Genomic DNA, 221,505 nt, shown 5'->3' with positions numbered 1-221,505 from the left:
TCACCCTCCTCTGCCCACGCGAGTGCGTCGGCGAGGTCGTACAGCGACGAGAGATCCGTGTCGTCGAACGAACCGGTCGTCGTCCGGCGCAAGTGGCCCATGTGTGCACCGGTGCCGAGCGCCAGCCCGAGGTCGTGACAGAGTTTGCGGACGTACGTCCCGCTCTCGCAGCGGATCTGCAGCAGCGCCCGGCGGTCCTCGACTTCGATCGCGTTCAACTGGTAGATCTCCCGCGAGCGCAGGCGGCGGACGACCGCGCTCTTCTTCGGCGGCTTCTGGTAGATGTTTCCCTCGAACTCGGCGAGCACGGATTCGAAGTCGGCGGGCGCGGGGCCGTGCAGTTCGAGCACGGCGACGTACTCCTTGACGCTGTCGTCGAAGACCTGTGCCATCCGCGTGGCGTCGCCGAGCAGCATCGGCAGACAACCGGTCACCTTCGGGTCGAGCGTCCCGGCGTGGGCGGCGCGGTCGACGCCTGCCATGTCGCGCACCCAGGCGGCGACCTGGTGAGCCGACGGGCCCGGCGGCTTGTCGAGGTTGACGACGCCGAATTCCAGGAGCGCGTCGACGGACCGGTCGTCGGGCGGGCCGCGGAGCGCCATCAGAAGTCGTATTCGACCGCGGTGACGGGCGTTTTCCCCTCGTCGTCGGCGGGGTCGTAGGACTCTACTGCCGAGAGCGCGATCTCGACTTCCGTCTCCGGGCTCCACCGTGCCGTGTTGATCACCAGATCGTAGATCGAGCGGTCCTCGATGTCGATGTTGTAGTACTCCTGATACCGTTTGGCCTCACTCTCGGCGCGCTCGGAGGTCTCTCGGCGGGCGGTCTCGGCGGACTTGTCCTCGCGGTCGGCGATACGGTCGATACGGACCTCGAACGGCGCGTCGAGCCAGAACTTGAGGTCGGCGTGGTCGCCGGCCATCCAGCCCGCCAGTCGCGACTCGAGGACGATGTCGTCGCGTTCGCTCGCGATCTCCCTGAGCCGTCGGTCGAGGTCGCGGTCGACCTGGTCGTCCTCCTCGGCGAGTTTGTTGAACTCGACGAGCGAGTGGCCGCGTTCGTCCGCCAGCGAGCGGAAGATGTCGCCGCCGCTGACGTAGTCGTACTCCAGCGCGTCAGCGAGCGCCTCGGCGAAGGTCGTCTTTCCGCTCCCAGCGGGACCGGAGACGGTTATCAACATACCTGACGTGCGAGCGGTCGGTAAAAAGACGTTACGAACCACAGGCTGCCAGAGTGAGAGTCGCGATAGGTGACACGCGCTCGTTTCGCGGCCCAGCCATCGAAACGGCTCTAATTGTCTGATCGGTGGTGTTGCGCTCGACAAACACCAACTGCCTGTCGTCGGATTCACTCGAATCAGGCCACCCACCGGGCATCACTGTTCTTCGTTCAGGGTGGGGTGAACAGGCAGTCAGTCCGTTCCTCAGTGGTGCCAGTAAAACACGAATCGGACGTCGCGGTAGCCGCCAGCGAGTAACCGGAGGAGGTCGAACCAGTCGTCGGGGACGAGTCGTCCCCACCCCGCGTGAGTGGTGAATTCGTTGATACTATCGGAGGGGTCGGTATCGGAACACCTTAATTGGACGGTTGAAATGCGGGGACGAAAACGGGGGATCCACCCCATGTGCGAAGTGAAATTGGCGCCATCGGTCCGGTTCACAGAATCGCAGGACTTCGACACAACCCCGCACATTCAGTTCTGCGAGCGTCGGACGGGCTGCGAGCCCACTCGTGGATCGATAATTCGGTGGAAGACTCGATGAAGCGGTAGACCACCTCGGTCTGTGCGACCGAAAACGGGAACAGACAACCCAATGTCCAGTGCCAACGTCCGGAGAAGCGGGCCAGACACCCCGTGTGCGAGATGATTTGTCTGACGCCCGTTCGACGAGTCCGTTCGAGAGACGACGTGGTCCGCTCCGGACGCCCCACGTGCAAGATGAATCGGAGTGCTACTGACTGCCACCCCATGTGCGAGATGAATTGACGAGCGGAAATCGGGGGACTGCTCCCGGTGTGGCTCCCCGTGTGCGAAATGAATTCGCGGACGGTGAACGTCCCGGTTCGGGCGGGGAGACACCCCGTGTGCGAAATGAAATCCGCGTTGGGACCGCGTTTCGTCAGTGTTCTTCGAAGAACTCCGCGACTTGCGCGGTGACGACTGATTCGATGAGGTCTTCGTTGTTCTCGACGGCTTCGAGGCGGATGTCCGCCTGCAGGGTCTCGGCGACGACCTTCGGGTCGTCGATGAACGTGTACTCCTTGTGGACGCCGCTCCCGTACCCGCGACCGCGTTTCTCCGACGTGATGAAGTTGTACGTCTCCGCCTCGCTCATGTATCGGAGGTACGAGTCGCGGGACTTCTCCTCGGTGTCGACGAGACTCGTCAGGTACTGGTAGACCCGATAGGCGACGGTGCTCGGGACCGCGTTCAGACTGCGGTTGGAGTAGACTGGGACGACGGCGGTCGCGTACAGCGAGAGCTTCTTCTGGGCGGAGAGCCCCTGCATCTGGGTCAGCGTGCGATCGCGTTCGGCCTCTTCCTGGGCGCCTCTGACGTGGTCCTCGCGGACCGACTCCTCGCCCTCCCGGTCGGCGATCTCGCCGGCCTTCCGGAAGAGGTCGATGGCCTTCCGCGCGTCGCCGTGGTCCTGGGCGGCGAACGCGGCGCTGAGCGGGATGATCCCGTCTTCGAGAACCCCGTCCTGATAGGCGTCACGGCGGCGTTCGAGGATCGCCTGGAGCTGGTTGGCGTCGTAGTCCTGAAAGACCACGTCTTGCGGGTTGAACGAACTCTCCGCGCGGCCGTCGAGGTCCTCCATGAACCGGGGGTCGTTGGTGAGCGCGGCGACCGAGACGTGCCCGTCGATCCGGCCGAGCTGGGTCGCCCGGGAGAGCTGATAGAGGAGTTTCGAATATGCGGGTTCGGCGTTGGGGTCGCGCTGGCGACCGACGAGGAGGTCGACCTCGTCGAGGATGATGATGACCGAGTCGAAGTTGTCGCTCAGGATCTCGTAGAAGCGGTTGAGCTTCTGATCGGTCGAGATCCCGCTCTCGGGGACGCCGAGGTCGACGCCCGCTTCGGTCGCGGCGTTCTTCGCGAGCCGATAGACGGCCCGGTCGTGGGACTTGATCGTCTGGCAGTTGATCCTGATGACGCCGAAGCGGTCGTCTTGGGAGTTCGAAAGCTCCAGGACCTGTTCGCAGACGGCGTTGATGATCAGCGACTTCCCGGTCCCGGACGGCCCGTAGAGCAGCATATTCGGCGGTTTGTTTCCCTGTAGCGCCGGGCGGAGGTACGTGATGATATCTTCGAGTTGCTGTTCGCGACCCACGATGCGGTCTTCGTCGATGACGACGTCGGGGTCGAGTAGCCCCTTGTCCTTGAAGACGGAGTTCTGCACGCCCTCCTGGAGGCGCCCCTTGATGGACTGCGAGAGAGACGGGGTATCGTCGCCGTTGGCCATGCTATCCGTCTCAACCTCGTCCTATAAATATGCCCCGAGACCGTGTGCGAGATTAAATACGCCGTTTTTCTGCGGATCGGAGCGTATCACAGGGCCGACCGCCGACGTCCAGCCGACCGCCGGCGAGATCAATTCCCGCCACACACCCCGTGTGCGAAGTGAAATTCCGTGCGGTCCGACTGTCCTCTCGAAATGACTGTCCGTCTCACCCGTGTTTGCGTGTTCGTGATTCGAATTCGCGTTGAATTCGCGCTGACCGTATATCGATAGCATCCGTATCGATCTGGGCGGCTGTGTTCGAGCGGATCTGGGTGAGTTCGGCGTCCCCCACACCCCGTGTGCGAGATGAAATTGCGACAGGTCGTCACCCCGTCTGTCGCAGTGCCTTCGGGCGTGAGTCCGGAAACACGACGTCTGTGGTCTATCGATAGGGGAAACTCAACAGGTCTCGTCCACGCGGCCGGAGTGATATAATCAATGTGTCATTATCTAAACGCCGGACCCTAGTTGTACTACGGACTCAGTTTACAACATTCAATCATAAAACCTCCTGTTTCTAGCATCGGATCGAGATCTATCGTTTTCAGCGACTCAGTCTGTTATTCTCGGTCGAATCCCGATATCGGTGCCTGTTTGTCCGGGAACCCGCCAGCCCTTCACTTCCGATTTCATCTCGCACACGGGGTGTGGGGGCGTGGAGGTACGCAAGGGCGTGGAGACACGTGAGGCCACAGTGACACGTACGGGAGTGTGGAGGTGAGCAAGTGCCGGGATCTAGGCTGAAATCCAAGCAGTCTCTCCACAGCCACAACCTCGCTCGATCGGCGAATTTCACTTCGCACACGGGGTGTGACCGAACTGAGTTCGACCGTTCTCACTACTCTCGAAACACCAGTCCGATACCGGGCCGATATCCGCAGAACGGGGCCTCGAGTTGTTTATCGACGCCGTCGTCGACCATCGACTCGGCCTTCCCGACCAGTACTCGGAACGCTCCGGGATTACACGCCAGGAACTCCCAGAGAAACTCCGGCCCGGCCTCGGCGTCGAACTGGTCATAGAGCGGCTTCGCGTCGTGGTCGTTCACCAGCGTGAATCCCTCGTTCGGACCAAGGTCGTCGAAGATTTCGAGGAGCGCCTCGTGTCACCGCTGTGGTTTCAGGTCGCGAACGTCGATGGCCGCGAGCGTCCCGTCGTCGAGCGGGTCGCCGACGGTGCACCGCTCGTGGTGAATCCCGTCGCCGGAAACCGGATCCCGGGCCGAGTGCGCTCCACCGTCACAGGACGGCGCGAAACGCGATCACGGCGCCGACGCCGACGACCAGGGCGAGGAAGATGTTCTCCGTCCGCAGAGCGACGGCGGCGACGACGGCGCCTGCGAGCCACTCCGGGGGACCGCCGGCCGCCAGTTCCGGCGCGAGGACGGCGACCACGATGGCCCCCGGAAGCACTTCGAGGCCGGCCTCCGCCCGGTCGCTGATCCCCACGTGCGTCAACAGCCACAGCCCGCCGGCCTTCGTGAGATAGGTGACGGCGGCCATGCCCGCGATGACGACGACGACGTTCGGATCGAGCGCGAGCGGGTCACTCATGGCGGACCACCTCGGCGACGGCGGCGGCGAGACCGCCCGCGATGACGTGCCACTGGCCGGACAGCAACTGCGAGGTCGCCAGCGCCGTCACCAGCGCGACCGCCCACGGGACGGCCGTCGACGACCCGTCCCAGAGTTCGACCGCGAGCGCGACGAACGTCGCGACGAGGACGAAGTCCAGCCCGTAGGTGGCCGGGTCGTCTATCACGCCGCCGACGGCGACGCCGACGACCGACGAGGCGACCCAGAACACCCAGATTGCGAGACCACTCCCGAGCAGGAACGCGCCGCGCCGACTCCCGGACGTGAACTCTCGCATCGTCAGCGCCCAGTTCTCGTCGGCCATGAAGAACAGACTGAGGTAGGCCCGCGGCGCTGACAGGTGCCGGAACCACGGCCGCAACGCGGCGCCCATCAGCGAGTACCGGAGGTTCACCGCGAAGACCGCGAGTACGACCGCCGCTATCGGAACGGGGTCGGCCCACAGCTCCACGGCGATGATCTGGGAGGCCCCGGCCAGGACGGTCGCGCTCATCAGGGCCGCCTCCGCGGCGGTCAACCCGGCCCGGTCGGCGAGGACGCCGAAGGCGATGCCGTAGCCGGCGACGCCGAGCGCGACCGGGACGCAGGTCAGGAACCCGGCGCGTATCCCGGCGCGGTCGAACGTCACCCCGCCCCGAGCGACATCCGCCGACGCCTCTGGGTCGCTCGCAGCGGCGTCGGCCGACGCGCCTGCGTCACTCGTCACTCGGTCCGCCGACGCCTCCGGTTCACCTGTGGCTCCGTCGGCCGTTCGGTCCGCTCCGGGTCGCTTGTCGCTGGTCGTCATATCCGTGAGTCCACGCACGTCAGGTCGGCACCGTGACCTATCGTCTCAGATCGTTCGTCTGTTCTACCACGACCGTTCGCAAGAACGCGGGTGGACCGCGGACGCACTCAGCGGCGCGGGTAATCCGAGGGCCGCTACGACGAACTCGGCGTCGTCTGGACGTTGAGCGCCTTGCGGACGATCTGGGTGAAGCTCATCGAGCAGACGAAGTACCAGATGATCCACGCCCACATCGGGCCGATGCGGTCGCTCCAGCTCTCGATCCCGCCGATGATCGGCAGGACCATCACGGGGGGTTCCCCGGCGACCATCGCGCCCGTCTGGACCATGTAGTAGATCCAGAGGAACACGGGGATGTTGACGAGCATGATCCAGACCATCGGGCGGAACTGCTCTTTGAACATGCCGAGCTGGTCGCCCATCGCCTCCATCTGCTCCTGCTGGATCTCCTCCAGGGCCTCGTCGTCGCCGCGCTCCTTGGCGGCCTTGCGGCGCTCCTGGATCTCCTGCATCTGCTCCTGGTACTCGCCCATCTTGTCCATGTTCATGAGCTTGCCCTGCAGGATCGTCGAGTTGAGCCCCGTGAACACCGCGAGCACGAGGATCATGATGTAGAAGGGGAGCACGTCGGCCAGCGGGTCGAGCGCGATGTCGAGGACGCCCCCGACCGTGTTTCGGATCGGCGCTTGCGAGTAGCCGAGGAACAGGGCGATGGTCGCGACCGCGGCCATCTTGTCCCAGCGAGACCACCCGCTGTCCTCGTCGTCGCTGTCCGCGGAGGACGAGGTGGACGTCGAGTCCGAGGTGCCGCTCGAACTCGAACCGCCAGCGTCGTCGCCGGGTTCCGGCGCCGAGATGCCGAGCGCGTCGCGGACGCCTTCGGGGTCGTCGACGACGAAGCCCTCGCCGTCGACGTCGACGAGGATGCCCTGCTCGATGAGCCGGCCCCACTCGCCGCTCGTGATGTCGTCGCTGACGTCCGACCACTGGACGGTGCCCTTGTCGTCGGCGACTGCGAGCACGCGCTCCAGCGCGTCGGCCATCGACTGGCTCTCGGAGGCCAGCGACTCCGCCTTTTCTGCGGTCCGTGCCATTGCTATCTATCTCCGGGCTTGTGCGTTATCAAGTTTTTACTCTGGCCGCGGGGGTCGATCGGCGGCCCACGCCGCCTCGTCCGCCCGGTCGGCCGGCCGCTCAGGCGTTCGCGTCGGCAGTCTCTGGGGGTTCGCGTCGACGGTCTTTCGGACGTTCGCGTCGACGCTCGTTCAGGCGTTGGATTCGACGGCCGACCGCACGTCGTCCCAGACCTCGTCGGGCGTCTGGTCGCCGTCGATCTCGACGTAGCCGTCGTGGTCCTCGTACAGTTCGAGCACCGGTTCGGTGTTCTCGTGGTAGACCGACAGCCGGTTGCGCACGGACTCCTCGTTGTCGTCCTCGCGCTGGTAGAGGTCGCCGCCGCACTTGTCGCAGACGCCCTCCTCCGCGGGCGGGTTGAACTCGACGTGGTAGTTGGCGCCGCAGTCCTCGCAGACGCGGCGGCCGGTGAGCCGTTCGACGAGTTCGTCCTCGGGCACGTCGAGCACGAGCACGACGTCGAGGTCGGTCATCTCCCGCAGCGCCGCGGCCTGGTCGCCGTTGCGCGGGTACCCGTCGAGGACGAACCCGTCGAGGTCCGAGAGTGCTTCCTCGACCATCGCGTCGACGACGACGTCGGGGACCAGATCGCCCTGGTCCATGTACTCCCCGGGCGTGTCGTATTCGAGGTCCATGTCGCTGATGTCCATCTCCTTGTTCGCGCGGAGCGCGTCGCCCGTCGTGACGTGTTCGACGCCGAACTCGTCGGCGAGGCGTTCGCTCTGCGTGCCTTTGCCGGCGCCCGGCGGACCGAGAATCAGGATCTTCGGGTTCATACCCCGGGCTTCGACGGTCCTCCTCTTTTTAGTGTCGTTCTGGTCGCCGGGCGTCACGCTTACGTCCCCGCCGCGAGCACTCCCGCGCGAATGGACGAACGCGTCCGCAGAACGGTCGAGACCTACGAGCGCGTCGCCGACACGTACGCCGACCTCCACGGGGACCGCGACGTCGTCGCCGATATCGTCGAACGGTTCGTCACCGCCGTCGACGAGGCGAGCGACACCGACGCGGACAGTCCACCGCGCGTCCTCGACGTCGGCTGCGGCCCGGGCTGGGAGTCGGCGGCCTTCGCCGAGGCCGGCTTCGACCCGGTCTCGTTCGATCTCACGCTATCGTTTCTCGACCAGACGCGCGAACGCGTGCCCGGGGCGACTGTCGTCCGCGGAGACATGCGGGCGCTGCCGTTCGCCGACGACGGGTTCGACGGACTGTGGGCCTGCGCGTCGCTGCTGCACGTCCCCGAGGCGGAGGTCCCGGCGACGCTCGACGACTTCGAGCGCGTCCTCCGCGACGGCGGGGTCGTGCTCGTCTCGCTGAAGCGCTCGGACGCCCCCGTCGACCGCGACCGGGAGAGCCCGTACGACGCCGACGAGCGCCACTTCGAGCGCTACGACCCCGAGACCGTCACCGAACTGTTCACGGATGCGGGGTTCACGGTGCGCGACGTCGACGCGGAGGGCGGCTGGGTCGCCGTCTGCGCGGTCGCGTGACCGCCCGGCCGTTCACAGCCAGCCGACCAGCGGTGCGATCAGGAGGTAGACCCACAGCAGGACGCCCGCGGCGAGGAACCGGTTGACCCGCTCCATCGACGCCTCACCGTGGACCGACCCGGCCGCGACGAGTCCGAGCGCCGTGGCGATGCCGAGCCGGTGCAGCACCACGTCGAGGGGGAGGACCGTGACGCCGAGGAACTGATAGTCGACGACCATGGCCGCTCCGATCCCGAGCGCGGCGACGGCGAAACACCGGGTCTGCTCCAGCCCGCGACCGAACGAGTACGCGGCGATCGGGAGACCGAACGCGAGCACGGGATACAGCGCGGCGGCGATCACCTTCGGCGACGTCTCGTGGAACCGCTCTTCCAGCGCGATCCCGCCGAACCTGACCGACAGGTAGAGGAGGAACAGCGCCGCGAACAGCAGTGCGTACGACAGCGCCCACGAGGCGAGCGCGACCTGTCGGCCGTCAAGCCGGTCCCACGAGCGCAGCGCCGCCGCGATCCGGACTCTCGACACGAGGAGGCGGTCGGCGGACGCGGCGGGCGAGTCTACGGATCTGCCGGGAGGGTCGACCGCCGCGGTCGGGGAGCCGTCGAGCGCGGCGGCGTCCGCGCCGACGAGCCGGGCGAGCAGAGTCCGGGAGCGGCCGGGCCGGACGGCGACGAACCCCGCCAGGGCCGCGGCCCCGGCGGTCTTCGCGTCCGGGAGCGGGTTCGACACGCCGCGGAAGTCGACCACCGTCGCCCAGCCGTCGGAGCCGACGCCCTTCGGGTTGTCGAGGTACATCCGCCAGACGGCGTCGACGGCCGGATTCCCCCAGAACTCCGACTCCACGTAGTCCTGGGCGTTCTCGGTGTCGTGGACGGTGTGTCTGAGCCGGAACCAGTCCCAGTGGTCGCTGTGGGCCTGGATGGCGACCCACTCGTCGGACTCGTAAGGCGACTCGTAGACGCGCAGGTGGTAGCGCGACGCGAAGTACTTCCCGTCGTGTAACTGGTAGGTCTCGTCGATCCACTCGCCGCCGGCCTCGCCGACGCCGCCGGTGAACGGGAGCGCGCGGTAGGGCCGCCGCGTCGTCTCGTTCGGCCCCTCCTCGGTGAGCGCCCGGTCGTGGACGTAGAGGAACCGCTTCGCGCCGCGGGCGGCCCCCCACTCGACGACCGTCTGGTTGGCCGCGTCGACCTCGTTCCGTTCACCATCGTCGGGGTCGACGTCCTGCCAGCGCTCTTCGGTCTCGTTCCAGGTGGCGTCCCGGCGCTCGCTGAGGTAGAAGCGGACCGTCTCGGCGTCGGCGTAGACGACGACGTTTATCGCCAGCGTCCGCCCCGCCGGCGAGCGCTGCCGGCTGGTGTACGGCCAGAAGACGTTCTCGCCGGGCTTGGGCTCGACGAGCTTCTGCGGGGTGGTGTCCGACGCGACGGCCTCCGTCGAGACCGTCGAGAGGACGAGCGACCCCGCTCCGGCGAGGACGAGCAACACGACGAGCGCGGCGAGCGTCGCCGCCCGCGGCGGTGGCCACGACTGCTCCACGACGCCGTTAGGTGACCCACGATAATACGCGTTCTGGCGGCGGCGCGTTTGCTCACACGGCGGGACGGCGGGAACAGTAAGTTTTCGGGGAGTGGGTCTGAATGTCCGGCCACGGATGTATATCGTCATCGTCGGTGCCGGCGACATCGGGACGCCGCTGATCGAGATTGCGACCCGCGGCGGCAACGAGGTCGTCGTCATCGAGAGGGACGAGGAGCGCGCCAACATCGCCGCGTCGGAGTTCGACGCGCTCGTTCTCAACGCCAACGCGACCAACAACGAGACGCTCAGCGAAGCGGGTATCGAGGACGCGGACGCCCTCATCAGCACGACCGACCAGGACGCGACCAACATCATGGTCTGTCTCCTCGCCCAGGAGTTCGACGTTCCCAACATCGTCTCCGTCGTCCACAGCCCGGAGCACATGGACCTGTTCAACCGGATCGGCGTGAACGTCATGCAGAACCCCCAGCGACTCATCGCCGAGTACCTCTATCGGGCGGTCAAGCGACCGTCCATCGTCGACTACATGCGGATCGGCGAGCAGGCCGAGGTGTTCGAGATCGACGTCGAGGAGGGAGCGCCTATAGCCGGCAAGACGCTCCAGCAGGCCAACGACGATGGACTGCTGTCCAAGGACGTGCTCATCGTCGCGATCGAACGCGACGAAGCCGACCAGCCGATCACGCCGCGGGGCGGAACCAGGATACAGGCAGGCGACCTCGTGACGGTCTACTCGGCGGTCGGGGCGACGCCGGAAGTCACCGACATCTTCGGTCACCGAGAGGACCACTGACCATGTCGTCTGCGCCGCGTCGCCACACGCCCGGCGCGAGACAGGACGTAGTTGGCCCGAGGCGACGGGGAGTAACTGGCCCGAGAGCGGTGGATTATAAAACCAGCACGGCCAACCTCGCAAGCGAATGAGACAGCGACTGAAGCCGCTGGCACGCGATCTCGGCCGGATCCTCACCGCGCTCTCCGGGATCGTGTTCGCCTCTATCGTCGTCTCCGTCGCCTGGGGGGAGTTCTTCGCGGTCCCGGCGCTGCTGGTCTCCGGGTTGATCCCGCTCGGAATCGGTCGACTGCTCACCACTCGGTACAGCGATGCCGACGAGATCGGCAAGCTCCACGGAATGATGATCGCCGCGTCGGGGTGGCTTCTGGTCGGCCTGTTCGGCACGCTCCCGTTCGTTCTGATCGCCTGGACGGTCGCGGTCGACCCGTTCTTCGGGCCGCTGGCCGTCCCGGCGGGCATGGACACGCCGACGCTCGCCGTGTTCCGAAACCCGCTGAACGGGTTCTTCGAGTCGCTGAGCGGGTTCACCGGCACCGGGCTGACGATGACCGACGACGAGTCCGTGCTGCCGCGGACGCTGCAGTGGTGGCGCACGTTCACCGAGTGGATCGGCGGCGTCGGCGTGATCGTCCTCACTACCGCCATCCTCGCCCGCCCCGGTTCGGGGTCGCTGACCCTCTACGAGAGCGAGGCGCGTTCGGAGAAGATCCACCCGAGCATCGTCTCGACCGTGCGAACGATCTGGTGGATCTTCATCCTCTTCACGTTCGTCTCGATCAGCATCCTCTACCTGGCCGGGATGCCGACCTGGGACGCGATCAACCACGGGATGACCGGGCTCGCGACCGGCGGATTCAGCGTCACCGACGCCAGCATCGGCGAGTACAACAACCCCATCATCGACTTCGCCATGGTCCCGGTGATGATCCTCGGGAGCATCGCCTTCCCGATCCACTACCTCATGCTGCAGGGCGACCTGAAGAACCTCTACACCGACCCGCAGACCCGCTGGCTCTGGGGGTACTTCTCGCTCGGATCGGTCGCGCTCGTCGGACTGCTGCTGCTCAACGGCACCTTCGAGACGAGTCGCGTCGCCGTCACGAACGGCATCGTCCTGACGGGCTCGTCGGCGACGCTGTTCCAGACGATCAGGTACGGGCTGTTCCAGTTCGTCTCGGCGGCGTCGTGTACGGGCTTCGGGACGACCGGGGTGGGCGACTGGTCCGCACCGGCACAGCTCACGATGTCGTTCGCGATGTTCCTCGGCGCCGCCGCGGGGTCGACCGTCGGCGGCATCAAGCTCATCCGGCTGATCACGCTGGTCAAGGGGACGGCCTTCCGCATCCGCGGCGTGTTCTACCCCGATTCGGCGATTCGGTACCTCAAGCTCGACGACCGCAACCTCGGAGAAGCCGAACTCAGCCGCGAACTGGAGGAAGCGGCGATCATCGCGTTCCTCTGGATCCTGTTCCTCGGGGTCGGCCTGGCGGTGCTGTTGCTGACTATCGACTCGTCGTTCACCCTGGAGAACGCCATCTTCGAGATCGCCTCCGCGCAGGGCAACGTCGGCCTCTCCACGGGCATCACCGGTCCGGACATGCCCACCCCCGCGAAGGTGATGTTCCTCTTCAACATGTGGATCGGTCGGCTCGAGATCATCCCGGTGCTGGTCCTGCTACGGGGCCTGCTCGACACCTTCAACTTCTACCGATAACCATGGATCCCGAAACCCTACCCCTGGTCGGCGCGGTGTTCAGATTCGGCGCAGAGGACCGCGTCCTGGACTCGATACTGCTCGCGGGACCGCTCGTCGTCCTCGCGATGGTCCTCTTCGAACAGTCTCCGGTGACGTTCGCCGTCGTCGCGCTCTACGTCGTCTCGTTCGTCGCGTACGTCGCCTACAACGGCGCCCGTCGGTGAACCGACCGACGGGTCCCCTGTCGACTCGACGGAATCGGGCCGTGGAACTCGCGGCCGCTACATCCGTTCTGCGACTTCCGAAAGCGCGTCACGGTCTGCGAAAACGATGACGTGGTCGCCCTCACGGACGATCGTATCGCCCCGCGGGTTGATGTGGGCGCCGTCGCGCGCGATAGCGCCGATGACCGCGCCGTGCGGGAAGTCGGCGGCGGCCTCCCTGATCGAGCGGTCGGCGAGGATGCTGTCGGCCTCGACCTCGAGTTCGAGGACCTCGGCCTGGTCGCCCTCGATGATGGCGACGTTCTCCGCGCGTCGCTCGCGGGTGAAGCGGGTGATCTCCTCGGCGGTGACGTTTCGCGGGCTGACCGCCACGTCGACGCCGACCGTCTCGAACAGGTCGACGAAGTCGGCCGTCTCGACCACGGCGATAGCCCGCTTGGCGCCCAGCCGGCTGCTCAGGAGCGTCACGAGCAGGTTCTGCTGGTCGGTCTCCAGCGCCGAGATCAGAACGTCGGCGTCGCCGACGTTCTCCTGGGAGAGGAGATCCTGGTCCGTGGGATCGCCGTTGATGACGGTGGTCCGCGGGAGCTGTTCGGCGAGCCAGCGGGCGCGCTCGCCGTTGCGCTCGATGAGTCGCGGCGAGAACCCGCCGTCTTCGAGCAAGCGCGCGGTCTGGTAGCCGATCTGGCCGCCGCCCACGATGACGACGTTCTTCGGGTCGTCCTGTTCCGGCGCGATAGCCGCGCTGAACTCGCGCATGCTCTCCGGGTTCCCGATGGCGATGACGTCGTCGCCGGTGCGCAGTACCGTCTCGCCGCGAGGGATGATGACCTCGCCGTCCCGGATGACGCCAGCGAACGTCAGCGAGTCGAACCGGTCGGCCTCGGCGACGGTCTGGTCGGCGACCGGGCTTCCGGGGGGGATCTCGAACTCGGTCATCTGGACGAGGCCGTCCGCGAAGCTGTCGACGTCCTGCGCGGTCGGGAGACCGGTCACGCCGACGATAGCCTCCGCGGCGAGCAGGTCGGTACAGACCATGAAGTCGACGCCGAACGCGCGCTTGCCGCGCTCCCACGGCCGCAGGTACTTCGGGCTCTTCGTCCGCGCGATGGTGAACACGTCGCCGCAGACCTTGGCGATGCCGCAGGCGATGATGTTGGTCTCGTCGTCGTCGGTGCTGGCGATGAGCAGATCCGCCTCGCCGACCCCCGCCTCTTCGAGCGTCGCCATCTCCGAGGCGTCGCCCTCGATCGGGAGGACGTCCATGTCGTAGGTCAGCGACTCGACCCGCTCGGAGTCCCTGTCGACGACGACCACTTCGTGCTCCTCGCAGAGGCTCTCCGCGGTCGTCGACCCGACCTCGCCGGCGCCGACGATGACTATCCGCACTCGGGACCCTCCGGATTCATATGACGGTGTTGCCGTCCCACCGGGAAGTGAATTTCCTTCGCCCGTGAACGGACTGATCCCGACCAAAGCAATTATCCGGCGTCTCCCCGTCACATCGGCCAGTAACTGTGTTCTGGAGAGGGGGATATCGTGACCGATCCCGGAGGCAGCGGCGGCGTCGTCCGTGCGCCGGGCGAGCGGAGGCTCGACCGGTCGAACAGCGAAGCCGCGACGGAGGCGATGGACCGTGGTGACCGTTCGGTGGCGCCAGAGCGTCGCGCTGACGGGGACCGTCGTCAAGTACCTCGCGGTCGCGATGCTGATCCCCCTGTTCGTCGCGCTCGTCTACCAGGAAGACGTCGTCGTCTTCCTCGTCTCGATCGCCGTGACCGTCGCGATCGGCCTCGTCCTCGAACAGTTCGAGGACGCCGGCGACCTGGGCGCGCGCGAAGCGCTCCTGTTCGTCAGCCTCTCGTGGTTCCTCGTCCCCCTGGTCGGGACGCTCCCCTACCTCTTCGGGTCGACCGGGACGATCGCCCATCCGGTCAACGCCACCTTCGAGAGCGTGAGCGGTTTCACGACGACGGGAGCGACCGTCATGGGGACGATCTCGGTCGAGTACCACTCCCACGCGATCATGATCTGGCGCCAACTCACGCAGTGGCTCGGCGGAATGGGGATCATCGTGCTGATGGTCGCCATCTTCCCGGAAGTCGCCGTCAACGGCGCGCAACTGATCGAGTCTGAAGCGCCCGGTCCCGAACTCCAGCGGCTCACGCCCCGGATCGCCGAAACCGCTCGTCTGCTCTGGCTGTTCTACCTCGGGTTCACGGTCCTGTACGTCCTGCTGCTGCTGGCGCTGAACCAGACCCACCTGGCCGAGAACATGGGCGTCTACAACGCCGTCGCCCACGCCTTCACCACCCTTCCGACCGGCGGGTTCTCGCCGGAGGCCGACAGCATCGCGGCGTTCTCGCCGGCCGTCCAGTGGGTCGTGATCCCCTTCATGCTGATCGCCGGCACCAACTTCGCGCTGTTTTACTACCTGCTCCAGCGCGAGTACGGATCCTTTTTCCAGAACCGCGAGTTCCAGGCGTACATCGGAGCCAACGTCTGCCTGACGCTGCTGCTGTGGGTGCTCCTGTTCCTGGGGTCGGCGCCGACGCTCGAACTCGGGGGGGTGACCCAGGGCGCCCTGGAGAACTCGCTCAGACAGGCCGCCTTCCAGATCGCCTCGCTGCTGAACTCGACGGGGTACGCGACGAGCGACTTCGCCGACTGGGATAACACCTCCCAGGTCGTGTTGCTGTTCGCGATGTTCATCGGCGGCTCGGCCGGGTCGACCGGCGGCGGCGTGAAGGTCGTCAGGTGGCTGGTCGTCTTCAAATCGGTCCGGCGACAGCTGTTCACGACGGCCCACCCCAACGCCGTCAAGCCCGTCAGGCTCGGCGGGTTCGTCATCGACGAGGAGGTCATCAAGGCGATATACGGGTTCACGCTCCTCTACCTGCTCCTGTTCGGCGTCGCGACGGTGCTCATCGCCCTCGACGCCGGCCGCGTCGGGATGGAGTTGACGACCCTGGAAGCGGTCAGCGCGAGCATCGCGACCATCGGGAACATCGGTCCGGGATTCGGCCAACTCGGGCCCTTCGGCAGCTACCTCGAGTTCCCCTGGACGTCGAAGCTGCTGATGTCGTTCCTGATGCTCATCGGCCGCCTGGAGATCATCCCGGTCCTCGTGCTGTTCACCGGGGCGTTCTGGCGGCGGTAACGCGTGGGACGTCCGGACGGATTCACAGAACCGGTCGAGAAGGACAGCTGTCGACGCGACTGGGTACCTCAGACTTCGAGCCGTCGAGCGACCGCCTCGCGGACGGACATGGCAGACTCCTCCGGACCGCGGGCCATCACGACCGTCCGGTCGACTTCCTCGCCGACGGTCTCGGGGAGCGAGCCGAAGACCGCCTGCGAGACGGGGCCGGAGCGAGTCGCGCCGACGCAGACGGTATCGTACTCGTCGGCCGCGTCGAGGATCGCCTCCTCGACGTCCTCGGCCACGTCGACGCGCGACTCGTAGGCCACGTACTCGATGCCCGCCCGGTCGGCCAGGTCCGCGATCACGGCCTCGCCGCGCTCCTCGGCCGTCGTCTCGTCGTCGTCACCGGGCTCCTGGACGTTGAACAGCGTCAGCGTCGCGTCGTCGGATCCCGCGGAGACGAACTCCGCTGCTCGTCGCGCGGCCACGGGGGCGTGGGGGCCCTCGCCGGCGAGTACCATCACGTCGCCGTCGCCGCGCTGGCCGTCGTCCCCGAGTTTCACGAGCGTCGCGTCGCAGTCGGCCCGGCCGATCACGGGGTCGATCGTCGACCCGAGGACGTGCTCCCGACGGCTCCGCATCCCCTTCCAGCCGAGGAGGACGTGGTCGGCGTCTTCCTCCTCGATCACGTCGAGGATGACCGACCCGGCGTCGCGACCGGCGATCGCGCGCGTCCGGAGACCGATGTCGAGGTTGCCCGCGATGTCGCGGGCCTGGTCGAGGAGTTCCTGCTGGCGTTCGACGCGTTCCTCTTCGAACTCCAGGTCCTGTGTGAGGGAGGTCTGCTGGGGAACCTCGATGACGTTGACCGCGATCACTTCCGCGTGTTCGGCCTCGTGGGCGTGGGCGGACGCCGCCGCCATGCGCAGCAGGTCCCGCTCGGTCGAGGGGTTCGCGACGGGGACGACGACGCGGTAGCGCCCCTGGCCGTCGGCGACCGCCGTCTCCGCGGGAGCGATCGCCTCGCCCACGAGGCTCTCGCTCGGCGCCCGCTCGCGGGCGTAGACGTAGTACCAGGCCACGCCGGCGATCACGATGACCGTCCCGATCAGGCCGACGACGGTCGGCGTCACCGGGAGCATGACCCCCAGATCGACGCCGAAGGCGGCGAGGTCCGTCGGCGTCCAGCGGATCGACATCTGGACGAGGACGCCGAGACACGACAGCACCCCGAGGATCGGCACGATCGGGTAGAGGACGTTCGGGATGCGGAAGGCCGGATCGTAGTCGTCGGGGTTCGCGCGCCGGAGGACGATCACGCCGACGTGGACGAGAGCGTAGGTGATCAGGTACATGAAACTCGCCGTCTCGGCCAGCGTCCCGATCCCGACGCCGAAGGCGATGAGCACCAGCGTGATGATCCCCGTCGCGGTGATCGAGCGGTAGGGCGTCCGGAACCGCTCGTGGACCTCGTTGAGCCAGTTGACGAGGATGCGGTCGCGGCCCATCGCGAAGTTGACCCGCGCCGCCGAGAGGATGCTCGCGTTCGCGCTCGAGACCGTCGCGAGCACGGCGCCGACGATCATCAGCACCGACCCGAACGCGGCCAACGCGCCCCCGCCGACCGAGACGAACGGGATCAGCGAGACGGTCGACGCGAGGGGCTGGAACGTCTGCTCGGCGACGTCCGCGACCGGGATGTCGGAGTTCGCGAGCGCCTGGATCTCCAGCGTCCCCGTCGAGACGTACATCACGCCGACGTACATGAGTGTCGGCGTCACGACGGAGGCGATCATCGCGAGCGGCAGGTTCCGGCTCGGGTTCTTGATCTCCTCGGCGCTCGTCGCGATTACCTCGAACCCGATGAACGTGACGTACACCGTCCCGATGGTGGCCGCCACGGCCGGCCACCCCTCTGGCGGGAGGAATCCGTCGATCGCCGGCCCGCTCAGGAAGCCGATGGTGAGGAAGGCGATGATCAGCCCCACGAGCGACAGCACGATGACGTTCTGGAGGCTGCCGGTCTCCTTGACGCCGTAGTAGTTGACGCCCGTCAGGATCGCCGCCATCACCAGCGCCGCGACCGTGATACCGGTCCCGCCGAAGCCCGAGAAACCGGGGAGGTACTTGACCAGTAGCGGGATCAGGTACCGGCCGAAGCCGATCATGTAGAACGCGCTGGCGAAGGTCAGCCCGGCCCACATGCCCCAGCCGACGATGCTACCGAAGAACGGCCCCAGCGCGCGGTTGACGTAGTAGTAGCTCCCACCGGCTTTCGGCATCCCCGTCGCGAGCTCCGACAGCGACAGCGCGGCGAGCAGGGAGATCATCCCGCCGAAGAAAAACGACACCATGCTCGCCGGTCCCGCCTGCTCCGCCGCGAGGCTCGGGAGCACGAAGATGCCTGCACCGATCATCGTCCCCAGCCCGATCGTGTACGCCTCGAGGAACCCGAGGTCGCGGGCGAGCTCCTGGTTGCCGCTCATGTCTCCTCACCCGCCTCGTCCGGCAAGACGACGACCGGCACGTCGCTCTCCTCGACGAGCGTCGTCGCCACGTCCCCCGTCAGCAGCTTCACCCAGCGGCTCCCGCCGCGGGGGGTGAACGCGATGGCCGAGGCGTCGTGCTCGTGGGCCGCCTCGACGATAGCCGCCGCCACGTCGGTCCCGTAGCGGATCTCCTCGCGGACGTCGAGCCCGTCGAGGCCGTCCGCGAGCGCGCCGAAGGCGGCCTCGGCCTCCGCCTCCCGCTGTTCGACGGACGCCTTGTCCGGCGCGCCGCCCGCCTTCTCGACGACGTGGACGGCGATCACGGACTCGGTCCCGTCGAGCCGGCCGCGGAGGGCCTCGGCGGTCGCCTCGGCGTCGGAGACCGACGCGACCGGGACGACGGCCCTGGAGAGCAGCGTTCGGACCACGTCAACTCACTGGCGGAACGCCGCGGCCGCGGTCGGTCGGAAGCCGTCGCTCGTGCCTTGACATACCGTGCAGGTGGTACAGCGCCGCGTTAATAGATTACGACTGCGGCGAGCGGCCTATAAGGGCCCTTCCGAACGGTCGCTGATTCCGGTGGGGCGCGCGCCGCTCACGTCCGGTCCGCCCGCAGCGCGGAGACGCGATCGGTCAGATCGTCGATGGCCGACTCCTGCTCGTCGGTCGCCGCGGCGATCTCGCCGGCCGCCTCGCGGACCGCCGCGGTCTGGTCGTCCGCCTGCTCGACCAAGTCGAGCACTTCCCCGACCCGCTGGGCCTGTTCGTCGTTGGCGTCGGCGAGTTCGTCGATGCCCTGGGCGGCCTCGTCGACGGCCTCGGCGATCGCTTCGAGCGCGTCGAGCGCCGTCTGGATGTCCTCGCTCGCGGTCGAGATCTGCTCGTTCGACCGCTCGGCGACCGCCACCGTCTCCGCGGTCTGGGCCTCCACCTCGTCGATCCGCTCGAAGATCTCCTCGGTGTGGGTGCTCGTCTCGTCGGCGAGTTCCTTGATCTCGTCGGCGACGACGGCGAAGCCCGCGCCCGCCTCGTCGGCCCGGGCCGCCTCGATCGACGCGTTGAGCGCCAGCATGTTCGTCTGGTCGGCCACGTCGTTGATGACCGAGACCACGTCGCGGATCTCGTGGATCTCCGATTCGAGCGCGTGGACGCTGTCGGTGAGGTCGTCACCGGTCGCCTCCACGTCCGCGGTCGCCTCCTGCGCGTCGACGCTGGCGTCGAGGCCGCGGTCGGCCGCCTCCTGGGCGCGTCCGGCCGCGTCGGCGACCTGCGTCGAGTTGGCCGCGACCTCCTCCATCGTCGCGCTGAACGACTGGACCTCCGCGACCACCTCGCCGAGCACGTCCGACTGCTCGCCGAGCCGCTCGTCGATCCGGTCGGTCGCGGCTACGGCCTGTTCGACCAGTTCGACCAGCGTCTGGGTCCCCTCGTCGACCTCCTCCGTCAGCGCCTCCATCCCCTCTGCCATCCCGTTGACGTGGTCGACCACCGCCAACAGGTCCTCCGAGAGCACGCCCGCCTCGTCCGTGTACGACGCCCGGGCGTCGAGTCGCCCCTCGGCGAGCGCGCTCATCGTCTCGCTCAACTCGGCGACGAACGCGTCGACGGCTTCCTCCCGTCTGACGGTCTCCGTCCGGTCCTGGACGACCTGCATCACCGCCGTCAGGTCGCCGTCCTGGTAGAGCGGTCGCGCCGAGAACTCGCAGTGGTGGATCTCGTCGCCGGACCCCGGCGAGACGCGCCGTCTGGACGCGTAGATGCCGAGGTCACCGTCGTCGAGTTCGACGTCGAACTCCTCGTGGGCTCGCTCCGGCGCCTCGATGACTCGCTCGGCTAAAGTCGCGTCGTCGCCCTCCAGCCCGAACGCGTCGCGGACGTCGTCGACCGCCGAGACCGCGTCGCGGTCGACTCCCGTCAGTCGCTCCATGCTGGCGTTCCAGGCGATCACCCGGCCGGACGCGCTGAGCGTGAACACCGGCAGGCTGATCCCGTCCAGCAGTTTCTCGTCGTCGAAGTCGATCGCCGTCTCCGCGGCCGACGGGTCGGCTCCCCGACCCGGATCCCTCGTCGGTTCGCTGGCCATGCCTCCCGTGATTCCGGGTCCGTTCTTAAGCTATCCCTCCGATTATCAGTGCTGAATACATAAGCCGCCCGTCAGTACTCGTCGAGGGCGGCCTGGTCCGGGCCGCGCCGCTCCCCGGGCGGAACCGTCGTCGCGACGATCTCGTCGACCTCGCCGCGGGAACTCGCGTCGCTGTTTATCGCCCGCGTCGCCCCCTCGCGCTCGACGAAAAATCCGGCCTCGTCGTAACGGTCGTACATCACACCGCTGTTCGACAGGACGACCGAGACGCCCCGCTCGTCGAGTTCACTCGCCACGTCGAGCAGTCGCTGCTGGTCCTCCCGGCCGAACCCCTCCGCGCTGTACTCCGCGAAGTCGGCCGTCGGACTCATCGGTTCGTACGGCGGGTCGAAGTACACCAGGTCCCCCGGGTCGGCGACGTCGAGGACGTACGAGAAGTCCCCGTTCCGGATATCCGTTCCCGCAAGCGCGCGCGAGGCCGTGCGGACCCGCTCGGCCTGCACCCAGTCGGGGTCGGCGTAGCGGCCGATGGGGACGTTGAAGCCGCCGTCGCTGTTTTCGCGGTAGAGACCGTTGTAACACGTCCGGTTGAGGTACAGCAGGAGTGCCGCCTCTTCGAGGCGGTCGCCGCCGCTTTCGGGCCAGTCGTCGGCGTAGGCGCGCTCGTTGAAGCGGGCGCGCTGCTGGTAGTAGTACTGCTCGACCGCCTTCCCGCGGCGCGTCTCCTCGGCGAACGCCAGGTCGGGATCGGGGTCGGCCTCCGGGTCGCGGAACTCGCGGAGCCGCTCGATCAGCGCCTCCGGGCGGTCGCGCACCTGTTCGTAGAAGTTGACCAGCCGCGGGTTGGTGTCGTTGACGGTCGCCGCGGCCGGTTCGAGGTCGAAGAAGACGGCGCCGCCGCCGAAGAAGGGCTCGTGATAGCGCTCGAAGGAGTCGGGAAAGCGCGCGTAGAGCGCGTCGAGCAACTGGCGCTTGCCGCCCGCCCACTTCAGTACCGGCTGTGCCATTCACCGGACGGTAGTCGGTCATCCTCTTAAGCGGTAGGCATCCGCGCGAGCGGACGAAGTCTCAGTCCTCGTCGTCCGGGAAGAACAGCGCGGGCTCCTCGTGGGTGAACGTGACGTACTCCTCGGCGAGGTTGCGGACGTGCGTGTAGAGCAGTCCCTCGCGGGCGGCGATCTCGCCGAGGCCCTCGACCGCGGCGTCGTCGTAGTAGAGCGGGCAGCAGACCGCCCGCTCGTCGGTCGCGTCCTTCAGGACGACGAGCGCGAAGACGATGCCGCTCTCGACGCGGTAGACGTCGTGCTCGTCGAAGTCGCCCGCATCGACCCACTCGCGCAACTGCTCGAACTCGTCGTCGGGCACGAGCACGTCGAAGCCCCACCGCTCGCCGGTCACGGCAGTCACGTCGCCCGGGTGGAGTTCGAGCACGTCCCAGCAGGCCGCCTCGAACTCCGCGGCGGTCGCCTCCATGTCGCCGATGAGGTCGTCCCAGTGCTCGCGGACGGCGGCCGCAGCGCCCATCCCCGCGAACGTCGGCCCGCTCTCGGGCTCGTCATCCTCGGTCATGGACCGAAGTCCGGGTGGCCCCGCGGAAAAGGTGTCGCTCCCGGCGGCGCACAGGTCGAACCGTCAGTCGTCGTTCGCCGCCGCGTCACCGGCGTCATCGCCGACCGAGCGGTCGCGCTCGGCCCGCTCCGCGGCGGCGTCGATCGGCTCCGATTGCCAGTAGGGATGGTCGTCGAGCACGCGGAAGCAGGCCGCCCGCTGGCCGGGCGCGCCCGCCTCGTAGTCGTCGGGCGCTTCGGCCCGGCAGGCCTCGCGAGCGTGCGGACAGCGGGTGTGGAACCGGCAGCCCGCGGGCGGATCGCGCGGCGAGGGCACGTCGCCCGCCAGCGCGTCGACCCGTCGGCCCTGCTCGCTCGTGTCGGCTCTCGGGACGCTGTCCAGGAGCGCCTGCGTGTAGGGGTGCTGTGGGTCCTCGAAGATGGCATCGACGGGCCCGCGCTCGACGATCTCGCCGAGGTACATCACCGCGACGCGGTCGGAGATGTGCCGGACGACGGAGAGATCGTGGGCGATGAACAGGTATGTGAGCCCGAGTTCCGCCTGCAGGTCGTCGAGCAGGTTGAGGATCTGCGCCTGGACGCTCACGTCCAGCGCCGAGACCGGTTCGTCGAGGACGAGGAAGTCCGGTTCCAGGGCCAGGGCGCGAGCGATGCCGATCCGCTGGCGCTGCCCGCCGGAGAACTCGTGGGGGTACCGGTCGACCTGATCGGCCGAGAGACCGACCCGCTCCAGGAGTTCCTTCGCTCGATCCCGGCGGATCTCCGAGAGCGAGCGGTCGAGCGTGACCTCGACGACGACCGGGCCGTCGCCGGCGGATCCGGCCGCGCCGTCTCCGCTCCGGCCGCCGTCTCCGCCGCCCCGGACGACCCTGGCGGTCAGGTCCTCGGCGACCGACGCCGAGACCGTCCCGCCGCGGCGCCGGACGGTGACGTGGACCGTCGCGACGCCGTCGACCGGGTCGACCACGCGGTCCACGTCGCCGTCGACGCGCACCTCGACGCGGTCGGAGTCGATGCCCTCGGTGGTGACGGCCGCCTCGGTTCGCACGTCGGGATCGGTGTCGGGCAGCCCGTGGATCACGAGCGGTTCGGTGACGATGGCGCCGGCGGTCTGGCGCGGGTCGAGGCTTGAGAAGGGGTCCTGGAAGACCACCTGTGCGCGGCGGCGGAAGGCGGCGACGTCGTCGCGGTCGAACACCGACTCGCCGTCGAAGCGGACGTCCCCGCCGGTGGGATCTTGCAGCGCCAGCAGCGTCTCGCCCGTCGTCGACTTCCCGCAACCCGACTCGCCGACGAGGCCGAGCGTCTCGCCCTCCTCGATGGCGAAGCTCACGCCGTCGACGGCCTTCACGCTCCGGCCGTCGCTGCCCAGCAGCCGGTCGATCAGGGAGTCGTCGTCCGCGAAGTACTTCCGGAGCCCGTCGACTTCGACGAGCGGGCTGTCGTCACCGGCGTCTCCGGCCTCCCCGCCGTCGCTCGCGACCGGGGCTCCGCGGGAGCGGTCGCCGTCACTCACGGCGCTCACCTCCGTCCTCGTCGAAGAACCCGTCGGGGAGCGCGGCGGCCTCGCTGTACTCGCGTTCGGCGAGGACACAGCGCGCGGCGTGTTCGTCGCCGGCGGCGTCGAACTCCGGCGGGTGGTCGAGACAGGCCTCCATCGCCTTCGGACAGCGGTCGGCGAAGTAACAGCGGTCGCCCATCTCCGAATCGAGCAGGCTCGGGACCGACCCCTCGATCGGCTGGAGCCGCGGTGCGGGGTCCTCCAGGTCCGGGATCGATCCGACGAGGCCCCGGGTGTAGGGATGCACGGAGTCCTCGAAGATGTCTTCGAGCGTCCCGCGCTCGACGACCTCGCCGGCGTACATCACGCAGACGCGGTCGCTCATCCGCGCGATGACGCCCAGGTCGTGCGTGATGAGCACGACGCTCATGTCGCGCTCGGCCTGGATCTCCCGCAGCAGTTCGAGGATCTGCGCCTGGATGGTCACGTCCAGCGCCGTCGTCGGCTCGTCGGCGATGAGCAGGTCGGGCTCGCCGGCCAGCGCCTGGGCGATCATCGCCCGCTGGAGCATCCCGCCGGAGAACTCGTGGGGGTACTGGTCGGCCCGCTGGGCAGGGTCCGGAATACCCACCTGTTCGAGCAGTTCGACGGCGCGGTCGTGGCTCTCCGGGTCGGTGTAGTCGCGGCCGGGCACGAGCCCGTCGAGGAGGTACGACCCGAGGCCGTACCCCTGCGTCCGCGAGCGGGTCGACCGCGGGTTCGCCTGCGCCCGGCGCTGGACCTCGACGGCCTCTGCGATCTGCTCACCGACCGTCAGCGAGGGGTTGAAGCTGCTCATCGGGTCCTGGAATATCGTGCTGAACGACGGCCCCCGCAGGGCTCGCCGGACCCGCTCGGGGAGTTCGCGGAGGTCGACCGCGTCGCCGTCGGCCGCGTCGGGGAACTCCGCGGCCAGGTCGGGGTCGCGATACCACAGCTCGCCCGACGTGACCCGGCCGGGCGACTCCACGAGGTCGATCAGCGACAGCGCGGTCACCGACTTCCCCGAGCCCGATTCGCCGACGATACCCAGGATCTCCCCCTCGCGCACGTCGAAGCTGACCGACTCGACGGCGTTGACCTGCCCCTGCTCGGTGAAAAAGCGCGTCGACAGGTCGCGGACGCTGAGGAGGTCCCGGGCCTCCTCGCCGTTCCCCGCCGCCTCGGCCCGTTCGGTGGCGTCGGACATCTACACGCCACCTCCTTCGCCCTCGATGCCCGGGTCCAGCGCGTCGCGGAGCCAGTCGCCGATCAGGTTGATGCCGATCACCGTCAGGACGATGGCGAGGCCGGGCATCGCGGCGATCCACCACGACGTGGTCTGGTACTCTCGCCCCTGCGAGATGTCGAAGCCCCACGAGAGCGTCGTCCCGGAGAATCCGAGGAAGGAGAGCGCGCTCTCCAGGAGGATGATCGCGGCGACCTGGATCGTCGCGAGGACGAGGATCGGGGTGAGGCTGTTCGGCAGGACGTGCTTGCGGATGATGAACCGGTCGGGCGCGCCGAGCGACTCGGCGGCGGTCACGTACTCCTCCTCGCGGACCGACAGCGCCTCGCCGCGGGCGACGCGGGCGAACCAGACCCAGTTGACGAGCCCGACGACGACGATGACGGTTCCGGGGAGCGTGAACTGCTCTGGCATCCCGGTCGGGTAGGTCAGCCCGCCGGGCAGCGACAGCGCGCCGCGTATCGCCGGCGCGATACCGGTCGCGACGAACGGGTCGGGGACGGTGACGCCCGCTTCGCCCCACAGGCCGACCAGCGCGATGGCGAGGACGAGCGACGGGAAGGCGAGGCTCACGTCCGCGATGCGCATCAGCACGTCGTCGACCCGGCCGCTGTAGTACCCCGAGACCAGCCCCGTCGGCACGCCGAGCGCCATCGCGAGCAGGGTCCCGAGGACGCCGACCAGCAGCGAGGTCCGAGCGCCGTAGATCACCCGCGAGAGCATGTCCCGACCGAGCCCGTCCGTGCCGAGCGGGTGTTCGGTCGTCGCGTTGACGTACACCGTCTCGTTGGTGATCTGCAGCGAGCCGTTCACCATCTCCTGGCCGGTCTGGGTCTCCGCGCGGCTGAACCCGAGCGGCGGCTGTTGCTTGTTGTCGAGGTCCTGGCTCGTCGGGTTCCACGGGGCGACCAGCGGCGCGAACACCGCCAGCACGAGGACCGCGGCGACCAGCCCGAGGCCGAGCTTCGCCAGGAAGCTCCGGTCGAACTCCCGCCGGAGGTTGCGGAGCGTCCGCGGGGAGACCGACGAACGAACCCTCGCTGGAAGCCGAGTCAGCCAGTCGAGCGGATCCGGTGCCATTCAGTCCATCACCTGCGGGTTGAGCGTCGCGTAGAGCGCGTCGACCACGATGTTGACGATCACGAACCCGGCGCCGATGACCACCAGGCACCCCTGGATGAGCGGCCAGTCGCGGTTGTTGATGGCGTCGATGACGAGCGATCCCAGCCCCGGCCAGTCGAAGACCGCCTCGGTGATGACCGCGCCGCCGATGAGCGTCCCCAGCTGGAGCCCGACGACGGTGATCACCGGGATGAGCGTGTTCCGCAGCGCGTGGCGGTACCGCACCAGCGTCTCCGGCAGCCCCTTCGCGCGGGCCGCGCGGACGTAGCCCTGACCCAGCTGGTCCAGCATCCCCGAGCGGGTGAGCCGCGTGATGAGCGCCGTGAAGTACGTCCCCAGCGTAACGGCCGGGAGCGTGATGTACGCCAGCCAGACGCGCGCGTCCGCGAGGAACCCGGAGAGGTCGAACGGGAGCGCGTACCCCTGCTGGGGCCCGGCGACCACGACGAGGTTGCCGACCACGTCGAGGAGGCCGACCGGCCGCGTGCTCGTCGGGAACAGGTCGAACTGCACCGCGAGGACGATGACGAGCATCACCCCGAGCCAGAAGTTCGGCGTCGAGATGCCGAGCAGCGAGAACAGCGTCGCGCCGTAGTCGGCCGGGCCGTGGCGCCGCGTCGCGCTGAGGACGCCCAGGGGGATCGACAGCGCGATGGCGACGACCGTCGCCGAGAGCGCCAGTTCCAGGGTCGCGGGGAGCTTCGCGAACACGCGCGGGCGGACGGCCGTCCGCGACCGGTAGGAGTAGCCCATGTCGCCGCTGAACAGGTCAGTGACGTAGTCGACGTACTGGACGTACAGCGGTCTGTTCAGCCCCAGGTCGGCGGCGATCCGCTCGCGCGTCGCCTGGCTGGCGTCGAGCGGCGCGATGAAGTCGACCGGGCTCCCCGGCGTGACGTACCGGAGGAGGAAGACGACGGTCACGACTCCCCAGACGACGAGCAGTCCCTGCAGCGCCCGCTTCAGCAGGAACCGGCCGATCGACGCCACGCTATCGCCTCCCTGCCCGCGTTCGGACCCGCGTCGGCGACATTCAGCTGTCGGTCCCGGCCTCGCTGCCGCCCATGCTCTGGGCCTGGTTCATCAGTTCGTCGACGCGGTCGTTCTCCAGCGAGGTCAGCGCGCCGTCCGAGGTCAGCAGCGGGATGATCGTCTGGCTCGCGTCGAACGTCGCGTTGCCCCAGCCGATGAGGTAGAAGGCCGGCCCCGTCGAGATGTCGCCGTCCAGCAGCGCGTCGGTCAGGTTCCCGAAGTCCCGCTGATTGACCGACGCCGACACGTTCTCCAGTTCGTCGATGTAGTTCACGACCGCCTGGGCGATCTCCAGGTCCTTCAGGTAGCGGCCGCTCGGCGTGTGCAGTTCGATCTCGGCGCCGGCGTACCCGCTCTCCTCGACGAGCCGCTGGGCCTCCTCGGGGTCGTACGGATACGGGTCGAGATCGGGATTGTAGCCCGTGAACCCTTCGAGCGTCGGCTGCCCGGTCTGGTCGGCGAACCCCGAGAGGACGTTGTCGACGATGCTCTTCAGGTCGACGGCGTAGTTCATCGCCCGGCGGAACTCCACCGAGTCGAACGGTTCCTTGTTGTAGACCATCGCGTTGTAGATGACCCGCGTGCTCGCGACCGCGCTGATGTCCGCGTTGTCGGCGTCGCGGACCTGGCTGATGTTCTGCGGCGGGACGTTCACGATGACGTCCGTCTCCCCGCTGAGTAGCTGGTTGACGCGCGTGCTGGCCTCGCTCGCTGCCGTGATGGTGAGCTGTTCCGCCGGCGCCTGGTCGCCCCAGTAGTCGCCGTAGCGCTCGAAGACGACCTCGACGTCCTGTTCGTAGTTCGAGAGCTGGAACGGCCCCGTCCCGTCCATCTGGGAGTTGATCGTCGCCGAGTCGTTGTCCTGAACCCACGACTTGTTCATCACGTCGCAGTAGGTCGCGAACAGGGCGAACACGATCGGGTTGATCCCGTCGGACTCGACGACGACCGCGCTGTCGCCGTCGGCCGGCTGGGCGCCGGTGACGCCCGCGAGCTGGTCGGACTGGGGACTCTCCAGGCCGCCCACGTCCGACTTGACGATCCGGTTGATCGAGAAGGCCACGTCCTCCTTGGTCAGCGAGTCGCCGCTGTGGAAGGAGACGCCCGAGCGGAGCTGGAACCGGACCTTCCCGTCCTCGACTCGCTCGTAGCCGGTCGCGAGCTTCTGGACGACCTTCCCCTCGCGGTCGCGCCCCAGCAGCCCCTCGTAGGCCTGGAGGACGATGTTGTCCGTCGGCGTCTCGCGGTGGTCGTGCGGGTCGAGTCCGGAGTCCATCTTGGACTGGGTGATCCGGACGGACGTCTTCCCGCCCGTCGGCTCGATGGCGGAGCCGTCGATCCGCTCGTCGCGACGGGCCTGCCAGTTCACGTCCGCCGACTTCCCGTACACCGAGTACTGCCGGTTCAGGTAGATCCACGGCGCCTCGTCGTGCAACACGCGATTCGCCCGCTGGAGATACTCCTCGCGGGTCTCGGGTTCGGGCATGGGCGTCGCGGTGTCGGTGCCCGTTCCCCCGTCACCGCCGCCGTCGCCGTCACCACCGTCGCCGGTGGCCCCGTCGCCGCCGTCACCGCCTCCGTCCGTCGGCGTCCCTCCGCTGTCCGAACACCCCGCGACAGCGGCTGCGCCCGCGGCCGTCCCCGTCAGCTTGAGGAAACTGCGTCGGTCGATATCGCGTGACATAGTACGTGCGGTTCGAAGGGGGTGCACAAATAAGCTGGGACCGAACTCCCAGACCGCAGCCCTACCGATCAGATGCCTGTCACGCTCGGCGGCCGGACGCAGGGCGATTCACTCTGGCTGGCCCCGAGGTTGGCCTCTCAGGCGCTACAGTACTCGCGTGCCTGCCTGACGGCGTCTTTCCGGCCGATGAACGTCAGGTGGTCGCCGCGTTCGATGATGTCGTCCGGTTCCGGCAGGCGGTTCTCCGAGTCCCGCGTGATGAGCGCCAGGTGGCAGTCGTCCGGCAGCTCCGCCTGCAGTTCCGAGACCGTCTCGCCGACGATGCCGTCGGTCGTGACCTCGACCTCCTGGACGTCGCCTTCCCTGTCGAGTTCCGTCATCCAGCGAGCGATCCCCGGGCGCTCGATGACGTTGTCCATCGACCACGCGATCGACATGCCGCTGGATATCGCCTCGATGTCGAGGTTCTCGAAGGCCTCGACGTTGTCGGGGCTGTTCACCCTGGCGACGACCGTCTCGACGCCGAAGGTGTTCCTGGCGAGCTGGCCGATCAGCAGGTTCACGTCGTCGTCGGCCGTCGCCGCGGCGACGACCTTCGCGTTCTCGGCGCCCGCGTTCTCTAGAACGTCCCGCTGGGTCCCGTCGCCCCTGTGCGCCGAGAACCCGTCCCGGCGGAGCCGTTCGACCGCTCGTTCGTCGGCCTCGACGATCACGACTTCTTCGCCCCGGTCTTCGAGTCGCTCGGCGAGGGCGCGACCCACGCGGCCGCCGCCGACGACGATGGCTCGCATCGGTATCACGTTCAGGCCCTGCGCGATGTGACGGGCCAGACCGCCTTCAATCACTACGGTCGCGAAGATGACCAGGAAGACGGCGCCGACGAGCATCGTCGCCGCCTCGGGGTTCTGCGGGCGGAGTTCGAGCGCGAACAGCGTCGCGACGCTGGCCGGGATGATGCCGCGCGGGCCGATCGCGCTGATGTAGAGGCGCTCCTCGACGGAGAAGCGGCCGCCGACTGTACAGAGCAAGACGAGCGCCGGCCTGACCACCGCCGCGATGGCGACGACGGCGACCACCCCGCGGACGCCGAGGGCGGCGAAGTCCTCCAGCGTCAGCAGGGAGGCGAGCACGATGAACACGAAGGTCAGCACGACGAGCGTGACGTCGCCTTTGAACTGCTCGATCTGGTCGCGGTAGGGCAGCGAGACGTTCCCGAGGACGAACCCGGCGGCCGCGACCGCGGCGATGCCGGACTCCGAGCCGAGTTCGCCCGCGATCCCGGTCTCGGCCGCGGCGATCTCCGCGAGCCCGTAGGCGCCGAGCGCCGCGATGAGGACGATCAGCCGGGCGTTCTGCGGCGCGTTCTCCACCGATAGCTCGACGTGATTGAGCAGGTACCAGACGACCGACGCCACGAGACACCCCACGGCGATCCCCAGGGCGAGCCGCGTCGCGAACTTCTGTATCAGCGTGGGCAGACCGCTCGATCCCAGGAGGACGTACTCGAACATCACGAGCGCGAGGATGGCCGCGGTCACGTCGTTGACGACCCCCTCCGTTTCGAGCGTCGTCGCGACCCGCTCGCGGACGGGGACGACGTCCATGATCGGCGTGATCACCGTCGGCCCCGTCGCGACCAGCAGCGCGCCGACCAGCAGCGAGACGGCCCAGGATGCCCCGAGAGCGAACCTGACGACGGCCGCCGTCCCGATCAGCGAGACGAACGCGCCCACCGTGACCAGTCGCAGCGTCTCCCGCGGCGCCTCCCGAAGGCGGTCGACGTGGAGGTGAAAGGCCCCCTCGAAGACGATGATCGCGACGCTCAGTCCGACGATCGCGGGCAGCGCCTCCCCGAACACCTCGGGGTCGATCAGTCCGAGGCCCTCGGGGCCGACCAGCACCCCCGCGACGATCAGGAAGAGGACGCTCGGGATCTGCAGCCGGTCCGCCAGAACCTGGGCAGCGACCCCGATTCCCATGATCGTGACGACGATCCGGACGATGTCGATAGCGGTGCTCATCGATCGCTCACCCCGGTAACGCGGTTCTGGGTCTGCCTGTCCGCCCGATGCACGTGTGTCGCTGCTCGGTCCGGAATCGTCAAAACGGTTTGTGGTGCGTCGACGTCGAGGCGGCCGGCGGCGACGGAGTCGTCTCGACCACTCCGCCCCGGTTCGATCGGAGGACCTCTCTATCGTTCTCGACGGGAGTCGTCGCTCGCGAGCGGACGGTCGCCGGGAGGAAGACAGTTGTTCTGCGGCGTCGGCAGAACAGCTGGCGATCCGATGGGCGGTCGTGAGAACGACGGTATCATGTCGGCAACGATGCCCGGAACGGGATACGTACAGACCCTCCCAATCGCGAACGACGTCGGCGCGATCTGCCGGTATCTACTCGCTGGTCCACTCGGACCAGACGGTGTCGGTCCAATTTCGGTGTATCTGGACGTCCGTCCCTTCGCGCGTCTCTTCCCACGCAGCGATGGTGTCGAGCCGTTCGACGATCGCCTTCAGTTCCTCTTCGGCCGCCGCGACTTCATCGTGGGTCTTGCCCTCGGCGAGGGCTTCGATGATCGACGCGGTCTCCTCGAGATACGCGATGTCCTCCTCTACGACAGCAATGTTGTCGTAAGCGTCCGCGTACTCTGGGAATCCGAGGTCGCGGACCTCGCGCTTCCAGTCGTCGATATCCTGCCTGTGAGAGCGGATATGGTCCCTGATCCGTTCGACTGTGAGGAGAAGTTCCGAATCGAGGTTCCCGTGCGATTCGGATTCTTCTTCGGCAGTCTCAGGATCCTGCGCGTATCCGAGAGTGAGGGTAATGCGTTCGATGAACCGGGATCTATAGAGGTCGCCAGTGTACCCGGGCGTGGCGAGGACGTTCGTAGCGTCGGGCGTCTCGGCGTGTGCCGGTCCGAAGAGGATCTTCGGCGTCATCACTGATACCGGCCGGCTCCAGATGTCGTAGCCCAGGAGACGGCCGAGCGTGTGAGTGATGATGAGTTCGTAGACGTTCCGACCGCTACCGCACGTAGTGATGGTCGGTCGAATCGGGGTGTCGCTCGGAGCGTCAGTGAGCGTTTCGGTGCACACGTACGGCGTGAGGGCGTCGTTTCCGGTCGCAGGCGTTCGATACTCGCTGACACAGTAGGTGATGTTCTCCTCGACGAATTCGATGTCAGAAGTAGACGCTTCGGCGTCGAACGTGAGCGTCACGTTGAACTGCTCGTTCGCGTCGATGTAGTCGTTCCAGAACGCCACGGCGTTCCGATACGTCGATTTGACGTAATCCCGTCCTGCGATGTTGTCGGCCCGATCGAGGCCGACCACGATCCTGTTCGTATCCCACGGCGTAGTGCGCGGCGAGGACGGGTTCTCGGGCTCCGTCTCGCGAGGGGACTTGTCCGGCTGTTTCGGAATGGTCCGCTGTCTCAACTGCTGGAGTCTTCCAAGGTCGACGATGCCGGCCTCACCGAGAGCGAACAGCCCGCCACCGCCGACTGCGATGCCCGCGCCGATTCCGAAAACACTCTTGAGAACGCCACGGCGAGTGATGAGTCTGTCTGTGCGGTCGTCGGTAGCGTCTGTATCTCCAGTCATCAGTACCCGTCTGGCCCGCGCGTTACTGCTCGGGTCGTATCAGTGGTGAGAATGTGGTCTATTATATCTGCTGGTGAAACGGTGGCCGTGCACCGACGTTCCTCGCGTGTGTACAGACAGGCGTCATCGGGGCTAGCGCGTCAGCGGATGGGCCGGGATCATGTTTCCCGCTACCCCTTTCAAATTTGGTAATTAAAACACATGTTAGATGAGTCTGATGGATAGAATGTGACTCATCACGACTGTTACCAGTTGAAGACGGAAGAATCGAACCATCCCACAGCGGGATGGTCGGGGTTTCGTCGTCAGATCGCGTTTCGCCTCGGTGGCTGTATTCCAGAGGTTCGGCGGTATTAGCCGAACATCTGGCGCATCATGGGGTGCATCTCCATGAGTTGCTCTTCGGCGATCTCCTCGTAGATCTTGTAGGTGATGGAGACGGTCAGCAGCAGGCCCGTCCCGGAGACCTGACCGATGGTCCCCATCATGTTCGCGAGGACGGCCAGCAGGCCGACCAGCGCGCCGCCGATGATAGTCACCTGCGGGATGTAGCGTTCGAGCACCTTCTCGATGACGCTGGTGTTCCGGCGGAAGCCGGGGATCTCCATCCCGGAGTCGTGGATCTGCTGGGCGGTCGCCTCGGGACCCATGTCCGTCGTCTCGACCCAGAAGATGGCGAAGATGGCCCCGCCGACGACCATGAACGTCAGGTCGACGCCGACGCGGAGCATGATCTGCCACGGCTCGTTGGTCGTCTGGCCGAGCCACCACATCCACTGGGCGGGGCTGCGGACCGGCGCCAGGTAGTAGAACAGGCCGCCGACCGGGTTGGCGACGCCGCCCTGGCTCTGCTGGTACGTTCCCAGCCACGCCGGGAGACTGCCCAGTTGCGCGTAGAGGATCCGCCCGAGGAACTGCAGGTTCGCCTGCAGCGCGCGGACGAGGATCATCGGCAGGACGCTCGCGTAGATGAGCTTCACGGGGAAGCGACCGCGGGCGCCCTTGACGCGCGTGTTCGAGAGGGGTATCTCGACGCGAACGCTCTCGGCGTAGACGACCACGACGAAGATCAGCACCGTCGTGATCAGCGCCAGGATCTGCCCCTGCCCGAAGACGAGCGTCTGGAGGCCGCTCCCGAGGATCGGCCCCACGTCGATGTTGCCGCTGAGGATGCCGATCCACGTCGGGATGATACCGATCTGTTGGGGGTTCCCGATGAAGCTCGTGGAGACGAGCCCGCCGATCAGTCGCTGGCTCACGCCGGCGATGATGAACAGGCCGATCCCGGAGCCGACGCCCCACTTGGAGATGACCTCGTCCATGTAGAGGATGAGGACACCGCCGACGAAGATCTGTGCGAACATCAGCCACTGCACGCCGAACTCCCCGCCGGGGAACGTCCGGGCGAGCGACGGGCTAGCCGGCAGGAATCCGCCGGCGAACACCATCGGCAGCCCGGTCAGGCAGATCATCACGAGCACCAGGAACTTCTGGAGCCCCTGATAGAGCACCTGGTCCCGCGGGTTGTTCTGCGTGTCGAGGCCGAGCAGGTCGGCACCGCCGAGCAACTGCAACACGATGCTCGCCGTGACGATCGGTCCGATACCGAGTTGCAGTATCGTCCCCTGGCCACCGGCCAGGATCGAACGGAATCGTCCGAATGCTTCGGTTCCCTGTCCTTGCAGACCGAACAGGAAGACGTTCGTCAGGAAGAAGTACAGCACCAGCACGCCGGCCGTCCAGCCGAGTTTCCGCTTGAAGGGGACGTGCCCCTCCGGCCGCTGGACGGTGGGCATGCGGGTGAGTACCGGTTCGGCGGTGTCCTTCCAGCCCATGTTTATGAGTCGTCTTCTTCGTCAGGTGTATCCTTGTCGGTTTGCTCGGCGCGGACCTGACCGGCCTCGGTCAGTTCGACCGAGCCGCCGGCGGCTTCCACCTTCTCCTCGGCGGCATCGGAGAAGTCGTCCGCGACGAGGTGGAGCTCGTTGCGGACCTGCCCGCTGCCGAGCACCTTCACGACGTCGACCTCGTGGCCGTCCTCGACGACGTCGCGGGCGTCGATAGCGTAGCCGTCGCCTTCCTCGTCGGCGACGCCGTCCGCGGCCAGCAGCGCCGCGTCCTCGTCGAGCTCGCGGACGTCGATCGTCTCGACGTCGTCCTGCACGTCGTCCGGTCGCTTGAACCCGTGTTTGTCCCACGGGCCGTGGTTGTGCATCTCGTGTTTGCGGCTCCCGGCGTTGCCACGGCCGCCGCGATGGCCGGCGCCGCGGCGGTTCTTGTGGGAACCGCCGCCGTGCGTGCGCGAACCGCGCTGTCGTTTCTTCTTGGATGTCATCGCATCGCCTCCAGGAGTTCGTCGATGGACTCGGTGTCGTGGCGACCGAGCTCGCCGCCCTCCTTGGTCGGGTGTTTGATCCCGTCGTGACCGCCACGCGGGGGATGCAGGCGCAGCGTCGGCGCCAGCCCCTGCTCTTTGAGGGTCGTCTCCTCGTCGACGATGGCCTCAGCCAGCTCCTCGACGCTCATGTAGTCGGTGTTCGCCACGACCCACGAGTCGTCGATGTCGGCGTCGCCCTCGGCGGGCTCGCCGCGGCGCTCGATGAGGAGCGCGACCGTCTCGACGCTGGGTTCGCCGAACGCCACGTAGTCGTTGACCTTCGTGACCATCCCGCGGTAGGTCTCCGTCTCGGGGACGAAGGTGGCGTGGTTGACGTTGTGGACGTTGAGCATCTCCAGCGTGTCCCGTACGTCCTGGTTCATGTTGACCTCGCCGCGAAGCTGAACGAGCGCTTGCATCACTCGATCACCTCTCGCTTCTCCCAGGTCTCCTGGGGGACGCGGGCCTCGGCGGTGTTCTGGAGCGCGTTGAACGTCGCCTTCGCGAAGTTCACCGTCGTCCGGGTGTTCCCCGACGAGCGCGTCCAGATGTCCTCGATGCCCGCGAGTTCGAGCACGTGGCGGACGGTCTCTCCGCCGGCCAGCCCGAGCCCGCGCGGCGCGGGCTGCAGTTCGACCTCGACGCTGCCGGCCTTGCCGGTCGTCCGGAGCGCGACGGTGTGGGGACGCCCACAGCCGCACTCCCAGGACCCGCAGCCCCGCGAGACGTCGATGAGGTTCAGCTTCGCCACCTCGATGGCCTTCTGGATGGCGCCGCCGACCTGGTCGTCGCGCCCTTCCGCGTAGCCGACGAGACCGTCGCGGTTGCCCACGACGACCACGCAGCGGAACTTGACGCGGCGCCCGGAGTCGGTCATCCGCTGGACCATGTTGATGTCCAGCACCTCGTCTTCCAGCCCGGGGACGAGCTGGTCGATGATCTCGGGCTCTTTCAGGGGCAGACCGGAGTTGAGGGCGTCCTCCATCGAGTCGATCTCGCCCTCGGCCACGGCCTTGCCCAGGCGTGTACGCGGCTCCCAGCCGCTACTCATAGTTCATCCGCCTCCAGCAGTTGTTCTCGCATGTCGTCGAAGTGTTCCGGTAGGTCTGTTGCGTCGAACTCCCCGCTGTACAGCGCCTCGTCGAGCTGCTCGGCGTACTCGGCGATGTGCTCGCCGCGCGTGCGCGACCAGTCCGCGAGGACGCTGTCGTTGTGGGGAATCTCGAGTCCGGCGTCGATTGCGCCTTCCTGTACTGCGAATACTTTGCTACCCGGCGTCGGCGTGTTGAGGCCGATGTCGAGGACGGCCTCGTCGAGGCCGGCTTCGACCGCGCGCAGTCCAGCGAGGACGCCGGTCAGGTAGGCCGCGGGCATGTTGCCCGTCGGGCCTTCCCAGCCGTAGTCCGCGAGGTCGCTGGAGTGTGCGCTCGCGACCGTCTCGTCGCCGTTCGGTCCGGTGGTGATCAGCTGCGCCGTGACGTGCTTGTTGCTCTTGCGAGCGACCAAGCGCGGTTTGCCGGATTTCAGCAGGCGCAACCTCTGATGGTAATCGGTCCGGGCCTCGCGGCGACGCCGCATCGGCACCGTGTAGCGTGGTCCTGTCGCCATTAGTTGTCCTCCAATGTTCGTTCGATGTCCGCGACGCTGTCGAACTCCCCACCGCTCGCGCGGTCGTAGAGTTCGCGGTAACGCGACTTCGAGATCTCGCCCGAGTCGCGCAGCTCGCGGAGCTTGTTCCGCTGTGCGCGGATCTTCGACTGCCACTGCTCCTTCTCGTTCTCGCGACCGCCCGCGGTCCCCTTCCGGGACCCCTGTCCCTTCTGGTGGCCGTAGGCGCGCTTCTCCTGGCGCTCCCGCGCGCGACCGCGCGAGTTACCCTTCGGCGCTTCGGCGCGGATGGCGCCTTCGTCGACGAGCTGGCGGATGTCCTCGCGGGTGATCGCGTCCGCGAGTTCGCCCTGGCGCTCCGGGTCGAGCCAGATCTTGTTCTCCCCGACGTCGAGGATGTCGGATGCCATGCGTTTCTGTGCGCTCAGATCAGTCATCGACTTCGACCTCCTCGTAGGTGGGGTTGAGTACGCGGATCTCTCGCTGCTCGGCCTCGTCCTCAATGCGCTCGCGCTTGCGACCGCCGACCTTCGAGGCGATGCGGACGGCCTGCGTGTCGCCGTCCACGTCTTCGAGGTCGTCGAGGTTGTGCACGCGCACTTCCTCGAAGCCCGAGGGGTGCAGGCCGCGGACCTCCGTCGGCGAGCGGAAGCCCGCCTGGACGGTGTCGCCCTTGCCCTTGATACCGATCCGCTGTTTCGAGAGCGTCCCGCGGGGCTTGCGCCACGACGTGGAGACGCGCTTTTTCTTGTGGTGGTCCTGGCGGTTGAACTGCGGCGTGCTCGTCTTCGCTCGCTTGTTGAGCAGCCGCTCGGTGTTCTCGTCCAGGTCCGGCTCGAAGTCGACCTCGATGCGCGGACGCATCTCGGTCTCGACGTCCTCGGCCGGCTCCTCGTCTTCTTCGACCGCTTCCGGCTCGTCCTCTTCGACCTCGGCCTCGGTCTCCTCGGCGACTTCGAGACCACCGACGTCCGCCTTGATGCGGGCCGCCAGGGCGTTGCCCACCACGTCGGCGAGCTCCTCCTGGCTGGCGCCGCGGACGTCGTCGACCGTGTCGTAGCCGGCTTCTTCGAGGTCCTCGGCGCGCGAGGGTCCGACGCCGCTGATGTCTTCGAGCGTCTCGAACTCCTCGGTCTCGGCCTCGGTGTCTTCGTTGTCGTCTGCCATCAGGCGTCACCTCGAGTCGGCTTCTGTGTGATGTAGACCCCGTCCTGGAAGACGCGAACGTCCTTGTCCGGGACGCGGGTCAGCTGTTCGATGTCCGCGGCGGTCTGGCCGACTGCTTCGACGTCGGGGCCGGACAGCGTGATCGTCTCCTCGGAGACGGACACGTCGGTGTCCCCGTGGATCTCGGTGCGGCGCGGTGCGCGCTCGCCGAGGAAGTTCTCGATGACGACCTCGTCGCCCTCGACGTCGACCTGCATCGGGAAGTGGGAGTAGAAGACTTCCATCTCGTACTCCCAGCCGTCGGTCACGCCGTGGAACATGTTCCGGACGTGACTCTCGAAGGTACCCAGCGTCGACATCGTCTTCGCGTCGTCGGCGTCGCTCTCGATGACGACCGAGCCGTCCTCGGCCGACACCGAGACGTCGGGGTACCAGAGCCGCCGGGTCACGCTACCGTTGGGCCCCTCGACTGTGAGTTCGAGGTGGTCCATCTCGGCGCTTACCTCGTCTGGAATTTCGAGTTCTGTGCGTGGCATTGTTAGTAGACGTACGCGATGACCTGGCCACCGATGCCCTCCTCGCGGGCCTCGTAGTGGCTCATGATCCCGTGGCTGGTCGTGACGACGAGCGTCCCGTAGTCACGGGCGGGGAGGAACCGCTTCTCCCACTTCTCGAACTCGTCGGCGCCCGCGGAGTAGCGGGGCAGGACCGGGCCACATTCGTTGATCGCTCCTTTCAGTTCGACCTCGAACTGACCGGCTTTGCCGTCGTCGACGAAGGTGAACCCGTCGATGTACCCGCGGTCGTAGAAGACCTCGAGCACGCTGCCGATCTCGTTCGAGGCGGGTGATACCTCGTGGTCGAGATGCCCGACGCTCTCGGCGTTGTCGATCCCCGAGAGCGCGTTGGCGAGTGGGTCGTTTCCTGTCATGAATACTTCCTGAAGCCCATGCTTCGGGAGACCTCCCGGAAGCACTGGCGACACAGCCAGATGTCGTACTTGCCGACCAGTCCCTGCTCGCGGCCGCACCGCCGGCAGGACTCGAGCTGGCCGGTCCGCTTTGCAACCTGCTCGCCTGTGTTTGCCTCGTCGGGCTCTGATTCGCTTTCGCTCATTCGCTGACCTCCACGTCGAACGCCCCCTCGACGAACGCGACCGCGTCGTCGACGTCGAGCCGGTGACTCGACGGGATCTGTCGGGACGCCTTGTCTCGCTTGGACACGCGGTAGCCCGGCCGGACCAGGTTGACCGTCACGTCCAGGCCGTAGATACCGGTGTTCGGGTCGTACTCCTGGCTCGGGAAGTCGGTGTGTTCCTCGACGCCGAAGCTGAAGTTGCCGGTGTCGTCGAACTGCGACCGACGCAGGTCAGCCAGGTCGAGCGCCGTCTCCAGGAACGCGTGGGCGTCGTCGTCGCGAAGGGTGACCTTCGCGCCGATCGGGTCGCCCTGCCGGAGCCCGAACTCGCCGACCGTCGCCTTCGCCTGCGTGCGGACCGGCTGCTGGCCCGCCACGTCTTCGAGGATCTCCTCGGCGTCCGCGAGTTCGCGGCCGCCCTCGCCGACGCCCATGTGGACGACGACCTTCTCGACGCGCGGTTCGCGCATCTCGTGGAAGTCACCGCCGGACTCGCTCTCGGAGCTCATTCGCCGTCACCTCCCTCTTCGACGTCGGCCGAGGCCTCCTCGGTCACGTCCTCGGGGGCCTCGTCGTCGTCGCTCGTGAAGTTCTCGTCGATGACGACGACGTAGCTCTCGATGGTCTCGAAGCCCTCGCCGTCGTCCTGGGAGACGATCACGTTGTTCTCGGCGCTGCCGGGCGTGACCTGGATGGTCTCGATCGTTCCGATCTCGCCGGCGTGGGCGCCGTCGACGGCGGTGACCAGCGCGCCCTCTTCGTACTCGAAGTGGGCGACGATCTCGCCGTCGTCGTTCGAGACGACCACGGAGTCGCCGCCGTCGTAGGGGGCGCCCTCGTCGACGACCAGCGTCTGCCCGTCGTGGAGCGTGAGCTGGACGTCGCCGCCGGGGACGTGCTTCTTGTTCTCGATCTTGCCGAGCGTCGAGTCCGCGGCGTCGGCGTCGATGGGCGTCAGCGCCAGCCGACCGCCCTGGCCGGGGAACACGCGGTAGTACTCGTCTCGCTCGACGAACGCCAGGATGTCGAACATCCCGACCGGACGCTCCTCGTCGGAGACCGCCTTGCCGTTGATCAGGACGCTGTCCTGGTTGAGGGCGTAGCGGGCCTCCTTGCGGCTGTCCGCGTAGCCGAGCACGTCGCGCAGGACGATGAGCAGGGGAACCCCCGCCTCGCCGTGCGGGCCAGCGTCGGCCTTGACGGTGAACGTCTCGGTCTTGCGTTCGATCGGCCAGCTGTTCGGCACCGAGAGTCGTTTCTGATGCTTCGTCATGCGCTGTCCTCCTCGGATTCGAGACGCTCCTCGCGGAGGTCGTCCTCGAGGGTCAGGTCGGTGACGCGCAGGTTCGAGGCGTCGATCGGGCGGGGGACTTCCTCGCCGTCGGCCGCCTCGACCGTCACGTCCTCGACGCGGACCGTCGTCTCCGACAGGTCGACGTCGACGACCTCGCCGGTCTCGCCGGCGAAGTCACCGCGCAGCACCTCGACGGTGTCGCCCTCGTTGACGCGCACGTTGCGCTGTCCGTACTCGTCGCGCAGGTCGGGCGCGAGCGTGGCACGGACCTTCGCGTGGCGCTCGTGGAGCGCCGCGGAAGCGTCGTCGTTTCGCTGTTTGCGTGGTTGCTTGCTCATACTATCATCGTCGCTGTGGACGCGACAGATCCGAATCGCTCCGCGACTTCGCGGGCGATGGGTCCTTTCAGTTCGGTCCCGCGGGGGTCCTCGTTGTCGTCGACGACGACCGCCGCGTTGTCCTCGAACTTCACGCGGGTGCCGTCCGGGCGGCGGATCGGCTTGCGCTGGCGGACGACGACCGCCTCCAGCACCTGCCGCCGCATCTCCGGGGTCCCTTTCGTGACCGAGACGGTGATCTTGTCACCGATACCCGCCTTCGGGTGGCGGTTCTTCGTTCCCGAGTAGCCGGCGATGGAGATGACTTTGAGCTCGCGTGCGCCCGTGTTGTCGGCGCACGTGATCAGCGAGCCCTTCTCCAGACCCTGCGTGACGTCTGCTTTCATCGCCTCCATCAGTCGTCACCTCCTTCGCGGGAGACCACGACGTGGCTTTTCGTCTTCGAGAGCGGTCGACACTCTGCTATCGTGACCGTATCGCCTTCGGCGAGACCGAGACACTCGGGTGCGTGGGCCGGAACACGGCTCCGCCGTTTCATCAGGCGGTCGTATTTCGGCACCGGCACGTCGTACTCTCGCTCGACGACGACGGTCTTGTCCATGTCGGTCGACGCGACTGTGCCTTCGATCGTCTGCCCGCGGACACTCAGCGTGCCGTGGAACGGGCAGTTGTCGTCGTCACAGGCCGCGTCGGGTTCTTGTACGTTCAATCCTAGCGCCATTTGCTATCACCAGATTTCTCCGTTCTGCGTGCAGGCCGTGCGACCAGCCTGCGTCCTTCGACGGTCACGACTTCCCCGCTGGGAAGCGCGAACTCGAAGGTCGTCCCCTCCTTGGGGACCGTCGCCACCCGATTCGCCGCCTCCGAGGGCACCTCGCCCCCGCGCTCGATACCGAGGGTCTCCGTCGTCTCCGCGACGACGGTCCCCGCGATGCCGAGCAGGTCGGGGTTGGCGCCCGCGCGGACGCGGACCTCCAGCCCGACGAGTTCGTGTCGCGGCAGCGTCTCGGGTGTCAGCGGCATTATTCGGACTCCTCGAGGTCGCCTTCTTCCCGCTGGACCGTCTTGATCCGCGCGATCGCTTTCCGGAGCTCCTTGATGCGACCCGGGTTCTCCGGGGCGCCACCCGCGGCCTTGACGGCGCGGTCGTTCAGGAGCTCGGTCTCGAGCTCTTCGAGCTCGGCCTCGCGCTCTGCGGGCGTCATGTCGCGGATCTCCTCGGTGTAGAGGACGGTCATTCGTCGTCACCCTCCTCGGTGTCGGCGTCGGGGTCGTGGGCCTCGGCCGACGGCTCGTCGCGTTCCTCGTCGGCGTCTTCCATCTCGTCCATCAGTTCCTCGGCTTCCGCCTCGGTGTCCTCGTCGAGTTCCTCGTCGACGGCCTCTTCGAGGTCGTCGAGCTCTTCCTCGACGTCCTCTTCGACCATCTGGGCGTCGTCGCCCGAGGGCTCGACCTCTTCGTGAGCCTCGTCGACGGCTTCGACGACTTCCTCGTCGACCTCGTCGTCGACGTCGGGCTCGGTGACCGGCTCGGCCTCCGCCTCGTCGGGCTCGCCTTCGAGGAGCTCTTCGACGCTCTCGTCGGAGACGTCCGCGACGTAGTCCTCGACTTCCATGTCCTCGTAGACCTCGAAGTCGTCGGGGAGTTCCGCGTCCGGCGGGATGATCTTCACCTGCACGCCGATGGTGCCGAGCTTCATGACCGCGGTACCGATACCGTGGTCGACGATGTCCTCGGCGGGCTCGCCGTTGTGCTTGATGTACCCGCGGTTGAACTTCTCCACGCGCGAGCGCGCGCCGGTGACCTTCCCGGAGAGGACGATCTCGGCGCCCTTCGCGCCGGCCTCCATGATCCGGTCGATCGTGGTGTGACCGGCCTTGCGGAAGTACCAGCCGCGCTCGAGGGCGTTGGCCAGGCGGTCGGCGACGATCCGGGCGTTGAGGTCCGGTTCGTCGACTTCCTGGACGTCGACCTGCGGGTCCTCGAGGTCGAACCGCTCCTCGAGTTCCGTCGTGATCTTGCGGATGTTCTTCCCGCCCTTGCCGATGACCATGCCGGGCTTCTCGGCCTTCAGGACGATCTGGGTGCCCATCGGGGTCTTGGCGACTTCCATGCCGCCGTAACCCGCGCGGCCCAGTTCGTCGCCGAAGAACTCGTCGATCTGGGTCCGCTGGAGCCCGTCCTCGATGAACTGCTGTTCGTCGGCCATTATTCCTCGACCTCCTCGAGGATGAGTTCGACGTCGACCTGCATGGTGTTCCAGGGGCTCGCACGACCCATCGCGCGGGGCTTGCGACCCTGCTGTTCGCCGACCTTGTGGGCGGCGACGTGCATGATCTCCATGTTCTCGCCATCGAATCCCTGCTCGTCCGCGTTGCCGATGGCGTTCTCGAGCAGGTCGAGGAAGGCCTCGCTGGCCTTCTCCGGGTAGCGGCCGGCGTCCCAGCCGTCGATGTCGTTTCGATGACCGACGCCCGAGTTGTGCTGGCGGAACGGCACCGACTGCTCCTCGTCGATGACCGCCTGCAGGTACTCGACGGCGTCGGCGGCCGTCTTGCCCTTGATCTCGCGGGCGATGGCCTTGCTGTGCTTGTGGCTCATCTGACGCTCCCGAAGCATCGCTTTCGCCGTGGTCTCCGGGTCGGCGTCGACTGAGTAGCTGATTCCCATGTTATTTGAGCGGTACGAACTTCGAGGAGCGCGTGGCCCCGATGCCGGCCTGGCCGTGTTCGACGGACGTGCGTGTCAGCTGGAACTCGCCCAGGTAGTGGCCGAGCATCTCCGGCTCGACCTTGACGCGCTCGAAGCTCTGACCGGTGTAGACGGCGAAGGTCAGCCCGACCATCTCCGGGACGATCGGCATGTCGCGCAGATGCGTCCGGATCGGGTCGTTGGCCGTCTCCTCTTCGCCGGCTTCGCGCGCCTCGTCGAGCAGCTTCCGCTTCTCGACCGAGAGGCCACGCGTGATACTTCGCCGCTGTCGAGCGGGGAGCAGTTCCGCGACTTCCTCCAGGCTCATGTCCTGCAGTTCGTCGAGCGTGTGACCACGGTAGGTGAACTCACCTTCGTGGCCGATCTGGTATTCCGAACTCATTGGTTACCACCTCGGCCGGTGCGGCGCGAGGAGATGTCCCCGACCTTCCGGCCCGGCGGGGCGTCCCGCGAGACGGACTTCGGCTTGCCGGGGTGCTGGCGACCGCCCCCACCGAAGGGGTGGTCGACCGCGTTCATGGCTACACCGCGGACGTTGGGCCACTTCGTGCCGCGCGCTTTCATCTTGTGGTACTTGTTGCCGGCCTTGACCATCGGCTTCTCCGTGCGGCCACCGCCGGCCACCACGCCGATCGTCGCCCGGCACTCGGGGTCGAGACGCTTCATCTCGCCGCTCGGCAGCTTCACGGCCGCGACGTTGCGGTCGTGAGTGACGAGCTGGGCGTTGACGCCCGACGCGCGGGCGAACTTCCCGCCGTCGCCGGGGTTGGCCTCGACGTTGCACACCGGGATCCCCTCGGGGATCTCCGCGAGCGGGAGCGTGTTCCCGGGCGCGATCTCGGCGCTGACGCCGACCTGGATCTCGTCGCCGACGCCCACGCCCTCGGGCGCGAGGACGAGGCGCTGGTCGCCGTCCTCGAACTCGATGGCCGCGATGGGCGCCGAGCGAGCCGGGTCGTGCTCGATGTCCACGACCGTCCCGGCGACCATGTCGCCGTCCTCGACGGTGCGGTGCGAGAGCTCTGCCTTGTAGCGGTGCGACGGCGCTCGGAACGTCGAGGTGCCGCGACCGCGTCGTTGTCCCTGGATTCGTCGTCCCATTGTTAGAACACCCCGATCCGCGAGGCGACGTCCTCGGCCTCGTCGTCCTCGGAGAGTTTCACGTACGCCTTCTTCTCGCCGTCCGGCCGGACCTGCGTCGTCACGTCGACGACGGTCACGTCGAACTGCTCGGAGACCGCATCGGCGATCTCCGGCTTGCTGGCGTCGCTGGCGACGACGAACTGGAGCTTGTTCTGGAAGTCCAGGTCGTCCATCGCCTTCTCCGTCATCGTCGGGTGCTTGATGACCGAGTTCATCGGTCGGCCACCTCCGAGACGGCGGATTCGGTCCAGACGGTGAGGCGACCGGCGTCGCCGCCGGGCGCCAGGTCCTCCGCGTTGACCTCGCGCGCGGTCGTCACGTCCGCGCCCGCGAGGTTGCGAGCGGCCTTCGAGGGCTCCTCGCTCGTCACGAACAGGACCGACTTGGCCCGCTTGTACTTCCGACCGCGGGTCGTCCCGCGACCGGCGCGGATGGTCGCCTCGTCCGCGCGCTCGATGTCGTCCGCGACGCCGAGCGCTTCCAAGACGTCGACGACCTCCTGGGTCTTCACGAGGTCCTCGAAGTCGTCGGAGACGACCAGCGGGAGGTCGACGTCGTCGTCGAACTCGTGGCCGCGCTCCGCGACGACCTCGGCGTCCGTCGTGGCCGCGACGGCCGAGCGGACGGCGAGTTTCTTCTCCTTCGTGTTGAGGTCGAGGCCGCGGTCCTTCTCCTCTTTCGGCGGGTGCGCGCGGCGGCCGCCGACGGTCTGGGGCACGCGTCGCCCCTGCCCGTTCTCCCGGGGCACGTGGGCCATGCCGCGGCCGCTGCCCTGAGACTCGGCGGGCGTGCGCATCCCGGCGTAGTCGTCGCTGCCGTAGTCCTGCTTCCGGTTGGCCTGCGCGGCGGAGACGGCCCGCCGGATGACGTCCGGGCGGAACTCCGTCTCGAAGACGTCGAGGAGCTCGACGCTCCCGTCGTCGTCGCCGTCCAGGTCGAGTACTGTTGTTTCCATGCGTTAGTCCTCCTGTGATGTCGCGGCGCGCCCGCGACCGCCCTGGTTGGACTGGGTCGAGACGTACCGGACCTCGGGGTCGAGGCGCGGCTGGTCGTTGGGTCGGACGGCCGGTCGGAAGCGCACGACGCGCTGGTCCGGACCGGGCACCGAGCCCTTGACGAGCGTGTACGGCCCGTCGACCTCGCCGTAGTTGACGAAGCCGCCCTCGACGGTCGGCTCCGACCCCTCGCCGATGTCGATGAGTCGCTTGTTCAGTTCCGTGCGCTGGTGGTAGCCGGTCTGCCCCTGCTGGGGGACCGTCGAGCGCACGCGGGAGGGGTTCCACGGGCCGAGGTTGCCGATGCGTCGGCGCCAGCCCTGGCGGGCGTGTTTCCCTTTCCGCTTCTGGACGCCCCATCGCTTGACGGGGCCCTGCGTCCCTTTGCCCTTGGTGACCGCGGCCACGTCGGCGTACTCGCCGGCGCGGAACACGTCGTTCATGGCGTGCTCGCCGCCGTCGGCGACGAGGTCGAGCCCGAAGTCGAGGCGCTCGTCGAGCGAGCCGCCGCCGACTCGGGTCTCCATGACGTCGGGCTTCTTGCGCGGGACGCCGGGGACCTCGCTCGGGACGGTGTGCGTGATGACGCGCACGTCCCCGAGGTCGCCGTCGTCGTGTGCTTGTCGGATCTGTTCCTCTGCGGCGTCAGCGTCGTGACCCTCCGGCACGTCGAGGGCGCGGTCGAGCTCCTCGTGGAACTCGTCGGCCCACACTTCCGTGAGGGGGCGCTGGCCGTACGGCGTGTCTTCGTAGGCTCGGAGCGCGACCGCGCGCATCGGCGGCGTCTCGACGACCGTCACCGGGACGGTCTCCTCCATCCCCTCGCGGGGGGAGTCGGGCTCGTCGTTGATCAGCACGACGTGCGTCATGCCGGCCTTGTAACCGGCGAAGCCCTGGAGACCCGGCTGGCCGTCGTCGTCGGGCCAGCTGTTGAACCGCGGGGTCTCACTCGCCGCTCGCGTACGCGGGCCGAAGCCCAGCGAGCCTTTGCGTGGTCTGTGCTTTCCTGGCATTTGTCTTACCTCGTCAGTCTGAGGGGCGCGAGCGTGGCGAACACCGCTTCTTCCGTTCGCACGACCTCGCTTCCCTGGTCTGGGACCGTGTTGAGCCAGAGGTCGAACCTTTCGTCGCCTGTCTCCGCCGCGACGGTGTCCGGGTCCTCGCCGAGGATAGCGGGGAGGCCCCGCTCGGGCGCGCCGAAGGCGACCGTCAGGTCACCCAGGGGCGCCGCCTCGTCGTCGGATGCGTCAGTATCGTCGGATCCGCTCGGTCCGTCGCCGGGACCATCGCCGCCACGAAGCCGTGCGACCAGCTGGTCGAGCTTCGTGACGGTCAGCTCCTCGCCGTAGCGAGAGGCCGCGATGGTCAGCCCGGCGTCGGGCCGCGCGAGCGCGTCGTCGATCTCGGCCGAGTCGACGACGAACCCTGCCGCGGGCTCGTCGACGAGCTTCGCCCGAACCGGTCGTCGCGAAGAGACCCTGACGGAGACGCGCTCCCCCTCTCCGACCTCCATGTCGGAGGGAACGGGAAGGGAGACTGGGTGTTGCAGTCCGCAATTGACCCGTACGCGTCCATCAGCACCGACCTCGGTCACGATTCCCTGTCTTAACGACCCCGATTCGTCCGAACCGGAGCCGGTCCGTGAACGCACGCGGAGCGCCGGCAGGACACCAGCGTACTCCAGTTCGTCCCGCCTGTCCCATACCTCCTTTCGGAGGTAGGGGGGTGTGGCGGCGTACCGCAACACCGTTTCGACGAACCCGGCACCTCTCTTCTCGACCCCGTCTGGGTCGGCATAGACCGTGAGACGGTCAACCCGGAACACCGTGGCCGCCCTGGCCACGTAACCGATCTTGCGAGTTGCCTCGCGTTTGTCCTCGGCTTCCCGGGTGAGGGACGCCGGCACGAGCACGCTTGTTGTCATGCCGTGACGCTTCCACGCCGCGCCACTAGACTGTAGCGATACTTCTCCATCCCACCCTTAAAAATAGCGCGCTTCACGCGCGCGTCGAGAACCGTTCACACGCCTCTCGTTCCCACACGTACCGACCGACATAGCGGGTTACTCGCCGGACGCTCCACGGCTCGTTGCCGGTAACCGATCGGACGACTGCGACGGTACTGCGGCCGGCGGTCGCGTGCGCTGTCGCCGACCGGATGGCGTCAGCCGTGGTCGGGGATGCTCTCGTCGCAGACGGGACAGGCGCCGCGTCCCTCTCCGGCGGCGAGGTCGTTCGGCTGGCCGGTCCATCCACAGACGGGACACTGAATCGGATCGCCGGGCATAACGGCTGAAAGAAGGGCCGGCCAGCCGGAAAAGGCTGGTGTCCACTCCGTGCGACTGTCCCCGACCGGCCGGACGATTGGACGGATCTTTGCTCCTCTAGAAGGAATTTATACCGAGCCTCGCAGGACCGGACGTGGATCGACGCACCTGCCTCGCGCTCGTCGGTACCGTCGCGAGCGGCGGCGGCGTCGGCTGTCTCTCGGGCGGCGGCGAATCCACCCCGGCTGGAACGGCGTCGGGACCGCGATCGGAGATTGCTGCCGCGACGGGCACCGTTACGGCCACACCGCTCCCGCACATGGATCTCGCGTACGAGACCGCGCAATACTACCTCACGGACCGGTTCCTGTTCCGGAACCGCACTGTCGCCGAGTGCTGGGGCTGAGAAGTCGGACCGAACGGCGAGCGCGCCTGTCGTGATATCCGTGGCGAAAATCGCCAGGGGGCACGGCCGTCGCGGGCGCCGCTTCGACTGTTTCGGAAGCCTTTTATCCCTTTCCGCCAGTCGATATTGATGTAGGCGCGCCGGGACGGCCCGGTGGCGTCGAACGAGCGAGCGACGGTGGTGTAGTGGTATCACAGGACCCTGCCACGGTCCTAACGGGGGTTCAAATCCCCCCCGTCGCACTTCTCTTGAACGCTTGTCCGCGAGCGGCCGCTTCGCCTGCGGCTCGAATCGATTCGAGATCGAATGCAGCAGGTACGGGACTGAATGCGGCGAGTGGAGTTGAATCAGGGAAGGGCTCGCGCTGGCCGCTGTTCAACTCCCCCGTCGCACTTTCACGCGGACTACCCGGCGAACACCGCGTAGCGTGAGCTTACTGGCGTGATCGAGCGCGTTCGATTCGGTACCGACCGCGAAAAGAGAGCGGCTGCCGACGACGTCCTCGAACGTCGAGAGCGCGCGCGTCTTCGGTGGATTCGATCAGTCCGACTGCGGGGAGACAGCGCTGTCGGACTGTTGCCGGAGCGCCCGCTTGCGCTCCTCGATCGCGGATTCGATCGCGGCCCGCAGGTCCACGCTGGTCGCGTCGTCGAGGGCCGTTTCGAGCTTGGAGAGGGTGTCGTCCTGTTCGTCCGAGCCCGAGTAACGTCGCTCTACCATATCAACCCGCAGTCAGAGATTTCGCCTTAACCTTTCGGTCCAAATATCGGAGTTGGGAACCCCGCGGGTATCACGCAGGGATCCGGCCGCGTCCCGCAATTTTCTGGTACGGTACCGGTGCGAAAGCGGATCCAGCCCGTGGGCTGCGACAGCCCTATGATATCCCCGCCCGGAGTACGAGCGATGGCGTGCTACCGGTTGTCACAACTCGTCGTCCTGACAGCGCTCGCGGTGCTCGCTGGGTGTGGCGGGCTCGGCGGGGGCGATGCAGTGGACGAGGGGACGGTGACACCGGCACCGGTCCCGACGGACGGGGCACGGTACCCGCCGGGGATCGAGAGCGGCGGATGAGCGAGGCGAACTACACGTTCGTCAGCCAGCAGCGGGTCGTGGGGTCGAACGGGACGATGTGGGTGACCAACCGGACGCGGCGGATCGCGAACGACGAGGGCGCCTACGCGGGCCGGATCGACCACCGGGTCGAGGAGTTCCCGCTCGGGCGGTTCGCCGCGCCGATCGAGTACTGGGGCAACGAGAGCGTCTACGCCAGCCGGCGGATCCTCAGCGACCGGACCCGCTTCCGCGGGTGGTCCCGCACCGATCAGACGGACAATCTCACGTCCCTGCCGCTGATCGAGCGGACGCTCGCGGCGACGGACCTCTCGGTCGTCGACCGGCCCGACGGCGCGCGGCTGGTCGGCCGCTCACTCCGCGAGCCCGCACGGCTCCCCAGCCCGCCGTACCTGACCGACCCACGGAACGTGTCGCTGACCGTCCGCGTCACGGGCGAGGGGGTGATCACGCGCTGGCGGCTCGCGTACGACGCGACGCTCACCAACCAAACGGTGCGGGTGACGCGCGAGGCGCGGCTCACCGATATCGGATCGACGACCGTCCGGCGGCCCGACTGGGTCGACACGGCGCGCGCCGAGACGCTGGCCCGCGACGACGAGGTGACCCGAAGCGAGGAGACGACCCGCACCGAGGCGTGACCGGCCACGCAGACCGCCGGTACCGAACGAACTACGAGCGTTCGGTCGCTTGATAGCCCCATGACAGCCGAGGAACTCCCGCGGATCGGACTCGGAACCTGGCAGAACGACGACCCGGAGCAGTGCGCCGAGAGCGTCCGGACGGCCCTGGAGATGGGGTATCGCCACGTCGACACGGCGCGCTTCTACGAGAACGAGGCCGCCGTCGGCGAGGGCATCGCGGCCGCCGACGTGCCCCGCGAGGACGTCTTCCTGGCGTCGAAGCTCCACCCGATGGCCGAGGGACTGGCCTACGACGAGGTCTACGACGGGATCGAGGAGAGCCTCTCACTGCTCGGCGTGGACGCGCTCGACCTCGTCTACGTCCACTGGCCGGTGGGCAACTACGACGCCGCGGAGACGCTATCGGCGTTCGCCGATCTGGTCGACGACGGGCTAGCCCGGCACGTCGGCGTCTCGAACTTCGACGTCGAGCTGCTCGACGAGGCCCTCGGGGAACTCGACGTACCGCTGTTCGCCAACCAGGTCGAGCGCCACCCCATGTTACCTCGGGAGGAACTCGTCGCACACGCGCAGGAACACGACTACTACCTCGTCGCGTACTCGCCGCTCGGTCGCGGCGACGCGCTCGAGTTGCCCGCAGTCGAGACCGTCGCCGAGAAGCACGGGGTCTCGCCCGCCCAGGTCTGTCTCGCGTGGGCCACCCATCCGGAGAACGTCGTCGCGATACCGAAGGCGACCGGGGCCGACCACCTGGAAGACAACCTCGGCGCAGCGGACCTGCAGCTCGACCCCGAAGACGTCGAGCGCATCGACGCCGTCGACCGCCGCGAGCGGTTCGTCGACCGGGAGGGCGCTCCCTGGAAGTGACCCCCGGTCGATAGAACGCGGTCGTCGAACGCCCTGTCCGGCCCAGACCCGCCGAAGCTTATATTACGACAGATCCGAATCTTAAACTATGGCAAATCTCTCCCTGGACGGGACGACGAAGGTGTTCGACGACGGCGACGACGAGATCGTGGCCGTCAACGACATCGACCTGGAGATCGAGGACGGGGAGTTCGTGGTGCTCGTGGGGCCGTCGGGCTGTGGAAAGTCGACGACGCTGCGGATGATCGCCGGGCTCGACACGCCGACCAGCGGGACGATCTCGATCGGCGGCGAGCCCATCCAGGACAAGCGACCGCAGGAGCGCGACATCGCGATGGTGTTCCAGTCGTACGCGCTGTACCCGCACATGACCGTCCGCGAGAACATGTCCTTCGGCCTCGAAGAGTCGACGGACATGTCCGACGACGAGATCCGCGAGACGGTAGAGGACGCGGCCGAGACGCTGGGCATCACGCCGCTGCTCGACCGCAAGCCCGGCGCGCTCTCGGGTGGCCAGCAACAGCGCGTCGCACTGGGGCGGGCCATCGTCCGCAACCCGGAAGTGTTCCTGCTGGACGAGCCCCTCTCGAATCTCGACGCCAAGCTCCGCGCGCAGATGCGGACGGAGCTCCAGCAGCTCCAGAACGACCTCGGCGTCACGACGATGTACGTCACGCACGACCAGACGGAGGCGATGACGATGGGCGACCGCATCGCCATCCTCAACGACGGCGAACTCCAGCAGCTCGGGACGCCCATGGAGTGTTACCACGAGCCCTCGAACGTCTTCGTCGCCGGGTTCCTCGGCGAGCCCGCGATGAACTTCTTCGACCTCGAACTCGACGGCGGGACGCTACGCGGCGACGGCTTCGACTACGCCCTCTCCCCCGAGGTCGCGGCCGACGTCGACGGCCACACCGACGTCACGCTCGGGATCCGGCCCGAGAGCGTCGACATCATCGACGACATCGACGACGCGGCCGACGAGGACGTGATTCCCGCGACGGTCGAGGTCGTCGAACCGCACGGCGACGAGAACGCGGTTCACCTCCGTATCGGGGACGAGACGGACGCGAGTCTCACCGTGATGATAGACGGTATGCGGTACCTCTCCGCCGGCCAGGAGGTCGGGGTCCGCTTCCCCGAGGACGCGATCCACCTCTTCGACGGCGTCACCGGCGAGGCGCTCCACAATCGCAAACTCACCAACGTCGACCGGGTCGAAGAGATCGGGACCGCACAGTCGGCCTGACGCCAGTCGAGGCCGTCGGCGGCGGTGCTTTCGGGCGTCTGCGGCGGAACAGGATCGGCGCGCGGTTTCGCCGGTGAGCAAGCCCGGTTTCCCGACTCACGAGCGAACCGAGTCCGGGCCTGTGGATGGCCCCTGAATCACTTCGTCAGGTTTTCGGTTTTCCGGCCCTCTATCCCCGAAATCCAGTCAATCCGTTGCTATACCTCCCAAATGATTATGTAGATAGACTCGTTACCTCAGGGTATGCCGCAAGATGGCAGTTCTGGCAGTGACAGAGTGGATTTGACGCGACGCCGAATGATACAGATGGGGTCGCTCGGAGCGACCGGACTGATAGCCGGGTGTATCGGTGGCGGCGGTGACGGTGGCGACGGCGGTGACGGCGGTGACGGTGGCGACGGCGGCGACGGCACCGACGGAGGCGGCGGCGACGGTGGGACGCCGACGATGACGGACAACGCGATGGAGGCGTTGCACGGGTGGACCGGCGGTGACGGCGCCGCCGCGGTGGGGAAACTCGTCGACATGTGGGAACAGCAGCACCCGGACATCGAGCACGACATCAAGCCGATCGGCGGCGACGCCAACGAGAACCTCAACGCGACGGTGGCACGCCGCCTCGCCAACCGCAACCCGCCGGACGCGTTCGCCTCCTGGCCGGGCAAGACGATGCAGCAGTACGGCGGCCGCCTCATGAGCGTCTCCGACGTCTGGGAAGACGCTGGCTACACGGACACGATGCATCCGAAAGCCGCCGAAGCGTGCCGGCTGAACGACGCGTACCGGGCGGTGCCGCTGGGGTCACACCGGTTGAACAACCTCTTCTACAACGTCAGCGTGCTCGAAGAGGCCGGCGTTGACCCGGAGAGCCTCACGTCCTACGACGCGTTCATCAGCGCGTTAGACAAGGTCAAGAACAACACCGACGCGATCCCGATGACGATGACCACGCGCGGGTCGTGGGCGAACCTGCAGTACTTCGTCGAGTTCTTCCTCGGCACGGAGGGCGCCGACGCCTACGACGCATTCATCAACGGCAACGGTGACAAGCAGGCCGTCGTTCGCGCGCTGAAGAAGACGAAAAACGTCATCGAGAACTACTCCAACGAGGACAAATCGTCGATCAGCTTCCCCGAAGCCAACGACAAACTCATCGCGGGCAACGCCGCGTTCTTCACCATGGGTAACTGGGCCTACGGGATGTATCGCAACACGGAAGACTTCAAATTCAACGAGGACTGGGGGTGGGTCCCGTTCCCCGGCACGGGTGACATGTACGTCTGGCACCTCGACTCGTTCCTGTTCCCCCGCGACGGCAACGCGCCGCGCAAGGCCAAGATCTTCGCCGAATTCCTGGGGACGAAGGACGTCCAGGTGGAGTTCAACAACCTGAAGGGGTCGATCCCGCTGCGGACCGACGTCGACGGCAGTCGCCTCACCGAGTTCCTCAGCCTCAACGTCGACGACCTGAACAACCTGGAGAAGTTCCCGCCGACGCTGGCACACGGCCTGGCGGGCACGGCAGACCAGCTCAGCGCCTGCAAAGACGCCATCGCCTCGAACTTCATGGGACCGTACAAACCCAAGGCCACCGCCGACGAACTGATGACCGTCTTCTGAGCGGGCCGGCAACCGACAGCACCTCATTAATTTATGGCAAGTTCGCAAGACACAGTATCTGGGTCCCAGAGTGTGGGGAGTGGTACCGAACGCGACTGGCGTACGAAGCTCCGGGTGTACTCGAAGAGCGACTTCGTTCGGTCGTTCCCGTACTGGTTCATCCCGTTCTCCATTATGGGGCTGGGGGTCTACGGCGGGATCGGTTACAACACGCTGATCTCGCTGACTGACTACGAGGGCTTCAACGAAGGGCCGGATTTCTCGCAGTTAGACCTGGATATGTACGTCCAGGCGATGAACGACCCGTGGGTGTGGACGACGGGTAAGAACACGTTCGTGCTGTTGATCGTGTTCACGACGGTGACGATGCTACTGGGCCTGTTTTTGGCGATCATGCTCGACCGGGGCATCCGCTTCAAAGAGCAGATCCAGACGGTCTACCTGCTGCCGATGGCGCTGTCGTTCGTCGTCACCGCCCAGTTCTGGCTCTGGATGTACAACGTGAATAATGGCCTCGTCAACATCCTCCTCGGCGTAGTCGGGTTGGGCCCGTACAACTGGATCGGCAATCCCGAGTTAGTACTCGGCGCGGTGATCTTCGCGCTGATCTGGCAGTTCAGCGGCTACGCGATGGTCGTCTTCCTCGCGGGATTACAGTCGATCCCCGACGACCAGTTCGAAGCCGCCCAGGTCGACGGCGCCAGCATCTTCAAAACCTACTGGCGCGTCATCATCCCCCAACTCAAATCGTCGTCCGTGAGCGCGGCGGTGATCCTCGTGATCTTCGCGCTGAAGGCGTTCACGTTCCTGTTCTCGATGTTCGGCCAGTATCGCGTGCCCAAAGCCACCGACATCCTGGCGACGCTGATGGTCCGCGAAGCGTTCAAACTCCAGAACTGGGCCTACGCCGCGGCGATTGCGACGATACTACTGCTGATGGCACTCGCCGTGATCGCGCCGTATCTCCACTACCAGCACAAACAAGGGAGCCTCTAACATGAGCAAAGCAACCGCATCCACCGACGAAAGTTTCGCCGACATCCTGCCCGAACTCGACTACTGGAAGATCGCGTTGTCGCTCGTAATCACGTTCTTCTTCGCGTTTTTCCTCGCGCCGATCTGGACCGGCCTGGTCACCTCGTTCAAGACCAGCGCCGCGGTCACCGGCACGACGCCGTTCGTTCCACCGGGAGCGGGCGGGTTCACCCTGCAGAAGTGGGGGCGCGCTGCGAACCACCTCTCGACGGGATTCATCAACAGCCTGATCATGACGATCCCGTCGACGATCGCCACGGTCTTCCTCGGGAGCACGGCGGCGTACGGCCTGACGCTCGTCGACTGGGGCGACCGGGCCCAGTTCGGCGTCTTGATCCTCTTCCTCGTCGGCATCTTCATCCCCTACCAGGCGGTGCTGGTGCCGCTGTCGGACTTCTGGATCAACGTCTTCCCGCTCGCCGAGATCCTCGCGCCCGTCTGGGAGCTGTCATTCCTGGAATACGACCACGCGCGACTGCTCGCGCTGACGATCACTCACGTCGTCTACGGGATCCCCATCTGCATGCTCCTGTTCCGGGGATACTACATGACGCTCTCGGAGGAGCTGGTCGAGGCGGCGAAGATCGACGGCGCGACGATCACGACGATCTACCGACGGATCGTCCTGCCGCTGTCGAAGCCGATGATCGGCGTCGTCTTCATCTACCAGTTCACGATGATCTGGAACGAGTTCCTGTTCAGCCTGACGCTGATCGGGAGTTCGTCCAGCCCCGCCGCCACGGTCACGCTCGTCCTCTCCGGGCTCGGAACGGACCTCTCCGGCATCGACTTCGGGCTGCGGATGGCCGGCGCGCTGTTCGCCGCGCTACCCACCATCATCATCTACGTCCTGTTCGCCGAGCAGTTCGCCAAGGGCCTCGCCTCCGACAACTGACCGGCGGTCGGTCCCTCGGCCCCGGCCCCCTCGGCGACTTCTCGCGGTTCTCGAAACCATTACCCGTCGTCCGTCGATACGAGGAGACGAATGTCGAGTCGCGCCCGACCGGAACGGACGGCAGCGGTCGCTCACCGCCGGAGACGCCCATGAGCGTGAACTTCGGCCACCCGGCCTCGTGGGCGCTCGGGCTGGGGGTCCTCGGCGGCGCGATCGCCGGGTCGGTCGTGCCGGCGCGGACGTACGCCGAGGAGCTGCGCCACATCCTCGGCTTCATCCTCGTCTTCGGACCGGCGATATACGTCCTCATCTCCCGGCAGCGAGCGCGCTGGGAGGCCAAACACCCGTACGTTCGTTTCGTCGTGTTCACGCTGACGATGGTGGTCGCGTCGGTGGTCCTCATCGGGCTCGTCGTCCTCGTCTTCGACGGGACGGGCGCCGTCGTCCGGGGCGCCGGGTTCCTGGCGGGCCTGGGGGCGTTCGCCGTCACGGCCTGGATGACCTTCTTCGGCGGCGCCGAGCGCCTCTGGCGGGAATTCCTGGATCGGACCGACACGGAGTGGTAGGCCGATCCGCGGGCGCGCAGAGGCACGGAGTTTCGAGACCGCTGAGTCCGGCGCTCGGCGTCGAAGCCGACCCCGCTCGCGGGCGGTCGCGTATCAGCGGTCTCACACCACGTCCCCCGCAATTTACGGTAGCTCCGTCCTTCGGGGAGACCATGCGATTCGGAATCATCAGCACCGCGGACATCGGGGTCGAGTCAGTCATCCCGGGAATCGTCGCGAGCGACCACGAGGTCGGGGCCATCGCTTCGCGCGACGGGGCGGCCGCGGAGGCCGTGGCCGACCGGTTCGACGTGGCGTCCGCGTACGAGGGGTACGACGTGATGCTCGACGACGAGAGCCTCGACGCGGTGTACATCCCGCTCCCGAACGGGCTGCACGCCGAGTGGATCCGCGCGGCCGCCGACGCCGGGCTGCACGTCCTCTGTGAGAAACCGCTCACGGGGAGCGCCGAAGAGACCGCGGCCGTCTTCGACTACTGCGAGGAGCGGGGCGTCACGCTCATGGAGGCGTTCATGTACCGCTTCCACCCGCTCACGGAGCGGGCGGCCGAGGTCGTCGACGAGGAACTCGGCGAGGTCCGCGCGGTCACGTCGGCGTTCACCTTCCGGATGCCCGACGGCGCCGAGGACATCCGCCTCGACCCCGACCTCGACGGCGGGTCCGTGCTCGACGTGGGCACCTACGCCGTCAGCGCCGCCCGGCTGTTCCTCGGCGAGCCCGACCGCGTGTACGCGCGGACACACGACCGCCGGGACTGCGGCGTCGACACGGAGATGGCGGGCGTCCTGGAGTACGGCTCCGGTGCGAGCGCCCGCGTCCAGTCCGGGTTCGAGACGCCGCTGACCCAGTACTACCGCGTCGAGACGACGGACGGCTGGCTCGAGGCGGAGCCGACCTTCGACGTGGACGTGGAGGGCGAGACCTCGTTGACCTACGCCGTCGACGGTCGCGAGGTGACCGAACGGTTCGACCCCGCCGACCACTACCGCCTCGAAGTCGAGCACTTCGCCGACTGCGTCGCTCGCGGCGAGACCCCGCGGGTCGACCGCGAGGAGAGCGTGAACCACGCCCGCGTCCTGGACGCCCTGTTCCGGAGCGCCGAGCGCGGCGAACCTGTCAGCGTCGGTGACTGAACGGACCGGCCCGCGGCCGGCGCTCGCGGACAGATATTCCGGTTTCGGCTGTCCGTGACGGACGTGCGACAGAACTTATATGCGGAGCGATTCCCTATCGCCGAGGGAATGACACGAGCAGTCGTCACTGGCGGACTCGGCGGCGCGGCGAGTTGGGTCGTCTCTTCGCTCGCGGAGCAGGGCTGGGACGTGCGGAGCATCGACTTCCGGCGCCCGAGCGACCCCGGCGCGGGTCCGGCGAACGTCGACTTCCGGGCGGCGGACCTGACCGACCAGGGCCAGACGTGGGAACTCATCTCCTCGTTCGACCCCGACTACGTGATCCACTTCGCCGCCTACCCGAACCCGCTGGGCCACGGCGGCGCGCACGTCTACGAGAACAACTCCATCAGCACGTACAACGTCCTCTCGGGCGCGGGCAGCGTGGGCGCCGACGTGGTCTGGGCCTCCAGCGAGACGGTCTACGGCACCGTCTTCGCCGAGCCCTCGTTCCTGCCCGACTACTTCCCCATCGACGTCGACCACCCGATGCGGCCGGAGGACCCCTACGGGACCTCCAAGGTCGCCGGCGAGGAGATCGCGAAGATGGTGACGCGGCGCCACGACGTGTCCGTCGCGTCGATCCGCCCGTCGTGGATCAATTACCCCGGCGAGTACGACGCGACGACCATCCGCGAGAACTTCGATATGGAGACGGCGAGCCTGGACGACGACTTCGGCGTCACCTTCCACAACGCGGCCGGCAACTTCTTCTCGTACGTCGACATCCGCGACGTGGTCTCGCTGGTCGAGCGCGCGATGGAGGTCGACTTCGACGGCCACGAGCCGTTCATGGCCGTCGCGAAGGAGAACCTGCTCGGCGTCGACACCGCAGAGGCCGTCGAGGCCACCTACGGCGACCTCCCCGACGAGGTCGATCTGGAGGGCGACCAGTCGGCGATCGATTACAAGAACGCCCGCGAGGTGCTCGACTGGGAGCCCGAGCACTCCTGGCGCGAGGCCGAGGACGAGTCCGTCGAGGGACCGACGTTCGTCTGAGAGCGGCCCGGCACATCGACCGCGACCGAGTTCTCCACTCTCCCCGCGAGCGCGGGAACTTAGGGCCAGCCCGTCGTAGCGACGAATATGACAGTCATCGGGTTCCTGAGCGTCGCACCGGTCATCGAGGGGAGCATGTCCGAGGAGGTCGCGAAGGCCGTCGCCGCGCTCGACGACTTCGACGTCGGCTACGAGACGACGCCGATGGGGACGATAATCGAAGCGGACGACTCCGCGGAGCTGTTCGCCGCGGCCGGTGCCGCCCACGAGGCGGTCGACGCCGATCGCGTCAGCACGTTCCTGAAAGTCGACGACAAGCGGACGGTCGACCAGTCCGCCGCCGAGAAGGTCGACGCCGTCGAGGAACACCTCGGCCGCGAGGCGAGACGCGAGCGGTCGGAGTAGCGTCGGCGAGGAGCCGGCGACCGGCGCTGTCACGCCCGACTACCGCGAGGGACGGCGACCTCGGCGGCCGTCTGGCACGGCAGTGACCTAGATTCTTCACGGAGGCCCACGCGAGGGGGCACATGGTAGCGCTCTGGCGGCTCGTCGTCGGCGGGGTCGCGGCGGTGCTCGGCGTCGCGTGGGTCCTGGCACCGACGCGGATGTCCCGCTTGCAGACCAGAGTGCTGTACTTCGGGCTGGCCGACGACGACTACGAACAGACCGACCGGCAACAGCTGCTCGGCCGGGTCTCCGGCGCGATACTGGCGGTGCTCGGCGTCGCCTTCGCGCTCGGTCTCTCGCTGTGACGGGACTCGGGAGTTGCCGGGACTGGTCGGGGCAGTCGAGACGGCGTCGAACCGAAGATGCAAGTCCCGCGGGCGAGCACGTCGGGGTATGGAGAGTCTCAACCGGACCGCGACGGACCTGGTCGACGAAGCCATCGACTTCGCCGACGAGCTGAACGTCGCCGTCCACCAGCTGGACGACGAGGCGCTCGTGCTGGACTTCGGCGTGGACGTCCCCGGCGGCGTCGAGGCGGGCCTGATGCTCGCGGAGATACAGACCGCCGGCCTGGCGACGGTCCAGAGCCGGATGGACGAGGTCGCCGGCGCGCCGCTGTCCCACGTCGAACTGTCGACCGACCACCCCGCGATGGCCTTGCTCTGCTCGCAGAAGGCGGGCTGGGAGATCAGCCTCGACGGGTTCGAGGGACTCGGCAGCGGCCCGGCCCGCGCGCTCGTCGCCGAGGAAGACGAGTTCCAGCGGGTCGGCTACCGCGACGACTTCGAGTTCGCCGTCCTCGCCGTCGAGACCGAGACGGTCCCCGACGAGCGCGTGGTCGACCACGTCGCCGAACTCGCGGGCGTCGCCGAGAGCGGCGTCTTCCTGCAGGCGTTCTCGACCGCCAGCCTCACCGGGAGCGTCACCGCGGCCGCCCGCGCCGCGGAGCTGGCCACCTTCCGCCTCTCGGAACTGGGCTACGACCCGCTCGACGTCCTGTCGGCGTCGGGGTCGGCGCCGGTCGCGCCGGTGGCCGACGGCGAGGAGGCGGCCATCGCGCGGACGAACGACGCGCTGGCCTACGGCGGGCAGGTCCACCTCGTGGTCGACGAGCCGTTCGACCGCTTCGACGAGGTGGTCTCGACCGCGACCGACGAGTACGACCGGCCGTTCGCCGACATCTTCGCGGACGCCGACTGGGACTTCCACGAGGTGCCCGAGTCGGTCTTCGCGCCCGCGCAGGTCACGGTCGACGTGCTCGGCGGCGACACGCACGTCTTCGGCGACGTGAACGAGGACCGCCTCGCGGAGAGCTTCGGCCTCTAGATGCGCTACAAGGTCGTCCCGCCGGTCGCGGACCGCGAGTTCCTCGAAACCGCACAGCGCGCCGTGCCGCTCGTCCCGGGGACCGTCGAGGACTGCTGCGTCAGGCTGGTCGACGAGACGACCGCGCCCTCCCGTGACGTCGCCCGCGAGTACCTCACCTTCCTCCAGGCGCTGGAACTGGTCGAGGAGACCCCGCGCGGATTCCGCCGCCGACGGGTCGACGTCGGCGACGCCGACCTGGCCGACGCGTTCGAGCGCCGCGTCTTCGGGGCGAGCGAGCTCCGCGACGCGCTCCGGGCCGACGGACCGCTGACCGTCGACGAGGCGTTCGAGGCGATGCGCGAGCACGTCCCGCGCTGGGAGCGCGACCGCCACACCGACTGGGAAGCCGAATGGCGCGAGCGGACCGAGCGGCTACTCGGGTGGAGCGTGGCGTTCGGCCTAGCGACGCGCGACGACGACGGCAGTCGCTATCGGCCGATTGAGCGCTCGTAAAACGGTCGTCCCGGTCCGGACGGGCTACTTGTCCGCGATCCACTCACGGGCTTCGTTCATATCCGAAGTCAGCAGCGGCTTCGCGCCGCTGGGTTCCACGCCGTCCATCATGTTCTCCACGTCCATCTCCGAGATCACGCTGTCCGGGTGGACGACAGCGGAGTACTCAAGGCCGACGTCGAGCGCGCGCGGCATCCAGTCGTTCTGTAGCCACTCCTGGTCCTCGGCGTCGTGGGCGTTGACTCCCCGCGTGTCAGTCAGAGACTTGCTAGCGTTTTTCCGTTTGATAGCGTCGAGCAGCGCCTCGCACGCGTCCCTGAACGTCTGTCCCGAGACGTACTCGTCCCAGGTGAACACGACCGCGCCGATGTCGTCGTCCCACTCGATGGTGTAGTTCTTCGTGTCTTCGATGGTCTCGGCGGACATACTCTCCGGTTTCCGATCATCCGTGATAAATCGAACTCGCTAAGTATCACTCGAAAAAATGGGGCGAACCGTCGATCGACGACGACGCCGAGAGTTGCCGACGCCGCCGTCGCGACTCGCAGACGCCAAGTCGAACCGAAATCCCTTAGCTATATCCAATCTATCGATCGGTATGCGCGAGTTCGAGTTCGTCCTCACCTACGACGCGGGGGCGGACGAGTTGATGGACGAGTTCGTCGAGCGGCCGGGGCTGCGCGCCCAGACGGCGGCGTGTTTCGCCAACGAGCGGTCGATGTGGCGCGTCGACCACGTCTTCGGACCGGAGTCGGCGCTGGACGCGGTCGAATCGCGATTTCTCGACGAGTCGGTCTGCAACGAGTGCCTCGACGTCGAGGGGTGTTCGTCCAGTCGCGAGTACCAGGTGCTAAGCGAGAACCCGGAGCACCGCGTCTACTTCACCCGGCGCGAGGAGATCCAGCACTGCCACTCCATCCCCTACCTCGCCGTCGACCACGTCGGCGACGGCCTCCTCATCGAGGCCGAACGCGACGGGTCGGAGTACGTCTGGCGGCTCCTGGTACCCGACGACTGCGCCGTCGGGGAGCTCTACGACCGGATCGACGAGCGGCTCCGTGACGGGATCCGGCTCGATCTCAGCCACGTCTCGGACCCCAAGAACTGGAACGGCGGCTACGACACCGGCGGCCTGCTGTCGGCCGAGGAGCGCGAAACCGTCGCGAGCGCGGTCGACGCGGGCTACTACGGCACGCCCCGCGAGGCGACCGTCGCGGACCTGGCCGAGGAACTCGACACGCCCCACTCGACGGTCCAGTACCGGCTCCAGCGCGCCGAGGAGAAGGTCATGACCCGATTCGCGGCGGAGTCACTCTGAGCCTCAGGCGTTCGGATCACTGAGCGTCGCCGTCGCGAGCCCGGCGAGCGCGAGCGCGGCCGCGGCCAGCAGGAACGAGTCGGTCCACCCGAGCGTGACGACGAGGCCGCTGGCGACCGTCCCGCCGAAGATGCTCCCCCAGATCTTCGCGCTGTACAGCAGCGCGTAGTTCTCCGAGGAGTACGCCTGGCCGTAGTACTCGCCGACGAGGCTCGGGAAGATCGAGAAGGGCGGGCTCCGGAACAGCGCCGCCAGGCCGACGAGCGCCACGAACCCCGTCGCCGCGTTCGCGGTTCCGACGGGGACCGTGGCCGCGAGGGCGACACCGCCGAGGACGAGCGAGGCCGCGACGGTCCGCTCGCGGCCCAGTCGGTCGGAGACGCCGCCGATGATCGCGATACCCAGCGCGTCCGCGACCGCGACGACCGAGGCGCTGGCGGTCGCGGCCGCCGCCGGTAGCGCGAGCGCGTTCGCGTAGGAGATGACCTTGCCGATGAGCATCAGCCCGACGCCGTTGATGACGACGAACACCGCGTAGAGCACCCAGAACTGCCACGTCCGGACCGTCTCGCGCCAGCCGTACGCCGGGCCGTCTCCCCCGGAATCGAGGTCGCCGTCGGCCGACGCCGCCGAGTCGCCGCCGTCTGACTCGACCGGGTCGTCGCCATCGTCTGGGTGGGCTGAGTCACCGTCGGTGTCGCCGAGTCTCGGCGGGTCGCGGAGGACGGCCGCGCCGAGCAGCGCGACCGCTCCCGTGGCGACGCCGAGCGCGAGGAGCGTCGATTCGAACGCGCCGTCGACGCCGCGGCGGACGCCGGGGATGAGCAGGAACGAGATCCCGCTGTAGGCCGTCGTGACCGCGCCGGTCGCCAGCCCGCGGCGCTCGGTGAACCACTTCACGGGCGTGTTCACGGCGACGGTGTAGACGACGCCGCTGCCGATCCCGCCGATCGCGTAGGCCGCGTACACCGCCGGGAGCGAGCCCGCGACGCCGGTCCACGCGTAGCCGATCGCGACCAGCGGCGCGCCGACCAGCAGCGGGACCTTCGGTCCCCAGCGGTCGCGCACCCAGCCGGCGGGGAACTGCGAGACGGCCTGGAAGACGAGGAAGACCGTGAAGACGGTCCCGAGGGCCGTCTCGCTCGCGCCGAGGCGCGCGCCCAGCGGGAGCCGGATCGACGACCAGACGAACTGGTAGGTCCCGATCAGCCCCATCGCCAGCGCGGCGACGGCGACGAGCACCCAACGCCGGCGGCCGCCGATCCCGTCCGAGTCCGACATGTCCATCAGCGACGTTGCCACTCGCCGTAATGAAACTCACGACACCGTCGTCGTAGTGCCGACCTGGCGGCGGTTCTCAGTCGTCGACGAGGGCCGCGACCATCCCGTCGACGTACTCGATCTCGTCGTCGTTGACGCCGTGGCCCATCCCCTCGTAGATCCGCTCCTCGACGTCGGCGTCGAGCTTCTCCAGCACCTCGGTCGTGACGTGGACGCGCTCCTCGGGGATGTGCGGGTCCACGTCGCTGCAGCCGAGGAACGCCGGCGTTCCGTCCAGCGACCCCTCGAACTCGTCGGGATCGATCGTCTCGCCGATGAGTCCGCCGGAGAAGGCGACGAGGCCGCCGTATCGCCGGGGGTTGCGCGCGACGTACTCGGAGCCGAGACAGGCGCCCTGCGAGAACCCGAGGACCATCACCCGCTCGGTCGGGACGCCGTGGTCGTTCGCCCGCTCGACGGCGTCGTCGATCGCCTGCAGTCCGGACGAGCGGCCGGGCTCGTTCGACTCGACCGGCTGGAGGAACGAGTTGGGATACCAGGTGTTGCGGTCGGCCTGCGGCGCGAGCAGCGCCAGTCCGTCGCGATGGAGCTGGCGCCCCATCTGGAGGATGCTCTCGGCGGTCGCGCCGCGTCCGTGGACGAGGACCAGTGCGGCGTCGGCCTCGTCGAGCGGCGTCCCGTCCGTCGCGAGGGGCTGTCCCTGGTGCGGGCCGTCCATTCAGGCCACCTCCGGAACTGCCCCGGCGGTTGGCGATCGGTTTCTCTTCGATGCAGCCTCTCGGCGTTCGGATCGAGCGTTCGTCATGCTCTCCTGTAGGCCACCGACCCACAAAGTCTCTCGCCGACGTCGGCGTCACCCGATGACGCCGGTGTCACCGGTCGACGGATCGTCCGCCGTCGCTGCGACTACAGGCCGAGAATCTCCCGGGCCTGGTCGGGCGTCGCCACCTCGCGGCCGAGTTCGCCGGCGACGCGGACGGCTCGCTCGACTAGCTGTGCGTTGCTCTCGGCGAGTTCGCCCTTCCGGTAGTACACGTTGTCCTCCAGGCCGACGCGGACGTTGCCGCCGAAGAGGATCCCCATCGTCACGAACGGCAACTGGTGGCGGCCGAACCCGAGCGTGTTGAACAGCGCGCCCTCGGGCAGGTTGTCGACGGCGTTCAGGAAGTTACGGGGACGGGGCCGCGTCAGGGTTCCCGGGCCGAAAATGAGCGTCGCGTAGACCGGGTCGGCCAGGTCACGGCGGTCGAGCAGGCCGTGGACCTCGTTGAGGTGGCCGTCGTTGAACACCTCCAGTTCGGGTTTGATCCCGCGGTCGGCCATCTCGTCGTAGAGCGCGTCGATGGTCGCGATCGTGTTCTCGCTGGTGAGTCGGTCGTAGCGGTTCAGCGGTCCCATGTCGAGCGAGGCCATCTCCGGCGGCGGGTCGGTCCGCAGCGACAGGTGTCGTTTCTCGGTGGGCGCCTGCGTCGCCCCCGTCGTGTGCTGGACGACCACGTCGTTGGCGTGCCGGCGGATCGCGTCGTCTATCTCCTGGAATCGCTCCGTCGAGAAGGCGCGCTCCCCGTTGTCCGTTCGGGCGTGGACGTGGACGATGGCGGCGCCCGCGTCCTCGGCCGCCGCCGCGGCCTTCCCGATCTCCTCGGGCGTCTCCGGCAGGTTCGGGTTGGCCTCCTTGCCGTGGATGCCGCCGGTCAGCGCCGCGGTGACGACGACGGGCTCGTCGGCGAGAAAGCGTTCGTAGGTCACGACTCCTCGGCCTCCGGAGCGCCGGTCGGGTCGGGCACCGAGGGGTCGTCGCTCGCGTGCTCGGCGTAGATTTCGCAGTCCTCGGCGTGGTCGAGTTCGAACCGGTCGTTGCAGACGTCCGCGCGCATGGGCTGGACGAACCGCTCGGCCGCCCCGCAGTAGGCGCGCGCCTCGTCGAAGGACGCCCCGTCGGCGGACTCGCGATAGGAGAGGTACGGGCAGGCCATGCCGGTGGTTGGACGCACAGCGTCAAAAATCCCGATTGCCACCCGCGAGTCCCATCGGTCACGACTGCGATGCCGACCCGCGATGAGACTTCTCAGACCGGCAGATAGACAGGCTGGTTCACGGTCTCGGACCGGCCTCGCTACTTCCTACAGCGTTTGCCCGCCCATGCAGTTCGGACAGTAGATCCGGCCGTCTGTGACCAGCAGATAGGCCAGTCCGCATTCCTCACAGCGGCCGTTCACGGAGAGGTCGCCAACCGCTCTCGCGACGCCTTTGAGCGTGTTTCGCAGGCGTTCTATCTCCTGCTCCTGGCGCTCGAGACGGGCGACGATCTCCGCGGAGCGGAGCTGTCTCTCACTCCGTTCATCGGCCCGTAACCGCCCTCCTCGGGGGTATTCTCGACGAAAACGCGTCACCGGGAACAGCGCTCCGGATCGTCGTTCGGGGCGCTGATATCACGCGGGCCACAGCGGTAGCGACGCCTCGACCCGCGTACCCCTGCTTGTCGCTGTTCGTGATCGAGACCTGCGTCGAGGACCGGTCGCACGCTGGTGACCACATTCATCGTTCGAGAGGAGGACCGGCGCGCCGATAGGGGATGCGGCTAATATATTAGCGCGTCGGGCACCGGTCCGGAGTCGGAACCTTGTTTACCGGACTCGGCGAGAGACGGATATGAACTTCATCGACCGGCTGGCCGACCGCATCGCGACGGCCGACAGCGTGGTCTCGGTCGGACTCGACCCGGACCCCGCACGGATCCCCGACCACCTGGCGGAGTACGACCTGCCCCGCTGGGCGTTCAACCGCCGGATCATCGACGCGACACACGAACACGCCGCCGCGTTCAAGCCCAACGCGGCCTTCTACGAGGACCCTGACGGCTGGAAGGCGCTCCGGGAGACCGTCGCCTACGCCCACGGCAAGGACGTGCCCGTCCTGCTAGACGCCAAACGGGCCGACATCGGCAACACCGCCCGCCAGTACGCGGATCTCCTCGACGACGACGGCATGAACGTCGACGCCATCACCGTCAACCCCTATCTCGGCCGGGACTCGCTGGAGCCGTTCCTCTCCCGGGAGGACAAGGGCGTGTTCGTGCTCTGCCGGACGTCCAACCAGGGCGGCGCCGACCTGCAGGACCTCGAACTCGAATCGGGCGAACCGCTCTACGAGCGCGTCGCCGCGCTGGCGGACCTGTGGAACCGCAACGACAACGTCGGCCTCGTCGTCGGCGCGACGGCGCCCGACGAACTCGAAGAAGTACGTGAGATCGTCCCCGACATCCCGTTTCTCGTCCCCGGCGTCGGCGCGCAGGGCGGCGACGCCGAAGCGGCCGTCGAACACGGTCTCGCCGAGGGCGTCGGCCTCGTCAACTCATCGCGGGGGATCATCTTCGCCGGCGAGAACCAGGGCGAGGCGTTCGCCGACGCCGCCGGCCAGGCCGCGAAGCGACTGAAGAAGCGACTGAATCAGTACCGGTAGCGGCGGCTCGTTTTCCTTCCCGTCTCTTCGTGGCCCCGTATTCCCCGGTCAGTACTCGTAGGTGTCGACGCCGTCGGGCATGTCGTCGTCGGACGTACCCGTCGGGTCGGAGGGGTCGCCGCCGCGGATCTCCGCGACGCACTCGCTGCAGACGCCGAGTTCGGCGTCGAAGTGGCGGTCACAGACCAGGTTCCCGCAGCGGTCACAGGTGTGGTCTACCGCGGGCTGCTGGCAGACCTCACAGAGCCCGGAGACGCTCATAAGGGAGGTTGTCGCTCGACGGATTTAGGGGTTGGGTGGCGATCACTCGGCACAAGACCTTTGCCCGGCGTGGGAGAGCCCGCGAGTATGGTCGAGCCCTCCCGCAGACGACTGCTCGCCGCTCTCGGCGCGGCCGTCGGTGCCGCCGGCTGCATCGGCAACGGTGACGACGGCGGCGTCGATACTGGGTCCCCCGCGGAATCGCCCGCTCCGAGCGACTCTCCGACCGCGACGCCGCCGCCGACCACCGCCGCGTCGTCGCCCACGGCGACCGCCTCGCCAGAGGAGCCGACAGACACCGACAGCGACGCGACCACGGCACCGCCGACCGATGGGTCGCCGGCAGTCCGCTGGTCGCGCTCGTACGGCGACGCGCTCGACACCCGGCCAGTCGTCGGGGACGGCGTCGTCTACGCGGGATCGGCCGGCGGGGCGGTGCGCGCCCACGACGCGGAGAGCGGCGACGGCTGGACTCGCGACGTCTCGGAGCCAGTCCAGGACCTCGCGCTCGCCGACGGGACGCTCCTCGCACTCACCGGGTCGAACGAACTCGGATCCGGACAGACCGTGGTCGCGATGGACGCCGGGTCCGCGGACGAGCGGTGGACGTTCGGCCCGACCTCGTGGTGGTTAGAACTCCTCGCCGTCGACGGCAGTACCATATACGTCGCGACCGCCGACGACCAGGTCGGAGGGGGCGAGGAGACGCTGTACGCCGTTTCGCTGGAAGACGGCGGCGAACAGTGGTCGGCGACCATCACCCAGCCGCGCGACGCCACACTCACCGACGACGCCGTGGTGGTCTCGTCGGCCCGTCGGGTGTTCTCGTTCGGGCGAGCGGACGGGTCCAGGCGCTGGAAGCGCGAGATCCCCGACGACGCATACGGGACGCTCGCCGTCGTCGCCGACACGGTCGTCTACGCCGAGACGTCGCGTGACAGCGAGCCCTTCAGCGTCCTCGTCGGCGTGGACGCGGCCTCGGGCGAAGAGCGCTGGCGGTTCGATGAGTGGGCAGTCACCTGGACGGTCGCGGACGGCGACGGTCTCTACGCTGGCGGCGCCCGCACGGCCGCGGTCGATCCCGAAACGGGAACGGCCGACTGGACGGTCGACTCCCCTGGCGCCCTCACCCCCGCAAGCCTGACTGACGACCGCCTCTACGCCGGCGGCGACGAACTTCGGGCGTACACTCGTGACGATGGTGAACAGCTGTGGACGTGGTCGCCCCACCCGCCGCAGGGGGGTGTCTTCCCCGCCGCTCGCGCCGGTGGCCGGCTGTACCTCGATGCGTACCACGACGCCGAGGTCAGGAATCAGTACAAGTTCGCCGTCGACGCCGCGAGCGGCGACGGACTGTGGAGCTTCGAGAACGGCACCGAACTCACGGACCTAACAGCCGGCGGAGCGGTCGCCGCGGTCGGCGGTGCGGACGGGCGACTCTACGCGCTGCGGTGAGCGACCGCGGGGTCAGCCGCCGGAAAGGCGATGCACCTCCGAGACGTTTAGGGGGGTCCGCCACGAAGCCACGTTCGTGTACGGGCCTCGTCTCGTCTCCGGACTCGCGGTCGTCTTCGCGGCCACGGCGCTCCTGTTCGCGGTCTTCGGGATCACCGCGAACGTCGGGTTCTTCGCCGTCGCGGCCCTGTTCGGCGCGGTCGCGTACTTCATGTGGTACCACGCGTCCGGGCGGTTCGCCCAGCGGCTCTATCGCGGCGTCGAGCAGCGGGCCGAGCCCGGGACCGACCGCGGCGGCTTCGGCGCGGGCCCCAGAGAGGACTGGGAACCGCCGCGCGACGAGGACGCGCGGCGGCGCGCCCGCGCTGCTGGAGGGCAGCGAGCGCGCCGGGAACAGCGAGGCGGTCGGCGGGCGCGCGGCCGCCGAGCGGGCCAGCAGCGTCGCCAGCGCGCCGCGGCCGCCGCACAGCGCGGTGGCCCGACCGCGGCGGAGGCGTACGACACGCTCGACCTGGAGCCCGGCGCCGACGACGACGCGGTGAAGGCGGCCTACCGCGAGAAGGTCAAGGAGGTCCACCCCGACGCGGCGAGCGGCGACGAGGAGCGCTTCAAGGAAGTCAACGCCGCCTACGAGCGGCTGACCGACGATTAGAACTCCCCGCGACGCGCGTCCGTTCAGTCCCGAACGATGTGCGCGGCCAGCTCGTGGTCCAGCGCTTCGAGCCCGTCGAGGACCAGTTCGGCCATCCGGCGCGCCCCCGCTCTGCTGAAGTGGGTGTCGTCGGTCACGCCGTCGGGGTAGTTGGCGTGTTCGTCCGGCGACAGGTGGAGGAACAGCGACTTCGACGCCTCGGGCCCCATCTCGCGCAGGAGCGCGCGACTCCGCTCGTCCGCGTCGATCAGCGGAACATCACGCTGCCGGGCGACGTCTCGCACCAGCGGCGAGTACGGATGGGTCTCTTTCGGCTCGCCCTCCCCGTCGAACTGCCGACGCGTGATCGGGGTGAGGAGAACGGGCTCCGCTCCGCGTTCCCGCGTCTCCTCGACGTACCGTTCGAGGTGGGCCGTGAACTCCACCTCGGTCGTGGCCCGCGGCTTCGACGACTCGTCGTTGTGGCCGAACTGGACGAACACGTAGTGGTTCTCGGCCAACGCCTCCACGGCCGGTTCCCAGTGGCCCAGTTCCCGGAACGTGCGGGTGCTGCGCCCGTTGCAGGCGTGGTTTTTCACCGTCACCGACTCGTCGACGTACTCGGCGAACGGCGTTCCCCAGCCGGTCTGGGGGCGTTCGCTCGCTCCCTTCTCGGCCATGGTCGAATCCCCGATCAGGTGGACGGTGGGCGACTCGGACGACATCGGAGTAGCGGTCGTGGAGGGGCACCAAATGCGCGTCGGTGCTATCGAGGGTGCGGGGCCGGAGGCGACCGAAAACGTTTGGCGCGGTCCGACCGAGCGATCACACAGTGACTCCGCCACTCGCCGTCGACATCGACGGGACGCTGACCGACGAGAACCGCGCCGTCTACCCGCCCGTGCTCACCGTGTTGCGCGAGTGGGACGCGCCGGTCGTCGTCGCCACCGGGAAGGCGCTGCCGTACCCGGTCGCGCTCTGCGAGTTCGCCGGCATCGAGCGGACGGTCGTCGCCGAGAACGGCGGCGTCGCGTTCGTCCACGCGACCGACGACCTGCTGTTCGTCGGCGACCGCGAGGCCGCCCAGCGGGTCGTCGACGAGTACCTCGCCGCCGGCCACGAACTCGGGTGGGGCGGCCACGACCTGGTCAACCGCTGGCGCGAGACGGAGGTGGCCGTCAGCCGCGAGGCGCCGCTGGAACCGCTCCAGCGGATCGCCGCCGACCACGGCCTCGAAGTCGTCGACACGGGCTTCGCCTACCACGTCAAATCGCCGGACGTGAGCAAGGGGCGAGCGCTCGAAGCCGTGGCGGAACGACTCGACCGCGACCCCGGCGAGTTCGCCGCGGTCGGCGACTCCATCAACGACGTGTCGACGTTCGAGGTCGCGGGGCGATCCTACGCGGTCGCGAACGCCGACGAACCGGCCCGCGAGACGGCCGATGTCGTGGTCGACGGCGAGTACGGCGAAGGGTTCCTCGACGCAGTCGAGCGCATTCGGGGGTGACTCGGAGACCGCGGCGCGGGGCCCGAGGCCGGGCTGGGCGGATTCTCCGGTCGCTCCGGGGCCGGAGGAACGCTCACGAGCACTCCGGACAGATACAGAGCGCTCGGGAGTGCTACGGACGTGAATCGGGGCCGAACCCGGAGAAGGCTTTTGTACCGTCCCCCGTTACCGACCCTCATGAGCCCCGACCGGGCCGTCCTCGAACGCGCCATCGAGCGCGGTGAGCGCGAGGGCGGCAGCGTCGAGTTCAAAGAGCGGCTCACCAAAGACCTCCACCTCGCCGACGGCCGTCGAGAGAGCCTCGCGGCCCAGCTTCGCCACCGCGTCCTCTCCGGCGACGGCGAGGCGACCTACGTCGTCGGCGTGACCGACGACGGCGGCATCGCCGGCATCGCGCCCGACGAGTTCACCGAGTCGATGGACGTGCTGAGCCTGCTGGCCGAGGAAGCCGACGCCCACATCGAGAACGTCGAGACGTGGGGCGTCGACGCCGCGGGCAACGCGAAGCTGAAAGACAGCGGCGCCCGCTCCGAGAGCGCGGCCCGCTCCGACCCTGACGCGCCCGAACAGGGCATCGTCGGCGTCGCCATCATCCGCGAGGGCGCCGTCCTCGAAGACGACGAACACATCGTCGTCGGGACGGCCGGCCACGTCGACCACGGCAAGTCCACGCTCGTCGGCTCGCTCGTGACCGGCCAGCCCGACGACGGCGAGGGCGGCACGCGCTCGTATCTGGACGTCCAGCCCCACGAGGTCGAGCGCGGCCTCTCGGCGGACCTCTCCTACGGCGTCTACGGCTTCGACGACGACGGCCCGGTCCGGATGGACAACCCCGATCGCAAGTCCGACCGGGCGCGGGTCGTCGAGGAGGCCGACCGGCTCGTCTCGTTCGTCGACACCGTCGGCCACGAGCCGTGGCTGCGCACGACGATCCGCGGCCTCGTCGGCCAGAAGCTCGACTACGGCATGCTCGCCGTGGCCGCCGACGACGGCCCCACCAAGACGACGCGCGAGCACCTGGGCATCCTCCTGGCGACCGACCTGCCGACGATGGTCGTCATCACGAAGGCCGACATCGTGAGCGAGGAGCGCCTCGACGAGGTCGAACGCGAGGTCGAGCGCCAGCTCCGCGAAGTGGGGAAGACGCCGCTGTCGGTCGACCGCCACGGCGTCGCCGCCGCCGTCGAGGAGATCGACGACACCGTCGTCCCCGTGCTCGCCACCAGCGCCGTCACGATGGAGGGGATGGACGACCTCGACGAGATCCTCGAACGTCTGCCCAAGACCGCCGGCCCCGAGGACGACGAGTTCACGATGTACGTCGACCGGTCGTACAAGGTCACCGGCGTCGGCGCCGTCGCCTCCGGCACCATCCGCTCGGGGCAGGTCGAAGCCGGCGACGAACTCCTCCTCGGGCCGATGCAGGACGGGAGCTTCCGCGAGGTCGAGGTCCGCTCCATCGAGATGCACTACCACCGCGTCGACCAGGCCCAGGCGGGCCGCATCGTCGGCATCGCCCTCAAGGGGGTCCGCGAGGCCGACGTCGAGCGCGGGATGGTCTTACTCCCCCGCGATGCCGACCCCGATCCCGTCCGCGAGTTCGAGGCCGAGGTGATGGTCCTCAACCACCCGACCCGCATCGGCGAAGGGTACGAACCGGTCGTCCACCTCGAAACCGTCAGCGAGGCGGCCGCCTTCTACCCCGACGAGGGGCGTCTCCTCCCCGGCGACTCCGGGACGGCGCGCGTCCGTTTCAAGTTCCGCCCCTATATGGTCGAGGAGGGCCAGCGGTTCGTCTTCCGCGAGGGCCAGTCGAAGGGCGTCGGGAAGGTCACCGCCGTCGACGTCGGGGACTGACCGCTTGCGAGCTCCGGCGTAATCGCCGACCAAATCGCCGCAAGGGACGGCTACGGATCCGGTATCACCCCGCTACTCCGCGAAAGACGACCCAAATCGATCGCCGAGTTTCTATCCTCACGTTACCGGTCGAACAGCCAGTTGGTAACTTTCCCCCCGGAAGGCGGTAGGATCGAACACGTGCGCGTCCGGGACGCCGTCCGGTGCGCACGCTACACGTGCGAGAGCACGACTGATACCCATGAGTCAGCGAAATCAATCCGGACGTCAGGGACAGTACCAGCAGAGTAACCAGCAGCCCCAGCAACAGCAGGGCTTCATCCCGGCCCAGCAGGAGCCGGCGAGCCAGCAGCCGGGGTGGCCCGGCAAACAGGGCCGCGGCGCCGACCAGGGCGCCCAGGACCAGCGCCACTCCCAGCAGTTCCGCCAGCGCATGCACGAGATCGCGGAACAGCGACCGCGTGACCCCCAGACCGGCCAGTTCCTGCCGACCGGCTCGCAGGGCCAGCAGGGTGGTCAGCAGCGAGGCGGCCAGCAGAGCCAGCAGTACGGCCAGCAGGGTCAGCAGCCCCAGACCCAGCAGCAGACCGGCGGTCAGCAGTCCTTCCAGCAGCCCCAGCAGCAGATGGGCCAGCAGCGCACCCAGCAGCAGGGCCAGCAGATGAGCCAGCAGCCCCAGCAGCAGCAGGGGTACATCCCGGCGTCCCAGCAGCCGAGCGGCCAGCAGGCCGGCTTCCCGGGCCAGCAGGGCCGCGGCGCCGACCAGGGCGCTCAGGACCGACGCCACTCCCAGCAGTTCCGCCAGCAGAAACACCAGCAGGCCCAGCAGCAGCCGCGCGACCCCCAGACCGGTCAGTTCCTGCCGGAGGGCCAGCAGGGCCAGCAGGGCCAGCAGCGCCAGCAGCGGTCGGGCGGCCAGCAGAGCCAGTCGGGCGGACAGATGTACGCCCAGCAGGGTCAGCAGCGCCAGCAGGGCCAGCAGGGCCAGCAGCAGAACTGGCAGTAAGTCGTACGACGACCGAGGCGCCCGTCCCGATTAGGCGGTCACGCCGCTACTCGACGCTCACACATTTTTCGTCCCGATGAGAGGCCGGAAATTCGCATCGTTAGGGACAGAAACGCGGAAAAACGGTCGCGGAGCGGCGCCGTCGCGGCGCTCAGGACTCCATCTTCTGGACGATCTGGGTCGCCGCGTCGCGCGCCTCGGCCTCGTCGGCGACGGCGTCGACGGGGACGAGCACGCTCTGGACGGTCCAGTCCTCGTTGCCGTGTTCGTCGCCGGTGCGGACTTCGGCGCCCGAGACGACGGAGTTCGCGACGTTCTCCGCCCAGTCGGGCGTGCGGATCTCGTCGAAGTCGTCGGGGTCGCGGTAGCGGACGTGATGAGGGTGTCATAGAATCCATCTCATACCGTGATGACGGTGCTTCCCGGATTGTCACCTCGTTCGTAGTTGGTGACGGCGACGACGAGTCGAACGCAGAGCGCAAGGAACACCTGCGCTCGGGCGTGGACGCGGCCTCGGGCGCGTAGCGTCCCGAGGCCGCAGTCCTTGACCGCATCGTTCGTTCGCTCGACCTGACTCCGGCGGTTGTACGTCTCGTCTAGGATCGACTGTTTGAGCTGAATCTCGTCACTGTGTTTCTCGATGCGGTCTTCGACTCTGTACTTGATATTGAGCGGATCGTCGGTGTTTCGCGGGTTGTACGGGGCGATTGGCACGACTCCTGCGGTCAGCAGGAGGTCGTGCCAGTCGAGCGTGTCGTAGGCGCTGTCACCGAGCATCCAGATCGGCTGGGCGACGGCGAGCGCGTCACGGGTGACGCGCATCGCCGTCTCTTCTGCGGCTTGTTTGCTCTCGGTGAACTCGGCTGCAATCGGGATCTTTGCGCCGGTTGAGACGATCGTACAGCCGTAGCCGTAATAGTACTCCTCAGCGGTTGGGTCGTAGTTCTTCGGCGCATCTGGGTCGGATGGCATCGCTCGCACGTCCGTCGAATCGATTCGGTAGGTCATGTCGAGCAGGCCGCGGGCGGCGGCCTGCTCGACGAGGTGGTCGAAGACTTCGTCGACGACGTGTTCGAGGTCGGTGAGGAAGCGATCGACCGCGTCTCTTGAGGGCGGTCGATCGAAGCCACAGCTGAGCCAGACGACCGTGTTCTGGAGTTCTCGTGTGACCGGGCGAATGCCGTAGATGTCCTTGTAGTAGCAGTGGAGGAACGCTCGGAAGAGTTCTGGTGGGTGGTGGTCTCGTGTTCGCCCCCGGCGAGCGGGGGCGAACACGTCGAACTCGCTGAAAAAGTCGAACTCAAGATGCTCGAACAACGCGAGCGTCTCGGTAGCCACGACATTGAAGAACTCGTCGATAGAACCCTCTTCTTGCAGGGTGCTGGCGCTCGTAGACACAGTTCCAACACCCTGCGTCCTCGTGTGTGAGGCTTTCTATGACACCCTCGACGTGATAGTAGTTCTCGCTCTGTTCGACGCCCTGGATCGATGCGGACCCGGACATACCAGACGCTTCCCGTTCCCGTGCCGAGAGTCGTGTGCCGGCAAGCGAAGGGCCGCGACCGATGCAGACCGCCACACGGTCCGAGCCGCCGGTCAGCGGGACCGCGCGAGTCCGCGGAGGAGCTTCGACTCCGCCTTCCGCAGGTGCTCGGCGGCCGTGCTCGGCGCGCAGTCCAGCGCGTCGGCGACCGCTTCGTGTCCCGCCTCGCGCGGGACGTCGTAGTACCCCAGGTCTATGGCGGCGTCCACGGCCGCGCGCTGGCGCTCGGTGAGACGCGCCTCGACCGCCGGCGCCGCGGAGTCCAGACCGCCGACCTGTTCGACCGTGACGTCGACGGGGTCGGGTATCGCCTCGACCGCGGCCTGGAGTTCGTCGTCCGGACCGAACAGCGAGATGGTCACCGAGCCGTCCTCGTGGTAGACGATAGGCGGGACGATGACGACGGTCCCGGTCGTGAGCGACCCGAACAGCTCCCGGACCGACGCCGTCGTGTCGTCGCTGATGTAGGCGTAGAAGGCGTCGTCGTCCACCCGTTCGATGTCGTAGCCGAGCACCTCCGGAACGTCGGCGATGGCCGCCTCGAAGGCGTCGGCGTCCCCGCGCACGTAGTGGAGGATCCCCAGGTCCTCGCCGGCGTTGTTCCACTGGAGCGCCAGCGCCCGCTCGACGAACGGCGCGTTCGTGACGATCCCGTACACCGGGTGGATCTCCCCCTCGCGGCCGTGGGCCGTGACGCGCACCCGGACGTGTTGCATGCACGGGTGTTCCGGCCGTTTCTGACTTAAACCCCCCGAGCAGATCCGGCAGATCGGCTTCCTGGGTTCGCCCGGTATCTCTACCCATGACAACCATACTCGTGACAGGGGCGACGGGGACGCTGGGTCGTCCGCTCCGCAGTCGGTTGGCGGAGGCGGGCGAGACCGTCAGGGCAGCGAGTCGCTCGCCACCGGACGAGACAGACGACGCTTCCGAGCGGCGCGACGCCGTCGAGTGGGTCGAACTCGACCTCGCGGACGGGACGGGCCTCGAACGCGCCGTCGGCGGCGTCGACGTCGTCGTCCACGCCGCGACGGCCCCGCAGGGCGATTCCGAGGCCGTCGACGTCGACGGGACCGAACGGCTGCTCGACGCGGCCGAATCGGCCGGCGTCGACCACGTCGTCTACCCGTCGATCGTCGGTATCGAGGCCGTCCCGTACTCGTACTACCGGCACAAGCTGGCCGCCGAACGGGCGGTCGAGGCGAGCGAGGTTCCCGCGACGATCCTCCGGGCGACGCAGTTCCACCAGTTCGTCGACCAGATACTCGGGATGGCCGCCCGGGTACCGGTGTGGCCGCTGCCGACGACGTTCCGCGTCCAGCCGGTCGACGCCGGCGAGGTCGCCGACGCGCTCGTCGACTGCGCGATCGGCGAACCCCGTGGCCGAGTCCCGCCCGTCGGCGGACCCGAAGTCCGGACGCTCGGCGAGTTGGCTGTCGCGTACCGGGAAGCGCGCGGTCTCAGGCGTCCGATCGTTAGGCTCCCGCTCCCCGGTGCCGTCGCGAGCGCGTTCCGCGCGGGCGAGGCGACGTGTCCTGACCGCGCCGTCGGAACGGTGACGTGGGAGGAGTGGCTGGCCGCGGAGTACGGTGGAGCCACCGAATCGGCCCGACCAGATGCCGCACCCTCGTGACTCCGCCGACGACAGGCCGGACCGCCGGCGTCAGCCCCACGGCTCGTCGGCGAGGTCGTGCAGCGACTCGACGACGTGGTGGGGTTCCGGTTCCGGGTCGGCGGTCTCGCCGTCGGCGAGCCAGACGGAGCGCAGCCCCGCCGCGTGCGCGCCGGTCACGTCCGACGCCAGCGAGTTGCCGACGTGAACCGCTCGCTCGGCCTCGACGCCGAGTTCCTCCAGTGCGATGCGGAACGGCTCCGGGTCGGGTTTGTACGGGGCGTCGTGTCCCCCGTGGACGATCACCTCGAAGCGGTCCTCGATGCCCAGTCCCGCCAGCTTCTGGGACTGCATCCACGGGTCGCCGTTGGTGACCATGCCGATCCGGTAGGTCTCCGCCAGCGCGTCGAGCGCCCGCTCGGCGCCGTCGAGGAAGGCGACGTTGGTCTGGTCGCGCTCGTCGGTGTAGATGTCCGCGATCTCCTCGCCGACGGCCTGGTCGTGGCCCGCCTCGGTCGCGAACGTGCCGAACGCCGCCCGCCGCGTATCGCGGATGTCGTCGCCGGAGCCGGCCTCGGAGAACTCGCCCAGGCGCTCGATGTACTCCTCGGCGTCGAAGAACGGGTCGACGCCCACTCGCTCGAACGCGACCGCCAGGATGTCGTCGGCGCTCCGCTCGTACGCGCAGAGGGTGTCGTCCAGGTCGAACAGCACCGCGTCCACGGGCCCTGTCATTGCGGGATACTAGCGACCGTTCCGGCAAAAACGGGTCGCTTCGTGGCGGGCAAGCGCGGTCGGTCTCAGCTAATCCTCGGCCGTCAGTCCCGCGACGAGCGCGTCGACCGCACGCTTGACCGCCGCGCCGGATTCGATGCGGACTGCGTCGTCCTCCGTGACGGCCAGTCCGCCGTCACGACCCGCGCGCGCGGCCTCCTCGCGCACGGCTTCGGTGACGGCGTCGGTTCGATGGGAGACGGTTAGCGTGGCGGCCTCGGGATATATCCGGACGGTCCCCACGCGTTCGTCGCGGAACTCGACGCCGTAGGCGACGGTCCCCTCGGGCGACGGCTCGGCGTCCGGGTCGGCGTCGACGACGGCCACGTCGCCGAGGGTGCCGCGGTCGCGACCGGACAGCTCGGAGGAGAGCAACTGCGCGATGCGCTTGCCGTCGGTGACGCGGTCCTCGACCATCACTCGCCCCCCAGTTCGCTCGCGGCGCGGTCGGCCAGATCCCCGATCTCGACCCCCTCGCGGCGGGCGTAGACGACCGCGGCGGCCTCGACGGTGACGCCGAGGTCCGCCTGCAGGCTGTTGACGTCGGCGACGGCGGTCTGCTTGTCGACGCCGGCCTCGACGAGCGCGTCGAGCGCCCGCTCGAAGTTCGAGCGCTGGCGCAACACGTCGTCGTCGGGGACGAACCCGTCGGGGACAGTCACCTCGCGCGGGCCGAACGTCGGGACGACGTCGTCGTCCTCGCGGTCGAGCAGTCCCTCCGTGACGGCCACGTCGACCAGGCGCTTGGCCTGTTCGGGGGAGAACCAGTCGCGGTCCAGCGAGAGCGCGACGACGAACTCGCTCTCCGAGAGGCGCTCTCGGCCCTTGGCGCGGAACGGGACGGCCACGGCGCGGCGCAGACTCATCGTCACTCGATGGGTGCGCGCCGCCACGTAACCCTGCCGGTCGACGCCCGCCCGCGACGGCCCGACCCGCTGACCGCGCCGGATCGACGCGCCCGGCGGCGCGACCGGCCGAGAGTCGAGAGGTTCAAGTACACGCTGTGACACTGCACACGTATGAAGTTCCAGGGACGCTCCACTCGCAAGCGCACCGGCGGCCGCCGCCGGAACTTCCGCAAGAAGAAAAAGCACGAACTCGGCGACCAGCCGACCGAGACCCGCGTCGGCGAGCCCAAGATCAAGACCGTCGACGCCCGCGGCAACACCGAGAAGATCCGCGCGATCACGGCCGACACCGCCAGCGTCGCCACCGACGACGGCACCGTCGCCGCCGAGATCGAGGACGTCGAGGAGAACCCCTCGAACCCCAACTACGTCCGCCGGAACATCGTCACGAAAGGCGCCATCATCCAGACCAGCGAGGGGCGCGCCCGCGTCACTTCCCGACCCGGGCAGGACGGCCAGATCAACGCCGTCCTCGTCGAGTAACGCCGCGGACTCCTGCGGTTTCTCCACGTTCTCCCTGCTCCTGAGTGGCGTCTCCTGCGTTCGGATGCAGGTATTCCTCTCGGTCTATATATCGTTCGGGTGGGCTCGGTGGCCGTGGGGACCGGTCAGTACCGCTCTTAGCGAGCCTTTTGTCGGTGTGTCGCCCAGTCGTCGATGGCGTGCGGCGCGTCCGCCAACTGACCACCAGACCGAGCGCATCACCGAGCACCCCCGCGCCGATTCGGTGCGCCCGTCGCACGCCGCACCTGCGAACTGCCACCTCGCCCCGGGGGTTCCATCACCCCGTTTTACGGACTCGGAGCGGCCTTTTGGAGCGCGCTCTCGGCGATGTTCCCGCCGTAGTCGGCGGTCCGCGACAGCGAGTCGACGACCAGGCCGAGCGACTGCGCCAGTTCGGGCTCGTCGAGGCCGCGGATGACGTCGTCCACGTCTCGCGCGCGGTTGTCGATGTCGGGTAGGTCGGAACGGGCCTCCGTCGCCAGTTCGACGGCCCGGTCGGGATCGTCTTCGAGCAGCGCGTCCATCGCGGTCTCGGGGACGGTCACCGCCGCGTCCTGTAGCTCGCTCAGCGTCGAGGCGACGGAGTCGTTGACCGGACCGATCTCCAGCGAGATCGTCGCGATCTTCGTCGCGTGGTCGGCGATGCGTTCGAGCTGGCGGGCGCTCGACTGGTAGTCGAAGACGGTCTCCCGGGGGAACCCGATCTCCGTCGCCGCCGCCGGGTTCCGGAGCACCGTCCGGAACACCCGCGAGACCATGTACCACAGGCGGTCCACGTCGTCGTCGCGCTCGATCACGTCGTGGGCCAGTTCGTCGTCGTTCTCGAGCAGCGCGGTCACCGCGTCGGAGAGCATGGTCATCGAGACCAGTCGCATCCGCGTGATCGCGTTGTGGACCGACAGCTCCGAGGAGTCGAGCAGGTCCTGGAGGACGACTCGCTCGCCCGTCTCCTCGATGACTTCGAGGCCGACGAGCCCCTGGGTCGCCTCCCGGATAGTGCGGCGCTGGCCGGCCGTGACCCGCGACGCCTCGAAGGTGATGACGTCGAACCCGCTGACGTACATCGTCATGACCGCCCGCGTGAGCTGGTCTCCCTCCAGCCCGTCGATGTCTATCGCCCCCTCTTCGCGCTCGTTCTCGCTCTTCGGCGACAGCAGGAGGACGTCTTCCTCGGAGTGAAACTCCACCACGCTGCCCGCGCTCACGTCGTTCTCCGTCGCCCAGTCCTTCGGCAGTGATACCGTGTAGGTCGAGCCACCCGTCACCTGGACCTTGCGGGTCTCCATAGCCGGGTGGTGTGGATACGACGCAATAAATCAACCCCTTTCTATATATTTACGTCTACATACCAGTACATTGCGGCATATATCGACACCGAGAACGGCCGTACTCCCTCGATTCGCCGGGGGGTCCGGCACCCGCCGCTCGGTCTCGTGAACCTATATACCCGACAGTATCCCCGTACCGACCCTCGAATGACGGCGAGTCGAACGGTTCAATCGATCGATTCTCCGGATGGATTCGACGGAAAATTCTCAGCCACCGAGTCGGCTTCTCAAACCGCCAGGAAACCGCCTACGAGCGATTTTCAGACGCGCCCCATCGCCCCGAAAGCGAGCGAAACAGCTGACTATAAAGCGACGGCAAATCCGTAGGTGGAACCTACTGCCAGAGTACGGGTGCGACTCCGGTAGCCATGAGTATGTACGTCTATATAGTCATAATAGTAGAGTATTTAGTTAATCTAGAACCTCTCGTCTGGTAATGCGGGAAACACCTGTAACCCGCCGGCAACTGCTGGCCGGCGCGGCGGGAATCACCGCGTCGCTGGGTGGCTGTATTAGTACGAGTCCGCGACCGCCGGGTCAGGCCGCAGCCGGGGGCGGTGGCGGCGGGAGTTCGGGACTCGAACTGCTCAAGGCGGGCGGGTCGTCGACGCTGTTCCCGATCGTACAGACGGCGGCCTCCTACTGGGCGTCGAACTACAAGCCGACGGACATGGAGTACTGGGGGCCGAGTCAGTACGGCATCGAGACGGACAAGCGATTGTCCGACTACTGGGGCAGCAAGTACGGGTTCGAGGCCGACGGCGACGTCTCGCCGCCGTTCGAGGTGCGAGTCGGCCTCAGCCACTCCGGGACCGGGCTAGAGAAGCTCCGAAACCAGCAGATCGACATCGGGAACTCCAGCGCGCCGGTCGCGGCCGAGTTCCCCGAGGCCTCCGAGGAGGAACTGTCCGGGTTCACGAACCACGTCGTCGCCGTCGACGCCCAGCCCATCATCGTCAGCAAGGAGATATACGAGGCGGGCGTCACCAAGCTCACCGCCGAGCAGGTCCGCGGCATCTACACCGGGGAAATCACGAACTGGTCGCAGATCGACAGCTACGACGGCCCCGAGAAAGAGATCCAGGCCGTCGGTCGGTCCGAGGGGTCCGGGACGGACACCGCCTTCAGGACGAACATGCTCGGCGACCCGAACGCGTCGATGGAGGGCGTCGACGCCCGGAAGGGACAGAACCAGCAGGTCAAGACGACCGTCTCGAACTCCAACAACGCCATCGCGTACATGGCGCTCGCGTTCGTCGACGAGTCGGTCCCCGCCATCGAACTCGAGTTCGACGGCAAGACGTACACGCCGGGCGAGAACCTCTCCGATCCCTCGTACCCGCTCGCGCGCGACCTGCACTGTTACACCTGGGAGGGGACCTCGAAGAAGGAGGCCGCCTTCCTCCGGATGATCCTCAGCGACTTCGGCCAGACGAACTTCGTCGAGCCCGAGGGGTACTCGAAGCTCACCGACGAGCGCCAGCAGACAGAGATCGAGAAACTGGCGGAGCGAGACGCATGAGCGTCGCGACGCGACTCGAGGGGCTCGACCAGACGGAGACGGTCATCGGCGGCCTCGGGGGCGTCCTGCTCGCCGTGACGCTCTTCTCCTTTCTGGTCGCGCCGGCGCTGACGGGGTACCTCGCGGGCGCGTTCGTCGTGTTCGCCCTCGTGAGCTACGTCGTCGAGGAAGACCGCACCGCCCGGTTCCTGCTGTTCGTGACGACCACCTCGACGGTCCTCGTCCTCGGGTTCATCACCGTCTATCTCGTGCTGAACGCGATTCCGGTCGTCCGCGAGATGGGGCTGTACCTGTTCACGGGGTCGGACCCGTTCTGGTCGACGGGGTCGAACGTCTACTCGCTGGTCCCGATGATGTGGGGCACGTTCCTGACGACGGTCATCGCGACGCTCGTCGCGGCGCCGCTCGGCATCGCCGGCGCCGTCTTCATCAGCGAGATCGCGCCCGGCTGGGCGCGGGAAATCGTCAAACCGGCCGTCGAGATGCTCGCCGGCATCCCCTCCATCGTCTACGGGTTCATCGGCTACACGGTCCTCTCCCCGTACTTCCAGACGGAACTGAACGTCCCCCAGCTCGGCAACCTCTTCCTCGTCGGCTTCGTCATCGGCGTGATGGCGCTGCCGACGGTCGTGTCGGTGGCCGAAGACGCGATCGCGGCCGTCCCGGGGCAGATGAAAGACGGCGCGCACGCGCTGGGCGCCACCGACTGGCAGGCGACGACCAGCGTCACGCTCCCGACGGCGTTCTCCGGGATCTCCGCGGCGGTCCTCCTCGGCGTCGGGCGCGCCGTCGGCGAGACGATGGCCGCGACGGTCATCCTGGCGAACGTCGTCGACCTGCCCGACCCGCTCACGAACGTTTTCGACAGCACCATCACGCTCACGAGCCTCATCGCGAGCCAGTACGGTGCCGCCAGCGGCCTCCAGTTCTCCGGTCTGTTCGCGGCCGGCGTCGTCCTGTTCGTCACGGTGATGGGCTTCAGCGTCGCCTCGCAGCTCATCGAGCGCCGGATGAACGAGCGGCTGGGAGGTGAGCAATGAGCCATCGGACCGACGCAGCCAGGTCGGCGCTGGTCGCCGGCGACTCCTCGACGCGCGAACTGATCAGCGGCGTCATGGTGGCGCTGTCGTTCGGGTCGTTCGTCGTCGGGCTGCTCGCGCTCGCCCAGTACCTGCCCGCGGACGTCACCGTCGGCGGTACCACGGTCGCAACGCTCCTCGGTGGGGCCCTCACCGTCGCCGGCGCCGGCGTCGTCGCGCTCGGCGCCGCGTCCTACGGGGGGCTCTTCGAGACCGAGCCCGGACACACCGGCGGACTCGTCTCCGCCGTGTTCGTCGGCCTGATCTGGTTCGCGGTCGGCGGCCTCGTCGGCGCTCAGACGCTCGGTCTCTCGACGGCCTGGCCGGCGGTCGCGCTCGCCGCCGGGGCCTTCGCCGCCGCCGTCGCGCTCGTGGCCCGGGAGGACCTCGGCATCACCTTCTCGGCGGGCCTGTTCGTGCTCCTGTCGGGCCTCGTGGTCCTCGCCGGCGTGGTCGGTCCGGGCTGGAGCTGGACGCCGCAGGGCTTCTCGATCACGGTCACCGGCGTCGTCGGCGTCCCGGTGATCGCGCTGTTCGCCGGCCTCGTCGGCGCCTGGACCGCCGCGCGCGTCTACGGCGGCTTCGGCCCGCAGGGGCGACAGCTCGGCGCCTACACGCTCATCGGGACGAACGCCGCCGGCATGCTCGCGCTGCTCGGCTCCATCGTCGGGTTCATCGTCGTCCGCGGCTGGGGTCCGATGACCGAGGGCGTCAAGTACGGCCTCTTCTGGGGGCCGTGGACCTGGTTCAACCCGCCGCTGGTCGACACCTGGGTCGTCGTCGAGGGCCCGATCGTCTGGTTCTACTGGCCGTTCGTCATGGAGGGCTACAGCACGACGGGCGCGGGAATCGACGGGATCCTGCCGGCCATCGTCGGAACGATCTGGCTGGTCGTCGGCGCTATCGTCTTCGCGGTGCCGCTGGGCGTCGGCGCCGCGGTGTTCCTCACCGAGTACGCCGAGCAGGGTCGGTTCACCTTCCTCGTCGAGATCTCGACCAACGGGCTCTGGAGTACCCCGAGCATCGTCTACGGCCTGTTCGGACTGGCCTTCCTCGTCCCCCGGCTCGGCAACACGAACTCCATCCTGGCCGGCCAGTTCGTCCTCGGGTTCATGCTCCTGCCGCTGGTCGTCATCACCAGTCGGGAGTCGCTCAAGAGCGTCCCCGACGAGTACCGCGACGCCAGCGCCGCGCTGGGCGTCTCGAAGTGGGAGACCATCAAGAGCGTCGTCCTGCCGGCGTCGCTGCCCGGCGTCATCACCGGCGTCATCCTCGGCGTCGGCCGCATCGCGGGCGAGACGGCGCCCATCCTGCTCGTCACCACGAGCACGCCATTCCCCACGAACGTTCCCGGCGTCATCCAGGGCGGGTTCAGCTTCACGTCCACGTTCCCGTTCGTGGCCGTCCCCGAGATCAACCTCATCCACTCGTCGGGCGCGCCGAGCGCGCTCCCGTACCAGCTGTTCGCGGTCATCGGCGCCGGGCTGGAGAAGAACCTCGGCTTCGCCTGGGGCACCGCCCTGGTGCTGTTGCTCGTCGTGATGAGCTTCTACGCCATCGGTATCGGCTCGCGGATCTACTTCAGGAGAAAACTCAACCAATGAGCGAAACAGACGTGACTCAGACCGAAACCGACGAACCGACCGCAGAGACCGCCGCGGAGACCCAGACGACCACCACCACCGGCGAGACCGACGAGCGCGTCCGCGAGGAGTGGACGCAGTTCTCCTTCCAGGGCGAGCCGAAGCTCGCCGTGGATGACCTGGACGTCTACTACGGCGACGACCACGCGCTGAAGGGCGTCTCGATGGACATCCCCCGCGAGAGCGTCACCGCGCTCATCGGCCCGTCGGGCTGTGGGAAGTCCACGTTCCTGCGGTGTCTGAACCGGATGAACGACCGGATCAACGCCGCCCGCATCGACGGCTCGGTCGAACTCGACGGCGAGGAGATCTACCAGGACGGCGTCGACCTGGTCGAACTCCGCAAGCGCGTCGGCATGGTGTTCCAGGCGCCCAACCCCTTCCCGAAGTCCATCCGCGACAACATCGCCTACGGGCCGCGCAAGCACGGCGAGTTGAACACCGGCCTCGTCGCCCGCCTGCTCGGCCGCGACGACAGCGAGGAAGAGGAAGCGCTCGTCGAGCGCTCGCTCAAGCAGGCCGCGCTGTGGGACGAGGTGAGCGATCGCCTGGACGACAACGCGCTTGGCCTCTCGGGCGGCCAGCAACAGCGGCTCTGTATCGCCCGCTGTCTCGCCGTCGACCCCGACGTGATCCTCATGGACGAGCCCGCGTCGGCGCTCGACCCGGTCGCCACTTCGAAGATCGAGGACCTCATCGAGGACCTCGCGGAGGACTACACGGTCGTCGTCGTCACCCACAGCATGCAGCAGGCAGCCCGAATCTCCGACCAGACCGCCGTGTTCCTCACCGGCGGCGAACTCGTCGAGTACGACGACACCGAGAAGATCTTCGAGAACCCCGAGAGCCAGCGCGTCGAAGACTACATCACCGGCAAGTTCGGATAGTCTGTCCCGTTCTGTTCGGTCGAGGCCCTGCCGTCCCCGGTCGCCCCCGACCAGTACTGATTTCTCCTCGCGGAGCCGAGTTCCGTCCACAGTGACGACGTACGAAGCGGTCGTCTTCGACAACGACGGCGTCCTGGTCGAACTCACCGAGTCCGAACTGCTCCGCCGCGTCGCCCGCCGAGCGTTCGAGGACCACGGGATCGAGGACCCGCCAGAGGACCTGGTCGAGTGCGCGGCCGACGGCGACATCGACGGCCTCGCGGCGGTGGAGGACGAACTCGACCTCCCGCTCGCGGACTACTGGGCCACGAGAGAAGAGCGCGCGGTCCGCCATCAGTGCGAGGCCATCGAGAACGGCGACAAACCTCTCTACGACGACGTGACCGCGCTCGCCGACCTCTCCCACCGCATGGCCGTCGTCAGCAACAACCAGCACGGCACCGTCGAGTTCATCGTCGAACACCACGGCCTGGCCGACCACTTCGAGCACGTCGCCGGCCGCGAACCAACCCTCGACGGCGCCCGCCGGCGCAAGCCCGAGACCCACTACCTCGACCGCGCGCTCGACGAACTCGGGACGCGAGACGCGGTTTACGTCGGCGACAGCCCCAAAGACGTCGAGGTCGCGCACCGCGCCGGCGTCGACAGCGCCTTCCTCCGCCGCGACCACCGCGCCGACACGGCCCTCGACCGCGAACCTACCTACGAGGTCGAGACCCTCACGGATCTGGTCGACGCGCTCGCCGAGTGATCGGTCGACCCGCGGTCGGCCGGGGACCGAACCGATCCGCTCACCGCGGGGATCTGACCCGCTCGTCGTCCGGCAACACCCGCGACCGTCGCAACTTACATTGCGGTACCGCCAGTTTTTGGCAGTATGCCACGCGAAGGATATCAGGAGAAGCTCGAATCTCTGCGGGAGGACGTCCTCTACATGAGCGAGGTCGTCCTCGAACGGCTCCGGATGGGCCTCGACGCCCTGGAGACGAAAGACGACGAACTCGCCTGGGAGGTCATCGACGGCGACGACGAGGTCAACCAGCTCTACCTCGACCTCGAACAGGACTGCATCGACCTGCTCGCACTCCAGCAGCCCGTCGCCTCCGACCTCCGGTTCATCGCCGCCTCGTTCAAGATCATCACCGACCTCGAACGCATCGCCGACCTCGCTACCAACCTCGGCGACTACACCCACGAGGCCGAGCGCGACCTCTACCCCGACGTCGACATCCAGGAGATCGGGACCCTCGTCATCGAGATGGTCGAGGCCGCGATGGACGCCTACGACGACCAGGACCCCGACGCCTGTCTCGCCATCGCCGACCAGGACGACGTCGTCGACGAGCGCTGCGAGGCCGCCTCCGAGACCATCGTCCGCGACCTCATCGAGCGTGAGGTCGACGACGAGACCAGCGAGGAGGAGGTCGAACAGCTCATGGGCGACGTCTCGCGCCTGCTGCTCACCGTCCGCGACCTCGAACGCGTCGGCGACCACGCCGTCAACATCGCGGCGCGGACGCTCTACATGGTCGAGAACGACGACGCCCTGATCTACTGAGACCACCTAGTTTCCATCTTTTTCGCTCGAGGGTCGCTCGCGTTGCTCGCGACCCCGAGCCAAAAATATGGGTGAAAAAGCCGAGATCTCGCTTCGCTCGATTCCGGTGAACCGCCTCGCTTCGCTCGGCGGATGCTCAGTACAGGCGAGGGAGTTACCGACGAAAGAGAAAGTATCCGCCGAGAAAGACCAAGCTGGCACCGACAATAAGCGGTGTAAGAACGAAAAGGGGATGCCACGGTGCACACCCATCGCAATGCGTATTGTTCAGTTTGGCAGCGGTTGTGAAGTGAACGTAACCTCCGTATCCAGAGAGAGCGAGTCCTATCAAGAAGAGCAAACCCACGCCAAAGTCGCTCAGGGCCCATCCACGATCAGCCAACGATTTCATATTCAACGTGTGATGTTCTGTCAAACGGGAACGTGAAGTGCCTTCTGGACGATCAGCAATCAAATTGAGCGATTATGCAGGCCTACTGAACGGATACTTCGCTTCGCGCTAGGATACACCAAACTCGAAGACCGAGGTCAGTACTCGACACGCGGACTCCCAAACCGATCGACGGGACGGAACGGACGTTCCCGATTACCGCGGCTCGCCGCTCTCCAACCCGTTATCGGTGATCCTGAACTGTGCCTTCTCGCCGGCGGGCTTCGCGCGGTGTTTCTCCAGGGTCGCCCGCCGGTTCCCGCCGCGGAAGCGGTCGACGCGGACGATGGTCGCCGACCAGTGGTTGAGGGTGTGGCCGCCGAGCGCGCGGGCCTGGTCGGACTCGGGGTCGGTGAACACCTGGTTGGTGAACGCGACGGCGATGTCGTGTTTCCGGGCCAGCGAGAGCAGATGGGCGAGCTGTCGGCCGACCGCGCGCAGGGCCTCACCCTCTTCCTGTTCGGTGCGCTGGAGGCGGTAGAATCCGGTCGCGCTGTCGAGGGCGATGAAGTCGACGACGTCGACGAACTCCTCGACGTCGCGGACGGCCTCCTCCTGCTCCTCGAATGTGTAGGCCTCGGTGATGATGAGCCGGGAAGCCACGTCGTCGGCGTCGCGACCCCCCGCCCCAGCCAGTTGCTCCATCCGGTCGACCGAGAGGCCCTCGGTGTCGACGATCAGCGCGGAGTCGCCGGCGGCGGCCAGTTCGACGGCCGCCGAGAGGACGATGTTCGTCTTGCCGGCGGCCGGCGGGCCGTACACCTGGGTGACCGCCCCGCGCTCGAACCCCCCGCCGAGCAGGTCATCGATGGCCGCGCAGCCGGTCGGAATGCGCTCGCTCACGTCCCCGGGTTCGTCGCCACCGGACAAAAACGCTCGCAAACGGCCACGACTCGTCTGAGGGCCGACCCGACCGTCGACGCCCGGCGACCGCACCGCGCCGACGGACCGGGCGAGACGTCGAAGACTTAGGTGGATGGCTCGCCAAGTCTGGGTGTGATAGTCGTCGCGACGGCGGACTTCGAAGTCTACCACGGCGTGGTCAACGAACTCAGAGACCGGGGCGTGACGTTCACGACCATCGAACTCGACGACGACCTGCCCGAGCGGACGACCGTCGTCGTCACCGCGCCCGACGAGTCGCCGCCGGTTCCCGACAGCGTGCCGCTCGTCCGCGCCGAGCCCGACGACCCGCGCCGCGCCGTCGACGAGGTGGTCGCCATTCTCCGTGGCGGAAGCGGCCGCACAATCGTGGGTGTCGACCCGGGAGAGCGACCGGGCATCGCCGTCCTCTCGGGCGAGATGGTCGTCGCGACGTTCCACGTGCCGCTGGTCGACGCCGCCGAGGTCGTCCGCGAGGAGGTCGGGGACGCCGTCGACCCGCTCGTCCGGATCGGCGACGGCGCCCGGCTCCAGGGCGCGAAGATCATCGACGACCTCGAAGACGTCCCGGTGGAACTCGTCGACGAGACGGGGACGACGCCGTATCTCGGCACCGGCGCCCGCGGGATGGGCGACGTGCTCGCCGCCGTCAACATCGCGCGGCTGGACGGCGAGCGCGTCGAGTCCCGGACGATCGAGCCGACCACGGGCGAACTCCAGCGGATCAAGGACCGCTCGCGCGAACGGAGCGACACCAACCGCGCCATCGACGAGACACTCGCCCGCCGCGTGGCGCTGGGGGAGTTGACGATCGACGAGGCGCTGGCGGAACACCGCGAGGACTGATCTCGACGTCCGCCGGCGCCGGAAGAAAAACGACTACGAAGTCGGTGTCGGACGCTCGGGCGCGACGGACGCAGACGACGAGAGCGAGGAGTGAGTCGGTCACTCGCTCGCGGTCCCGCCGCGCTGTGAGCGAAGCGCGGGCGCGACGGCCGAGGGCTCGAACCCGACCAGGGACTCGAACCGGTCGGAGGACAGGGAGGTGTCCGGAGCCACGTCCATCTCCGGCGGGATCGCGTCGCGCTCGATCGGGCCGGGGTCGTAGCCGAGCGCCCGCATCGCCTCGCAGTGGAACTCGTAGACGCTGATCCGCGGCGCGGGCGCGTGGAGGACGCCGGTCGCCTCGCCCCCGGCGAGCGTCGCGATGGCCTCGGCGAGTTCGGTCACGAGGATCGGGCTCTTGTACATGTCCGTGAAGTACGCGATCGGCTCGTCGCGTTCGAGGTGCTCGCGCGTCCGCGCGAGGCGGTGGTCGAGCCGACCCCGCGAGAACCCGAACAGGTAGCTCGACCGAACGGCGACCGAGTCCGCGCAGTGCTCGTCGAAGGCGTCCTCGAACGTCGCCAGCCGGTGACCGTACTGGTCCGGGGGCGACCGCGGGTCCGATTCCGCGTACCGGCGTCCGGTACCGTCGAACACCGCCGCACTGGAGACGTAGACGACGCGCCGCCCCGCGCAGTCGGCTGCGAAGCGTTCGGCGCGCGCGTCGAACGGGTCGTCCACTCCGGACTCGCCGGTGTCGACGTCGCCGCCGTACTCGTTCGCGGCGGCGTAGACGACCGTATCGACCCCGTGGTCCTCCAGGAGCGGCCCCACGTCGTCGGTCCAGAAGTCGAACTGCACGCTCGCCGTGGGCGCCGGAGAAGAGCAGTACGTGCCGACGACACGGTAGCCGCGTTCGTGCAGTCGCTCCGCGACCGAACGGCCGAGGTAGCCGCTGGCGCCGACGACGAGGACGGTCTCGGTCATTCGTTCGCGGCCGCCTCGGCGCGCCGGGCGACCTCTCTGACCGGGAGTCCCGTCTCGCGGGCGACCGCCGCCGCGTCGTCGTACTCCGCGCTCACGTCGAAGACCGTCCCGTCGCCGTCCGTACCGAGTTTGACGTCGACCCCGTAGGTGCTCCCTTCGACCTCGATCTCGACGGTCCGTATCTCGCGGTCGGCGATCCAGCGGTGGCCGGCGCCGTGCTCGCGGACGCCCAGCGTCCCGGTCTCCTCGGCGAGGCGTCGTGCCACCCGCTGGGCGTCCTCGGGCTTGACGACCACCTTCACGAGGTGGCCCGGTCGCGACTTCTTCATCGTCGCCGGGATGACCGACACGTCCCGCGCGCCCGCGTCCGCGAGCGACTCCTGCAAGCCGCCGAGCACCTCCGGCGTCGCGTCGTCGAGGTTCGTCTCCAGGACCGTGATGGCGTCCCGCGAGAGGCCGCCCTCCCCCGTGCCGACGATCGCCCGGATGACGTTGGGGTACCGGTCGAAGTCGTACCCGCCGGCACCGTACCCCGACGCCGTCACGTCCAGGTTCGGGAGTTCCGCGACGCCTTCGGCGAAGTGAGCGAGCAGCGCCGCCCCCGTCGGCGTGAGCAGTTCCCGCTCGACGGGGCCACCCCGCAGCGACCAGTCGGCCCGCTCGGCGATCTCCACTACTGCCGGCGCGGGGACGGGGTAGGTGCCGTGGCTCATCGACACCTCGCCGCCGCCGGTCGCGAGCGGGGTCGTCACCACGCGCTCGACGTCGAGGTCGTCGAGGAGGAGAGAGACGCCGACCACGTCCGCGATGGCGTCGTCCGCGCCGACCTCGTGGAAGTGCGTCTCCGTCAGGTCCGTCCCGTGGACGCTCGCCTCCGCTTCGCCGAGCAACTCGAAGACGGCCAGCGCGTCCCGCTCGACGCGTTCCGGAAGGGCCATGGACTCGACGAGTTCGACGACCTCCGCGTAGGTTCTGTGGGGACCAGCACCCTCGGCGTGGCCGTGGTGGTGACCGTCGTCGTGAGGGTCGTGGGTGTCGTGGCTGTGGCCGTCGCCCCCGTGGTCGTCGTGGCCGGCCTCGTCGTGGTCGTGGCCGTTGTGGCCGTGGTGGTCGCGGCCGTGACTGTCGTCGTGGCGGTCGTCGTCGCCACCGGCCGCGTCTCGGTGACGCACGTCGACGGCCGTGGCGGCGATGCCGTTTTTCGTGACCGACCGGACGTCGTATCGGACGGGGAGGTGTTCCTCGACGGGGTCCAGTGCGGACGGGTCGGCGCCGGCCGCGACGAGTGCTCCCAGGAGCATGTCGCCGCTGGCGCCCATCCGGCCGTCGAACGCGAGGGTTCGCATACGTGTGTCCTCCCGCGGCCGCGGTGAAAAAACCGTCCGGTAGTTCCGCTCGCCGACCGCGTCGATGGTCCGCCGGCGATGACCTCCGCCGACCGGTCGGGGACCATCGACGACAAATCGGTCGACGTGGCGCTCGCGCGAACACGTGGGTGAAGACGTGGACCTCGTCCCCCGCGGCGGTGCCCGGGGAACCACGCGAGCGCGATCCGCCGTCTGGCCGGCGAGTCCGAGTTCCTGCGCCGCGGCGACATCGACGCCGACGACGTTTGCGAGGTGCTCGGGCCGAACGCGCTGTAATCGAGACACGGCAGCGGGGAGTCAGGGGCAAGGGCCGGGTCGGAGATTGGCCGCCGATCCGTTCCGATTCCGAGCGAAACCGCCGGGAGCAAAAAGCATATCCGCGGTGGTACCCGAGTGAGACACACTCCCACTCGACTATGAACGAAGTGCAACTAGAAGTGGCGAAAGCGTACCCGAACGACTCGGGGCGCGGCATCGCCCGGCTGGACCCCGACACGCTCCTTCACCTGAAGCTCTCGCCCGGAGACATCATCGAGATCGAGGGCAGCGAGGTGACGGCGGCGAAGGTGTGGCGTGCGGACCGGCAGGACTGGAACACGGACACGGTCCGCATCGACGGATTCACGCGCCAGAACGCCGACGTGGGGATCGGCGAGCGCGTCGAGATCCGCAAGGCGGAGGCCGAGAAGGCCGACAAGCTCGTCCTCGCGCCGCCCGAGGAAGCGAGCGTCCAGTTCGGATCCGACGCCGCGGGCATGGTGAAACGACAGATCCTCAAGCGACCGGTCGTCGAGCGCGACATCGTCCCGGTGATGTCCTCGACGAACCACCCGTTCATGCGCTCGCCCGGCCAGGCGATCCCCCTGATCGCCGTCGAGACCGAACCGGAGGGCGTCTGCCTCATCACCGAGGACACCGAGGTCGAACTCCGCGAGGAGCCCATCAGCGGGTTCGAGAAGACCGGCGGCGGGATCACCTACGAGGACATCGGCGGCCTGCAAAACGAGATCCAGCGCGTCCGCGAGATGGTCGAGCTGCCGATGAAACACCCCCAGATCTTCAAGAAACTCGGCATCGAGCCGCCCCAGGGGGTCCTGCTCCACGGCCCGCCCGGCACCGGGAAGACCTTACTCGCCAAGGCGGTGGCCAACGAGACCTCTGCCAGTTTCTTCTCTATCGCCGGCCCGGAGATCATCTCGAAGTACTACGGCGAGTCCGAACAGCAGTTGCGGGAGATCTTCGAGGACGCCAGCGAGGAGGCGCCCTCGATCATCTTCATCGACGAACTCGACTCCATCGCGCCCAAGCGCGAGGACGTGACCGGCGAGGTCGAGCGCCGGGTCGTCGCCCAGCTGCTGACGATGATGGACGGCCTCGAATCGCGGGGCCAGGTCATCGTGATCGCCGCCACCAACCGAGTCGACAGCGTCGACCCCGCCCTGCGTCGCCCCGGTCGGTTCGACCGCGAGATCGAGATCGGCGTCCCCGACGAGATCGGGAGGGAAGAAATCCTCCAGATCCACACCCGCGGCATGCCGCTGAGCGACGACGTGAACCTCGGCCGCCTCGCCGACGAGACTCACGGCTTCGTCGGCGCCGACATCGAGAGCCTCACCAAGGAGGCCGCGATGAAGGCTCTGCGCCGGTACCTCCCGGAGATCGACTTAGACGAGGAGGACATCCCGCCGAGCCTCATCGACCGGATGATCATCAAGCGCGAGGACTTCCGCGGCGCGCTCAACGAGGTGAGTCCGTCGGCCATGCGCGAGGTCCTCGTCGAGTTGCCCAAAGTGTCGTGGGACGACGTGGGCGGTCTAGAGGAGGCCAAGGGCAAGGTCCAGGAGTCCGTCGAGTGGCCGCTGAACAAACCGGAGAAGTTCCAGCGCATGGGCATCGACCCGCCGTCCGGCGTGCTGCTCTACGGCCCGCCCGGGACCGGGAAGACGCTGATGGCCAAGGCCGTCGCCAACGAGACCGACGCCAACTTCATCAGCGTGCGCGGCCCGCAGCTCCTCTCGAAGTGGGTCGGCGAATCGGAGAAGGCCATCCGCCAGACGTTCCGCAAGGCGAAGCAGGTCGCCCCGACGGTGATCTTCTTCGACGAGCTGGACTCGCTGGCGCCCGGCCGCGGCGGCGACGTGGGCAGTAACGTCTCCGAGCGCGTCGTCAACCAGCTCCTGACGGAGCTCGACGGGCTGGAGGACATGGAGGACGTGATGGTCATCGGCGCGACCAACCGTCCGGACATGATCGACCCGGCGCTCATCCGCTCCGGCCGGTTCGACCGCCTCGTCATGATCGGCGAGCCCGACACCGACGGTCGCGAGCAGATCCTCCGCATCCACACGGAGGACCAGCCGCTCAGCCCCGACGTGAGCCTCCGCGAACTGGCGGAGATCACCGAGGGCTTCGTCGGTTCGGACCTCGAATCGATCGGCCGCGAGGCGGCCATCGAGGCGCTCCGCGAGGACGACGACGCCGAGGTCGTCGAGATGCGTCACTTCCGCCAGGCCATGGAGAACGTCCGACCGACCATCACCGACGACATCCGCGACTACTACGAGCAGATGGAAGAGGAGTTCAAAAGCGGCGGCAACCGCGGTCAGCAGCGCCGCTCCGGCGGCCGCATCGGCTTCCAGTAGGCCGACGCGTCTCACCGCTTGTCCCGTTCGACGGCGCATTTTTATTCTACGCCCGTCGCAAGCACGTCCGTGAGCATGAGCGTCATCGGAGAGTTCACCGTGCCGTCGACAGCGGTGGCGATGGAGCGGACACTCGCCGCGGCACCCGAGATGACCATCGAGATCGAGCGGGTCATCGCCCACGCGAGCGGGACGCTCACGCCGTACTTCTGGATCCGCGGCGGCGACATGGACCGCTTCGAGAGCGCGATCGCCGAGGACCCGTCGGTCTCCGACGCGACCCCTCTCGACGTGCTCGACGACGGAACCCTGTACCGGGCGACCTGGCCGCCCGACGTCGAATCGGTCGGCTACGCCTACCTCCAGACGGGCGCGACCATCCTCGAAGCGACGGGCCGCGACGACGCGTGGCGGCTCCGCCTGCGGTTCGACGACCACGATGACGTCTCCGAGTTCTACGAGCACTGTGAGGCGAACGGCATCGAGTTCGAGGTCAACCGGATCTACAACCCGACGTCCCCGAAGGCCGGCGGCCAGTTCGGGCTCACGCCGAAGCAACAGGAAGCCCTCGTCGCCGCCCTCGAAGCCGGGTTCTACGACGTCCCGCAGGACGTGACGATGGCCGACGTCGCCGACGCGCTCGACGTCACGCAGCAAGCGCTCTCCGAGCGCATCCGGCGGGCCCACGGCAACCTCGTCAGCAACGTCCTCACCGTCCAGGAGTTCGACGCCTCGGAGTGACGCCGTCCGATGACCGCTGATGCGCTGTCTGCGACCCGCTACCGGGTTAAAGGGTTGTATATATCGGCCGACGTCACTTCCGGATCGCGACGGTACGATCGGTAGAGATGGACGACACGCTCACCCTGGGCGACCTGCCGGACGGCGACGGGACGCTGTCCCGCGACGGGATATTCGACTTGCTGGCGGAACAGCGCCGTCGCTACGTCGTCGCGTATCTCGACGAGGCCGAAGCGTCGGTCGCCGTCACCGACCTCGCCAGACGGATCGTCCAGTGGGAGTCCGAGCAGTCGTCGTCCGACCCCGACCCAGAGGCCGTCTCACGATCGCTGCACCACTGCCACCTCCCCAAACTCGAAGACGCCGACGTCGTCGCCTACGACGCTGATACAACCGAGGTCCGGCCGGGACCGAACTTCGACCGGTTGTGGAAGCCGGTGTACGGGGAAGGTGACACGGGGGCGGAGTGACGACCCCGGTCGCCAGCGGCCGCCCTTTAAGTCGTTCTCGTCACAAGGGTTCGTAGTGAGGAAGTTCTGCGGAAACTGCCCGCCCAGCAGGTGGGCTGTCGTCACCGCGGGTGGGGTCCGGACGAGTCGGCCGGCCTTTAAGTCGTTCTCGTCACAAGGGTTCGTAGTGAGGAAGTTCTGCGGGGCGCCGTACCCGACCAGCGGTGCGATCGATCTCGCTGGCGAGACACGGCATCGTCGGTAGCTCCGGTGTTCGATTGAAGTCGTTCTCGTCACGGCGGTTCGAAGTAAGAGGCGTTACGGCGCGTTTCGTCTGACGCCCGTCTGACGAGGCGGAGCTTTCTATAGTCGCGAGGGCGAAAGCCGACGAGATGAACGGGGGACGCGACGCGGCCGATCACGGACTACAGACGAGCGGCGAACCGGTGGACCCGCGGGCGGAGCGCGAGGTGAGCGCCCGGCCGGGCGACGGGTCCCTCGGGAGGATAGACGCCGTCAAGGACGAGGCGTTCAGGCGCTGGGACGTGACGACGCCGAGCGCGACGCTCATCGGACGGCCCGAGAACCCCGACGAGGACGTCGGCGAGAACCTCCGGCGGTTGCACGACGAGCAGCACCCGGCGATGGCTGGCCACAGCGAGCGCATGCACCGACTGGAGAAAGCGCGTATCACCCACGCCTTCTGCAACACGCTCGGGCTGACGCCGTGGGAGCGCGACCGCGCGCTGGGCATCATGACCGAGCTCGACCTGACGGTCTTCGGGAGCCAGCGGGCCATCCAGAAGGTCGGCCTGGTGGTCATCCAACACGTCGTCGACGACGAGCGCCAGCGCATCCTCGGTCTGCACGACCGGGAGTGGGTCGCCGCGCAGCCGCCGGAGTCGCTCGCCGACCTCCACGAGCGCTTCGATTCGATCAAGGACGATCCGATCTACCGGACGCTACTCGACCTGGTCGGCCTCGACGTGACGAGCGTCAACCGGCTGCACCGGACGCTCCAGACCCAGCTCGACGAACAGGACCTCCGCGGCGCGGTCTTCGGCCGCGAGCCCCACCGGGACCCGAGTCTCCCCGCGTTCCAGGAACGCGACCCGACCGAGGTTCCCGGCCCGAGCGCGGACGACGCCGCCGAGTGACCGTCGGCGCTGGTCGGCCGGACACGGCGGGTCCGCCCATCACCTTCTTGCCGCTCGGCGTGGTACTCGTACACACAGTCAACATGTCCACGACCATCGAGATAGACGACGAGCTCGCCGAGCGGATCGAGGGCCATCTGGAGGAAGACGAGACGATGGGCGAGTTCATCGAAGAACTCGTCAACGTCTACGAGACCGAGGGCGCGTTCCTGCAGGAAGGGTACTCCGAGTAGCGGACGGACGCGTCGCTCCAGCGAGTGTCCGTCGTCGGAACGCGTCGGGGCGCTCCGGAGCGAGCGCCGGCCGACCCGGTCGGTGAGGCCGGTTACAGTTCGCCGAGCTTGCGGAGGAGCTGACCGCGGTACTCCTCGTCGGCCTGGACGTCTTTCAGTTCGAGGACGTTCCGTTCGAGTTTGTCGAGCGCGACGCCGAACGCGGAGTCTGCGCCGTAGCCCTCGCCGGAGCCTGCGGCCTGGCCCTTGTTGGTGCGCAGGCGGATCTGACAGCGGATCAGCGGTGTGCCGCGGAGCTTCTCCTTGTGCTCGTGGAAGCGGACGTGGCAGTGCTGTACCTGCATCTTCTTGTACTTGTCCGCGACCCGCTCGATGCGCTGGCGGATGTCTTCCCGGCTGATCGTGTCGAGGAGCTTGATGTTCGTGATCTGCACGTCCATGTGTTCCTCCTCGGTGAACGTCAGCGCGCGCAGCACGTCCGTCTTGGTGATGATGCCGGCGACGGCGCCGTCGTCCTCCTCGGGCGTGACGACGAGCCCCGCGTAGTCGTTGTCGAGCATGCGTTCGACGGCGTCGCGGACGGACTCGTCGAGGGTCGTGGTCGCGACCGGGCTCGACATCTCGTCGTAGACCGGCAGGTCGAGCACGCGCTCGATGTCGCCGGCGCGCTCGCCGCGCGTGGCCTTGTCCATGTCGCGGACGACGATGTCGACGATGTCGTGGCGGGTGACCATCCCCGAGAGCTGTCCGTCGTCGTCGAGCACGGGGAGCCGCGAGATGCCGTGCTCGCGGAGCAGGTTGATGGCCTGCCCGACGTTGGTGTCCTCCCGGACCGTGACCACGTCGTCCGTGTAGATGTCCGCGACGGTGAGCGCGTCGAGGTTCTCCAGCACCGCGCGGAGGATGGCGTCCTCCGTGACGATCCCCCAGAGGCGTCCCGCTTCGAAGACAGGCGCGACTTTCGTCCCGCCCTCGACGAGGACGCGGGCGACTTCGCGCACGTCGTCGGTGCGCTCGACCCGGGGAGCCGACTGCATCATCGCGCTCGCCTTCGTGTTGTCTTCGACGTGAGACCGCACCAGCTGCTTCTGCGTGATGATCCCAGCGTACTCGTCGTCGTCGGTGACGATCAGGCCCTTCGGGTTGTCGCGTTCGAACAGCGACCGGACCTTGCCCAGGCGTTCGTCGACGTCGACGGCCACGTACTCGCTGGTGGCGATATCAGAAATATCCATCTGGATCTCCCATCTCAACAGATTTCACCCCGAAGATAATCAATCTTGGCGAACGATCCCACCGTTCGAGACCGATCTGTCCGCTCGAACCCGCATTGACGGTTCGGCCCGGGAGCGGTTATCGCCGTTCCGACTGCTGGAACTGCCGGCGGTATCCCCTTTCTCGCACCCCAGTATCGGCCGCCTACTGTTCTACTCGGACCCAGTGTGCAGTGTCTCCCCGTGAGCGGGCCGTCTCCCGGCCGCGCCCTCGGCGACGGATTTCGACAGTAGTCGAATAATACTACGACTTTAATCGAATCCAACTACTGAGTAGAAAGTCGAAACCGGATCGGCGAAGAAATTAACGAACGTTCAACGAGACTCCGGTTAGAGTGGTGTGACAAACACAAACATGAATAATACGGGAAAATCAGCAGAAGTTTTTTCATCCATGGGTGCGGTGCTTCGAGTACGATGACGGGGACACAGACGCCGCGGATCGAACTCTACGTCCGGTCGCTGCTGCCGGACGGCGCCCACGAGCGACAGGAAGCGGTCATCGAACGCCTGCAGGAACTCGACGCCGAGGACGAGATCGAGGACTTCTCGGTCATCGTCTGGGGCAAGCAGATCGCCCGCGACTCCGCCGGCGCGCGCACCGAGGAGGGCGAGTACATCCTCAACCGCGTCGCCGAGTTCAAGCAGTGGGCCCTCTCGAACAACGTCTCGCTCGAATCGTTCTACCAGCGCCAGACCGTCGAGAACGACGTCACCGACGAGCCCTACACCGCGATGGTCCTGCCCGTGATGGGTCTCGCCGAGTACGACGGCGAGGAGCTCCGCCACGTCGCCCCCTGTACCGAGGGCGAGGAAGTCCACACCATCATGGACCGCCTCGACCGCCTGGAGCGCGGCGAACCGACCGCGATCGAGCAGTCCAGCGACGTCTCTATCCTCTCGGACTGATCCAGTCCCCCGTCACTCTCCGCCCGTCTCTCCGCGAGGAGTGAGGACGCCGGCTCGACCTTGCGATAACAAGGCCGGGGCCCATTACGTGAGCGCGCCTCCTCCCGGTAGCAATGGCAACCCGGAACGCAGGAACCTTCAGTAAACTCAGTATCGTCTCGACGCTCGTCGACGCGGCCGTGGCCTTCGCCCGCGGCCGCCGCAAGAGCGGCCTCCTGTTGGTCGTCGCCGCGGCACTGTCCTCGCGGATCCCCGGGCTGGGGACGCTCACGTCTGTCGCCCTCCGGATCGCGCGCCGACTCCGGTAAGCGGCGGACCGGCGTCAGCAGGCGATCACCGTCACGGACACCCGGTCGTCCGGGCCGGCGTGGACGTCGACGCCGATGCGGCCCTTCGGCGTCTCGAAGAACCCACCGACCTCGTTCTCGTAAGCGTCGACCAGGACGGTCCCGAGCGCCTCGGGGGACTCGAACGCGGTGGCCCGGACGTCGTCGGGGACGACCGCGTACGAGCGGAACGCGGTCACGTTCCCGCCGCAGGCGCCGTCGAGTTCTCCGAGAGCGCGCTCGCCGTCGGAACCCGACCCCTCACCGGCCTGCTCGCGGACCCAGCGCTGGTTCGCGACCCGCGCGGCGTCGTCGAGGTTCTCGTGGCGCTCGTACTCGGCGAACCCCGCGTCCGCCCGCCGGTCGTTCAGTTCGGCGACGAACGCCGTCTCGGTCTCGGCGAGGTCGACGCCGTTGACGCTCTCTGCGCTCCCGGGCACGTCACCGCCCGTCCCGGGGAGCGTGATGACGCCGAGCAGGCCGAGGATCAGCACTGTTCCGGCGACGGCGGCGACCGCCAGACCGGCGACGTAGCGCGCGCTGAGCAGATCGACGTACGACGTGCCGCTCAGTTCGTCGTCGTAGTCGCTCTCGTCGGGGACCCGCCGCTCCAGTCGCGCGTTCCCGCAGCGGCTACACGGGGGCGAGTTCTTCTGGTGGACGCGTCCGCACTCGGGACAGACCCACACCGGTTCGCGCTCGTGGTCGGGGTCGTCGGGCGCGACGGGCACCACCGCCTTCTCGAACTTGTGGTGGCCGCAGTTGTCACAGGGAGGGTCGTTCCGGTCGTGGGGCTTGTCACACCAGGCGCACCGCCACTTCATCGACTGGTCGTACTCGCTACCCGTACAAAGGGCGTCCGACTCCCGCCCGTCCCGGACGCAGCCGTCCGCGCCCCGAACTGATTCTCTCGCCCGATTCGGGGGTCAGCAGGCCACTACCGTCACGTAGACGTGCTGCTCGGGCGCGACGTGGACGTCGACGCCGACCGCGTCGACCGAGTCGCGCTCCCAGAGGGTCGGCCGGGTTTCGGACTCGCCGACCGCGACGGTCTCGGCCGGGAGCAGCGCGGTCGCGAACGCCGTCTCGTTCGGAAACATCGTCAGGTTCGCGGTCCCGACCGCTCCGAACGGCGTGTCCCGCGGGTCGACGAAGACCTGGTTCGACCCCCGACACGACGGGTCGAACCGTTCGAGCGTCTCGAAGGAGGGGTCGCTCGCGTTCCCGTAGGCCGCCGCGACCCGTCCCTTGTTGTAGTACGTCGCCATCGACTGGAGCGCCTCGCCCCGCGAGGCCGGCGTCAGCCCCGCTCGTGACCGCCGCTCGTTGAACGCGGCCAGGTACTCCTCCTCGGTGACGCTCAGCGAGAGCCCCGCCGCGCGCTCGCCCGACCCCGGCGCCTCCGGCGGTTCGGGCGGACCCGTCCCCGGCAGGTCGATGACGCCGATCGTCCCCAGTCCGAACACGGCCAGTATCGCCACGCCGACCGCGACGCCCGCGACGTGCGACCGATCGAGCACGTCGAGCCAGCCCGTGTCTCCCACGGATTCGACGTCGCTGTAGTCCGGCTGACGCTTCTCCAGTCGCGCGTTCCCGCAGCGGCTACACGGGGGCGCGTGCTTCTGGTGTTCCCGACCGCATTCGGTACAGGTCCAGACCGGCGGGCGGTCGCCCCCCGAATCCGGCGCGTTCACTCGAACGACCGCCCGTTCGAAGGATCCGTGCCCGCAGTTGTCACACGGCGGGTCCTCGGTCTCGTGTGGCTTCCCACACCACTCACACCGCCACTCCATGGGATTTCATCTCGCTGTCCTGTCTGATAAGTATTTGTATCTCAGCTGACGGGCGTCGCGGATCGAACGCGGAGAACGGCGATATCGCGGCCTCAGAGGCGAACGGGCACGTCCCGGTCGTCCAGGTACCGCTTCACCTCGTCGATGGAGTGCTCGTCGAAGTGGAATATGGAGGCCGCGAGCGCCGCGTCGGCGCCGGCGTCGGTGAACACCTCGTAGGCGTCCTCGGGGCCGCCGCAGCCCGACGAGGCGATGACGGGCGTCGAGACAGCGTCGCAGACCGCCTTCGTGAGCGGGATGTCGTAGCCGTCTTTCGTCCCGTCGGCGTCGATGGAGTTGACGAACAGCTCGCCCGCGCCGCGCTCCTCGACTTCCTCGGCCCACTCGACGACGTCCAGGTCGGTCCCCTCGCGGCCCCCCTTGACGGTGCACTCGAACCAGCAGGACTCGCCGTCGACCTGTGCGTAGTGTTCGCCCTGCTCGTCGAAGCGGCGCTTCGCGTCGACGCTGATGACGATGCACTGGTTGCCGAACGAGCGGGCGCCCTCAGTGATGAGTTCGGGGTTCGCGATGGCGCCGGAGTTGATCGACACCTTGTCTGCGCCCGCACGGAGCGTCTCCTTGATGTCCTCGCGCGTCCGGATCCCGCCACCGACCGTCAGCGGGATGAACACCTCGTCGGCGACCTGCGAGACGGTGTCGAGCATCGTCTCGCGGCCCTCCGCGGAGGCGGTGATGTCGAGGAAGACGAACTCGTCGGCGCCGGCCTCGTTGTACTTCCTGGCCATCTCCACCGGGTCGCCCGTGTACGCGAGGTCCTCGAAGTTCACCCCGGTGTAGACCGCCGCGTTCCCCTCGTCGTCGAGGTCGACGTCGATACAGGGGATGATCCGCTTCGTCAGAGCCATCTATATCGGCTCTCCGGGGCCGAGCGGCAAAAGGTATCCGCTCTCCCCCGGCGCTCGGCGACCTGGACGCTCAACGGGAGCGTACCGCCGCTCGATCGCCGGTACCCGGACTATACTTTTCGGTGCGCTGGCCGACCACCGGACGGATGCACCGCGCACTCGCCGCCCTCGTCGCCGGCGCCGTGGCGACCGCCGTCATGTCGGTCGCGCTCGCCATCTTCGAGGTCGAAGCGCGCTACGCGATCGGCATCTTCGCGGCTATCGCCCGGTTCGTCCGCGTCCCGGGGAGCCTCTTTCTCGGGTTCGTCGTCTACGCGTTCGTCGGGACGGTCGTCTGGCCGCTGCTGTTCGTCAGTCTGAAACCGTACGTCCCGCTCGACCTCGACCCGGCCGTCGCCGGGATGGCCCTCGCGATGCCGCTGTGGGTCGCCTTCGCCGTCGTCGGCCGGGCCGACACCGGGATCCCGCTCCTGATCCTCTATCTGGTGTTTACCCTGCTCGCCCACCTCGCCTACGGGTTCACGCTCGGTGCCGTCTACGCGAACCTGACCGGCGAGTACGCGTAAGCCCGCGTTACGCAGCCGTGGGCCCGGGTAAGGCCACGCCACTGTCCAGTGTTCGACGTATACTTTTCCGCGCCGGATCGCAACTCCCGACCGTCCGCTCTCACTCGATGCTCGGAATCCTGCCCAGTCTCGCGATCGTCGCGGCCTGCGTCGCCCCCGCGATCGTCGCGTGGCGCCGAACGAGGCCGTTCGAAGCCGACCCGCGTGCAGACACCGAACGGACTGACGGCGACCGCCCCGCCGATGGCTCGCCCGCCGAGCGCGCGCTGACAGACGGCGGCGCCTCCGAGGCGCCGCCCGGCCACGTCCGCGCGAAGCCCTTCGGCGTTCGCCGGTGGCTGACCACCGTCGACCACCGCGACATCGGGATCCTCTACCTCGTCTTCGGGGCCGTCGGCGGCCTCTGGGGCGGGATGGACGCGATGATGCTCCGCTCGGAACTGCTCACCCCCGCGGTGTCGGTCTGGGACTACGAGACCTACAACGCCCTCTTTACCGCCCACGGGATCACGATGCTGTTTTTCTTCGCCACGCCGGTGTTCGCCGGTATCGCGAACTACGTCATCCCGCTGCTGATCGACGCCGACGACATGGCGTTCCCGCGGATCAACGCCCTGGCGTTCTGGCTGTTGCCGCCGGCCCTCGCGCTCGCCCGCGCTGGCCTCATCACCGAACTGATCGGCAAGACGATCGCCGGCGTCGCCGGCCTCCTGCCGCCCTCGGCCATCGACGCGATGTCCGGCGTCGTCGAGTACACCGAACCGCTCCTCCTGCTCGAACCGCCGGCGACCGGGTGGACGCTCTACCCGCCGCTGTCCATCCAGATCCCCAACCAGCAGGTGACGCTGCTCCTGCTCGCGCTGCACCTCAGCGGTGTCGCCACGACGATCGGGGCGATCAACTTCATCGCGACTATCGTCTCGGAGCGCGGGGACGACGTGTCGTGGGCCAACCTCGATCTCTTCTCCTGGAGCATCCTCACGCAGTCGGCGCTGGTCCTGTTCGCGTTCCCCGTGCTCGGCAGCGCCGCGATCATGCTGATCCTCGACCGCACCGTCGGGACGACCTTCTTCACCGTCCCCGGCGGCGGCCCCATCCTCTGGCAGCACCTGTTCTGGTTCTTCGGCCACCCCGAGGTGTACATCCTCGTCCTCCCGGCGTTCGGGCTGGTGAGCTACATCCTGCCGAAGTTCGCCGGCCGAAAGCTGTTCGGGTTCCGCTTCGTCGTCTACTCCACGCTGGCCATCGGCGTCCTGAGCTTCGGCGTCTGGGCCCACCACATGTTCACGACCGGCATCGACCCGCGAGTCCGGGCGAGTTTCATGGCGGTGTCTATCGCCATCGCGGTGCCCAGCGCCGTGAAGACGTTCAACTGGCTGGCGACGGTGTGGAACGGCCGGGTCCGCCTCGCCGCGCCGATGCAGTTCTGCCTCGGCGGCCTCGCGCTGTTCGTGGTCGGCGGGATCACCGGCGTCTTCCTCGCCTCGGTCCCCGTCGACATGCTCGTCCACGACACCTACTACGTCGTCGGCCACTTCCACCTCATCATCATGGGGATCATCCCCTTCAGCATGTTCGCGGCCTCCTTCTACTGGTTCCCCCTGATCACCGGCCGGCTGTACAACCGGACGCTCGCGACGGTACAGGCCGTCTTCGTCACGGTCGGCTCCGTCCTCGCGTTCATGCCGATGCTCATATACGGCATGGGCGGCCTCCCCCGACGCTACGCCGCTTACCCCGACGCGTTCGCGCTCGGCCAGCAGATATCGACGGTCGGCGCGTACCTGATCGGGATCGGCGTCGTCCTCTGGCTGTTCAACATGGTCCAGTCCTACCGCGTCGGCCCGGTCGTCGCCGACGGCGACGTGTGGGACCTCGACGCGACCGGTCAGCGGACCCGCGAGTGGGCGTTTCTCGCCGATCGAATCGAGTCCGGATCCGGCCCCTCGTCGCCCGGCACGGCCGCGAACGGTCGGGGCGACGAGTCAGCCGTCGCCGGGCAGGACGGCGAGGAGCCCGACCGCCCGGCCCGCGACGAGGCGATCGGCGGATCGAGCGCCGTCCGACTCGTCGTCGCGTCGACCGCTGGCGTCGCCCTCCTGGCGGTCGTCGGCTTCTTCGTCCTCCCGCTGACCGCGTTCGACTCGGCCACCGAGGCGCTGATACGGACGCTCAACCGCAGACTGCTGCTCGTCGCCGTGCCCCTCGCCGTGTTGGTCGAAGCGATCCTCGTCTACGCCGTCTGGCGGTTCCACGGCACCGACCGGCCGCTCCCCACGCCGGAGAACAAGCGCCTGGAGATCGGCTGGACCCTCGCGACGGCGGCCGTCCTCCTCTTCGTCGCCGTCGTCTCCTACCAGGTCCTCGGCTCGGCGTACGTCGCCGCCACGCCCGAACCCGAGCGCGAGCGGCCGGCCGACGCAGTCACGATCGAGATCGTCGCCGAGCAGTTCAACTACGGGGTCCGCTATCCGGGGGCGAACGCGTCCGTCGAGGACGCCGATGTCATCTACGCGCCGACCGACCGACCAGTCTACTTCGAGGTGACCGCCGAGGACGTGTTACACTCCGTCCACGTCCCGGAACTCGGGCTGAAACAGGACGCCTTCCCGGCCCAGTGGAACCTGATCCACACCCGGCTGTACGAGCCCGGCGACTACCGGCTCTACTGCGCGGAGTTCTGCGGCGTCGGCCACTCGCAGATGCGCGCGACGCTCCGCGTCGTCCCGCCCGAGGAGTACCGCGAGCGGGTCGGCGCCATCGCGGACGGCGGCGCTGCAGTCGGCAGGAACGCGACCGGCATCGGCGGCAACGCGACCGCCGTCGACGGGAACGGGGCCAACGCCTCGGTGAGGAGTTCGAATCCCGCGAGATGGGATCGTTCGGTCCAGTGACCGACCGGCTTACAGGTGTCGCTCGACGGCACTGACGAGCACCTCGGGCGGCTCGTCCCCGACGAACCGGTCTTCGACCGCACCGTCGGCGAAGAGGACGAGCGTCGGGATGGCGCGCACGTTATAGCCCGCCGCGAGCGGCTGGTTCGCGTCGACCTCGATCTTCGCCACCGCCGCGTCCGTCTCGGCGGCGATCGCCTCGACGACCGGTTCGACCGCTTGACAGGGGCCGCACCACTCCGCGTGGAAGTCCGCGAGGACGACGTCGTTGCCGTCGACGAGTGCGTCTAGCTGGTCGCCGCTTCGGACGTCTATCGGCTCCGAGGGCGCCGCCGAACCCTTGTCTCTGTCGGCGCCTGCGGACTCTCGGTACCCCGTTTCTCCTCGTTTCTCGCCCACCGCGGCGAGTGGCCTGTCTTCGGTCATCTGGCCCGGGTACAGCCTGAACGGGCTTAGTTAGACTGTCGATATCGACCGGCCTCGCCGGCCGGGAAACGGACCGCGGTCGGTACGGCGACCCTATCAACTCGCCAGCGCGACCTGTGGTGTCGGTCTCGCGCACGAACTCGCCGGGCGGGACGGACGCGGCGCCGTTCCGACACGCTAAGGTTCCCCCCGAAAGATACGCCACACATGGTCGACGATCACGAGGACGCGGCGCACGACGACGACCGGCCAGAATACGACCCGGCGAACAAGGACCTCCCCTCCGGAGAGCCGCCGCTGCGGGAGACGGCGCCCCAGAGCGAGTACACGAGCCGAGACGTGGGCGTCGGCATCGCGGTCATGCTCGTCGGCGTCGCTATCGCGTTCGCGCTACCGATCCTGCTGGTGTAACCGGTCGCCGCTCGCTTTCCGGATTCTTTCGATTCGCACCTCGCAGCACGACCGTCGGCGCTCTCGACCCGAGGCGTTCGAGCGTGGCCGTCCACTCCGGTATCGCGGCCGGACGGCGGACGGCCAAGGGCCCGAGCGGCCGTCCCCAAGCTTATTACTACGTATTGACTTCTTCCGGACATGAGCGGTTCCCTCCACCGGCGGTCGCCCGACGGCGGCCCCGCCCTCCGCAAGTACAGCGCCATCGCCGCCCTGCTGGCGGGGCTGGTCCTCGTCAGGCTCGGCGTCAACGCGAGCGCCTCGACGGTTCGCGCAGAAACGGGGCTCTTCGCGGTGCCGCTGGTGGTGATCGCCGCGTACAGCCTCGTCGCGCTCGCCGGTCTCGGCGCGGTCTACGCCGTCTACGCGGCCGGCCGCGACGAGCGACTGGACGGCTTCGAACTGGTCGAGGCGGGGCTTGCCGCGGCCGCGTTCGTGTTCGTCGGCGTCTACGTCGTGCTGGGGCCGACGGCCCCCGACGTCTCGGCCGCGACGGTGCTCTTGCCGGGCGGATACGCGATCGGACTGGGAGCCCTCGCGGTCGGGTACGCCCGCGTCGCCGACCTCGACCTCCCCGTGAGCCCGCCGACTCGCGACGGCTGGCTCTTGACCGGGCTCGCCGTCGCGGTCGTCGCCGTGACCGCCGCGCTCGTTACCGCCGGCGCGACGGTCGTCGGCTGGCCCGACAGTCCCGCCGCGGCGTTCGGGTACAGTCCGGCGCTCGATGCCACCTCGTTCGTGCTGACGACGGTGATCCCGATGACGCTCTCCGGAGTCGGCGCGGCGCTGCTGTTCAACGGCGCCGTCCAGACGGCGCTCCGTCGTCACCGCTCGCCGGCCGCGGCAGCGGGCGCCGTCACGCTGCTCGCGTTCGGTGCGGACTGGTCCCTCGCCGTCGTTCCGGTCGCGCTGACGCCCGTTCTCGGTCCAGTTCCCGCCGCTTTCCGGGGGGCCGCGGCCCTCGCCGCGCTCGTCCCCGCAGTCGTGGTCGTGCTGGCGGTTGCGGTCGCGTACGGACGGCTCTGGGACGCGCGAACCCCGCGGTCGGCCGACGGCCGAACGACGATCGTCCCCGCCGGTGCCGGCGTCGTCCTCACCGTCGCCGTCACGTTCGCTACGGCGGCGTTCGTCGGGAACAGCGTCGGTCCCGCAACGGTCAACTACCCCGTCGCCATCGGCGTCGCGGCGGTCGCCGCAGAACGCACCCGGTCGGTGTGGGCACCGGCTATCGTCTACGCCGCTCACGGCGTCGCGATAGAACTCCTCGCCTACTACGTCCTCTCGGGCAGTGCGGGCGACGGGGGAGTAACTGTCCTCTCGGCGTTGCTCTGAGTCGAGTCCGAACGCGAGAAAGGCGCGGTCGTCAGTCCAGTTCTCGTTCGATCACGTCGCGCAGGTCGGCGATCTCGGCGGCGTCGTAGGAGAGCGACCCGTCGTCGAGCCCCACGTCGAGCGTTCCCGAGTCGTCCGCGTCGCCGAGGACGTACACCGGGGTGACGCTGTCGAAGGCCTCGCGGACGCTCCGCGGGTCGGTCGTCTCGATCACGACGCGACCGGCCTGCTCGCCGAACAGGAGCGCCTCGGGCGAGCCCTTCGCCGGCGCGTCGAGGTCGACGCTCGCGCCGGCCCCGTCGGTCACCATCTCCGCGAGCGTCACCGCGAGCCCGCCGTGGCTCACGTCGTGAGTGGCGAGCGTCGACTCCTCGTTCGCCACGTCGGCCAGCGTGTCGACGAACGCGTCGGGGTTGGCCAGCGACTCGGGGAACCGGTCCGTGCCGCCGAACTGCGCGAGGTACTCCGACCCGCCGAGACGGGCCTCGGCGTCGCCCTCCAGCGAACGCGCACCGACGAGCAGGAGTTCGCCCTCGCCCTGCAGGGCCGCGGGCGGCGCCTCGTAACCGTCCTTGACGCCGACCAGCGCGAGCGTCGGCGTCGGCGGGATCGGTCCGCTCGCGGAGTCGTTGTACAGCGAGACGTTCCCGCCGACGACGGGCACGTCGAGCGTCGAGCACATCTCCGCGAGACCGTCGACGATACCCTTGAACCCGCCGTACACGTCGGGCTTCTCGGGGTTACCGCCGTTGAGGCAGTTGACCGCCGCGTGCGGCCGGGCGCCCTTCGCCGCGACGTTCGTCGCGTTCTCCAGCGCGACGGCGCGGGCGCCCTCGTACGGCGCCGCGTCGGTCCAGTTGGGGTCCGCACCGGACGAGAAGGCGAGGCCCGTCTCCGCTTCTCGGATGGCCATCAGGGCCGCGTCGTCGCCCGGGGCCATCGCGGTCCTGACCTGTACCTCGTGGTCGTACTGGCGGTAGACCCACTCCTTCGAGGCGGTGTTCGGGCTGCCGACGACCGCCTCGAACGCCTCCGCGAGGTCGACGCCCTCGGGCAGATCCCGCTCCTGTTCGGCCGGTTCCTCGGCGGGCAGGTCGTTGTACGGCGCGCCGTCGCCGAGGAACTCCGCGGACGCGTCGACGACGACCTCGCCGTCGAAGGTGCAGACGAAGTTGCCGTCGGTCACCTCGCCGATGACTGACGACCCGAGGTCGTAGCGGTCGGCGATCTCGTGTACGCGCTCGACGTTCTCCGGGCGGACCTCGTAGCACATCCGCTCCTGGCTCTCGGCGAGCAGGTACTCCATCGCGTTCATGTTCGGCTCGCGCTCGTGGACGTTCGTCAGTTCGATGTTCGCACCGAGGCCGCCCTTCGCGACCATCTCCGAGGCCGCGCCGCCCAGTCCCGCGGCGCCGAGGTCCCGCGCGGACTCGATCAGGCCCTCGTCGATCAGCTGTTCGTTCGCCTCGATGAGCAGCTTCTCCGTGTAGGGGTCGCCGACCTGGACCGCCGGCCGGTCCTCGGTCTCGGCGTCCTCGGCGAGGTCCTCGCTCGCGAAGGACGCGCCACCAAGCCCGTCGCGACCCGTGGAGTTGCCGACGAGCAGTAGCTTGTTACCGGGCTCTTTCGCGACCGCGGTGACCAGACGGTCGGGGTCGTCGATCAGGCCGACGCAGGCGACGTTGACGAGCGGGTTGCCCTCGTAGTCGTCGTGGAAGGCGGTCGATCCCGCGACCGTCGGGACGCCGATGCAGTTGCCGTAGTGGGAGATGCCCTCGACGACGCCCTCGAAGAGGTAGCGGGAGTGCTCGCGGTCGAAGTCGCCGAAGTACAGCGAGTCGGCGAGCGCGATGGGGTAGGCGCCCATCGAGAGCGTGTCTCGGACGATGCCGCCGACGCCCGTCGCCGCGCCGTCGAACGGGTCGACGAACGAGGGGTGGTTGTGGCTCTCGATCCCGAGCGTGACGTAGGTGTCGTCGTCCGCGTCCGCGCCAGCGGACGGAATGGAGACCACCGCGGCGTCGTCGCCGGGACCGACGACGACCTGGTCGCCCTCGCTGTCGAACGCGCTCAGCAGCGGCCACGAGGAGCGATACGCGCAGTGCTCGCTCCAGAGGTTCTCGAAGAGCGCGGCCTCGGCCCGGGTCGGCTCCCGCCCCAGTTCCTCGACCACGAGCTCGCGGTCGGCGTCGGAGAGACTCATTACGCGTCCGTCGCTCCCCGCCGGCTAAATCGCTTTCCATGCGCGATCAGGAGTCGGATCGTGGCCGACGGCAGCGCCGTCAGGACCGCGAGCGACGCGTCCGCTCTCGCGACCGGACTTGTCGTACCCGGCCGCCCGTCGCGCCCGGCCGGACGTCACTCCTCGGACGCCCGGATCGACAGCACGGGGACCGCGGCCGAGCGCATCAGGTTCTCGGTGACGCTGCCGAGGAGGCGCCGGTCGATGCCGGTCCGACCGTGCGTGCCGACGACGACCAGATCGATCCCGTGGTCCGCGACGTACTCGTTCAGCGTGTCGACCACGTCGCCCTCCTCGATGGCCGTCTCGACGGGGACGTCGCCGTCGTCCGCGCGCTCGCGGGCCTGTGCGAGGACCTGTTCGTCGCGGCGTCTGCGCTCCTCGGACAGCTGCTCGGAACGCACGTCGAACCCCAGTCCGGAGGATTCGACCACCGAGACGACGTGCAGCGTCGCCCCGGTCGCCGCGCCGATGCCGATCCCCTCGTCGACGGCGGCCTCGGACCCCTCGCTGCCGTCCGTCCCGACGAGGACGTCGGCCGGCGGGTACTCGTGGTCGCTCTCGGGCGGGACGACCAGCACCGGCGACGCGCTGTTGCGGACGACGCGTTCGGTGACGCTCCCGAGGATGATCCGCTCGATGTCCCGACCGCCGCGGGTGCCCATGACGACCAGGTCGATCCCGCGGTCGTCGACGTACGTCAGGATGGTCCGCGAGGGGCCGCCCTGGATCACTTCGTCGACCGTGTCCACTCCGGCACGTCGCGCTCGCGAGGCCGCGTCGTCCACGATATCGCGTCCCTCGCCTTCGAGAACGTCCCGGACCTGCCCCTCGATGCGGGCGAGGCTGGGCTGGTTCGTGTCGGCGACGTAGAGCACGTGCAGCGTGGCGTCGTGCGCGTCGGCGACGGCGATCGCGACTTCCAGCGCCGCGTCGGCCGCGTCGCTCCCGTCCGTCGGGAAGAGGATCTCGTCGTACATGTCAGACCGTCCGTCGGCCAGGGGGAAAAACGTGGCCGCGTGCGAACCCAGGCGACCGAGAGCCGGAGGCCCGAGCGACGATTCGAACACCTTCGGACGGCCGTATACCGCACCGGCCCCCGATAGCGGGGGCGGTTTTCACTCCGTGGGAATCCCCTCACCCCCCTTTATGGTCTCACTGCCTACGTCGAAGTGAGTATGACCGACAACATCGGTGCGCCCGGAACGGACATGTCGCGTCGCGAGTTCGCCAAAGCCGCCGCCGGTACGACCGGTCTGTTCGCCCTCGCCGGCTGTTCCGGACGGAGCACGCAGAGCGCGGACGACGTGACCGTCTCCGAAGTCGAATCTACCGGCTCTCCCGCCGCGCAGACCGCCAACCCCGCCGACCTCCCGAAGACCTCCCCGCCCGAAGTCGTCAACGTCGACGAGCAGGGCGGGACGGTCACCCTCTCCAGCGTCCCCTCCTACCACGAGGTCCACCCCATGGAGAACATGGGCGGCCCCGTCGACCTGCCCGCGGTCTGGGCGTTCAGGGCCGACGACCGCGACCCCAGCGTCCCCGGCCCGATCCTGCGGACGACCGAGGGCGAGGACATGGAAGTGACCTTCGACAACACCGACGGCAAGCGGCCCCACACGGTCCACTTCCACGGCGTCCGCAAGACCTGGGAGAACGACGGCGTCCCGACGACGACCGGGATCACCATCCCGCCCGGCGAGAAGCACACCTACGACATCCCCGCGAACGTCCCCGGCACGCACCTCTATCACTGCCACTACCAGACCCACCGCCACATCGACATGGGCATGTACGGCGTCTTCCGCGTCGACCCGAAGGGGTACGAGGAGGCCGACGTGGAGACGTTCATGACGCTCAAGGACTGGGACTCCGATCTCAACAAGCAGATGGCCGGGATGGACGCAGACTACAGCCCGCGCCAGCGCGACCCCGACGTGTTCACCATCAACGGCAAGTCGGCGCCCCGGACGCTCCACCCCGAGGACGGCTCGCCACTCATCGTCGAGCAGGGCGACACCGTCCGCGTCCACTTCGCCAACAACGGGTACATGATGCACCCGATGCACACGCACAACCACCGCTTCGAGGTCGTCGAGAAGGACGGCTCGCCCATCCCCGAGGCGGCTCGATTCAAAGAAGACGTGCTCAACGTCGCCCCGGCGGAGCGCAAGACCGTCGAGTTCCAGGCCGACGCCGACCCCGGCATCTACCTCATGCACTGCCACAAGGTCGCCCACGCGATGAACGGCAACTCCTACCCCGGCGGGATGGTCGGCGGCATCGTCTACAAGGAGGCCATGGACACCGACGTCTTCAGCCAGCTGATGGACTACGCCGGCTACGAGGGCTGATCCGCCCCGACGTGTCTGTCCCGACGCCCTGATCCCGACTCCCGACTTCAATTCTCGACCGAGTCACCCGCTCCGGTTCACGACCACGACTCGGCCGCTCGCTGGGTGCGCGCTTCGACCAGATCTCGCGTCCGCTGTCACTACTCGCCGCTACTCGACCACGTAGGACTGCATCTCGCCGCGCGAGCGGACGTCGACGAACCGGTAGCGCCGCCCGTCGGCGAGGTCGCCGGCGTAGTCGGCGTCGTCGGCGCCGTCGACCTCGTACACCTCGTTCGCTTCCCGCAGGTCGTGGTCGTGGAGCGTCGCCCGCACGGTGTCGGGGAGCGACTCCCCCTCGGCCACCTCGACGACGAACAGCCGGTCGGTGAAGCTCTTGGCCGTCCAGGCGTCGGTCACGGTCTCGCGCTCGCCCAATCGGTCGGCCAGCGCGGAGAGAGCCGCGGCTCGCTCGCTCATGGCGCATCGAACGGCCGGAACGCCGAAGCGATCACTCCCGAACGAGTTCGACAGGTCTCGCCGGTCACCCCTGCGCCATCGCCTCGTCGTACCACTGCGGCCTGTCGACGGTCGTGTTGCCGATCGCGCGGAACCGGACTGTCCGGCTGACGCGCACCGTCGTGCCGTCGTGAAGCGTTGCCGTGTAGACGACGCGGTAGGTGTCGACCAGTCCGAACTCGGTGGCCAGGGCGTGGAGCGTGGCGTTTTCGACGGTCCGTACGTCGCTCTGGTCGTCGACGAAGCCGAGAGTGTGCGCGCCGGATCCGACGAGGTGCGTTCGCCGGTCGTCGCGGTCGGTCGGTCGCTCGCCGACGCCGGTGCGGAAGCTCCCGACCGTCGTCCGCAGGTCGGTCTCCGGCCCGATGTCGAGCGCGACCGTCCCCAGCCAGAACCGCCAGGTGCCGACGTACTCGTCCGTCTCGTCGTACCGGGTGTACACCGTCCGGTCACCGATCACCTGGCGACGGAGGTAGGTCTCGTCGTTCGCCCAGTACTCGGCCCGGGTCGGGGGTTCGCCGAGGAACAGCGGCGCGTCCGCCCCCCGGACCGAGGCCGACGCGTGGTAGTCCCGCGACGCCGATAGTTCGAGACGCACGTCGAGATCGGACCGGAGCGAACCGTTCGGATATCGGACCGTTCTGTTGGCGATCAGCGTGAACGACGTCCCGTCGAGCGTGGCGGCGTGAGCGGCCGCGAGCGCCCCCGGATCCGCCACGCCGTCGGGTTCGACACCCGGCGGTAGCGCCTCGGCCGTCGGGACCGGCGCGGGCGTGACCGTCTCGGCCTGCGGACCGGGAGCGACGACGCTACAGCCCGCGAGCAAGACGAGCGCCAGAACGGCCGCCGAGCGCATGCGATACGTTAGGGATCCGCGCGTAAAAACTGCGCGTCGGTCCGTGAAACGGGCGGTCGCGGACGGTGCTCGCGGAACGGATCGACGGCTATCGTCCGTCCGCGGATCCGTCCGAGCCGTCGCCGGCCGCGTCCCCGCCGTACGAGTCCTCGATAGCGCGGAACACGGAGACGGCGAGTTCCTCCCGGCTCTCGGCGTCGCGCTCGCCGTAGCGAACTTCCTCGAACAGGCGGGTGAGTTCCGTCACGTCGTCCTCGCGCAACCCGACGGCGACGGCGGCCTCGGCGAACTCGCCCGGCGTCGCGCTGTCGGGGTTCGGCACGTCGAGCAGGCTGGTCATCTCCCACCACGCGCGGTAGACCTCGTTGTCCACGTCCGCGTTGCGCGCTTCGAGCCGGTCCGCGGCGCGACCTGCCGCGACGGCCAGGTCGCGCGGGTCGACCGGGTCGCCGTCCTCGGCGGCGGCGGAACCCTGGGAGACGTCGGTGACCGTCTCGCCGCCAGACGCGCGGAGCAGGACCGCCGCGGTCCCGACGAGGACGACACCGAATACGCCCAGGACCGCCTCCGGCGGTACGTCGACCGCGTGGATCAACGGTTCGACCCCGTTGTCACCGGGACCGGGGAGGTCTCCGCCCGGCCCGATGCCGGGTCCGTTCACCGACGGGCAGTCTGTCGACAGGAAGTACGCGAGGAACGCCGGCGGCGCGAGCGCGTACAGGCCGAAGAAGGTCGCGCCCAGCGAGTAGCGGCGCTTGATCGCCACCAGCGCGGCCACGAAGGCGCCGAAGTAGACGACGACGCCGTACCACGCCGACAGCGGCTGGACGCACCAGCTCGCGTCGATCGGGTCTCTCGGATCCCCGGGATCGCCGGGCGTCGGCTGTCTCTCGTCGGGGTCGCTCGGCGTGCTCGGCGGCGCGCCGCCGTCGCCCGGTTCCGACGGCTCGTCTCCAGGCTGCGTGCTAGACGCGCCGGGATCGACCGCCGACGTGATCGCCGCCGCCCCCACGGCCAGGGCGGCCATCGCCACCAGCCCGACCACCACCACTCGGAGGGACGCTCGCGACAGGTAGTCGTCCATGCGCGTGTGAATGTCTACCTATCGTATAGGTGTTTCGTACGTTCGGCTCGGATGACAGGAGCGGCAGCGCCCGGTCGTACCGGTCAGTTGCCGTCTTCGACGGTCAACCGCAGCGCCCAGTAGTCGCCGACAATGTAACTCAAGCTGTAGGTCTCTCCCTCGTAGCAGACGTGTTCGAGACCCCCGAGTTCCCCGGGGAGCGAGTCCCACTTGCCCGCCGGAACGTGGTGGGTACCGTTCTCGACGGCCCAGCGCACCTCGTCACGGACCTCGGTCGAGACGTTTGAGACCGGGACGACGGTCCCGTTCACGTCACCGTCGACCCGTTCGCTATCGATGCCGTACGAGGCGTAGAGCTCCCCGTCCATCGAGAGGTCGATGGGGTATCGCGTCCCGTTCTTCCGGACGTACTCGTAGTCGTGGAACGGCGACGCCGCGTCGACGGTGTGCTCGCCCTCGACGTACGGCGAGTCCGGGACGAACGACACCCTGTGGTCGAACGCGTCGTCGAACGCGGCCCGCGACTCGGCGGGCAGGTCCGCGTAGTCGATGGTCTTCCCGGCGTTCGATTCGTCCGGCGTCGGCGAGCCAGGCAGCGGCGTCTCGCCGGGCGGGACGGTGCTCTGCTCGGTCGAGGTCGGCGTCTGTGTCGCCGCGTCCGTCGGTGTGGTCGTCGTCTCACCGGCCGGTCCGGGCGCGGCGAGACAGCCGCCGAGCACCGCGAGCGCGAGCAGGAGCGACAGCGGTCGGAGTCCTCGCATAGACGCCTCTCTCCCCGTCCCCGGCATAGGTCTTGTCCAGCACCAAACGGGTCTTTGAGCGAGCGGCCGGGACGCCGACCCCGCTCACTCCGGGGCCATCCCCTTCTCGGCGAGTTCCTCGCGGGCGGCGTCGGACTTCCCCAGGTCCGCTAAGTCCATCCCCTCTAGCACGTGGTCGGCCTTCGAGAACTGGACGTCCTCGTAGGCGACGACCTGGACCCGGTTGCCCCACGGATCCAGGAAGTCCAGTCCGCCGGTGTCGAGCACGTCGGCGTCCGTCTCGGCCAGGCGCCGCTCGACGAGGTCCGCGTCGTCGACGACGAGGCCGAAGTGCCGGTGGGCGTCGATCGACTCGCCCGCGTCGTCGACCTCCGAGAGCGCGAGGAACTGGTCGCCCATGTCGAGGAACACGGCGGAGTCGGTCTCGCCGCGGACCTCGAAGTCGAATATCGACGCGTAGAACGCCCGTGCTTCGTCGGCGTCGCCGACGGCGAGGGCGACGTGGTTGATACCCACCATCCGAGCGCGGTCGCTGTCGTCACTCATGCGTGGGGATTCGGTCGGCACGCCAATCAACGGCCGGGCTAGGACGGTGTTCGATGGGCGTGCTTGTTGAACAGTGGTTTCTGGTAGAAGTGTTGTGGAAGGAGGGGGAGTGATTGCGACCGCACTCAACGAAGGAAGTTGAAAGCCCTCGGCGCGCTCGCGGTCGCTGAGCGGGATATCCTCACTTCGTTCGGATAGTGCCCGCTCAGGCGACTCCGCTCACTCCGTTCGCTGCGAGCACGCCTCGCCCTTTCAGTCCACCAGGATCCGCACCGCACCGCGCCTCACGCCTCCCCAGCCGATTCGCTCCCTGCGGTCGCTCATCCCTCGCACGGCTACTGTCGCGAGATAAAACTCGCGACAGCGCGCGCCACTGCGATTGGTCACGCCGCGGACTGTAGTGAACAGATATCGGAACGAGATGGACGAACTACTGCCAGTCAGTCGTCCCCGCTGTCGGCTACTGCCGTCTCGTCGCCGTCCGGGTCCTCGCCGCCGTCGGTCGCGAGCGCCGTCTCCTGCTGGCGCTCGAACCAGGCCCACTCGCGGCCGTGCTGGTCGGTCTCCTTCAGGTCCCACGGGTCGCCGTCCCGGACACGGGGGCCTTCGAGCCAGGACTGGACGAGGTTCCAGACGAAGATGATCTGGCCGACCGCGAGCAGGAGCGCGCCGAGCGTCGCCGAGCGGTGCAGAAGCGTGAACAGCAGTTCCGGCCCGACGGCGAGGTCGTAGGTCGCGTAGCGCCGGGGCATCCCGGCGTAGCCGAGCAGGACCATCGGGAAGAAGGTGAGGTTCGTCCCGACCATCGTCAGCCAGAAGTGCCACTTGGCCAGCGTGCGCTGGTACATCTTCCCCGTGTAGATGGGGAACCAGTAGTAGATGCCCGCGAAGACGGCGAAGGCGATGGCGCCCATGATGACGTAGTGGAAGTGCGCGACGACGTGGTAGGTGTCGTGCAGGAGCAGGTCGACGGGGATGGACGCCTCGAAGACGCCGGTGACGCCGCCGATGATGAAGTTCGCGATGAAGCCCACGCAGAAGAGGAAGGGCGCTGTCGTCCGGAGGCGGCCGTTCCACATCGTCGCGATCCAGTTGAACGTCTTCACGGCGCTCGGGATGGCGATAGAGATGGTGACCGCCATGAACCCCGACCGCAGGCGCGGATCCATCCCCGTCGCGAACATGTGGTGGGCCCAGACGCCGAAGCTCAGGACCCCCAGCGCCAGCGTCGAGTAGACGACGAACTTGAACCCGAACAGTTTCCGGCCGGTGAACTTCGGCAGGATGTAGCTCACCAGCCCCATCGGCGGAAGCACGAGGATGTACACTTCGGGGTGGCCGAAGAACCAGAACAGGTGCTGCCAGAGCAGGGGACCGCCGCCCTCGCCGAGCGCGTAGAAGGTGGTGCCGAGGTTGCGGTCGAGCAGCAGCATGACGATGGCGCTGCCGAGCAGCGGGAACGCGAAGATGATCTGCCCGGACTGGGTGAGCACCGTCCACGAGAAGATGTCGAGGTTCGCCCACGTCACGTCCTCGCTCCGCTCGGTGACGATGGTCGCGACGAAGTTGATGGCGCCCATCGTCGCCGAGACCCCCGTGAGATGGAGGCCGAGTAGCATCAGGTCGACGGCGGGGTTCGGTTGCTCGATCGAGAGCGGAGTGTACATCGTCCAGGCGGTCTGCGCGGGCGCGAGGCTCGGGATGAAGAAGCCGCCCCAGATGAGCAGGGCGCCCGGAGGCAGTAGCCAGAACGCGATGGCGTTGATCCGCGGGAACGCCATGTCGTCGGCGCCGATCAGCAGCGGGACGAAGTAGTTCGAGAACGCCGCGAGGATCGGCGTCCCGAACAGGAACAGCATCGTGATCCCGTGGCTGGTCAGCAGGCCGTTGTACAGGGAGTTCCCGATGACGTCGGTCGCGGGGTTGACCAGTTCGAGGCGCATCAGCATGACGGCGACGCCGCCCCAGGCGAACGACAGGACGGCGAACGCGCCGTACATGAGCCCGATGTCCTTGTGGTCGACCGTCGTCAGCCAGCGGACGATGCCGCTCGGTTTGTGCCCGTGGTCGGCGCCCGTGCCGTAGCCGCCGGCGGCGCCGGTCTCGCCGACCGCCGGGGTGTACGAACGCCAGTCTTCCACCCGGACGACCCAGGTGAACACGCCGAGAAGGAGCAGCGCGGTCAGCCCTGAGAGTGTGAGGGTCGCGATATCAGCCATGTGACGGGGGGTTCGGCCGCCCCGTCCCTGGGTTTTGGCGGGAACGTGTTCGGACCCTTTTTGTGCCGGACGCGTGCCGGATACCTCGGTTCGGGACCGGCGGGGTCGGTGGACTCACTCTCTCGCCCGCTGGAGGAACACGCCGAGGACGAGGTAGGCGTACGCGACCGCACCCAGAAGCGCCAGCGCGCGACCTCCGCTGACAGCGAGCGGCGCCGAGACGACGGCGCCGGCGACCTCGACGAGGAGTCCACCCGTCAGCGCGGCTAGTGCGGCGAGCGCGAGGTCGTCGCCCGCGCCGGGGAACCGCCCGACCGTCGGCGGGTAGAACTGGAACGTGACGCCGACGATCGTCAGCCCGAGGAATCCGAGCAGGTTCAGCCGGTAGTGCGCGGCGACGAGCGTCGGGTCGACGGGCCAGAACGCGAAGGAGAGTCCGAGGCCGACGGCGAGCACGCCGAACCCCGCACCGACGAGCGGACCGTAGAATCCCACGCGTTCCCTGTCGCTCGATCGGTAGAGGTGGGCGTACGCCGCGGCGAATCCGACCACGGCGACCGCTTCGACGACGGCCCCCGTCCGGAAGACCGTGCCCGCCGGGAGTCCGGCGGCCAGCAGGGCAGGCCCGAGCGCGCCGGTGGGCAGGACGACCCAGGGCACCCAGTCGGGCAGGCCGGCGACGAGGAACCGCGGCAGGAGGCGGAAGCCGACGGCGAAGACGAGGAGCGCGGCCCCGCCGGCGGCCAGCAGGTGCGTCGCTCGCGGCGGATACCCGTCGATCAGGGGAGACACGGCCGCGCGGGCGGCCAGCGTCTCCCACGACCCGACGGCGAGGTACGCGAACACGACGGGGACGAACAGGTTCGCGGCGCGGTCGATCCGCCGCCGGTCGGCGTTGTGGTCGCCAGTTCCGGTCTCGGCGCCGGAGAGGTTGTCCCGGAGCGTCCAGGCGAGCGTTCCGAGGAAGACGGCGACGCCCAGCGCCCACGACCACGCGCCCACGGCCCCGACGACGGCGGGGATGCCGTCGACGGGTTCGGCGGCCAGTCCGGCGGAGCCGACGACGACGAGCGGCAGGGTGACCGCCGGCGCGTGCGGCCACGCGAGCGCTCGGTCGAAATACGACGGGACCAGCGAGTAGGCCTTCCCGAAGACGACGTGGAGGACGAACCCGTAGAGACCGAGCGTCACCGTCGTTCGCCGCGGGAACCCCGCGAGCGCCGCCGCCTGCCAGCCGACCAGCCAGCAGACACCGACCGCGACGAGCGCGCGAGACCACCGCGAGAGCGTCGCCGACATCCCGCGGATCTGCGGCCGCGTGTCCCCTCAATCTGACGCCGAACGAACCCGCTGGGCCCGGCAGTCCCGCGCTCGGCGAACAGGTTCGAACGCGCCGAACACGTTCGGACGAAGTGCAAGGGGCAACCGCGCCGTAGTTCCGACTGTATGCCAGCGACGACGCTCGACATCCGCGACGTGCCGCCGCCGGAACGCCACCCGATGATCCACGAGGCCTTCGAGGACCTGGACAGCGGCGAGACGCTCCGGATCGTCAACGACCACGAACCGAAGCCGCTGTTCTACGAGTTCCAGGCCGAGGTCGAGGACTTCGACGCCGAGAACTACGCGGTCGAGCGCCGGGACGCCGACGAGTTCGTCGCCGACCTCCCGAAAGTATGACCGACGGCGCTCAAGAGACCGAATGCGTCCACCTCCCCGACCTCGAAGGCGACGGCCGGGGCGTGCTCTTCGAGGGCGAACCGAAGACGGTCCGCCTCGCGCTGGACGCCGGCGACCGCGTCCCGCCCCACCAGCACCCCGACCGCGACATCGTCTGCTACGTGGTCGACGGCGAACTCGAGATGACGCTCGGCGACGAGACGGTCGACCTCGTCTCGGGAGACGCCGCCCGGTTCTCCGGCGATCAGGACATCTCCCCGGAGGCCCGCGAAGACAGCGTCGCACTGCTCGTCCTCGCCGAGCGGTGACGCGCCGCGCGGGTTTTCAGCAGCGGAAAACAGACTACCCGAACAGTTCCAGCGCCGTCTCGACGGTCCGCTGACTGCCTTTCTCGCTATCACCGTCCGCGGCGGCGCGCAGCCCCCGCTCGGGGACCGCGATCAGCCTGGTGACGAGCCGGTCGGCGAGCCGTTCGACGGCCGCCCGGTCCGCCGCCGAGAGGTCCCCCCGCGCGTCGAGTTTTGACAGCGCCGTCTCGACCTCCTGCTCGCGGATCTCGTCCGCCCGGCCGTAGATGCGGGCCACGGCGGCGTCTACGTCCGGCGCCGCCCGCTCTCGCTGCTCGGTCGCTACCGTCGACGCGGATCCGTCCGTCGAACCCGACTGCGGCGACCGAGCGGTCGAAGCGGCGGCGTCGTACCCGTCGCGGTCGGCCGTCCGGTCGTCGGAGGGCGCCCCTGTCATGCGCGCCAGATGGTCGTGACGGTGACGTCGTCGCGTTCGACGGTGGCGTACTCGTACCCGCGGTCGTCGAGCTTCGGGTAGAGGTGCTGGGGCGCGCGGTCGTTCAGCTGGACGAGGACCGTCTCGTCGTCGAGGTCCGCCAGCAGTTCGAGGGTGTTCGCGAGCGGCTTCGGCGGTCCGAGGTCGCGGACGTCGAGCGTCTCCCGCGGCGCGTCGGTCGGTGCGTCCGTCTCGCCGAGTACGCGGTCGACGTTTACTCCTGCGGACATACGAACGGATACGTCCCCGACTGCCCCCAGCGTTCCGCCGAACGCCTTCGGGCGTCCGGGAACAGAAACCGGACCGGAGCGTCATCGGATCGGAGTGCCACCGGACGATGGGAGAGAGGTTCGCGCTGGCGTTACTCGTCGACCGGACGGAGCGTCACGGTGTCGCCCTCGTACTCCTCGATGAACGAACCGGGTCCGCCGATGCTGACCTCCCCGTCGTCGGTCTCGATGTAGAGGCTGGTCTCCAGGGTGTAGTCGTTGGTGGACGGCTGGACGAACGCCTGGCGGACCTGGCTGAGCGTGCCGGTGATCTCCCGGCTCTCGACGGTCGTGACCTCGGCTTCGAGTTCGACGCCCTCCCGGCGGTGGAGCGCGGCTTCGAGAGCCGCGTGGCGGAACCACTCGAAGGTCCGCGGCAGCGGCTCCGGGTCGCGGACGTGTAGCTCCGTCGCCGCGGGCCAGTACGCGCCGAAGTAGAGGCCGACGATCGACCCGGCGAGGTTGTCCTGCTTGACCGTGACGGCCCCCTCGTCCACGTGCGTCCCCGAGATGACACCGGAGTGGCCGATCATCGCCGCCTCGTCGTCGGCGGCGTACATGAAGGGGAGGCTCTCGGACCACGACCGGACGACCGGGGCCGAGCGGTCGAGGCGCGGTTTGTCGTCGTCGAGGTCCTCCATCCCGCCGATGAGCAGGAACACGAGGACGCCGCGGTCGACGGCGGCCTGTAGCTCCGGTTCGATGTCCTCGTAGGTGTGTTCGGGCACGGCCACGAGCACCTCGTGTTCGGCCTCGGAGATCCCTTCGCGGAGCCGCTTGACGGCCGTCTCCCGCGACTTGACGATCTGGATCTCCGGGGCCTGGGGTTCCGTCGCGTTGAACCGGTCTTCGAGCGTCGGCGCGATCGACTCCAGCCTGCCGGACAGCGAGTCGATCGCCTCCTCGGGCGGGTGTGCCCGTATCGTCGTCGGCGACGCGTGCCCGTTGACCGTCACGAGGTCCCTGTCTTCCAGCCGCTCGGCGATGTTGTACACCGCCCGCTGGGTCACGTCCGCCTCGTCGGAGACAGTCCGGACCGTCGTCTCGCCGTGCTCCAGCACCGCCAGGTACGTGTCTATCTCCGTGTCCGAGAAGCCGAACACGTTCAGCTCCTCCCTGAGCGTCTGGTCGTCGACGTGCTGTTCTGTCATGCTATCTGCGTGTTATCTCGTTTCACGTATGGTCGTTTCTGTCGCAGTTACCGTTCCGCAGCGGCTCGCGATCCGTCGGCGTTCTACACGCCGGCCCACGTGCGGCGCTCCCGTCCTCACAGCAGGTCCTCGAAGGGGTCCCAGTCGACGTAGATGAACGCCCCCGACGCGACGAACATGATCGCGAGCATGACGAAGCTCGCGACCGAGACGACGAAGGCGCCGCTCCCGGGCTCGACGAACGGGACCGACAGCAGTAGAAAGCCCAGTAACACGGCGCTCATGGTGAAAAACGCGCGCCAGACGTTCGTCACGTGCTCGTCCTCCGTGTGTCGGCATCGTCGGGTATGTACTTCATGGCCCCGACCTCGCCCCCGGGCCGGCCGCTGGGTGAGTCATGGCAAGCGAGCGCGGTGGGGACGAGGTGGGTCCATGCATGGAAAGCGGAGGTCAGTCGTCGAACGCGGGGGTCTCGGCCGAGTCGACCCCGTCGAGCGGCTTGCTGTTCCAGTACTCGTGGTTGGGATCCGAGCGGTGACAGGCCACGGCGCGCGCGCCGGGCGTCGACTCGTTCTCGCCGAGTTCCGGCGCGTCGCGCGTGCAGACCTCGCGGGCCTCCGGACAGCGCGTGTGGAAGCGACAGCCCGACGGCGGGTTCACCGGGTCGGGGATGTCGATCGACCGCACCGGCGGGTCCCGCATCTCCTGGTCGCTCGGGTCGAGGTTCGCCGTCGCCCAGCGCAGGACCTTCGTGTAGGGGTGTTGCGGGTCGTTGAGCACCTGGTCGGGCGGCCCGATCTCCACGAGTTCGCCGAGGTACATGATCCCGATGCGGCCGTCGGCCTTCTCGGCCAGGTACCGGGCGTTCGACAGCGTGTGCGAGATGAAGACGAAGGAGGTGTTGAACTGCTCCTGCAGTTCCAGCAGCAGGTCCATCGTCTCCACGCGCAGGCTCACGTCGAGGGCGCTGACGGCCTCGTCGGCGAGGATGACATCCGGGTTCATCAGCAGCGCCCGGACGAGGGCGACGCGCTGTTGCTCCCCGCCCGAGAGCTGGTGGGGGAAGCGGTTGGCGTAGTCCTCCGGCGGCCGCATCCCGACGCGCTTGAGCAGCGCGTAGATGCGCGCCCGGCGGTCCTCGGTCGACAGCTCCGGGTTCCAGCGCTTCAGCGGCGCCTCCAGCGAGGTGACGACCTTCTGATTCGGGTTGAGGGAAGCGCCGGGGTCCTGGTGGATGATCTGGAGCGCCCGGCGGATGTCCCCGTACTCGATGTCGGGGTCGCCGACGCCGTCCTTGGCGTCCCAGACGTCCTGGCCGCGGTATTCGACGGTTCCGCCGGTCGGCCGCTGGACGCCGATGATCGCCTTGCCCAGCGTCGTCTTGCCACAGCCGGACTCGCCGACCAGCGCGAGCACGTCGTTCTCCGGGATGTCGATCGACACGCCGTCGACCGCACGGACCGAGTCGGGCTCGTCGAACAGTCCCTCGACGAATCCCTGCTCTTCCTCGAAGTGGATCTCGACGTCGTCCAGCGAGACGACCGCGTCGCCGTCGGGCGCCGCAGCCGTCGCGCTGTATTCCGCTTCGCCGTCGAATCCGGAGAAGTCGTCGGCGTCCGGGTCCTCGGCCGGATCGACGGTTGACTCGCCGGCTTCGTCGACCGAGGCCAGGACCTCCTCGACGTCGAAGGGGACGGCCTCGTCGGCTCGCTCGTAGTGGAAACACGCCGAGCGCTGGTCCGGGCCGGCGTCGTACCAGCCGGGCTTTTCCTCGTGACAGCGCTCGTCGGCCAGCGGACACCGCGGCGCGTAGTGACACCCGTTCGGGACGTGCGCCGGGTTCGGCGCCGTCCCCTCGATGGGCGTCATCGTCGAGAGCGGCGCGTCGAGGTTGGGCACCGCCTTCAGCAGCGCCCTGGTGTAGGGGTGCTGGGAGTCGCGGACGATCTGTTCGCTCGGCCCGACCTCCGCCAGTTCGAACGCGTAGAGGATGGCCAGCCGGTCGGCCAGCCCCGCCACCAGCGGCAGGTCGTGCGTGATGAAGAGGATGGACAGCTCGTACTTCTCCTTGATGTCGTCGAGCAGGCTCAGAATAGAGCGCTGCATGAGCAAGTCCAGCGCGGCCGTCGGCTCGTCCATCAGGAGCACGTCGGGTTCGAGGATCAGCGAGAGGGCGATCAGCGCCCGCTGGCTCATCCCGCCCGACAGCTCGTGGGCGTAGGAGTCGAGCACTCTGTCGGGGTCGAGGTAGAGGTCCGCGAGCAGGTCGCGGGCCCGCTCCATGCCCTCCTCGACGTCGTAGTCGTGGGCGTCGAGGGTCTCCTCGAAGTGCCCGGCGATCGTCATGGTGGGGTTGAACGACGACAGCGCGCCCTGGAAGACCATCGAGATCTCCTCCCAGCGGAACTTCTTGAGGTCGTCGTCCTCCAGGTCGAGGACTTCGACCGGTTCGGCGTCCTTCTCGGGGTAGTAGCGGACGCTCCCGGTGGTGATACCGGGCTCCTCGACGGCGTCCATCATCGCGTTGGCGAGCATGGACTTGCCCGACCCCGACTCCCCGACGCAGCCGAGGATCTCCTCGCGGCGGAGGTCGAGGCTCACGTCGTCGAGGACCATCGCGTCGCGCGCCTGCAGGTCGTAGGTGACGCTGACGTTGCGGACCTCGACGATGGGGTCGTCGGTCGCCGTCGCTGTCTGGTCGCGGCCGCGGCTGCCGCCGCCGGTACTCGTCGCGTCGTCTCGTGTGCTCGCCATCTCAGATCCCTCCAGTTGCCGCAGTCGTTGCGCCGCCGGTGCCCTCGTCGCCGTCGCCATCGTCGTCGCCCTCGACGGTCTTCGCGTGACGGGCGCGGACCCGCGGGTTGAACACGCGGTCTGCGCCCTGTGCGAGCAGGGTCAGCCCGAGTCCGAGGAAGATGACCGCGAGCATCGGCATCAGCAGCCAGTGGAACGCCGCCACCGAGGAGGTCGCACCCGCGCGACCTACGGCCGCGTTCATCATGACGCCCCAGTTGTCGCTGTTGTACGGCAGGACGCCGAGGAAGTACAGCCCGACGACGCCGAAGATGACCGCCCGGGCCTGCCGGACGAAGTTCATCGTGATGTACGGCATCAGGTTCGGGATGATGTCGCTCCCGATGATCTTCGGCGTGCCGATGCCCATGATCCGCGAGGCCTCGACGTACTCGGCGTCCCGCAGCGTCAGCACCTGCGAGCGGATCGCGCGGGCGAGCCCCGCCCAGGCGTTGATCGTCACGAGCACGCCGATGACCACCGGGTTCCCGTTGATACCGAGCACCGCCGCGAGGACGATCGTCAGCGGCAGCCCAGGAATGGTCATCATGATGTCCGAGACCACCATCAGTACGCTGTCGGTGCGCCCGCCCTTGTATCCGGCGAGCGTGCCGATCGCCGTCCCGAGAACGACAGTGAACACCGCGCCCGAGGAGATCATGATCAGCATCGCGGGCGTCGCGTAGACGATCTGCGAGAGGATGTCCGTCCCCGACGCGGTGGTCCCGAGCGGGTGTTGCAACGTCCGGAACGCTCCGACCAGCAGCGGTCCCTGGTTCGGCGCCGGCTCCGGGACGAGCCTGAGCCCGACCGTGCCCATCAGCAGGTAGAACGTGACGACGATCAGGCCGAAGCGCGCGCGCCAGTCGTCCCAGACGATCCGGGCCGGCGCGAGGACCTTCTCGTCGAACCACTGCCGGCGGCGCTCGCTCTCCGTGAGCTGGACGTCGGCCATCTGCTCGAAGTCCGAGACCGACCCGCCCGCACCGTCGGTGCGGAGGGCATCGTCGTGCTCGCCGCCGTCCGCGGCGACGCGGCCCTTCCGACCGTGACCGGAGATGGCCGGTCGGGACGGGCCGGGGTCGTCGTCGGTACCGGTGACCTCGGACACGTCGATAGCATCGTCGTTGCCGGCGACGGCGTCGACGGCGGGGTCGGACTCGCCCTCGTCGCGCGTCGAGTCGTCCCCGTCTCGCGGGTCGCTTCGCTCCGCGCTACTCGACTGTCCCGAGCCGCTCCGCGGCTCGTCAGTAGGACTCACGCGAGGCACCTCCCTTGGCGCGCGGGTCGAGGATCCCGTAGGTCAGGTCGGCGATCGTGATGCCGATGACCATCGCGACGGTGATGAGGATGAACCCGCCCATCATCAGCGGGTAGTCCCGCGCGTTGATCGACTTAATGAGGTAGAACCCGACGCCGGGGTAGGCGAAGATGTTCTCGATGATGACCGCGCCGCCGAAGACGGTCCCGATGGCGATCATCAGGCCCGTGTACATCGGCAGGATGGCGTTGCGGGCCACGTACCGCAGTGCGATCCGTCGGGTCGAGAGCCCGCGCAGTCGCGCCACGCGGAGGTAGTCCTCCCCGAGGATGCGGATGCTGTTGCCCCGCATCGAGAGCGCCCAGCCGCCGAATCCGACGACCGCCATCGAGGCGATGGGCATGGCCCCGTGGTAGAGGACGCTCAGCAGGAACGGGACGTTGAACCCCGGGTCCAGCGCCGAGTTGTAGCGTCCGCCGGTCGGGAAGATCTGGTAGCGGTAGCCGAGGTACGCGACGAACAGCAGTGCGACGACGTAGCCCGGCGTCGAGTTGAGCACCAGGCCGACCCCGGTGCTCCCGACGTCGAACTTCGACCCCTCCTTGTAGGCCATGACCGCGCCCAGCGAGACGCCGACGATAAAGGCGAGGAACAGCGCCGAGGCGGTCAGGAAGACCGTCCACGGGATGGCCGGGCCGATGATGCTCGCGACCGGCTCCTCGTACCAGATCGACCGGCCGAAGTCGCCGGTCAGGATCGACGCCATGTACTCGACGTACTGGACGTAGACGGGTTCGTCGACCGCGATGTTGGTCTGCGCGGCGATGCGTCGGTTGATCTCGGCCATCGTCATGGAACTCCCGCCCTGCCGTATCATCTGCGCCCGCAGGTAGTCGAGCGGGCCGCCGGGCAACAGCCGGATGAGGCCGAAGCTGGCCGACACCACCACGAAGACGGTGAGGATTGATTGTCCGATCCGCTTCAGTACGTAGCTCATAGGTTCAGTTGGTTACTCGTCGGCGGTCGAGAGGCTCTTGACGAGCTTGGCGGGGGAGACCGACTCGCCCTCGCGGATCTGGTCGTGCAGGACCGGGGCCGTGAACTCGCTCGGCAGGTTCCACGCGTTCTTCGCGTCCCAGCTGTCGAAGAGCCACTGGAAGTGGAAGTACGGGTGGGACTGGTTGTACGAGGCCCAGCCCTGGAGTCCGACGACGAAGTCGCCGTTCGAGTAGTCCTGGCCCCAGTAGGTCGAGGTGTCGAGCATCTTCGGCTGCGCGTCGATGCCGAAGCTCTTGAGCTGGGAGGTGACCGTGTTCGCGCCGGCGACCCAGTCGGAGAAGCCGGACGGCCCCTTGATCGGGATCGTGAGCTTCTCGCCGTCTTTCATCCAGCTACCGTTCTTCTTCTGGTAGCCGGCGTCCTTCAGGAGCTGGGCGGCCTTCTCGGTCTGGGCCTCGCCGCGACCGTACGTCTCGAACTCGTCGGTGACGCCGTCGAGCCACGTGCCCTCGATCTGCCCGTTGAACTCGCCGGTCAGGCCGCTCGGGTAGGTGACGGCGATCTTCGAGTTCGTCCCCGCGCCCGAGTTCTTCGCGACCTGTTCGCGGTTGACCACGTGGGCGATGGCCTTGCGGACGCGCGGGTCGTCGACTGGCTCCTTCTCGAAGTTGAACACGAGCCCGAGCCCCCAGTGGCGCGGGATGAGGCTGACCTGCACGGAGTCGGGGAGCTGGCGCAGCTTGTTCGACGGCATGAACAGCGTCGCCGACCCGTCGGTCTCCTCGTTGATGAGGGAGTTCCAGCGGCCCTGGTTCTGGGGCTTGTAGAGGTACTCCACCTCGTCGTAGTTCATCTCGCCCGCGTCGGGGTGCTCGGCGTACTTCGTCAGCAGGGTCCGCTGGGTGTCGGCGTCCTCGAACTGGAACGGGCCACTGCCCACGGGTTCCGGGACGGTCTTGCCCGTCAGCTTCGAGAGCGCCTGCGTGCGGGCGTCCTTCGAGCCGGCCTCGTCCAGCGCCTTGACGTGCTCGCCGTAGGTGCCGTCGTGGGCGACGAGGTACTTCGGCTGGAGGTACGCCAGCAGGATGTCGGGGTTGACGGCCTTCTGGAGGGATAGCTCGACCGTCGTCTCGTCGGACGCGACGACGCGCTCGGAGAGCTTGCCCATGTCATCCGGCACGACGAAGCCGCCGAGGCTCCCGCCGTTGTAGATGTCGAGCTTGATCTGGTTCGCGACGTCCGTCGCGGTGACGGGGTCGCCGTTGTGCCAGGTCTGGCCCTCGCGGACGTTCAGCGTGACCGACTTCCCGTCGACGGTCCAGTCCTGGATCACGTACCCGGAGTACTCCTGGGTCGCGAGGTTGTACTTCATGAACCGGTCGAACAGCATCCGACGCGCCTCGCCGAAGTTCTTCCCGTTCCAGGGGTTGTACTGGGAGTCCTTCGGGACCGCCCACTGGGCGAACGTCAGCCGGTTGTCGCTGGCGCCCGACTTCTTCGTCCAGTCGCCCGAGCGCGGCAGCCACTCGGTCGGCCAGTACAGCTGGACCTTCTCGCTATCCTTCCCGGGGACGTTCCAGTCGTCGGTCGTCTGGAACGACTGTGCCAGCTTCTCCTGCAGGGGGAGGACCGGCAGCGTCTGGTTCGTCACGTACGCGAGCTCCTGGATCGTCCCCAGAGATTCGCTGTCGACCTGGACCGGCGTCGCCGTCTGCGTCGGCGTGCCCGAGTCCGTGTCGCTCCCGCCGTCTCCACCACCGTCGCCGCCGTCGTCCGGCGTATCCGTTTGCACTGCCGACTGTCCACCACAGCCCGCCAGCCCGGCCGCGGCGCCGGTCGCGCCGAGCAACTGCATCATCCTGCGGCGCGACAGCGGCGTTCGGTCCGGATCGTGTTGCTGATTATCAGACATCGCTCGTTCAAGATCATGAAGGACCGTGCAATAAAAATTGTGGTTGAATTCGTTCTTCAAAATCCTCGCCAGAACTAAGTGGGTCGTTCCTCTCGATACTGACGAGCGGAGTCCGCCCGGACTTCCCGACACCACCCATGACGAGCAAGCAAGCGATTCGGAGGCATAAGCTAATCGCCAGACGGAAGCGGGACGGAACCCCCTTCGACGGGCGCCGATCCGACCCGTTGTACTCGCCGGTCGGTGGTCGACGATGAGTCGACGGGACGACCCGGTCTGGTGGAAGGAGGCCGTCGTCTACCAGGTCTACCCGAAGAGTTTCGCCGACAGCGACGGCGACGGCGTCGGCGACCTGCAGGGGCTGATCGACCGCGTGGACTACCTCGACGACCTCGGGGTCGACGCTGTCTGGCTCAACCCCGTCTACGAGTCCCCCCAGGCGGACAACGGCTACGACATCAGCGACTACCGCGCCATCGACGACGCGTACGGCGACATGGACGACTGGGAGCGCCTGCGCGACGAACTCCACGACAGGGACATCCGCCTGATCATGGATCTGGTCGTCAACCACACCTCCGACGAGCACGAGTGGTTCCAGCGCTCGCGCCGCGAGGAGGGCGAGTACGCCGACTACTACCACTGGGTCGAGGGGTCGCCCGACGAACCGCCCAACAACTGGCAGTCGGTCTTCGGCGGACCGGCGTGGTCCTACGACGACGAGCGCGAAGCGTGGTATCTCCACCTCTTCGACGAGCGCCAGCCGGATCTGGACTGGACGAACCCCGCGGTCCGCGAGGAGGTCTTCGACATGATGCGGTGGTGGCTCGACCGCGGCATCGACGGCTTCCGCATGGACGTCATCAACATGATCTCCAAGACCGAGGGGCTGCCCGACGGCGACCCCGACGCCGGGCTGACCGGCGCGGAGCACTTCATGAACGGCCCGCGCGTCCACGAGTACGTCGGCGAGATGGTCGACGAAGTGCTCGACGACGAGGAGGTCCTCGCCGTCGGCGAGACGCCGGGAGTCTCCGTCGAAGACGCGAAACAGTACGTCGGCCCCGACGGCGACGGCCTCTCGATGGTCTTCCAGTTCGAGCACGTCACCTTCGACCACGACGAGCACAAGTGGGACGCCGGCGACCCGTCGCTCCCCGAGTTCAAGCGGATACTCGCGAAGTGGCAGCGGGGCCTGGCCGACGACGGCTGGAACAGCCTCTATCTCAACAACCACGACCAGCCGCGTATGGTCTCGCGATTCGGATCCGACGGCGAGTACCGCCGCGAGTCCGCCAAACTGCTGGGCACGCTGACCCACACCCTCGGCGGCACGCCGTTCGTCTACCAGGGCGAGGAGCTCGGAATGACGAACGCGCCCTTCGAGTCCCGCGAGGACCTCCGGGACGTCGAGGCGCTGAACTACGTCGACGCGGCCATCGCGGACCCCGAGACGGACGCCGAGGAGTACGCCGACGTCCGGGAGGCCGTCGAGGCGATGTGCCGCGACAACGCCCGGACGCCGATGCAGTGGACCGACGAGGAACACGCCGGGTTCACCGACGGCGACCCGTGGATCGGCGTCAACCCCAACTACGCCGAGGTCAACGTCGAGCGGGCGCGGGCCGACCCCGACTCGGTGTTCCACTACTACCGCGAACTGGTCGCCCTGCGCGACCGCGACCTCCTCGTCTACGGCGACTTCGAACTGCTCGCCCCCGACCACCCGTCGCTGTTCGCGTACACGCGAACCCTCGAACGCGACGGTACCGGACGCGAGGCGGGCGACTCGGGCGTCCCGACTGAGCGCGCGCTGGTCGTCCTCAACTTCGACGACGAGCCGGCGACCTTCGACCTCCCGGACGACGTCGCGGTCGACGGCCTGGAACTCGCGCTCGCCAACGACGACGTGCCCGAAGTCCCGGGCCGCTCGTTCGACCTCGGGCCGTGGGAGGCCCGCGTCTACCTGACGCCGGACGACGGCGCCGCGACCGACCGCCACCCCGACCAGCACTGACCCATGACACAGACGACGACTCTCGACGAGAGCCGTATCGACCGCGACTGGTGGAAAGAGGCAGTCGTGTACCAGATCTACCCCCGGAGCTTCAACGACAGCGACGGCGACGGCGTCGGGGACATCCCCGGCATCACCGAGCGCGTCCACCACCTCGACGACCTCGGCGTCGACGTCGTGTGGCTCTGTCCGGTCTACGACTCGCCCAACCACGACAACGGCTACGACATCCGCGACTACCGCGCGATCATGGACGAGTTCGGCGACATGAGCGACTGGGAGCGCCTGCGCGACGAGCTTCACGGCCGCGGCATGAAGCTCATCATGGACCTGGTCGTCAACCACACGTCGAACGAGCACGAGTGGTTCCAGCGCTCGCGCCGCGAGGAGGGCGAGTACGCCGACTACTACCACTGGGTCGACGGGTCACCGGACGAACCGCCCAACAACTGGCAGTCGCTGTTCGGCGGGCCGGCGTGGTCCTACGACGACGAGCGCGAAGCGTGGTACCTGCACGTCTTCAACGAGAACCAGCCCGACCTGAACTGGCGCAATCCCGACGTGCGCGAGGCGGTCACGGACGTCGTCACGTGGTGGCTGGACCGCGGCATCGACGGCTTCCGGATGGACGCGATCAGCCACCTCTCGAAGCCCGCGGGCTATCCCGACGGCGACCCGGACGAACCGGGACCGCTCGGCTCGGAACACTACACGCTCGGCCCGCGCCTGGGCGAGTACCTCGACGAACTCGGCGCGGTCATCCCCGACGAGGCGATGACCGCCGGCGAGATGGGCGGTGCCTCCGCCGAGGACGCCCGGGAGTACATCGAGCGCGGCGACAGCCTCGACATGGTGTTCCACTTCGACCACCTCGGCGTCGACCAGGGCGGCGACTGGACCGGTGACGACTGGGGCGAGTGGAGCCTCCCCGAGTTCAAGGAGCTGATGACGCGCAACCAGCGCGAGGTCGCCCGCGAGACCTGGGAGGCGCTGTTCCTCGGCAACCACGACCACCCCCGGATCGTCTCGCGGTTCGGCGACGAGTCCTACCGCCGGGAGTCGGCGAAGCTCGTCGGCACCTTCCTCCTGACGATGCGCGGCACGCCGTACCTCTACCAGGGCCAGGAGATCGGGATGACGAACACCGAGTTCGAGAGTCTGGAGGAGATCGACGACGCGATGACCGTCGGCATCGTCGAAGACCTGCTCGCCGACGGCGCCGTCGACTCCTTCGACGAGGTGCGCACGGCCGTCAACTACCGCAGTCGCGACCACGCGCGCACCCCGATGCAGTGGGCCGCCGCCGACCGAGCAGACTTCACCGACGGCGACCCGTGGCTCGCTCTCAACGACAACTACACCGACGTCAACGTCGAGGACGCCGTCGCGGACTCCGAGTCGGTCTGGCACCACTACCGCCGACTCATCGAGTTGCGCCGCGACGACCTGGCGCTGGTCTACGGCGACTACGAACTGCTCGCCCCCGAGGACGAGCAGATCTACGCCTACACCCGACAGCTCGGGGACGAGCGGCGCCTCGTCGTCTGCAACTGGTCGGCCGAACCGGCGGTATTCGAGTCCGACGCCGTCACCGCGGCCGACGCCGAGGTCCTGATCGGCAACTACGACGGGGCCCCGACCGACCCCGTCGGCGCGGAGTTTCGCCCCTTCGAGGCCGTCGTCTACGCGTACTGATCACGGAGCTGCTGTCCGTTCGATTCTCTGCCGTGTTTCGGCGTGCCCGTCCCGATGCCACGATTTCAGCGCCCCCGTCTCGCCGACTGCGATTTCGACGCGCCCGTCTCGCCGTCACGAACCGACGCGCGGAACGAACTGGCCGGTCTCCCGGCGGACGCCGACCAGGAGGATTAGCGCCGCGATCGCCGGCAGGGCGGCGCAGGCGAGGTAGATCGGCCAGAAGCCGAGGGTCTCCAGGAGCGGGAGCGTGACGATCGGGCCGAACCCGCCGCCGACGTCGCCGAAGACGTTGTTCGTCCCGACGGCGCGCCCCATCTCGTCGTCGGGGACGAGATCGCCTAAGAGCGCCATCAGCGGCCCGCTCGTTCCGCCCTGTCCGGTGCCGATACACAGGCAGGCGACGGCCAGCGTCGCCACCGAGTCCGCGGCCGCGAGGAGGACGAACCCGAGCGACGTGGCGCCGAGGAAGACGAGCAGCGTCGGGACCCGCGACTGCCGCCGGTCGCTCACGTACCCGCCGAGGTACATCGACACGCCGGCGGCGACGACGGTGATCCCCATGAAGATGCCCGACGAGCCCTGCGCGTCGAACCCGAGGACGCTGAGGCCGTTCCGGTCGAGGAAGAGGACGAGCGTGGCGAACAGCGCCCCGATGTAGACGAACAGGACCGAGAAGTTGACCATCCCGACGGTGAGCGCGGGGAGGCTGGTGTTGACGTCCCACGGCTTGACCGAGCGGTCGCCCTCTCCCTCGACGTGCGTCTCGGGCACCGTCGCGTAGGCGACGACGCTGGCGAAGAAGGCGAAGGCGGTGGCGACCGAGAAGGCGGCGATCGTCCCGAAGACACCGCTGACGACGCCGCCGATCACCACGCCCGTCGGGAATCCGAACAGGACGCCCCCGCGGATCAGTCCCATGTTCGCCCCGCGGGATTCGCCGGTGCTCACGTCGGCCGCGATGGTGTACGCCGTCGCGAAGACGAGCGCGCTCCCGACGCCCCAGAGGATCCGGGCGCCCATGAACCACGCTTCGGGGAGCGGCGCCACCATCGCGACGACGTACCCGAAGGTGGAGACCCCCTGGATCACCATCCCGACGACGAACGGCGTTCTCGTCCCGATCCGGTCGACGAGGCTGCCCGCCGGCGCGTTCGCGAACAGCCGCGCGAACCTGTTCGCGCTGAGTATCAGTCCGACGACGAACGGAGTGATGCCGAGGATCGAACCGAGGTTCGGCAGGATCGGGAAGATCACGCCGCCGCCGAACCCGATGAAGAACGTGCTGGCGATCACGGCGGCGATGACGACCGATCGTCCGTCCGCGACACTGCGAAGCCGGTCGGCGAGGCCACCGATGAATCCGGCACCCGCTCCCGTCACGGTCTGTCAGCGACCTCCCGGAGCCGCCCCGCCGAGTCGATTCGAACCGTCGGCCCGTCGGTACCGTCCGCGAGGGCGGAGGGGCGAGAGCGACGGCTCGGCGTTCCGGTCCATCTAGCGAACTACTTCGAGCAAACGGCGCAAAAGGGGTTCGAAAGCGGGCGAACCGACCGGTGGTAGTCGCTTCGGCGGCCGCTCGTCGCCGCCGCGGAGACGAGCGGAGCTCGGCGACGGTGTTGAGTTACGAACGACACGAAACGTTCACGAGCTCAATCCACCGGAAATCCCCTCGAAACGAAATCTCCGGAATTGTAACGAGTGCTTCAGATTACTTGGTGGCGAGCTACACTGAGTGTTCAGTGAACCGGTCTCGCTGAGGGGTGAGGGTTTATCCGAAAATAGAGGTTACTCCAAATTAGAATTGTATGCCTCCAGAAGTGAACCGCGAACCTGAGAACAGAATCCCAACAGGGATGACTGTCTACGATTCAGACGGCCAGTACACTCGATTAGTCGTGGTGAATCACCCAGACGAATCCTGCGAGGAATTCGAGGTTCCGGGTACCGGGAAGACGGTCGCAGAGTACAACGAGGACTATGACCCGACCGGCCCGGTTGTACAGACCGTGTACCGATTCAAGCTCGACCAAGAGCTCGATGATTGGATGTCGCTCCCTTTGGACGACATCCACTCCGCTGCCCAGGATGTTGGCCTGAAGACGTACTCCTACCCGGCACGGCGAATGAAATCGTCATTCTCCCACATCCCTGAGCGGGTAGGCACCTACCGGGAGTTGTTCTGCTACCAGTGGGCGCGGATGACACACCTTTCCGCGTCGGTCAACCAGCCTGAACGGTTACAGGACTTCCTACTGTGGTCGAACTACGAGAAACGGCTTGATGGTGAGATAACAACGTCATCGATCCTCAAAGAGAACCAGTACCAACTGAAGGAAAACCTGGGTGTCTGCACCTACTGTAATCAAGAATCGGAGACAACGTTCGATCACATCCTCCCCGTAGCTGAGGGAGGGGTGAGTGAGATTAAGAACATGGTTCCTGCATGCCAGTCTTGCAACTCCAGTAAGTCAGATCGGAACCTCCTCGATTGGCACCAAGAGCACGAAATCCCGATGGACCGCGTTGTTCTTGGCAAGTACCTGAAGTTGCGGTGGGACGAGTTTGAGGCCGATGGAGAACTGGATTCACCAGTTCCTGATTCGATCCGGGATCGTTGGGAGGGCCTTGAGGTCTCCCGTCGCATCACGCAGCAAATCTGGATGAATCAAAACCGGTAACCACCTCGTTTGTCATTATGACAAACTGATTTCGGGAGAATGTGGTCCCGTCAATATCGAAGAACGGCTCTGGCGGGATGGAAATCCAACTTTATATTATAGTCAGAGAGCGAACGTACCCATGGAGCAGACATCCGATCCGCCTGAAGATGTGAAGATCAATCTGAACCCAACAGAACGACGTCTGTTAAACGAACTGAAAGATGGGAAACGTCAAACACCGAAGAATCTGAGTGCGGTTGTTGGTGATGACGTAACGCGTAACTACACTGCGAACGCACTCCGGATGCTCGAAAAGAAAGGATACACCAAGAGTCCTGGTCCCGCTGATCGAAGTGGGATGTACACGATTAGCGATTTGGGTCGGATTATCGTGGACAATTTGGAGGTATACACACGCGACTTTCGAGATGAGTTCGATACTTGCTGTCGATTTGTCTTGGCTAACCAACCGACTGATGCAGAAGAGGTGAGAACAGACATTCTAATCCTTGGTGACGAGGATTTTGAAGTCTTAAGAGGGGCTAGTGAGGTTGATGGGCTTGTTACAGGCGAAGACCTGACCAATGAGGAGATGTCCACAAAACAGGCGGACAGAATCCTGTACCGGTTGTTCTTCTTCGGATTATTGGAACAACGAAGAGGGTTCCCAGTGTACGAGGTCACCACACGGGGTGAACAAATCCTTAGTCAGCGAAAACAGCAGGTAGTTGGAAAAGTAATTGAAAAAAGCCTTTAGAAATCCGAAAACAGACCATGCCCCAGTTTAGAGCGGGTTAGAAAGGATGGTTAGAGACTTGACGGACATAGGATAGAATCTACGGCTCTCTGTTACGTATCTAGGTCGATTTTCTCAGTGAACGCTTCCATCGTTTTCTCGATTACATCCAGATCGTTAAGTCCGGTGCAGAGGATTTTGCCGCTTGAGAACACAAGGATAACCGCGTTCGAGTCGGACGCACGGTAAATCAGCGCTGGGAACTGTTCCGGTTCATACTCAACGTTCTCCAGTCCGAGTTGCAATGCCAGCGCTTCGAGCGAGATCTTTACATCGAGTGACGCAGTCACAACGATGTTGCTTACTTTTGACTCAGGGGTAAAATCGAACTCTAGTAAATCCCGCATCACCGTGTTCACGCGTCCAACAACGTCCTTAAACTGCTCGACAGAATCAACGCCGGTGATTGAGCAACGTCCGGACCGATAGAATGCAACGTACGTATCGTCCGGTGCAAAATTCGATTGCACCCAGTGATTCTCCGCAGGTTCGTACGTCACGCTTGTAATCTCACTTCGCGTAGCGAACGTGTCGGCTAACGCACTGAGGTCAAGCTCCTGCCGATAAGAAATCCACCCGACGACGTTGACGACTTCCAAATTAGAGTCCATTGGCGAATGATTATCCCTCCAGGTATTAACAGTCGTGGGGTACGGTGACTATGAGAAGTCGTCTAACGTGCTGGGGCCATCATCGGAGTCGTCACCGAAGTACTCTGCGGACCATTCCGTTGCAGCGTCAAGATTTCGAAGCATTACCTCAGATTCGAACTCGCCTTCCAACCGTTGATGCGTCATCACCTGCCGCATGTCTTCGAGTTCGTCCGCTGTGATTCCTTCAACCCCAACTGCATCAAGCACTGCCTCATTAAGTCTCTTCTCCGCATCTTCTTCACCTGCCAGTAATGCGTTCGTTGCTTCCCGGATCGCATCGCAGGCTTCGTCATCGAACTTCCGGATGTCCGGCACCGGGATGCTCTTCGTTTCATACGTCATTAACTGTAGCACACCGTTCCCCTCAACACGGCCCCAGCACTCGACAGCTGCAGCGTACAGGCTGGAGTTCATGATTCCGGTCACGACTTTTGAGTCGTACTCGGGTTTCACCTGAACGCACTGTACAGCGTCCGTGGTGAGCGCTTCCGCACGGTTCACAACAGTGAATAGCCTCCATTTGAAGAACCGTGGATGGAAGAGTTCCGGAGCAACTTGTTCTCCAAGATCGAACCACACTGGGCGGGACGCACATGTGGTGCCTTCATGCTCACCTTCGTTCTCGCCCTCGTTAATGTACTGTAACAGCCCAGTGTACCCATCACGCTTCAATGCGTCCTTCACATCTTCTTCTAACCGCGTATCCTCACCGAATTCGCTGGTCTCCTGCTTGACTTCCTCCACGTAGTCGTGTACGTCAATAATGTACTTGTCTGAATCATCGGTATCGAAGACTTCCGAGTCCATACCTTTGATGCTCTTGACGACCGGGCTGAGGAACCGGTCCTCGATACCACGACGGTGGGCTTCCTCTTGATCAAGCAAGAACCACTTGTTTGCACCGGTTTTCTGGCCGTATGAGACATCAACGAACTCGCTGATCGGAACGAAATCATCGCGTTCGATTAGGTTGATGAGCTTCAACGGGGCATTGAGGTAGTATCCGATTTTCTTTGGTCCGGTGTCCTCTAGGTATGCTTGGCGGACTCCGACAGAGCGGTAGTTTGGGCGTGTCCGAACGTCAATCGGCTCCTGTTCGAGTGTCATCCCGTACGTCACGGTATCGTACAGGTCAACAGGCTCCATCTCATCTTGGACGCGGATGAATCGCGTAGTCGTCTCACGCCGCATTTCCTCGTCTTCACACCGTTCGATGAGGAGGAGACACGTATCTACGAACGCGTCTTCGAACGCTCGTTCTGCGAACGTGACAACAGCGTGGATTCGGTAATGGTCGAAAAGGAACTGTTGGAAGTCCATTCCGTACCGGACGCTCAACCACTTCGGCGGGATAACGAACCCGAGTCGTCCACCGTCTCTGAGGAACTGCGTGGCGTGCGTGACGAAGTACACGTACGCGTCGGTTTTCTTGCTGAACTTCTTTGACCCGTCAAGATAGGGTGAGGAGTTCTCCGGGCCGAATCGTGAGAGGTGTGCTCTGAATGCGTCCTTATCTGGGATGTCGCGGTTTCGGATGTACGGTGGGTTCCCGACAACCCCGTCAAAGTACCCGACTTCTCCGGTGTCTCGGTTATCCAGCCGCGCGGATGACAGCATCATTGAGTCTGGTTCGATATCGAAGAACGACGCATGATACGCGTGCAGCGTGTCGATTTCCTCTTCGATGTTCTGACTTGCTAAGTTCAGGGCAGTCAGATGAAGTGGGAACTTGTTTATGTCAATAGTAGTGATTGAATCAAGGATGTCTTGGTGTGTGGCGTTCGTATAGTCGCGTTGTAGGTCGCTGTAGACTTCCACTGGGAAGGTTCCGCTACCGCTGGCAGGATCAAGGATTTCAGGAAGCCCGTCGTCTATTTGTGCGTCAAGCACCCATTCTGTAACGGCGTCAGCGATCGTTGGCGGAGTGTAGTATTGACCGAGTTTCTTCCGTTCGCTTTCAGGGATGAGTTCTTCGTACGTGTTTACCCCGAGGACTCAACGGCCGGCACAGCCTGATCTCGTGAAATCATCTCGTTGTTCCGGGAGACTCGCTTGAGCTCGTCGTATGGATTGCGTCCCTGCTGGCGCCATGTCGCCAGCAGGGACAGCACCGTCTCATGAACGAACATCCCGCGGTCATTGCGGAGCGTTCCGATCAGTTTCCGGAGAACCACCGGCTCACGAAGCGCGTTTTCGGCGGCATTGTTCGTCGGAGAGACCGCTGGCTCACCGACGAAGGTGAGCCAGTGGTCGAGGCCACCTTCGATCTTTCCGAGTAGTGTTGCCACTGGTCCGTCGGGAACTGACCGTTCAATCAGTGATTCAAGCTCTCTCCGCGCCACACGCTGGAGCTCTGCTCGCTCACGAATGGTCAAGTCGCTCTCCAGCCGGGTCTGGAGAGCGACGTACAACTGTTTGAGAGAGTCGTAGATCGGTTCGCCTTCCGGTTGCTTCTCAGCGGCATCTTCAGCCTCTCGCAAAATATGAGCCCAACACCGCTGGAGATTGTCGCTGAAGGCTGGATAGGCTGTCCACCCATCACAAATGACCGTTCCCGCGAAGTCCTCGCCGAGGACTTCCGCGGGAACATCGCTTCCACGACTCTCTCTAACCGCGTAGAGCGTGTGGTTCTCGGTGGTGAACGTCCAGATCCATGCTTGCTCACCATCTCGCTTGATGCCTGTTTCATCGATGTGGACAACGTCGGCTTGCTGGATCTGGCGACGGATCTGTTCGTATTCACAGCGACCGGCGCGCGCAGCGCGCTCGGTCGCGTGCCACGCAGTCGCACCTGACAACTCCAGTCCGTGTAGTTGCTCGAAACGGTCTGCAATCTTCCGATAGGGAAGGCGGTAATCGTACCGCGATAGTGCTGATTGGGCGATAACGTTCACCCCGAACTGCCCCTCATCGGGGCAGTCGGGGTGTGTAGCGACTGTCTCGGTTCCACAGGAGTCGCATCGGTAGCAGTGGCGGTTGTACTGCGTGAGTTCTGGTGGTTGTGGATCTGGTATCTTCTCGACGAGTCGGGGGCTGACGCCCACCGACTCGTCGAAGTGTTGGCCACACTCTGGACAGCAGTCACGGGTGACCTCAACTTCTTCGTCCAGATCAGCGGTAGAGCGCCACTCTGGCTCGTGACCGTCTTTTCGTCCGGGAGTGCCGCCGTCAGTTCTGACATCGTCGTCTTCGTCATCTTGCGAGGTCGGGGACTCGTCAGTCCCCGACCGTCGCTTACTCGGTGGTGTATGTGGATTCTCGTATTTGCGAAGCCGTGTTTCGAGTTCTTCGATCCGTTCGTCTTTCTCCTGAAGCTTCTCCTCAAGATCGTTGATTCGTTCTTCCATCTGGAGAAACCGCGAGAGAAGTTCGTCTTTGCTGAGGTCATCTCGATCCACTATGACCACCTCAGCGGTCCCTCAGCAGGGTCACCGGGATGGTCTCCGAGCGGAGACCATCCCTGGAGAAGTTCAATTAGCCCTTGCTGAGGGTTCATATACCCCCGGTTGGTCGCCTGCTACGAGACAGTGGCGAAATTCATTGGGGCTAAACACGTACAGTTCTTCGAATACGTCACCGAGTAGGTCTTCGTCTATTCCAGAGATTTCACGTTGTTCGATGTTTTCTGCAAGCGATTGGATATTCTGCAGGGTCTTCTTGTTGTGCGGGAACTGTTCGAACAGGTCGCTGTTCCGGAAGATGGGTTCGTAGTCGATTTTCTCGATGATCTCTTCGAATTGGCGGCGGATGTGCTCGTCAAGGAAATCAAGCTTGGAGACACCGACAAGTGATTGGAGTTTGTTCCCATCACTCGGTTCGATTGGTTCCGGTGTTTGTTCTCGGACAACCTCGTAGAACAGGATCTTGTTCGTTAGCAGGTACGCATATTGCTTCGCTGCAGTTTCTATCTGTTCGTCAGTGGAGAGGCCAGTGAAGTCGTTTTCTCGAACCCAGTCGTCGAACAGGTTGATGAACTTCTCGTTACTGTTGTACTTCTGCTGTGCGAGTTCTTTGTAGGCCGGCCAAATTGTTGAGTGGAACGTTCGGAGTAGCCCGACGACCTGTTCTTTCTTTTCCTGTTCGGGAAGTTCCCCGTGTTGATATAGGTGATCGACGCCAGAGAGGAGTTGGGGAACGAACCCATCGAGATCTGGGTCAGAGAGGTTGATTGGCCGGAGGTTCGCGTAGTTGTACGGGACGTTCTGCAGCTCGAACTCACCATTGTAGTTGAAGAGGTAGAAGTCGTTACTGTTGCAGGTGGCGAAGAAGTCAGCACCGATATCTCGGGTGTAGTCGCGTGCCTGCTTCATCACCTCCTTGTCGTAGGGGGAGATGTTGTCTCGCTTGACCTCGATGACGAGACTCCCTGTAAGGTTACTTTCAAGGTGTATGTCTGCCTGCCGGCCTTCAACGTCCTTCTCAATAGTGACATCGGAAAATTTCGTATCGTTGTTCTCCACATAGCGGTAGAGAGCCGAGTAAAGGAGGCTATGGAATTTTTGTTCCTTCGGTGTGTCCGACATGCTTGGTCTTTCTTATCTTATGGGTATAAAAGTCTGGATAGTTCCCGGCGACGGGATTCGGAAGATTCGGAAATAGCCCCCTTCCAATTATTACCCCACAGGGACGTGTCGACGCAACCATGATCACCGACGCGCGCGTTCTCCAACCAGAGTTCATCCCCAGAGAAGTCCAACACCGAGATGCCGAAGTCAACTACCTCTCCAGTGTCCTCAACCCAATCACTGAGGGACACCGAGCTGATCCAGCACTCCTCCACGGCCCCTCAGGTGCCGGGAAAACCTGTATCGCCCAATACCTGGTCGAACAACTCCGCGAAGCCGTCGTGGACCTCAACTACCAGTACGTCAACTGCTGGGAAGACCACTCCCGATTCAAAACCCTCTACCGGCTCTTAGACGGCATCAACCAAACCGTAGACATCCACCGGCAATCCACCCCGAAAGACGTCCTCCTCGAACGACTCCGCGACACCAACGACACCCCATACGTCGCCATCCTCGATGAAGTCGATCAACTCGAAGACAAATCCCTCCTGTACGACCTGTACCGCATCCCCCACCTCACGATGATCCTCATCGCCAATAACGAAGACGGACTATTCACAGCGATCGATGACCGCCTCCGAAGTCGCCTCACTGACTGTGAACGCATCCACTTCCACTCATACCACGAATCCGAACTCCTCGCCATCCTCCAAGACCGTGTCCAGTGGGGACTCAGAGACGACGTAATCGGAACGAACGAGATTGAATTCATCGCCGCAAACGCTGGTGGCGACGCCCGCGTTGCTATCGGAATCCTCCGCCGCGCAGCACGCACCACCCGGAACAGCCAAGCAGACACGATCACCCCGGACAGTATTCGGAAGGCCATTCCGGAAGCGAAATCGGAAATCAGACAGCAAACCGTTGACCGACTCACCGCCCACCAACAGATACTGTACGACATCATCACCGAACATGGGGAAATCCAGCCACAGAGACTCTACAACACGTACGCGGACCGGACGGATGACCCCAAAACTAAACGGATGGTCCGGAACTACCTTTCCAAATTAGAGCACTACAACCTCATCACTGCGGAAGGTAACACCAAAGACCGAATATACCGCGTACAGCAGTGATAACACCCGATACACTACTTTTTCTCTCCGATTCGGAAACGACACGCGCTTCCCTATTACTGCTGCTCACGTCGCCAAAAGTGGAATGAGCGACCAGCCAGACGACGATACCAGCACCGACAATCAACTCGAACTCACTCCAAATTCGACTCCTTTCGAAATAGAACATGTAGTGGATCGCATCTCAAACAGCGAATTCAACGAGTGGTACGCAGAACAGCAGTTCGAGACCAACATCTTAGACGGGAAGGCGTACTTCAACGGTCCCTCCCCACCAAAAGATCCGGAACGCCATACCCCAAGCAAGTTGCTCCAATGCCACCGGAAGGCGACCTACGCCCGGCAGAATGCCCCGCGGGAAGACACACCACCTGAGGGGCTGTTCTGGATCGGCTCAGAATTCGAGGAAGACATCATCGTCCCATTCCTCCAAGACATCGCCCCAGATGAACTGTACGTCCAGAATTCACTGTGGATCGATACGACGATTACGGCTGGCGAAAGTGACGTGCAGCTTCGCGGTTCGACGGACCCAGCGATTGTTACGGAAGATGCCGAGCCAGTCTTTCTCACCGAGATTAAGACGACGACATCACTCGATCACCTGTCGGAACCGAAGCAGCATCACAAGGCGCAGCTCCACGCGTACCTGTACGCGCTCAACGACGAACATGATGATTTCTCCATAACCAACGGGCTGCTCATCTACGGGTCACGGAAAACGCTGGACCTCAAAGTGTTCCCGGTTACATTCGACTCGGAGTTCTGGGAGACGGTTGTGACGTGGATGCAGGCTCAAACGGAGTACGAGGGGAATGGGGAGTTACCGCCAGCTGACCCGGAACGAGACTGGGAGTGTAATTACTGTTCGTTCAAGCGCCGGTGCGGGCAGACCGACACACCGTACAGCGACATCGGGACTGACGGGTTCCTCCCCATGTTTGCTGAGTACCATAGGAAGAACGTCGTGGAGTATTTGGAGGCGCACTCAGACGTTGGAGCGAAACTCACCCCGGTACTCGCGCAGACGTACCCGGACCTCGTAGAGCATTACGGTGCGTACGATTGGTCATGTCCCCGGTGTTCAGAAACGTGGGCGTGGGATGCGGTTGACTGGGGTGGCGATCCGGCGAACCCACCGTTATGCCCCACGTGTGCTGAGGACGGCGAACTCATGACGCTTAGTGGTCCGTCCCCCAACAGTCAGTTGTAATCCCGGTGGTTAGAAATCCATGTTTATAATGTAGTCACTTCTGTAGAGCCGTTTACAGACATGGCAACAGAAAGAACGCCTTCACTCCTTGAACCTGACCGCGAAATCCTCCGGCTTCTCGCGGACGAATCTCGTCAAACCCCCTCGATGCTACATGAAACGATGGACACGACTGATAGTCAACAGTACGTACAAGATCGTTTGCAACACCTCCGAGAAAGCGATCTTGCTACCCGTCCGGGCCGTGGACTATACGAATTAACAGCAATGGGCGAACGCGCGGTGAGTAACCTCCACCTCTACACTGAGGATCGGTTTGAGTTCTGGCGAGTCGTAAACGATGAGTAAGAGCACCGTGGTCACCGACTTCTCGTTGGTAGTGGAGAGCGTTATGTTGTTTCTATCAACGAACACTTAGTCCTCGGTTGTATCGTCATCCGAATCGGACACCGTCACGTCGGAGAGACTACCCTGGCTGGTATTCGATATGTCTTGCTCTTTGACGGTGTCCGGAATCGCATCCGATGGTTTCTCCGGCCGTTCCGCCTCATCATCCACTTCGTTCTGCTCTTCGCTTTCGCCTTCCGACTCCCCACTACTGTGTTCTGAAGGTCGCTGTGGAGGCTCAAGAGCTGCATTCGACTGGTTACTCTCAACCGCCGTGTCACTCCCTCGTTCACCCGTCTGTTCCGCGTTTCCCGGCTCTGCGTTCAACGGTTCTTCAGAGGAAGACCCATCTCGGAGAATCGTCCCATCCTGGGCATCCTCGAACTGCAGGAGTTGCGACGGATTATCAGCAACCCAGTCAATCAGCCCGTCCGTCTGCTCGTCCACCAGTTCTTCAAGCGCCCGCATCTTCCGGTAGTTACTGATCAGGCCTTCTCGCGCCATCTTGTCGGTCAGGAACTCTCCCATATCCGTTAGGTGGTAGACTTTCTTCGTGCCGTTCTCTGCCTCCCCGAGAGAGATATTCAGTAACCCGAGGTCTGCGGCTTCATCACGCCGGGTGATAATCGTATCAGACGTCACCTCGATTTCCGGTTCGATTTCCGAATACGTCATCGGCCGCTCATGCAGCAGTGACAGTAACCCGATCGCGCCTTTCCGGTTCAGGAACTCTTCGACCGTGATTTCCATTACGAACCCGTTCAATCCCGAGTCGTATAGACACCCGAGTTGACTCTAATTCGGAACTAACCTAAAACGCAAATTTTTGGGGGACTCCAAACAAGAGCCGGTCTGCGAGCCGTTTTTACGATTGATTCGGAAATGACACGCGGATGTTTACGCCCCAAATTCGAGTAGGTGGTGACAGGCCCGTGTCCTGTCTGCCCACCCCGCTCGAACCCACCGCCCGTCCGCGTCCACCGGTAGGGCGGGATCTCGGAGGTGGGACGGCGTGAACGACGCTGATGACCGTCATCTTGGGTATCTCGGACGCCAAGCAGACGAAATCATCAGTGAGGGCACAGACTGGGTGGATTTCGCCCAGCAACTGGATGTTACCCGGTACGAGCACCGTGAGAGTTTCCCAGACTACCATGCGTCAAGGTCGTTCTACGCAGTGTTCCAAGCGTACCTGTGGGCGACCGTCGAAGACGAATCCTACTCGGGTATCCCTGACCGGCTTGCGGAACGGCCGAAACTCGCTAGTGCGTTCGGATTCGATCCGAACGATCTCCCGTCAGAGAGTACGTTCCGCCCGGTTCGTCTCGAACGGCGATTCGGAGAGTTAGAATCGACCGTAGAACGAGCCGCCGAGCAAATCCGGTCGATTGCAGCTGACCGTGGCTCACCTATCGGGTACCGGATTTACCGGCCCGATGCAAAGGGCGAGAGCGATGGACCGCCTTCTGAACGGACAATCCAGCGGTTACTCAGAAAGACTGGGAAAGAGGTACTGGAGGAGACGCTGTCAGTCTCAATCCCATCGATTGACTTACCGCGCCCGGATAATCCGATCTACGATACGGAGGAATTGCTGACGGTAGAAGCGGTCGCCGCTATCCAGCGAGCAGCAGCAAACGATGCGGGAGTGACGCTGGGTGATATGAAGAATCCAGATCCAAACATCGCCAGTGAAGATGAGAAAGGGGACCCGTTCTATGCAGATGGGCCGACCGGTGAGACGCTGTTGGAAGCAGTGAAGGAGATGTCTGTCGATGAGATTGCGACGGTGATGAACTTCGCGTTGCGGAAGTCGTACACGCGTGCAAAACCACGTCTCAGAGAGTTAGAGAACGATAACGGGTCACGGTTCGGTGTCCGCGCGAAAATCGCGTTGGACATGACGTACGTAGCCTACTACGGCGACCGTGACGAAATGGAGTGGCTGCAAGGGACGCCCGACGACAAGAGCTACGACTGGTGTCATAAGTTCGCCACTGCCGTCATCGTCGGCGATAACACACATTATGTCGTTGGGGTCTGCCCGCTCGGCAATACTGAATACGCCGATACAGACGCCTACCCCGGTAAAGACAATAGTTACTACGTCGGAGATGTCACGCGGCGACTCCTCTCAATTGCTGACGAGTACGTGAACATCCGGCGTGTCTACGCTGACCGTGAGTTCCACTCTGTCGATGCCCTCAACGCGCTTGAAGAGCGAGACTTGAAGTACGTCATTCCGGCGAAGAAGGATCAGCATCGAATCGGCCCGATGTGCGACCGGTTCGACCAACTCAAAAGTGGATACGATGAAGAGCGAGACACCCCGCTGTATGTGAAACACGACCACCCAATTCATGGGCCGATCAAGGGCGGCGTGTCGAACGACAAGGAGTATACAGATATTGTGATCCTGCCGCCGGACGACGACGATGACGCCAATCCGGACGGCTCACCGCAACCATTCCTGACGAATCTCGATGTGAGCGATGAGATCGCCTTAGACCGGAGGTGGGCGGCCACGCAGATCGAGCAGTATAGTGACCGCGGGGCGATCGAGAACTCATATTCTTCGATTAAGGACGCTGCTGCCTGGACGACGTCGAAGGAATTCGAAGTGAGGTGGTTCCACTTCGCCTTCGGGTGTATCGTCTACAATATGTGGCTGCTCGTGGATTTCTTAGCACAGGAACGTATCGGTGAGATTGAGACGCGGAAGAAACCGCGAATTACGCTGGATCGGTTCCAGCGGTGGTTAGACCGGCTGTTATCGAATCTGTTTGAAGAGGGTGGGGTGATGACCCTCAGATAACCTTCGTTCCGGGTTCGCCCGCTGTGAGAGACATCTTTTCTCGTTGTTACTGATTTTGTACGTTTAGACGCGTGTTTCGAGGTATTGGCAGTTTTTGGATAGGTTCTGTTGTGCAGTTCCGGTGGTTTAACAGCTGAACACGGGCGAAAGTAGGGGTTGTCGTGAACGCTCACCCCCGCATTCGCAACGTCACGACGGTAGTTCGATATAGCGGTATGAGATATACGTCAGGGCGACCGGCCCGGACCGGAGACTGCCCTGTCGGGCGGAGACAGTCGCTTCAAGCGTTCGAGGCGTCCAGACCGCGGTTCTCGCTCTCGACGTCGTCGCCGGCGTACAGCGAGTAGGTCAACACGGCGAAGCCGCCGGCGGTGAAGGCGCTCTGGACGCTGGCGGCGACGACGAGGTGGATGCGGACGATGCGGTGGAGCGTCCCGCCGAGGATCGCGCCGACGGTGACCAGGCCGATGCCGATAGAGAGCGCGCGAAGGGCCGGATCGCCGGTCCGGCGGTACGCGCGCCAGGCGAGTCCGGTCAGCAGCGCGCCGAGCAACAGGGTGACCGCTTTCGTCAGTGCGAGGGCGAAGGTGGTGTCGAACAAGGATTCTCACGCTCGTCCCGTCCTACCAGACACCCGGAGTTATACCCCGAGACGCGTTCTCAGACAGCGGGAACGGGCCCGAACAGGGCCTCACTCGGAGTACAGCGAGTAAACGATGACGGCGAATCCGACGGCAGTCAGGGTGCTCTCGAGGACGAGCGCGACGTCGGTGACGGCCATGGCGCTCCCCGCGTCGCCGGTGAACGGGAGCGCGTCGGAGCCGACAAGCGAGAACCGCAGGAGTTGGTCGACGAACCCCGCCATCATCGTCCCCGCCGTGACGATGCCGAACCCGACCGCGAGATACCACAGCGGCCTGGCGCCGCTTCGGGAGTACGCCTTGTACGCGAAGTAGGTGATCAGGCCGCCGAGCAGCAGCGTGATCGTTTTCAGTGCGACCAGAACCGCGGTGGCGGGCGTCGTGTGTGGGCTCATGTTTCCTTGCGTACCTCCGACCAGAGCGACTCCAGGCGCTGGTCCGGCGTCCGGGGCTGGCGAGCGATCTCGGTTTCGAACTCGCGATCCTCGGTCAAAGCGATGACGACTTCCTCGAAGTCGACCTCGTAGATGCTGGCGTGTTGCCCGTCGGGGCGGATCTCGGTCCCCTCGAACAGCAGTTGGGCCTCCTCCAGGCGGTCGATCTTCCGGTAAGTCGTCGACAGGGGGATGTCGCTGGCCTCGGAGATCTCGCTGGCCGTCATGGGTTCGTCCAGCGCCGTGACGATCGCCCGACAGTCCGGGTCGTCCAGCGCGTCCAGGACGTCCTGGAGCTCCGGCGCCTCGTCGTCCGCGAACGGGTCACGGACCATTCCTATTCGTCACTAACCCGACGATCGTTATAATCGCACCGACACGCGACCGCCGCGCACCGCCGCGAGACGCCGAGAACGGCCGCTCCCGACGCCTCGACCAACTCACACGTTCCGGACATGTTCGGCTCGCCCCCGGTCAGGACCGGCCCTCCGCGCGGGCCCGCTCGTCGGCGTCGTCCCAGGGGAGCGGCCCGTCGTACTCGGGCGGAACGTACCCGCACAGCGGGTCGCTGGCCAGGGGGTCACCGGTATGCGCGTACGCTCGGGAGCGACTGCCGCCGCAGACCTGCCGGAACGGGCAGGCGCCGCACTTCCCGCAGAGGGCGTCCCGGTCGCGGAGCGATTCGAACAGCGCCGACTCGCGATACACCTCGACGACGTCGTCTTCGGGAACCGTCCCGGCCGATTCCGGCAGGAACCCCGAAGGGTAGACCTCGCCCGTGTGGCTCACGAACGCGAAGCCGTCGCCGGCGATGACGCTCGCGCGGCGGTTCTCTGCCTTGCTTGGCCCCGTGCCGCCGTCCGCGGCTGCCTCCGCGGCGGCCTGGCGGCGAACCCGGCGGTAGTGGGGCGCCTCCGTCGTCTTCAGGCCGAACGGCGCCTCGTCGGCCACCTCGGAGAGCCACTCCATGACGCGCTCGGCCCGCTCGGGCGGGATCGGGTCGAGCAGGCGACCGCGGCCGATCGGCACGAGGAAGAAAACGCTCCAGAGCACCGCCCCGAGGTCGGCGACGCGGTCGCGGATCGCCGGCAGTTCGTCGACGGTGCTCGCGCAGACCGTCGTGTTGATCTGGAGCGGGATCCCGGCGTCCTGTGCCTGCTCGGCCGCCCGCATCGTCGCGTCGAAACTCCCGGATTCGCCGCGGAAGGCGTCGTGACTGGCGGCGTTCGCCCCGTCGAGGCTGAGGGCCATCCGCTTGAGTCCGGCGTCTGCGAGCGAGCGGATGGCGTCGGCGTCCAGTTCCTGGGTCCCGCTCGGCGTCAGCGATATCGTGAGTCCGCGGTCCGTGCCGTAGTCGACCAGATCGACGAGATCCGGGCGTTTCATCGGGTCGCCGCCCGAGAGGACGACGAGTTGGCCGTCCCCGAACGACGCGGTCTGGTCGAGCAGTCGCTTGCCCTCCTCCGTCGAGAGCTCGTCCGGGTGGCGGGCGGGCTGTGCGTCCGCCCGGCAGTGGTCGCAGGACAGTTCGCAGGCCTGGGTCACCTCCCAGATGAGGACGAGCGGGCGCTCGGCGGTGTCCACGGGCGGCCGCATCAGCGGCACCTCCGCGATCTATCGCCGTTCGCTGCCGCTCGCTGCCCGTCCGGCGATTCGTTGTCGTCTGTCGATCGCCCGGCGCGAGAGTCGGTCATCGTCCGTCGAGTTCGACCCGTATCACCTAAGCGGCCGGCCGCGTTCCCAGCGAGTGAAAATCCGGGCGGGGCGTATGAAGGGGGACGCCGTTTCACCGCGTATGTCCGACCCCGACGCCGATTCGAACGCCCCGTCAGAGACGGGCGCGTCCGCCCTCGACGCGGCCGTCGACGAACCGCGGGGCGACGTGACCCGCGAGTGGGAGCTGTTCGTCCGCGAGGAGGCGGGCGAGCCGCTCCGTCACGCCGGCAGCGTCAGCGCGCCCTCGACCGAGGTCGTCCGCGAGCAGGCTGCGCGGCTGTTCGGCTGGACCGCCGAGACGCTGTGGCTCTGTCCCGCCGACGAGACCCGCCGGTTCACCGCCGAGGGCGTCGCGCTGGGCGACAGAGCCGACGGCCCCGACACTGCGGATCGCGGGGGTGAACGGGCGTGATATCGGTCAGCAAGCTCCTCTGTGACCTCGACGCCGAGGGCGACGGACTGCGGTACGACGCCGCAGACGAGTCCTCGAAGGAGCAGATCCGCGAGCGCAAGCAGCGCCGCCCCGTCGTCGTCTGGAACTGCACGAAGCAGTGCAACCTCTACTGCGACCACTGCTACGCCGCCGCCGAGACCGAGCCCGCGCCGGGCGAGATGACCACCGCGGAAGGCAAACAGTTCCTCGACGAACTCGCCGAGTTCGGCGCGCCCGTGGTGCTGTTCTCCGGGGGCGAACCCCTGGCTCGCGACGACCTGACCGAACTCGTCGCCCACGCCGCAGACGCGGGACTCAGGCCCGTGCTCTCGACAAACGGGACGCTCCTGACCGAGGAACGGGCCGCGAACCTCCGGGCGGCCGGGCTGCAGTACGCCGGCGTCTCCGTCGACGGGATGCCCGAGCGCAACGACGCGTTCCGCGGCCAGGACGGCGCCTTCGAGCGGGCGCTGGAGGGCATCCAGGCGTCGCAGGCGGCTGGGCTCAAGACCGGACTCCGCTACACGATCACCCGACACAACGCCGACGACCTGGAGGACGTGGTGGACCTGCTCGCCGATCACGGCGTCGACCGGTTCTGTTTCTACCACCTCGATTACGGCGGCCGCGGCGCCGAGATCCAGGACGTGGATCTGACGCCCGACGAACGCCGGGAGGCCGTCCGCCGGGTCTGCGAGCTGACCCGCGAGTACCACGACCGCGGCCACGAGATCGAGACGCTGCTGGTCGGCAACTACGCCGACGCCGCGTACCTCGTCGAGTACGCCCGGCGCGAGTTCGGCACCGAACAGGCCGAACGCGTCTACCGGTACCTGCGGGCCAACGGCGGCGATCCGACGGGCGAGCGCATCGCGGACGTGGATTACCAGGGCAACGTCCACCTGACCCAGTTCTGGCAGGGCTACTCCCTGGGAAACGTCCGCGACAGGGCGTTCGGCGACATCTGGACCGACGAGTCCAACCCGCTGCTGCGGGCGCTCCGCGAGCGCGAGCAGCACCTGACCGGCAGGTGCGCCGAGTGCCAGTATCAGGACGTCTGCCGCGGCGCCTCTCGCTTGCGGGCGCTCGCCGCCGGCGACGACCCGTTCGGCCCGGACCCGCAGTGCTACCTGACGCCCGAAGAGCGCGGTATCGGCCGCGAGGCCCGCTCCCCGACGTCGGCCGACTGACCGGCGATCCGGGCCGATAAATCTCTATTCGCGATACGAAACCGGGGCGTCGCCGGGATCGCGGCGGCCCGAACTCCACGACTGAGTGGCGGATCGGGAGGGCCCGATATCGCCCGGACCGGGGCGCTTTTGCCGACACCGGTGTAACCCACGCGTGTGCTATCGGTCGAACTCCACGCGCACTCGGCCGCTTCCTACGACGGCCGGGACTCCGTGGATATGCTGCTCGAACGCGCGGCCGAGGCCGGCCTCGACGCGCTGGCGGTCACCGACCACGACGAGGTGTCCGCGAACGAGACGCTCCTCGACCGCGCGCCGGCGTACGGCCTCGTGGGCATCCCCGGCATCGAGATATCGAGCGCCGCCGGTCACGTCCTCGGCCTGAACGTCACCGAGGGGGTCGACCCCGGGTTGTCGTTCGCGGAGACGATATCGCGGATCCGCGAGCAGGGCGGGATCGCCGTCGTCCCGCACCCCTTCCAGGAGATGCGCAGCGGCGTCCTCGCGAACATCTCGAAGGCGGAACTGCGCGAGGCCGACGCCATCGAGGTGTACAACTCCCGGCTGGTGACCGGCTACTCCAACCGCCAGGCCCGCCGGTTCGCCGAGCGCTACGACATGCCGATCACCGCCGGCAGCGACGCCCACGTCAGCGACATGGTCGGCCGGGCGGTGACCCTCGTCGACACGGACGAACGGACCGCAGACGCGATCTGTCGGGCCATCGCCGACGGGCGAACGACCCTCCAGACGCGGCGGACTCCCTGGCTGGTGAGCCTCCGACAGGCCGTCGGCAACACCCGGCGGCGCGTCCGCCTCGCGCTGAACGGGTTCTTCCGATGACCGACGCGACCGTCTCGCCCGCCGACCGACCCCTCGACGCGGCGACCGATCGCGTCCGCGGCGCGTCGCTCGAAACCGTCCGCGACGCGCTCGCCGACGGCGATCCGCTGCCCGGCACCAGCGGGTTCGCGGGCGCAGCCGACGGGCAGATCGTTCGCGACGTGCTCGGTCGCCAGCCGGTGTTCACCGAGGCCGGTGACCCGACCGCGTGGAGCTTCGACCCGAGCGACCTCGCCGAACCCGAGCCCGTCCCCGCCGGTCACGCCCGCTCGAACGCCGGAGACGAACGACACTGGTCGCTCCCGGATCCGGACCCGGAAACCGACGACCGCGCGGCCGTCCGGGAGGTGCGCGACGCCGTCCGGTCGGCGGTCGACGACACCGCGACAGCGGGGCTGGCCGTCGCCTTTTCCGGCGGCGTCGACTCCGCCGCGCTGGCCGCCCGCCTCGACGCGCCGCTGTACGTCGCGGGCTTCCCCGGGAGTCACGACGTCGAAGCGGCCCGGACGGCCGCAGCGAAACTCGGGCGGGACCTGCGGGTGGTCGAACTCGCTCACGACGACGTGGAGCGGGCGATCCCCGACGTGGTCGCGGCGACCGGCCGGGCCAACGCGATGGACGTGAGCATCGCGCTCCCCCTGTATCTCGCCGCCGAGCGGGCCGCCGCCGACGGGTTCGACCGGGTGGCGGTCGGGCAGGGCGCCGACGAGCTGTTCGGCGGGTACGCGAAGGTGGCCCGGGCGCCCGAAGACGAGCGCGTCGCGGCCGACACCGTCCGGGGCGCCCGTCGAGAGGTCGTCGAGACCCTGCCCGATCAGCTCGAACGAGACGTCCTGGCGCTCCGGGGCGCAGGCGTCGAGCCGGTCGCGCCGCTGCTTGACGACGCGGTCGTCGGGGCGGCGCTCGCCCTGCCGGGCCGGCTGCTCGTGACCGACCGCGGCGAGCGCAAGTGGGCGCTCCGCCTCGCGGTCCGCGAGTGGGTGCCCGACCCCGTCGCCTTCCGGGAGAAGAAAGCGGTCCAGTACGGGAGCCTCGTGTCCCGCGAGATCGACCGTCTCGCCCGGCAGGCGGGATTCAAGCGGCGGATGGACGACCACGTCGGCCAGTACGTCGAGTCGCTGGTCTGACCGTCGCGCGGCCGCAGTGCGGCGACGCCAGTCAGCTCGCTGTTCGCGTGATCTTCCGGTTCTGTAACCTCGCACACAACAGGAGCTAAGAGGGGCGGCGCGTTACCGGCAGGGAGAGTGCACTTCGGTAGATGAGAGGACTATCGCACCGCGCCGCCGACCGCGCCGTTTCGAGGGAGGGGATGGCCGCGATCGGGTTCGGCCTCACCGTCCTGATGATCGCCGTCACCGGCGGCCTGCTGATGCAGACGAGCGATTCGCTGTCGGACGGAGGGCCGATCCTCTCGACGAACGCCGATCCGATCCGCGCGGACGGAGGAGACGCCCAGTGGATACGGATCAGACATAAGAGCGGCGACACGGTCGACGTCGCGGATCTGGATCTGGTCGTGAAACTGCCGGACCACGACAAGCGCGCCCGACTGCACGGGCTCCCCACGCGGCGACTCACGCAGGACGACTACAGCGGCAACCACATCTTCACCCGCGGACGCGGCGGGATCGACGGGGTCGCCGCCGCCCGCAACGGTAGCGGCGCCACGTTCGAAGCCGGCGGCGAAATCGCCGTCCGGATCGAGGAGCGACGGGTCGACCTGCAGGTCGGCCAGACCGTCGAAGTGACGATCCGCCACACCGAGTCCGAGACGGTCGTCTCGCGGGAGCGGCTCACCGTCACCGACTGACGCGGCCAGAGAAGGGGACGGGGTTCTCGGGGTTGTCGCCAGGTCGACGTCGAACGCGACCGGTCACTCGCCGACGGTCTCGATGGCGCGCCGGCCGATGTCGACCACGTCCGGGTCCAGCCCGTCGACGGACTCGTCGAGGTCGGCGGCGGTGAACCACCGCCAGTCCTCGGCGGGCTGCTCGCCGTCGCTCGGGTCTATCTCGCGGGAGTCGGCGCGGGCGTAGTAGACCATGTCGACGTGCTGGTGGCCCACGAAGTCCCCGTGGACGTTCACGTCGGCGAGCTGGAAGTGCTGGGGCTTGGGAAGCGGGTCGATAGTCGCCGACTCGACATCGTCGACGTCGGCGACTAGTTCGGGGTCGAGTCCGGTCTCCTCGCGGACCTCGCGGAGCCCCGCCTCGTGCGGGAGTTCGTCGCGGTCGACGTGGCCGCCGGGCGGGAGCCACCTGTCGAGGCCGTCGTGGACGTGGAGCGCGACGGCGCCGTCGCTGACGACGTAGACCGTCGCGGTGTAGTGTCGGGTCGTCTCCATAGGGGCGCGAGGGCCACCGGCGGCTTCGAACTTGCGAAAGCGGCTCGCGGGAAAACTGCGTCAGGGGGCCGTGAACTCCTCTTCGGCTTCGAGGAGCTCGTGGTAGCGGTTGCGGATGGTGACCTCGGAGATGTTGGCGACCTCGCTGACCTCGCTCTGGGTGACCTTCTCGTTGGCGAGCAGCGACGCGGCGTACACCGCGGCCGCGGCGAGGCCGACGGGCGACTTGCCGGAGTGGACGCCCTGCTCTTTGGCCGTGTTCAGGAGCTGTCGGGCGCGGCGTTCGACCTCCTCGGGGAGGTCGAGGTCCGAGACGAACCGGGGAACGTAGCTCTCGGGGTCGGCGGGCTGGATCTCCAGGCTGAGCTCGCGGACGACGTAGCGGTACGTGCGGGCGATCTCGTCCTTGCCGACGCGGGAGACCGCGGCGATCTCGTCGAGGCTGCGCGGGGTACCGGCCTGTCGGGCCGCGGCGTACAGCGCGGACGTGGCGACGCCCTCGATGGAGCGGCCGGGCAGCAGGTCCTCGTCGAGCGCGCGGCGGTAGATGACCGACGCGGTCTCGCGGACGTTCTCGGGCAGGCCGAGCGCCGAGGCCATCCGGTCGATCTCGCCGAGCGCTTGTTTGAGGTTGCGCTCTTTCGAGTCGCGTGTCCGGAACCGCTCGTTCCAGGTTCGCAGGCGCTGCATCTTCTCGCGCTGGCGCGAGGACAGGGAGTTGCCGTAGGCGTCCTTGTCCTGCCAGCCGATGTTCGTCGAGAGGCCCTTGTCGTGCATCATGTTCGTCGTCGGCGCGCCGACGCGGGACTTCTCGTCCTTCTCGGCGGCGTCGAAGGCGCGCCACTCCGGACCGGGGTCGATCTCGTCTTCCTCGACAACGAGGCCGCAGTCCTCGCAGACCGTCTCGCCGTGCTCCGCGTCGGAAGCGAGATTCCCCCCGCACTCCGGACAGACGAGCGTCTCCTCCTCGTCGTCCTCTCGCTCGCGTTCCTCTTCGCGCTCGCTCGTGTATCGTCTGATTGAGGTGTCGGTCATTGGTTGCAAACTATGCGGGGGTGTCCCCGCCAAAACCGCCTCACCGGATTATTTGTTGCGGTCCAAACGACTTAAATCTTTTCCAAAAATGGCCTAACGTGGAACGTCTATTCTCGACCATAGTTAATGTGTCGGTTTCATACAGCCAACGGCGCCGAAAACGGTGGTGTGAAACGGCTGTTTTCGCGTCCGTCGAGCGCCATGCCTCGACATTTTCGTCTGGATATCTGACTGTCCGAGATCGGAACAGATCGGGGTCGAGTTCGCCGGAGCGGTTCGACGGTCGTCGATTCGGCGGAGGGGGTATCGAAACCCTTACCGCCGGGCCACGCCTCGCCTCGGCCATGAGCGACACGGAGAGCGTCGTCGACCCCGAGGAGGTGCGCCACGTCGCCGACCTCGCGCGCATCGACCTCGACGACGAGGAGGTCGACCGGTTCACCGAGAAGTTCGCGGACATCCTCGAGTACTTCGAGACCCTCGACGAGGTGCCCGAGGTCGACGAGGAGGAGGAGCTCGCGAACGTGATGCGCCCCGACGAGGCGCGCGAGTGCCTCTCCCAGGAGGAGGCGCTGCGGAACGCGCCGGAATCCGAGGACGGCTACTTCAAGGGACCGAACGTCTCGTGACGGCGGAGCGCACGGCAGCGGGCGACGGCGCGCGAGCGACCGGCCGCCCGGAAGCGACCACGGAGGTTCCACACGCATGAGCACGGACTACAACGGTTACATCACGACGGAGCGTATCGACGGCGCCGACGACGGGCCGCTCGCGGGGACGACCGTCGCGGTCAAAGACAACATCTCCACCGAGGGCGTCCGCACGACCTGCGGGTCGGCCATGCTCGACGACTACGTCCCGCCGTTCGACGCGACGGTCGTCGAGCGGATCAAAGAGGCCGGCGCCACCATCCCCGGCAAGACCAACATGGACGAGTTCGGCATGGGGACGACGACGGAGACCTCGGCCTTCGGGCCCACTGAGAACCCGGTCGCCAAGGGGCACGTCCCCGGCGGTTCCTCGGGCGGGTCGGCCGCGGTCGTCGCCGCCGGCGACGCCGACATGGCGCTCGGCACCGACACCGGTGGCTCGGTCCGCGCGCCCGCCGCGTTCTGCGGCGTCGTCGGGATCAAGCCCACCTACGGCCTGGTCTCGCGGTACGGCATCGTCGCCTACGCCAACTCCCTCGAACAGGTCGGCCCCATCGCGCCCACCGTCGAGGAGGCGGCGCAACTGCTGGAAGTCATCGCCGGTCCGGACCCGAGCGACGCCACGGTCCGGGACGCGACCGACGAACGCGGCGAGGGCGCCTACGACTACGCCGCGGCCGCCGACGGCGACGTCGACGGACTGGACGTCGGCATCCCGATGGAACTGCTCGACGGCGCGGACGAGCGGGTCACCGAGGTCTTCTGGGACGCCATCGACGACCTCGAATCGCGGGGCGCGACCTACCACGACGTGGATCTGGAGTGTCTGCGCTACGCGGTCGAGGCCTACTACGTGACCGCGATGAGCGAGGCCTCCTCGAACCTCGCCCGCTTCGACGGCGTCCGCTACGGCCAGTCCGGTGGCTACGACGGCAACTGGAACGAGACGTTCGCCCGCGCCAGGGAGGAAGGCTTCGGCGAGGAGGTCAAATCGCGCGTCCTCCTCGGCACCTACGCCCTCTCGGCGGGGTATCACGACAAGTACTACAAGAAGGCGCAGGACGCTCGCGCCTGGATCAAACGCGACATCAACGACGCGCTGGACGAGGCGGACGTGCTCGCCTCGCCGACGATGCCGGTCCCGCCGATGGAGCTGGGCGAGAGCCTGGAGGACCCGCTGACGATGTACCTCGCCGACGCGAACACGACGCCGGCGAACCTGGCGAACGTCCCGGCGATCTCCGTCCCCGCCGGCGAGACCGACGATGGACTCCCCGTCGGGCTTCAGTTCGTCGGCCCGGCGTTCGGCGAGAAGGAGATTATCAGGGCCGGCAGCGCGCTGGCCTGAGATTCGCGGCCGAGCGGAGCGAGGCTGCGTTTTTTCACCCATGTTTTTGCGCGAGTGGGTCGCGAGCGAGCGACCCCGAGCGGAAAAAGATGGAAGCCAGATCATCCGAGCCGGCAGCGCGCTGGCGTAGACTCCCTCGGGCGCTACCTTCAAGATTCACGTCGCAGACACCGATCCCATGAGCGACGAATCGGACGGGCGAGCGGACCCGGGCGAGGTGTTCGACGCCGTCGCGAACGAGACGCGCTTCGACATCCTCCGGGCGGTGTGGGACCTGACGACGGCCGCTGGCGGTGGGTCGGCGTCGTTCGCGAGGATTCGGGAGGAAGCGGGCGTCCGCGATTCCGGACAGTTCAACTACCACCTCCAGGAGTTGATCCCGCGGTTCGTACAGAAGGGCGACGACGGCTACACCGTCACTCACGCGGGGTCGCGGTTCGTCGGTGCGGTCGTATCGGGCGTTTACACCGACGACGAGACGGCCGTCGAGTCGCAGCCAGTGGGCGCGTGTCCGAACTGTGGCGGGACCATCGAAGCGGGCTACGAGACCGAGCAGATGCAGATCGAGTGCGCCGACTGCGAGGTGATGGTCTCGAACATGGCCGCCCCGCCGATCCTCGCCGCGAATCGCGACCCCGAGGAGCTGCCGGCGGTGTACAGCAGGTACCTCCTCACCGAGGTCGAGCGGATCAACCGCGGGTTCTGCCCGAACTGCAGCGGGCGCATCGACACCGCCGCCGAGCGACCCGGCGGCGACGCGTTCGAGGGGTTCGAGGAGTACCTCGACGTGGTCCACGAGTGCAGGGAGTGCGGCGCCGTCTCCCACTCCACGGTGGGCGCCGCGGTCGTGGGCCACCCGGCCGTCGTGTCGCTCTTCCACGACGCCGGCGTCGACGTCCGCGAGACGCCCGTCTGGGAACTGGACCCGCTGTTCGACACGCCCGGCGAACTCGTCGGGGAGGACCCGCTCAGAGTCGAGGCGACCGTCGAGGTCGGCGGGGAGGCGCTGGACCTCCTCCTCGGGGAGAACCTCGACGTGATCGAGTACGAGCGGCGAACCGTGGCCGGAGACGGCGAGTAGCCGTCGGTCCCTCAGACCGTCGCGAGGTAGTCCTCGACGGGGACCGCCCGGTCCCAGTAGTGGTCGTGGATGTCCCGGCCGAGTTCGACGGCGCCGTCGCCCGAGCCGACGAGGACGGCGTCGAGGTCCGAGACGCCGTCGCGGGCCGGGAGCGAGAGCGCGACGAGGTCGGCGGTGACGGTGAAGGAGAAGGGGAGGTCGGCGACGCGCTCGTCGACGTGGGAGGGCGCGTCGCCGTCGGCGTAGCGCTCGATTGCCTCGTCGACGAGGCGGTCGTCGACGATGACCTGCGCGTCGAGGACGCCCCGGTCCGCGAGCTCGTCCACCATCTGCGCGAAGCGGGGGTAGTACACCTGCGCGCCGACGCGGAGCCAGTCCGCCTCGCGGAACAGTTCGACGGCCCAGCGTTCGAGGTACTGGGGGTTGCGCGCGGGGTTGCGGTAGAGGTCCCACTCGCCGGCGGCGGCGAGGCGCTGTCTGAACCGGCGGGGGAGCACGGACACGTCGTGGGCCTCCCAGAACTCGTCGTCGAGGAGGTCCTCGACCGCGCGCTGGCGGGCCAACTCGTCGGCGACGAGTCGCCCGCGGGCCGTGAGTTCCCACCCGTCGGACTCGCGGACGAGTCCCCTGTCGGCGAGTTCGTCCAGCGTCTTGTAGACGCCCGACCGACTCGCGTCCAGGTCGTCGCGGAGGGCTGCGGTCGAACGCGCGTCGCGCTCGACGGCAGTCAGTACCGCCGAGCGCAACTCCGAGCGGGCAACGTAGGTGACCAGGGAATCACCGTTCATAACCCCCGACTTCGTGGGGGACGGCCTTAATCAGTCCGGTCTAGTGACACCATCGGGGACTGGCTCTCCCGTCGGGGGTACCAATTTCCGCGATTCACAGTCAGTACACCGATCCACGCGCCGTGGAACGATGCAGTCGCGGTCCGCGATTACACATAAAATATATTACAATTTATCCGTTTGGCTCGCGCAGCCGACGGTATGGACGAGGACAAGTATCCCGCGCCGTCGAGTCGTCGCCGGTTTGTCAAGGGTATCGTGGGGAGCGCCGCGATGGGGTCGCTGGGCGTCGCGGGGTCGGGCCTGACGACCGTGCCGACGAACCGCAGCGGGGTCGGTGGCGGGAGCGTGAAAGCGAAGGTCATCAAGAACACGGACGGTCCGGCGAACCGGGGGATGTCGCAGATCCCCATCACCGTCGAGGACGGCGCCCTCAAGGGCCTCTGGCCCACCGCCGTCGACGGCGGCGAGGTGGAGGACGGTGTCGCGACCGCGACGCTCGGAGGCGTGGAGTACTCGAACAAGTGGTTCCAGTACTGCGGCATCCAGACCCACCCGAAGATCGCGCCGGAGAGCGAGGCCGACAACTTCCTCCGCGTCGACAACGGGTCAGACGGTAGCATCACGTACGACTGGCAGTCGGAACTCGAAGCGGGGGCGAAGCTCACCGTCGACGACTTCGCCGACTACGAGGAGTGGGGCAACGGCGTCGGTGACGACGGGCTGGGCAAGCCCGCCGCGGCCAACTGGCGGTCGGTCGAGGCGGATTCGTCGCTCCCCGTCCAGGTCATTCGGAGCCCGGAGATCGAACGGCTCGCCGAAGACGACGAGTGGATCGCCGCCAGCACCGAGAAGGGGTTCATCGCGTGGCTCAACAAGTGCACCCACCTCTGCTGTGTCCCCTCTGGGTTCAAGCAGTCCGCGACGGTCGACGGCGCCGCCAACGCCGTCTACTGCCAGTGTCACCAGTCGATCTACGACCCCTTCGACGTCGTCTCGAAGGTGTTCACCGCGTTCCCCCGGCCCGAGGAGTGACGGACCCGATCCATCGAAAATTTACTCGTTCCCGACTCACAGGAGGCTTTTCAGTATCTGCCCCCAACGTGGGAGTGATGCCGGAGATCACCGTCTCGGAAGAGCTCTACCGACAGATCGAGACTGAGTGTTCGGACGGCGACGTCGACAAGACGCTGTGGAAGATGGTCGGCAGTTACCGCCGAGAGAACAACCCCGAAGCAGACACGACCTGAGCGGGCGACGGTTTTCGTCTCGACCGATAGCGACGAGCAGCGACAGTTATCCCACAGGCAGCCGTCAGTCCACCCATGAGTGGCGGACAAGCGGACGACACCGGGACCGAGGGGGGCGACGACGGCGATATCGACACTGACGGCGCCGACGTCGACGCGGAGAACATGGGCGTAGGGATCGCCATCGGGATCGCGATCGGCGTCGCACTTGGTACGGCCCTCGACAACCTGGCACTCGGGATCGGAATGGGGGTCGCGATCGGCGTCGCTCTCGGTGCGGGGATGAGCCAGACGGACTACAGCGAGGACTGACGGTCACAGCAGTTGGTCGTAGACGCCGGAAAGCCGATCGACCGAGCGCTCGACGCTGATCGACTCGCGGCGAGCGAGGCACTCCTCGCCGAGGCGGTCGCGCTCGGCGAGCGTCCGCTCGATGACGTCCCGGAACGCGCTCACGTCGTTCGGCGGCGCCTTGTATCCGGTTTCGCCCTGGTCTATCGTGTCCGCGAGGGCCGCGCTGGCGACGCCCGCCACCGGCGTCCCGCAGGCGTTGGCCTCCAGCGCGGCGATCCCCTGGGTCTCGACCGGGCTCGGGAACGCGAACACGTCGAGCGCCGAGTAAAACGAGGGGAGTTCCTCGCGGTCGACCCAGCCCAGGAAGTGGGCGTCCACGTCCGCCTCGTCGGCCGCGCGTTCCAGGTCGCCGCGGGCGGGGCCGTCGCCGCTGAACACGAGCGTCACGTCCAGTCCCTCCGTCGCCTCGACGATGGCTTCGAGGTTCTTCTCGTAGCCGTGTCGACCGGTGTACCCGACGAGGGTCCCCTCCGGAATGTCGTGCCGGCGGCGGAAGCGCTCGGTCTCGACAGGGCGGAAGAAGTCGATGTCGACGCCGTTCGAGACGACTTCGACGCTCGTCGCGGTGCCGACGGTATCGCGGACGTGCTCGGCGGTGCGCTCGCTCGGCGCGACGACCACGTCGGTCCGGTCGAGGAAGCGGCGCTCGTACTCCTCGGCGCTGCGTTCGACCGCCCGCTCGATCGGCCGGGTAAAGGCGAGGTACTCGGCGTACTCGCTCGTGGGCGTGTGGTAGGAGGCGACCATCGGCAGGTCGTGCTTCCGGGCGAGTCGCATCCCCGCGAGGCCGAGGCTGAACGGCGAGTGGGCGTGGACGACTTCCGCGTTGTCGACCGCCTCCGGAACGCCCGGGACGCCGACTCGGAAGCCCTCGTAGAACGGGAAGGGGAGGCTGCTGACGGGATACTCCCCCTCGCCGGCCTCGTGGTCGCCGTCGGGGTAGACGACGTCCATGCGGCCGCCGCGACGGTGCCAGCGGTCCCGCCACGTCTGGACGGTGTAGGTGACGCCGTTGTGCGTCGGCAGGTAGGTGTCCGTGAACGCAGCCACCGTCGGCAGCTCCATGGAGCCATCGTATGCTAACCGGGCCTTAATGCGTTGCCATCTCGGCCGCAGACCGCCGAGGCGCCGTCCCCTCCCGACAGCGGCGCACGAACGCAAAGTATACCTGCCGCTCGGCGGGACGTATCCACGTTCGGATGGACACCGAGACCGTCGCCCGCGAGCGCATCGAACGCCTGCGCGAACTCGCCGAGGAGGCCACGCTCGCGGACAGAGACGACCGCGCCCGCCGCTACGTCCGGCGCGCGCGCCGCATCGCCGAGCGCAACCGCCTCGGCCTCCCCCGCGAGTTCACCCGCTTCACCTGCGACAGCTGCGACGCGTACCTCCGCCCCGGTCGAAACGCCCGCGTCCGCCTACAGGACGGCCACGTCGTCGTCACCTGCGACTGCGGCGCCCAGGCCCGGTATCCGTACGACTGAGAGCCGCTGGAAGCCGAGACGCCGGTCAAAATTCCGGATTCGACAGCCGTAACCTTTGAGCGGCTTCACTCCAAGTAGTAGAGACATGAGTGACTCGACGCGCGCACAGCGGATCCACGAACTCGACGTGACGGTCTGGGTCGGCAAGAACGGCCTCGACCCGGTCGAGGACGAACTCAACGACCAGTTGCAGGACCGCGATTTCGTGAAAGTGAAGTTCCACCGGGCGGCCCGGGGCGGAACTACCACGGAGGAACTCGCGGAGGAGTTGGCCGACAGGGTCAACGCCGAGGTGGTGCGAACCCGCGGCCACACCGCGGTCTTCGAGCGATGACCAGGGGCGCACCGGGCGTCGCGCCGGCAGCCCCGCTCCAGCAAGAGCCGGGCCCCGTCGCGGACTTCCTGATCGAGGTCTTCGGCCTCGACGCTCCGCTGGCCGGCGCCGTCGGTTCCGCGATAACGTTCGTCGTCGCGTTCGTCGCCATCTACCTGCTCGGTCGGATCTTCGTGATGCCGCTGGTCAACCGCGTGCTGAGCGCCCGCGACCTCGACACTCACGCCCGCAGGCCGCTGAAGAAACTCACCGGTATCCTCATCGTCTTCGTCGCCGTCGGCGCGGCCTTCGCGTTCGCCGGCTACGGCAACATCCTCACCGCGCTTGCGACCATCGGCGCCGCCGCCACGCTCGCCATCGGGTTCGCCATGCAGGACGTGCTGAAGAACTTCGTCGCGGGCGTGTTCATCTTCACCGACAAGCCGTTCCGCATCGGCGACTGGATCGAGTGGGACGACTACGCCGGCGTCGTCGAGGACATCAGCCTCCGCGTCACCCGCGTCCGCACCTTCGACAACGAACTGCTGACCGTCCCCAATTCCAATCTCACCGACGACGTCATCAAGAACCCCGTCGCCAACGAACAGCTCCGGATGAAGTTCGTCTTCGGCATCGGCTACGAGGACGACATCGACGAGGCCACCGAGATCATCCTCGACGAGGCCGACAACCACAAGGGCATCCTCGCCGACCCCGAGCCCTCGGTGCGACTCACCGAACTCGCCGACTCCTACGTCGGCCTCCAGTCGCGCTTCTGGATCGCCAACCCCAGCCGGTCGGACTTCGTCCGCATCCAGGGCGAGTACGTCACCGCCGTCAAGAACCGCTTCGACGAGGCCGGCATCAACATCCCCTACCCCCAGCGGGACATCTCCGGCGGCATCGACCTCGACAACGTCGAGGGTGTCGCCGAACCTGCGGCCGGGGACGACTAGAACCCACTTTTTGCGGCGGAGAGTTCCTCGCGGCGCTTCGCGCCGCTGCGGGAATCCTCCGCCGCAAAAACTTGGGGAAAAAGGCCGGACGACTCGGTCGCTTCGCTTCCTCGCGTCCGGTGAACCGGCGCTACGCGCCGGATGCTGGCGGCGAACCAGCCGTTCCCCGGGTCGGCCGATGAAACGGCCTCTCGGCCACGACACCGCTACCGCCACAGCACCGCTACCGCCACAGCACCGTCACCGCTACCGTACCGCGGACCGCTCTATTCTCCGCTCTCGCCCGCCAGTTCAGTCGCGTCCGACGGATACGCTTCAGCCAATAGCTCGCGAACCGCACCCGTGAAAAAGTCGGGGTTGTCGAGGTTCGAGGCGTGTCCGCCGCCGGGAACCGCTTCGATCTTCGATCCATCGATTTCGGCGGCGAGTTTCAGCGCCTGCCGGCGCATGAACGGCGCCTCGTGCTCGCCGTAGAGAACGAGCGTCGGCGCGGTGATGGCCGAGAAGTCGATCTCGGTGCGGTGAAACGCCGCGACGGCGCGGATCACCTTCGCGAACTCGTCGGTCTCCATCTTCGGTCCCGTCTCGCGGATGCGCTCGATCTGTTCGTAGTCGCCGCTGACGCCCTCGCCGGAGAAACGCTCTTGCAGCCAGACCATCGCCCGTTCGACGCGCTCGTAGCCGACGAGTCGGACAAATGGGACAGTCGCCCTGAGCATCACTGAACGCTGGAGCCACTCGCTGCGGGAGAGGAGTTCCGGCGCGAAGGTGTCGGCCAGGACGAGCCCGGCCACCCGGTCGGGGTGGCGCGCGGCGAACACCTGCGCGATACAGCCGCCGGTCGAGAGCCCGCAGATGACCGCTCTCTCGACGTCGAGCGCGTCGAGCAGCGCGCCGAGGTCGTCGGCGAACAGGTCGACGGAGTAGCGACCGCGGGGCGAACCACCAGTTCGGCCGTGTCCGCGCACGTCGTAGGCGATGGTTTCGTAGTCATCGCTGAGCGCGTCGAGTTGCGGGTCCCACTGGGAGTGGTCGACGATGGCGCCGTGGGCGAAGACTACCGGTGGACCATCACCACGTCGCTCGTAGTACGTCTCGACGTCGTCGGTCCGGACGGTGGGCATACGATGAACTACGAGCTCGGCGGGGATAACGTCGTCAGTGGGCCGAACCAGAGAGCCAGCGCTCGGCGTTCGATAACAGATGAGTAGACGGACGTCCGGGATTGCCCGGTCGTTCGGACGCGGGGAATCCCGTTTGCCTCCTCCACCCCGCGACCCTGCGAGCGACGGGTGTCCGAGGGTCCGCTGCTCGCTTCCGCGCCTGACGGAGTGCCCTCGATCAACCGCGGCCGCGCGTCCCTGCAGACGCGACGCCGCGGACCGCCGTCCCCGCAGGACGAGGCTTCCATGTTGGCTCACGGGGCCCACGCCCGGCGGACCGGACGCACCCGGGGTTCGGCCCCCGCTGAAGGCCATACCGCGGGTGACGAGCAGGGCCTAGCTGCCCGGCCTAGTCCACTCAGAGGTACCGCCGTCCCCCATAAGGGCCTTTCGGGTCGGCGCCGTCGTGCGGTCGGCCGCTCGTGCGGTGCCGAACGAAGCCCGGCAGGCGTCAGAGCAGGCCGAGCGTCCGCGACCACCAGAGGCTCGCGACCGGGATCACCAGCGCGACGGCGGCGCTCGCCCACCGGTGGTAGGTGATGATCGCCGGCGCGTCCATGTCGAATACCACCTGCTGGGGGACCGTCACGGCCCACAGCGCCGTCACGGCGAACGTGAACCCGCCGAGGGCGATGCCGACGCCGGCGGCCAGCGGCGGGTCGGTCCGCTCGTCGCGGCCCGCGGCCAGCACGATGGCCGTCACGAGCGCGAATATCCCCCCGACGAGCGGGTTCAGCGCACCCTCGCCGTAGTAGGTCCCGATGGCCGTCGCGGGCCCGGTCCGCACCAGCCCGTACGGGACGGCGAGCGACACGAGCACGAGAACGCATCCGGCGACGCCGACCAGCGGTGCGAGCCGCGTCTGCTTCATGGCGGCCTCTGCGGACGCTGCGGTTTTAACGACGGTGGTTTCCGTCCCACAGGCGGCGGCGAACCGATCGCCGGACGGGACTGGCGAGTCGAAAAGCCGACAACGCGGGACGCCGAAGCCGGGTGCATGCCATTCGGCGACACCGCCAAGAAGATCAGCCGCGTCGCGGACATCGCGGAGAAGCTCTACGAGCGACTGAACCAGGTCATCGAACAGGTCCAGGAGGTGCGCGAACGCGTCGAGCGCACGAGCGACCAGATCGAATCGATCGACCGCGAACTCGCCGAGCAGCGCGTCATCGTCGAGGCGCTCGCCGAGCAACAGGACATCGACGTCGACTCGCTCATCGACGAGCAACTCCCCGACCCCGAGGCCGACGCTACGGACGAGGGTGAGGGTGACGGCGACGGCGAAGAAGCGGGGGAGGGAGATGCCAGCGAGGGTGCCGACGCCGTCGATAGTGACGGGAGCGGCTCGGCGGAGGCCGTCGAAGGTAGTAGCGGAGACGGCGACGGGTCAGCGACTGGAAACTGAGACGCGGCACGCGCGACGGCCCGACGAGCGGCGAACGGACCTGCGGTGTCGTTTCTACCCGGCGGCCGCGACAGACGCGGTCGCGTTTCGGCTCAATCGACCAGCCGCTGGTGTTCGACCTTGAGACACCTGTCCTGAACGAAGTTCCTGTCGGCGTCCTTGACGCGCTCGCCCGCTTCGTCGTTCGTGATTCCGAGCTGGAGCCAGACCGTCTCCGCGTCCTCCCGGTCGAGGGCCTCGTCGACGATATCGGGTACTTCGTCGCTCGGGCGGAACACGTCGACGATGTCGACCGATTCCTCGACGTCCGCCAGCGAGTCGTACGCTTCGCGGCCGAAGATCTCGTCGGCGTACGGATTGACCGGGATCACGTCGTAGCCCTGCTCGCGCATGTACGCCGGGATGTCGTGGGCGGCCTTGCCGGGCGTGCTCGACAGGCCGACGACGGCGATGGTGTCGCCGTCGAGGATCTCGCGGAGTCTGTCGTCGGAGTCGACTGGCATGGCCGGGGATTGGACCGAGACGATCAAAAGGCTGCCGACGCGTCAGTCGCCGATCCGGCCGACAGCGGCGTCCGGGATCGTCGTCGACAACGCCCCGTCCGCTTCGACGGTGATCGCGTGGTCGAACAACTGCCGGAGGGTGTTCAGCGTCTCCTCGTCGTGGGCCGTCGATTCGATGATGTGTATCCCCATCGCGCCGGCGTTCTCGATGCGGCTGGTGAACACGTGCATGAACCGGAACACCGTCTGGACGTCGGAGTACATGAGCAGCGTCGAGAGCGAGTCGACCAGCACGCGGACCTTCTCGATGCCTCGCTCGGTCCGGAACTCCTCGACGAACTCGGAGAACTTGATCCCGATGCCCGTCATGTCCTCGGGCGACGACGCGTACTTGACGATGTCGGTGTCGCGCGCCTTTCGGCCCTGGTGTTTGGTGACGCAGTCGACGATGCCGACGTCGACGGACTCGGGGTCGGAGACGAGGGCCTCGTAGTCGCTAAGGATACGGCTCGCGCTGTCGCGGGTGGTGACGACGATGACGCCTTCTCCCTGCTCGGAGCCGTGAGCGAGGAGTTCGAGCGCCATGCGACGCTTGCCGGAGAGCGGCGGGCCCGAGACCAGAAGGTTCGAACCGGGCGCCAGCGTCGCGTTCCCGAACGTTGTTCCGAGGTCGTACATTCCTTCGAGAGTCACCACCGTTACACGACGAACCGACGGGGGTTCGCGCAGTATACATCGATTAGTTCCGGCAGTTGTTAAAATCTTTTTTATAATCCCACCGGCCGAAGACTGGCCGTTTACACCGAGACCACGAGCGTCGCCCGCCCGACGACGAACGAGAGGATCGCCAGAAACATTCCGTACTTGAGATGTCCCTGCGCGACGGCGGGGTCGCCGAACCCCTCGTACCCGGCGTAGAGCATGAGCGCGACGGCCGGTGCGACCACGACGAGGTAGGCGACGCCGAGCATGTCGAGCAGATACGGGAGCGGGCTCGCAACGGCGGCGACGACGAGCAGTGCCAGCGCGACCAGCAGTGCCCGCCGCTCGCCGATGACGACGGGAAGCGTGCGCAGCCCCTCTTCGCGGTCTCCCTCCACGTCCTCCACGTCTTTGATGATCTCGCGGGCCAGCGTCGAGACGGCTGCGAGCAGCGCGAGCACGACCGTCGGCGGGACGTGCTCGACGGTCGCACCGCCGAAGAGGAACGTGCTGCCACCGAGATAGGCGACGAGCGCGTTGCCGGCCCCGGGCGTCCCCTTGAAGAACTCCGTGTAGGCGATCAGCAAGAGCAGATTCACGGCGGCGATCGCGAGCGCGAGCGTCGGCAGGAAGAGCGCGCAGACGGTCGCCAGCGCGAACAGGACGACGCTGCCAGCGAGCGCGCCGCGGGCGGAGACTCTACCGCTGGGGATCGGTCGATCGGGGTCGTTGATCCGGTCGATGTCGCGGTCGAAGTAGTCGTTGATCGTGTTGCCGCCGGCGACGGCGAAGACCGTCGCGGCGACGGCGGCGGTGACGACTGGGAGCTGGTCGGTCGATGCGCTCGCGACGAACGCACCGATGGCCGTCAACGCGCCGGAGGCCACGGCGTTGCCCGGACGCGTCAGTTCGACGAACCCCCTGGCCCGTTGCATGTCTCCCCCGTTCGCCGACGGCCCCATAAATGACGCGGGACGGCGCCGCGACGGATCGGGACGTTTAAACACGAACGCTCGTGTAGGGTTGTGTGTAGGGCGCTTAGCTCAGTTTGGACAGAGTGCTTGGCTTCGGACCAAGCTGTCGCGGGTTCAAATCCTGCAGCGCCCATCACGTTTTCCGAACGGTCGGCCTTCGACAGGCACGGTCGTGCTGCTTACCCAACGGCACCGCGTCCGTTTTTCGAGCGCCCATTCCGCTGGCGACCCCGAACCAGTCGAACGGGGCGGCTGCTCAGGATTCGTAGACGAAGCGCTCGACAGTCGCGGCCTCGTGCAGGTCTTCCCACGGCCGGTCGCGTAGGGGCCGACGACGACGCCAGTGAACCCGGCCGCCACCTCAGTCGCGAGGTACCGGGTCGCCGCCGCTCCCAGACGCTCGCCGTCTGCGAGGAAGCGATACTCCTCGGCGTCGGCCGCGATAGCGAGGTCGGTCGTCGTCCCGACCGGCGTACGTCCGATCACGTCCGTCGCGTCGCCGATGCGGAGGCGTGCGACGGCCTCCCGCCGGCCGTCGCGGCGCGTCACGCCCAGCTGGTCGTGGTGGCGGTCGTCGGCGACTATCGCGAGGCCGGCCTCCTCGCGGCGGCCGGGGTCGAAGATCAGCGTCGCCTCGGTGCGGCAGTCGAAGCCGGTCTGTCGACGGCCGACGAAGGTGACACCGGGTTCGTCGAGGGTCTCCGGGCCGCCGCGGAGGCCGAGCCCATCGGGTCCGGTCTCGTAGCGCTCTCGATCGGGGTAGCGCCGGAACTGCCACTCGACGCCGAGCCTGTCCGCGAAGGTCGTGTCGGTGCGCTCGATCGGCGTCTCGTCCGTCCGCCGCTCGCCCGTCTCAGATAACAACAGTTTTGCATTACAGTTCGAAAGGGAGGCTCAACGTGGTGGGACGCGATAGCGGTGGCGTGAACCGGCGTAGCGTGCTGAAAACGATCGGCGCGGGAGCGGTGGCCGCGACGGGGTCCGTCGCGACCAGCGGCACGGCGGCGGCCGACGAGAGCGACGAGCACTACCACAACCCGGTCGGGCCGATCGGGTTCGGCGACGTGACGGTCATCCGGGACCAGCGTGAGGACAGCGACGCGTACTACGCCTACGGGACCGAAACGCCGCAGGACATCGTGCCGATCGCCAAATCGGACGACCTGGCGAACTGGGAGTACATCGCGCCGGCGCTGGAGTCGTCCCCCGACTGGCGCGACGAGGAGGACGCCGGGGTGTGGGCGCCGGACATCAACTACTACGACGGCCAGTACCACCTCTACTACTCCTACTCGACGTGGGGCAGCCAGGACAATCCCGGCATCGGCCTGGCGACCGCGGACAGCCCGGACGGCCCGTTCGAGGACCAAGGGCCGGTGTTCCGGAACGAGGACCTGGGGATGACCAACTGCATCGACGGGGAGTTCCGGGTCGTCGACGGCACGCCCTACATGATCTGGGGCAGCTGGTACGGCATTCACGGCGTCGAACTCACCGACAGCGCCGACGACTACGTCCCCGGGACGACGTTCCACCTCGCCGGCGACAAGCGCGAGGGCGGGATGATCGTCGAGGAGAACGGTTACTACTACCTCTTTTACTCGACCGGCCACTGCTGTGACGGGTACGACAGCACCTACGAAGTCGAGGTCGGCCGCGCGGAGTCGTTCACCGGCCCCTACTACAACCAGAACGGGACAGACCTCCGCGACCTGAACGAACACCGTAACGGCGTCGCCGTCCTCTCGGGGACGGATCGGTTCACCGGTCCGGGTCACAACACCGCCTACCAGGACGAGAACGGCGACTGGTGGATGCTCTACCACGTCGAGGCGACCGCCGAGCGGGAGGTGCGGACGATGATGGTCGACCGGATCCAGTGGGACGAAGACGACTGGCCGGTGGTGGCCTGCAACGGTCACCCGAGCGCGAAGAGCCCGATGCCCGGGAGCGGCGAGTTCGACTGCGAGAGCGACGCGTTCGAGAGCAGCGTCTCGGCGGGCACCGCGACCGCCGCCTCGACCGCGGGCGCGCCCACCTCGGAGACCCAGACGGCGACACCGGCGGAGACGGCGACCTCGTCGGGAACGGGTGACGGGATGTCGGTCCTCGGCGGCGTCGCGGCGCTCGGTGCGGCGGCGGTCGGAGCGCTCGGTTCACGTGGTGGAAGCGAACCCGAGCGTTCGGACGAGTAGGGAGCCGTCTTCCCCGGCGAGAACGTTTATTTCCGTCACGCTCGACCAGGGGATATGGCCGGACAAGAGCGGATCGTCGTGTTGAATCAGTCCGCGCACGGAATCCCGGCGAGCGAGTACGCGGCCGAACTCCGCAGGCGCCTGCCGGACTACCACGTGAAACTCCCGCGGACCGAGGGGGAAGCCCGCACGACGGTCGGGCAGGCGCGGATCGTCACGGGGCTCCACATGGACGAGGAGCTGCTGGCGCGGGCCGACGAACTGCGCCTGTTCGCCTGCGGATCGGCCGGCGTGGGTCACTTGCCGCTCGACGCCTTCCGCGAGCGCGGCGTCGCGGTCACGAACGCCTCCGGCGTCCACGGCCCGAACATCGCCGAACACGTGATCGGGTGGCTGCTCGCGTTCGCCCGTCGGCTCGACGAGGGGTGGCGCCGCGAGCAGGAGAGCCTCTGGCAGCACTTCCAGGGCGGCGAGTTGCAGGGATCGACCGTGACCGTCGTCGGGATGGGCGCGATCGGGCAGGCCGTCGTCGAGCGACTGGAGGGCTTCGGCGTGGAGACGGTCGGCGCCCGCTACTCGCCCGAGAAGGGCGGACCGACCGACGACGTCGTCGGGTTCACCGACGAGGAAGCGTTCCAGGGCGCGCTCACGCGGTCGGACTACGTCGTCGTCGCGGCACCGCTGACCGACGAGACGCGGGGGCTCGTCGGGAGCAGCGAGATAGCGGCGATGCCGACCGACGCGGTCCTGATCAACGTGGGTCGCGGGCCGATCGTCGACACCGACGCGCTGGTCTCGGCGATCAGGGGCAACAAGCTCGCCGGCGCCGGCCTCGACGTGACTGACCCCGAGCCGCTGCCGGCCGACCACCCGCTCTGGGAGTTCGACAACGTCCGGATCACGCCGCACAACTCCGGCGCGACCCCGGAATACTGGACGCGGCTCGCCGACATCCTCGAATCGAACCTCGAACGCATCGACGAGACCGGTCGGTACGACGACCTGGAGAACCAGGTCGTCAGTCCCGAATCGGGCGACTGACGGGGCTTCGCCGGGGGCGACGAGAACGCCCAGTCCGACCCGGTTCTGCGGTCCCGACGCACGCCACCAGCAGGTATTTTCGCCGACGGGCCGTGGCACTCGTATGACCGACGGCGACGCGGACCGCCTCTATCCGAACCGCGGCGGACCCGCTGACAGCGCCGGCGAGGCGGCGGGCGACCGGGCGGGCGTCTCTCGCCGCGGGCTGCTCGCGGGGTCGGCGACGGCCGGTGCGGCGCTCGCGGCGGGGTGTTCGAACGGGTCGACCGACGGCGCAGGCGGACCGGAAGCGGCGGCGGGCGACGCCACCGAGAGCGACAGCGGCGGCGAAGAGACGATCTTCGTGTTCAACACCGACGACGCGACGGTGAGCATCGTCGATCCGGGGCGCGACGAGGTCGTCGATACCCAGCACCTCGGGCTCTCGGCGTCGTTCCCGTCGAACCAGTATGCCCCCGAACTGACCACCACCGCCGCGGACCCCCTCTGGCTGAACGTGAATCGGGGCGTCCGCGCGCTCGCGGCCGGGCCGCTCTCGGAGGTCGCGCACGTCGACACCGGTTCGGGGTCGAACTGGCAGGAGCTGGCGCCGGACGGAACATCTGTCGTCGTCAGCGCACGGGAGCCAGCCCACGCCAACTACCGCATCGACGCCGACCGCGACTCGGAGACGTTCGGCGAGATCACCGGCGAGATCGACCGGACCGACGAGGGCGGTCGCGGCGACGAGAACGGGCCGGGGCCCTGCGACGTGACGATCCACCCCGACGGCGAGTTCGCGTTCGTGCCCGACCTCTTCGGGGACACGCTGACCGTCCTCGACGTCGAGAACTTCGAGATCGCGACGCAGACCGACGTGCCGGCCGCCGATGGAGCGGACGCGGACGGCACGGAAGACGCGGGGGGCCCCTCGAAGCCGTGGATGGGGACCGTCGCACCCAGCGGCGACCGACTGCTGGTCGAACACCAGACCGGGACCGAGAGCGTCTGGGACACGAGCGACCCCGCGAATCCTGACCTACTCGCACAGCTGACGCCCGACGACGGCCTCGGCGAGGGCGCGCTCACCAGCGAGATCGGTCCGGACTCGCGGGTCGGGTACGTCTTCACGCCCGGGACGAACGACGTGTCGGTCGTCGATATCGAGCACCGGGAGGTCGCCGACCGCATCGACCTCGGCGGCGCGGCGTTCGTCGGCACCTGGGGACCGGGCCACGAGAAGCTCTACGTTCCCGTCCAGACGAACGACGAGGTGGCGGTGCTCGACCACGAATCGCGCGAGATCGTCGCGCGGATTCCGGTCGGTTCGGCGCCCTACGGGGCGACAGCCGCCCGCGTCCGGCCGGAGACGGACGAGTCGGCGAGTCTGCTCGCCGCGATGGCGGCCGTCGGGCTGGACGTCGGCGAGGCCGACACGACGTACTGCATCGGCAACTGCGCCTGCGGTCACCGGTTGTAGCGGAACCAGCCTTCTGTCGGGCCGTCAGTGGACGGTGACTTCGCCGTCCTCGACGGTGATGTCCAGCAGGCTCGTCGCCTCGTAGTCGGTCTCGTCGAGCGCGCTCTCGCCGACCTTGCGGAGGACGACGACGATGTCGGCGACCTCGGCGCCGATGTCGTCGAGCGCCTGCGTGATCGCGGCGAGCGTCCCGCCGGTCGACAGCAGGTCGTCGACGATGAGGACGCGGTCGCCCTCCTCGATGTCGTTGATGTACATCTCCGAGGAGGAGTAGCCGGTCGACTTCTGCAGGGCGACCTCGTCGGGCAGGCCGTACTCGCGTTTCCGGATGACGACGAGCGGGATGTCGGTCTGCAGGGAGAGCGCGGTGGCGACGTGGATGCCCATGGCCTCGGGCGCGACGATCTTGTCGACGTCGAGGTCGGCGTTGCGGACGATGCCGACGACGACCTCGCGCAGGAGCGCGGGGTCCAGCATCGGCACGCCGTTGCTGATCGGGTGGACGAGGTACTCGTAGCCGTCCTTGTCGATGATAGGCGCCTCGTGCAGGGACGCGCGGAGCCGTTCCATGCCGTCCGGTTGCCGAGGGTCGCAAAAAAACTCCTGTTTGCCGGTCGCGGGCGCCGCCCCACTCGGCGAGGTCCCAGCGGCCGCGGGCGCTTACTCGGGGACCGTGCCCTCGACGCCCTCGACGTAGCTGCCCATGTCCTGGAACAGCGTCGCGTCGTCGGCGTCGGCGAACTTGCTGTCGGCCCACACGTCGGTGTCGCCGCTCTCGATGGCCGAGCGGGTGTCCTCGACGGTCGTCTTCACGTCGTCGGGCACCTCCGGCCCCCAGTCGGAGAGGCCGACGATGCCGTCGCCGAGGCCTTCCCAGTAGAAGTCCGGTTCCCAGGAGCCGTCGTGGACGGCTTCGAGCGTGGGGCCGTAGAACTTCTCCCAGTGCCAGATTGGGGAGGTGACGTAGTTGTCGCCGCCCTGCTCGGACATCGGAGCGTCGTAGCCAGTGGCCCAGATGTCGGCCGCGGCCGCGGCCTGGACGGCCGCCGCGGAGTCCTGGTGCTGGGCCATCACGTCGACGCCCTGGTCGATGAGCGCGTTGGCCGCTTCCTTCTCCTTGGGCGGGTCGTACCACGTGTTCGTCCAGCGGACCTTCGTCGTCACGTCTGAGTTAACAGAGCGCGCGCCGAGGGTGAACGCGTTGATGCCGCGGACGACCTCCGCGATGGGCAGCGCCGCGACGTACCCGAGCGTGTTCGCCTCGGTCAGCATGCCGGCGGCGACGCCCGCCATGTAGCGCGCCTGGTACATCCGCCCGAAGTACCGGCCCATGTTCTCCCGCGTCTGGTAGCCCGAGCAGTGCTCGAAGAGGGTGTCGGGGTTGTCCTCGGCGACGGAGACCATCGTGTCCATGTAGCCGAAGGTGTTGCCGAAGACGACGTCGTAGTCGTTCTGGACGTACTGCTGGAAGACGGATTTAGCGTTGGCCGGATCGACGTCCTCGGAGTAGTCGGACTCCAGCCAGTCGTACTCCTCGGCGACGGCCTTGCGGCCCTGCTCGTGGGCCCACGACCAGCCCTGGTCGCCGACCGCCGAGTTGTAGACGAACGCGGCTTTGACGGTGTCCTTCCCGCCCGATCCGCCGTCGCCGCTCGTATCCGTTCCGGCGTCGCCCGTGCTCGTACAGCCGGCCAGGCCGGCCGCGCCCGCGAGTCCCAGTGCCTTGATCGCCCGTCGTCGTGTGATGTCTGTCGACATTGTTGTGTCCGTGGCTGTGACCCGGGGCTCTCCCCCGGTCGATCGCTCCTCGTCTGGTACGGATATGCGGCAATTGATAAGGTTGCCTATAGCGGGCTGGGTAGCGGTATTAGGACTACAGAGACCCGCTATGACCGGGCGCCAGCGGCGGTCTGCGCGCCGTGTGAGCGCGAACCGGGGCGGGGACCAAACGGTATCTTCAAGGACGCTCGAAGCCCTGCCGGATCGTAATGGCCGAGGACGCGTTCCTCCGGATGTCGGACGTCCGCAAGGAGTTCCCGGGGGTCGTCGCCAACGACGATATCGACTTCTCAGTCCGCCGCGGCGAGATACACGGGCTCCTCGGCGAGAACGGCGCCGGCAAGAGCACCCTGATGAAGATCCTCTACGGGCTCTACGACGCCGACGGTGGGACGGTCCACCTCGGCGGCCGCCGGCTCGATCTCGATTCGCCACAGGACGCCATCGACCGCGGTATCGGGATGGTTCACCAGCACTTCAAGCTCATCCCGCGGCTCACCGTCGCCGAGAACGTCGTCCTCGGCGAACGCGAGCCCGCCGGCCCGTTCCGCGACCGCGGCGGCGGAGGCGAGACTGACGCAGACGGCGCAGACGACAGCTGGCTGCCTGATTCGGTCCGCCGCAATCGGTTCGCTCGCGCCCTCGCCGAACGCTTCTCGATCGGGCTGGACGCGTCCGCCGATGAGATCGACGCTCTCGCCGACGAGTACGGCTTCGACGTCGACGTGCGGGCGCCCGTCCACGAACTCGACGTGGGCGAGCGCCAGCGCGTCGAGATCCTGAAGGCCCTCTACCGGGACGTGGATCTCCTCGTCCTCGACGAACCGACCGCCGTCCTCACGCCGACGGAGGCCGAGCGCCTGTTCGAGACGCTCCGCGCGCTCGCCGCCGAGGGCATCAGCATCATCTTCATCACGCACAAACTCTCGGAAGCGACGGCGATCACCGACCGCGTGACGGTCCTGCGAGAGGGGAAAAACGTCGGGACCGTCGAGACGAGCGACGTCGACCAGTCGGACCTCGCGCGGATGATGGTCGGCCGCGAGGTCCTGTTCTCGCTGGACCGCGAGCAGGTCGACACCGGCGAACCGGTCCTCGACGCGAGCGGCCTGCGCGCCGACGACGACAGGGGGATCGAAGCCCTCTCGGGCATCGACCTGTCGGTCCGCGAGGGCGAGATCGTCGGCATCGCCGGCGTGAGCGGCAACGGGCAGCGCGAACTCGCGGAGACGCTCGCCGGCGTCCGGTCGCCGACGGCCGGCGCCCTGGCCGTCGACGGGACGGATCTCACCGGCGCGTCGACGCGGACGTTCGTCGACAACGGCGTCTCCTACGTCCCCGAGGACCGCCACGAGTACGGCTGCGCCCCGGATCTGTCGGTGATGCACAACGCCGCGCTGAAGGAGTTCCGCGGCGAGCGATTCGACGACGGACCCTTCCTCGACTACGACGAACTGCGCAGCTACGCCCGAGAGGTCGTCGACGAGTTCGACGTCCGCGGCGTCCACGACGTGGAGGAAGTCGCCGCCGGCGACCTCTCCGGCGGGAACCTCCAGAAGCTCATCCTCGGGCGGGAACTCGCCCGCGACCCGGACCTGCTCGTCGCCCACCAGCCGACCCGCGGGGTCGACGTGGGCGCCATCGAGTTCCTCCGCGACGCCCTGCTCGACCAGCGCGCCGAGGGCACGGGCACCGTCCTCATCTCCGAGGACCTGGACGAACTGTTCGACCTGAGCGACCGGCTGCTCGTCCTGTACGAGGGCGAGTTCGTCCACGAGACGACGCCGGAGGAGGCCGACCGCGAGCGCGTCGGGATGCGGATGACCGGCGGCGCGGTCGACCCCGACGACGCCACCGGAGGAGCCGGCGAATCGGGCGACGACGCGAGCACGACCGGCCGAGCGATGACGGACGGCGGCGATGCGGGCGGTGGCAGTTCCGGCGGCCGCGGGGGTGATTCCCGGTGAACCTCTCGGTCGAACTCTCGGCGCGCGACGAGGTGCCGACCTGGCTGGCGTACGGGACGCCGGTCTTCACGGTGGTCGGCGCGCTCGCGCTGAGCGCCGTCGCGCTCGTTGCGCTGTCGGTCGACCCGGTGGCCGCGTACAACACGATGTTCGTCGAGACGCTGACCGACCCGTTCGGGCTCCGCCAGACCGCGACGCGGACGGTGCCGCTCGTCCTGACCGGGCTCGCTGTGTACCTCCCCCTGCGCGCGGGTCTGTGGAACGTCGGCGCCGAGGGGCAGCTGTACGCCGGCGCCGTCGTCGGGACGTGGCTCGCGCTGAACGTCTCCCTGCCGCAGGTCGCGCTGATCCCGCTCGCGCTGCTGGGCGCCGGCGTCGCCGGGGGGCTCTGGGCGGGCATCCCGGGCTACCTCAGGGCGAAGTGGGACGTCAACGAGATCATCACGACGCTGTTGCTGACGTTCGTCGCGACGCAGTTCGCCAGCTACCTCGTCCGCGGCCCGATGCAGGGCGGCAGCGGGAACTTCCCCGGGAGCGCGCTGTTGCCCGACGCCGCGCAGTTCCCGGCGATCCCGGTCCTCGACGTCCACGCGGGCTTTCTCGTCGGTCTGCTCGCCGTCGCGGTGACGGCGATCGTCGTCGGCCGGACGCGCGTGGGATTCGACATCACGTTCGTCGGCTCGAACCCGCTCGCGGCCGCCCAGGCCGGGATGAGTACGTTCCGGGTGTACCTGTTCGTGTTCCTCGTCGGCGGCGCGTTCGCCGGCCTCGCCGGCTTCAGCGAGATATCGGGCGTCCAGGAGCGGCTCATGCCGGAGTTCTCGGCCGGGTACGGCTTCACCGCGATCCCCATCGCGCTCCTCGGGCGCAACGGTGCCGCCCGCGTGCTGCTGGCGGCGGCCTTCTTCGCGCTGCTGTTCGTCGGCGGGTCGAAACTGGAGGTGTCCTACGGCGTCCCCGCGGCGCTCGTGGACGTGATCCAGGCGCTCGTGATCCTCTTTCTCATCACCGCGGAGTTCGTCAAGCGCTACAGCGTCGACGTGGAGATAGAACGGGAGCCGGCACCGGCCGGCGGGGCGGGTGAGGCCTGATGTCCGGGTTCGCCGCCGGACTGCTCGACGCGGCGGTGCGCGCGTCGACCGTGTTCATCTTCGCCGCGCTCGGGGAGATCATCAGCGAGCGGGGCGGCGTCCTCAACCTCGGCGTCGAGGGGATGATGCTCGTCGGCGCGCTCGGCGGGTTCGCGACGACGGTCGTCACGGGCAGCTACTGGCTGGGCTTCCTCGCCGGGATGGCCCTCGGCACGCTGCTCGCGCTCGTCCACGCGTTCCTCTGTATCACGCTGAAATCGAGTCAGGTGATAAGCGGCATCATGCTGACGCTGCTGGGGACCGGCCTCACGACCTTCTTCGGCGCCAACTGGGTCGACCGGTCGATCGACGGGTTCCCCCAGATGACGCTCCCCCTCGTCGGACAGTACCTCGTCGAGATCCCCGTGATCGGCGAGGCGTTGTTCCGGAGCACCGCGCCCGATTTCATCGCGCTCGCACTGGTGCCGACCGTCTGGTGGTTCCTCTTCCGGACGAACCTCGGCCTCGAGGTAATCGCCGTCGGCGAGGACCCCGAGACGGCCGACACCATGGGCGTCGACGTGTTCAAGATGCGGTATCTCTGCGTCTTGCTCGGCGGCGCCTTCGCTGGGGCGGCGGGCGCGCACCTCTCGCTCGCGTTCTCGCAGCTGTGGGCGACGGGCATGACCGCCGGGCGCGGGTGGATCGCCGTCGCACTGGTCATCTTCGCCCAGTGGCGTCCCGAGCGGGCGCTCCTCGGCGCGTACCTGTTCGGGCTGCTCGACGCGCTCCAGTTGCGCTCGCAGGGGATCGACCTCGCGCTCGACGCCGGCGCGCCGCTCGCCGGCGTGGTCAACCCGCTGCTGGAGCTACTGATGCACCCGACGATCATGGCGACGTACCCGTACCTCGCGACCATCCTCGTCCTCGTCGTGACGGTCGTCCGCTTCGACGACTCGCGGCTGGGTGCGCCGAGCGCGCTACTGGAACCGTACAGTCGCGAGACGGACTGATCGGTCGTCGAGGCCGGACGTCAGGCGCCCCCCGTTCGCGACGCTCCTCGCCTGTCGAACGCGCTGTAGGCGACCACGAGGTGGACGACGATCATCAGCGAGAGGAAGCCGACGTTCCACCAGGGGTTGTTGTAGTAGAGCACGTCGATCCCCAGAGATCCCTCGAAGAACGGCCACAGCGGCTCGATCGGCGTCGAGATGTCCGGCGCCGACAGCATGTCGGCGAAGACGTGGCTCAGCCCGCCGACGGCGAACGCGACCGTCGCGAACACGAACGTCCGGCCCGTCTCGAAGCGCTGGGCCGTCCAGTCGTCGATGCGATCGGTGAGCGTCGCGGCCACTATCGCGCCGGCGACGACGCTTATCGTCACGACGAACACGATGGTGTGGGTGACCCCGTGGTGATGGACCGCGTTGGGAAACGCCGTCGAGAGGAACGTGTCTACGTCCGGAAACGGCGCCATCAGGACGGCGAACACGACGAAGAGCGCGCTCGCGTGTTCGTCCCAGAGGAGCCACCACGCCGGGAGCGCCCAGAGCAGTCCCATCGCAAGGTGTCCCATCACGTCGACCATGTCGGGCGGAAATAGGGACGCACCACGGAAAGGGCGGGGGCCTGCACACGAAGCCTGAGGGCGGCAATCGCCGGCGCAGTGGTCGGTCCCCGCGAGCCGTCAGTCGTCGCGGAGCGCCGCGAGGTCGGCCCGCGTGTTCACGTTCGTCGTCGCCGCTCCCAGCGGCGCGTCGGTCTCCGCGGCCGCGAATCGCTCGACGGTCAGTCGGTCGAGCAGCGCCATCATCGCGCCGTCCTCCGAGAGCGAATCGAGCGCCGGACCGAACGCCGAGCGCCGGTAGAGCGCGTGGAGCGGCTGATCGTAGCCGTCGACGACAGGCACGACGGCGTCGAGTTCGCAGTCCCCGTCGACAGCGGCCGCACGTGCGCACAGCGCGTCGACGCTCTCGGGCGTGACCAGCGGCATGTCGCAGGCGCAGACGAACAGCCAGGGGGCGTCGACCGCCTCGGCGGCGGCCGCGAGACCCGCCAGCGGGCCCGAGCGGCCGACCCCGTCACGGACCGTCTCGACCGGCCGACCGAGCGCACCGCACAACTGCTCGGCCTGCGAGTCGGTCGCGACCGAGAGGACTGGCGTCCCGTCGGTCGCCTCGGCGACTGTCTCGACGACGTGTGCGACGACCGGCCGGCCGTCGAGCCGCGCGAGCGCCTTGTTCTCCTCGCCGAAGCGGGTGCTCCGCCCGCCGGCGAGGACGACCCCGCGGACCCGCTCCGGTGGCGACGCTGCCATCGAGGCGGGATAGGACGGCCGTCGGTATGTCACTGTCCCATTCCGACCGGCGTCGCGCAGGTCACAGACGACGGCAACCGAACGACGGTCGTCGGCCGGGAGTCCCGAACACGGCAGGAGGAATTTACATGGCGGAGGAACTCCCAGTCGGAGTATGCAGGTCCTGGGGATCGTCGGGCCGTCGGACTCGGGCAAGACGACGCTGGTCGAGCGACTCGCCGAACGGCTGTCGGCCGAGGGGCGCGTCGCCACGGTCAAACACCTGAAGACGGATCCGACCGTCGACACCGAGGGGAAAGACACCGCTCGCCACCGCGCGGCGGGCGCCGACGCGACCTACGGCATCACCGACGACGCCGGCTGGTTCGCCACCGGCGCCGACCGGACGCTCGACGGGACGCTCGACGACCTCGCGCCGGACTACGACTACGCGCTGATCGAGGGCTACAGCGACGCCGAGATCCCGACCGTCGCGCTGGGCGGTCGCGACCACGCCGGCGAGGCGGTCGCCACCGCGTCCGAGGCCGACGCGGTCGACGTCGGGAAGGTCGTCGCGGCCCTGGACGGCCTCGAACCGTACGAGTGCCTCGCCTCGCTCGTCGCCGAGGTGAAGCGCTCGGCCGACGCCCGCTACAGCGGCGCGATCGCCACGTTTACCGGGCGCGTCCGGATGCAGGACGGTCCTGACGACGAGCCGACCGAGCACCTGGAGTTCGAGAAGTACGACGGCGTCGCCGAGGACCGGATGGCGACGATCCGCGAGGAACTGGAGGCCCGGGACGGCGTCCACGAAGTCCGGATGCACCACCGGACCGGCGTCGTCGAGGCCGGCGAGGACATCGTCTTCGTGGTCGTCCTCGCCGGCCACCGCGGGGAGGCCTTCGAGACGGTCGAGGACGGCATCGACCGGCTGAAAGACGAGGTGCCGCTGTTCAAGAAGGAGGTCACCGTCGACGACGCCTTCTGGTCACACGAGCGACCCGAGACCTGACGCCACACCGAACGCGCGCTACCGGTCGACCTGGACGTCCTGTCGCAGGACGATCTCGTCGTCGGTGACCTCCTCGACGTACTCGTCCCGCAGGGGCGCCTCGCGGATGTCCGGGTCGTCGTCCCAGCCGAGGCGCGCCTCGATCCGGTCGGTCCAGCTCGGGTGCGTGTCGACGTAGGCGGTGCCGTTCTCGAAGTCCTCGACGATCCCGATCTCGTCCCCGACGGGGTTGACCACCGCCTTTCCCACGTCGTCTTCGGTCAGGGTCGACATGCGCCGGAGTACGGGCGATATCGCCTTGACGGCTGGGCGCGCGTTCGCAGGCCGGGAGCGGCGGCCCCGGCGCTACTGGGTCGACCCGACGGTCGCCGCCGCCGCGTTGCGGCGGCCGAACAGGACGCGACCGGCCGCCCGGAGCGTCCCGAGCAAGGTCACGACCCAGATCAGCAGCGCGAACCACCCCCAGTACGCGGGGACGACCCGGAGGAGGCTGAACGTGTTGACGCCGGCCAGGTTCAGGGTGCAGGCGGTGTACATCCCCATCGGGAAGACCCGGCCCCACGCCGTCGGGGCGTAGACGTGGAGCCGGCGGCCGAAGCCCAGTCGCGACCACGGTAGCAGGAGCACCCAGACCGGCGGCCGCCCGTCGACGCCGCCGGTGAGGAACTTCCAGACGTCGACGGCGAGCAGGAGCGGGATCCACCACGAGGCGATCGCCCACGCGAGGAACGTCACGCCGAGGACGACCGGCGCGTAGGGCTCCCAGGCGGCGACGGACTCCAGGAGGGGACCGAGCGTGGCCCCGGCCAGCGTCGTGATGGCTGCGGCGCCCATCGTGATCCAGTAGGGGCCGGTCCAGTCGTCTGGGCGGACCGCTCCGTCGAGCAGGCGGTAGGTGACGACGGTGACGACGACGAAGTAGAGGACGTACCCCGACCCGAAGTAGCTCATGCTCGTGAGGAGGAGCACGTCCGTGTAGGCGGTCGTCGCGTCCGCGAGCATCCCGCCGAGGACCGCCAGCGACTGCATGCAGACGATGACGAGCAGGAAGGCGCCGTCGATGCGTTCGCTCACGCCGACCTCCGAGGGCCCGACGACTTCGGTCGCGAACAGGTAGTACAGGAGCAGCGGCGTGGCGACGACGGTCGTCAGCCACAGGCCCGCGGCGACGGCGACGGCGTCGAAGAAGACGAGGGACTGCACGCCGACCGTGTTCGTGGCGACGACGAACGTCAGCGTCCCCCAGTGGCGCTCCCTGTCCCGGAGGTCCGCGAGCACCCGATCCGGATAGCGGCCGAGCCGCGCGCCGAACAGGACGAGCAACAGGACGTAACAGCCGACGTTGAACGCCGCGAGCGGCAGCGAGACCGCCTCGACTCCCAGTTCGCGGAAGGCGATGGAGACGATGCCCGTCGACATGACGAGGCCGAAGTACGCGGGGTCGAGCCCGCGGAGCGCGCGTGCGAGGCTCTCGGTCGTCGCCGGGCCGGTCGCCTCCGACTCCGGGACCTGATCGGCTTCGTCGGGCATGACTGGGATGACTCGTCCGCGTCTGGTCCGTCCAGCCGCAAGTGCCTGTCGCTGTCCTCGCTCCCGCCAGTGCGGCGACGCGGCGACGGCCTCCCGATCAGACGAACGGTTCCCAGCGCTGGACGACCACCGGTTCGCCGGCGGCGACGCCCTCCAGGCTCTCGGGGACGACCACCCAGCCGTCGGCGGCGGCGACCGACGACAGCGCGCCGGCGCCGCCGCGAACCGGTTCGACGGTCCCCTCGCCGGTCCTCCGGACTCTGACGAACGAGCGGACGCCGACCTCGCCGGCGATCTTCCGGTCGAGCGTCGCCTCGAACTCGGGGAACGGTTCGGGGTCGAACCCGCCCGCGCGGGCGACCGCGGGGCGCAGCAACTGGACGGCGGTCACGAGACAGGAGACGGGGTAGCCGGGCAGCGTCAGCACGGGCGTCCCGTCGACGACGCCGTAGCCGACGGGGTGGCCCGGCTTGAGCGCGACGCCGTGGCCCAGCACCTCGCCCAGGTCCGCCACGACGCCGGCGATCAGGTCGCGCTCGCCGACCGAGGACCCGCCGGTCGTGACGACGACGTCGTGGTCGGCGTCCCGCTCGATCGCTTCCCGCAGGGCGTCCTCGTCGTCGCCGACGACGTCGCGGTAGGTCGCCTCGCCGCCCCAGCGCTCGACGAGGCGGGAGACGGTCAGCCCGTTGGTCTCGGTCGTCTCGCCGTAGCCGGGGTCGAAGTCGACGAGTTCCTCGCCGGTGGGGACGACACTCACGCGCGGGCGAGGCCGGACCGGCACCGAGCGGTGGCCGGCGGCCTTCAGCAGTCCGAGATCCGAGGGGCGGAGCCGCCGGCCGGCCTCGAAGATCCGCTCGCCTGACTCCACGTCTTCGCCGGCGGGCGCGACGTTCTCCCCCGGCGGCACCGCGGCCGCAATCTCGACCCGGTCGCCGCGGGTGTCGGTCTCCTCGACCTTCACCACCGCGTCGGCGCCGTCGGGCATCGGGCTCCCGGTGTGGACGTACCCGGCCTCCCGGGGGCCGACCTCGCCGTCGACCGCGTCATCAGAACTCCCAGAGTTCTGATTGCACGTCGGACCGAGTCCGACGGCGTCCAGGACGACCGGCGAGCGGCCGCTCGCGTCGTGCGTGTCGGCGGCGCGGACGGCGTAGCCGTCCATCGCCGCGCGGTCGAACCCAGGAACGTCCCGTCCGGCGTCGACCGGCGCCGCGACCGTCCGCCCGACGGCGTCGGCGACGGCGACCGATTCGGCCGCCTCGGGCGGATCGACGACGGACAGCAACTCCTCCCGCGCCGCCGCGAGGCGCGTCACCTCCGCGAAGCCCTCGTGTCCCATTACCGGCCGTTCACCGCCGATCGACTAAAGCGGCCGGGAAGCACGGCCGACGTGGCCGCCGCGGGGGTCACCGCATCGAATCGACGTCGACGACGAGGCTCCGGTCGACGGAGATCCACGTCGACATGCGCTCGACGCCCGTCGCGTCTGGCGGGTGGATCGTACACCGGTCGGGCCTGTCGGTGTACCGCACGAGCGCGAGTTCGAGTTGCGGGGAGTCGGACCCGCCGGGCCGGTCGTCGATCGACGGGGCGGATCTGTCGGGGAACGAATCGTCGTCCGACCGCGTGCGTCCGGACATCGTGATGGTCAGGTGAAGCGTCGGGAGGGGTTCCTATGACGGCTGCTATGAATGCTGTATAGCCGTACGTAGGACGGGGAAGCCAACCCCCGACCTACGGACGGACGGTCCGGAGCACCCACGTCTCGGGATTCGCCCGTTCGACCTCGAACGGCGAGACGTCTGCGGGCTCGTCGGCCCGAGCGGAGAGCGTGGCGATGAACGACCGCACCGGCGTCGGGTCGCGGTCGCTGACCAGGACGAACTCCTCGCCCGGGTCGGTCGCGTCGAACGCCTCGCGGACGCGGCCGTGGCGGGCGTCGGCCGCGACGCCGCGGAGGTCGACCGCGTCCGCGGGCACGTCGACCGCCCAGACCTCCTCGACGCGGTCGCAGGCGTCCTCGCCCAGTTCCTGCATCTGATCGGGCAACTCCCCGGGGCGGGGCGTCCCCTGCACGCTCGGGTCGAAGTCCAGTTCGGCGAGGACGGGCGCGTCGAGGTCGTCCAGGGGGTCGCCGTGCTCGAAGAGGTCGTGCTCGTCGCCGCAGGTCGGGCAGGTGAACCCGGCCATGTTGACGGTGACGCCGAGCACCGGCACGTCGTTGTCGCGGAAGAGTTCGAGCGAGCGGGCGGTGTCGGTCACCGACGCGTGGAAGGGCGTGGTCACGAAGACGACGCCGTCGAGGTGGACCTCCTGGAGCGTCGTCAGCACCACGTCCCCGGTGCCCGGCGGCATGTCGACGACGAGCGCGTCCTGGTCGCCCCAGGCGGTGTCCTCGAACAGCTCCGAGAGGGCCTCGTGGGCCATCGCGCCGCGCCACGCCAGCGGCGCGCCGTCCCGCATCAGCCCGACGCTCATCACGTCGAGGTCGTCGGCCGCGACGGGGAGCGGGTTTCCGTCGTCGTCGGAGTAGACCGGCCCGTCGACCTCCAGCAGTTCGGGGACGTTCGGGCCGTGGACGTCGGCGTCGAACAGCCCCACGTCGAGGCCGGACTCGGCCATCGCGCAGGCGAGGTGGGTCGCGACGGTGGTCTTGCCGACGCCGCCCTTCGCGCTGGCGACGGCGATCACCCGGTCGACTTCGGCGAGGCCCGGTGCGCCGCCGTCCCGTCCGCTCGCCTCGCCGTCGATCGGTTGGGCGCCGTCGGGGCCGTCGTGGGAGTGAGTCTGTTCGTTTGCGCCCTGGTGAGCGCGGTCGCTGTGGTCGTCGTGTTCGCAGTGGCGATCGCGTTCGCGGTGGTGGTCGCGCTCGCTGACTCCGCGGTGGCCGTTCTGTCGGGTCACGCCGACCCCTCCAGCAGCGAGGCGAGCACCTTCGACTGCGCGGAGGCGAGGTGCTCGGCGAACGTCGACGGCGAGATGTCGAGTTCAGCGGCGACCTCCGTCGCGTTGGCCGACCGCGGACGCCTGAAGTACCCCATGTCCATCGCCGTTTCGAGGACCTCCCGCTGTCGGTCCGTGAGCCGCCCCCGGTCGACCGTCACGAGGTCCTCGTCGCCGTCGTCGCCCGTCCGCGCGATGCGGTCGATCCGGACAGAACCGTAGGCCTCGTTCATCTCGTCGACGACCCCCCGGACCGTCTCGACGTCCGCCGCGTGAAAGCTCAGCCGGAGCGTCCCGCGCGAAGCGCCGACGTCGGTCACCGGCGTGCCGTGGCGTTCGACGCGGTCGCAGACGCAATCGTTCTCCCGGCGGGAGAAGCGGACCCGCTCGGACCGGTCCGTCTCGAAGACCACAGACGCGTCTGCGGGCAGCGCCCCGTCGTCCGCGTCGCCGGCGAGGTCGAACTCCTCGACCACGCCGTCGCCGGCGCGACTCCAGGTGACCGACCGCGCCACGGCCCCGTCGCCGGTCGCGGACGCGACCGGGCAGGCGTCAGCCGCCTCGATAGCCAGTCTGACCCGAATGCCGCCCGTCGATTCGGCTTCCATACGGGGACGCACGTCTCCTGGGACAGTGAACCCCGTTCCGCGGTCCCACTGGCTGGGAAGCGAGCCCGAACGTGTTCGTCTCCTTCCCCAGCGTGGCAGACGCCCGCGGCGATCGCTCGGGGCAGGGTCACCCGACCACACATAAACCCCCGCAGTACTCGGGTCCGGAGACCACAGGGGGAACCAGAACATTTTCGCCCCGGTTACAGCGGTGCTGGAACGCGCTCGTGGGTTGACGTGGGGAGCGATCCCAGGATCAGGTATGCGCCAGACAGTGGCGAGAGACCGCGGAGGTGACCGGGCGTGACGCTGTCGCGACGCGACTTCCTGGCGGCCGCCGGCGCCGGGAGCGTCGGCGCGCTCGTCGGGACGGCCTGGGGCGCGACGCAGGCCGTCGACCCCGTCACGTCGGTCGACAACCCGCTCAAATCGTACCCCAACCGCGACTGGGAGCAGGTGTACCACGACATCTACGACTACGACGAGGTGGACTGGACCGTCTGTCACCCCAACTGCACCCAGTCGTGTGCGCTGAACTTCTACATGAAAAACGGCGTCCCCATCAGGGCCGAGCAGGTCTACCACAACGAGGACGCCTCGGTCGGCCCCTCCGGGTACGAGGACGCCGGCGTCAGCCAGCACTGGAACCCCCGCGGGTGCATGAAGGGGCTGACGCTCCACCGCCGGACGTTCGAGCCCTCGCGGATCAAGTACCCGATGGTCCGGAAGGGGTGGGACCCGGACGACCCCAACCCGGAGGGCCGCGGCGAGGACGAGTTCGAGCGCGTCTCCTGGGAGGAGGCGGTCGACCTCATCGCCGAGAAGATGGCCAACCTGGAGGACAACAAGCGCTTCCACATCTTCAACGCGATCAAGGCCGACGGGCTGTTCACCCGCCACGGCTCCGGCCGACGGCTCGCGTCGGTCTTCGGCGGCTGCGAGTGGACCGAGTACGACTGGTACGCCGACCTGCCGCCGGGCCACGTCATCACGACGGGGTACCAGACATCCGACTCGGACGCTTCGGCGTGGCGCCAGGCCGACTACACCATCATCCAGGGCAAGAACCTCATCCACAACAAGCTCGCGGACAACCACTTCCTGCAGGAGACCCGCGAGCGCGGCGGGAAGATGGTCGGCGTCTACCCCGACTACTCGCCGACGGTCCAGAAGTGCGACCGCTGGCTGCCCGTCCGGCCGGGGAGCGACCCCGCGTTCGCGCTGGGCATCGCCTACGTCATCATCGACGAGGAGCTGTACGACGCCGACTTCATGCGGAAGTACACGACGCTACCGCTGCTCGTCCGCGAGGACGACGGCAAGTACCTCCGCGCCCACGAGGTGTTCCCGGACCACGAGGCACCGCCGGAAGACGCCGAGAAACAGCACGAGGAGAACGACTGGGGCGACTTCGTCGCCGTCGGCGATGGAGGCGAACTCGTCGCGGTCACCCGCGAGGACGTCGGCGAGGAGACGCCGCCGACCCCGCAGTTGGACGTCGAACGGGAGGTCGAACTGACCGACGGGTCGACGGTCGCGGTGCGGTCGGACTTCGCCCGCCAGCGCGACAACGTCATGTCGAGCTACGACCCGGCGACCGTCGAGGACATCACGACCATCCCGGCGGACGCGCTGAAGAAGACCGCCCGAGAGTTCGCCGCGGCCGAGAATGGCCAGTGGTTCACCGGCGAGGGGATCAACCACTGGTTCCACTCCAACGACTCGCTCCAGCGGGCGATCTTCTTCGTCCAGTCGATGCTCGGAAACGTCGGCAGCCCCGGGCAGGGCTACTACAACTACTCCGGCCAGTACAAGATCGAACTGCTGGACGGCTACCCCCACTACGTCAACCCCGACGGCCACAGCGCCCACGGGATGTACCCCGGCTACGCCTTCGCCTTCTTCGGCGGCGAGAAGCTCGATCCCCACCAGATCCGCGGGGACTTCGACGAGGACATGGAACTGGTCCCGCAGGGCGACGCCGAGGAGCCAGTGATGCCGACCGAGGCGGAGTCGTACACGATGTCCAAGCCGGAGATTCTCTGGACGATGAACTGCAACCTCCTGAACCAGACGAAACACCAAGAGCACGTCATCGAGAACTTCGTCAAACACCCCGACACGGGCAACGAGTGTTTCGTCGTCTCGGACATGCACATGACCTACTCCGCCCGCCACGCGGACATCGTGCTCCCGGTGCCCTCGTGGCTGGAGTGCGAGTACCCCGACATCACCGTCGGCCCGGAGAACCCCTTCGTCCACATGGACCACGGGGTGATGGACCCCATCTACGACACCAAGCAGGACGGGGAGGTGGTCGCGATGGTCGCCGAGAAGCTCGACGAGAAGATCCCCCGGGAGGAGCGCAACGTCGACTCCTACCGGGCGTACTTCGACAAGTTCCTCGACGACGACAAGGACGTCACTGAGTACATCCAGGAGACGTTCGACAGGGGGATGACCACCCGCGGCATCGACGTGGAGGACCTGCGGGACGGCCCCGAGCGGCTCCAGTTGAAGACCTACCCGCGGATCCCCTTCTACTCGCAGATCCACGAGGACCGGCCGTTCTACACCAAGACCGGTCGGATGGAGTTCCACAAGGAGGAAGACCGGTTCATCGAACTGGGTCGCGACGACCTCGACCACGTCGAGAGCGTCGAGGGGACGCCCTACGGGGTCAACCAGAAGTGGGACGAGGCGAAAGACGAGGAGAACCCGCTCTATCACGACGAGGACAAGCAGTTCTACTACAACACGCCCCACCCGAAGTACCGGACTCACTCCTCGTGGGGGATGACCGACTGGAATCTCATCTGGTCGGCGCGGGACTTCGGGAGCGTCGACGCCGACCCCGAGGGGACCGAGCGGCTCGTCGACGACTTCTCGTTCCCGACCGGCGACGGCGAGACGGAGGACGCGCCGCCGCTCGGCGAGGCGTTCGTCGAGATCCATCCCGAGGACGCGGCGAACATCGACGTCGAGACGGGCGACTACGTCCGGATCACGGGCAAGCGCGGCGACCTCGTCGTCCGCGCGATGGTGAGCGAGCGCCAGCGGCCACGCTCGGCGGGGGACATGGGCCAACTCACGATCTGGCACGGCTGGTGGCCCCAGCACTTCCCCGACGACGAGGAGGACGAGGACGGGATCAAGGGGTACAACACGACGACCAACATCTGGCTCGACCCGCTGCAGGAGACCGACGACCTCGTCCACAAGGCCGTGTTCGGCGACCCGAACGTCTCCGAGGAGGTGCCCGAGGAGATCGCCTGGCACGGCGCGGAACTGGAGCACGGCTACGAGGAGACGGTCTGGGCGCCGACCGGGACCAACCGCGACGACCTCGTCGACGTCGAGAAGTACGCCGAGGCGGACTGGAAGCCCGCCGACGCCCGGAAGGACGACGCCTTCCGGAGCTACGTCCGCGGGTCGCTGCAGGACGGATCGGGCGGGTCGAACACGACGACGACCGGAGGTGACGACTGATGCCACAGGTCGAGAACCCACAACTCGGACGGAGCCACGACTACCCCTACGAGCACCGCGAGGAGGAACGCGACTGGCACTGGGGGATGGTCATCAACACGAACCGCTGTATCAACTGCAACACCTGCTCCTTTGCCTGCAAGTCCACCTGGACCAGCGGGAAGGGCGAGGAGTACATGTGGTGGATGAACGTCGAGACCGAGCCCTACGGCGGCTACCCGATGGGCTGGGACATGCGCCTGCTCGACGACCTGGGGGCGGGCGAGACTATCTTCGAGGCCGCCGAGGACGGCGAGCGCGTCCGCGGCTACATCGCCGACAAGGAGGAGTGGGAGTACCCCGCCCTCGGCGACGACCAGGTCCACGGCGAGTACCCCACCGGCGAGGTCGTCGAGAGCGACCTGGAGGAAGGAAAACACCACGACATCTGGCAGTTCTACCTGCCGCGGCTATGCAACCACTGCAAGAATCCGGCCTGTCTCGCGGCCTGTCCGCGCCAGGCCATCTACAAGCGCGAGGAGGACGGCATCGTCCTGCTCGACCAGGAGCGCTGCCGGGGCTACCGCAAGTGCGTGAAGGGCTGTCCGTACCACAAGCCGATGTACAACCCCGAGACGGGAGTCTCCGAAAAGCCCGTCGGCTGCTACCCCCGCATCGAGGAGGGGTTCGTCCCCCGCTGTGTCTCCTCGTGCATCGGGAAGACGCGCCTGCACGGCAACATCAATCGGGGACCCGACGCCCCCTCGCCCGGCGGCGACGCCCCGGGCGGCCGGTCGCCGATCAACTACCTCGTCCACTCGGACGAGAAGGTGGCTCTCCCCCTCTATCCGCAGTTCGGCACCCGCCCGCAGGTGTTCTACATGCCGCCGTACCACGTGCCGCCGGAGTTCCTGACCCAGATGTTCACCCCCAACGAGGAGGTCAAGCGCAACGACTGGCCCGGCGAGACCTACCGGGAGTCGATCGAAATCGTCCAGGAACGCGTTCGCAACCCCTCGCATCACGTCCTCGGGATCTTACAGCTGTTCGGCGCGACGACGGAGCTGATCGAGACCTACGAGGTCTCCGAGGAGCGCGTCAGGGGCTGGAACCGCGACGGCGAGAAGGTCGCGGACCTGCCCTTCGAGGAGGAACTGGAAGTCCGCGAGGGCGAGCAGTGGACCAACCAGCCATGACCCGACTCGACGAAGCGGACCACTCCGCCACGACAGGCACCGACGCGCAACCGTCCGGCGGGGACGGCGCCGGCAGCGATGCGTGCGCGGACCGCGCCGACAGCGACGAGCGCGCCCGCGACCCCGAAGCGGCCGAGGCGCTGCACGCGACGCGGGCGACCATCTACGGGGCGGTCGGCGGCGCCTTCTGCTACCCCGACACGGAGATGCGCGCGACGCTCACCGCTCACGACGCCCGCGACGGCGTCCTGCAGGCCGCGGAGCGGCTGGGGCTCCGCGACGAGGCCGAGCGGTTCCTCGACGCGTTCGCCGACGCGTCCGTCTCGGGCCTCGAATCGGCGTACAACGGGCTGTTCGGGCTCCCCGAGGGCGGCGAGTACCCCGTCGTCCCGTACGAGGCCCACTACACGACGGGCTCCGACGTGGGCGAGTCCCAGCGCCGCATCGCGGCGGTCGTCGGGCTGATGGAGACGTTCGGCGTCGAACCCGGCGCGGAGTTCGCGGAGCGCCAGGACCACGTCGCCGCCGAGTTAGAGCTGATGCAGGTGATCGCGGCCCAGCGCGCGGTCGCGATCCACGAGGGCGACGACGCGGCCGCCGACCGACTGGCCGCGGCCGAGGCGACGGTCCTGGACAAGCACCTCCGGGGATTCGTCCCCGCGCTCGCCCACGACGTCGAGCGGACGGTGGACGACGACGGTCCGGCGAGCTGGCGCGCCTACCGCGCGGCCGCGACGCTCGCCGCGGAACTCGTCAGACGCGACGACGCGGTCCGGAACGGGGACGAGAACCCGAACGACGAGGCCACCGGTGGCGACGGCGACGCCACCGCGGGGGTGAGCGACGATGCCGAGTGAGGACCGGGACGGCGGCGCGCTATCACGGGTCGCAAAGCGGCTCCCGCTCGACCGGGGCGCGGCCGTCCGCGCGACGACGCTGGCCGTCGTCACGGTCGCGCTCCTGCTCGCGGGGCAGGCGGCGGTCGGCGCGGCGGTCACGGGCGGGAGCCAGCCGGTCGCGAGCGTCCAGAGCGTCCCGACCGAGCCGACCGCGAGCGCGTGGAACGACGCCCCCACGCGGACCGTCTCGCTGTCGAAACAACAGATGGCGCCGCCGTTCGGCGGCGGGAGCGTCGACGAACTCGACGTGCAGACCGCCGCCAACGAGAGCCACGTCTCCGTCCGCCTCTCGTGGGAGGACCCCACGCGGAACGCGGACATCGCCGAACCGAGGAACTTCAGCGACGCCGCCGCGGTGATGCTGAAGACCGGCGAGCAGCCGCCGATCACCATGGGCGCCGCGGGCACGCCCGTCAACGTCTGGTACTGGCGGGCCAGCTGGCGACACGGGCCCCAGCAGAGCGACGGCGCCGGCGACATGTACGCCTACCCCCACAACGACTCGGTGACGATGCCCGGGCGGCAGGCGGGCAACCCGCTCTCGCGGGCCAGCTTCGAGAACGGCGCACAGAACTACTACGCGAAGGGGTACGGGTCGCTCAGCTACGCGCCCGAGCAGCCCGTCGAGGCGAGCGGCGAACGGACCGAGGACGGCTGGCGGGTCACCTTCGTCCGCAACCGGACCGGCGTCGGGCAGTACGACGCGTCGATCACCGACCAGAAGGTGTACCTCGCCTTCGCCGTCTGGAACGGGAGCGCCGACGAGGCCAACGGCCAGAAGTCGCTGACGCTCCAGTTCTCGACGCTCGACCCGTCGTCGGGCAACCTCTCGGTGCCCGACAGCGGCGGCGGGGCCGGGAGCGGGAGCGTCCTGCAGGTCGGCGGCAACGGGACCGGCGGCGGTAGCGGTCGCGACGGACGCCCGCTCGCGATCCCCGGGTTCGTCGGTGGCGTCGTCCTGTCTGCGTTGCTCGTGTGGCTCGTGACCTACTGGAGGGTCGCCTGATGACCGACGAGTACGCCAACTGGAGCGCCCGCGGCCGGGCGCCGGCCGACGACGAGGCCGGCCTCCGCGCGGCGCTCGACGGGGACCAGCCGCGCAAGCGCGAGGCGGCGCTGGCGCTCGTCGACGAGGCCGAGTCGGGCCTGGCCGACGCGACGGCGGAACGGCTCGTCGGTGCGGCCCGTTCGGCCGACGACGCGAAGACCCGGCAGTTCGCCGTCGAGGCGCTCGGGGTCGCGGGCCGCGAGCGAGAGACGATCGCGGCCGCGCTGGACGACCCCGACGAGTGGGTCCGCGCGGAGGCCGTCGTCGCGCTCTCGCGGGCCGCGCCGGGCGCGAGCGGGCAGTTGCGCGAGGCGCTGGCCGACGACCACCCGGCCGTCCGACGCAACGCGCTCATCGCGCTCGCGAAGACCGACGCCGCGGGCGCCGACCTGCTGGTCGACCGCCTGAAGAACGATCCCCGACCCGCGGTCCGCGAGTACGCCGCGCAGTTCCTGCCGGAGGAGGCGGAGACCGAACGGGCCGTCCGCCTGCTCGCCGCGGTGCTGGCGCGCGACCCCGGGTCGTTCGTCCGCGCGAAGGCGGCCGACGGGCTCGGCGACCTTGGCACCGACCGCGCCGAGGAGGCCCTGGAGACACACGGGCTCGACGACCGGAGCGACGACGTGCGCCGGACGGCCGAGCGGGCGCTCACCCGCTCGCGCGGGGTCGACCCGGAGAACCTCGACGTCGAGGGGGGTCCGCGGCAGTCCGGCGCGGCCGGCGCGGGGCCCGGTCGAGCCGGCGGACCCGAGAGCGGCCGGCCGCGACCGCCGGGCGGGGCCGACGCGCCGCCGGGTCGTCTCGACGACGGGCCGGGAGCGCCCCAGCCAGGTGCCGCGGCGGTCGACGGCGGGACCGGTCGTGTCGGGTCGCATCCCGGCCCCGATCCGCGACCGCAGGGACACAAGACGCCGAAATCGAACAGTCAGGGTGAGCATCGGCGCGACGACTCGGCGACCGACACCGGAGGTGACGACTCGTGAGCGACCAGTCAGATTCCACCGACCGCGAGACCTACTCGCTGGGAGCCCAGCCCGAGGCGACCGACCGAGGCGACGCTGCGTCCGACGGGCGGCGCGGCGACGCCAGCGACCTCGGCGACGAGGCGATGGGCGTCCCGATCCCGGAGGAACACGTCGGGGCGTTCGTGGCCGAGGCCTTCGAGGACCCCGAGCGCTCGACGACGTGGGCGGACGTGGTCGACGTGATGGTCGCCCCCGACGCCCGCGACGCGTGGGAGAAGCTTTCGGCCGCGGAACAGACCGTCGAGGTGCTCCGACAGGCCGCCGAGTACGACCGCCGGGCCACGGACGAACTGGAGCGGATCCCCGCGAACGCGAACGGGTCGACCCCCGAGATCCGGTCGGCATTCGAGGAGGCCGCGCGGTTGCGCCGCAACGCCGACGCGTTCCGCGACGGCGTCGCCGCCGCCTACGCCGAGGGCCGGATCGGCGACGAGGAACTCGTCGCGGCGGTCGAGCGGTCGGACTTCGACACCGGCCAGATCGCCCGACGCGAGGACGAACTGGAGCGGGTCACCTCCGCCTACGACTTCGACTACCGACCGTACGGCGGGACGCTGTTCGACGAGGAGCAGGCCGACGGGAGCGCGGACGGCCGCGACCCCGACGTCCCGGAGACGTTCTGAGCGGGGCGGCGTCACCGCGGACCGGCTCACGACCGAGCGGTCTCGAACGGAACGGTTTTGGAGGGGCCTCGCCACTCGGCGCACGTATGCGACAGGTTCGATTCCGCGACCCGGCCGGCGCCGAGCGCACCGGCACCTACGACGACGGCACAGTCTCCTTCGGTGACAGCACCTACGACGCCGAGGAAGTCGACATCCTCGCGCCCACCGAACCGACGAAGATCGTCTGCGTGGGCCTCAACTACGCCGACCACGCCGAGGAGGAGGGCATGGAGATCCCCGACCGCCCGCTCCTGTTCCTGAAGCCGCCGAACGCGGTGTCCAGCCACGGCTCGACCGTGGAGCTGCCCGCTGGCAAGGAGAAGCTGGAGTGGGAGGCCGAACTCGGCGTCGTCGTCGACCGCCAGTGCAAGGACGTCGACGCCGAGGAGGCGATGGACGTGGTGCGCGGGTACACCTGCGTCGACGACCTCTCGAACCGCGACGACCAGCGCGTCGAGCAGAACTGGATCCGCGGGAAGGCCTTCGACGGCGCGGCGCCGATGGGCCCGGTCGTCGCGACCCCCGACGAGGTGCCCGAGGACGCCAGCGTCGAACTCCGCGTCAACGGCGAGACGAAACAGTCCTCCTCGCGCGAGGAGTTCATCTTCTCCGTCCCGGAGCTGATCGAGGAGATCACGACGTACATGACCCTCGAAGCCGGCGACGTGATCATCACGGGGACGCCCGCGGGCGTCGGTCCGCTCTCCGACGGCGACACCGTCGAGATCGAGATCGAGGGCGTCGGCACGCTCGAACACGACGTGTCCATCCCGGACGCCTGAGCGACCCCGTCTTCGACGCCTGAGTGCCGCTGTCCCCGGACCCTCCGCGATTCGGGCGCTGTCTATCGATTTCGAGACTCGGAGCTAAACTCTTTTGTGCGTCCGTGAGTTGCTTCAGGTGATGATTTCACGGGCGCGGCTTCGACGGATCGCCGCCGTCTCTCTCGGGATCTTCCTCGTACTCGCGGTCGGCATCGCGGCGCTCGCGGGGACGGGCGTCCTCGCGAAACCGACGGTCGAGGGCGTCGAGAGCGACTGGGGAACGGTGACCGCGGAGACGACGGAGATCCGGACGACCGCCACGGTGACGAACCCGAACCCTGTCGGCGTGCCCGGCGTCGTCGACGTGGCCTACACCGCGCGGCTCAACGACGTCGTCCTCGCGCGCGGCGAGCGGACGGGAGTCGGGTTCGGCCCCGGGACGAACGAACTGCACCTGTCGACAGCGATGTCGAACTCGAAGATCGCGAAGTGGTGGGTCACGCACGTCAACGGCGGGGAGAAGTCTAAGCTCCGGGTCGACGCGACGGTCTCCGCGCCGGGGTTCTCCCGGGACGTGCCCGCCCAGCGGTCCGCCGTCGAGACGGACCTCCTCGGCGGCTTCGCGAAAGAAGGCGGCCGGACGGTCGAGTTCCGCGGCGAGCCGTTCCTGCGGGTCGGCGAACAGCGCGCCGAGTGGGGCGAGGCGAACGAGTCGGTGACGCCGCTGTCGGTCACCTCGACCGTCGAGAACGTCCACGACTACCCGGTCAGCCTCGACGGCGTCGAGTACGCCGTCGAGATGAACAACGTCACCCTCGCCGCGGACCGACAGCTCTCGGGCGTGACCGTCGAACCGGGCGAGACCGGACGCCTCGACGTGCGGATGAACCTCGACACCGCGCGGATGGCCGACTGGTGGGCCAACCACGTCAACGACAGCGAGCGCAGCACCCTCTCGGTCGAACTCTACGGCCTCGTCGAGCGCGACGGCGAGTACAAGCGCGTCCCGATCCGCATCTACGAGCGCTCGCTCACCCTGGAGACGGACGTGCTCGGCGGCGGGTCCACGTCGGTGACGGCCCGCGACGCGCCCGAACGCGACATCGAGTTCGAGCGGCCCCGGATCAACGACACGGACCGGGAGTGGGGCGCCGTCGACGAGGAGACCACCGAGATCCTGACGACGGTCGCGCTGAACAACACCAACGACGACGCGGCGATCAACGATCTGCTCTCGATACGCGCCGCCCAGCACACCGCGGTCAACGGCATCCTCGTCGCGACCGGGCGCCAGCGGACCGACGGGCTCGACGCCGGCCGGAGCGAGTTCGAACTGACGTCGACGATGAACAACTCGAAGGTCCCGGCCTGGTGGGCCCGCCACGTCAACCGCGGAGAGGCTTCGACGGTGACGACGACGCCGGAGGTCCGCGCCGACCTCGGGTTCACCCGGTTCGACGTGCCCGTGGTCGACCAGCGCAGCGAGTTCGAGACAAACCTGCTGGCCGGCATGGGCGACGGCGAGGCCGAGACGGTCGCGGTCGACGGGCGCGAGGCGATGGTCGTCCGCCCCGAGTCCGTCCGATGGGGCCAGGCGACCCCCGAGACGGCCCCGATCGACGTGAACGCGACCCTGGAGAACGAGCAGCCGGCCCCAGTGACGGTGACGGAGATCCGCTATCGCGTCGCCCTGAACGACGTCGTGCTCGCGAATCGAACGGCGCCGGGGACCCACACCGTCCCGCCGGGCGAGAGCGAATCGATCGGCTTCACGATGGCGCTCGACAACCAGCGGATGGACGAGTGGTGGGTCACGCACGTCCGCCGCGGCGAGTCCTCGAACCTGACCGTGGCCGTGACGGCCACCGTCGAGACGCAGGCCGGGACCGAGACCGTCAGGCTGGACTCGCTGAGCCAGAACTCCACGGTGACGACCGACGTGCTCGGCGATAGCTGACGACCCCGCGGGCCCGCTTTCGGCTGATTCCGCTCGCTCTCGCTCCCGCCAACAGGAACTTCAGGCAGGTAGCCGTAGGTGGAGGAGATGTCACCGAACAAGGTAAACTACGAGGACGTGGACGCCGTCGGCGGCGGCCTCCACTTCCTGCGCGACGAACTCGGCTGCGAAAACCTCGGCGTCTCCCTGCTGGAGTGCGAGCCCGGGTGGGAAGGGAAGGCCCACGACCACGCCGACGACCAACAGGAGGAGGTGTACGTCCTCGTCGAGGGCGAGGCGACCGTCACCGTCGACGGCGACGAAGTCGAGATGACCGCGGGCGACGCGCTCAGGATCGCCCCCGAGGAGCAGCGACAGATCGAGAACGGCGACGAGGAGAGCACGTTCGTCCTCGCGGGTGCGCCCTGAGGAATCAGAGGCCGGATCGTCTCGGCTCTCGACACAGTTTCTCTGAAATAAGTTGGCGAACCGAATAGACCGCCCGAAAGCGGCGTTCTCCGGCTCTAAATGGATGTTCGGCGTTTACGACGCCTCTCGTCGTTCAGACCGGGACGGCTGGACAAGGAGCGTAGTTGTCGGGAGAACAGACGTCAGGAAGCCTCTCGGCGAGCAGTCGTCTGTACTGCGTCCGTGGCCGGTCCTGTCAGACGACCCATCGGATCCGATTCCGGTATCGATCGGTTCACTTCCGACGAGTGCGGAGACTGCGACTCGTTCGATCCGCGGGGGGCAACAGCCAGACGGAGTGTAAGAGCGGCCTACCGGCCGAGGGCACCGTTGCAACAGTCGGAACAGTCCGCCACCGGTGGAACGGGTGTTCGCCTTTACGTACTAAACTCGGGTACTGTGACACGAATCCCCGTCCGCAGCCAGCGGACAGGCGGATCGGAGCATCAGCATGCAACGGAACTTCCAGGGCACCGACAGAGGCAAGCGCGTGGTCACGACCGGTGGTTCGGCCGTCGGAACGATCGTCCGCGTCGACGGCGAACGTGCACGCGTACTGCTCGATCCGGAGCGCGTCGACTCGGAGCGCGTCGACCCGACCGGTGACGAGGGCGACCGCTCGATGCTCACGATCGACCGGCGCGCCGTCGATCACAGCACGAACGAGGTCGTCCGCCTCGACGCCGACGAAGACCCGACCAGCGAACGGAGGATCGCGTGAGACGCGAGACGACCGCCCGGCCGCCGGACGCGGCGGCCGACGACGAGTCCGAACCCGAGGACCCGAGCCCGCCGCCCCGGTTTCCGTGACGCAGCCGCGACTCGCGCACAGCGGCGGGCCAGCGCGCTCACTCGGGTGACGCGTCGACCGGTTCGTCGCACGCGCACCCCCCGTTTTCGAGGAGCGTGACTACGTCGCGGTCGCTCCCACAGCGGTGACACAGCACCCGGAGGTCCAGGAACACGTCGAAGTCGCCGAGGACCACCCGCTCGGCGTCGCGATGGCGTTCGAGCGTGTCCTCGGCCACCGTCGCCGTCCGACCCAGTAGCCGCTGGATCGTCCCGACGTCCGTCTCGACCGGGTCGGAGTCGGACGAGGGCGCCGTGACCTCTCGCACGGACGTGAGGTAGGTGTGTACCGACTGGTGGGAGACGAAGTCGCCGCGGAGCGCGTCGACGTCGACGCCGTCGCGGGTGAGCTGGTTCCGGACCTCCGCCTTCCGCCCCTCGCTCACGTCGCTCGCGGTCAGCGTCTCGTAGGTCTGCTCGACCACGCGCTCCATCGGACTCCGCCCCACCTCGCGCATCGCGGTCCGCAGGACCTCCCGGTTGAACTCGTCCGCGAGGTCGCGGAGACTCGCCCGTTCGCCGTCAGCCCCGGTCCAGCGCTCGACCAGCCGGTCGCCCATCCCGTCGAGGTCGTACGCGTCGATGACCCGCGCGACCTTGCTCCGCGTCGCACCGGAGTCGTCCGATTGCATGGGACACGGGCACTCGCGGGACGGCCTTACGCCTGTCGGTGGTCTCGTTTGGACGGAGGCGAGCGCCACTGCCGGTCGTCGAAAGAGCGCGTCAGAAATTCCGCGACCCGTCGGCCCGGTTGGGTCACGGGCGGATGAGCCGACGGGCGGCCGCGAACTGCTGGTAGACGGTGCCGTCTTCCCGTGTGACGCCCCGGGCAGGAGCGCACACCGAAGGAGCGGCCGACCGGTGGGCTGGGAAGCCGACGGGAACGGGAGCCTCGCCGGCGATGCACAGGGGTTCGGGCGTGTCAGGTGGTGCCGGTCGATGGGTCGACGGCATCCCAACGATGGGGGGTACGACGGTTAAACGGGCACAATCGTTCACGCTCGAAACCGGGGAGTAAACGCCGGCTACAGACCGACAGTCGGCAGTTTATCCGTCGATATCCCCGCGCAGACGGGGTATTCGTTCCGGACTCGCTCGGGCCGCTGTCTCCCTCGACACAGGCCACGAAGACGGCGAATTCGAACTCCCCGCTTCGCCGAGGGAGTTCGACAGCGGCCGTATGCGGGGTATAACGAAGTTGTCTGCCCCGCATCCGTCGAACGGGGGGTTGGGGGGAGACACCCCACCCAGTCCGATGCCGTCCGTTCGGCCGCGCACCGATGCCCAGTGTTGGGCCGGACTCGCCCGGTCCGGCCCGCCGTCCTGGCGCGCCCCGTCCATTCTTTGGGACCAGACCGACGGCGACTGGCGCGTCCGAGCGCCCCTGCCGACCGCTCGCAGCCGCGATGCTCCCGTCCGCCGGCCGCGCGTCGGACCGCAGACCGGACCGAGTTTAGCCGACCCATAACTATCGCGGTCGGTCCCCTGTTACCTTATCAATGACCGAACCGACCGACCGAGAACGCGTCGTCGTCGACGGCGGCACCGTGGTCACCCCGCATCGGTCCCACGAGGGCGGGCGCGTGGTGATCGAGGGCGACCGCATCGTCGACGTCGATCCCGGGGGGAACAGCGCCGAGTCGCCGGCGCGCGCCGAGGGGTCCACGCGGAGGATCGACGCCAGCGGCGAGTACGTCTTACCGGGGCTCGTGGACCTGCACGGCGACGACGTCGAGCGGTACCTCTGTCCGCGCTCCGGCGAGCGCGTCGACTCGACCGCGGCGCTCGCCACGGCCGATCGACTGACGCTCGCCGCCGGCGTGACCACGAAGTTCGACGCGATCGCCTTCGAGGAGGCCCCCGAGAAGAACCGGTCGATAGAGGGAGCGACGGAGCTCCTGGACGCGGTGGCAGACGGTGCGGGGCTCGCGGCCGACCACCGCGTCCACGCCCGCTGTGAGCTCACTGACGCCGCCTCAGTCGCCTGCGTCGGCGACCTCGCCGACCGGCCGATCGTCGACGTGGTCTCGCTGATGGCCCACGTCCCCGGCCGCGGCCAGTTCGACGACGAGGACGCGTTCGCACAGCGGTACACCGACGGCCGCGGCGCCGTCGCCGACGAGGCGGCGCGGGCCGGTCGCGACCGCCGTGGCGTCGCGGCGGCGACGCTGCGTGAGCGCATCGCGGACCTGACCGACGAGCTCGCGTCGGCCGGCGTCACGCTCGCCTCGCACGACGACGCCGACCCGGCGGCCGTCGACCACGCGGTCGACCACGGCGTCGACCTCTGTGAGTACCCCGTCTCGCTGTCGGCGGCGCGGCGCGCGACCGAGCGCGGCGCCGCGACCGCCATGGGCGCGCCGAACCTGGTCCGCGGCGGGAGCCTCTGGGGCAACCTCGACGCCCGGGAGGCCATCGAGGAGGGCGTCGTCGACGTCCTCTGTTCGGATTACCGTCCGGAAGCGCTGCTGGCGTCGGTGTTCGTCGACACGGGCGAACCGATCGAACGACGCGTCGCCCGCGTGACGCGCGAGCCGGCCAGGGTCGCCGGCCTGGACGACCGCGGCGAACTGGTCCCGGGCGCCCGCGCCGACCTCGTCGTCGTCGACCCGGACCCGGTTCCCACGGTGACCCGCGCGTTCGTCGCCGGCCGCGACGCGTATCACTGCCGCGGCGGCGGGAACGCCCGAGACCGCTGAGCCGCGAACGTTCTCATCCCCGTCGAGTCGGGCGGATCGTCGCTGACGAGAGACAGTTTCGACAGTTTCACCCGTGTTTCTCCCGGCATATCGAGATATACGCTCTCTACGACGACTGTAGCGCATCAATTACAATGGCCGTCTGGGGGGTACAGTAGTCCATGTCGACGGATCCGAAAGGTCAGGGACGCGGCAGGCAGGAGGCGGCGTGGAAACTCAGGGCGGTCGTCGAGCGCTACGAGGACGCCCCCGACGAGTGCACGATCTACCCCGCGGGCGTGGACGACCACAAGCGGATGGCGACCTGGATCTCGGCGACCGAACCGGCGTTCGTCGAACTCGACGCCGTCCGCTGACGACGGCTCCCCGAAGTCGACACGCGTTTTCCCGATCCGCCGTCCGAACGGACGGTACCGTCTCTCCGGGCCGGTTTCAGTCTCCTGCGACGCTGACTGACGAGAGCGGCCAGCGCCGCCTGCGGTCGTGGCCGAACCGGACCTGACGCTGGCCGGTAGTTGCAAGGCGGCGGCGTCACGCGAAGAGCGGGAGAAGAAACCGACAGACGGACGCGACCGTCAGTCGGCGGACCGCTGGTCGAGCGTCTGCGCCGAGGCGACGCCGACGAGACCGAGCAGGACGACCGTCGAGACGACGGTCGCGGTCAGTCCGACGGCGGCGGCGCCGAGCTGGCTCGCGACGAGCAACACGGCACCGACGGCGGTCAGGGACCCGTAGTACAGCGGCCAGGGTCGGTCGACCTCGTCGGATTCCTCGAGGTACTCGAACAGCTGGGCCGCGTTGGGGCCCAGCGAGATCCGGCCTCGGTTCTGGTTGAACTCGACGATGTCCATGTCGTCCATCTTCGGCAGATGGCACTGGTACAGGCCGACGTACACGCACTTTCGCTCGTTGGACGTGACCTGTGCGACGGTCGTCCCGTTCTCGACGGCGGCGACGTGTTCGGCCAGTTCGCCGAGCGACACGGTCCCGCCGTGTTCACGCAGGTAGTGCAACACGGTCCGGCGCCGCTCGTTTTTGAGGATCTCGAAGACGTGGTCGAGCGGGAGCTGCGAACTCGACTCTTCCTCGGTCTCCGCCTCCTCCGCGGCCTCGGTAGGGACCGCTTGATCCGCGTCGGCTTCTGTCTCCTCCGGCACGACGTCTTGTTCGTTCGCGTGCTGGGATGCCGAAGACATCAGTGCCACACCTCCCGATGCGGCCGACCGCGAGACGGGCTCGCGGTCCGATGAGTCACTGTGGCGACCGAGGACTTATTCATACCTCGCCCGCCCGATGGTGACGGTCCCCCTCTCGAGGGTAGTTGGCGTTCGATTCGCGGTCGATTCGTGGGAATTGTCTGCCTTCATGTGTCCGTACCCCCGGCGCTGGAGACCCCTCCACAGAGTTTGTTGCGCCGATTGCTTGTTGGGGAGCACGGCTACTTAATCTTTCTTGATTGAACAATCGTCCAGGCCAGTATAACGGGTCCATTACCGCCGACGGTCCCGATGCGCGGGCCGGTAAGCAACGTCTGTCACACTATCTCACCGGTTAATATCACGATTCCGTCGAGTAATGGACCCCATTCTCCGCGATAGCGACGATCCGCTGGGCCCGCGCACAGGTCTACGGCCTCTCGCCGGCCGGGAACGGATTCCTGGAGCGCCGATCTGGGCGCGCGCGACGGACGGACTCAAGCCGTTCTTACCTGGCCGCCCGAGTGCGAACGCGTAGTTACCACGGGGGTGATACGTCTGCGCTGGCGACGAGTTCAGCTCGGCGATCAACAGCCGAACGTTACCGGATCGAAACAGCGGACAACGGAATCGAAGCGGGTTCGACGCCGACGAGAGCCCTGTGAGGTCGGCGGGGAGCGCGGTTCGGTCGCGGAGGAGCGGGCGGCGAGTGACCCGGAACCCCGTCCTGAACCCGAAGATTCATTGTATATCGGTCGAGTGCGTGTAGCTGTACTGCCATGGTAAGTAGTTGCCTCGCTGGATCGACGACGGCGGTGTGACGATGCCGGAACGAACGACGGAAGACGACGGTGGAGCCGGCCAGATCGGCGCCGGGACGGAAGTGGTCTACTCGTCGGCCGACGACCGCGCCGAGGGCACCGACCTGAGCGTCGCGGTCATCGAGTCGCTGGCCGAAGCGAAGGGCGTCACGCCGATCGACATCCAGCAGCCCCTGTACGACGTGGTCGACCCGGACGCGCTCGATAGGCTGTTCACGGACGGAGAAGGAAGCGTCTCCGGGCGGGTCGTCTTCGAGTTCGACGCCCACGAGATCACCGTCCATTCGGACGGCGACATCCTGGTTCGCCGCGTCGATCCCAGCTAGTCCTCGTCGGACCCGTCGCCGAGTCGACTGACCGGGTGCGACGTGTCCTCGTCGTCGAGCATGTGCCGACCGTCGAAGACCGTCAGGTCCTCGAACGCCGACCACGGGATCTCGCCGAACTCCTCGTGGCCGGTCGTGACGACGGCCAGGTCGAGTTCTCGCGCGCCGATGGCGTCCAGCGAGACCCGCTGGACCCCCTCCGGCGGCGCGCTCGTACAGATCGGGTCGACGGCGTAGACGGTCTCGGCCCGCTCGGCCAGCTCCTCGGCGACCGCGACGCCCGGTGACGCCCGCGTCTCGTCGACGCCCGGCCGGTAGGTCAGTCCGAACACCGCGACGGTGCTCTCCGAGAGGTCCCGTCCCCGCTCGTCGAGCGCCTCTGCCGCCCGTTCGACGGTGAACGTCGGCATGTACTCGTTGACGTGTCGGGCCGTCTGTAGCAGCGGCGTCGCCCCCTCGAACTCCGAGATGACGAAGTAGGGGTAGTAGGGGATGCAGTGGCCGCCGACCCCCGGGCCCGGCGTGTGGATGTCACAGAACGGCTGAGTGTTGGCGACGTCGATGGCCTCGGTCACGTCGACGCCGAACTCGCCCGCGAGCGTCGCGAGTTCGTTCGCCAGCGCGATGTTGACGTCGCGGTAGAGCCCCTCGAACACCTTCACGCACTCGGCGGTCGTGCAGTCCGCGACGGGGATCACCTCCGCGTCGGTTATCTCCCCGTAGATCAGCTCGGCGACGCGCTCGCTCTCGGCGTCGGCGCCGCCGACGACCTTCGGGTGCGAGCCGCGGATGTCCTGTAGCGCCCGGCCGCTCATCGTCCGCTCCGGACAGAAGGCCAGGCCGAACTCGCCGAGTTCGAGCCCGCTCTCCGCTTCGAGCCACGGGCGGACCCGGTCGCGGCAGGTCCGCGGCGGGACCGTCGACTCGACGACGACGACGTCGCCCGCGTCGAGGCCGGCGCCCACCGAGCGGACCGCCGCTTCGAGCGCCGAGAGGTCGGGCTCGTCGTCCTCGATGAGCGTCGGGACGATGATCACGTGGACGCCCGCGTCGGCCGCCGCACCGGTCGCGTCGGTCGTCGCCGAGAGCGATCCGTCGCCGGCGAGTCGTTCGACCTCCTCGGGCAGGCCGGGTTCGCCCTCGACCGGGCACCGGCCGGCGTCGACCGCCCGGGCCACGTCGGAGTCGATGTCGACGCCGGTTACGTTGCCCGAGACGTCGGCGTAGACGGCGGCGAGGGGAAGCCCCATCTTGCCGAGGCCGTAGACCGCCACCGGGACCGCGCCGCCGGTGAACGCGCGCAGTTGCGTCTGGCGACTCGCGTCCCACCCGTACAGCCGCGCCGGCTCCGACTGCTGGCCGCTCATAGGTTCGGGACCTCCGGCGGCACGGTCTCGGCGTTGGCCTGGACCTCGGACTCGATCCAGGCGGCGATCTCGACCGCGCGGATGCCGTCCTCGCCGGTGGTCCGCGGTTCGGTCCCCTCCTGGACCGCTTCGGCGAACGACGAGAGCTCGTTTTTCAGCGGTTCGCCCGTCTCGACGGTCGGGCGCTCGATGACGCTCTCGTGACGGTAGCGGACGTCCCCGTCGCTCGCGACGTACTCGGGGAGCGAGTGGCGGTGGATCTGCACGGACTGGTCCATGTAGTCGACGTCGACGTGGCAGTCCTCCGCGGTGACCGCGAGGTCGCGGATCCGCTGTTGGGTGACGCGACTGGCGGTCAGCGAGGCCACGTGGCCGCTCTCGAACTCGAGCTGGGCGACGACGTGGTCCCCGTCCGCGGCGCCGGCCGCGGACACGTCCGAGACCGGTTCGCCGGCGAGCGAGCAGACAACGTCGATGTCGTGGATCATGAGGTCGAACACCACGCTGTCGACGCTGTCGCGGTCGACGGGCGGCCCCTGCCGTCGGGCCGCGAATGCGATGGGGTCGACCTCGACGATCACGTCCTGGAGCGCGAGGATGGCCGGGTTGTACCGTTCGATGTGGCCGACCTGGACCGCCAGGTCGCGCTCGCGGGCCTCCGCCAGCAGCGACCGGCCGACCTCGGGGTCGTCGACGAAGGGTTTCTCGACGAGGACGTGGGTCCCGGCTTCGATCGCCTCGCGGGCTACCTCCTCGTGGAACCGCGTCGGCACGGCGACCGAGACGGCGTCGGCTCGCGCGAGCAGGTCCCCGCGGTCGAGCGCTCGGGTCTCGAACTCCGAGGCCACGGAGTGTGCGGTATCGGGGTCGACGTCGGTGACGCCGACGAGCTCGACGGACGGGAGTTCACTGTACACGCGGGCGTGGTGGCGCCCCATGCTCCCGACGCCGACGACGCCCGCCCGGACTCGGTCGGTCATCGTCCGGGTCCTCCCGCCGGGCCGCGTCCGACCGACGGCGGACGATGAGGCGACCGTTCGCTGGAGGGGGAACGGGACCTGACCGTACGCACAGGCCCGTATCGCGACGATGCTGGGAGCTGGGTCCGCGGCGTATCTGCTGTCGCCGGAGTCGACCGTCCGTGGCTCATGAATCACCCGAGGGTAGCGCCGAGAATCGGCTTTGTTATACGTCTCCTTTGGCCGGTAGCGGGTCGATACGGGTCGAAATCCGCGGTAACGTCCGCTAGCCGTGTTCCGAAACCGGTCGATCCGCCCGCCGTCCGGCGGATCCGCGATCCCCCGTCGCCGGCGAGCACGGTAACCGGTTCGTAACAAAGTGATACCCACTAATCTCCCTGCCTGTGTCGAGATACGACAACGGGGTGGCTGCCAGTAGTGGCAATCCGCCGACAGACCGACGCGAGGGCTGATGGTGGATGTCGATAGAGGACGAAACCCTGACGCAGGACGTCGTCTTCGACATCCTGAGTAGCGCGAGACGGCGGTACGTTCTCTACCTGCTCCGAACCGAAGACGCCCCGGTCGAGTTGACGGAGTTAGCCGAGGATGTCGCCGCCTGGGAGAATGACACTACTGTCGACGAACTGACGAAACAACAACGGAAACGAGTCTACGTATCGCTGTATCAGACCCACGTCCCGAAACTGGAGGACGCCGGCCTCGTGAACTACGACCAGGACACAGGCGAGGTCGAGCTGACCCAGGCCGCCAACGACGTCGACCAGTATCTCAACCCGGGCGAGCGGGAAGTACCCTGGCAGTACCTGTATCTCCCGCTCGCGATCCTCGGGATCGCGCTGGTCGCGCTCACCAACCTGAACGTCTGGATCTTCGCGAACATGACCGACGCCACCCTCGGCGTCATCATCTTCTCGGGCTTCCTCCTCACTGTCGGCGCACACATCGTCGTCTGGACGATGAACCGGCGCCAGGTCCCCGACGACCTCCGCCGACAGACCTGAGATTTCTTCCGCGGACACACACAGCGCCCCCAGCGGCCGCTCGGCGCGCCGCAACCCGCCTCCCGTCCGAACGGCGGGCCGCCGTCGAGACCGGGGCACCAGCGGCTGACAGCGGCAGCGGTCGCCGCTGAGCGGCCACCAGCGGCGCGGCCACAGTCCGGACTGGCCGGAGCGCTGGACTACCGTGGAGCGTGGCTACGCATCGCCGGGTCGCGGCGGCCCGGACAGTCGCTCGTCCCGGTTGCGAGCACCCGCGCGGGAGTCACCATCAGACGCTGTTCTCGTTCCCGAGCGTCTAGACGTCGCGCGTTCGACGACACGTGCTCCAGCCGCTTTCAGGGGAATCGTAGCCGGCATCGGGCCAGTCCGAGTGTTTCTCCTGGCCTACCGACTCGGCGGGTGAGAAGATCGGGGACCAGAACGGATCGATCGCGTCGCGTGGGACGACGGCGGTCAGTCGTCGTCGACGTCCTCGGGCAGCAGCTGCTCGGGTTCCCGTTTGTACGCCGGGGTGTCCACGAACTGGGCGATCCGTTCGAGGTCGCTGTCAGAGATGTGTTCTGTCATCGACTCCTAGTCCGTCCCAAGACTGCTTAGTAATCCATCCCCTAAAGCCGCTTCGCGTCGCGCGACCGAGAGAGGCGTCTCTGGCCCCGATCCGGCACGTATCCGATCACTGCTCGTCGCAAACGAGATGGGGTCGGGCCCGTAGGTCGGCACGAGTTCGCTATCTGTTGGCAACGAACAGGGGGTCGAGCGCAGTGTCCAAGTCCGAACGGAAGTGACCCCCTTCCGACGCAACGGGTCGGTCGCCTGCGGCCCGATCCGGTCGTCAGCCCCGCTATCGGCCAGCCTGCCGTCCACAGCGGCGCGACGCGCTCCAGGAGATCGCCGGATGGGGCGGCGAATACAGGATCCGAAGTGAGCGACTTCCGCGAGCGAAGTGGCCCGCTTCTCCGATCGAAGTCGGCGTCTTCCCCCGGACGGCGAGCAGTTCCTGCTGCCGGGCGGCGGCCCTCGACAGACGAGTGGAATCCCTCCGTCGGGGAAACCAGCTATCGCGAGTGGCGCGGGAGACGAGATCGAGCGCGAAACACCGGACGGATGCCGAGGGAACCGACTAGACCCCGGCCGCACCGCGGATAACCTCGCCCTACTCGGCGGAATGTATTACAAACCTATGCCTGTAAAGGCAGCCAGTATTGCCGGACGGCAGCGGGGCGCGGAGCGCCTGTTCGCGGGCGGCTCGCCGGGAACTGGATCGAGGTACGAGCGGCGTACCGGGCGGTTGGCGGCGCTTACTGGACAGTGAGAGAGAATAGCCGCTCGGGACGCCCGGAGCGTCGTCGCGGTCGAACGCGTCGGGTCGGTGCGGACCGCGTCGAGTCGGTCGTCGGTTCGCGGTGGTCGGAAGTCTCTGGCAGTCGGTCGGGGCGCGGCGCCGGTCGCCGGCGGCCCGTGGCGTCGCTCAGACCATGTTCTCCGCTTCGATCTTGTCCCAGACTGCGCGTCCCTGCTCGGTGAGGCCGTAGACGCGTCCCTTCTTGCGGTCGTCGGAGACCAGGAGGTCTACGAGTTCCCGTTCTCGCAGGCGCTGGAGCGCCCGCGAGACGTGTGCGATACCTACGTCCTCGTCCGACGCTATCTGCGACGGCGTCGACGGGCCGTCTGCGAGCCGCTTGAGGACCGCGACGCGGTAGCGCGAACTGATGACGAAGCTGACGTCGTCCCAATCTGTACTCATTGTTTGTTGCGGAAGTTGCCGGATAGGTGTTGTCGCGTTCGTCCGGTTCCCGGTCACTGACCGAGAACGCATTCGGCTGTTGTCGGCGGGACTCGCTTGCGTCCCACTTTCCGCTGTACTCACACCGAGTCGGCTACCACGTAAAGAGGTTTCGACGCTCCAGATTTTTCGCGTTCCGTACCGCGATTAGGGGCGCCAGAACGAGGAGGCTGACGCGCCGCTCTCGGCCGTAACGAGACCATAACAATCCGAGTTCCTCTCGGTCTCCCGCGCATGGAATCCACGCGCGCTCGGAGTGACCTCGTGTCCGGACGCCGACCCGCTGAACCTCCTCGCAGGATGATGCGTTTCGGGCGCTTCTGTGGCTCCTCGTCGGGGCGAAGCGAGCGCGGCCGGACCGGGCGTCGGTAAGATGTGGCCGTGGGAACACCTCGCGATCGGGTACCTCGCGTACGCGGCCCTGAGCAGAGTCGTCTGGCACGAGCCCACGACGGGGCCCGCCGCGATCGCCGTCGCGTTCGGGACCCAGTTCCCAGACCTCGTCGACAAACCGCTCGGCTGGTGGCTCGGCGTCCTTCCCGGGGGGACGACGCTGGCGCACTCCCTCCTGACCGCCGTCCCGCTCAGCCTCGCCGTCCTCGTGACGGGGATCGTCCTCGAACGCGAGCGGCCGGCCCTCGCGTTCGTCGTCGGCTACCTGAGCCACCTCCCCGCCGACGTGCTGTATCCGGTCGTCCTCGGGCGCGACCCGAAGACGTGGTTCCTCTTCTGGCCGCTACACCCGGCGCCCTCCGACGACTCTACCGACGTCCTCTTGCACGTGGTCGAGCTCGCCGAACAGTTCGCCGCCTTCCTCGCCTCGCCGCTCGGCGCTCTGTACCTGCTCGGCGAGCTGTCCCTGCTCGCCGCGGCCGCCTGGCTCTGGCAGCGCGACGGCCGCCCTGGACTGCCTCGGGCGCCGCGCGACCGTTCGGCCGTCAAACGCTGACCGAACGGGACGGCCGCGGCGGGAGTCGGCCGAGAATATATAACAGTCGAGCGAGAAGTGAGGGTATGGGGTCAGAGCAACCGCAGGAGAGCCGGTCGAGTGACAACGACCGGCGACAGCCCGGATCTCCGGGGGGAGATCCGGACGACCGCCGCGCGCCCGAGGGGGAAGATGTAGCGGACGGAACGAACGACGGGGGCCCCAGCGGCGCCCGCAGTGCGGAGAGCCCGGTCTCGATAAACGAGCTGTTCGAGCTGCTCTCCCAGCCGGGCAACCGGTACGCCCTGGCGTACCTCGCCCGCACCGAGGGGGCGGTCCCGTACGACGACCTCGTGGAGTACGTGGTCGATACCGGGGGGACGCCCGACGGGCTCTCGACCGCGGACTTCCGGAATCAGGTCGCGACGCGGCTCGTCCACTCGAATCTGCCGAAACTGGACGACGCGGGCCTCATCGACTACGACAAGAGCGACAGGACCGTCCGCCCGACCGACGCGACCGAGGTCGCCGTGCCGTACCTCGAACTGGCGATGGATCAGTTCTCCGCGGAGTGAACGGGCGTCCGGTCGACGGACCGACAGGCGCTCATTAACAAAGGTCGGTCCGGGCAGACTCTCGACCGGCACATGAGTGAGCACGACCTCCAGACCGTGCGGACCGGGGCGCGCTGCGATATCGCCGAGACGGCGGTCGTCGGCGAGTCCGGCGGCGAGAACGACACCCCGACGCGGATCGGCGACGACGCGACGATCCGCGGCGGCACGATCGTCTACACCGACGTCGAGATCGGCGACGACTTCTCGACCGGCCACCACGCGCTCGTCCGCGGCGGCACCACCGTCGGCGACGACGTCCTCGTCGGGAGCCACGCCGTCCTCGACGGCGAGCTCGAGGTGGGATCGCACGTCAGCTGTCAGACCGGCGTCTACCTCCCGCCCGAGACCACGGTCGGCGACAACGTCTTCCTCGGCCCGCACGCGGTCGTCACCAACGACCCGTATCCCGTGCGCCCGACGAGCGAACTCGTCGGCGCGACGATCGAGTCCGGCGCCTCCGTCGGCGCGAACGCGACGATCCTCCCCGGCGTGACCGTCGGCGAGGGGTCGTTCGTCGCCGCGGGCGCCGTCGTCACCGATGACGTCCCGGCAGAGACGCTCGCGGTCGGTGCGCCGGCGAGTCACGAACCGCTTCCCGAGGACCTGCGCGGGGGGAACGAACTGAAATGAGCCTCGAAGACCACCGCGAGATCCCGATCGCCTCCCCCGCCATCGGCGAACAGGAGCGCGAACGCGTCGTCGAAGTGCTGGACAGCGGGATGCTCGCCGACGGCGAGGAGGTTCGCGCCTTCGAGCGGGAGTTCGCGACGGCCTGCCACGTCGACCACGGCGTCGCGGCCGCCAACGGGACCGCCGCGCTCCACGCCGCTCTCCGCGCCTGCGGCGTCGGCGAGGGCGACACCGTCCTCACGACGCCGTTCTCGTTCGTCGCGACCGCGAACGCCGTCCGCTTCTGCGGCGCCGAGCCGGTGTTCGCCGACATCGACCCGGAGACGTACAACCTCGACCCCGTCGCGGCCCGCGAGGCCATCGAGATCCGCGGCGGCGACGTCGACGCGATCATGCCGGTCCACCTCTACGGACTGCCCGCGGACATGGACGCAATCTGCGGCCTCGCCGAGGAGTACGACGCCGCCGTGATCGAGGACGCCGCCCAGGCACACGGCGCCCGCTACGACGGCGAGCCGGTCGGGTCGTTCGGCGACGCCGCGGCCTTCTCGTTCTACCCGACGAAGAACATGACCACCGGCGAGGGCGGGATGATCGTCACCGACGACGAGGAGACCGCCGACCGCGCCGCGCGGTTCGTCAACCACGGCCGCAACGACCAGTACGAGCACGTCGAACTGGGTCACAACTTCCGGATGACGAATGTGGCCGCGGCCATCGGCCGCGTCCAGCTGAAGCGGCTCTCCCGGTTCGTCCGCGCCCGCCGCGACAACGCCGCCGCGCTCTCGCAGGCGCTCGACGCGACGCCCCTCGATCCGCCGACGGTACCCGAGCGCGTCGACCACGCGTTCCACCAGTACACCGTCCGGGCACCCGAGCGCGACCGACTGATCGCGCACCTCGACGAGACGGGCGTCGACACCGGGATCTACTACCCGACGCCCATCCACGAGCAACCGGCCTACGACCACGTCGACCAGCGGTTCCCGGTCGCCGAGCGCGCCGCCGACGAAGTCCTCTCGCTGCCGGTCCACCCGGGCCTCACTGACGCCGACCGCGAGGCCATCGCCGACGCGCTGTCGCTGTATCAGGTGCAGTGAGAGCGCAAGAAACCTCGATTTTTCGCCGCTCAGTCCGTGTTTCGCACGCGACGGTCGCCGTTCAGACCTCGATAGCCGTCGCCGTTGTCTCCCCGTCCAGGTAGCGACCGGCCCAGAGTTCGAGGCCGGTCAGCGCCGCGACCGGCGTGAACGACGCCAGATCGCCGGCCGCTAGCCGGTCGTGGAGGGCAGCGACGGCGTCGCCGTTGAGCGGGTCTCGGTCGCCCACGCGCTCCAGCAGGTCGTCGACGAACCGGCGGAACCGGTCGTCGCTCGCGTACCGCCGAACGTACGCGTCGCCGTCGCTCGCACGCGCGTCGAGTCCACCGGCGCCGTCCGCCCGGAGCCCGGACGAACCCGAGCGGCCGCGGCCCTCCGTTCGGTCGGGGATCTGCGCCAGGTTCGAGTCGAGCCTGCGGACGACCGCTCGATCGATGGGCGGGTCGTCCCCCCGGGTCGAGTCGGACAGCCAGCGCGTCCCCAGCCGGTAACAGGCCGGCATCCGCGCCGCCGTGTCGAGCAGGGCCCGGGAGGCGACTGTCCGCGTGCCGACTCGGCTGCGCTGGACGGCCCGGCTCCGCCCCTCCGTCGCGGCCCTGACCTGTAGCGCGGCGTCGACGGCCGTCCGCTCCGTCGGTCCGTCCACGCTCGCGGAGACCAGGTCGCGGATCGACGCCACCGGGTCGCGGTCGGTAGACAGCAGCGTCCGAACAGCCGCGGGAGGGAGCACGCACTCGTTCTCGGCGACCGCGTCGACCGGCGAGTCGTCCGCGCAGACCGTCCCGGCCCACGAGAGGGCATCGAGGTGCGGACGCCCGAACACCAGCGCGTCCGCGTCGGTGTGGAGCCGGTCTGTGACGTACGGGAGGCCGTCGACCGCGGCCCAGTTGACCATCGCGTCGGTCGCGTCGACGGCGTCGGCGACGGCGTCGACGAGGTGGCGGTCGGGGTCGTCGTGGACCTGTCTGTTCGGGAGCCCCAGGTACGCGGCCACCTGCGAGGCCGACTCCCTGTCGCCGCCGTCGGGCCCGCCGCAGGTCAGCGTCTCGACCGGACAGCCGCGCTCGGCGAGGACCGCGGCGGCGACGCGACTCCCGGGGTCGCCGGGGAACCAAAGCGAGGGGTCGCCCGTCGTCGCCGCGACGTCACCCAGAGCCTGTCGGTACGCGCCGAGCCAGCGATCCGGATAGCCCGACGGCGCCAGGCCGGCCGACTCGGGGGCCCAGTACCGGCGCGTCGAGACGGTGCCGTCGAACACGAGGTGGGTCGCCGGCGGGAGACTCGCGACGCCGTCGACCAGCGTCCGCTCACCGAGGACACCCCCGGCGAGGAGCAGGTCGCTCACGGCCTCGGGATCGAGCGACGGGTCGTCGACCGCCGTCAAGAGCGGACCCACCTCCGAGGCGAAGTCGATCCCGTCGCCGGCCTCGTCGTCCCCGCCGTCCCCGACCGCGTAGTATATCGGTCGGCTCCCGGCCACGTCGGTCGCCAGGTGGACCTCGCCCGCGTCGGCGTCGAGACACGCCAGCGCGAACGGACCGTCGAGGCGCGCGAGCACGTTCCGCGAGTCGTCGACGACACCGCGAAAGAGCTCACCCCAGGACAGCGACAGTCGATCGCGATTCGAAACGACGCCGTAGACGACGCCGATCAGCCCGTCGCCGCGCCAGACGACGTTCGCGTCCGGGTCGCGACTCCCGTGTTCGAGCACGCCAGCCGCCGCCTCGCCGTCGACGACGCGGTCGAGTTCGTACCAGTCCTCTCTGTGCGATCGGTCCGCTAGCTTCCCGAGCCGTTCGTCGCCCGCAGTGGTTCCGATGAGTCCAGTCACGCCCCGAGCGTGACCGCACCGGGCTATTGTTATGCGGTCGCTGACCGGGGTTCGTTCCGGTATCGGAACCGATACCGTCCGGCTCTGTGCTCGTGAACAGCCACGCGGCCGGCCGATAATCAGGCGGCTTCAACCATGCCAGTTGCTACCGAGGCCCATATGACACGTATCGGCTCATTTCCGGACTACATACTGGAGTTTGTAATTCCGCATTCTATGTAGGACTGAGAAAAGTCCGACCTTCGACCGCATCGTAGGCAACTTCGGGAAGTTTCGCTCAGTCCAGCAACTTCTACGAATATTTGGTGATTCTGTGGATTACTGGCAGAATAAGGCCCCAATATCTGTATCTTTCGCTTCGAACGAGTAATATCCCCGTCTCATCGATACAGATGAAAGATTTCGGCGTTATGAACTATATCTTATGAAAGAATACGATTATAAACTGAACGTAGATATTTTCCCGTGAACGGAACGTCTCGCGCACCGGTTCGCGCGGCCGCGGCCCGGTTGGTCACTGGCGGCCGAACGGCAGTAGCGACGCCATAACAAACTCGGCACGCTCCCTTTCGAGGGACATGAACGGGTGGAGCAAACCGTGGGATCGGTAGTCGTCTCGGTCGACGCGGAACTGGGATGGGGGTTCGTCGATTACGACTCCCCGCCCGAGTCACGCGTCGAGAGCGGCCGGTCCGGCTGGCGGACCCTCTGTCGGCTCTTCGACGCCTACGACGTGCCCGCGACGTGGGCCGTCGTCGGCCACCTCTTCCACGAGGCCTGTGACGGGCGCCATCCAGACCACCCGGCCGGGCCCGAGTGGTTCGCCCCCGAACGCGAACAGTGGGCGGACCGCCCGGACCTGACCTGCGGACCGGAGCTGATCGAGCGCGTGCGGGAGTCGGGTCCCGACCACGAGATCGGCAGCCACACGTACTCACACGTTCTCTTCGGAGACGATCAGACGACCGGTGACGTGGCCGCCGCGGAGCTAGCGCGCAGCCGGGCCGTCGCGGACGAGCAGGGGATCGATCTCCGGTCGCTCGTCTTCCCGCGGAACGAGCTCGGCCACCGGGACAAGCTCGCCGAGCACGGCTTCGACGCGTATCGCGGAGGCCGCCCCACACCCCGACGGACGCTCCCGGAGAAGCTGAAGACCGTCGCGTTCGGGTCCGGACACCCGCCGGTCGTGACGCCGGCCACCGACGAGTACGGCCTGGTCAACATCCCCGCGTCGCTGTACCTCTACAGTTTCGAGGGACCAGCCCTCCGGGCGACGAAGCCCTTCGTCGGCGACCCCATCGTCGAACTCGTCGAGCGCGGGCTCGACGCCGCCGCGGAGAGCGAGGGAGTCCTCCACCTCTGGTTGCACCCGAACAACCTCGTCGGCGAACCGCAGGTCCGGCGGATCGAAGGCGTCCTCCGAGCAATCGACGCCCACCGAGACGAGGTCCCCGTCGAGACGATGGCAGCGGTCGCCGCGCGGGCCCGGGCCGAACCGAAGACGGTGGCGACCGACGGGCGCGGCTGACGGAAGGATCGACCCGGCGACGGCCCCGCTCCGAGTCCGCGCTCGCGACGCCGTGCGCCGATAGCGGCGCGCGGACCCGTCGAAAGAGGTGCCTAATACCATCTCAGGTGACACATAACAATGGTCGAGACCGCCCCCAGTCACGCCAATGCCCGAGACTGACGCGGGAAGTTCACCCGGACGGACCGGGAACGACGGACACGCCGGATCGACGACGACCGCTCGCGCCGCGACAGGGGTGACCGACCGTGCCGCGTGATCCCGCGAGCGACCTCGCCGGCAAGTCGGTGCTCGTGACCGGCGGCGCCGGCTTCATCGGGAGCCACCTCGCTGCGGCGATGACCGACCACTGCGACGTCACCGTGCTCGACGACCTCTCGACCGGTGAGGCGGCGAACGTCCCCGAAGACGCCGAGTTCGTCGAGGGCGACGTTCGCGACTCCGTCGATGTCGAGGCGGCGATGGACGGCGCCGACGTGGTCTTCCACCAGGCGGCGCTGGCTGACGTCCGGACCTCTGTCCGCTCGCCGGTCGAGGCCCATCGCCGGACCGCCTCGGGGACGGTGAAAGTGCTCGACGCCGCCCGCCGCGAGGACGCTCGCGTCGTCACTGCGTCGAGCGCAGCGATCTACGGCCAACCAGACACGCTTCCGATCCACGAGTCCGACCGGAAGACGCCCACCTCGCCGTACGGGATCGACAAGCTCGCGGCCGACCAGCACACCCGCGCCTACGCCGACCTCTACGACCTGCCCACCGTCGCCCTGCGCTACTTCAACGTCTACGGCCCGGGCCGGACCGACGGGGGATACAGCGGCGTCGTGAGCGCGTTCCTCGACCGCGCGCGCTCCGACGCGGTCCTGACCGTCCACGGCGACGGCACGCAGACGCGCGATTTCGTCCACGTCGAGGACGTCGTCCAGGCGAACCTCCTCGCCGCGACGACGAGCGATACCGGCCAGGCGTACAACGTGGGCACCGGGACCGGGGTCACGGTCCAGGAGGTCGCGGAGCGCGTCACTCGGATCCTGGACTCGGACAGTTCCATCGCCTACGGCGACCCCAGGGAGGGCGACATCAAACACAGCCGCGCCGCCATTGGGCGCGCGCGCAGCCAGCTCGGGTACGAACCCTCCTACTCGTTCGGCGACGGACTGGAGACGCTCGTCGAGCGCGCGAGTGTCACGAACTGAGCGACGCCTCGGCCGAAACCGCCGTATTCCGGTCGTATGGGCGGTATAACAAAACACGCAGTTCTCCTATGACGGAGCGTCCACCAGACACGCTTATGTATCAGGACTCGACAATCGGCGTCGTCGTTCCGGCCTACAACGAAGCGGGATTCGTCGGCGACGTCATCGACACGATTCCGGCGTTCGTCGACAGGATCTACGTCGTCGACGACGCCTCGACGGACGAGACGTGGGAAGAGATCCTCGAACACGCCGAGAAACAGAACCCCCCGACCGCCGAACTCGTCGGCGACGGCGGCACCGAGCGCCGCGTCGTCCCCATCCAGCACAGCGAGAACCGCGGGGTCGGCGGCGCAATCAAGACCGGCTATCAGCGCGCGCACGCGGACGGCATTGAGGTCATCACCGTCATGGGCGGCGACGGACAGATGGACCCCGATATCATCGAACGGATCATCGAACCCGTGGTCAACGACCGCGCCGACTACACCAAGGGCAACCGCCTGCTGCTCGGCGACCACTACGATTCGATGCCGACGTTCCGCTACGTCGGAAACGTCGTGCTGACGTACCTGACGCGGATCGCCAGCGGCTACTGGGAGATCGGCGACCCCCAGAACGGCTACACAGCCATCTCCGGCGAGGCCATCGAGGCCGCGGACGTCGACGACATGTACGAGTTCTACGGCTACTGCAACGACCTGCTCGTCAAACTCAACGTCGCCGACATGCGCGTCGTCGACGTGCCGACGCCGGCGGTCTACGGCGACGAGGAGAGCCACATCGACTACTCCTCGTACATCCCGAAGGTCTCGGGGATGCTCTTCCGGAACTTCCTGTGGCGCATCCGCGCGAAGTACCTCTCCGAGCGGCTGCACCCGGTCGCGCTCTGCTACGTGCTCGCGCTCGGCGGCCTGACGACGGGGACGGCCGGCGGAATCGCCAGCCTCGTGACCGATCTCGAACTGCCAGCGCTCGCGACCGTCGCGTTCGGACTGCTCTTTCTCGTCCTGGCAATGGCTCTGGATAAACGATCGAACAAGCATCTCACGAGCGTCGCCGGCGCCACGCCGACCTGATCTCGGCGGCTTTTCCCCGTCGTTCGCTCGCGGTAGACTCGCTCAACTCGACGGTAAGAGGTGCTTATAGCGAGTGAGGCGGCTAATCTTGCGCTCGATCGTCCGGTAGTCTCCTCGTTCTCGCCCGAGAACCGGACGGCTTGGTACCACGAGTCATGGTACGGTCCTGGTACGTATCCGGCAAGAGAATAACGAATTCATACAGGCCAACAGGTTTCATATGGACAGTAGCGTTTTACGAGTAGGTGGGCATTACCGGAAACGTGACCCCGAGTCGAAGCGGGCGACGGCCGGTCGGCCCGGGACGAGTGAACGAGGAACCATGACTAACGAAGACGAGAACGCGGACATGTGGACTGACGAACAGATGACGCGGGGAGAGACCGAACTGCCGTCGGACTGGCGCGACCAGCCGGTCGACCCCGACCTCGAAGAGAACCTCGGCTACGAGATGATCGCGTGGGAGAAGATCAATGTCGTCGACAATCCCGACCAGGTGATCTTCCTGCCGAACTCGGAAGATCAGCTCCGCGATGACGCCTTCATCGTCTCGAACAAGGACTCGGTGTGCGACCTCACGGACAAGCGATGAGCCGCCGCGAGCATGGATTCGAACCAGCGGTCGCGAGACCGTCCCGGGCGGTGCGGTAACGGGTCACTCCACGGTGACGCTCTTGGCCAGGTTGCGCGGTTTGTCGACGGGTCGGTCCAGCAGCGTCGCGGTGTGATAGGACAGCAACTGTAACTGGACGTTCGCCAGGAGGCCGACGAGCTCGGGATGGGATTCTGGCACCCACAACACGTCGTCGGCCGCTTCGGCGACTGCCTCCTCTGACCGCGGGGCGACCGCGATCACGGGCGCTCCCCTCGCACTCACTTCCTCGATGCTCCCGAGTAACTTCTCCGTGTGTGCCCCCGTCGCGACGGCGAACACCGGCGTGTTCGGCGTCACCAGCGCCAGCGGGCCGTGTTTCAGCTCGCCGGCGGGGAACCCCTCGGCGTGCTCGTAGGAGATCTCCTTGAGCTTGAGCGCGCCCTCCAGCGCGACCGGGTGAGCGCTCCCGCGGCCGACGAAGAAGTAGGCGTCGCTGTCGCCGTAGCGCTCGGCGATCGACTCCGCCGACGAGTCCGCGAGCGTCGACCCGACCGCGGAGGGGAGTTCGCTCAGCGCGTCGAGCAGTTCCGGCGCCGCCTCGCTGTGCGATCCGGTCACGTCGCGGCGGATCCGCTCGGCCAGCAGCGTCAGCGTGACCACCTGCGAGGAGAACGTCTTCGTCGCCGCGACGCCGATCTCGGGGCCGGCCCTGATGAACACCGTCTCGTCGCACTCGCGTGCGGCGGTCGACCCGACGACGTTGGTCACCGCCATCGTCCGGAGGCCCTCCGAGCGGCCGCGGCGGAGCGCGGCGAGCGTGTCGGCGGTCTCGCCGCTCTGGGTCACGCCGACCAGGATCGTCCCGTCGCCGGCCGGCGGCGCGGTGGTCGCGTACTCGCTCGCGAGGAAGACCCGCGAGGGGATCCCGCGGTCGCGCAACAGCTGGGCGCCGTACAGCGCGGCGTGGTAGCTCGTCCCGCAGGCGACGAACTGGACGCGATCGACGTCGGCGAAGGCCCCGTCTGACAGCGACTCGAAGGCGACGCGTCCGTCGTCTGCCCGGCCGCGGACCGCCTGCGCGATGGCCGTCGGCTGCTCGTCGATCTCCTTTCGCATGTAGTGGTCGAACGAGCCCTTCTCGACGTCTTCGGAGGACCACTCGACCGATTCGACCGGCCGATCGACCGCCGATCCCTCGGGGTCGGTGATCTCGTAGCCGTCCGGGGCGGCCCGGACCACGTCGCCGTCTTCGAGGTACACGACGTCGTCGGTGAACTCCAGGAACGCCGGCACGTCGCTGGCGAGGTAGTAGGTCGCTCCCTCGGACGTGCTCCGCGAGTCGGCCCCGTCAGCGACGCCGAACACGAGGGGCGAGCCCTGGCGAGTCGCGTAGACGGCGTCCTCGTCCTCGTGGACCAGCGCGATGGCGTAACTCCCGGAGAGGTCGGCGACCGCACGCCGGAACGCCGTCTCGACGCCCGCGCCGGTAGCGAGGTATTCCTCGACGAGATGCGGGACGACTTCGGTGTCGGTGTCGCTGGTGAACGTGTGGCCGGCGGCCTGCAGGCGTTCGCGGAGTTCGGCGTGGTTCTCGACGATCCCGTTGTGGACCACGGCGAGTTCGCCGCGGCAGTCCGTGTGCGGGTGGGCGTTGGCGTTCGTCGGCGGCCCGTGCGTGCTCCAGCGGGTGTGTCCGAGCCCGACGTGACCGCCGATGGACGCCGTCGAGAGGAGGTCGACGAGCTCGTCGACCTGCCCCTCGCGCTTGACGACTTCGACGCCGCTCCCGTTCGCGACGGCGACGCCGGCCGAGTCGTACCCCCGGTACTCCAGGTTCTCGAGGCCGGTCAGGAGCCTCGACACCGCGTCGTCGGCGCCGACCGTGGCGGTGATACCGCACATCAGCGCCACCCCGCCGCGCGCGGTCCGAACTCGTCCGTCGCAGTCGCGTCCGGTTCTCTGACAGGCGACTCTTCCATGTTCCCGCTTACCCGCGAGTACGGTATTGTTATGCAGCTGTTTTCGCTCCGATTCACCGGGTAAGTGGCTCGTAGACGGACCCCGATCCCGCAGTCGTCGCGGCGCTCGCGGCCGTTGGACCGCCCTCCCTCAGCTGTGACTGTTCGGTGCCGAATCGACGCGTAACGACTCCTTACCGTCCGACGACGGACTAGCGTCCTCGCAGAACCGGTTGAGAGCCGCGACGAAGTCCCTCGTCGCGACCGTCGCGTCGCCCATCTCACAGGGGAACGCGCCCGCCAGCGTCCCGTCGCAGTAGAGCGCGACGGCGACTCGAGGCGGCACGAGGGCGCGCGCGGTCTCGCCGGCCACGCTCGAATCGAGCTCCCGCGTCTCGAAGAAGCGACTGACGGACGCGTCGAACTCCCGGCCCCACCCGTCGAGCTCGCGGACGCGGTCGAGCAGCGACGACCCCGCGTCGGTCCCGGTGCAGGTCTCGCAGAGACAGAGCCGGTCGCCCGTGACCGTGACCGACACGTTGTCGAGTTCCCCCGCCGCCGCGTGTTCGTTCAGTTCGCGGATCAGCGCCTCCTGCGTTCCCTTCGCCCCCAGCGGCGGGAGCATCGACCGGACGAAGAGCGTCACGCGCCGCGTGTCGGCGCGCTGGAAGCGGTCCTCGGTCGTCTCGAGCCATCTGGTGAAGGCCGGTTCGCCGCTCGGTCGCGTGTCATCTCGTGTCACTGTAGAGTGGCAAGCCACCCGACGTTCTTAACCGACCCCGACCGTTCACAGCGATCACCCGGTAGTAGCACGCGTGAATCGTGGGGTAACGGGCGAAAAAACGTCGGTAGCGAGCGCCCGCTCACCCGGTAAGGGACTGATACCGACGCCCGCACCTTTTTGATCGCCTGGACCAACCTGGGGGTATGCGACTGGCCAGCCGACTCAAGGAGAGCTTCGTCGCCGGGTTGATCCTCGTGGCGCCGCTCGCGGTCACGCTCTACATCCTACAGATATTGGTCTCGTGGTCACTCCGGTTCATCAACCCGGTCGTCAAGGAACTCGGCCTGATCGAGACGGCGGCCAACGTCGAGATCGCCGCGCAGGTACTGGCCGTCGTGCTCATCGTCTCGATCATCACCGCGCTGGGGCTACTCGCCCAGTGGTCGATCGGGAAGCACCTGTTCGGTAACCTCGGGCGGACGATCAACGTCGTCCCGCTGGTGAGCACGATCTACGGGAGCATCCGCCAGGTGGCGACCTCGCTCGTCGAGAGCGGGTCGCAGTTCGAGCGTACGGTGCTGGTCGAGTACCCCCGCGAGGACGTCTACTCCATCGGGCTCGTCACCGGCGAAGGCCGAACGAGCATCGACGAGGTCGCGGGCGAGCGGGCCTATTCGGTGTTCCTGCCCAATAGCCCGAACCCGACCGCCGGGCGCCTCGTGATGGTCCCCGAGTCGCAGATCCACGAGACGGACATGAGCGTCCGCGAGGGGATGGGGATGATCGTCACGACCGGCATGGGAACGGAAGAAGAGCGCCTCGAAGCCTACGACGAGGAGGCCGTGGTCGCCGCCGACGGCGCGGACTGAGTATCGGACGGCAAGGACTGGGTCTCGGACGGCAAGGACTGGGTCTCGGCGGGCGCGGTCACTCCGGGAGCACGTCGCCGAGCGACGCGCCGACGGCCATGACGACCGCGGCCACGAGGCACTGCGCGAACGCCTCCTCCGGCCGGCTCCAGTCGACCCGGTTCCACAGCGTCATCAGGCCGACCGACATCGTCACGGAGATGGCGAGGATTCCCAGCAGGCGCCGCGGGAGGAATCCGAACAACAGGTCCGACTCGACCTCCTCGAAGCGGGCCGCGTAGAGGATCCCAAGCACGACGAGGAACCCGAACGCCGCCGTCACTGCGAGCGCGGGGA

Annotated in this window: 229 protein-coding genes, 2 tRNA genes, 1 other RNA gene and 1 pseudogene (2 of these 233 cut by a window edge); 105 read left to right on the top strand and 128 right to left on the bottom strand. The window is 67.6% G+C overall.

Annotation, left to right across the window (positions count from 1 at the left end):
- The 8 genes from PSC72_RS05295 to PSC72_RS05260 form a co-directional block, all read right to left on the bottom strand.
- Positions 1–602, bottom strand: the 5' portion of a protein-coding gene (locus PSC72_RS05295; protein WP_274324851.1) for an RNA-guided pseudouridylation complex pseudouridine synthase subunit Cbf5. Its footprint begins 268 nt before the window's first position; the window shows 602 of its 870 coding nt (coding positions 1–602); its start codon is at positions 600–602; its stop codon lies beyond the left edge, outside the window.
- Positions 602–1,180, bottom strand: a complete 579-nt coding sequence (gene cmk / locus PSC72_RS05290) for a (d)CMP kinase (protein WP_274324850.1) — start codon at positions 1,178–1,180, stop codon at positions 602–604. Before cmk ends, PSC72_RS05295 begins: the two co-directional genes overlap by 1 nt.
- A 940-nt stretch (positions 1,181–2,120) precedes the next feature.
- Complete coding sequence (locus tag PSC72_RS05285; RefSeq protein ID WP_274324849.1) at positions 2,121–3,467, bottom strand: orc1/cdc6 family replication initiation protein; 1,347 nt, start codon at positions 3,465–3,467, stop codon at positions 2,121–2,123.
- A gap of 877 nt (positions 3,468–4,344) precedes the next feature.
- Entirely contained in the window at positions 4,345–4,554 is a 210-nt protein-coding gene (locus PSC72_RS05280; protein WP_274324848.1) for a DUF2249 domain-containing protein, read from the bottom strand.
- A gap of 190 nt (positions 4,555–4,744) precedes the next feature.
- Positions 4,745–5,059, bottom strand: coding sequence for an AzlD family protein (locus PSC72_RS05275; protein WP_274324847.1), 315 nt, complete (start codon positions 5,057–5,059; stop codon positions 4,745–4,747).
- On the bottom strand, positions 5,052–5,888 hold the full coding sequence (locus PSC72_RS05270; protein WP_274324846.1) for an AzlC family ABC transporter permease: 837 nt from the start codon (positions 5,886–5,888) through the stop codon (positions 5,052–5,054). Before PSC72_RS05270 ends, PSC72_RS05275 begins: the two co-directional genes overlap by 8 nt.
- A gap of 134 nt (positions 5,889–6,022) precedes the next feature.
- The gene (locus PSC72_RS05265; protein ID WP_274324845.1) at positions 6,023–6,982 is read right to left on the bottom strand and encodes a DUF106 domain-containing protein; all 960 of its coding nucleotides are present in this window, start codon (positions 6,980–6,982) and stop codon (positions 6,023–6,025) included.
- Between the two features lie 171 nt (positions 6,983–7,153).
- Entirely contained in the window at positions 7,154–7,798 is a 645-nt protein-coding gene (locus tag PSC72_RS05260) for an adenylate kinase (RefSeq protein WP_274324844.1), read from the bottom strand.
- A gap of 90 nt (positions 7,799–7,888) precedes the next feature.
- Here PSC72_RS05260 and PSC72_RS05255 point away from each other — a divergent pair, with 90 nt between their 5' ends.
- A complete protein-coding gene (locus PSC72_RS05255; RefSeq protein WP_274324843.1) occupies positions 7,889–8,512 on the top strand; it encodes a class I SAM-dependent methyltransferase in 624 nt (207 codons plus the stop codon).
- Between the two features lie 12 nt (positions 8,513–8,524).
- On the opposite strand, the gene PSC72_RS05250 is transcribed toward PSC72_RS05255, so the two are convergent.
- The gene (locus PSC72_RS05250; protein WP_274324842.1) at positions 8,525–10,051 is read right to left on the bottom strand and encodes a hypothetical protein; all 1,527 of its coding nucleotides are present in this window, start codon (positions 10,049–10,051) and stop codon (positions 8,525–8,527) included.
- Between the two features lie 115 nt (positions 10,052–10,166).
- Between PSC72_RS05250 and PSC72_RS05245 the strand changes: the two genes are divergently transcribed.
- From PSC72_RS05245 to PSC72_RS05235, 3 genes are all read left to right on the top strand, one after another.
- Positions 10,167–10,847 (top strand): potassium channel family protein, encoded by a 681-nt coding sequence (locus PSC72_RS05245; protein ID WP_274324841.1) that lies wholly within the window; start codon positions 10,167–10,169, stop codon positions 10,845–10,847.
- A 127-nt stretch (positions 10,848–10,974) separates the two neighbouring features.
- Positions 10,975–12,564 (top strand): TrkH family potassium uptake protein, encoded by a 1,590-nt coding sequence (locus tag PSC72_RS05240; protein WP_274324840.1) that lies wholly within the window; start codon positions 10,975–10,977, stop codon positions 12,562–12,564.
- Between the two features lie 2 nt (positions 12,565–12,566).
- Positions 12,567–12,770: a hypothetical protein gene (locus PSC72_RS05235; RefSeq protein ID WP_274324839.1), complete on the top strand. Its 204-nt coding sequence runs from the start codon at positions 12,567–12,569 to the stop codon at positions 12,768–12,770.
- Between the two features lie 57 nt (positions 12,771–12,827).
- Here the strand turns inward: PSC72_RS05235 and trkA are convergent, their stop codons facing one another.
- Positions 12,828–14,159 carry a Trk system potassium transporter TrkA gene (gene trkA / locus PSC72_RS05230; RefSeq protein ID WP_274324838.1) on the bottom strand — a complete coding sequence of 444 codons (1,332 nt, stop codon included), beginning with the start codon at positions 14,157–14,159 and terminating at the stop codon, positions 12,828–12,830.
- Between the two features lie 247 nt (positions 14,160–14,406).
- Here trkA and PSC72_RS05225 point away from each other — a divergent pair, with 247 nt between their 5' ends.
- Positions 14,407–15,930, top strand: coding sequence for a TrkH family potassium uptake protein (locus PSC72_RS05225; protein ID WP_274324837.1), 1,524 nt, complete (start codon positions 14,407–14,409; stop codon positions 15,928–15,930).
- Between the two features lie 68 nt (positions 15,931–15,998).
- On the opposite strand, the gene PSC72_RS05220 is transcribed toward PSC72_RS05225, so the two are convergent.
- The 38 genes from PSC72_RS05220 to PSC72_RS05035 form a co-directional block, all read right to left on the bottom strand.
- Complete coding sequence (locus tag PSC72_RS05220; protein WP_274324836.1) at positions 15,999–18,401, bottom strand: amino acid permease; 2,403 nt, start codon at positions 18,399–18,401, stop codon at positions 15,999–16,001.
- The gene (locus tag PSC72_RS05215) at positions 18,398–18,832 is read right to left on the bottom strand and encodes a universal stress protein (protein WP_274324835.1); all 435 of its coding nucleotides are present in this window, start codon (positions 18,830–18,832) and stop codon (positions 18,398–18,400) included. The genes PSC72_RS05220 and PSC72_RS05215 overlap by 4 nt, the downstream gene beginning before the upstream one ends.
- Positions 18,833–18,999: 167 nt before the next feature.
- Positions 19,000–20,487 carry a methyl-accepting chemotaxis protein gene (locus PSC72_RS05210; protein WP_274324834.1) on the bottom strand — a complete coding sequence of 496 codons (1,488 nt, stop codon included), beginning with the start codon at positions 20,485–20,487 and terminating at the stop codon, positions 19,000–19,002.
- A 71-nt stretch (positions 20,488–20,558) separates the two neighbouring features.
- A complete protein-coding gene (locus PSC72_RS05205) occupies positions 20,559–21,494 on the bottom strand; it encodes a DNA adenine methylase (RefSeq protein ID WP_274324833.1) in 936 nt (311 codons plus the stop codon).
- Between the two features lie 61 nt (positions 21,495–21,555).
- Positions 21,556–22,056 carry a DUF7529 family protein gene (locus PSC72_RS05200; protein ID WP_274324832.1) on the bottom strand — a complete coding sequence of 167 codons (501 nt, stop codon included), beginning with the start codon at positions 22,054–22,056 and terminating at the stop codon, positions 21,556–21,558.
- A gap of 63 nt (positions 22,057–22,119) precedes the next feature.
- Positions 22,120–23,442 (bottom strand): ABC transporter ATP-binding protein, encoded by a 1,323-nt coding sequence (locus tag PSC72_RS05195; RefSeq protein WP_382261846.1) that lies wholly within the window; start codon positions 23,440–23,442, stop codon positions 22,120–22,122.
- Between the two features lie 121 nt (positions 23,443–23,563).
- On the bottom strand, positions 23,564–24,784 hold the full coding sequence (locus PSC72_RS05190) for an ABC transporter ATP-binding protein (RefSeq protein WP_274324831.1): 1,221 nt from the start codon (positions 24,782–24,784) through the stop codon (positions 23,564–23,566).
- A complete protein-coding gene (locus PSC72_RS05185) occupies positions 24,785–25,903 on the bottom strand; it encodes an ABC transporter permease (RefSeq protein WP_274324830.1) in 1,119 nt (372 codons plus the stop codon).
- Entirely contained in the window at positions 25,904–26,935 is a 1,032-nt protein-coding gene (locus PSC72_RS05180; RefSeq protein ID WP_274324829.1) for an ABC transporter permease, read from the bottom strand. It lies immediately after the preceding gene.
- A gap of 43 nt (positions 26,936–26,978) precedes the next feature.
- The gene (locus tag PSC72_RS05175; protein WP_274324828.1) at positions 26,979–28,661 is read right to left on the bottom strand and encodes an ABC transporter substrate-binding protein; all 1,683 of its coding nucleotides are present in this window, start codon (positions 28,659–28,661) and stop codon (positions 26,979–26,981) included.
- A gap of 137 nt (positions 28,662–28,798) precedes the next feature.
- Complete coding sequence (locus tag PSC72_RS05170; RefSeq protein WP_274324827.1) at positions 28,799–30,682, bottom strand: cation:proton antiporter domain-containing protein; 1,884 nt, start codon at positions 30,680–30,682, stop codon at positions 28,799–28,801.
- Positions 30,683–31,051: 369 nt separating this feature from the next.
- Positions 31,052–32,260 carry a hypothetical protein gene (locus PSC72_RS05165; RefSeq protein WP_274324826.1) on the bottom strand — a complete coding sequence of 403 codons (1,209 nt, stop codon included), beginning with the start codon at positions 32,258–32,260 and terminating at the stop codon, positions 31,052–31,054.
- A gap of 353 nt (positions 32,261–32,613) precedes the next feature.
- Entirely contained in the window at positions 32,614–34,095 is a 1,482-nt protein-coding gene (gene secY / locus PSC72_RS05160; RefSeq protein WP_274324825.1) for a preprotein translocase subunit SecY, read from the bottom strand.
- A 2-nt stretch (positions 34,096–34,097) separates the two neighbouring features.
- Positions 34,098–34,595 (bottom strand): uL15m family ribosomal protein, encoded by a 498-nt coding sequence (locus PSC72_RS05155; RefSeq protein WP_274324824.1) that lies wholly within the window; start codon positions 34,593–34,595, stop codon positions 34,098–34,100.
- Entirely contained in the window at positions 34,592–35,056 is a 465-nt protein-coding gene (gene rpmD, locus PSC72_RS05150) for a 50S ribosomal protein L30 (protein WP_274324823.1), read from the bottom strand. Before rpmD ends, PSC72_RS05155 begins: the two co-directional genes overlap by 4 nt.
- The gene (locus tag PSC72_RS05145) at positions 35,056–35,688 is read right to left on the bottom strand and encodes a 30S ribosomal protein S5 (RefSeq protein ID WP_274324822.1); all 633 of its coding nucleotides are present in this window, start codon (positions 35,686–35,688) and stop codon (positions 35,056–35,058) included. Before PSC72_RS05145 ends, rpmD begins: the two co-directional genes overlap by 1 nt.
- On the bottom strand, positions 35,685–36,245 hold the full coding sequence (locus PSC72_RS05140) for a 50S ribosomal protein L18 (RefSeq protein WP_274324821.1): 561 nt from the start codon (positions 36,243–36,245) through the stop codon (positions 35,685–35,687). Before PSC72_RS05140 ends, PSC72_RS05145 begins: the two co-directional genes overlap by 4 nt.
- Positions 36,245–36,682 (bottom strand): 50S ribosomal protein L19e, encoded by a 438-nt coding sequence (locus PSC72_RS05135; protein WP_274324820.1) that lies wholly within the window; start codon positions 36,680–36,682, stop codon positions 36,245–36,247. The genes PSC72_RS05140 and PSC72_RS05135 overlap by 1 nt, the downstream gene beginning before the upstream one ends.
- On the bottom strand, positions 36,675–37,412 hold the full coding sequence (locus PSC72_RS05130) for a 50S ribosomal protein L32e (protein ID WP_274324819.1): 738 nt from the start codon (positions 37,410–37,412) through the stop codon (positions 36,675–36,677). The genes PSC72_RS05135 and PSC72_RS05130 overlap by 8 nt, the downstream gene beginning before the upstream one ends.
- Entirely contained in the window at positions 37,412–37,948 is a 537-nt protein-coding gene (locus PSC72_RS05125; RefSeq protein WP_274324818.1) for a 50S ribosomal protein L6, read from the bottom strand. Before PSC72_RS05125 ends, PSC72_RS05130 begins: the two co-directional genes overlap by 1 nt.
- Positions 37,949–37,950: 2 nt before the next feature.
- Positions 37,951–38,343, bottom strand: coding sequence for a 30S ribosomal protein S8 (locus PSC72_RS05120; protein WP_274324817.1), 393 nt, complete (start codon positions 38,341–38,343; stop codon positions 37,951–37,953).
- Positions 38,340–38,528 carry a 30S ribosomal protein S14 gene (locus PSC72_RS05115; RefSeq protein ID WP_274324816.1) on the bottom strand — a complete coding sequence of 63 codons (189 nt, stop codon included), beginning with the start codon at positions 38,526–38,528 and terminating at the stop codon, positions 38,340–38,342. The genes PSC72_RS05120 and PSC72_RS05115 overlap by 4 nt, the downstream gene beginning before the upstream one ends.
- Entirely contained in the window at positions 38,525–39,058 is a 534-nt protein-coding gene (locus PSC72_RS05110; protein ID WP_274324815.1) for a 50S ribosomal protein L5, read from the bottom strand. Before PSC72_RS05110 ends, PSC72_RS05115 begins: the two co-directional genes overlap by 4 nt.
- Entirely contained in the window at positions 39,055–39,822 is a 768-nt protein-coding gene (locus PSC72_RS05105) for a 30S ribosomal protein S4e (RefSeq protein ID WP_274324814.1), read from the bottom strand. Before PSC72_RS05105 ends, PSC72_RS05110 begins: the two co-directional genes overlap by 4 nt.
- Entirely contained in the window at positions 39,819–40,181 is a 363-nt protein-coding gene (rplX, locus tag PSC72_RS05100) for a 50S ribosomal protein L24 (protein WP_274324813.1), read from the bottom strand. Before rplX ends, PSC72_RS05105 begins: the two co-directional genes overlap by 4 nt.
- Positions 40,178–40,576, bottom strand: coding sequence for a 50S ribosomal protein L14 (locus PSC72_RS05095; RefSeq protein ID WP_274324812.1), 399 nt, complete (start codon positions 40,574–40,576; stop codon positions 40,178–40,180). Before PSC72_RS05095 ends, rplX begins: the two co-directional genes overlap by 4 nt.
- Positions 40,576–40,902, bottom strand: coding sequence for a 30S ribosomal protein S17 (locus PSC72_RS05090; protein WP_274324811.1), 327 nt, complete (start codon positions 40,900–40,902; stop codon positions 40,576–40,578). Before PSC72_RS05090 ends, PSC72_RS05095 begins: the two co-directional genes overlap by 1 nt.
- Complete coding sequence (locus PSC72_RS05085) at positions 40,893–41,204, bottom strand: ribonuclease P protein component 1 (protein WP_274324810.1); 312 nt, start codon at positions 41,202–41,204, stop codon at positions 40,893–40,895. Before PSC72_RS05085 ends, PSC72_RS05090 begins: the two co-directional genes overlap by 10 nt.
- The gene (gene rpmC / locus PSC72_RS05080; protein ID WP_135363718.1) at positions 41,204–41,419 is read right to left on the bottom strand and encodes a 50S ribosomal protein L29; all 216 of its coding nucleotides are present in this window, start codon (positions 41,417–41,419) and stop codon (positions 41,204–41,206) included. Before rpmC ends, PSC72_RS05085 begins: the two co-directional genes overlap by 1 nt.
- Positions 41,416–42,390 (bottom strand): 30S ribosomal protein S3, encoded by a 975-nt coding sequence (locus PSC72_RS05075; protein ID WP_274324809.1) that lies wholly within the window; start codon positions 42,388–42,390, stop codon positions 41,416–41,418. The genes rpmC and PSC72_RS05075 overlap by 4 nt, the downstream gene beginning before the upstream one ends.
- Positions 42,390–42,851: a 50S ribosomal protein L22 gene (locus tag PSC72_RS05070; RefSeq protein WP_274324808.1), complete on the bottom strand. Its 462-nt coding sequence runs from the start codon at positions 42,849–42,851 to the stop codon at positions 42,390–42,392. Before PSC72_RS05070 ends, PSC72_RS05075 begins: the two co-directional genes overlap by 1 nt.
- Position 42,852: 1 nt before the next feature.
- The gene (locus PSC72_RS05065) at positions 42,853–43,275 is read right to left on the bottom strand and encodes a 30S ribosomal protein S19 (RefSeq protein ID WP_274324807.1); all 423 of its coding nucleotides are present in this window, start codon (positions 43,273–43,275) and stop codon (positions 42,853–42,855) included.
- Complete coding sequence (locus tag PSC72_RS05060; protein ID WP_274324806.1) at positions 43,272–43,994, bottom strand: 50S ribosomal protein L2; 723 nt, start codon at positions 43,992–43,994, stop codon at positions 43,272–43,274. The genes PSC72_RS05065 and PSC72_RS05060 overlap by 4 nt, the downstream gene beginning before the upstream one ends.
- A gap of 2 nt (positions 43,995–43,996) precedes the next feature.
- Positions 43,997–44,251, bottom strand: a complete 255-nt coding sequence (locus PSC72_RS05055) for a 50S ribosomal protein L23 (protein ID WP_274324805.1) — start codon at positions 44,249–44,251, stop codon at positions 43,997–43,999.
- The gene (gene rpl4p, locus PSC72_RS05050; RefSeq protein ID WP_274324804.1) at positions 44,248–44,991 is read right to left on the bottom strand and encodes a 50S ribosomal protein L4; all 744 of its coding nucleotides are present in this window, start codon (positions 44,989–44,991) and stop codon (positions 44,248–44,250) included. The genes PSC72_RS05055 and rpl4p overlap by 4 nt, the downstream gene beginning before the upstream one ends.
- Positions 44,992–44,994: 3 nt before the next feature.
- Positions 44,995–46,044: a 50S ribosomal protein L3 gene (gene rpl3p, locus PSC72_RS05045; protein WP_274324803.1), complete on the bottom strand. Its 1,050-nt coding sequence runs from the start codon at positions 46,042–46,044 to the stop codon at positions 44,995–44,997.
- 5 nt (positions 46,045–46,049) lie between these two features.
- The gene (locus PSC72_RS05040; protein ID WP_274324802.1) at positions 46,050–46,955 is read right to left on the bottom strand and encodes an RNA methyltransferase; all 906 of its coding nucleotides are present in this window, start codon (positions 46,953–46,955) and stop codon (positions 46,050–46,052) included.
- A gap of 239 nt (positions 46,956–47,194) precedes the next feature.
- Positions 47,195–47,317: a hypothetical protein gene (locus tag PSC72_RS05035; RefSeq protein ID WP_274324801.1), complete on the bottom strand. Its 123-nt coding sequence runs from the start codon at positions 47,315–47,317 to the stop codon at positions 47,195–47,197.
- Positions 47,318–47,451: 134 nt separating this feature from the next.
- Here PSC72_RS05035 and PSC72_RS05030 point away from each other — a divergent pair, with 134 nt between their 5' ends.
- Positions 47,452–47,703, top strand: a complete 252-nt coding sequence (locus tag PSC72_RS05030) for a hypothetical protein (protein WP_274324800.1) — start codon at positions 47,452–47,454, stop codon at positions 47,701–47,703.
- A gap of 171 nt (positions 47,704–47,874) precedes the next feature.
- Positions 47,875–47,945: transfer RNA gene (locus PSC72_RS05025), tRNA-Gly, on the top strand.
- A 298-nt stretch (positions 47,946–48,243) separates the two neighbouring features.
- Here the strand turns inward: PSC72_RS05025 and PSC72_RS05020 are convergent.
- The gene (locus PSC72_RS05020) at positions 48,244–48,423 is read right to left on the bottom strand and encodes a hypothetical protein (protein WP_274324799.1); all 180 of its coding nucleotides are present in this window, start codon (positions 48,421–48,423) and stop codon (positions 48,244–48,246) included.
- Positions 48,424–48,606: 183 nt separating this feature from the next.
- On the opposite strand from PSC72_RS05020, the gene PSC72_RS05015 reads away from it, so the two are divergent.
- The 14 genes from PSC72_RS05015 to PSC72_RS04950 all read left to right on the top strand — a co-directional run bounded on the left by PSC72_RS05015 (position 48,607) and on the right by PSC72_RS04950 (position 60,092).
- Entirely contained in the window at positions 48,607–48,774 is a 168-nt protein-coding gene (locus PSC72_RS05015; RefSeq protein WP_274324798.1) for a hypothetical protein, read from the top strand.
- Positions 48,771–49,415 carry a hypothetical protein gene (locus PSC72_RS05010; RefSeq protein WP_274324797.1) on the top strand — a complete coding sequence of 215 codons (645 nt, stop codon included), beginning with the start codon at positions 48,771–48,773 and terminating at the stop codon, positions 49,413–49,415. The genes PSC72_RS05015 and PSC72_RS05010 overlap by 4 nt, the downstream gene beginning before the upstream one ends.
- A gap of 60 nt (positions 49,416–49,475) precedes the next feature.
- Positions 49,476–50,285 (top strand): aldo/keto reductase, encoded by an 810-nt coding sequence (locus PSC72_RS05005; protein ID WP_274324796.1) that lies wholly within the window; start codon positions 49,476–49,478, stop codon positions 50,283–50,285.
- An 88-nt stretch (positions 50,286–50,373) separates the two neighbouring features.
- On the top strand, positions 50,374–51,537 hold the full coding sequence (locus PSC72_RS05000) for an ABC transporter ATP-binding protein (protein ID WP_274324795.1): 1,164 nt from the start codon (positions 50,374–50,376) through the stop codon (positions 51,535–51,537).
- A gap of 306 nt (positions 51,538–51,843) precedes the next feature.
- Complete coding sequence (locus PSC72_RS04995) at positions 51,844–53,157, top strand: ABC transporter substrate-binding protein (protein WP_274324794.1); 1,314 nt, start codon at positions 51,844–51,846, stop codon at positions 53,155–53,157.
- A gap of 33 nt (positions 53,158–53,190) precedes the next feature.
- Positions 53,191–54,153 carry a carbohydrate ABC transporter permease gene (locus tag PSC72_RS04990; RefSeq protein WP_382261253.1) on the top strand — a complete coding sequence of 321 codons (963 nt, stop codon included), beginning with the start codon at positions 53,191–53,193 and terminating at the stop codon, positions 54,151–54,153.
- 1 nt (position 54,154) lies between these two features.
- Positions 54,155–55,087 carry a carbohydrate ABC transporter permease gene (locus PSC72_RS04985; protein WP_274324792.1) on the top strand — a complete coding sequence of 311 codons (933 nt, stop codon included), beginning with the start codon at positions 54,155–54,157 and terminating at the stop codon, positions 55,085–55,087.
- 149 nt (positions 55,088–55,236) lie between these two features.
- Positions 55,237–55,653, top strand: a complete 417-nt coding sequence (locus tag PSC72_RS04980; protein ID WP_274324791.1) for a hypothetical protein — start codon at positions 55,237–55,239, stop codon at positions 55,651–55,653.
- A 152-nt stretch (positions 55,654–55,805) separates the two neighbouring features.
- Positions 55,806–56,786 carry a Gfo/Idh/MocA family protein gene (locus PSC72_RS04975; RefSeq protein ID WP_274324790.1) on the top strand — a complete coding sequence of 327 codons (981 nt, stop codon included), beginning with the start codon at positions 55,806–55,808 and terminating at the stop codon, positions 56,784–56,786.
- Positions 56,787–56,894: 108 nt separating this feature from the next.
- Complete coding sequence (locus PSC72_RS04970; protein WP_274324789.1) at positions 56,895–57,824, top strand: NAD-dependent epimerase/dehydratase family protein; 930 nt, start codon at positions 56,895–56,897, stop codon at positions 57,822–57,824.
- 87 nt (positions 57,825–57,911) lie between these two features.
- Entirely contained in the window at positions 57,912–58,229 is a 318-nt protein-coding gene (locus tag PSC72_RS04965; RefSeq protein WP_274324788.1) for an MTH1187 family thiamine-binding protein, read from the top strand.
- 122 nt (positions 58,230–58,351) lie between these two features.
- A complete protein-coding gene (locus PSC72_RS04960; protein WP_274324787.1) occupies positions 58,352–58,576 on the top strand; it encodes a hypothetical protein in 225 nt (74 codons plus the stop codon).
- An 88-nt stretch (positions 58,577–58,664) separates the two neighbouring features.
- Positions 58,665–59,597, top strand: a complete 933-nt coding sequence (gene mch / locus PSC72_RS04955) for a methenyltetrahydromethanopterin cyclohydrolase (protein WP_274324786.1) — start codon at positions 58,665–58,667, stop codon at positions 59,595–59,597.
- Positions 59,598–60,092: a hypothetical protein gene (locus tag PSC72_RS04950; protein WP_274324785.1), complete on the top strand. Its 495-nt coding sequence runs from the start codon at positions 59,598–59,600 to the stop codon at positions 60,090–60,092. It begins immediately after the preceding gene.
- A 24-nt stretch (positions 60,093–60,116) separates the two neighbouring features.
- Here the strand turns inward: PSC72_RS04950 and PSC72_RS04945 are convergent, their stop codons facing one another.
- On the bottom strand, positions 60,117–60,518 hold the full coding sequence (locus PSC72_RS04945; protein ID WP_274324784.1) for a hypothetical protein: 402 nt from the start codon (positions 60,516–60,518) through the stop codon (positions 60,117–60,119).
- A gap of 172 nt (positions 60,519–60,690) precedes the next feature.
- Between PSC72_RS04945 and PSC72_RS04940 the strand changes: the two genes are divergently transcribed.
- On the top strand, positions 60,691–61,410 hold the full coding sequence (locus PSC72_RS04940; RefSeq protein ID WP_274324783.1) for a helix-turn-helix domain-containing protein: 720 nt from the start codon (positions 60,691–60,693) through the stop codon (positions 61,408–61,410).
- A 3-nt stretch (positions 61,411–61,413) separates the two neighbouring features.
- Here the strand turns inward: PSC72_RS04940 and PSC72_RS04935 are convergent, their stop codons facing one another.
- The 4 genes from PSC72_RS04935 to PSC72_RS04920 all read right to left on the bottom strand — a co-directional run bounded on the left by PSC72_RS04935 (position 61,414) and on the right by PSC72_RS04920 (position 64,667).
- Positions 61,414–62,697, bottom strand: a complete 1,284-nt coding sequence (locus PSC72_RS04935; protein ID WP_274324782.1) for an MFS transporter — start codon at positions 62,695–62,697, stop codon at positions 61,414–61,416.
- Between the two features lie 70 nt (positions 62,698–62,767).
- Entirely contained in the window at positions 62,768–63,409 is a 642-nt protein-coding gene (locus tag PSC72_RS04930; RefSeq protein ID WP_274324781.1) for an alpha/beta hydrolase, read from the bottom strand.
- 188 nt (positions 63,410–63,597) lie between these two features.
- On the bottom strand, positions 63,598–64,440 hold the full coding sequence (locus tag PSC72_RS04925) for a BKACE family enzyme (protein WP_274324780.1): 843 nt from the start codon (positions 64,438–64,440) through the stop codon (positions 63,598–63,600).
- Positions 64,437–64,667 carry a hypothetical protein gene (locus PSC72_RS04920; protein WP_274324779.1) on the bottom strand — a complete coding sequence of 77 codons (231 nt, stop codon included), beginning with the start codon at positions 64,665–64,667 and terminating at the stop codon, positions 64,437–64,439. Before PSC72_RS04920 ends, PSC72_RS04925 begins: the two co-directional genes overlap by 4 nt.
- Before the next feature lie 676 nt (positions 64,668–65,343).
- Here PSC72_RS04920 and pyrF point away from each other — a divergent pair.
- Positions 65,344–66,153: an orotidine-5'-phosphate decarboxylase gene (pyrF, locus tag PSC72_RS04915; RefSeq protein WP_274324778.1), complete on the top strand. Its 810-nt coding sequence runs from the start codon at positions 65,344–65,346 to the stop codon at positions 66,151–66,153.
- A 48-nt stretch (positions 66,154–66,201) separates the two neighbouring features.
- On the opposite strand, the gene PSC72_RS04910 is transcribed toward pyrF, so the two are convergent.
- A complete protein-coding gene (locus PSC72_RS04910) occupies positions 66,202–66,414 on the bottom strand; it encodes a hypothetical protein (RefSeq protein ID WP_274324777.1) in 213 nt (70 codons plus the stop codon).
- Between the two features lie 87 nt (positions 66,415–66,501).
- Between PSC72_RS04910 and PSC72_RS04905 the strand changes: the two genes are divergently transcribed.
- Entirely contained in the window at positions 66,502–67,869 is a 1,368-nt protein-coding gene (locus PSC72_RS04905) for an outer membrane protein assembly factor BamB family protein (protein ID WP_274324776.1), read from the top strand.
- 76 nt (positions 67,870–67,945) lie between these two features.
- Positions 67,946–68,521, top strand: a complete 576-nt coding sequence (locus PSC72_RS04900) for a J domain-containing protein (protein WP_274324775.1) — start codon at positions 67,946–67,948, stop codon at positions 68,519–68,521.
- 23 nt (positions 68,522–68,544) lie between these two features.
- Here the strand turns inward: PSC72_RS04900 and PSC72_RS04895 are convergent, their stop codons facing one another.
- Positions 68,545–69,225, bottom strand: coding sequence for a rhamnogalacturonan acetylesterase (locus PSC72_RS04895; protein ID WP_274324774.1), 681 nt, complete (start codon positions 69,223–69,225; stop codon positions 68,545–68,547).
- 107 nt (positions 69,226–69,332) lie between these two features.
- Here PSC72_RS04895 and PSC72_RS04890 point away from each other — a divergent pair, with 107 nt between their 5' ends.
- The 3 genes from PSC72_RS04890 (at position 69,333) to PSC72_RS04880 (ending at position 72,870) form a co-directional block, all read left to right on the top strand.
- Complete coding sequence (locus PSC72_RS04890) at positions 69,333–70,007, top strand: phosphoglycolate phosphatase (protein WP_274324773.1); 675 nt, start codon at positions 69,333–69,335, stop codon at positions 70,005–70,007.
- 177 nt (positions 70,008–70,184) lie between these two features.
- Complete coding sequence (locus tag PSC72_RS04885; RefSeq protein ID WP_274324772.1) at positions 70,185–71,864, top strand: GTPBP1 family GTP-binding protein; 1,680 nt, start codon at positions 70,185–70,187, stop codon at positions 71,862–71,864.
- A 241-nt stretch (positions 71,865–72,105) separates the two neighbouring features.
- The gene (locus PSC72_RS04880; protein ID WP_274324771.1) at positions 72,106–72,870 is read left to right on the top strand and encodes a hypothetical protein; all 765 of its coding nucleotides are present in this window, start codon (positions 72,106–72,108) and stop codon (positions 72,868–72,870) included.
- A 151-nt stretch (positions 72,871–73,021) separates the two neighbouring features.
- Here the strand turns inward: PSC72_RS04880 and PSC72_RS25570 are convergent.
- The 3 genes and pseudogenes from PSC72_RS25570 to PSC72_RS04870 form a co-directional block, all read right to left on the bottom strand.
- Positions 73,022–73,246 (bottom strand): annotated as a pseudogene (locus PSC72_RS25570) (hypothetical protein); the annotation flags it as partial.
- Positions 73,247–73,269: 23 nt separating this feature from the next.
- Entirely contained in the window at positions 73,270–74,268 is a 999-nt protein-coding gene (locus PSC72_RS04875) for a transposase (RefSeq protein ID WP_274324770.1), read from the bottom strand.
- A gap of 198 nt (positions 74,269–74,466) precedes the next feature.
- A complete protein-coding gene (locus PSC72_RS04870) occupies positions 74,467–75,129 on the bottom strand; it encodes a helix-turn-helix domain-containing protein (RefSeq protein WP_274324769.1) in 663 nt (220 codons plus the stop codon).
- An 86-nt stretch (positions 75,130–75,215) separates the two neighbouring features.
- Between PSC72_RS04870 and PSC72_RS04865 the strand changes: the two genes are divergently transcribed.
- A complete protein-coding gene (locus PSC72_RS04865) occupies positions 75,216–76,046 on the top strand; it encodes an SDR family oxidoreductase (protein ID WP_274324768.1) in 831 nt (276 codons plus the stop codon).
- A gap of 30 nt (positions 76,047–76,076) precedes the next feature.
- Here the strand turns inward: PSC72_RS04865 and PSC72_RS04860 are convergent, their stop codons facing one another.
- From PSC72_RS04860 to PSC72_RS04850, 3 genes are all read right to left on the bottom strand, one after another.
- The gene (locus tag PSC72_RS04860) at positions 76,077–76,760 is read right to left on the bottom strand and encodes an HAD family hydrolase (protein WP_274324767.1); all 684 of its coding nucleotides are present in this window, start codon (positions 76,758–76,760) and stop codon (positions 76,077–76,079) included.
- 69 nt (positions 76,761–76,829) lie between these two features.
- Positions 76,830–77,216 carry a hypothetical protein gene (locus PSC72_RS04855; RefSeq protein WP_274324766.1) on the bottom strand — a complete coding sequence of 129 codons (387 nt, stop codon included), beginning with the start codon at positions 77,214–77,216 and terminating at the stop codon, positions 76,830–76,832.
- Positions 77,216–77,665, bottom strand: a complete 450-nt coding sequence (locus PSC72_RS04850; RefSeq protein WP_274324765.1) for a DUF2240 family protein — start codon at positions 77,663–77,665, stop codon at positions 77,216–77,218. The genes PSC72_RS04855 and PSC72_RS04850 overlap by 1 nt, the downstream gene beginning before the upstream one ends.
- 153 nt (positions 77,666–77,818) lie before the next feature.
- On the opposite strand from PSC72_RS04850, the gene PSC72_RS04845 reads away from it, so the two are divergent.
- The gene (locus PSC72_RS04845; protein ID WP_274324764.1) at positions 77,819–78,190 is read left to right on the top strand and encodes a 30S ribosomal protein S8e; all 372 of its coding nucleotides are present in this window, start codon (positions 77,819–77,821) and stop codon (positions 78,188–78,190) included.
- A gap of 308 nt (positions 78,191–78,498) precedes the next feature.
- Here PSC72_RS04845 and PSC72_RS04840 read toward each other — a convergent pair whose 3' ends face one another.
- Positions 78,499–79,497, bottom strand: a complete 999-nt coding sequence (locus tag PSC72_RS04840; RefSeq protein WP_274324763.1) for a phosphate uptake regulator PhoU — start codon at positions 79,495–79,497, stop codon at positions 78,499–78,501.
- Between the two features lie 478 nt (positions 79,498–79,975).
- Here PSC72_RS04840 and PSC72_RS04835 point away from each other — a divergent pair, with 478 nt between their 5' ends.
- From PSC72_RS04835 to PSC72_RS04805, 7 genes are all read left to right on the top strand, one after another.
- A complete protein-coding gene (locus PSC72_RS04835; protein ID WP_274324762.1) occupies positions 79,976–81,061 on the top strand; it encodes a PstS family phosphate ABC transporter substrate-binding protein in 1,086 nt (361 codons plus the stop codon).
- Entirely contained in the window at positions 81,058–82,101 is a 1,044-nt protein-coding gene (pstC, locus tag PSC72_RS04830) for a phosphate ABC transporter permease subunit PstC (RefSeq protein WP_274324761.1), read from the top strand. Before PSC72_RS04835 ends, pstC begins: the two co-directional genes overlap by 4 nt.
- Positions 82,098–83,744, top strand: a complete 1,647-nt coding sequence (pstA, locus tag PSC72_RS04825; protein ID WP_274324760.1) for a phosphate ABC transporter permease PstA — start codon at positions 82,098–82,100, stop codon at positions 83,742–83,744. Before pstC ends, pstA begins: the two co-directional genes overlap by 4 nt.
- Positions 83,741–84,670, top strand: coding sequence for a phosphate ABC transporter ATP-binding protein PstB (pstB, locus tag PSC72_RS04820; RefSeq protein ID WP_274324759.1), 930 nt, complete (start codon positions 83,741–83,743; stop codon positions 84,668–84,670). The genes pstA and pstB overlap by 4 nt, the downstream gene beginning before the upstream one ends.
- Before the next feature lie 91 nt (positions 84,671–84,761).
- Positions 84,762–85,421 carry an HAD family hydrolase gene (locus PSC72_RS04815; RefSeq protein WP_274324758.1) on the top strand — a complete coding sequence of 220 codons (660 nt, stop codon included), beginning with the start codon at positions 84,762–84,764 and terminating at the stop codon, positions 85,419–85,421.
- Positions 85,422–85,547: 126 nt separating this feature from the next.
- Complete coding sequence (gene phoU, locus PSC72_RS04810; RefSeq protein ID WP_274324757.1) at positions 85,548–86,228, top strand: phosphate signaling complex protein PhoU; 681 nt, start codon at positions 85,548–85,550, stop codon at positions 86,226–86,228.
- A gap of 67 nt (positions 86,229–86,295) precedes the next feature.
- Positions 86,296–86,655 (top strand): hypothetical protein, encoded by a 360-nt coding sequence (locus PSC72_RS04805; protein WP_274324756.1) that lies wholly within the window; start codon positions 86,296–86,298, stop codon positions 86,653–86,655.
- Between the two features lie 159 nt (positions 86,656–86,814).
- Here PSC72_RS04805 and radB read toward each other — a convergent pair whose 3' ends face one another.
- Complete coding sequence (gene radB, locus PSC72_RS04800; protein WP_274324755.1) at positions 86,815–87,501, bottom strand: DNA repair and recombination protein RadB; 687 nt, start codon at positions 87,499–87,501, stop codon at positions 86,815–86,817.
- 153 nt (positions 87,502–87,654) lie between these two features.
- Between radB and PSC72_RS04795 the strand changes: the two genes are divergently transcribed.
- Complete coding sequence (locus tag PSC72_RS04795; protein WP_274324754.1) at positions 87,655–88,386, top strand: hypothetical protein; 732 nt, start codon at positions 87,655–87,657, stop codon at positions 88,384–88,386.
- Between the two features lie 99 nt (positions 88,387–88,485).
- On the opposite strand, the gene PSC72_RS04790 is transcribed toward PSC72_RS04795, so the two are convergent.
- Both PSC72_RS04790 and larC read right to left on the bottom strand, forming a co-directional pair.
- Positions 88,486–89,352, bottom strand: coding sequence for a sugar nucleotide-binding protein (locus PSC72_RS04790; protein WP_274324753.1), 867 nt, complete (start codon positions 89,350–89,352; stop codon positions 88,486–88,488).
- Positions 89,349–90,698 carry a nickel pincer cofactor biosynthesis protein LarC gene (gene larC / locus PSC72_RS04785; protein ID WP_274324752.1) on the bottom strand — a complete coding sequence of 450 codons (1,350 nt, stop codon included), beginning with the start codon at positions 90,696–90,698 and terminating at the stop codon, positions 89,349–89,351. The genes PSC72_RS04790 and larC overlap by 4 nt, the downstream gene beginning before the upstream one ends.
- Before the next feature lie 437 nt (positions 90,699–91,135).
- Here larC and PSC72_RS04780 point away from each other — a divergent pair, with 437 nt between their 5' ends.
- The 5 genes from PSC72_RS04780 to PSC72_RS25710 all read left to right on the top strand — a co-directional run bounded on the left by PSC72_RS04780 (position 91,136) and on the right by PSC72_RS25710 (position 95,941).
- The gene (locus tag PSC72_RS04780) at positions 91,136–93,361 is read left to right on the top strand and encodes a CDC48 family AAA ATPase (RefSeq protein WP_274324751.1); all 2,226 of its coding nucleotides are present in this window, start codon (positions 91,136–91,138) and stop codon (positions 93,359–93,361) included.
- Positions 93,362–93,436: 75 nt separating this feature from the next.
- Positions 93,437–94,102, top strand: a complete 666-nt coding sequence (locus tag PSC72_RS04775) for a helix-turn-helix domain-containing protein (RefSeq protein ID WP_274324750.1) — start codon at positions 93,437–93,439, stop codon at positions 94,100–94,102.
- 107 nt (positions 94,103–94,209) lie between these two features.
- Positions 94,210–94,572 carry a DUF7344 domain-containing protein gene (locus PSC72_RS04770; protein WP_274324749.1) on the top strand — a complete coding sequence of 121 codons (363 nt, stop codon included), beginning with the start codon at positions 94,210–94,212 and terminating at the stop codon, positions 94,570–94,572.
- A gap of 371 nt (positions 94,573–94,943) precedes the next feature.
- Positions 94,944–95,708, top strand: a complete 765-nt coding sequence (locus PSC72_RS04765; protein WP_274324748.1) for a DNA-directed RNA polymerase subunit epsilon — start codon at positions 94,944–94,946, stop codon at positions 95,706–95,708.
- 83 nt (positions 95,709–95,791) lie between these two features.
- Positions 95,792–95,941, top strand: a complete 150-nt coding sequence (locus tag PSC72_RS25710; protein ID WP_456071270.1) for a DUF7557 family protein — start codon at positions 95,792–95,794, stop codon at positions 95,939–95,941.
- Positions 95,942–96,033: 92 nt separating this feature from the next.
- On the opposite strand, the gene PSC72_RS04755 is transcribed toward PSC72_RS25710, so the two are convergent.
- Entirely contained in the window at positions 96,034–97,176 is a 1,143-nt protein-coding gene (locus PSC72_RS04755; RefSeq protein ID WP_274324746.1) for a CBS domain-containing protein, read from the bottom strand.
- Positions 97,177–97,632: 456 nt separating this feature from the next.
- On the opposite strand from PSC72_RS04755, the gene PSC72_RS04750 reads away from it, so the two are divergent.
- On the top strand, positions 97,633–98,124 hold the full coding sequence (locus PSC72_RS04750; protein WP_274324745.1) for an HTH domain-containing protein: 492 nt from the start codon (positions 97,633–97,635) through the stop codon (positions 98,122–98,124).
- A gap of 113 nt (positions 98,125–98,237) precedes the next feature.
- The gene (locus PSC72_RS04745) at positions 98,238–98,432 is read left to right on the top strand and encodes a hypothetical protein (RefSeq protein ID WP_274324744.1); all 195 of its coding nucleotides are present in this window, start codon (positions 98,238–98,240) and stop codon (positions 98,430–98,432) included.
- Between the two features lie 14 nt (positions 98,433–98,446).
- Here the strand turns inward: PSC72_RS04745 and PSC72_RS04740 are convergent, their stop codons facing one another.
- The 3 genes from PSC72_RS04740 to hisF all read right to left on the bottom strand — a co-directional run bounded on the left by PSC72_RS04740 (position 98,447) and on the right by hisF (position 101,151).
- Positions 98,447–99,274, bottom strand: coding sequence for a hypothetical protein (locus PSC72_RS04740; RefSeq protein ID WP_274324743.1), 828 nt, complete (start codon positions 99,272–99,274; stop codon positions 98,447–98,449).
- A gap of 102 nt (positions 99,275–99,376) precedes the next feature.
- Positions 99,377–100,243 (bottom strand): hypothetical protein, encoded by an 867-nt coding sequence (locus PSC72_RS04735; RefSeq protein ID WP_274324742.1) that lies wholly within the window; start codon positions 100,241–100,243, stop codon positions 99,377–99,379.
- 92 nt (positions 100,244–100,335) lie between these two features.
- Positions 100,336–101,151 (bottom strand): imidazole glycerol phosphate synthase subunit HisF, encoded by an 816-nt coding sequence (gene hisF / locus PSC72_RS04730; protein WP_274324741.1) that lies wholly within the window; start codon positions 101,149–101,151, stop codon positions 100,336–100,338.
- A 146-nt stretch (positions 101,152–101,297) separates the two neighbouring features.
- On the opposite strand from hisF, the gene PSC72_RS04725 reads away from it, so the two are divergent.
- Both PSC72_RS04725 and coxB read left to right on the top strand, forming a co-directional pair.
- Positions 101,298–101,717 carry a DUF6789 family protein gene (locus PSC72_RS04725; RefSeq protein WP_274324740.1) on the top strand — a complete coding sequence of 140 codons (420 nt, stop codon included), beginning with the start codon at positions 101,298–101,300 and terminating at the stop codon, positions 101,715–101,717.
- Positions 101,718–101,824: 107 nt separating this feature from the next.
- Positions 101,825–104,611, top strand: coding sequence for a cytochrome c oxidase subunit II (coxB, locus tag PSC72_RS25440; protein WP_328518175.1), 2,787 nt, complete (start codon positions 101,825–101,827; stop codon positions 104,609–104,611).
- A gap of 9 nt (positions 104,612–104,620) precedes the next feature.
- Here coxB and PSC72_RS04710 read toward each other — a convergent pair whose 3' ends face one another.
- A complete protein-coding gene (locus tag PSC72_RS04710) occupies positions 104,621–105,037 on the bottom strand; it encodes a thioredoxin family protein (protein WP_274324739.1) in 417 nt (138 codons plus the stop codon).
- A 207-nt stretch (positions 105,038–105,244) separates the two neighbouring features.
- Between PSC72_RS04710 and PSC72_RS04705 the strand changes: the two genes are divergently transcribed.
- Positions 105,245–105,448 carry a DUF7550 family protein gene (locus PSC72_RS04705; protein ID WP_274324738.1) on the top strand — a complete coding sequence of 68 codons (204 nt, stop codon included), beginning with the start codon at positions 105,245–105,247 and terminating at the stop codon, positions 105,446–105,448.
- Between the two features lie 180 nt (positions 105,449–105,628).
- Positions 105,629–106,819 carry a hypothetical protein gene (locus PSC72_RS04700; RefSeq protein ID WP_274324737.1) on the top strand — a complete coding sequence of 397 codons (1,191 nt, stop codon included), beginning with the start codon at positions 105,629–105,631 and terminating at the stop codon, positions 106,817–106,819.
- Between the two features lie 31 nt (positions 106,820–106,850).
- Here the strand turns inward: PSC72_RS04700 and purL are convergent, their stop codons facing one another.
- Together purL and PSC72_RS04690 are read right to left on the bottom strand one after the other, a co-directional pair.
- Positions 106,851–109,022 (bottom strand): phosphoribosylformylglycinamidine synthase subunit PurL, encoded by a 2,172-nt coding sequence (gene purL, locus PSC72_RS04695; protein WP_274324736.1) that lies wholly within the window; start codon positions 109,020–109,022, stop codon positions 106,851–106,853.
- Positions 109,023–109,177: 155 nt separating this feature from the next.
- Complete coding sequence (locus PSC72_RS04690; RefSeq protein WP_274324735.1) at positions 109,178–110,041, bottom strand: universal stress protein; 864 nt, start codon at positions 110,039–110,041, stop codon at positions 109,178–109,180.
- A 198-nt stretch (positions 110,042–110,239) separates the two neighbouring features.
- Here PSC72_RS04690 and PSC72_RS04685 point away from each other — a divergent pair, with 198 nt between their 5' ends.
- Positions 110,240–111,415 (top strand): multicopper oxidase domain-containing protein, encoded by a 1,176-nt coding sequence (locus PSC72_RS04685; protein ID WP_274324734.1) that lies wholly within the window; start codon positions 110,240–110,242, stop codon positions 111,413–111,415.
- 150 nt (positions 111,416–111,565) lie between these two features.
- Here the strand turns inward: PSC72_RS04685 and PSC72_RS04680 are convergent, their stop codons facing one another.
- The 7 genes from PSC72_RS04680 to PSC72_RS04650 all read right to left on the bottom strand — a co-directional run bounded on the left by PSC72_RS04680 (position 111,566) and on the right by PSC72_RS04650 (position 118,678).
- Positions 111,566–111,874, bottom strand: coding sequence for a hypothetical protein (locus PSC72_RS04680; protein ID WP_274324733.1), 309 nt, complete (start codon positions 111,872–111,874; stop codon positions 111,566–111,568).
- A gap of 64 nt (positions 111,875–111,938) precedes the next feature.
- Positions 111,939–112,769: a hypothetical protein gene (locus tag PSC72_RS04675; protein ID WP_274324732.1), complete on the bottom strand. Its 831-nt coding sequence runs from the start codon at positions 112,767–112,769 to the stop codon at positions 111,939–111,941.
- An 88-nt stretch (positions 112,770–112,857) separates the two neighbouring features.
- A complete protein-coding gene (locus PSC72_RS04670) occupies positions 112,858–113,853 on the bottom strand; it encodes a DUF4129 domain-containing protein (protein WP_274324731.1) in 996 nt (331 codons plus the stop codon).
- An 83-nt stretch (positions 113,854–113,936) separates the two neighbouring features.
- Complete coding sequence (locus PSC72_RS04665; RefSeq protein WP_274324730.1) at positions 113,937–114,614, bottom strand: hypothetical protein; 678 nt, start codon at positions 114,612–114,614, stop codon at positions 113,937–113,939.
- Positions 114,615–114,698: 84 nt separating this feature from the next.
- Positions 114,699–115,160, bottom strand: coding sequence for a VOC family protein (locus PSC72_RS04660; RefSeq protein ID WP_274324729.1), 462 nt, complete (start codon positions 115,158–115,160; stop codon positions 114,699–114,701).
- 440 nt (positions 115,161–115,600) lie between these two features.
- Complete coding sequence (locus PSC72_RS04655; RefSeq protein ID WP_274324728.1) at positions 115,601–117,379, bottom strand: cbb3-type cytochrome c oxidase subunit I; 1,779 nt, start codon at positions 117,377–117,379, stop codon at positions 115,601–115,603.
- Positions 117,380–117,493: 114 nt separating this feature from the next.
- Positions 117,494–118,678, bottom strand: coding sequence for a hypothetical protein (locus PSC72_RS04650; RefSeq protein WP_274324727.1), 1,185 nt, complete (start codon positions 118,676–118,678; stop codon positions 117,494–117,496).
- Positions 118,679–118,825: 147 nt separating this feature from the next.
- Between PSC72_RS04650 and PSC72_RS04645 the strand changes: the two genes are divergently transcribed.
- Both PSC72_RS04645 and PSC72_RS04640 read left to right on the top strand, forming a co-directional pair.
- Complete coding sequence (locus PSC72_RS04645; protein ID WP_274324726.1) at positions 118,826–119,059, top strand: DUF2249 domain-containing protein; 234 nt, start codon at positions 118,826–118,828, stop codon at positions 119,057–119,059.
- Positions 119,056–119,367, top strand: coding sequence for a cupin domain-containing protein (locus tag PSC72_RS04640; RefSeq protein WP_274324725.1), 312 nt, complete (start codon positions 119,056–119,058; stop codon positions 119,365–119,367). Before PSC72_RS04645 ends, PSC72_RS04640 begins: the two co-directional genes overlap by 4 nt.
- Before the next feature lie 34 nt (positions 119,368–119,401).
- Here the strand turns inward: PSC72_RS04640 and PSC72_RS04635 are convergent, their stop codons facing one another.
- The 8 genes from PSC72_RS04635 to PSC72_RS04600 all read right to left on the bottom strand — a co-directional run bounded on the left by PSC72_RS04635 (position 119,402) and on the right by PSC72_RS04600 (position 128,227).
- Positions 119,402–119,803: a hypothetical protein gene (locus tag PSC72_RS04635; RefSeq protein WP_274324724.1), complete on the bottom strand. Its 402-nt coding sequence runs from the start codon at positions 119,801–119,803 to the stop codon at positions 119,402–119,404.
- Positions 119,800–120,072 (bottom strand): DUF2249 domain-containing protein, encoded by a 273-nt coding sequence (locus PSC72_RS04630; protein WP_274324723.1) that lies wholly within the window; start codon positions 120,070–120,072, stop codon positions 119,800–119,802. The genes PSC72_RS04635 and PSC72_RS04630 overlap by 4 nt, the downstream gene beginning before the upstream one ends.
- Before the next feature lie 131 nt (positions 120,073–120,203).
- The gene (locus PSC72_RS04625) at positions 120,204–121,262 is read right to left on the bottom strand and encodes a TrmB family transcriptional regulator (RefSeq protein ID WP_274324722.1); all 1,059 of its coding nucleotides are present in this window, start codon (positions 121,260–121,262) and stop codon (positions 120,204–120,206) included.
- A 116-nt stretch (positions 121,263–121,378) separates the two neighbouring features.
- On the bottom strand, positions 121,379–121,576 hold the full coding sequence (locus tag PSC72_RS04620) for a hypothetical protein (RefSeq protein WP_274324721.1): 198 nt from the start codon (positions 121,574–121,576) through the stop codon (positions 121,379–121,381).
- Positions 121,577–121,712: 136 nt separating this feature from the next.
- Positions 121,713–124,016 carry an ABC transporter ATP-binding protein gene (locus PSC72_RS04615; protein ID WP_274324720.1) on the bottom strand — a complete coding sequence of 768 codons (2,304 nt, stop codon included), beginning with the start codon at positions 124,014–124,016 and terminating at the stop codon, positions 121,713–121,715.
- Between the two features lies 1 nt (position 124,017).
- Complete coding sequence (locus tag PSC72_RS04610) at positions 124,018–125,316, bottom strand: ABC transporter permease (RefSeq protein WP_274324719.1); 1,299 nt, start codon at positions 125,314–125,316, stop codon at positions 124,018–124,020.
- Positions 125,303–126,313, bottom strand: a complete 1,011-nt coding sequence (locus PSC72_RS04605) for an ABC transporter permease (protein ID WP_274324718.1) — start codon at positions 126,311–126,313, stop codon at positions 125,303–125,305. The genes PSC72_RS04610 and PSC72_RS04605 overlap by 14 nt, the downstream gene beginning before the upstream one ends.
- Before the next feature lie 12 nt (positions 126,314–126,325).
- A complete protein-coding gene (locus PSC72_RS04600; RefSeq protein WP_274324717.1) occupies positions 126,326–128,227 on the bottom strand; it encodes an ABC transporter substrate-binding protein in 1,902 nt (633 codons plus the stop codon).
- Positions 128,228–128,480: 253 nt separating this feature from the next.
- On the opposite strand from PSC72_RS04600, the gene PSC72_RS04595 reads away from it, so the two are divergent.
- On the top strand, positions 128,481–130,244 hold the full coding sequence (locus tag PSC72_RS04595) for a glycoside hydrolase family 13 protein (RefSeq protein ID WP_274324716.1): 1,764 nt from the start codon (positions 128,481–128,483) through the stop codon (positions 130,242–130,244).
- A gap of 3 nt (positions 130,245–130,247) precedes the next feature.
- A complete protein-coding gene (locus PSC72_RS04590; protein WP_274324715.1) occupies positions 130,248–131,939 on the top strand; it encodes a glycoside hydrolase family 13 protein in 1,692 nt (563 codons plus the stop codon).
- A gap of 114 nt (positions 131,940–132,053) precedes the next feature.
- Here PSC72_RS04590 and PSC72_RS04585 read toward each other — a convergent pair whose 3' ends face one another.
- Positions 132,054–133,298 carry an MFS transporter gene (locus PSC72_RS04585; RefSeq protein ID WP_382261844.1) on the bottom strand — a complete coding sequence of 415 codons (1,245 nt, stop codon included), beginning with the start codon at positions 133,296–133,298 and terminating at the stop codon, positions 132,054–132,056.
- Between the two features lie 497 nt (positions 133,299–133,795).
- Here PSC72_RS04585 and PSC72_RS04580 point away from each other — a divergent pair, with 497 nt between their 5' ends.
- A complete protein-coding gene (locus tag PSC72_RS04580) occupies positions 133,796–134,620 on the top strand; it encodes an HNH endonuclease (RefSeq protein ID WP_274324713.1) in 825 nt (274 codons plus the stop codon).
- A gap of 121 nt (positions 134,621–134,741) precedes the next feature.
- Positions 134,742–135,359: a hypothetical protein gene (locus PSC72_RS04575; RefSeq protein ID WP_274324712.1), complete on the top strand. Its 618-nt coding sequence runs from the start codon at positions 134,742–134,744 to the stop codon at positions 135,357–135,359.
- Positions 135,360–135,451: 92 nt separating this feature from the next.
- Here PSC72_RS04575 and PSC72_RS04570 read toward each other — a convergent pair whose 3' ends face one another.
- From PSC72_RS04570 to PSC72_RS04555, 4 genes are all read right to left on the bottom strand, one after another.
- Positions 135,452–136,009, bottom strand: a complete 558-nt coding sequence (locus tag PSC72_RS04570; RefSeq protein WP_274324711.1) for a TATA-box-binding protein — start codon at positions 136,007–136,009, stop codon at positions 135,452–135,454.
- A 48-nt stretch (positions 136,010–136,057) separates the two neighbouring features.
- Positions 136,058–138,016 (bottom strand): Eco57I restriction-modification methylase domain-containing protein, encoded by a 1,959-nt coding sequence (locus PSC72_RS04565; protein WP_274326142.1) that lies wholly within the window; start codon positions 138,014–138,016, stop codon positions 136,058–136,060.
- 17 nt (positions 138,017–138,033) lie between these two features.
- Positions 138,034–139,398, bottom strand: coding sequence for an IS66 family transposase (tnpC, locus tag PSC72_RS04560; RefSeq protein WP_382261839.1), 1,365 nt, complete (start codon positions 139,396–139,398; stop codon positions 138,034–138,036).
- Positions 139,399–139,521: 123 nt separating this feature from the next.
- The gene (locus tag PSC72_RS04555) at positions 139,522–140,574 is read right to left on the bottom strand and encodes a type I restriction enzyme HsdR N-terminal domain-containing protein (protein ID WP_274324710.1); all 1,053 of its coding nucleotides are present in this window, start codon (positions 140,572–140,574) and stop codon (positions 139,522–139,524) included.
- A gap of 119 nt (positions 140,575–140,693) precedes the next feature.
- Between PSC72_RS04555 and PSC72_RS04550 the strand changes: the two genes are divergently transcribed.
- Both PSC72_RS04550 and PSC72_RS04545 read left to right on the top strand, forming a co-directional pair.
- Complete coding sequence (locus tag PSC72_RS04550; protein ID WP_274324709.1) at positions 140,694–141,698, top strand: Cdc6/Cdc18 family protein; 1,005 nt, start codon at positions 140,694–140,696, stop codon at positions 141,696–141,698.
- 85 nt (positions 141,699–141,783) lie between these two features.
- On the top strand, positions 141,784–142,911 hold the full coding sequence (locus PSC72_RS04545) for a CRISPR-associated protein Cas4 (protein ID WP_274324708.1): 1,128 nt from the start codon (positions 141,784–141,786) through the stop codon (positions 142,909–142,911).
- 414 nt (positions 142,912–143,325) lie between these two features.
- Here PSC72_RS04545 and PSC72_RS04540 read toward each other — a convergent pair whose 3' ends face one another.
- The gene (locus PSC72_RS04540) at positions 143,326–144,048 is read right to left on the bottom strand and encodes a hypothetical protein (protein ID WP_274324707.1); all 723 of its coding nucleotides are present in this window, start codon (positions 144,046–144,048) and stop codon (positions 143,326–143,328) included.
- A gap of 262 nt (positions 144,049–144,310) precedes the next feature.
- On the opposite strand from PSC72_RS04540, the gene PSC72_RS04535 reads away from it, so the two are divergent.
- Positions 144,311–146,113 carry a transposase gene (locus tag PSC72_RS04535; protein WP_274324706.1) on the top strand — a complete coding sequence of 601 codons (1,803 nt, stop codon included), beginning with the start codon at positions 144,311–144,313 and terminating at the stop codon, positions 146,111–146,113.
- Between the two features lie 280 nt (positions 146,114–146,393).
- On the opposite strand, the gene PSC72_RS04530 is transcribed toward PSC72_RS04535, so the two are convergent.
- The 4 genes from PSC72_RS04530 to PSC72_RS04515 form a co-directional block, all read right to left on the bottom strand.
- Positions 146,394–146,714: a DUF7521 family protein gene (locus PSC72_RS04530; protein WP_274324705.1), complete on the bottom strand. Its 321-nt coding sequence runs from the start codon at positions 146,712–146,714 to the stop codon at positions 146,394–146,396.
- Between the two features lie 90 nt (positions 146,715–146,804).
- Positions 146,805–147,149 carry a DUF7521 family protein gene (locus tag PSC72_RS04525; protein ID WP_274324704.1) on the bottom strand — a complete coding sequence of 115 codons (345 nt, stop codon included), beginning with the start codon at positions 147,147–147,149 and terminating at the stop codon, positions 146,805–146,807.
- Complete coding sequence (locus PSC72_RS04520; protein ID WP_274324703.1) at positions 147,146–147,523, bottom strand: winged helix-turn-helix domain-containing protein; 378 nt, start codon at positions 147,521–147,523, stop codon at positions 147,146–147,148. Before PSC72_RS04520 ends, PSC72_RS04525 begins: the two co-directional genes overlap by 4 nt.
- 139 nt (positions 147,524–147,662) lie before the next feature.
- Complete coding sequence (locus PSC72_RS04515) at positions 147,663–148,784, bottom strand: TIGR04053 family radical SAM/SPASM domain-containing protein (RefSeq protein WP_274324702.1); 1,122 nt, start codon at positions 148,782–148,784, stop codon at positions 147,663–147,665.
- Between the two features lie 199 nt (positions 148,785–148,983).
- Here PSC72_RS04515 and PSC72_RS04510 point away from each other — a divergent pair, with 199 nt between their 5' ends.
- The 5 genes from PSC72_RS04510 (at position 148,984) to PSC72_RS04490 (ending at position 153,180) form a co-directional block, all read left to right on the top strand.
- Positions 148,984–149,316: an Htur_1727 family rSAM-partnered candidate RiPP gene (locus tag PSC72_RS04510; protein ID WP_274324701.1), complete on the top strand. Its 333-nt coding sequence runs from the start codon at positions 148,984–148,986 to the stop codon at positions 149,314–149,316.
- Positions 149,313–150,527: a TIGR04347 family pseudo-SAM/SPASM protein gene (locus tag PSC72_RS04505; protein ID WP_274324700.1), complete on the top strand. Its 1,215-nt coding sequence runs from the start codon at positions 149,313–149,315 to the stop codon at positions 150,525–150,527. The genes PSC72_RS04510 and PSC72_RS04505 overlap by 4 nt, the downstream gene beginning before the upstream one ends.
- A gap of 156 nt (positions 150,528–150,683) precedes the next feature.
- A complete protein-coding gene (locus tag PSC72_RS04500) occupies positions 150,684–151,370 on the top strand; it encodes a CehA/McbA family metallohydrolase (RefSeq protein ID WP_274324699.1) in 687 nt (228 codons plus the stop codon).
- Positions 151,367–152,497 carry an asparagine synthase C-terminal domain-containing protein gene (locus PSC72_RS04495; RefSeq protein ID WP_274324698.1) on the top strand — a complete coding sequence of 377 codons (1,131 nt, stop codon included), beginning with the start codon at positions 151,367–151,369 and terminating at the stop codon, positions 152,495–152,497. Before PSC72_RS04500 ends, PSC72_RS04495 begins: the two co-directional genes overlap by 4 nt.
- A 131-nt stretch (positions 152,498–152,628) precedes the next feature.
- Positions 152,629–153,180, top strand: a complete 552-nt coding sequence (locus tag PSC72_RS04490) for a hypothetical protein (protein ID WP_274324697.1) — start codon at positions 152,629–152,631, stop codon at positions 153,178–153,180.
- Positions 153,181–153,243: 63 nt separating this feature from the next.
- Here the strand turns inward: PSC72_RS04490 and PSC72_RS04485 are convergent, their stop codons facing one another.
- Together PSC72_RS04485 and PSC72_RS04480 are read right to left on the bottom strand one after the other, a co-directional pair.
- Entirely contained in the window at positions 153,244–153,714 is a 471-nt protein-coding gene (locus PSC72_RS04485; protein ID WP_274324696.1) for an NUDIX hydrolase, read from the bottom strand.
- A 60-nt stretch (positions 153,715–153,774) separates the two neighbouring features.
- Positions 153,775–154,749, bottom strand: a complete 975-nt coding sequence (locus tag PSC72_RS04480) for a transcription initiation factor IIB (RefSeq protein ID WP_274324695.1) — start codon at positions 154,747–154,749, stop codon at positions 153,775–153,777.
- A 344-nt stretch (positions 154,750–155,093) separates the two neighbouring features.
- Between PSC72_RS04480 and gatC the strand changes: the two genes are divergently transcribed.
- The 3 genes from gatC (at position 155,094) to PSC72_RS04465 (ending at position 157,828) form a co-directional block, all read left to right on the top strand.
- Positions 155,094–155,378: an Asp-tRNA(Asn)/Glu-tRNA(Gln) amidotransferase subunit GatC gene (gene gatC / locus PSC72_RS04475; RefSeq protein WP_274324694.1), complete on the top strand. Its 285-nt coding sequence runs from the start codon at positions 155,094–155,096 to the stop codon at positions 155,376–155,378.
- 76 nt (positions 155,379–155,454) lie between these two features.
- Positions 155,455–156,747 (top strand): Asp-tRNA(Asn)/Glu-tRNA(Gln) amidotransferase subunit GatA, encoded by a 1,293-nt coding sequence (gene gatA, locus PSC72_RS04470; protein ID WP_274324693.1) that lies wholly within the window; start codon positions 155,455–155,457, stop codon positions 156,745–156,747.
- Between the two features lie 178 nt (positions 156,748–156,925).
- Positions 156,926–157,828: a winged helix-turn-helix domain-containing protein gene (locus PSC72_RS04465; protein ID WP_274324692.1), complete on the top strand. Its 903-nt coding sequence runs from the start codon at positions 156,926–156,928 to the stop codon at positions 157,826–157,828.
- 11 nt (positions 157,829–157,839) lie between these two features.
- Here PSC72_RS04465 and PSC72_RS04460 read toward each other — a convergent pair whose 3' ends face one another.
- The gene (locus PSC72_RS04460; protein WP_274324691.1) at positions 157,840–158,616 is read right to left on the bottom strand and encodes a helix-turn-helix transcriptional regulator; all 777 of its coding nucleotides are present in this window, start codon (positions 158,614–158,616) and stop codon (positions 157,840–157,842) included.
- 201 nt (positions 158,617–158,817) lie between these two features.
- On the opposite strand from PSC72_RS04460, the gene PSC72_RS04455 reads away from it, so the two are divergent.
- The 3 genes from PSC72_RS04455 to PSC72_RS04445 all read left to right on the top strand — a co-directional run bounded on the left by PSC72_RS04455 (position 158,818) and on the right by PSC72_RS04445 (position 160,178).
- On the top strand, positions 158,818–159,651 hold the full coding sequence (locus PSC72_RS04455) for a Rieske (2Fe-2S) protein (RefSeq protein ID WP_274324690.1): 834 nt from the start codon (positions 158,818–158,820) through the stop codon (positions 159,649–159,651).
- A gap of 77 nt (positions 159,652–159,728) precedes the next feature.
- A complete protein-coding gene (locus PSC72_RS04450; protein ID WP_274324689.1) occupies positions 159,729–159,866 on the top strand; it encodes a hypothetical protein in 138 nt (45 codons plus the stop codon).
- A 75-nt stretch (positions 159,867–159,941) separates the two neighbouring features.
- A complete protein-coding gene (locus tag PSC72_RS04445; protein WP_274324688.1) occupies positions 159,942–160,178 on the top strand; it encodes a hypothetical protein in 237 nt (78 codons plus the stop codon).
- A gap of 3 nt (positions 160,179–160,181) precedes the next feature.
- On the opposite strand, the gene PSC72_RS04440 is transcribed toward PSC72_RS04445, so the two are convergent.
- Positions 160,182–161,285, bottom strand: coding sequence for a glycosyltransferase (locus tag PSC72_RS04440; RefSeq protein ID WP_274324687.1), 1,104 nt, complete (start codon positions 161,283–161,285; stop codon positions 160,182–160,184).
- Between the two features lie 134 nt (positions 161,286–161,419).
- Here PSC72_RS04440 and PSC72_RS04435 point away from each other — a divergent pair, with 134 nt between their 5' ends.
- The 3 genes from PSC72_RS04435 to PSC72_RS04425 all read left to right on the top strand — a co-directional run bounded on the left by PSC72_RS04435 (position 161,420) and on the right by PSC72_RS04425 (position 162,973).
- Positions 161,420–161,704 (top strand): ribonuclease P protein component 4, encoded by a 285-nt coding sequence (locus PSC72_RS04435; protein WP_274324686.1) that lies wholly within the window; start codon positions 161,420–161,422, stop codon positions 161,702–161,704.
- Positions 161,705–161,789: 85 nt separating this feature from the next.
- A complete protein-coding gene (locus PSC72_RS04430) occupies positions 161,790–162,038 on the top strand; it encodes a YhbY family RNA-binding protein (protein ID WP_274324685.1) in 249 nt (82 codons plus the stop codon).
- Entirely contained in the window at positions 162,035–162,973 is a 939-nt protein-coding gene (locus tag PSC72_RS04425) for a mechanosensitive ion channel family protein (protein ID WP_274324684.1), read from the top strand. Before PSC72_RS04430 ends, PSC72_RS04425 begins: the two co-directional genes overlap by 4 nt.
- 266 nt (positions 162,974–163,239) lie before the next feature.
- On the opposite strand, the gene PSC72_RS04420 is transcribed toward PSC72_RS04425, so the two are convergent.
- The 3 genes from PSC72_RS04420 to PSC72_RS04410 all read right to left on the bottom strand — a co-directional run bounded on the left by PSC72_RS04420 (position 163,240) and on the right by PSC72_RS04410 (position 165,007).
- Entirely contained in the window at positions 163,240–164,097 is an 858-nt protein-coding gene (locus PSC72_RS04420) for an alpha/beta fold hydrolase (protein ID WP_274324683.1), read from the bottom strand.
- Positions 164,098–164,178: 81 nt separating this feature from the next.
- Positions 164,179–164,496: signal recognition particle sRNA (ffs, locus tag PSC72_RS04415), an RNA gene on the bottom strand.
- A gap of 91 nt (positions 164,497–164,587) precedes the next feature.
- Positions 164,588–165,007 (bottom strand): DUF7548 family protein, encoded by a 420-nt coding sequence (locus PSC72_RS04410; protein WP_274324682.1) that lies wholly within the window; start codon positions 165,005–165,007, stop codon positions 164,588–164,590.
- 126 nt (positions 165,008–165,133) lie between these two features.
- Between PSC72_RS04410 and PSC72_RS04405 the strand changes: the two genes are divergently transcribed.
- On the top strand, positions 165,134–165,541 hold the full coding sequence (locus tag PSC72_RS04405; protein ID WP_274324681.1) for a DUF5798 family protein: 408 nt from the start codon (positions 165,134–165,136) through the stop codon (positions 165,539–165,541).
- Between the two features lie 92 nt (positions 165,542–165,633).
- Here the strand turns inward: PSC72_RS04405 and PSC72_RS04400 are convergent, their stop codons facing one another.
- From PSC72_RS04400 to PSC72_RS04390, 3 genes are all read right to left on the bottom strand, one after another.
- Positions 165,634–166,044, bottom strand: a complete 411-nt coding sequence (locus PSC72_RS04400; RefSeq protein ID WP_274324680.1) for a CoA-binding protein — start codon at positions 166,042–166,044, stop codon at positions 165,634–165,636.
- A gap of 42 nt (positions 166,045–166,086) precedes the next feature.
- Positions 166,087–166,722: an RAD55 family ATPase gene (locus PSC72_RS04395; RefSeq protein ID WP_382261843.1), complete on the bottom strand. Its 636-nt coding sequence runs from the start codon at positions 166,720–166,722 to the stop codon at positions 166,087–166,089.
- A 119-nt stretch (positions 166,723–166,841) separates the two neighbouring features.
- The gene (locus PSC72_RS04390) at positions 166,842–167,681 is read right to left on the bottom strand and encodes a geranylgeranylglycerol-phosphate geranylgeranyltransferase (protein ID WP_274324678.1); all 840 of its coding nucleotides are present in this window, start codon (positions 167,679–167,681) and stop codon (positions 166,842–166,844) included.
- Between the two features lie 97 nt (positions 167,682–167,778).
- On the opposite strand from PSC72_RS04390, the gene PSC72_RS04385 reads away from it, so the two are divergent.
- Positions 167,779–167,853: transfer RNA gene (locus tag PSC72_RS04385), tRNA-Arg, on the top strand.
- Here PSC72_RS04385 and PSC72_RS04380 read toward each other — a convergent pair.
- Positions 167,835–168,584, bottom strand: a complete 750-nt coding sequence (locus tag PSC72_RS04380; RefSeq protein WP_274324677.1) for a beta-xylosidase family glycoside hydrolase — start codon at positions 168,582–168,584, stop codon at positions 167,835–167,837. The genes PSC72_RS04385 and PSC72_RS04380 overlap by 19 nt on opposite strands.
- A gap of 59 nt (positions 168,585–168,643) precedes the next feature.
- On the opposite strand from PSC72_RS04380, the gene PSC72_RS04375 reads away from it, so the two are divergent.
- The 3 genes from PSC72_RS04375 (at position 168,644) to PSC72_RS04365 (ending at position 172,415) form a co-directional block, all read left to right on the top strand.
- Positions 168,644–169,915, top strand: coding sequence for a family 43 glycosylhydrolase (locus PSC72_RS04375; RefSeq protein WP_274324676.1), 1,272 nt, complete (start codon positions 168,644–168,646; stop codon positions 169,913–169,915).
- 54 nt (positions 169,916–169,969) lie between these two features.
- Positions 169,970–170,956: a D-2-hydroxyacid dehydrogenase gene (locus tag PSC72_RS04370; RefSeq protein WP_274324675.1), complete on the top strand. Its 987-nt coding sequence runs from the start codon at positions 169,970–169,972 to the stop codon at positions 170,954–170,956.
- A 103-nt stretch (positions 170,957–171,059) separates the two neighbouring features.
- On the top strand, positions 171,060–172,415 hold the full coding sequence (locus tag PSC72_RS04365) for a beta-propeller fold lactonase family protein (protein WP_274324674.1): 1,356 nt from the start codon (positions 171,060–171,062) through the stop codon (positions 172,413–172,415).
- Between the two features lie 24 nt (positions 172,416–172,439).
- Here the strand turns inward: PSC72_RS04365 and hpt are convergent, their stop codons facing one another.
- Complete coding sequence (gene hpt, locus PSC72_RS04360; RefSeq protein WP_274324673.1) at positions 172,440–172,985, bottom strand: hypoxanthine/guanine phosphoribosyltransferase; 546 nt, start codon at positions 172,983–172,985, stop codon at positions 172,440–172,442.
- 90 nt (positions 172,986–173,075) lie between these two features.
- Entirely contained in the window at positions 173,076–174,173 is a 1,098-nt protein-coding gene (locus PSC72_RS04355; protein ID WP_274324672.1) for a BMP family ABC transporter substrate-binding protein, read from the bottom strand.
- 230 nt (positions 174,174–174,403) lie between these two features.
- Between PSC72_RS04355 and PSC72_RS04350 the strand changes: the two genes are divergently transcribed.
- The 3 genes from PSC72_RS04350 to PSC72_RS04340 are packed head-to-tail and all read left to right on the top strand — an operon-like array spanning position 174,404 to position 178,244.
- A complete protein-coding gene (locus PSC72_RS04350) occupies positions 174,404–176,161 on the top strand; it encodes an ABC transporter ATP-binding protein (protein ID WP_274324671.1) in 1,758 nt (585 codons plus the stop codon).
- Complete coding sequence (locus PSC72_RS04345; RefSeq protein WP_274324670.1) at positions 176,158–177,252, top strand: ABC transporter permease; 1,095 nt, start codon at positions 176,158–176,160, stop codon at positions 177,250–177,252. The genes PSC72_RS04350 and PSC72_RS04345 overlap by 4 nt, the downstream gene beginning before the upstream one ends.
- Positions 177,252–178,244 carry an ABC transporter permease gene (locus PSC72_RS04340; protein WP_274324669.1) on the top strand — a complete coding sequence of 331 codons (993 nt, stop codon included), beginning with the start codon at positions 177,252–177,254 and terminating at the stop codon, positions 178,242–178,244. The genes PSC72_RS04345 and PSC72_RS04340 overlap by 1 nt, the downstream gene beginning before the upstream one ends.
- Before the next feature lie 20 nt (positions 178,245–178,264).
- Here the strand turns inward: PSC72_RS04340 and PSC72_RS04335 are convergent, their stop codons facing one another.
- Both PSC72_RS04335 and mobA read right to left on the bottom strand, forming a co-directional pair.
- Positions 178,265–178,792 carry a metal-dependent hydrolase gene (locus PSC72_RS04335; RefSeq protein ID WP_274324668.1) on the bottom strand — a complete coding sequence of 176 codons (528 nt, stop codon included), beginning with the start codon at positions 178,790–178,792 and terminating at the stop codon, positions 178,265–178,267.
- 126 nt (positions 178,793–178,918) lie between these two features.
- The gene (mobA, locus tag PSC72_RS04330) at positions 178,919–179,548 is read right to left on the bottom strand and encodes a molybdenum cofactor guanylyltransferase (RefSeq protein ID WP_274324667.1); all 630 of its coding nucleotides are present in this window, start codon (positions 179,546–179,548) and stop codon (positions 178,919–178,921) included.
- A gap of 154 nt (positions 179,549–179,702) precedes the next feature.
- Here mobA and PSC72_RS04325 point away from each other — a divergent pair, with 154 nt between their 5' ends.
- Positions 179,703–180,539, top strand: a complete 837-nt coding sequence (locus PSC72_RS04325; RefSeq protein ID WP_274324666.1) for a molybdopterin synthase — start codon at positions 179,703–179,705, stop codon at positions 180,537–180,539.
- A gap of 18 nt (positions 180,540–180,557) precedes the next feature.
- Here PSC72_RS04325 and PSC72_RS04320 read toward each other — a convergent pair whose 3' ends face one another.
- The 6 genes from PSC72_RS04320 to PSC72_RS04295 all read right to left on the bottom strand — a co-directional run bounded on the left by PSC72_RS04320 (position 180,558) and on the right by PSC72_RS04295 (position 185,623).
- Positions 180,558–180,812 (bottom strand): PRC-barrel domain containing protein, encoded by a 255-nt coding sequence (locus tag PSC72_RS04320; RefSeq protein ID WP_274324665.1) that lies wholly within the window; start codon positions 180,810–180,812, stop codon positions 180,558–180,560.
- A gap of 72 nt (positions 180,813–180,884) precedes the next feature.
- A complete protein-coding gene (locus tag PSC72_RS04315) occupies positions 180,885–182,069 on the bottom strand; it encodes a tellurite resistance/C4-dicarboxylate transporter family protein (protein WP_274324664.1) in 1,185 nt (394 codons plus the stop codon).
- Positions 182,070–182,166: 97 nt separating this feature from the next.
- Positions 182,167–183,411: a molybdopterin molybdotransferase MoeA gene (locus tag PSC72_RS04310; RefSeq protein ID WP_274324663.1), complete on the bottom strand. Its 1,245-nt coding sequence runs from the start codon at positions 183,409–183,411 to the stop codon at positions 182,167–182,169.
- A 67-nt stretch (positions 183,412–183,478) separates the two neighbouring features.
- Positions 183,479–183,712: a DUF7511 domain-containing protein gene (locus tag PSC72_RS04305; protein ID WP_274324662.1), complete on the bottom strand. Its 234-nt coding sequence runs from the start codon at positions 183,710–183,712 to the stop codon at positions 183,479–183,481.
- Positions 183,713–183,806: 94 nt separating this feature from the next.
- Positions 183,807–184,976: a P-loop NTPase gene (locus tag PSC72_RS04300; RefSeq protein ID WP_274324661.1), complete on the bottom strand. Its 1,170-nt coding sequence runs from the start codon at positions 184,974–184,976 to the stop codon at positions 183,807–183,809.
- On the bottom strand, positions 184,973–185,623 hold the full coding sequence (locus PSC72_RS04295) for a helix-turn-helix domain-containing protein (RefSeq protein WP_274324660.1): 651 nt from the start codon (positions 185,621–185,623) through the stop codon (positions 184,973–184,975). Before PSC72_RS04295 ends, PSC72_RS04300 begins: the two co-directional genes overlap by 4 nt.
- Positions 185,624–185,926: 303 nt before the next feature.
- Here PSC72_RS04295 and PSC72_RS04290 point away from each other — a divergent pair, with 303 nt between their 5' ends.
- From PSC72_RS04290 to PSC72_RS04245, 10 genes are all read left to right on the top strand, one after another.
- Entirely contained in the window at positions 185,927–189,112 is a 3,186-nt protein-coding gene (locus tag PSC72_RS04290; RefSeq protein ID WP_274324659.1) for a molybdopterin-containing oxidoreductase family protein, read from the top strand.
- Positions 189,112–190,287 (top strand): 4Fe-4S dicluster domain-containing protein, encoded by a 1,176-nt coding sequence (locus PSC72_RS04285; protein WP_274324658.1) that lies wholly within the window; start codon positions 189,112–189,114, stop codon positions 190,285–190,287. Before PSC72_RS04290 ends, PSC72_RS04285 begins: the two co-directional genes overlap by 1 nt.
- On the top strand, positions 190,284–191,144 hold the full coding sequence (locus PSC72_RS04280) for a TorD/DmsD family molecular chaperone (RefSeq protein ID WP_274324657.1): 861 nt from the start codon (positions 190,284–190,286) through the stop codon (positions 191,142–191,144). The genes PSC72_RS04285 and PSC72_RS04280 overlap by 4 nt, the downstream gene beginning before the upstream one ends.
- On the top strand, positions 191,134–192,192 hold the full coding sequence (locus PSC72_RS04275; protein ID WP_274324656.1) for an ethylbenzene dehydrogenase-related protein: 1,059 nt from the start codon (positions 191,134–191,136) through the stop codon (positions 192,190–192,192). Before PSC72_RS04280 ends, PSC72_RS04275 begins: the two co-directional genes overlap by 11 nt.
- A complete protein-coding gene (locus tag PSC72_RS04270) occupies positions 192,192–193,217 on the top strand; it encodes a HEAT repeat domain-containing protein (protein WP_274324655.1) in 1,026 nt (341 codons plus the stop codon). The genes PSC72_RS04275 and PSC72_RS04270 overlap by 1 nt, the downstream gene beginning before the upstream one ends.
- A complete protein-coding gene (locus tag PSC72_RS04265; protein ID WP_274324654.1) occupies positions 193,214–193,882 on the top strand; it encodes a hypothetical protein in 669 nt (222 codons plus the stop codon). The genes PSC72_RS04270 and PSC72_RS04265 overlap by 4 nt, the downstream gene beginning before the upstream one ends.
- A gap of 86 nt (positions 193,883–193,968) precedes the next feature.
- The gene (locus PSC72_RS04260; RefSeq protein ID WP_274324653.1) at positions 193,969–194,706 is read left to right on the top strand and encodes a fumarylacetoacetate hydrolase family protein; all 738 of its coding nucleotides are present in this window, start codon (positions 193,969–193,971) and stop codon (positions 194,704–194,706) included.
- Between the two features lie 121 nt (positions 194,707–194,827).
- Positions 194,828–196,645, top strand: a complete 1,818-nt coding sequence (locus PSC72_RS04255) for an LEA type 2 family protein (RefSeq protein ID WP_274324652.1) — start codon at positions 194,828–194,830, stop codon at positions 196,643–196,645.
- An 87-nt stretch (positions 196,646–196,732) separates the two neighbouring features.
- Positions 196,733–197,053: a cupin domain-containing protein gene (locus PSC72_RS04250; protein WP_274324651.1), complete on the top strand. Its 321-nt coding sequence runs from the start codon at positions 196,733–196,735 to the stop codon at positions 197,051–197,053.
- A gap of 490 nt (positions 197,054–197,543) precedes the next feature.
- Entirely contained in the window at positions 197,544–197,813 is a 270-nt protein-coding gene (locus tag PSC72_RS04245) for a hypothetical protein (RefSeq protein WP_274324650.1), read from the top strand.
- Positions 197,814–197,940: 127 nt separating this feature from the next.
- Here the strand turns inward: PSC72_RS04245 and rdfA are convergent, their stop codons facing one another.
- Positions 197,941–198,573 (bottom strand): rod-determining factor RdfA, encoded by a 633-nt coding sequence (rdfA, locus tag PSC72_RS04240; RefSeq protein WP_274324649.1) that lies wholly within the window; start codon positions 198,571–198,573, stop codon positions 197,941–197,943.
- 867 nt (positions 198,574–199,440) lie between these two features.
- Here rdfA and PSC72_RS04235 point away from each other — a divergent pair.
- Together PSC72_RS04235 and PSC72_RS04230 are read left to right on the top strand one after the other, a co-directional pair.
- The gene (locus tag PSC72_RS04235; protein WP_274324648.1) at positions 199,441–200,640 is read left to right on the top strand and encodes an alpha-D-ribose 1-methylphosphonate 5-triphosphate diphosphatase; all 1,200 of its coding nucleotides are present in this window, start codon (positions 199,441–199,443) and stop codon (positions 200,638–200,640) included.
- Between the two features lie 161 nt (positions 200,641–200,801).
- The gene (locus PSC72_RS04230) at positions 200,802–200,996 is read left to right on the top strand and encodes a DUF7511 domain-containing protein (protein WP_274324647.1); all 195 of its coding nucleotides are present in this window, start codon (positions 200,802–200,804) and stop codon (positions 200,994–200,996) included.
- Between the two features lie 219 nt (positions 200,997–201,215).
- On the opposite strand, the gene PSC72_RS04225 is transcribed toward PSC72_RS04230, so the two are convergent.
- The gene (locus PSC72_RS04225; protein WP_274324646.1) at positions 201,216–201,836 is read right to left on the bottom strand and encodes a DUF7344 domain-containing protein; all 621 of its coding nucleotides are present in this window, start codon (positions 201,834–201,836) and stop codon (positions 201,216–201,218) included.
- An 823-nt stretch (positions 201,837–202,659) separates the two neighbouring features.
- Here PSC72_RS04225 and PSC72_RS04220 point away from each other — a divergent pair.
- Positions 202,660–202,983 carry a HalOD1 output domain-containing protein gene (locus PSC72_RS04220; protein ID WP_274324645.1) on the top strand — a complete coding sequence of 108 codons (324 nt, stop codon included), beginning with the start codon at positions 202,660–202,662 and terminating at the stop codon, positions 202,981–202,983.
- On the opposite strand, the gene PSC72_RS04215 is transcribed toward PSC72_RS04220, so the two are convergent.
- Entirely contained in the window at positions 202,980–204,350 is a 1,371-nt protein-coding gene (locus tag PSC72_RS04215; protein ID WP_274324644.1) for a nucleotide sugar dehydrogenase, read from the bottom strand. The two genes, PSC72_RS04220 and PSC72_RS04215, sit on opposite strands and share 4 nt — an antisense overlap.
- Positions 204,347–205,330 (bottom strand): Gfo/Idh/MocA family protein, encoded by a 984-nt coding sequence (locus PSC72_RS04210; RefSeq protein WP_274324643.1) that lies wholly within the window; start codon positions 205,328–205,330, stop codon positions 204,347–204,349. Before PSC72_RS04210 ends, PSC72_RS04215 begins: the two co-directional genes overlap by 4 nt.
- Before the next feature lie 458 nt (positions 205,331–205,788).
- On the opposite strand from PSC72_RS04210, the gene PSC72_RS04205 reads away from it, so the two are divergent.
- On the top strand, positions 205,789–206,334 hold the full coding sequence (locus tag PSC72_RS04205; protein ID WP_274324642.1) for a DUF7344 domain-containing protein: 546 nt from the start codon (positions 205,789–205,791) through the stop codon (positions 206,332–206,334).
- A 1,468-nt stretch (positions 206,335–207,802) separates the two neighbouring features.
- On the opposite strand, the gene PSC72_RS04200 is transcribed toward PSC72_RS04205, so the two are convergent.
- The gene (locus PSC72_RS04200) at positions 207,803–208,078 is read right to left on the bottom strand and encodes a winged helix-turn-helix domain-containing protein (protein ID WP_123533274.1); all 276 of its coding nucleotides are present in this window, start codon (positions 208,076–208,078) and stop codon (positions 207,803–207,805) included.
- A 412-nt stretch (positions 208,079–208,490) separates the two neighbouring features.
- Between PSC72_RS04200 and PSC72_RS04195 the strand changes: the two genes are divergently transcribed.
- The 4 genes from PSC72_RS04195 to PSC72_RS04180 all read left to right on the top strand — a co-directional run bounded on the left by PSC72_RS04195 (position 208,491) and on the right by PSC72_RS04180 (position 211,392).
- On the top strand, positions 208,491–209,066 hold the full coding sequence (locus PSC72_RS04195; protein WP_274324641.1) for a metal-dependent hydrolase: 576 nt from the start codon (positions 208,491–208,493) through the stop codon (positions 209,064–209,066).
- A 65-nt stretch (positions 209,067–209,131) separates the two neighbouring features.
- On the top strand, positions 209,132–209,620 hold the full coding sequence (locus tag PSC72_RS04190) for a DUF7344 domain-containing protein (protein WP_274324640.1): 489 nt from the start codon (positions 209,132–209,134) through the stop codon (positions 209,618–209,620).
- A gap of 72 nt (positions 209,621–209,692) precedes the next feature.
- On the top strand, positions 209,693–210,292 hold the full coding sequence (locus PSC72_RS04185) for an acyltransferase (protein ID WP_274324639.1): 600 nt from the start codon (positions 209,693–209,695) through the stop codon (positions 210,290–210,292).
- Complete coding sequence (locus tag PSC72_RS04180; protein ID WP_274324638.1) at positions 210,289–211,392, top strand: DegT/DnrJ/EryC1/StrS family aminotransferase; 1,104 nt, start codon at positions 210,289–210,291, stop codon at positions 211,390–211,392. The genes PSC72_RS04185 and PSC72_RS04180 overlap by 4 nt, the downstream gene beginning before the upstream one ends.
- 61 nt (positions 211,393–211,453) lie before the next feature.
- Here PSC72_RS04180 and PSC72_RS04175 read toward each other — a convergent pair whose 3' ends face one another.
- The gene (locus tag PSC72_RS04175) at positions 211,454–213,223 is read right to left on the bottom strand and encodes an asparagine synthetase B family protein (protein ID WP_274324637.1); all 1,770 of its coding nucleotides are present in this window, start codon (positions 213,221–213,223) and stop codon (positions 211,454–211,456) included.
- 598 nt (positions 213,224–213,821) lie between these two features.
- Here PSC72_RS04175 and PSC72_RS04170 point away from each other — a divergent pair.
- The 4 genes from PSC72_RS04170 (at position 213,822) to PSC72_RS04155 (ending at position 217,615) form a co-directional block, all read left to right on the top strand.
- Positions 213,822–214,751 (top strand): polysaccharide deacetylase family protein, encoded by a 930-nt coding sequence (locus PSC72_RS04170; RefSeq protein ID WP_274324636.1) that lies wholly within the window; start codon positions 213,822–213,824, stop codon positions 214,749–214,751.
- Between the two features lie 248 nt (positions 214,752–214,999).
- Positions 215,000–215,944, top strand: a complete 945-nt coding sequence (locus PSC72_RS04165) for an NAD-dependent epimerase/dehydratase family protein (protein WP_274324635.1) — start codon at positions 215,000–215,002, stop codon at positions 215,942–215,944.
- A gap of 95 nt (positions 215,945–216,039) precedes the next feature.
- A complete protein-coding gene (locus PSC72_RS04160) occupies positions 216,040–217,023 on the top strand; it encodes a glycosyltransferase family 2 protein (RefSeq protein WP_274324634.1) in 984 nt (327 codons plus the stop codon).
- A 322-nt stretch (positions 217,024–217,345) separates the two neighbouring features.
- The gene (locus PSC72_RS04155) at positions 217,346–217,615 is read left to right on the top strand and encodes a hypothetical protein (RefSeq protein WP_274324633.1); all 270 of its coding nucleotides are present in this window, start codon (positions 217,346–217,348) and stop codon (positions 217,613–217,615) included.
- 63 nt (positions 217,616–217,678) lie between these two features.
- On the opposite strand, the gene glmS is transcribed toward PSC72_RS04155, so the two are convergent.
- Both glmS and PSC72_RS04145 read right to left on the bottom strand, forming a co-directional pair.
- Positions 217,679–219,520, bottom strand: coding sequence for a glutamine--fructose-6-phosphate transaminase (isomerizing) (gene glmS / locus PSC72_RS04150; RefSeq protein ID WP_274324632.1), 1,842 nt, complete (start codon positions 219,518–219,520; stop codon positions 217,679–217,681).
- Between the two features lie 207 nt (positions 219,521–219,727).
- Positions 219,728–220,318: an HTH domain-containing protein gene (locus tag PSC72_RS04145; RefSeq protein ID WP_274324631.1), complete on the bottom strand. Its 591-nt coding sequence runs from the start codon at positions 220,316–220,318 to the stop codon at positions 219,728–219,730.
- 185 nt (positions 220,319–220,503) lie between these two features.
- Here PSC72_RS04145 and PSC72_RS04140 point away from each other — a divergent pair, with 185 nt between their 5' ends.
- Positions 220,504–221,169, top strand: a complete 666-nt coding sequence (locus PSC72_RS04140; RefSeq protein ID WP_274324630.1) for a DUF502 domain-containing protein — start codon at positions 220,504–220,506, stop codon at positions 221,167–221,169.
- 58 nt (positions 221,170–221,227) lie between these two features.
- On the opposite strand, the gene PSC72_RS04135 is transcribed toward PSC72_RS04140, so the two are convergent.
- Positions 221,228–221,505: the final stretch of a DUF2391 family protein gene (locus tag PSC72_RS04135; RefSeq protein WP_274324629.1), read on the bottom strand. It continues 328 nt past the right edge of the window; the window shows 278 of its 606 coding nt (coding positions 329–606); its start codon lies beyond the right edge, outside the window — the gene reads right to left on this strand; it ends in the stop codon at positions 221,228–221,230.

Source organism: Halosimplex aquaticum (genome assembly GCF_028747785.1).
Lineage (GTDB): Archaea > Halobacteriota > Halobacteria > Halobacteriales > Haloarculaceae > Halosimplex > Halosimplex aquaticum.
This window is presented reverse-complemented; position numbering and strand designations above follow the sequence as displayed.

Excerpts from the sequence above, each read along its gene's own strand:
- PSC72_RS05000 (WP_274324795.1), top strand. The coding sequence starts at position 50,374 with ATGGCAAATCTCTCCCTGGACGGGACGACGAAGGTGTTCGACGACGGC.
- PSC72_RS04160 (WP_274324634.1), top strand. The coding sequence starts at position 216,040 with ATGTATCAGGACTCGACAATCGGCGTCGTCGTTCCGGCCTACAACGAA.
- PSC72_RS05165 (WP_274324826.1), bottom strand. The coding sequence starts at position 32,260 with ATGACTGGAGATACAGACGCTACCGACGACCGCACAGACAGACTCATC.
- PSC72_RS04350 (WP_274324671.1), top strand. The coding sequence starts at position 174,404 with ATGGCCGAGGACGCGTTCCTCCGGATGTCGGACGTCCGCAAGGAGTTC.
- PSC72_RS04745 (WP_274324744.1), top strand. The coding sequence starts at position 98,238 with ATGGCAACCCGGAACGCAGGAACCTTCAGTAAACTCAGTATCGTCTCG.
- PSC72_RS04340 (WP_274324669.1), top strand. The coding sequence starts at position 177,252 with ATGTCCGGGTTCGCCGCCGGACTGCTCGACGCGGCGGTGCGCGCGTCG.
- PSC72_RS04575 (WP_274324712.1), top strand. The coding sequence starts at position 134,742 with ATGGAGCAGACATCCGATCCGCCTGAAGATGTGAAGATCAATCTGAAC.
- PSC72_RS05085 (WP_274324810.1), bottom strand. The coding sequence starts at position 41,204 with ATGCCGCTGACACCCGAGACGCTGCCGCGACACGAACTCGTCGGGCTG.
- PSC72_RS04420 (WP_274324683.1), bottom strand. The coding sequence starts at position 164,097 with ATGCCCACCGTCCGGACCGACGACGTCGAGACGTACTACGAGCGACGT.
- PSC72_RS04285 (WP_274324658.1), top strand. The coding sequence starts at position 189,112 with ATGCCACAGGTCGAGAACCCACAACTCGGACGGAGCCACGACTACCCC.
- PSC72_RS04650 (WP_274324727.1), bottom strand. The coding sequence starts at position 118,678 with ATGTCGGCGACGCTCTCGCGGTGGTCTCGCGCGCTCGTCGCGGTCGGT.
- PSC72_RS04325 (WP_274324666.1), top strand. The coding sequence starts at position 179,703 with ATGCAGGTCCTGGGGATCGTCGGGCCGTCGGACTCGGGCAAGACGACG.
- PSC72_RS05235 (WP_274324839.1), top strand. The coding sequence starts at position 12,567 with ATGGATCCCGAAACCCTACCCCTGGTCGGCGCGGTGTTCAGATTCGGC.
- phoU (WP_274324757.1), top strand. The coding sequence starts at position 85,548 with ATGCCACGCGAAGGATATCAGGAGAAGCTCGAATCTCTGCGGGAGGAC.
- PSC72_RS04450 (WP_274324689.1), top strand. The coding sequence starts at position 159,729 with ATGCCGGAGATCACCGTCTCGGAAGAGCTCTACCGACAGATCGAGACT.
- PSC72_RS04755 (WP_274324746.1), bottom strand. The coding sequence starts at position 97,176 with ATGGATATTTCTGATATCGCCACCAGCGAGTACGTGGCCGTCGACGTC.
- PSC72_RS05065 (WP_274324807.1), bottom strand. The coding sequence starts at position 43,275 with ATGAGTTCGGAATACCAGATCGGCCACGAAGGTGAGTTCACCTACCGT.
- PSC72_RS04540 (WP_274324707.1), bottom strand. The coding sequence starts at position 144,048 with ATGGAAATCACGGTCGAAGAGTTCCTGAACCGGAAAGGCGCGATCGGG.
- PSC72_RS04455 (WP_274324690.1), top strand. The coding sequence starts at position 158,818 with ATGGACGAGGACAAGTATCCCGCGCCGTCGAGTCGTCGCCGGTTTGTC.
- PSC72_RS04270 (WP_274324655.1), top strand. The coding sequence starts at position 192,192 with ATGACCGACGAGTACGCCAACTGGAGCGCCCGCGGCCGGGCGCCGGCC.
- PSC72_RS04905 (WP_274324776.1), top strand. The coding sequence starts at position 66,502 with ATGGTCGAGCCCTCCCGCAGACGACTGCTCGCCGCTCTCGGCGCGGCC.
- PSC72_RS05245 (WP_274324841.1), top strand. The coding sequence starts at position 10,167 with ATGTATATCGTCATCGTCGGTGCCGGCGACATCGGGACGCCGCTGATC.
- PSC72_RS04870 (WP_274324769.1), bottom strand. The coding sequence starts at position 75,129 with ATGCAACACGTCCGGGTGCGCGTCACGGCCCACGGCCGCGAGGGGGAG.
- PSC72_RS04275 (WP_274324656.1), top strand. The coding sequence starts at position 191,134 with ATGCCGAGTGAGGACCGGGACGGCGGCGCGCTATCACGGGTCGCAAAG.
- PSC72_RS04655 (WP_274324728.1), bottom strand. The coding sequence starts at position 117,379 with ATGGCTGATATCGCGACCCTCACACTCTCAGGGCTGACCGCGCTGCTC.
- PSC72_RS05210 (WP_274324834.1), bottom strand. The coding sequence starts at position 20,487 with ATGGCCAGCGAACCGACGAGGGATCCGGGTCGGGGAGCCGACCCGTCG.
- PSC72_RS05125 (WP_274324818.1), bottom strand. The coding sequence starts at position 37,948 with ATGCCACGCACAGAACTCGAAATTCCAGACGAGGTAAGCGCCGAGATG.
- PSC72_RS04885 (WP_274324772.1), top strand. The coding sequence starts at position 70,185 with ATGAGCCCCGACCGGGCCGTCCTCGAACGCGCCATCGAGCGCGGTGAG.
- PSC72_RS04690 (WP_274324735.1), bottom strand. The coding sequence starts at position 110,041 with ATGTACGACGAGATCCTCTTCCCGACGGACGGGAGCGACGCGGCCGAC.
- PSC72_RS05175 (WP_274324828.1), bottom strand. The coding sequence starts at position 28,661 with ATGTCACGCGATATCGACCGACGCAGTTTCCTCAAGCTGACGGGGACG.
- PSC72_RS04635 (WP_274324724.1), bottom strand. The coding sequence starts at position 119,803 with ATGACAGGGGCGCCCTCCGACGACCGGACGGCCGACCGCGACGGGTAC.
- PSC72_RS05275 (WP_274324847.1), bottom strand. The coding sequence starts at position 5,059 with ATGAGTGACCCGCTCGCGCTCGATCCGAACGTCGTCGTCGTCATCGCG.
- PSC72_RS04200 (WP_123533274.1), bottom strand. The coding sequence starts at position 208,078 with ATGAGTACAGATTGGGACGACGTCAGCTTCGTCATCAGTTCGCGCTAC.
- PSC72_RS04725 (WP_274324740.1), top strand. The coding sequence starts at position 101,298 with ATGCACCGCGCACTCGCCGCCCTCGTCGCCGGCGCCGTGGCGACCGCC.
- PSC72_RS05115 (WP_274324816.1), bottom strand. The coding sequence starts at position 38,528 with ATGAGCGAAAGCGAATCAGAGCCCGACGAGGCAAACACAGGCGAGCAG.
- PSC72_RS04410 (WP_274324682.1), bottom strand. The coding sequence starts at position 165,007 with ATGAAGCAGACGCGGCTCGCACCGCTGGTCGGCGTCGCCGGATGCGTT.
- hpt (WP_274324673.1), bottom strand. The coding sequence starts at position 172,985 with ATGGAACGGCTCCGCGCGTCCCTGCACGAGGCGCCTATCATCGACAAG.
- PSC72_RS04190 (WP_274324640.1), top strand. The coding sequence starts at position 209,132 with ATGGGGTCAGAGCAACCGCAGGAGAGCCGGTCGAGTGACAACGACCGG.
- PSC72_RS04765 (WP_274324748.1), top strand. The coding sequence starts at position 94,944 with ATGAACGGGGGACGCGACGCGGCCGATCACGGACTACAGACGAGCGGC.
- PSC72_RS04910 (WP_274324777.1), bottom strand. The coding sequence starts at position 66,414 with ATGAGCGTCTCCGGGCTCTGTGAGGTCTGCCAGCAGCCCGCGGTAGAC.
- pstA (WP_274324760.1), top strand. The coding sequence starts at position 82,098 with ATGAGCCATCGGACCGACGCAGCCAGGTCGGCGCTGGTCGCCGGCGAC.
- PSC72_RS04315 (WP_274324664.1), bottom strand. The coding sequence starts at position 182,069 with ATGCCCGACGAAGCCGATCAGGTCCCGGAGTCGGAGGCGACCGGCCCG.
- PSC72_RS05005 (WP_274324796.1), top strand. The coding sequence starts at position 49,476 with ATGACAGCCGAGGAACTCCCGCGGATCGGACTCGGAACCTGGCAGAAC.
- PSC72_RS04555 (WP_274324710.1), bottom strand. The coding sequence starts at position 140,574 with ATGTCGGACACACCGAAGGAACAAAAATTCCATAGCCTCCTTTACTCG.
- rpmC (WP_135363718.1), bottom strand. The coding sequence starts at position 41,419 with ATGACCGTCCTCTACACCGAGGAGATCCGCGACATGACGCCCGCAGAG.
- purL (WP_274324736.1), bottom strand. The coding sequence starts at position 109,022 with ATGAGTCTCTCCGACGCCGACCGCGAGCTCGTGGTCGAGGAACTGGGG.
- PSC72_RS04640 (WP_274324725.1), top strand. The coding sequence starts at position 119,056 with ATGACCGACGGCGCTCAAGAGACCGAATGCGTCCACCTCCCCGACCTC.
- PSC72_RS04960 (WP_274324787.1), top strand. The coding sequence starts at position 58,352 with ATGGTAGCGCTCTGGCGGCTCGTCGTCGGCGGGGTCGCGGCGGTGCTC.
- PSC72_RS04205 (WP_274324642.1), top strand. The coding sequence starts at position 205,789 with ATGTCGATAGAGGACGAAACCCTGACGCAGGACGTCGTCTTCGACATC.
- gatA (WP_274324693.1), top strand. The coding sequence starts at position 155,455 with ATGAGCACGGACTACAACGGTTACATCACGACGGAGCGTATCGACGGC.
- PSC72_RS04490 (WP_274324697.1), top strand. The coding sequence starts at position 152,629 with ATGAGAGGACTATCGCACCGCGCCGCCGACCGCGCCGTTTCGAGGGAG.
- PSC72_RS04220 (WP_274324645.1), top strand. The coding sequence starts at position 202,660 with ATGCCGGAACGAACGACGGAAGACGACGGTGGAGCCGGCCAGATCGGC.
- PSC72_RS04595 (WP_274324716.1), top strand. The coding sequence starts at position 128,481 with ATGAGTCGACGGGACGACCCGGTCTGGTGGAAGGAGGCCGTCGTCTAC.
- PSC72_RS04770 (WP_274324749.1), top strand. The coding sequence starts at position 94,210 with ATGGACGACACGCTCACCCTGGGCGACCTGCCGGACGGCGACGGGACG.
- PSC72_RS04920 (WP_274324779.1), bottom strand. The coding sequence starts at position 64,667 with ATGGCCTGCCCGTACCTCTCCTATCGCGAGTCCGCCGACGGGGCGTCC.
- PSC72_RS05170 (WP_274324827.1), bottom strand. The coding sequence starts at position 30,682 with ATGAGCACCGCTATCGACATCGTCCGGATCGTCGTCACGATCATGGGA.
- PSC72_RS04155 (WP_274324633.1), top strand. The coding sequence starts at position 217,346 with ATGACTAACGAAGACGAGAACGCGGACATGTGGACTGACGAACAGATG.
- rdfA (WP_274324649.1), bottom strand. The coding sequence starts at position 198,573 with ATGCAATCGGACGACTCCGGTGCGACGCGGAGCAAGGTCGCGCGGGTC.
- PSC72_RS05090 (WP_274324811.1), bottom strand. The coding sequence starts at position 40,902 with ATGGCGCTAGGATTGAACGTACAAGAACCCGACGCGGCCTGTGACGAC.
- PSC72_RS05055 (WP_274324805.1), bottom strand. The coding sequence starts at position 44,251 with ATGAACTCGGTCATCAAGCACCCGACGATGACGGAGAAGGCGATGGAC.
- cmk (WP_274324850.1), bottom strand. The coding sequence starts at position 1,180 with ATGTTGATAACCGTCTCCGGTCCCGCTGGGAGCGGAAAGACGACCTTC.
- PSC72_RS05040 (WP_274324802.1), bottom strand. The coding sequence starts at position 46,955 with ATGACAACAAGCGTGCTCGTGCCGGCGTCCCTCACCCGGGAAGCCGAG.
- PSC72_RS05270 (WP_274324846.1), bottom strand. The coding sequence starts at position 5,888 with ATGACGACCAGCGACAAGCGACCCGGAGCGGACCGAACGGCCGACGGA.
- PSC72_RS04860 (WP_274324767.1), bottom strand. The coding sequence starts at position 76,760 with ATGACAGGGCCCGTGGACGCGGTGCTGTTCGACCTGGACGACACCCTC.
- PSC72_RS05255 (WP_274324843.1), top strand. The coding sequence starts at position 7,889 with ATGGACGAACGCGTCCGCAGAACGGTCGAGACCTACGAGCGCGTCGCC.
- PSC72_RS05010 (WP_274324797.1), top strand. The coding sequence starts at position 48,771 with ATGAGCGAGGCGAACTACACGTTCGTCAGCCAGCAGCGGGTCGTGGGG.
- PSC72_RS04665 (WP_274324730.1), bottom strand. The coding sequence starts at position 114,614 with ATGCGAGGACTCCGACCGCTGTCGCTCCTGCTCGCGCTCGCGGTGCTC.
- PSC72_RS04645 (WP_274324726.1), top strand. The coding sequence starts at position 118,826 with ATGCCAGCGACGACGCTCGACATCCGCGACGTGCCGCCGCCGGAACGC.
- PSC72_RS04850 (WP_274324765.1), bottom strand. The coding sequence starts at position 77,665 with ATGAGTCTGCGCCGCGCCGTGGCCGTCCCGTTCCGCGCCAAGGGCCGA.
- PSC72_RS04660 (WP_274324729.1), bottom strand. The coding sequence starts at position 115,160 with ATGAGTGACGACAGCGACCGCGCTCGGATGGTGGGTATCAACCACGTC.
- PSC72_RS05265 (WP_274324845.1), bottom strand. The coding sequence starts at position 6,982 with ATGGCACGGACCGCAGAAAAGGCGGAGTCGCTGGCCTCCGAGAGCCAG.
- PSC72_RS04615 (WP_274324720.1), bottom strand. The coding sequence starts at position 124,016 with ATGGCGAGCACACGAGACGACGCGACGAGTACCGGCGGCGGCAGCCGC.
- larC (WP_274324752.1), bottom strand. The coding sequence starts at position 90,698 with ATGCGAACCCTCGCGTTCGACGGCCGGATGGGCGCCAGCGGCGACATG.
- PSC72_RS04225 (WP_274324646.1), bottom strand. The coding sequence starts at position 201,836 with ATGTCTTCGGCATCCCAGCACGCGAACGAACAAGACGTCGTGCCGGAG.
- PSC72_RS05240 (WP_274324840.1), top strand. The coding sequence starts at position 10,975 with ATGAGACAGCGACTGAAGCCGCTGGCACGCGATCTCGGCCGGATCCTC.
- PSC72_RS04570 (WP_274324711.1), bottom strand. The coding sequence starts at position 136,009 with ATGGACTCTAATTTGGAAGTCGTCAACGTCGTCGGGTGGATTTCTTAT.
- PSC72_RS04970 (WP_274324789.1), top strand. The coding sequence starts at position 56,895 with ATGACACGAGCAGTCGTCACTGGCGGACTCGGCGGCGCGGCGAGTTGG.
- PSC72_RS04670 (WP_274324731.1), bottom strand. The coding sequence starts at position 113,853 with ATGGACGACTACCTGTCGCGAGCGTCCCTCCGAGTGGTGGTGGTCGGG.
- PSC72_RS04855 (WP_274324766.1), bottom strand. The coding sequence starts at position 77,216 with ATGGTCGAGGACCGCGTCACCGACGGCAAGCGCATCGCGCAGTTGCTC.
- rpmD (WP_274324823.1), bottom strand. The coding sequence starts at position 35,056 with ATGCAAGCGCTCGTTCAGCTTCGCGGCGAGGTCAACATGAACCAGGAC.
- PSC72_RS04280 (WP_274324657.1), top strand. The coding sequence starts at position 190,284 with ATGACCCGACTCGACGAAGCGGACCACTCCGCCACGACAGGCACCGAC.
- PSC72_RS04245 (WP_274324650.1), top strand. The coding sequence starts at position 197,544 with ATGCAACGGAACTTCCAGGGCACCGACAGAGGCAAGCGCGTGGTCACG.
- PSC72_RS04310 (WP_274324663.1), bottom strand. The coding sequence starts at position 183,411 with ATGGGACACGAGGGCTTCGCGGAGGTGACGCGCCTCGCGGCGGCGCGG.
- PSC72_RS04630 (WP_274324723.1), bottom strand. The coding sequence starts at position 120,072 with ATGTCCGCAGGAGTAAACGTCGACCGCGTACTCGGCGAGACGGACGCA.
- PSC72_RS04335 (WP_274324668.1), bottom strand. The coding sequence starts at position 178,792 with ATGGGACTGCTCTGGGCGCTCCCGGCGTGGTGGCTCCTCTGGGACGAA.
- pstB (WP_274324759.1), top strand. The coding sequence starts at position 83,741 with ATGAGCGAAACAGACGTGACTCAGACCGAAACCGACGAACCGACCGCA.
- PSC72_RS05135 (WP_274324820.1), bottom strand. The coding sequence starts at position 36,682 with ATGACTGATCTGAGCGCACAGAAACGCATGGCATCCGACATCCTCGAC.
- PSC72_RS04545 (WP_274324708.1), top strand. The coding sequence starts at position 141,784 with ATGAGCGACCAGCCAGACGACGATACCAGCACCGACAATCAACTCGAA.
- PSC72_RS05060 (WP_274324806.1), bottom strand. The coding sequence starts at position 43,994 with ATGGGACGACGAATCCAGGGACAACGACGCGGTCGCGGCACCTCGACG.
- PSC72_RS04370 (WP_274324675.1), top strand. The coding sequence starts at position 169,970 with ATGGCCGGACAAGAGCGGATCGTCGTGTTGAATCAGTCCGCGCACGGA.
- PSC72_RS04395 (WP_382261843.1), bottom strand. The coding sequence starts at position 166,722 with ATGTACGACCTCGGAACAACGTTCGGGAACGCGACGCTGGCGCCCGGT.
- PSC72_RS04945 (WP_274324784.1), bottom strand. The coding sequence starts at position 60,518 with ATGTCCGCCGAGACCATCGAAGACACGAAGAACTACACCATCGAGTGG.
- rpl4p (WP_274324804.1), bottom strand. The coding sequence starts at position 44,991 with ATGGAAACAACAGTACTCGACCTGGACGGCGACGACGACGGGAGCGTC.
- PSC72_RS04710 (WP_274324739.1), bottom strand. The coding sequence starts at position 105,037 with ATGACCGAAGACAGGCCACTCGCCGCGGTGGGCGAGAAACGAGGAGAA.
- PSC72_RS04480 (WP_274324695.1), bottom strand. The coding sequence starts at position 154,749 with ATGACCGACACCTCAATCAGACGATACACGAGCGAGCGCGAAGAGGAA.
- PSC72_RS04320 (WP_274324665.1), bottom strand. The coding sequence starts at position 180,812 with ATGTCGACCCTGACCGAAGACGACGTGGGAAAGGCGGTGGTCAACCCC.
- PSC72_RS05020 (WP_274324799.1), bottom strand. The coding sequence starts at position 48,423 with ATGGTAGAGCGACGTTACTCGGGCTCGGACGAACAGGACGACACCCTC.
- mobA (WP_274324667.1), bottom strand. The coding sequence starts at position 179,548 with ATGGCAGCGTCGCCACCGGAGCGGGTCCGCGGGGTCGTCCTCGCCGGC.
- hisF (WP_274324741.1), bottom strand. The coding sequence starts at position 101,151 with ATGGCTCTGACGAAGCGGATCATCCCCTGTATCGACGTCGACCTCGAC.
- PSC72_RS05220 (WP_274324836.1), bottom strand. The coding sequence starts at position 18,401 with ATGAGCGGCAACCAGGAGCTCGCCCGCGACCTCGGGTTCCTCGAGGCG.
- PSC72_RS04780 (WP_274324751.1), top strand. The coding sequence starts at position 91,136 with ATGAACGAAGTGCAACTAGAAGTGGCGAAAGCGTACCCGAACGACTCG.
- PSC72_RS04195 (WP_274324641.1), top strand. The coding sequence starts at position 208,491 with ATGTGGCCGTGGGAACACCTCGCGATCGGGTACCTCGCGTACGCGGCC.
- pstC (WP_274324761.1), top strand. The coding sequence starts at position 81,058 with ATGAGCGTCGCGACGCGACTCGAGGGGCTCGACCAGACGGAGACGGTC.
- PSC72_RS04995 (WP_274324794.1), top strand. The coding sequence starts at position 51,844 with ATGGGGTCGCTCGGAGCGACCGGACTGATAGCCGGGTGTATCGGTGGC.
- PSC72_RS04435 (WP_274324686.1), top strand. The coding sequence starts at position 161,420 with ATGGACACCGAGACCGTCGCCCGCGAGCGCATCGAACGCCTGCGCGAA.
- PSC72_RS04180 (WP_274324638.1), top strand. The coding sequence starts at position 210,289 with ATGAGCCTCGAAGACCACCGCGAGATCCCGATCGCCTCCCCCGCCATC.
- PSC72_RS04440 (WP_274324687.1), bottom strand. The coding sequence starts at position 161,285 with ATGGAGCTGCCGACGGTGGCTGCGTTCACGGACACCTACCTGCCGACG.
- PSC72_RS04230 (WP_274324647.1), top strand. The coding sequence starts at position 200,802 with ATGTCGACGGATCCGAAAGGTCAGGGACGCGGCAGGCAGGAGGCGGCG.
- PSC72_RS05185 (WP_274324830.1), bottom strand. The coding sequence starts at position 25,903 with ATGGCACCGGATCCGCTCGACTGGCTGACTCGGCTTCCAGCGAGGGTT.
- PSC72_RS04705 (WP_274324738.1), top strand. The coding sequence starts at position 105,245 with ATGGTCGACGATCACGAGGACGCGGCGCACGACGACGACCGGCCAGAA.
- PSC72_RS04680 (WP_274324733.1), bottom strand. The coding sequence starts at position 111,874 with ATGAGCGAGCGAGCCGCGGCTCTCTCCGCGCTGGCCGACCGATTGGGC.
- PSC72_RS04990 (WP_382261253.1), top strand. The coding sequence starts at position 53,191 with ATGGCAAGTTCGCAAGACACAGTATCTGGGTCCCAGAGTGTGGGGAGT.
- PSC72_RS04525 (WP_274324704.1), bottom strand. The coding sequence starts at position 147,149 with ATGAGCCCACACACGACGCCCGCCACCGCGGTTCTGGTCGCACTGAAA.
- PSC72_RS04405 (WP_274324681.1), top strand. The coding sequence starts at position 165,134 with ATGCCATTCGGCGACACCGCCAAGAAGATCAGCCGCGTCGCGGACATC.
- PSC72_RS04520 (WP_274324703.1), bottom strand. The coding sequence starts at position 147,523 with ATGGTCCGTGACCCGTTCGCGGACGACGAGGCGCCGGAGCTCCAGGAC.
- PSC72_RS04465 (WP_274324692.1), top strand. The coding sequence starts at position 156,926 with ATGAGCGACGAATCGGACGGGCGAGCGGACCCGGGCGAGGTGTTCGAC.
- PSC72_RS05035 (WP_274324801.1), bottom strand. The coding sequence starts at position 47,317 with ATGCCCGGCGATCCGATTCAGTGTCCCGTCTGTGGATGGACCGGCCAG.
- PSC72_RS04210 (WP_274324643.1), bottom strand. The coding sequence starts at position 205,330 with ATGACCGACCGAGTCCGGGCGGGCGTCGTCGGCGTCGGGAGCATGGGG.
- PSC72_RS04740 (WP_274324743.1), bottom strand. The coding sequence starts at position 99,274 with ATGAAGTGGCGGTGCGCCTGGTGTGACAAGCCCCACGACCGGAACGAC.
- PSC72_RS04985 (WP_274324792.1), top strand. The coding sequence starts at position 54,155 with ATGAGCAAAGCAACCGCATCCACCGACGAAAGTTTCGCCGACATCCTG.
- PSC72_RS04685 (WP_274324734.1), top strand. The coding sequence starts at position 110,240 with ATGACCGACAACATCGGTGCGCCCGGAACGGACATGTCGCGTCGCGAG.
- PSC72_RS04495 (WP_274324698.1), top strand. The coding sequence starts at position 151,367 with ATGACCGACGCGACCGTCTCGCCCGCCGACCGACCCCTCGACGCGGCG.
- PSC72_RS04550 (WP_274324709.1), top strand. The coding sequence starts at position 140,694 with ATGATCACCGACGCGCGCGTTCTCCAACCAGAGTTCATCCCCAGAGAA.
- PSC72_RS04980 (WP_274324791.1), top strand. The coding sequence starts at position 55,237 with ATGAGCGTGAACTTCGGCCACCCGGCCTCGTGGGCGCTCGGGCTGGGG.
- PSC72_RS05095 (WP_274324812.1), bottom strand. The coding sequence starts at position 40,576 with ATGGAGGCGATGAAAGCAGACGTCACGCAGGGTCTGGAGAAGGGCTCG.
- PSC72_RS05110 (WP_274324815.1), bottom strand. The coding sequence starts at position 39,058 with ATGAGCTCCGAGAGCGAGTCCGGCGGTGACTTCCACGAGATGCGCGAA.
- PSC72_RS04880 (WP_274324771.1), top strand. The coding sequence starts at position 72,106 with ATGAGTCAGCGAAATCAATCCGGACGTCAGGGACAGTACCAGCAGAGT.
- PSC72_RS04775 (WP_274324750.1), top strand. The coding sequence starts at position 93,437 with ATGAGCGTCATCGGAGAGTTCACCGTGCCGTCGACAGCGGTGGCGATG.
- PSC72_RS04675 (WP_274324732.1), bottom strand. The coding sequence starts at position 112,769 with ATGCGCTCGGCGGCCGTTCTGGCGCTCGTCTTGCTCGCGGGCTGTAGC.
- PSC72_RS04950 (WP_274324785.1), top strand. The coding sequence starts at position 59,598 with ATGCGCTACAAGGTCGTCCCGCCGGTCGCGGACCGCGAGTTCCTCGAA.
- PSC72_RS05075 (WP_274324809.1), bottom strand. The coding sequence starts at position 42,390 with ATGGCCGACGAACAGCAGTTCATCGAGGACGGGCTCCAGCGGACCCAG.
- PSC72_RS04445 (WP_274324688.1), top strand. The coding sequence starts at position 159,942 with ATGAGTGGCGGACAAGCGGACGACACCGGGACCGAGGGGGGCGACGAC.
- PSC72_RS04510 (WP_274324701.1), top strand. The coding sequence starts at position 148,984 with ATGTCCGACCCCGACGCCGATTCGAACGCCCCGTCAGAGACGGGCGCG.
- PSC72_RS04735 (WP_274324742.1), bottom strand. The coding sequence starts at position 100,243 with ATGGAGTGGCGGTGTGAGTGGTGTGGGAAGCCACACGAGACCGAGGAC.
- PSC72_RS04600 (WP_274324717.1), bottom strand. The coding sequence starts at position 128,227 with ATGTCTGATAATCAGCAACACGATCCGGACCGAACGCCGCTGTCGCGC.
- PSC72_RS25710 (WP_456071270.1), top strand. The coding sequence starts at position 95,792 with ATGTCCACGACCATCGAGATAGACGACGAGCTCGCCGAGCGGATCGAG.
- PSC72_RS04840 (WP_274324763.1), bottom strand. The coding sequence starts at position 79,497 with ATGGAGACCCGCAAGGTCCAGGTGACGGGTGGCTCGACCTACACGGTA.
- PSC72_RS05260 (WP_274324844.1), bottom strand. The coding sequence starts at position 7,798 with ATGAACCCGAAGATCCTGATTCTCGGTCCGCCGGGCGCCGGCAAAGGC.
- PSC72_RS04750 (WP_274324745.1), top strand. The coding sequence starts at position 97,633 with ATGACGGGGACACAGACGCCGCGGATCGAACTCTACGTCCGGTCGCTG.
- rpl3p (WP_274324803.1), bottom strand. The coding sequence starts at position 46,044 with ATGCCAGGAAAGCACAGACCACGCAAAGGCTCGCTGGGCTTCGGCCCG.
- PSC72_RS04235 (WP_274324648.1), top strand. The coding sequence starts at position 199,441 with ATGACCGAACCGACCGACCGAGAACGCGTCGTCGTCGACGGCGGCACC.
- tnpC (WP_382261839.1), bottom strand. The coding sequence starts at position 139,398 with ATGGAAGAACGAATCAACGATCTTGAGGAGAAGCTTCAGGAGAAAGAC.
- PSC72_RS04140 (WP_274324630.1), top strand. The coding sequence starts at position 220,504 with ATGCGACTGGCCAGCCGACTCAAGGAGAGCTTCGTCGCCGGGTTGATC.
- PSC72_RS04845 (WP_274324764.1), top strand. The coding sequence starts at position 77,819 with ATGAAGTTCCAGGGACGCTCCACTCGCAAGCGCACCGGCGGCCGCCGC.
- PSC72_RS04185 (WP_274324639.1), top strand. The coding sequence starts at position 209,693 with ATGAGTGAGCACGACCTCCAGACCGTGCGGACCGGGGCGCGCTGCGAT.
- glmS (WP_274324632.1), bottom strand. The coding sequence starts at position 219,520 with ATGTGCGGTATCACCGCCACGGTCGGCGCCGACGACGCGGTGTCGAGG.
- PSC72_RS05120 (WP_274324817.1), bottom strand. The coding sequence starts at position 38,343 with ATGACAGGAAACGACCCACTCGCCAACGCGCTCTCGGGGATCGACAAC.
- PSC72_RS04865 (WP_274324768.1), top strand. The coding sequence starts at position 75,216 with ATGACAACCATACTCGTGACAGGGGCGACGGGGACGCTGGGTCGTCCG.
- coxB (WP_328518175.1), top strand. The coding sequence starts at position 101,825 with ATGCTCGGAATCCTGCCCAGTCTCGCGATCGTCGCGGCCTGCGTCGCC.
- PSC72_RS04260 (WP_274324653.1), top strand. The coding sequence starts at position 193,969 with ATGCGACAGGTTCGATTCCGCGACCCGGCCGGCGCCGAGCGCACCGGC.
- PSC72_RS04625 (WP_274324722.1), bottom strand. The coding sequence starts at position 121,262 with ATGACAGAACAGCACGTCGACGACCAGACGCTCAGGGAGGAGCTGAAC.
- PSC72_RS04430 (WP_274324685.1), top strand. The coding sequence starts at position 161,790 with ATGAGTGACTCGACGCGCGCACAGCGGATCCACGAACTCGACGTGACG.
- PSC72_RS04930 (WP_274324781.1), bottom strand. The coding sequence starts at position 63,409 with ATGGACGGCCCGCACCAGGGACAGCCCCTCGCGACGGACGGGACGCCG.
- PSC72_RS04975 (WP_274324790.1), top strand. The coding sequence starts at position 55,806 with ATGCGATTCGGAATCATCAGCACCGCGGACATCGGGGTCGAGTCAGTC.
- PSC72_RS04295 (WP_274324660.1), bottom strand. The coding sequence starts at position 185,623 with ATGGAAGCCGAATCGACGGGCGGCATTCGGGTCAGACTGGCTATCGAG.
- PSC72_RS04215 (WP_274324644.1), bottom strand. The coding sequence starts at position 204,350 with ATGAGCGGCCAGCAGTCGGAGCCGGCGCGGCTGTACGGGTGGGACGCG.
- PSC72_RS04835 (WP_274324762.1), top strand. The coding sequence starts at position 79,976 with ATGCGGGAAACACCTGTAACCCGCCGGCAACTGCTGGCCGGCGCGGCG.
- PSC72_RS05200 (WP_274324832.1), bottom strand. The coding sequence starts at position 22,056 with ATGACCGAGGATGACGAGCCCGAGAGCGGGCCGACGTTCGCGGGGATG.
- gatC (WP_274324694.1), top strand. The coding sequence starts at position 155,094 with ATGAGCGACACGGAGAGCGTCGTCGACCCCGAGGAGGTGCGCCACGTC.
- PSC72_RS04965 (WP_274324788.1), top strand. The coding sequence starts at position 57,912 with ATGACAGTCATCGGGTTCCTGAGCGTCGCACCGGTCATCGAGGGGAGC.
- PSC72_RS04485 (WP_274324696.1), bottom strand. The coding sequence starts at position 153,714 with ATGGAGACGACCCGACACTACACCGCGACGGTCTACGTCGTCAGCGAC.
- PSC72_RS05205 (WP_274324833.1), bottom strand. The coding sequence starts at position 21,494 with ATGGCACAGCCGGTACTGAAGTGGGCGGGCGGCAAGCGCCAGTTGCTC.
- PSC72_RS04515 (WP_274324702.1), bottom strand. The coding sequence starts at position 148,784 with ATGCGGCCGCCCGTGGACACCGCCGAGCGCCCGCTCGTCCTCATCTGG.
- secY (WP_274324825.1), bottom strand. The coding sequence starts at position 34,095 with ATGGGCTGGAAGGACACCGCCGAACCGGTACTCACCCGCATGCCCACC.
- PSC72_RS05155 (WP_274324824.1), bottom strand. The coding sequence starts at position 34,595 with ATGACATCCAAGAAGAAACGACAGCGCGGTTCGCGCACGCACGGCGGC.
- PSC72_RS05145 (WP_274324822.1), bottom strand. The coding sequence starts at position 35,688 with ATGAGTAGCGGCTGGGAGCCGCGTACACGCCTGGGCAAGGCCGTGGCC.
- PSC72_RS05070 (WP_274324808.1), bottom strand. The coding sequence starts at position 42,851 with ATGGGAATCAGCTACTCAGTCGACGCCGACCCGGAGACCACGGCGAAA.
- PSC72_RS04700 (WP_274324737.1), top strand. The coding sequence starts at position 105,629 with ATGAGCGGTTCCCTCCACCGGCGGTCGCCCGACGGCGGCCCCGCCCTC.
- PSC72_RS05105 (WP_274324814.1), bottom strand. The coding sequence starts at position 39,822 with ATGACGAAGCATCAGAAACGACTCTCGGTGCCGAACAGCTGGCCGATC.
- PSC72_RS04365 (WP_274324674.1), top strand. The coding sequence starts at position 171,060 with ATGACCGACGGCGACGCGGACCGCCTCTATCCGAACCGCGGCGGACCC.
- PSC72_RS04590 (WP_274324715.1), top strand. The coding sequence starts at position 130,248 with ATGACACAGACGACGACTCTCGACGAGAGCCGTATCGACCGCGACTGG.
- pyrF (WP_274324778.1), top strand. The coding sequence starts at position 65,344 with ATGAACTTCATCGACCGGCTGGCCGACCGCATCGCGACGGCCGACAGC.
- PSC72_RS04390 (WP_274324678.1), bottom strand. The coding sequence starts at position 167,681 with ATGCAACGGGCCAGGGGGTTCGTCGAACTGACGCGTCCGGGCAACGCC.
- PSC72_RS04605 (WP_274324718.1), bottom strand. The coding sequence starts at position 126,313 with ATGAGCTACGTACTGAAGCGGATCGGACAATCAATCCTCACCGTCTTC.
- PSC72_RS05015 (WP_274324798.1), top strand. The coding sequence starts at position 48,607 with ATGGCGTGCTACCGGTTGTCACAACTCGTCGTCCTGACAGCGCTCGCG.
- PSC72_RS04935 (WP_274324782.1), bottom strand. The coding sequence starts at position 62,697 with ATGGACATGTCGGACTCGGACGGGATCGGCGGCCGCCGGCGTTGGGTG.
- PSC72_RS05285 (WP_274324849.1), bottom strand. The coding sequence starts at position 3,467 with ATGGCCAACGGCGACGATACCCCGTCTCTCTCGCAGTCCATCAAGGGG.
- PSC72_RS04460 (WP_274324691.1), bottom strand. The coding sequence starts at position 158,616 with ATGAACGGTGATTCCCTGGTCACCTACGTTGCCCGCTCGGAGTTGCGC.
- PSC72_RS04580 (WP_274324713.1), top strand. The coding sequence starts at position 133,796 with ATGACTGTCTACGATTCAGACGGCCAGTACACTCGATTAGTCGTGGTG.
- PSC72_RS04790 (WP_274324753.1), bottom strand. The coding sequence starts at position 89,352 with ATGACCGAGACCGTCCTCGTCGTCGGCGCCAGCGGCTACCTCGGCCGT.
- PSC72_RS05190 (WP_274324831.1), bottom strand. The coding sequence starts at position 24,784 with ATGTCCGACGCCACCGAACGGGCCGAGGCGGCGGGGAACGGCGAGGAG.
- PSC72_RS04805 (WP_274324756.1), top strand. The coding sequence starts at position 86,296 with ATGGGTGAAAAAGCCGAGATCTCGCTTCGCTCGATTCCGGTGAACCGC.
- PSC72_RS04355 (WP_274324672.1), bottom strand. The coding sequence starts at position 174,173 with ATGTCGACAGACATCACACGACGACGGGCGATCAAGGCACTGGGACTC.
- PSC72_RS05140 (WP_274324821.1), bottom strand. The coding sequence starts at position 36,245 with ATGGCGACAGGACCACGCTACACGGTGCCGATGCGGCGTCGCCGCGAG.
- PSC72_RS05130 (WP_274324819.1), bottom strand. The coding sequence starts at position 37,412 with ATGGCAGACGACAACGAAGACACCGAGGCCGAGACCGAGGAGTTCGAG.
- PSC72_RS04400 (WP_274324680.1), bottom strand. The coding sequence starts at position 166,044 with ATGCCAGTCGACTCCGACGACAGACTCCGCGAGATCCTCGACGGCGAC.
- PSC72_RS04940 (WP_274324783.1), top strand. The coding sequence starts at position 60,691 with ATGCGCGAGTTCGAGTTCGTCCTCACCTACGACGCGGGGGCGGACGAG.
- rplX (WP_274324813.1), bottom strand. The coding sequence starts at position 40,181 with ATGAGCAAGCAACCACGCAAACAGCGAAACGACGACGCTTCCGCGGCG.
- mch (WP_274324786.1), top strand. The coding sequence starts at position 58,665 with ATGGAGAGTCTCAACCGGACCGCGACGGACCTGGTCGACGAAGCCATC.
- PSC72_RS04305 (WP_274324662.1), bottom strand. The coding sequence starts at position 183,712 with ATGTCCGGACGCACGCGGTCGGACGACGATTCGTTCCCCGACAGATCC.
- PSC72_RS04895 (WP_274324774.1), bottom strand. The coding sequence starts at position 69,225 with ATGTCGTCCGAGTCGCCCACCGTCCACCTGATCGGGGATTCGACCATG.
- PSC72_RS04255 (WP_274324652.1), top strand. The coding sequence starts at position 194,828 with ATGATTTCACGGGCGCGGCTTCGACGGATCGCCGCCGTCTCTCTCGGG.
- PSC72_RS04250 (WP_274324651.1), top strand. The coding sequence starts at position 196,733 with ATGTCACCGAACAAGGTAAACTACGAGGACGTGGACGCCGTCGGCGGC.
- PSC72_RS04425 (WP_274324684.1), top strand. The coding sequence starts at position 162,035 with ATGACCAGGGGCGCACCGGGCGTCGCGCCGGCAGCCCCGCTCCAGCAA.